We start from the raw sequence: 171,381 nt of genomic DNA, 5'->3' as shown, positions 1-171,381 counted from the left end.
GGCCGCGAGTTCAGGCCGCGAGTTCAGGCCGCGAGTTCAGGCCGCGAGTTCAGGCCGCGAGTTCAGGCCGCGAGTTCAGGCCGCGAGTTCAGGCCGCGAGTTCAGGCCGTCAATCGTATAGCATATATCCTATAGGATATCTGATCCGGTGTGATCGGCCAGAGCCAGCAGCGTCTCGTCGCCTCCCGGGGCGGCGACCAGTTGCAGGCCCACCGGCAGGTCCGCGGCCGTGCCGGCGGGTACGGCCATGCCAGGGGCTCCGGACAGACCCGCGATGCACGTCAAGCGCACGATGGCCTCGCGGTCGGGGATCTCCCCGACCCGGGGGGCGGGGCCGGGCGCGGCGGGCATCGCGAGCACCGTGCCCTCGGGGACGCGTTCGCGGACCAGCACGGCCACCTTGGCGCGCACCTGGGCGGGCGCTTCGGTGTCGGCCGCGGTGAGCTTCGAGGCGTTCTGGAACCGGGCCGCCACGCCGAGCCCGAACTCGGGCTGCGCCTGGGCGATCCACGCGCCGTGCGTCTGCCACGACTCCCAGGCCTGCAACGTCGCGTACGCGACCCGCGCGGCCTCCAGCGACGAGACCTCGGCCGACAGCCGCTCGCCGAAGAACGGCGCGGTGTCGATCTCCAAGCCCAGCGCCTCGACCGCGGGCATCACCGCGCGTTTCGTGTCCTGCGAGATCTCGCCCCAGATGTCCTGCGGCACCAGCACTCTCGTCACCGGAGCCGCTTCGCGCGGTTCGCCGAGGAGCACGTCCATCGCCAACCGCAGCGTGGCCGCGTCCCGGGCGAGGATCCCGGCCGTGTCGAAGGACGGCGCGAGCGGGACCGCGCCCGCCAGGCTCACCCGGCCGTGGGTCGGGCGCAGCCCGAACAGGCCGCAGTACGAGGCCGGGACCCGGATCGAGCCGCCGGTGTCGGTGCCGAGCCCGATGTCCGCCAGGCCGAGCGCCACCGCCGAGGCCGAACCCGAGGACGAGCCGCCGGGGACGTGCCCGGGCGCGGCCGGGTTCTCCGGGGTCCCGTAGTGCGCGTTCGAACCGTTGAGGCTCCACGCGAGCTCGTCGGTGACGGTCTTCCCGGCCACGCGCGCTCCGGCGGCACGCAGCAGCGCCACGGCCTCGGCGTCGGCTTCGGGCACCTCGTGCGTCTCGGGCCAGCGCGGATTGCCCGCGCCCGTGGGCGTCCCGGCGAGGTCGAAGAGGTCCTTCACGGCCAGGCGCAGGCCCGCGAGGGGCCCTTCGCCGCCGGCGTCGTCGACGGTGAGCATGAACGGGTCGGTCAAGGTCCGGCTCCTTCGGGAGGGGTGGGCTGGCGGGAAGGGCCCGGCCCCGAGCGGGGCCGGGGCGGTGCGGGGTGCTCGCGCGTTCGCGGCGACTCAGGTCGCGGCCGCCGCGCGCTCGCGAACACCGCCTCAGTCGTCCTGTCCGTGCTGCTTGAGCCAGCAGTCGGAGAATCCCCGGGCGTAGTCCCAGGTCACGTAGTGGGCGGGGTCGGGGTCGAACGCGGGCTCGTGGACTTGGGCGCAGTTGGCCTCGAGCAGGCCGCGGAGGTTCGCCATCAAAAGGCCCCAGGTGAAGTAGTGCGGCTCGTTGCAGTCGGCGCAGTCGACCACGACCCCTCGGAAACCCTGCGGTTGCAGGACCTTCTCGAACATCTCCAGTTCGTGGAGGTCTTCGAGGAGGTCGGCGCGGTCGTCCTCGTCCAGCTCGGGTTCGAACGGGGCGAGCGCGTCCGCGTGGTCGGGATCGTCGGCGAACGGGTCGCGAGGCTCCTCATACACAAGGTCAAGCCTAACGCCCGGTGGCGACACCGCCAGGTCTCTCGCGCGCGGGACCGGCCGGTCCGGTCGCGTCTCCCGGATGCGTGCCAGTCTGCGGGCGGGTCTGGCGTTCGGTGGCCCCGTCTCATTAACATGGGCCGCAAGCCGACCGGCCGCTTGTGAGCCGATGGAACGAGTTGAGGAGACGGCAATGGACGACTTCATCGAAGGCGCCGAAGAGATCTTCGACGACGTGGTCGACAGCGTCGGTGACGCGATCGGCGACATCGACGCCGGTGAGGTGTGGGAGGACGTCAGCGACGGGGCCGTCGAGGCCTGGGACACCGTCTCCGAAGCGGCCGGCGACCTGCTCGAATAGGGCACCGCGTACGAGCCTTCGTGCCCGGCCGCGCGGCGCGGGGCCGGGCACGTCCCATGACCCGACCTCGGGTTCTGCCGTGAATCACACCGCAGAGGGACGTGTGCACCTCGGAGCTGCGCGGGTTGCGGCACTACCATTGGGACATGGCGTTCTCAGGGGATTTCGGAAATCAGGGGCACGAGGGTGCTACCGGTGAGCGGGTCGGCGGCACCACGGTGCCCATGGGTTCGGCCGGTGCGATTCCACTCGGTCTGACCTTCGACGACGTGCTGCTCCTGCCCGGCGAATCCGACGTGATCCCGTCCGAGGTCGACACCTCCTCCCAGCTCACCCGCAACATCCGCATCTCGGTGCCGCTGCTGACGGCCGCGATGGACACCGTCACCGAGGCCCGCATGGCCATCGCCATGGCCCGCCTCGGCGGTCTGGGGATCCTCCACCGCAACATGTCCGCCGAGGAGCAGGCCCAGCAGGTCGACCTCGTCAAGCGCTCCGAGTCGGGCATGGTCGCCGACCCGGTCACGTGCTCGCCCGAGGACACCCTCGAACAGGTCGACAAGCTTTGCGGCAAGTACCGCATCTCCGGGCTGCCGGTCACCGACGAGGCCGGGAAGCTCATCGGCATCGTCACCAACCGCGACATGCGCTTCGAGAGCGACATGTCGGTGACCGTGGCCTCGGTCATGACCTCCAGGAACCTCGTGACCGCCCCCGAGGGCGTCTCCAGCGAGGAGGCCCTGGAGCTGCTCAAGCGCAACAAGATCGAGAAGCTCCCGATCGTCGACGACGAAGGCCACCTGAGGGGCCTGATCACCGTCAAGGACTTCTCCAAGCGCGAGGAGTTCCCCAACGCTTCGAAGGACGACGTCGGGCGCCTGCGCGTCGGCGGCGCGATCGGCGTCGGCGAGGAGCAGTACACGCGGGCCGGGCAGCTCGTGGAGGCCGGGATTGACGTCCTGTCGGTCGACTCGGCCCACGGCCACTCGCGCGGCGTGCTCGACATGATCGCCCGCGTCGCCAAGGACTTCGGCGACAAGGTCGACATCATCGGCGGCAACATCGTCACCGCCGAGGCCGCGAACGCGATGATCGACGCGGGCGTGGACGCCGTCAAGGTCGGGGTCGGCCCCGGCGCCATCTGCACCACCCGTGTGGTCGCGGGCGTGGGCGCTCCGCAGGTCTCGGCGATCATGGACACCGTGCGCGCCGCCCGCGAGCGGGGCGTCCCGGTCATCGCCGACGGCGGCATCCAGTACTCCGGCGACATCGCCAAGGCCATCGTGGCCGGCGCGTCCTCGGTGATGATGGGCCAGCTGTTCGCCGGCTGCGCCGAGAGCCCCGGCGAGCTGATCTACATGAACGGCAAGCAGTTCAAGCAGTACCGGGGTATGGGTTCGCTCGGCGCGATGCAGTCGCGGGGCGAGGCCCGCTCGTACTCCAAGGACCGGTACTTCCAAGGCGGCGTGGAGTCCAACGACAAGCTCGTGCCCGAGGGCGTCGAGGGTCAGGTGCCCTACCGCGGGACCCTCGCACAGGTGGTCTACCAGCTCGTCGGCGGCTTGCGCAGTGCCATGGGCTACACCGGGGCCGGTACCATCGAGGGGATGCACGAACGCGGGCGTCTGGTGCGGATCACCGCCGCGGGACTCAAGGAGAGCCACCCGCACGACATCCAGATGACCGTGGAAGCGCCCAACTACCACACGCGGTAGTCGGGACCGGGAGACCCACGGCGACGCTTGCCGTGACTTTGCGAGGAGAGACTGTGCGGGAATTGGTCGAGATCGGCCCCGGCAAGATCGTGGCGCGCGGCTGGCGTCTGTCCGAAGTGGCGCTCGTGCCGACCAGACGGACTCGGGACATCGACGACGTCTCCACCGAATGGCAGCTCGACGCCTACCGGTTCGAGATCCCGGCCGTGGCGCACCCGTCGGACGCGACGATGAGCCCGGCCTCGGTGATCGAGATGGGCCGCCTCGGGGGCCTGGGGGTCCTCAACGGCGAAGGGCTGTGGTGTCGCTACGTCGACCCGACCTCCCTGCTCAAGGAACTCGGCGAGACCCCGGCGGAGACCGCGATCGAGCGGCTCCAGGAGATCTACGCCGAGCCGGTCAAGCCCGAGCTCATCGCCGAGCGGATCGCCGAACTGCGCGCCGGCGGGATCACCACCGCGATCCGGTTCAGCCCGCAGCACACCGCCGAGCTCGCGCCGCTCGCGGTCGAGGCCGGGGTGGACCTGCTGGTCATCCAGGGCACGATCGTCTCCGCTGAGCACGTGTCGTCGGGCGGCGACGTGCTCAACCTGAAGCAGTTCATCGCCGACCTGGACGTGCCGGTCGTCGTCGGCGGGGCCACGAACTACAAGACCGCGATGCACCTGATGCGCACCGGCGCGGCGGGCGTCATCGTCGGGGTCGGCTCGGACGACTGGTCGACTACGGACACGGTCCTGGGCATCGACGTGCCGATGGCCTCGGCGGTCGTGGAGGCCGCGGCCGCGCGCCGCGACTACCTCGACGAGACCGGCGGGCGCTACGTCCACCTCATCGCCGACGGCGAGATGACCAACTCCGGCGCGATCGCCAAGGCCATCGCCTGCGGCGCCGACGCGGTCATGCTCGGCTCGATCCTCGCCGACGCCGACGAGTCCCCGGCCGCGGGCGCGTGGTGGCACTCCGCGGCCTCCCACCCGAAGCTCCCTCGCGGGCGTTTCCGCCCCGGCGACGCCGGCGACGTCGAGGTCCCCGACCTCGAAGCCCTCCTCTACGGCCCCAGCAACTCCTCGGACGGCTCCCAAAACCTCTTCGGAGGCCTGCGCCGAGCCATGGCCAAGACCGGCTACACCACGGTCAAGGAATTCCAGAAGGCCAGCCTGGTCACCGCATAAGAAGCCGAAAACGAGGCCCGGCCCGCAGAAGCGGGACCGGGCCTCGGCTCGTCTACGGCGCGATATCGCGCACCGGAGGAGCGGCATCGCGCCGGAGAAGCCCGGTGAGGGCGCTCCAGTCGTCGTGGTGGGCCGCCCAGTGCGGGATCGGAATGAGCCGTCGGCGGTCAGGGCCGACCTCGTAAAGGCGTCGGCTGTCGGGGTCGAACTCGATCCGGCCGAACCCACGGCGGGGATACACGCCGTTCGCGCGGGTGAGGCTCGGGCCGCGGAGTGTGCCGGTGGCCGGTTCGAAGGTCAGGAGGGACCTGCGGAGAACGTAGGTGAAGCTCCAGAAGCCGGGCCCGAACGTGACGCCGACGATGACGGACCGCAGCCAATTCTCGGCATGGGTCGGCGGGTAGTCGGGAAGCACGGCCGCCGCAATGCCGACCGCCATTGGAACGATGGAGATCGCCAGGATCAGAAAACGACGCGGCCGCACCTCGATCATGGCCGGTCCTCGGCGGCGGGGCCGCGCGTGGGCGTCGGCTCGGGGAGAGAAGCCATATGGGTTGCTTTCGGGGTTGGAGCCGCGAGGGGTGCTGCTCGGTTGTTCTGATTTTAGTGGGGTGGGCGGGGTGCGTGGGTCCCGCTTATGTGTCCGGTTCGGGGTCCTCTCTTTGGGGGAGGGTTGGTCCGCTTGTTGGGGGTTTGTGCTGCCGCACACAGGTATCTGTCAGGTAGGGCACGTATCCTTGCCAGCGTGAAGCGCAAGAAGCACCCCGTTCTCACAAGGAGTGGGGAACAACACACCCGGCTGACGGCGTTGGTACTGCTGTGACCTGCCCGTTCTGTTCCGTGCCCACTGTGCCCGGCGCGCGTTACTGCCATAACTGCGGTGCGCCGCTGTCTCCGGAGGCGACCGCTCCGCAGACCGAGCGCCGCTACGTCACGGTGCTCTTCGGCGACCTCTCGGACTTCACGACCTGGTCGGAGAGCCTGGACCCCGAGCGGGTCTCGTCGGTGACCGACCGGCTCCTGGCCGAATGCGTCTCGGCCGTGAACGAGTTCGGCGGGCACGTCGACAAGCTCACCGGGGACGGCCTCATGGCCGTGTTCGGCGCGCCGCTCTCGCACGAGGACGACGCCGAGCGGGCCGTGCGCGCCGCTCAAGCCATGCAGAAGCGCGTAAGGCGCCTGCTCAAAGCCGAGTCCGGCGGCGGTCTGCCGATCGGGCTGCGGATCGGGCTGCGCTCAGGCCTGGTGGTGGCCGGGATGCAGGCCAACCTCGAGTACACCGTCATCGGCGACACCGTGAACACCGCCGCGCGCCTGTGCGACGCCGCCGCCGTGGGCACCATCTGGGCCGGTGAGGAGACCATGCGCGCCACCAAGCACGCCGCGGCGTGGCGCCGCCTGACCCCCGTGCGCCTCAAAGGCAAGCGCGAACCGGTCGAGGTCTTCCAGCTCCTCGGCCTCGAAGACGAGCCCGGCACCCGCGCCAGCCTCGGCGACACCGCGTCGTTCATCGGCCGCGACGCCGAGATCGGCCGCGTCACCGGCCGCCTCGAAGCCGTCATCGACCGCGGTGAGCCGCTCGTGCTCATCCACACCGCAGAAGCGGGCATGGGCAAGACCCGCTTCGCGCGCGAAGTGCGCACCGTCGCCACCGAACGCGGCGCCCGCGTGCTCACCGTGCGCGTGGCCCCCTACGGCGAAGGCCGCCGCTTCGGGCCCCTCGCCGACCTCGTGCGCAAAGCCGCGGGCCTGCGCTTCGACGACGACCGCGCGACCGCCGAGGCCAAGCTCCGCCGCATCGCCGACGGGCACCCCGACCACGGCGAATGCCGCCTCAACATCGCGCTCCTGCTCGGGCTCCTGGGGCACGGGCGCCCCGGCCAGGCCGACCGCCCCGGCGGGTTCACCGGCCAGCAGTCCGACGCGTACACGATCCCCGAGGCCGTCGCCGAGCTCATCACCCACCTGGCCACGCTGGGCCCGCTCGTGCTCAACATCGACGACCTGCACACCGCCTCGGCCGACGGCATCGACGCGCTCGGCGTGGCGCTGGCCAAGATCCACGGCCCCGTCCTGGTGATCCTCTACGGCCGCCCCGAACTGACGCGCTCCTCGGGAGTACTCACCCGCATCTCCGAAGCCGAGGTCCACCCGCTCCCGCCGCTGGCGGGCGCCGACGCGGCCCGGCTGCTGCGCGAGTTCCTCGGCGGCGGGCGCATGCCCAAACCCGACGAGGACCGCCTCCTCGGCTTCGCTCAAGGCAACCCCTACTACCTCGCCGAACTCGTCACGCTCCTGGTCGAGCAGGACCTGCTCTCCTCCGACGGGGACCAGTGGCGCCTCGCCGCCGGGTCGCTCACCGGACGCGTGCTCTCCCGCGACCTCGCGCAGGTCCTCGGCGCGCGCATCGACGCGCTCAGCCCCGCCGCCCGGGCGCTGCTGCGGGCCGCCTCGATCTTCGGCGACGCCGTCCCGCCCGAGGCCACGCAGCTGCTCGAAAAAGAGGTCCCCGGCGAATTCGAACCGGCCCTCCAGGAACTCCTCGACCGCCGCATGCTGCGCCGCCGCTCCTACGGCGGCTACCGCTTCGTGACCCCGCTGCTGCGCCAGGCCGCCTACGCGCCCATCGGGAAGGCCGACGCCGCCCACGCGCACGCCGAGATCGCCCGCTGGGCCGCCGAGACCGAACTCGAAGGCCAGAACGCCGACGACCTCGTGGTCTTCCACGCCGAGCAGGCCGTCACCCTCGCGAAGGAAGTCGAACTCGAAGCGATCGACGAGGTCTGGAACGTCCTCCCGCTCGCCGTCGACGCCGTGCGCAAGCAGGCCGACCGCGCGATGGACGCCTCCGAACCCGAGCGGGCCGTGGCCCTGCTCAACGGGGTCGAGCGCCTCGCGCCGCTCTCCTACGACGACCGCCTCCTGCGCGGGCGCGCTCTCACCCGCCTCGGCCGCACCGTCGAGGCCGAAGCCGAGATCGAGGGCCTCGCGGTCGACGTGGGCCTCATCGTGGCCAGCGACGACCACGACGACCACCCCTCCGGTCGGCTCTTCGGCGACGACTTCGCCGAAGAAGAGGCCGAACTCGTGGCCCAACTCCTGCTCCTGCGCGGCCGCCTCCACCGCTACAAAGGCGAGCTTCAGGCCGCCCGCGGCGCCTGGACCGCGGCCCTGGCGCTCTCGCGCCGCGAAGGCCTCGCCGGGCCCCGCTGTGACGCCCAGTGCCGCATCGGCCTCCTCGACTTCCTGGCCGGGCACCTCTCCGAGGCCGAGGCCCGCTTCCTCGACGCCTACGACACCGCGTTCGGGGTCGGCGACGACAAGCGCCTCGCTTGGGCCCTCCAGCACCGCGCGTGGGTCCTGGTCGCCCGCGGCGACTTCGACGGCGCCGACGACGTGCTCCGCGAGGCCGCCAAGGCCTTCGCCCGCCAGATGGACCTGGTCGGGCGCGCCTGGGTGCGCGGCGTCTCGGCGTTCGCGCTGCTCATGGCCGGGCGCTTCACCGAGGCCAAGCGGCTGTCCGACGTGTTCATGCCCATCGGCGAGCGCTCCGGCGACGTGTTCGCCGTGGGCCTCCTGCGCGCCATCGGCGCGGCCGCCCAGATCGGACTCGGCCTACCCGCCGGGGCCGACGCGGCCGCCCGAAAGTCCTTCAGGGACTTCGAGCGCATCGACGACGACTGGGGCCGCGGCTTCGCCAAGTACGTGCGGGCCCTCGCGGCCCGCTCCATCGGGGCGCTCGACCACGCCATCGACCTCGCCGAGACCGCCGAGCAGTACGGCGAGGAGACCGGCCACCCGCTCCTGATCAGCTTGGCGCACAACCTCAGAGGCCGCTGTGCCCTCGAGGCGGGCGACACCGCCACCGCGCGGGCCGCCGCCGAAGAAGCGCTCGCGCTGGTCACCGACGACGTGCTGGAGCCGGGCCGCGCGGCCAACACCGCGCTCCTGGCCGACGTGCGCGCCGCCGAAGGCGACCGCGAAGGGGCCCTGGCCATGCTCGAACCCCTTGCGGCCCACTACGACGAACCGTCTTTGGGGCGGCCCCGCCGCGCCATTGTGGCGCGCTACGCGAGGCTCCTCAACGAGGCCGGACGCGAGGACGAGGCCGCCAAGTGGGCCCGCGCCACGCTCAAGTCCTTCGGCGAGGACCCCGAGTCCACCGCATGGGCCGAGGGCTACCTCGACAGCGTGAGCGTCGCGTGAACCGTGCGCGGCTTCCGTACCCCGCGCTCGGGCGTGTCGGCGCGCAAGAGCCCCCGACTGCAATGATCGCCGACGGGTACGACACCGATGGCGCGGTTGCGCACCCCGCTGTCGGGAGTGTCGTCGGGAGTGATTTCGCGTGAACCGTTGGGCCGCAACCACAGTCGCTGTCGCTGCCGAGGCCGGAGCGATCCCGGCGGCCGCTCTGAGTGAGCGGGGGGAGGGGCGGTCCTTTCGCGACCCGGCGTGCCGGGGCCCGTTCCAGTCGGACCGTCCCTCCACCCGCGCTCGGGGGACTCGTTCACTATGCGCCACCGAGGCTTCGCCCTGGGGAAGCGACATATCATCCGTTCGGCCAGTTATCGCTGCCTCTTCGTCTAGGGGTATACAGAAAGGTGGGCTCGTTGCCGTAACGTTATGCGTCAAAGGTCCCATGGCTCCGGAACCCCCAGGCCCGGGCACATGACCTGAGGATCGGAACGACCCCCGCGCTGACCCGCGCACCGACCTGCACTCGACGCTGGGCTCTCAGGCCCGAACGCGTCACCGAGAACGGAGGCTGTATCCCAGTGGACACCATCTCGTCCTACGGTGCTCCAACCGGTCCACACCTCTCCCCGAACGCACAGCTCTCACCGCCGAGACCGCGATCCGAATCAGGCCCCGACGCTCTCCTCCACGGGATCGAGCGCCTCACCGGATTCCAGGAGATCGACCGCGGCGCCTATTCGACGGTCTACAGCGCGACCCGCTTCGACGACGGCGCCGAAGTCGCCGTCAAGATCGAGGCCAGGCCGCTCACCGACGACGCCTCGCGCGAGCGTTTCCGCCGCGAGGTCCAGACCGCGGGGCGCCTCTCCGACCACCCGTGCGTGGTCAAGATGCTCTCGGCCGGGCTCACCCACCAGGCCAACCCGTACGTGGTCATGGAGCTGTGCCGAGGGTCCGTAGCGGATCTGCTCGACCACCGCACCACGATCGGCCCCGGCCAGACCATCGACATCGGCATCCGCATCGCCGACGCCCTGGCCGCGGCCCATGAGGTGGGGATCGTCCACCGCGACATCAAGCCCGCGAACATCCTCATCAACCACGCGAACCAGGCCGTGCTCGCCGACTTCGGGCTCTCCAGCCTGATCCCGACGCCGCGCCCCGGGGAGCCGGTGTCCACGATGGCCACCCCGGCGTACGCGCCGCTGGAGATCTTCCAGATGCGCGAGGTCGGCCCCAGCGCCGACGTCTACTCGCTCGCGGCCACGCTCTACACGATGCTCAGCGGCAACCCGCCGCGCTTCCCCGCCGGGGCCGCGCTCGACATCAACGAGGTCGCGGGGCTGTTCGACCAGCCGATCCCGGCCGTGCCGGGCATCTCGCCGCTGCTGCTGGAGATGCTGCGCACCGCACTCATCAACAACCCCGAGGGTCGGCCCACCGCGGTCGAGTTCCGCGAGTTCCTCGCGAGCATCCCCGAGGCCTCCACCGGGGTCATCCCGCGCGTCACCGACGAGACGCCGCCCCCGCCGAAGGGGCCCGTCTCGCCTCCCGGGCAAGGGCTCTACGGCGCGTACTCCTCGCCGCCGCGCGAGGAGCGCCTCGCGCCGCGGGCTTCGGCCCCCGACTACGACGACCTGCCCGAGCCGACCTCGACGCTGCGTCTGGCCCCCGGCAAGCGCCGCGAGCCCGCGCCCGAGCCGCCGCGCTCGCGCGCGATCATCCCGGACTACCCGCCCGCGACGCAGCTGCCCCCGCCGCCGCTGAGCCCGCCGGTCGCGCCGCGGGCCCCCGAGCCCGACCCGCTCGACGAGCAAAAATGGCAGGCGTTCGGCTCCAGCGGCACCTACGGCGAACGCGACCACGACTCGCGCCTGCCGGTCCCGGTGCCGCGCAACGAGACCGGCCTGACCAGGCGTGAGCGCAGGCTCAAGGAGGGCGACTCCGGCTCCAGCGTGGGCCGCCTCATCGGCATGGGCCTGGTGGGCCTGGTCGTCCTCGGCCTGCTCATCACCGGCGGAGTGTGGCTCTTCGGCGGCGACGACGGCAAGCAGGACCTCGCCGAGCAGTCCATGGCCGACACGTACGTGAACACTTGCGCGCTCGACGCCGCGGGCGCCGGCTGCGTCACCGAGCCGACCTGCTTCGACGCCGCGTTCGCCGCCTCCGGCTGCGACAGCGCGCACATGTGGGAGGCCTACGCGACAGGCCAGCTCCCCGAAGGGGTCGCCGACGTCGACGCCGCGCGCGCCGACGAGGGCATCGCCAACGCCTGCGTCAACGGCCAGAGAGAGAACGGGCCGCTCTCGCAACTGGTGGGCGCCAACGCGATCGACTGGGTCACCGACGTCTACGTGCCCGGCGACGGCACGTTCTTCTGCGTGGCGCAGCTCAAGGACGGCGTGGAGGCCTCAGGCGCGACGTTCGCCCGCGCGGGCTGACACGAAGGACGAGAAAGGGGCCCGGCACCTGATGGTGCCGGGCCCCTTCGTTCAGCCGCGCTGGGAGAATGCGCGGCCTCGGATCAGAACTCCTCGTCGAGGTCGACCTTGCCCTCCACGGCCACTTGGTAGGCGGTCGGCCTGCGTTCGAAGAAGTTCGTCAGCTCCTGCACGTCCTGGAGCGCCATGAACGGGAACGGGTTCTCCGAGCCCCACTTCTTGGGCATGCCGAGGCGCACGAGGCGCTGGTCGGCGGCGTACTCCAGGTACGACTTCATGTCCTTGACGGTCATGCCGGGCATGCCCTCGCCGATGAGGTCCTCGGCGAACTGGAGCTCGGCCTCCACGGCCTCCTCCAGCATGTCGGTGACCTGCTGGCGCATCCGGTCGTCGAACAGCTCGGGCTCTTCCTGGCGCACGATGTCGACCACGCTGAACGCGAAGTTCATGTGGCAGGACTCGTCGCGGAAGACCCAGTTGGTGCCGGTGGCGAGCCCGTCGAGCAGGCCCCGGCTGCGCAGCCAGTACACGTACGCGAAGGCGCCGTAGAAGAACAGGCCCTCGATGCACGCGGCGAAGCAGATGAGGTTGAGCAGGAAGGTCCGGCGGTCCTCGGCGGTCTTGAGCTCCTGCATGTCGAAGACCGAGTCGATCCACTTGAAGCAGAAGTCGGCCTTGCGCTTGATCGAGGGGATGTTGTTGACCGCGTCGAAGGCCTTGGCGCGCTCCTCGGGGTCGGGCAGGTAGGTGTCGAGCAGCGTCAGATAGAACTGGACGTGCACGGCCTCCTCGAACAGCTGCCTGGAGAGGTACAGGCGGCCCTCGGGGGAGTTGACGTGCTGGTACAGGTTGAGCACCAGGTTGTTCGCCACGATCGTGTCGCCGGTGGCGAAGAAGGCCACGAGGCGGTGGATCAGGTGCTGCTCCTGCGGGGTGAAGCCCGCCAGGTCGGTCAGGTCGGAGGCGAGGTCGACCTCCTCGACCGTCCAGGTGTTCTTGATCGCCGCCCGGTACTGGTCGTAGAAGTCCGGGTATTTCATCGGTCGCAGGGTCAGGTCCATACCTGGGTCGAGCAGCATGGGCGCATCCTTTCTCGTGGTGTGCGGGGTGGCGGGCGGCAGTACGCGGAGGCGGGGCCTCGGCCCCGCCTCCTGAGGCTTGTTACTGGCAGGCCTCGCAGCTCTCCGGGTTCTCCAGCGAGCACGCGATGTCGGCCGGGATGACCTCCAGCTCGGTCGGCGCGGGCGCTGCGGCCTGGGCGCTGACCGTGGTCTGGTTGATGCGCGTGGCCGGGCGGCTGCGCAGGTAGTACGTGGTCTTGAGGCCCTGCTGCCACGCGTACCGGTACATCGACGAGAGCTTGCCGATCGTCGGGCTCGCCTGGAACAGGTTGAGCGACTGGGCCTGGTCGATGAACGGCGTGCGGGCCGCGGCCAGGTCGATGAGCGCGCGCTGCGGCAGCTCCCAGGCGGTGCGGTAGCGCTCCTGGAGGTCGGCCGGGATCGCCGCGATGCCCTGGACCGAGCCCTCGGCGAGCACGATGGCCTGGCGGACCTGCTCGCTCCAGATCCCGCGCGCCTTCAGCTCGTTGATGAGGTGGCGGTTGACCTGGAGGAACTCGCCCGAGAGCGTCTCGCGCTTGAAGACGTTGGAGACGACCGGCTCGATGCACTCGGCGCACCCGGCGATCGAGGCGATCGTGGCGGTGGGCGCGATGGCGATCATGAGCGAGTTGCGCAGACCGTGCTCGCCGACCTTGGCGCGCACCGACTCCCAGCGCTCGGGGAGCGTGACGCGGGCGTTCGGGTAGTGGTCGAGGTGGAGCACGCCCTCGGCCGCGCGGGTCTCGTCGAAGTTCGGGTGGGCCCCGAGCTCGGCGGCGAGTCCGGCGGAGGTCTCGAACGAGACCAGCGCGATGCGCTCGGCGATCGCCGTGGAGAGCGCGAGCGCCTCCTCGGAGTCGAAGTTGAGCCCCAGCTTGAAGAACACGTCGGCCAGACCCATGCAGCCCAAGCCGATCGGGCGCCACTTGCGGTTGGCCTTCTCGGCCTCGGCGGTGGGGTAGAAGCCGAGGTCGATGGTGCGGTCGAGGAATTTGACCGCGGTGCGGACCGTGGACTCCAGGCGCTCGAAGTCGAACCCGTCGGGTGTGGTGTGCTCGGCGAGGTTCACCGACCCGAGGTTGCACACGGCGGTCTCGGAGTCGTTGGTGACCTCCAGGATCTCGGTGCACAGGTTCGAGAGGTGGATGACGTTCTCTTTGCGCGCGGTCTGGTTCGAGGTGCGGTTCGCGGTGTCGGAGAAGGTGATCCAGCCGTTCCCGGTCTGGGCCAGGGTGCGCATCATGCGGCCGTAGAGCTCGCGGGCGGGGACGGTCTTGCGGGCCTTCCCGGCCGCTTCGGCGGCCCGGTAGGCCTGGTCGAAGTCGCCGCCCCACAGGTCGACCAGCTCGGGGGTCTCCTTGGGGTCGAACAGGGACCACTGCTGGTCGGCCTCGACCCGGCGCATGAACTCGTCGGGGATCCAGTTGGCGAGGTTGAGGTTGTGGGTGCGGCGCTCCACGTCGCCGGTGTTGTCGCGCAGCTCCAGGAACTCCTCGACGTCGGCGTGCCAGGTGGCCAGGTAGACGCAGGCCGCGCCCTTGCGGCGGCCGCCCTGGTTGACCGCGGCGACCGAGGAGTCGAGGGTGCGCAGCCACGGCACGATCCCGTTGGAGTGGCCGTTGGTGCCGCGGATGAGCGAGCCGCGCGAGCGCACGCGCGACCAGGCGATGCCGATGCCGCCGGCGTACTTGGAGAGGCGCGCGACCTGGCTGTAGCGCTCGTAGATCGAGTCGAGCTCGTCCTTGGGGCTGTCGAGCAGGAAGCACGAGGACAGCTGGGCGCGGCGGGTGCCGGAGTTGAACAGCGTGGGCGAGGACGGCAGGTAGGAGAGGGTCGAGAGCAGCCGGTAGAGTTCGGCGGCCTCCTCGACCGTCTGGCTCAGGCCGCACGCGACGCGGAGCATGAAGTACTGGGGCCGTTCGAGAACGGTGCGGTGCTCGGGGTGGCGCAGCAGGTAGCGGTCGTAGACGGTGCGCAGCCCGAAGTACTCGAAGCGGTCGTCGGCGCCGTCGTCGATGACCGCGTCCAGCGCGGGGCCGTTGGCCTCGACGAACGCGACGAGTTCGGGTGCGAGCAGCCCGTTGTCGCGGCTGGCGGCGATGGAGGTCGTGAACGACACGACGCCTTCGCTCGCGGTCTCCTCGGCGATGTGCTCGGCCAGGAGGCGCGCGGCGAGCTTGGAGTAGGTCGGTTCGGAGGCGACGCTCGACGAGGTGAGCTCGACGGCGCGTTCGCGCAGGGCCTTCTCGTCGGCACCGGGCCACAGGCCGGCCTCGATGGTGGCGATGACCTTCTCGGCGTCCACGTCGGGAAGTCCCGCCGCATGGACGCGGATGCGTTCGGCGATGCGGGCCGCGGGGCCCTGTTCGGCGCTCCGCTGCTGCGGTGCGGTGGTGGCGGATGTCGTGGTGGCGAGCCCGGTCATCTCTGCATCCCCTCGTGATGTGCGACCTGCGTGGATCGCGCTGGCGGCGCGGCGGCGCGGCCCGCCTCCCGTGACGGGAGCGGAGGCTGACAGCACCGACCTGACAGAGCAGAATCATACATGTAGTGGTCGCCCGTTGGGGGACACCCAACATATTGAGGTTTCACGTAGCTTCTCGCGGTGAATCCGCAGGCTGGCACCGCCGCCGGGAGCCTCCCGACTGGCAGCCTATGCCCCGCCACCGACACTCCCCGCCAGAAACCGCCGGACCCACCCGAGTGTGATCCTCACCGACCAAACCGCCTGCGACCCCCACCGCCCCGACTGGTAGCATCGTCCCCGACCGACAGGTCATGCCTCCGTAGCTCAGTGGATAGAGCACTGGTTTCCGGGACCAGGTGTCGCAGGTTCGAATCCTGCCGGGGGCACTCACTTCCAGCCCAGCTAGAGGGCCACATTCCCGCAAATCTCGAGTGAATGCCGCCTGCCTGCGGGCGGCCATGGAGCCAAAAGGGGGGCCTACGCGCTAGCGCGTAGGCCCCCCTTTTGGCGTCTCCGATGTCGTCAGTCGTCGCCGCCGAATGCCTGCTCGATCATCTCGGCACCCTTGGTGATGACCGGTCGGAGCTGGTGTCTGTAGACCTGGCGCGTGGTGCGGGTGTCCTTGTGGCCGACCAGGTCGGCGATCATGTTGTCGGACGCGCCGAGGTCGGACATGATAGATACGAAGGTGTGCCGCGTTTCGCGCGGTACCCAGTCGTCGGGGTTGAGCCCCGCGCCCGTGAGAACACCTCGATAGAACCGCCGGACATTGCGCGCCAGCTTGACCGTGTCGTTGCGCGTGCCGAACACGTACGGCACGGCCGAGTGGCTGTAGTCGTGCTCCGCACGCCAGGTGAGGTCCCTCTCGCGATGCTCTGCCAGGGCCTTGACGACCATCGTGGGCAGAGCGATCGTGCGGCGGCTCTTCTGGGTCTTGGTGTCGCCCGTCTTGCGAACCGACCGCCACACCTCGATGTGCGGCGGCAGCGTCTCACGGTGCCGCTGCCCGCAGGTGCAGACCTCGCCCTCGATCGGGTTGAGGTGCGTCCGCTTCCATTCCAGCGGCCGGACCTCCTCGGTTCGGATGCCGGTCAGGTTGGACACGACCAGGTAGGCGTGGAACCAGGTGCCCTCGCTTGCCTTGAACACGGCCTTGACCTGGTCGGCTGTCATCGACTTCGACGGCCGCCCGGCGATGCCCTCGGGGATCTCCTCGATGAGGGTGGCGACGTTGCGGCCGACCTTGTCGCGGCGCTGCGCGTGCTTGATCGCCCGGTTCAAGACGCTGTGGATCTTCTTGAGCGTGCTGGTCGCGTGGGTCTTGGAGTAGTGCAAGAGCATGTCGTCCACGTCATCGGCGGTCAGCTCCTTGAGCTTGATACCGCCGATCGCGGGGATGATTTGGCCGTCGATGATGTAGCGGTCCCGTTTGCGGGTCTCCTCTCCGGCTTTCTGGCCGCGCTTGTGCCAGTCGTTGACGGCGTTGGCGACCGTGTACGTGGTCGAGGTATCGAGTCCGGCCTCGTACTCCTTCAACTTGCGCGCCAACGCCTTACGGGCGAGCGACTCGGTCTTGCCATATGCCTTGAGCCGCTTCCGGCGACCGGTGCGGGTGCGACCGGCCGACAGCTCGGCAACCCACGTGTTCTTGGTGGCGTCGAAGTATGCCGTGCCCTCGCCCTTCTCGGCGCGCTTGCGACCCTCTGCGGGCTCCTGGGGCTCATTCACAGCGCGACCCCCTGTCCCTCGGTGATGAGGAGCTGGCGGTATTCCTGGAGCCATTCAGCGGGGATGCGCGTGGAGCGCCCGACCTTGATGAAACGCAGCCGTCCCGAGGCCAACTCTTCATAGAGCTTGGACCGGCCGAGGCGGAGGATGCCTCCTGCCTCGGGGACCGTGTAGAACGGCTCGACTTCGTTCATGTCGCCTCGCACGGCGTGTGCGTTGACGGTGGCGGACATGGGTGTCATGCTGGTGTTTCCTTCCTTCTTGGCGGACGGGAGGACGAACGACCGGCGGCTAGGTCTCAAACTGAGTCGCCGGTCGTTGTCATGTCTGGGTGGAGGTCGTAGCGGGGCGAGGGCGGGCGGCCTCCTCGCCGGGGCGCGCGGGGCTGTTCGCGGAGGTAGCCGTGTTCGGCGAGGCGGGCGGCGGCGTCGCGGACGGCGTCGGCGGTGGTGAGCCCTTTGCGGGTGCGCACAGCGCGGTGCATGTCGCGGACGCTGATGCCGCTCTGGCCGTGGCGCTTCAGCCAGTCGAGCAGAGCGAGAGCCGGACCGGTCTCGGCCCCGGTGCCCATGTAGGACCAGACCCCGAGTGCATGGTCGGCGAAGTAGTAGCCGAGCATCGTGGCCGCGTCGATGGTGTCGGCCTCGATAGGCGTCGCGAGTCCGGCGGTCGGGTACTGCGCGAGGTGGAGCAGGCCCGCGAGTCGCACCACGGTGCCGGTCCACTTGTTGGCCCAACTGAGGATCGGCTCCCACTCCCCACCCGGGCCGAGGCGCGGCTCGCGCTCGGCTTCGAGGGCGACGACGCGGGCGCGAGCCTCGGCGGTCAGCTCCAAGACCACGGCCTCGGCGCGGTGGTGCATCGAGTGGACCAGCCCGGAGAGCTTGCGGGCGTACGTTGCTTTGACCGTGCTCGGCAAGGGCGCCGGGGACGGGTTGCGAGAGCCGACCGTGGAGCGCGGCAGAGTAAACAGGAACCGCGCCAACAGGCCACGGTCTTCGAAGCCGGGCATGCGCGCGGCGTCGCGGAGCACCTCGGGTTGAACGGCGAGCCCCACGGTCAGCGCCGGAGCGGCCACGTACTCGGCCGGGGCGCTCTTGCGGATGACGCGGAGCATGTCGCCCGCATGGCCCTTGAGGAACACGTCCAGGTCGGGGACCCCGGAGTAGCGGCCCGCGATGGTCGCGAAGATCCCGCCCTCGGCGCTGAGGATCCCGAGGCGGCCGCCTTGCTCGGCCAGCAGCGACTTGGCGGCCTCAGGCGTGATGTCGTCGGCGATGAGCTTCGGTGCCACGGGGATCACCACTTCCTCGGCCTCGCGGGCGGCCGACTTCGCCCCGTTGGCCGCATCGGGGTCGCCCGGGTTCTTCGACGCCACGGCGAGTGCCTGCTCGGCGGCGCGGCGGGCGATCTCGGCCTCGGTGATCGCTTCGATGATGCGCGGCCGGGCGGCCTCGGCGAGTTCGGCCTCGGCATCGAGGATGGGCCGGGTCATGAGCCCGAACACCGACGACTTCCGGTTGCCCGGCGGCAGACCGCAGCAGGTGAAGGTGTTGCACGGCTCGACCCAGTCGGGCCCGGCCTGGACGTGGAGACGGCCTTGCATCGCGGTCGACAACGCGGCGAGGGCGACCGATCCGGCGAGGTCGGTCGGGGTCTGCGTGGCCTCGGCGACGGCGTCTACCATGTCGCCGACCCAGTCGGGCAGGCACGCGGACGGGAACGGCGACAGGGTCCGGCCCTCGGTGAGCGGCACCGGGGCCGCCCACGCCTCGCCGTGGCTGTCGGTGGCGACGGCGTCGAGCGCGGCGCGGGAGAGCGCGACGACTTCGCCGAGGTCGCGGTGCTGGCCTTCCTTGGCGTACTGCCCGATGCGGGTCGAGACGGCGGCGAGGTCGCGACGCTTGGCGGCGTCGGCGACGATCCGGGCGTAGTAGGTCGCATTCGCCGCTGTCGGCACGGCTTGGAGCAGGTCATGGAGGTAAGGGCCGCCGCCGATCTTGGCGAGCGTGCCCTCGGCGGCCAGACGCGCCGCGACGGTGATCGCGTCGACGGGCGCGCCCTCGGCGGTCAATGCCGAGACGGCCTCCCAGACGAGCCCGTGACGAGGCTCGTCGAACGAACCGGCGGAGACCACGGCGGCGACGCCGGCAAAGACGCTCGGGTTGATCAGGACCGCGCCGAGCACGGACTTCTCCGCCTCGATGTGCGGTGCGATGCGCTTGCGAGTCATGACATTGACATCCCTTCGGAGGGCCGGGGCTGCACGGTGCAGCCCCGGCGTAGTGGTCGGCTAGAAGTTGCCGGAGGCGACTTGGAGACAGGTGAGGCCGAGCGCGCGCCAGGCGGCCACGGTCTGGTCGCGGTCGTCGAAGACCCAGCGGACGTGGAAGCGGTCTTCGATGTGCTCGCGGTAGATCTCGGTCTTGACCTCGGCGTCGCGGCGCTTGTCGCCGACGGCCCGCATGTGGAGGGCGGACCAGTGGAAAGGGAAGTGGCGGCGCAGCCACGACTCGGTGTCCTCGCGACATGCCTCGGTGCGGCCGGAGACGAACACGATCCGGTGCCCGGCGGTCATCGCCAGGACGGTGACGAGCCGGATGATCGGCTGGTTCGGGGCGTCGTGGAGAACGGCGGCCTCGTCGTAGGGGTCGCGGCTGCCTCGCAGGGCGACCGTGCCATCGATGTCAACGATCACGGCGTCGGGGCGGTAGCTGGCGGGTTCGGTCATGGTGTGTTCCCTTCGTTGATGCGGCGGACGCGTCGGTGGTTACTTGGTGCCGCGTCGGTATTCGGCGCGGATGGTGTTGGCGATGCGGCGGCCGAGGCGGACGCGTCGGCCGGAGCCCGAGCAGCGGCGGCAGTAGGTGCCGCCTCGGATGCCGTCGCCTCGGCACCAGATGCAGCGGGCGAACGGGTCGGCCCACAAGCGGGCGGCATAGATCCCGGCGGTGAGGACGACGGCGGAGATAGCGGCGGCGGTGAGGGTCACGGAGGCTCCTTTCGAGCGGTTTTAGGGTGAGGTCGACCGGGGGTGCTAGCTACTAGCACCCAGGTCAGGTGTCATGTGATGCGCTAGCGGGCCTGCTACCGGTAGCGCAGGGGCCGCTAGCGCTAGCGGCCTCCTGGGCGGCCTTCGCGGGCCGTATCGAGGTCGCTGCGGTTGAGGCCGCGCCGGTTGCTCTGCTTCGATCCGGAGCGGCGCGAGACGCCCTTGGAGGCGAGCCCGTAAGGCTTGACGGCGGCGGTCAAGGTCTCGGTCTGCTCTTCATCGGCGAGGTCGACCCAGTGGCCGTAGATGGCCGGGCGCAGCTGCGCGAGACGTTCGACCAGGGGCGTGTTCCACACGTTCGCCTCCCCGGAGGGCCAGATCGCGGCGAGGTCGTCAAGCAGGTTGTGCTGGGGCCCTTCGGCTTCGGTCACGTCTCCGGTGGCGTGCCCGGCCAGGGTGCCGCGGGCGATGCGCAGCGCGCGAGCGCGGGCGGCGATGAGGTCGGCGGTGGGACCGTCGACATACCCGCCCTTGACGATCTGCGGCTCGGGCGAGGCCCCGGCCAGGTAAAACACGCCCAGGTCACGGTTGGTGAACATCGTTGCGCGCGTGCCGTTCTTGTACGCCGAGGTGCCCAGGATCATGTCGTTCTCGACCTGCCCCATGACCTTGAGGCACGCCCTGGTGCCGACGTTGGCTGTGACGCCGGTCGGCAGTGAGTCCTTGTCGGGCCGCTGCGTCGCCAGCACCAAGGAGATGCCGAACGCGCGGCCGAGCTTGATCACCTTGGGGGCCAACTCTTTCGCCTCCTTGCCGTACTCGGCGTGCGTGAACAGCTCTTGGACCTCGTCGAATGCCACGACCAGCGGGTGCAGGCCGAGGTCCTTGCGAGCGGCGAGTTCGGGCGTGACCTTGTTCTCGGGCACCAGGTCACGCGGGAGGTTCTTGATGACCTCGGCGCGGCGCAGGCACTCCTCTCGCAGGTCGCGCAGGGCCTTGAGTGCGGCGGCGGCTGAGGCGTCGTCGGCGCCGGAGGCATAGCGGGTCGCGTAGGCCTCCGTGAACGCCAGGTCACCAGTGCCCTTGAGTTCGAACGCCCACACCTCTGCGCGCTCATCGAGCCCGGCGGCCAGGAGCGGCAGCTTCATCAGGAATGTCTTTCCCATGCCCGGGATCGAGCCGATAAGCCAGTTGGTGAACATCAGCTCGGCGGTGATCGCCCTGCCGCGAGGGTCGACGCCGACCGGGAAGGTGTCGAACAGGTCCACGGTGCCCTTGCGCGCCAGCGGCCACGCGACCGGCTTGGCGGCGGCGAGGTCTTCGTGCCCAACCCATAGGACCAGGCGACCGGGGTGGACTTCAGGCTTGCCCTCGGGCCACACGCAGCCCAGCGGGCGGCCCAGAGCCCCAGCGAGGCGGTCGCGCCGCTCGCACACCTCGGCGGCGGTCACACCGCCGGGCAGGTCGACCTCGGCGAGCCACCCGGGCCCATCCTCACGGATCGGTGCGGGCCAGTTCAGGCGGTCCTCGCTCTTGCCCGACGACAGAGCCGCGATGCCGATGCGCGACAAGGCGCGCTCGACCATCGGGGACGTGAGCGGTTGCAGCTTCACCTTGACCACGGCGCGGGTGGCGAGCGGCTTGTCAGCGGGCTTCCCGGCGAGGCCGAGCCCGGTGAGCGCGGCAGCTCCCGCGCCCCACAATGCGAGCGGCGGGGCGGCGAGGGCTCCGACCGTGGCGAGGCCGACCAGTCCCAGGCCGGTGCAGGCGCACACGAAGCCACGGAACCGCACCCGCCTGTCACGCAGTCTTGCGAGGGACTGGTATGCCTGCCAGTCGTGACCGGCGACCGCGTCGGAGCGGGCGGGGCGGCCCTCGGCGTCTGAGGCCCAGCGCCAGACCGATCCGACCGCGCGGGCCGTACCGACCGGTGCCCAACCGAGCAGCCGCGCGCCGTAGACCGGAAGGCGGACGGCATGGAACGCGCATCTGTACGCCGCAAGCTGGCCGTACCGGGTCGCCGCGTTTAGCAGACCGGTGCGGGAGGTCGCCCACGCCGGGAGGATCGGCGCGCGCTTGACAGCGGACGGGGCCCGCCACGACCGGATCGCCTCGGCGTCATCGACCAGGACCGGGCCCGGCTCGGCTCGGCCGTCCTCGGTCGGTTCAATGGTTTCGATCTCGGCCTTGCGCCCGCCCAGCTCGGCCTCGGCGGCCCGCCAGTCAAAGTTCTCGATGGTCATAGTCATTGGCTCCCTTGCGATTCAGAGCGGTGGTGAGCGGCGGTAGGGGTGCGACGCGGTCGAGCAGCAGTGCCGCGCCGCACCCGAGAGGAAAGTCAGTCGGCGGCCGGGACGTCGGCCGGAGCGGTTGCGAGGGCGATGAGGCGCTTGGCTCGACCGGTGCCGACGCCGAGGACGGTCCGGGCCCGGTTGATGGAGACGGCCGTACCGGTCTCGGCTGTGAGAGCCCGGAGTCGGGCCACCATGGCGGCGTCGTCGGCAGCATTGGTGCGCTTGGCCTTGGCCGTACCGGTACGGGCCTGGCGCGGCTTGGACGCGCGGACTGGGGTGGGCGTCTCGGCGACCGGAGCGGCCGTGGTGGTGCGTCCGTTGTGGAGGTCGGTGGCGATGTCGGTGACGGCGGCGGTGTGGTCGGCGGCTGCGCACAGTTCGGCGGCGATGCGGTCGAGGTCGTATTGGGCGACGTAGAGGGAGGCACGGAGCTTGTCCCCGCCGAAGTCGGCAAGGGCCTTGCGGCGCAGGAGCCCGGCGATCTCGACCCGGCGGGCCTCGGCGGCGATGGCGTCGGCGGCGGCGGCCAGGGAGCCGTACAGGCCCAAGGCGGGGTCGGCGGCGGCGAGGGCCTTGGCGCGCTTGGTGACCGCGTGGTGGCGTACCCAGCGTCCGAGACCGTAGGCGGGGGTGGGGTGGGCGGCCTTGCCGTTGGCGCGGTCGGCCTGGCGGCGGCGGAACTCGGCACGGATGGTGAAGGCGATGAACGCCAGAGCGGAGAACAGGCCGAACACGGCCGCGCCGAAGACGTCACCCATGACCAGGTGACCGAAGATATTGACGCCCACGGCGATCGCGGCGAGGACGTACGAGAGTGCCTGCGGGAGGACCGCGTGTTCCCCGGCGGCGCGGGCGACGGCGGCGTCGAACGCGAACTTCACGCCCGCCAGTTCCAGGGCGGCGGCGAGGGTGATGGCGAACCAGGGCGCGAGGCCCAACACGGCGATGCCGACCAGGGACTGACCGAAGATGGCCGCGACCAGGCACACGGCGTAGAACACGGCCGTGATCGCGGCGTGGGAAGCGGTCTCCCCCAGCACGAGCCACCAGGCATCAGCGACGGTCGGCTGGGCCGTCATCCGGTCCGTGACCGGGGTGGCGGCCTCGGCGGCCGGGTAAACCGGGGCCTCGGTGTGCGTCTCGATGAAGGTCGTCACGTCGCACCCCTAAGACAGTGAGAAGGTCGGGAAGCCGGGAGCGACGGTGTCGCCGAGGGCACGGTCAATGTCGAAGGCCACGAACCGTTCCGGGGCCGGACCGGTGAGGGCCTGCTCCAGTTCGGCGAGTTCGCGCTCGATCCGGGGCCACTCGATCTCGATCGCATCAAGGTCAGCGAACGTCGGCTCCGCGTCGAACCAGTCGGGTCGGTCGGGGGTCGCGAGTGCGGTGGTCATCATGTCTCCCTTGATGTCTTGGCGGACGGGAATGGCTTGGCATCGTCAGCGGGGAGGGAGCCACCCTCAACCGGACCAGGCCTGCCCCGGGGGAACAGGCCTGGTTTCGCCACTAGGAGAGCTTCTTCCAGAACGAGACCTTCTCCTCGGCCTTGATCACCGCGTTGTTTCGGCGCAGGTACTCGGCGTCTTCTTTGCCGCCCTTGGGCTTGTAGGAGTTCAGGCGGTCGCGCGCCTTGTCGTAGTCGCGGTTCGCGGCCTGGCGCTCTTCGCGGGTCTGCTTGGCCATGTGGAGCTCCTTGAATCGGTGTCTTGGCGGACGGGAGGGCATCATTTGATGCCGCGAACCAACCTGACTAGCCAGGTTGGTTGAGAATGACCCTACGGAGCTTGGCTAGTCATGTCAAGCGTTTGGATGAGAAATTTCTATCCTGGCTAGCCAGGTGCTAATCTGGTCGCATGGCTGAGTACACAGACGAGTACGACTTCCTGGGGAAACTCGACCCGGACAGCTCCGACAGCTTCTCGACCCAGATCGCCAATCGGCTCAAGGCGGCGATCCTCACGGGCAAGTTCGCTCCCGGAGAGACCCTGCCCTCCAACCAGAAACTTCAGAACCGTTTCGGCGTCGCGCGCGAGACGGTCAAGAGTGCAATCGCGATCCTCACCGACAAAGAAAAACTGGTCGTCAGCCAGCAGGGCCGACTGCCTCGTGTCCGCGTCAAGACCCACCGCACCGTGGAACTGCGCCCGCACGTCGAAGCGCTCTTCCAGGACGACCATGTGTCGATCGACTTCGCCGGGTTCTCCGGGGAGACGCTCAAGGGCGTCATGCTCGAACCGCTCGACCGCATCCGCCTGGGGGAGTTGACACCTCAGGACGTGAAGCTGCGCATCATGGTGTCCGACATGCGGATGCCGATGTCACTGCCGGTCCCCGTCGATCCGGCTGAGGACCCCGTGCGCGTAACCGAGCGAATGGCGCGCATCACGGATCGAGCCTTGGAGTCGATCGTGAACGACGTACACGAGCTGGAAGAACTCGGCCTCATCAAGTCCGGCTCGGTCGAGGTCCGAATGCACGGCATTGCCCCAGTCTTCAAGCTGTTCATCCTCAACGACTCCGAGGTGTTCTTCGGGTTCTACCCGATCGTTCAACACTCGGTGCCGGTCAACGGCGACCGTGTCGAAGTCTTCGACCCGATGGGCAAGGACGCCAGCCTGTTCCACTTCTCCAGCACCGGCGAGGACGCCGAGCAGGGCGAGATGTTCGTGGAGTCCGCGCGCACCTGGTTCGACTCGGTGTGGAACACCGTGGCGTCGCCTCGGGAGGTCGGATGAGACTCGACCCGCAAGCCGCCTTGGCGGGGAAGTCTGCCCTGCTGCTCGACTTCGACGGCCCCGTGTGCAGCGTGTTCGCCGGATATCCCGCGTCTCAGATCGCGCGTGAGCTCGTGTCGACCCTTCGGGCCGTCGCTCCGAGTCTCGCCGAGATGCTCGCACCCGAGACCGACCCGATGGAAGTGCTTCGGGTCGCGGCCGGGAGCCTGCCCGGCGATCAGGTCGAAGCCGTCGACGCACAGCTCGGCGTCGCCGAGGCCGAGGCCGTGGAGACGGCCGAGCCGACTCCCGGGGCCGCTGCCCTGATCGACGCCGCACGGGCGGCAGGGCTCATGGTCGCGATCGTCAGCAACAACAGTGCGGGACCGATCGCCAAGTATCTCAAGCTCCACGGGCTCGATGGCGCGATCAGCGCCACGGTCGGCCGCCCGTTCGGTCGGCCGGAACGGATGAAGCCGGACCCGCACCTGCTTCACGCGGCCCTCCAGTCGCTGGGTATCGAGCCCTCGCAAGCCTGCTTCGTCGGCGACTCGGTCACCGACATCGAGGCTGGCAGGGCCGCCGAGGTCATGACGATCGGCTACGCCAACAAGCCAGGCAAGGCCGAACGGCTCCAGGACGCGGGTGCCGACCTTGTGGTGGATATCTTCTGATCACCGGCAGTCACTGACCTGGACACAACTGCCACAAGTGACAGAACGCGGCGGAAGCTTCACTGAACTGCGAAAACGCGCACGGTGAGGATCAGGACAGAACTCCGACAATTGCATGACAGAACTCGGCCGACCTTCAGGTCGGCCGAGTTCTGTCACTTGCCAGTGCATTTCTGGTGCGGTTCTGTCGCTGAGCTCGATGAGCAAGTTTTCGCTGGTGAAACGGGTCTCTACGCGGTTCTGTCACTTCTGTCAGTTGTGTCTCTGGCCGTGATCTTTGAAGGTCCTCCGCGCAAAAGGGCGGCAATGCGCAAGGGGCGAGCTAGAGTCCGATCGCATCGCCAATTGCTGGTCCTAGCTCCTGAACGCCCGATACCACTGCGGTGTCGAGCGCTTTCCCTGTCACGCGAGCAATTCCGCCACGAAGAATACGACCGATGACGCTTCCGGCTTTCGTCTTCTCTCTGTCGGGTACGCAGCCATAAACGATTGTCATCGCGCCGCCCAGCTCGATCACCAGACGCCTGTTTTCAGCTTGCCCAAACAACTCGACATCAGCTAGGACTTCACGGACCTGGCGAATCAAACGAAGTACATACTGTCGTTCTTGATCTGGGATATCAGCAAGTCGTACTAGGTCCTCGGCCTCGTCTACGGCGCTGAGTAGGTCGGGAAGGACCCCGGAGGGAATAGTCTCGGCGACTCTCCATGTCTGGATATGCGAACCGAGCGAGCGAAGCAACGCGGCCGCATCAGTGGCGAGCTCTCGACCACCGTCGGGGCCGGGGAGGCGTTTGTTGGAGTTTTGGGCGGGGTCGACGTTATACCAGTTGTACTTTGGCCCGAAAACCGCGCGGTACCACATCGGTACGTATTGCCGATATGCGTCTACATCGTCCTTTGCTGCCTCCATCTCGTCGAGCTGACGCTCGATGGCAAGGAGGTAACTGACCGCCTTGCGGTGTTCCGCCCAGAACGTGATGTCTTCCGCCGAGGACCCTCCGCCTCGTGCTGCTGCGATTGACTTGGTCGAGTCCTTCGGTTGCCACTTCTCCAGAAGCTGAAGAAGCTCGTATGCAGGGTTTTCCATGTACGGATTTTACTCGGTCCCTCGTGAACATGAGGTACTGGAGGGAGCTTTCGGAAGTCAGTGCCGAACTCCCGCTTAAATTGCTCCAGGTTCCGTGAACGCAGGGTCCTGATTCAACTGGCCTCTTATTGAACCTCGTACACCTTGGCGATGGTGTGCGCGGCTTGCTCGTATTGGCCTGCCCGCCAAGGCGCGTCGCGGTGGTCGGCCGAGCCGCGCCACACGATCCCGTGCAGCCGTCCGGCAATGGTGAAGACGGTCGCGATGTGTTCCTCGGGGCGGCGGCCATCGAGGAGGACCAAGTACCCGTCACCACGGGAGCGGTCGAGGAACAACTCCGTAGTGGTCAGGCCGGTGCGCCAGTCGGCGACGTAGTTCATGCGGTCGGGCACGATGCCGCCGATCATCGGCTCGGCTTCGCGGGCTTCCCACGGCTCGGCGGTGCCCGATAGGCTGGGCATGTCTCACTCCTGTCAGCTCAGGTGAGGCCACACCCTGGGGCCGTGCAAGGGCCGCCAGGGTTCAGCTTTCCCTCATCCTAACCATCATGTCTATGCCTGTCTATGGACGTCTAGAGACGTTGATACTGGTAGATGGGCACCGATTCCCGTCTACGGTCAGGGCATGGACGCGGATGCAGAGATCGACCACGACGCGGCGACGCCGGTCTATCAACAGCTCGCCGAGATCCTGCGCGCCCGCATCGAACGCGGCGACTGGGCACCAGGCCGCCGCATCCTCTCCGAAGCGCAACTCGTCCAGACTTACGGCCTCGCCCGCGAAACCACCCGCAAGGCGCTCCGCATCCTCATCGACGCCGAAATCCTGGTCACCGTGCCCGGACGCGGTACGTTCGTCGCCGAATAGCCCGAAAACCGACCGCCTGAGGGTTCCTGAGCCGTACCGGCCCCTACCCGAGACAGGGGCATGGGCTCAACGGCCCGCAGAATCGCTCTCAGGGGGTCGAGTTTTCGCAGGTCAGGGCAGGTGTCGCGGGAATTCGTTCGCTGCGGCACTCTGTGATTCTGGGGGCCAATCGGGGGGCCACCCGCGCGCGGATTACCTGGGTGGGAGGCGGCCGGGGGAGCCAAATGGGGGGCCAATCTCTGCGGTGGGTGACGGACGACCACGGACGGCAGAACTGGCTGTGTCGCAGCTCAGTGCGCCTGTTGCTCTCGCGACCAGCGCACGCGCGATGCGCGGAGTGACTTCCGGGACCAGGTGTCGCAGGTTCGAATCCTGCCGGGGGCACCACACAGACCTGCGCCGCCACTTTCGCCGTGTGGGTCTTTCTTGTCAGCGGGTATCTCGGCGATGACGTCGGCAATGGCCATCTGGACGGCGCGGATGGTCTCGCCAATCAAAGTGATCTGGCACACGGCGTTCCTGGTTGCATGATCGTAGGTGACGGTGAGTCGGAGCGCTTCGAACAGGCGGCGGGCGAGTTCTACCGGCATTCGATGAAGATCGATCTTGGAGATGGGTAGTTCATCGATGAGGTCCGGGTTCGCCACTTCACATGCGGACTCTGCGAGATCTGCCAATTGGTTCTTGATCTGTTGCTGCTGGGCACGCAGGTCTGCGCTTCGTTGGTTCATCACCTGTAGGAGACCTTCATCGAGTTCGTCTGCTGATTCGAGGTGGCTGCCGAGCCGCCAGAGTTTCGCTTCGGTTTCGGCCAGCGCTTTTTCCAGCGCGCTGGCGCGACCGGCATGTTCGTCGATCTTTGCTTCATGGAGTTTGGAGAGGTTGCCCTGAAGGATCTCTTTCCGATAGGGGCCGAGAACATAGGCGGCGAGGAAGGTGTTGATGCCGTCCAGGAGGACGTCTTCGCGGACGCGGACGGTATGTGGGTGACCGTCTGGCCGCTGGTCGGGTTTCGGTGAGCAGGAATGGTAGCGGCTTTCGCGGCGCTGGTTGCCGAACATGCGACGCCCGCATTGCTCGTGGAACACGAAGCTGCGCAGCGGATACTCGTTCTTCGCTGCTTGGTGGGAACTCTTTCGCGAGCGTGATCGGTTGGTGCGCTTGGCGACTTCCTGGGCTTGGACGAAGTCTTCGAGACTCACCAGCGGTTCGTGCACTGGCTCGGGTGACCACACCCATTCCTCGACCGGATTGGCACGGTTGCGGCCCTTGCCTTTCCGTGCTCGGCGGTTCCAGACCATGTGGCCGGTGTGTTTGGGGTTGGTGATCATGTCGCGGACGTTCGAGGAGGTCCAGCAGCCGACGGCACGTGAAGGGATGACCGGGGTTGGTGGTGGATTAAGCACGGGGTCTTCGTTCAGTCGGTCGGCGATGGCTTGATAGCCGAGCCGTTCGGTGATGCGCCAGTTGAAGGACCGTTGCACGACGGGCCCTTCGACCGGGTGGACTTCGAGCATGCTCTTCTTGATGCCCTTGTCGCGTTTCGCGGGGACGGGGTGGGGCAGGTGCTTGGCGCGGTAGCCGTAGCAGGGCTTGCCGACGTTGTAGCCTTGCTCGGTGTGCATTTCGAAGCCGCCCCACGCCTTCTCGAGCATCTCGATGACGTACCACTCCGCGACACCTTGCTTCATACGCCGGGTGAGCACTTGAGTGGAGCTCTTGGGCCGCCGACCGGACCCGCCGAGGTGGAAGGGTTCGTCGGAGGCGATCAGTTGCACCCCGGCCTCTTCGAGCTGGTGCTCGATCTCGGTGGAGATGTGAGCGCGCCTGCCCGCACGACCGATGTCCTCGCAGATGACCACGTCGAAGCGCCGGTCGGGCCTGCGGGCTTCTTCGAGGAGGTCGTCCACGCCCCCGTCGCGCGGCACGGGGATCTGCATCCGTGTGTGCCCGCCGCCTTTGCCTCGGTCGACCAAGTCCTTGCGACCGGATTCGACATCGTAGAAGTGGGCGACGATCAGCGCCTCCTGTGGCAGGACGAGCTGACAGGCCCGCAACTGTCGCGGGATCGACAATGTCGGGTCCTGCTGGTCATAGGTCGAAGTGCGGCCCAGGAAGGCCAATTGGACGATCCCTCCGGGTCGCTCGGGCCGGAACAGGCCCGGATTACCGCGTTTTACCCGTTGGGGTCCTCCCCACGAACTGATGGCTGCTGGGATAGCCACTGACAAACCTCCCGGATCACTTGCGCCTGATGCTGTTCGAGCTGCCGGGCCTCGGCGGGAGTCGCGGTGACGATCGCGAAGTCGATGATGACCCCGTCATCGTGCTCGAACCGCCACTTCCCGCCCGCGATCTCGTCCTCAGTTGTCATGGACAAGCCGCCCCGGCGATCGGACGGTACGCAGACTCCGCGGCCCCGCCAAGCACGCCGCAGTCGCCACCAACGCGACCAGTTGGCGAAGCCGGACATCAACGCTTGGCACCAAAAGGAAACCGGTCATCGCGGCTTCCGAAAGACGAGCACGTCCTCGTGGGCCCTGGCGAACACACTCCTCCCGGCCGCTCGGGCTCTACGGACGTTGTGCAAATGGAAGAACGTCACGCTCGGAGAGAGCCTCACCCCATCCCAGCGTGACAGGAGCGCGACTCGGCGCTCGGCGAGATCGAAGCCCGCTGCGACCCCGGCCCGGACGACGAAAGATGGGAAGTCCACGAGCTTCCCGGCGTCGGTGAACGGCCGAGCGGTCACGACCGCGACACCGCCCGGCCGCAAGGCGAGCAGGCAGCCGGAGAACACCGCCTCCAAACCCTCCCGGAGACGAGAAGCCGACGAAGTCGCCAGCGACTCAGGCCGCGGCTTCCCTTCGCTGTAGCGGTGGGCGCGGTTGCGGATCTTCCCCCCGGTGATCCGCGACGTATCCGGCTGCCCGTGCGTGACCGCCCCGTAGGGCGGGCTGGTGAGCACCAAGTCGACCGTGCCCCGCAGCCGCGCCCGCTCCAGCAGCGGCACGAGATCCGCCGCGTCCCCCTGCACGACCTCGCCACGCGGCCCGGAGTGCGCGGCGAGTGCAGCAGCGACGTTCGCCCGAGCCATCGCCACCCACTCCGGCTCCAGATCGACGCCGTAGGCGTTGCGGCCCAGTTGGATCGCCTCGATCAGCGAGGTTCCCACCCCGCACATCGGATCCAGCACCGTCTCCCCGGGTTTGGAATACCGTGCGATCGCCGTGGCGGCGATGTGCGGCCACATCTTCGCCGGATGCGCATTCCCCGCGACATAAGAGTCCGATCGCTGGCGGTGCGGTTTGACCTGGCCGGTCGCCCAGATGCTCGGTACGGGGCGGTTGGTGCGCTTAGCCACGGGCACCACCACCCTTCTCGGTCTGACGCCAGACGCCGACGCCCCAATGTGAGGCCGGTGTCGTGGCAGCGTCGACTTCGGTCCCAGCCGGGATGGCGACTGCGGCGTCGAACGTGTTCCGCGTGGTGGCGACGAGGTAGGCGGTGAAATCCAGCGGCAGTATGTGTGTGTCGGTCAGCGTGGCGATGTCGATCGCGTCCCGCTCGGTGTGGCCGACGATGACGAGGACGCCACCGGGTTTGAGCGCGGCGACGGTAGCCTCCAGCGCCCCGGGGCAGCGCAAGAGCCATGCGGAAGCGGCGATCATGCCGGTCCGGTGCTCGCCGAGCTTGACTGCGAGCGTGGACTCGCAGGCAGTCTCGATGGTGATGCACCGCTGTTCGACGCCGGTCAAACCCGCAAACGTGCGGGTGGCGGTGCCCCTGCGGCGGGTGTAGACGTGGGCCCGGCGTCCGGCGGCGGGGATGGCCTGCCATCCGGGTAGATCCACAGCGATGATGCGTCCGGTCGGGGCCAGTTCGGCCAAGAGCCCGTCGACCAGGTCGGCGGCATCGGCAACGGTCCACACGGTCAGTGGCACGTCTAGGCTGCCGTATCGGGCGATCGCCAACGGCGGTTGTTGCAGACGGTTGGGCAAGGGAGCGTCTCACCAGCCACCGAATGATCCAGGCGTAAGAAGAAAGACCCGGGATGGGTTCGGATGCGCGGTAACGGCTGCGGGGTGGGCCCCACCCCGCTGCGACTGAACGGGACGAACTGCCCCGTGGCGGACTTGAGGTCCCTGAATGTCGGCCGGAGCCAGTACCCTAACTCGAATGGAGAAACTGGACACGATTCCTGAAGTGCCGCAACAGCTGTGTCCGATCTTGCTGGCAGGTCGAAACCTCGGCGTCACTGCCGTCGAAGACCTCACCATCGACGGCCCGGCCTGCGGAGGATGTGAATCTTGATTTCGAAGTTGCGTAAGGAACTGTGCGGTCCCGAGGGGCCTCAGTTTGAACGTTCAGCCGCGGTGTCTCGAGTACGAGCTCTGTTGTTCGGTATCGCGGCGCTTGGGACGGGAACGGCCGCTGCGATGGCGGTGGTCCGCGTCGTGTCTGGTCCCTGGCATTCGGATACTCTCGCTGTTTCAGCCTGCAGCATGCTGGGATTCGTCGCGGCGATGTGGGCGCTGATAGTCAAGCCCGCGCGTCTTCGCTATCCACTGCGCTTGCATCGGGATCTCCAAGGGGAGCGAGATCGATGACGGTCTGGATTGCCGCGGTACTGGGACTAACGGCAGTGACGGTTTTCTTCGTCATTGCCATGGTGATGAACGAGCAGCGGCATCGTGTTCTTCGGCACGAGGCCATCATTGATCCGGCCACCGTTGAGCTACCTGACCCGGCTGCCGCAACTCCGTGGAATCCAAAGCTTCGTGCGCAGCAATGGCCGAACCCCCTGGCTGAGCCTCCCGTGCTGACGGCAGAAGCCGCTGGCCTGTACTCCGAAGCGGCAGCACGGCGGGCCGTCAACTTCCGCCACATCGGTGAGGGCATGATCGCCGCATTCGGCTGGTTGTTTGCGTTGACGGCGACCGGGTTCATCCAATCCTGGCCTGCCCCGCCATTTGGTGGCACCTTGTTCCTTTTCATAGGCGCCATCGCTGGTATCGGGATAGGCATCGGGATCAAGGGCGCGATGGCGGACCGTTGGGACCGAATCACTCACGCCTACGAAGTCGCGACAAGAAAAATCGGTGCCGAGTCTCCTGCTGTTCCCGTAACCAGAGTAGAAGGTACGCGGAGCGTGTCGGCTCGCTTTGCCGCCGCCTGGCGAGCGTTTCGTTCATGAGGTGCGTTGCCGCCTCATGCCCTCACCGATGACCGGTTATCCGGCTTGCTCGCGCACGGCAGTCTTCAGCTCGGGCAGTGTCGCCAACGTTTGAATAGTGCTCGACGAGGCGCTCCAGAATGCGCAAGGCCTTGTCTCGGTAGAGCTGCCGTTGGCGTTCCACGGTGTCGGTATCGACTTCGGGGGCGAGGTCGCCGCTGTAGAGCGCAATCGCTGCCTCCAGGTGCCCGGCGGTCTTGGTCGGGTCGGTGGTGAGTGCGGCGGCTTGTTCGGCGTCGTTGAACTCGTCGAGGTCGATGGCGAAGCGGTGGCGTTCGAGTTCGTAGGTTTCGGTGAGTCTGTCGTAGGTGTAGAACTCGGCGCTGGGGTCGCCGGTGGCATCGCGCAGGGCACGGCGGGTGTCGATGGCGACGGCGGAGAAGTTGTTCTTGGCGCGGTCGATTTCGACCATGTCGCCGACGACGCCTTCGAGGAGTTCGTCGCGGGTGACGGGGCCTTCGGCGCAGGCGAGGACGGTCAGGAACGCGCGGGATCTGCGCCCCTTCTTGAGTGGGATGGGGTGGTCGTTGAGGTAGGCGTCGGGTTGACCGAACAAGCACAGCCGCAATGTCGGTTCTGGTTTTTCCTGGTTAGGTGGCGTGTTCGGCTCCTCGTCGGTGCGCACCGTGCCGCTAGTTTCGATGGTGGGTGCGGTGGCGGCCTTCACCTCGGTGTCGGTCTTTGCGGTGGTGAGGCCGGCGAGGACGGTAGCGGTGGTGTCAAGGTCGGCGATGTGAAGGCTGCGGAACTCGGCATCGGCGGCGCGGCCGTGGGCGGTGCGGACGGTGCCGTCGGCGGTGAGAACGAGACTGGAAGGAATCCAGTCACCCAGGATGAATGCGCTCGCGCCGTCAGCAGTGAGGAATTGCTCAAGCAGCGGCTGAGTGGTTTCGTCCAGATCCGTGTCGGCACACACCATTACGAGGTCGGTGTCTGCGGTACGGGTGTGTAGCGCGTCGGCGATGCCGAGTATGAAGTGGAGTTGGGCCGAGGCTGCGCCCGTCCCGAGTTCAAGGCGAAGATCGGCGGCCTCGGTGACCAGAACGTGGGCGCCTGCGATGGTGGCGGTGAGGATCGCGGCCCGTGCTGCTCCGCGCTGCCCAGGCCCGCGCAAGCCCACTCCTTCAGCGGCGAGATCGCTCAGAGTAATTGGCATTCGGTCGGTGCTGACGCCGATCACCGGTGGCGCGAGGATCGGTTCATCGTCCGGTTCGGCGAGCGGTTGCGCGAGTTTGCGGGCTTCGGATTCGATGATCGCTTCGAGATCGGAGAGACGGCCGGTCATCACCTCGTCCGTCTCCGAGTCGGATATGCGCTCGCGCGGGGAGCGAAGGCGGTGCGCGATGGCGACCACGACCCCTGCAGCGAGGCAGGTCCCTGCTGCCAGCCACACCCCGAACGGCACCGCTGTGGTGAGCGATTGTCCCGGCTCGGCCGACGATTCCGACTCAGCTCGTTGTGGATCGGTCGATGGCGGTGGCGAGGTCGTCCCGTCCTCGCTCTCTTCGATGTCGTCTTCGTCAGGCTCGACGGGGTCGATCGTCGGCGGTGCAACGATCTCGCCTTCGCCATCCGGGGCGGCGGGCGGCGTGGCATCCTCTGCGGAGTCTTCCTTGGCGTTGACGTTGGGGATGAGGAGCTGCCAGCCGTCTTGAACCTCGTCGGGATCGTCGAAGGGGCCGCCGGGGAAGTCGCGGTCCTTGTTCAGCTCGAAGATCTCCATGTATCGCATCGGGTCGCCGAGGTATTTCTCTGCTATATCCCACAACGTCGGGTTCTGCGGTCCTACGGTCACCACGCGCAGGCCGGTCGCTTGGTCGATTGGCAGCGCGGCTTCGGTGTCGGGGATGAGCAGTTCCCACCCGTCAAGGACGACCCACGGCTGGGTAAGCCGATCGCCGCCGCCGAGGTCGCGGCCCTGGTTGAGGTCGAAGATCTCCATGTAGCGGCTACCGTCGCCGAGGTACTTCGCGGCAATATCCCACAGCGTTGGGTTCTCAGGCCCGACCGTCACCACGCGCAGGCCCGTCGCCGGGTCAATCCTGGGTTCGGATGCGACGGCTTGGGCGGTGTCGGCGTTCAGTGTGGCTGTGGTGGCGTCGGTGCGCCAGACGACGGGCCGGGTGCGGTTGTCCGCGACCAGGTCGGAGTCATCGAGTTCGAGACTGACCGGTGACTCCGCTGGCGCGGTCGCCGCATGGGATGTTGCGGGCCAGAGGGCGGCGACGGCCCCGATGAGGGCTCCGGCGAGCCACCGCACTGGGCTGGCTGCGTCGCGCAGATGATCAGGGTTGATGCCCCAGCGCAGGGCGTGCACGGCTTCGCGCAGCATGATGACGGCCAGCCACGCCCAGGTGCTCCATGCGGCTAGGGCGAGGGCGCTGATGAGGAACTCGGTGGCGAACAGGTGCGGGTACGTCCAAGCCGACTCGCTGGGGAGAGGCGGCGGCCATCCGAATGCAGCTAGGAACAGGAACGGGACGCCGACAAGCAGTGCACATAGCCCGAGGCCGGCGATGATCCCTGCCACCATGCGGGCGGCCAGCGACGGCAACCGCACTGGCGTGTTCAGGTCGCTGCGATGCCTATCGGTGATGATTCTGGTCATGGCCCGTGCCCTCCCTGCACGGCCGGGTCGTCAAGCGCGGCAGGTGTATCGCCTTGGTCCGGCTCGGCAGTGGATGTCGCTGTGACGGTGAAGGCGCCGAACCCGACGGCCGAGAGGATCTGGGTGTCATAGGTCGTCTCGGCGGTGACCGTGACCTCAGCCTGGGTAGCGGATACGGTGCCGTCCATGCCGGTGGCGGCGAGCCAGGCGCTGGCGGCGGCTTCGGCCTCGGGCGGGTCGAGGCGGACGATTCCGGACTGGCGGAAGTAGACGATGTCGATCGCATCCGCTCCGGCCCGAGCGGACTCGGCCGCCGCGGTGGCGACGCGAGCTTTCGCCGCTGCCGCGCCGCCGCCGTCGATTGACAGCCCCACGGCGGCGATGAGCGCTATGAGCAAGGCCATCGCGAACGGCGTCGCGAACCCCTGATCACGGCGCTGCTTGCCGTGCCACAGGTAGGGGACTCGTTCATAGTGCAGATACACGCTCGTCACGGCGCTTCACCTCGCCATTGGTCTACAGGCGAGGACGCTTCGGCCGTGAGGGTGCGCCCGTCCAGGGCCCCGATTCCGGTTCCGGTGACGGTGCAGGTGAGCGTGGCGGTGATGACTCCGCCGGGGGTGAGGTCGCCGCTGATACCGATCGAGACCCCTGAACAGTGGGCGGCGGTGCCCACGGCCGCTGCCGCCTGGGCGGCAGCCGCAGCCTCGCCCATGCTCCGCTCGATGGTCGCGGCGCGAGCGGCGGCATGCGCGGCACCGTCGATGTCGATCTGGGCCAGAGCGAGTTTGCCGCCGCCGAACGCGAGCATCATCACCAACACCAGGACCGGGGTCATGATGACGGCTTGGAGCATGGCCGACCCCGCTTGGCGCGGCAGTCCGCGCTGGCCCAGGCCAGCGGCGATGCCCGGTCGTAGCAAGTGCGGATCATAGGCGATCATGTCACTCACCTCCTGCGGGGACGAAACGTTCGCGCGGTCCGGTCGCGGTGGCTTCGACGGGCCATTCGAGGCCGGGAATCAAGGAAGGGGCCTCGCCGGTGACGGTGACGGTGACCGTCTCCGCACCTTGGTCGACGCTGACGGCGGCGATGGTGAGTGAGCCTCCGGCGTTGCGGCCCAGCGATGCGGCGCCTTCGCCGGAAGCGGCTGCTGCGGAGCCGTCCTCGGCGCGGCCGGTCGCCAGAGCGGTCTGAGCGGCTGCGGCGGCAACGTGATGGGCGTGCGCCCAGATGCTCATCTGTATGACGGCCAAGACCAGCAGCATCATCACCGAGGCGGCGATGACGCCCTGGATGGTGGCCGAGCCGCGATCACGGCGATGACGGTGTCGTTCCCACAGCGGTGTGGTCTCCATTGCGGCACCGCCAGCTCAAAACGAGATAGCCCCGGCGGCGGCGAGGACGGCACCGGTGATGATGGCCGCGGCGGCAAGCGCGCCGACAACCATGGCCGCGGTGTAGCCGACCTCGTCGGGCATGCCCCCGCGTGCCGGTGCCGATCGGATCTCCGCGATCCAGGCGCGCACTTGCAGCAGCGCGAATGTCCAATGTGTATTCATGTCGAAACCCCCGTTTCAGAACTGTTGCGTCGCTATAGGCCACCGAGAACGTTGGCGATGGCGGCGTAGACGATGAGGATGATGAAGCCGAGCGCGGTCAAAACCGAAGGTAGACTCATCTGCTCGGTTCGGGTGTTTTGCAGGGCTTCGTCGTCGGCCTTGCGGGCGGTGCGCAGGGCTCTGGAGCGGTCGGTCAGGCTTTTGCGGATGCGCGCCCCTTCGGTCCCGGCGAGACCGGTGGTCGCAGCTAGCTGCTGGTAGGCGGGGACGCCGATGCGCCTGCCAAGTGCGCCGAGCGCTTCCCAGGGGGTCTGGTGCAAGATAACGGCGCGGTCGAGGGCGGTGCGGATGGCCGCGAACTCCCGGCCTCGTCCGGCGGCGGCGGCAGAGTGAAGCGCGGATTCGACGCCGGCCCCGCCAGTGAGGTTCAACGCGCACAAGTGCAGGTAGGTTGCGAGGGCCCGCAGGTAGCGGCGGCGTTGGTCGTTCGCCGCTGACCGGATCGCCGCGCCCACGAGGCTCCCTGCGAGGAACGCGGAGCCGCCTGCGCCGATCAGGGTCAGCACCGGCGAGACCCCGAGCGCGATGAGCACCGCGGCCAACCCGAACGGGGCGATCACCACGATCGCGAGGCGGCGCAGGTAGGTGGACTCAGTGACGCTGATGACGACCAGGTCGGTGCGGACACGCGCCGAGGGCACCCCAAATCGCGCTGCCGTGACCGATAGGCCAGCAGGCGCGAGTGCTTCGGCGCTCTCGAGATGTTCGAGAGCGACGGCGAGCGCGGGGCGAGTCGGGCGCAGTGCGGCCCAGATGCCGGTGAGGCTGAGACCGAAGACGGCACCGAGTGCGATGGCGAGCGGCAGCGTCATGATGAGGCCTCCGTCTCGACGTCTTGACGGAGGAAGGACTGTGCTTGCTCCTCCGCAGCGAGTTGGTGGAGCCAGACGAGACCGAGTCCGGTGCAGCCGAACGCGACTGCCATCACCACTTGGCCCGTGGGGGTGTCGTACGGGGCGAGGAAGTCGCCGCCGAAGGCGACGAGCCCGACCGCCATGGCGACCGTGATACCGGTGATGACGCGAACGGAGGTGCGGATGCGGGCTCGGGAGGTGTGGATGCGCATCCGCATCGCGGCCTCTTCGCGTGCGGCGGTGGCGAGGTCGTCGAGGACTTCGGCGAGGTTCCCAGCGCGCTGTGCGGCTTCGCACAGCGCCATCACGGTCAGGTCGCAGGTCTCGTCATCGACCCGGGCGGCGAACGCTCGGAGCGCAGACTCCAGGCCCGTCCCGGCGTGAAGATCGGCGACCAGGAGAGTGATGTCGTCGTCGAGCGCGGGCGGAGCGAAGCGGGCCGAAGACGTGATCGTCTGCTCCAGACCGGCTGCGGCAGCGAGGTTGTCGCGCAGGCCTTCCACCCAGGAGGCGATCGCGTCGATCTTGACCAGTTCGGCCCGGTAGGCGGCCTCGCCGCCGAACAAGACGGGGCCGAACCAGATCAGGGCCCCGGCCCCGGCGGCGGCGACCGGCCATCCGGTCGCGACCCACGCGGCGGCGACGGCGGCCCCGGACGCGGCCATACGGGCGACCGGAAGGCGGTGGCGGGGCTTCGCTCCGGCCCCAGCTCCGGGTACGCCTGTCGCGCCCGCATCGACTGGGCGCACGCGCCCAGTGACCGCCCACACGAGGCCGACGAGCGCCAGTCCGAAGACCGCACCCAGTGCGACGGCGATAGGCGTGCTCATAGCGTCCGCCTTCCCGGACGCGGGCGGATCCACCCGGCTTCGACGAGGCGCTCGGCGCGCTCGTCGCTGATCGGCGCTCCAAGCTGCGCGCCCCCAGGCACGGGCGTCCACAGTTCGTTTGTGGCGACCATGGTTCCGTCTGCGGCGCGGATCTCGCGGATCGAGGCGACGTAACGGCCGTGCTTGGGGGTGTGGCGGAGCTGGATGATGAAGTCCAGGGCGATCGCGATCCGCTCGGCAGTGGTCTCAGGATCGTCGCCCGCAGCACGGGCATAGGACTTGAGCTTGGCGACCACGCCAGCACTGGAAGAGGTGTGAATGGTGCTCAAGGAGCCGTCTTTGCCGTTGGACATCGCCTCCAACATCACCGACGCCTCCGCGCCGCGCACTTCCCCGACGATCACCCGGTCTGGTGTCATCCGCAAGCTGGCGCGAAACAGGTCGGCAGCCGTGACCGCGCCCTGCCCTTCGATGTTCGCGTCCCTCGTCTGCAGGGAGACGACATTGCCGTGCCGATCATCCTTGTGCAGTCCGAGTTCACGGGCGTCCTCGATGGTCACAATCCGCTCCCAGACGGGGACGAGCCCGGCCAGAGCCGACAACAAAGTGGTCTTGCCTGAGGCGAAGGGTCCGGCCACGATCGCATTGCACCGGGCCAGGACGATCGCGTTGAGGAAGTCGGCGATCTCAGCGCTGACCATGCCGTTGGCGGCGAGATCGGTGAGGTCGGCGCTGGCGATGCGGTGTCGGCGGATCGAGACCGCCGGCCGGTCCGCTACATCCATGATCGCGTGCAACCGGGAACCGTCGGGCAGCTCCAGGCTCAGCTCGGGCGAGGCGTGGTCGAAGCGGCGTCCGGCCGCCGAGGCGAGCGAGCGCACCAGGGCGATGAGCGCTTCGTCGGAAGCCGCGATCGGCGCAGCCCGGTCAGGCCGAGTCCCGGCCCTGGTAATCCAGACGTTGTCAGAGCCGTTGGCGACGAGGTCTTCGATCGTGTCGTCGGCCAGGTGCGTCGCCAGCGCACCGAGGCGTCCGAGCCGTGCCTCCACCTCCTTGCGCAGCCTCGCTTGCGCCGTGCCGGTGATCGGATGTTTGTCCCGAGTGCGCATGCGGGCCTCGTTCATCTCTCGCATCGCCGCCGCAACCGCTGCACCGATCGCCTCTGCCCGACGCACCTCATCCAGGTCTTTGGTCTGGGCCAGATGGATGTTCGCCAGTGCGAACAGTTCGGCGACCAGCGTGGTGCTCTCGCCGCTGTCGAGTATCTCGCCTTCGATCGTGCCGGTCATGACCTTCACCGCTCCGCTTCCATCGTGGTGCCGGTGAGCGCGAGCCGCTCCGGCGTCTCGGCGACCTCGTACAGCGCTTCGGCCAGGGCACGCCACGGCTTGAGCGCGTGGCGACGCCGCCACGTCAAAGGATCGGGGCCGATCGGCTTCGCCGACCCCAAGATTCCGAGGACCCGTACGGTGACATCGGCGGCAAGCAGGAGATCAGCGACTTCATCGGCCGCATATTCGCCCGGGGCGACCGCGACCGTAAAGCGCGCACCCAGGGCCTCGGCCTGGCGCAGATCACCAGCGCGCGAACGCAGGTGCGCGACCCCGGCCAGGGAGCCTTCAACGACCAGCAGCATGGCATCGGCCGCAGCGGCAATCGGCCAGGCTGCCGAACCCCAGTCCAGGCGTCCCAAATCGGCGATCGTCCACATCCCCGGACGATCCAAGACCTTCGCGCCCGGCGCGGCGATCAGCGGCAGTGCCGATCGAACCCCGGCACCACCGGGCACCGCGCACACCACCCGCAGCTCGGTGCCGCAGGCTGTAACTGTTTGAACGCCTTCCTCGACCGTTGCTGGGTCTCCAGAACCGAACTCGGCGGCGGCAGCGGCAACATCGGTCAGCCCAGGGCGAGAACGCAACCGCCAGCGAGCAGCGATATCTCCTCCAGAGGGGTCGCACTCGACCACGATCGGCAACGGCTCGGTCGGCCAGCTCACCGCCAGCGCCAGCGCAGCCGTGGTGACACCGGGCCTGCCCTTGAGCGATCCGACTGCGATGAGGCCCATCAGTCCTCACCGCCTTCGGCCGGTGATGTGGTCTCCTCGCCAGAGACCGCCGGCGGCGTGATCACCACGAGCAGCGACGTTGACTCCACACCGACCAGGCCAGTGGCATCAGCTTCAGCCATCGTCACGGTGATGAGCGCCCCGCCCGTCTCCGGCACCGTAAGACGCTGGACGACTGCTCCGGCTTTCCAGATCACGCCGTCCGCTCCGGTCGCCATTACCGCGATCGACTGGCCCGGTTGCAGCGTCTCCGGCCACCGCCCATCGACGGCCAGCAACGTCGTCTCCACCATTCCCAATGACGGCATCCGCGTCTGCCCCACCACATCGGCGGTAATCAAGGCCCCGGCCGCCAACGGGATCGCGACCGTCTGCCCGACCACCACTCCTGCCTGATCAGCGCGCATCCCCCCAAGCGCCTCGGCCGCACCGGCGTCAATCTCGGCCTCGGCCAGATCCCCGCCTTCGACGACCTGCCCCGCCATCAGCGGGGCCGCCGCCACCAGCACTTGCACCTGCTCTTCCTCGGTCGAAAACGCCAGAAGGGCGAAGAGCGTGGCGCTGGCGAGCGCAGTCAGCATGCTCACGCTGAGCACGAGCGCGCGCCGTGAAAGCCTTCGTCGCTGCCGCGCGGGTTGCTGTTGATCTGCCGACTCATCGTCCATGACGTTCTCTGCCCCCGTTCGTTTCTGCTATCGCTGGACCAGCGATTGCGATTCGATGACCGGCCACGTTGTCTGCGCTGTGGTCGTCATATCCGGTACCGAACCGGACTCCCCGCCCCCCGACCAGCGGATTTCCCAAGTCACGGTTACCGTGACCTCTGCATCCGCCTCGGTGACTTGCTCGTAGAGGTACCCGCAGTCCGGGGAGGAGTCCGTTTCGCCTGCTGCCGGCGTCCACACCGTGCCCGGCCCGGTGCATTTCCTGCTGTCGCCGTTGCCCATCGACCACGACGCCAACACGGGCGTCGCAGTCGCTGTCACCGTCAACCCCGGCACCGACGCGGTGGCGGACTGGACTTCCCATGAGGCTTCGGTGACAGCGAGCCAGATCGGCAGGTGCACAAGCTGCTTCGACTCCGGCGAGGTGTCCATGACCGGCTGCGGCAAGTGGAGACGGTCGATCGCCCGTTGTGCGAGCACTTCGGCCCGGATCTGCAGTTGCCCGTCAGCACCCAGCTCCAACCATTCGGCCGACTGAACCGACGCGCCCGAAGGCAAAGCGCAGGTTTCGACAACGAGCACATAGTCATCACCCGCGGGTCGAGCACCGGCCGAAGGGTGAGTATCGGCATCGGTATCCACGACCGCCGACGTGCAATCGCTCAACCCGCCAGCATCCCCACCGGATCCGCCGCCTTCGCTCGCGCTATCGCCGCCGCTGCCTTCGGACCCGCTCGACCCATCCGGACTGCCGGGGTGCTCCGCGACCACCTCGCACGAATCGGTCGCATCGGAGCACTCCGGGCCCAGCGGGTCAGCGAGCACACCTCGCGGCAGGACCGCTACGCCAGCACATGACGCGACGGCGATGGCACCGAGCCAGGTCAAGAATCGTCGTCGGGCGTGCATGATCCGATCTCCTGTACTGCCATGACCGTGACGATCCAGAACCCGTCAAGCAACTCGACGCGGCTCTGGATCTCGCGGTATCCGTAGACTTCGCCTTCGACAGGCTCACCGTCGGCACCGAAAACCTGTGTCCCGGTGGTGTCGGCGCAGTCGACGAGGACGACCTGCTGCACCTCGTCGGTGAGCAGCGATTCCTTGACTTCGACGTGATGGACGATCGCCCCGCCGCCATGGACGCCCTCGGCGATCCAGCCCTCCTCAGTGGCCTGCGCGTGCTCCAGCGCCTGACCCTCAGCGATCGCCTCATACTCCGACAGATCGCCATCGGGGTCGGCGAACGCGGACATAAGGGTGTCCCAGTAGCGGGTGTAGGCGGCGATCGCCGCCGCTTCGGGGTCGTTGATCGTTTCGGGCGGAAGAGGTGCTGTCGCCGTCGAGGGGGTCTCGTCGGCCGAGGAGGCGGCGTCGTCAGGAGACGATTCCGAACAGGCTGCCGCAGCAAGCAGGACGAGCGTCGCGAACATCGGCGCTATCACAGTGCGGTGCGTAACATGAGTAATCACGCAAATGATCGTGTCAGATAGCGGACAGTGATCACCAGGTCGAGAGCCGGTTTCGTCAAGGCGACGTTTCCAGCAGAACTAGAAAAATCGAGACTTTCGGCCTCCGCGCGATCCGATTCCGCAGCCACACGCCGAATCACCGACATCACCTGGATCAGGGGGTACAGGGCATGGATACACGCGAAAGTCCGAATCGAAGCCGACAGGTCCACGTCTCCGAGCGGACCCTGCACATCATGCAAACCGTGCTGGCGAATCCGGGCCGCACGACCAAACAACTACGCCGCCTGCTCACCGAGGGCGGCGACGTGATGTCCGATCAGACGCTCCGCACCCACCTCGACGTCCTCACCGAAGGAGGCTGGCTCATCCGCGACGTCTTCCGGCAATACAACCCCGGACCCACCGTCGCCGGAGGAGAACCGCTGGTCCGGGGATTCCAAACCGTACTCGACCACCTCCGCAAGGCACCGCACGGCCTGACACCGACCGAGCTCGCCGACGAACTCAACATCAACCTCTACTCAGCGAAGTCCGCGATCGGCATCGGCATCGAGTTCAACGTCATCACCGAGACCGCTGCTGGCAGCGGTAGGTTCCGGCTTGACTCTGACGGGATGCTGCTGCCCGTATGCACCGCAAGCGACAGCGAGATCGACGCCGTGCTCGCCGCCTTCGTCGCCAGCTCGGGCCGCGACGCGGGCCTTTTCACCCTCTCTCAGGAAGAGGGACTCGTCATCTCGCATGTCCACCAGGACCCGGACGGCTCCTCACGCCTGGCCGACACCAGTCCCAAAGCAGCTCACGCCACCGCCGGAGGCCAAGCCGCGCTGGCCTGGCTCGACGAGGTTCAGCGCACGCGGTACCTGCGCACCCATGGAATGGAGCAGTACACGCCGAAGACGATCACCTCGATGACGGAGCTGGAATCGGTGCTCGTTCGTGAACCGGCCCACATCTACGCCTCCGCCGGTCAATACCGCGAGTGCTGTACCTGCCTCGCAATCCTCGTCCACAACGGCGCTCGCACCGACGAACGCATCGCACTGACGACCTCAACCCACATCGACACGCCAGTACCCGACATGCGCATCCTCGAAGCACATCTCTACCGTGCAGCCACAGCGCTGTCCAACCTCATCGACGGGCCACTCCGTCGCACGGACCCATCACCGCAATGACTGCGGCAATCCGGATGATGAGGATCGACTTGTGGAATCTTCGGCTGATGCCTCCCAGGTGCAACGCGATGTGATCGACGAGCGTTCGGTCCTCATGGTCGTTGGTGGTGACGACGTACTACTGGGCTGACCGACACAAAATGAGCTGGTTTCAAGTTCCGCAGTAGCCACTCGTCGCACTTCCGGTCGTCTTCGATGGGTGCGGCATGAGGATGTTCCTTGGGCGGTGGGGGCGATGTCTGTCAATTCTGGGCCAGGCGAGCCGGGTCTTCAGACGGCTGCCGTTCAGCCTGGGGGTTCTGCACGCCTGGCGCGGACCGTACGCTCAATCGATGACCTCGCCCTCACCCCCGGCGGCCGACTCCTCACCTCCTGAGGAGTCTCGCCCTGACTGGATCTGGATCGCAGCACTCGCCCTCGCCGGGATCATCTGGCTCGTCCTCGTTCTGTACTTCGCCTTCATCGATTTCCTTCCCGATCCCCTCACCGAGAACGCAGGCTTTACCAAGCGGGAGGTTGCCGCACAGGAGCTCGCAATCGCGCGGATGAAGGCGCAAGCGCTGCGCAACGCTTTCGCTATCACCGGCGGCCTCGCCGTACTCGTGGCCTTGGCCGTGACCATCCGCCGCCAGATCCATCACGAACGCGCCACCGCCAAAGCCCAGGCCGATGAACAGCGCCGGCAAGAACATCTCGAGGATGAGGCGCGCCAACGCCGAGAAGAAGAGCGACGCCGCCAAGCCCACATCGAGGAGGACGCCCTGCAGCGGCGGATCACCGACTCCCGGGTCCGCGCAGTCGAGCAGCTCGGCTCAGGCCACCCCGCCGTGCGCATCGGCGGCCTTCACAACCTTGAAAGCATTGGACAGCTCCACCCTGAACTCCGCCAGGTCGTGGTCGATGAGGTCTGCGCCTACCTGCGCCGCGCCTACAACCCACCGACAACGACACCGCCCACACCACTTTCGGCACGGCAGTTCGAGCCCATCGGCCCCCCACCCGCCGAGCTCGGGGAGAGCGACGACGAGGCAGAAGTCCGTCAGACCGCCCAGGAGATCTTGCAACGCCACCTCACCCCTGACAGCCCAGGCATGTACTGGGAAGAGCACACACGACTGAACTTGCGAGGCGCCAACCTCGACACCGTCGACTTCCGCAAATGCCACCTCAACCAGGCCGATTTCACCGGCGCCACCTTCACCGGCGACGCGGCCTTCGAGAACGCCGCCTTCACCAACATCGCGCGATTCAGGCACGCGACCGTCAGCGGCGTCGCGGTCTTCGACAATGCAACCTTCAGCAGGACCGCGCGATTCGACAACGCGACCTTCACCACGAGCGCGCAATTCAGGCACGCAACCTTCATGCACGACGCGCTCTTCGCGGACGCGGCCTTCACCGGCAACGCGGCCTTCGACAACGCCACCTTCACCAGAAACGCGCACTTCTCAAGCGTGACCTTCACCGGTGAGGCGGTCTTCAGCCATACGACCTTCAGAGGTGTCGCGGTCTTCGAGCACGCGGTCTTCAGTGGCATCGCGTACTTCGGGGACGCCGCCTTCACCGGCGATGCGGTCTTTCTGGGTGCGAGTTTCACCGGCCACGCGGCCTTCGCGGACGCGATCTTCAGCGACAACGCGCTTTTCTCGGTCGTGACCTTCACCAGCGACGCGATCTTTGCGGACGCGGCCTTCGGTGGCGACGCGGGCTTCAGGGGTGTGACCTTCACCGGCGACGCGGGCTTCAGGGGTGTGACCTTCACTGGCGACGCGGGCTTCAGTCACGCGACCTTCGGCGGCGATGCGCACTTCATGGGCGTGAACTTCCGCAAGGGCGGGTACTTCATAGGCGCAACCTTCACCAGCAATGCGGATTTTGGAGAGGCTGCCTTCAGCAATGACACGCGCTTCGAGGACACGCAGTTTCAGGGTGCGTTCCATGGGAGCCAGTCGACCCTAGCTGAGGCGTTGCGAAGGTGCGGGGTTCGGCTGCAGCTCGGCCTTGGGCACGACCTTCCCCACGGGTGGGGTCTTGTTCCCGACCCGGTCAGCCCCGGATGGGGACGCCTCGAGGCAATGCCTGCCGCAGGGTGACGGGGAACGTGAAGCAGGCCCATAGGTCGCCTAGGACAGCCCGCCCGACGGCGGCGAGCGCAGGTTCTCCAGTTTCGTGCGGACATGCTTGGAGCTGATTCTCGATGCGGTGTCCACCGCTCGGTATCCTTGGAGGCAGGCTTCTTCGAGTTCGCCTCGCAACATCCGGACTTGTGCGAGCCCAAGCAGGTCGAGTGAAAGCGCTCGGAGCTTGCGAAGGTCCCGAGCGGCGATGGCAGTTTCGATCGACTGAGCCGCTTCGCTGGCGAGGTGTCGGTCGTCTTACTCCAGTTCGAGCAGTCGGGTATCGGTGGTTCCTACGAACTCTGCGTCGTCAAAGGAGCTGCCGTCATCGCCGCTGGCATCCGCGTTCCGGGGGCGCGGTCGGTGGCGCTGCGAAATTGAGTGAGCTCTCCGAGGCAAGATTTCGCCCAGGCGTGTCGGGTTTGCACTTTCGCGGCGAGCTGGTCAATCTGAGCGAGGACAGTGCGCAGGTGAGGTCCGCCTCCTGTGTGTTCGTTCCAATTGCGGTAGTGCGTTGCCAATACTTCCAGCTGGTCGAGTTCCGTTTCGCGGAGCGCGGACCGGCTTCCTTCGATCAGGAGCGGCGCTGCGATAAGGAGCGGCATCGCCGCGACCTCGAGCTAGAACAGGGCTCTACGCCGCATGTCGTTCTCCTCTGCGAGCCGTCGGCGTTCGCTGTTGACAACCTCCGCAAACGCCGTTGGCGGATCGAGTCCGAAGCGATCCTGATCCACGCAGCCGAGCAGGGCCGCGTCTGAACTTGTTTCCTTCAGCGGGGCCACTGAGGTGGGCGGCGGCCCCGCCCCTTAAGCGCAGAGCAAGTTCCCGGCGGGCGTTCTTGAGACGGACAATCTGAGTAGTGCGGTGTATTCGCTAACGACGCAGAGCGTCCGCGGGCTGAATTCGAGACGCGCGCCAGGCGGGCCACAGGCCGGCAAGGACACCGACTGCAAGTCCGACTCCCGGCGCGGCGAGCATCAGCCACGCGTCCATGATTGCCGTCCACTGCTTGGCAAACGCGACTCCTACAACACCGAACACACCGAGAGATACTCCGACCACTCCGCCAACGCAACCTAGCATTCCGGATTCCACCATAACCTGTATAAAGATATGTCTCCCCTTGGCGCCCAATGCACGTCGCAAGCCGTACTCGCCGATGCGCTCAGTTACCGCCACTAGGGTCGTATTCGCGATTCCAACGAGGCCGATAAGCAGGCAGATGCCCGCGAGCGCGAGGAACAGCACCCCCAGGTCGGTGTTGACATCTTCTGAGAGGTGCGTGGCGTCGTAGACCGCAGGCACCTCGTAGCGGTCGGGACGAGCGGGATCGAGCGCGACCGCCAACTGCTCAGCGACGCGAGGCGCAGCCCCGTTGCGGGTCTCGATCAGCAGGCTGCGGGGCAACGTCTGGTCGCCATGAAGGTCCTCGTCTGCGGCGAGCGGTATGACCGCGGTCAGAAGCATCTCATCGACACGGCGTTCGACATCATCATAGATCCCGATGATCGTGAAAGGCGAGCCGTCGATGTACACGGAGGGTTGCGCGCCGAGATCATTAACACCCATCCGGTTCGCAACTGAACTGGAGAGTAGCGTGACGCGTTCCCGCCGATTCTCGTGACCGTGATCGAACAGTCGCCCAGTCACCAAGCGCGGATTGACGATGTCTAGGGCCTCGGGGCTCGCAGCAACGAGGCCGACCACGCCTTCGGCCTCCGCGGCGGCATTCACGGTCACCGCTGCCTCGTTGCCCGGGACATAGACACCTGCGGCCTCGACACCTTCCACACCCATGATGCGGGACACGGCCTCAGTTCCGAAGGGATCGCCCTCGGCACCAACTTCAGCGGACATGTCACCCGCCACCACCTCGGTGGCCTTCATTGCGTCAAAGCGTTCAGAAATCTGACCAGTGGCGGTAGAGGTCAGGCCCAGGACAACCACGAAGGTACCAACACCGAGGACGGTTCCAAGCGCAGTGAGCGCGGCGCGCATCGGCTTTGCGAGCATCGCAGCCCCAGCTTCGCCAGTCAGGTCGCCGAACCTGACCCTCCTCCTCATCGCTGCCCGACCACGACATAGTCCCCGATTTGAACTTCGGCTGAGATGACCTCGATGTATCCGTTCCCGGTAGCTCCGAGCTCAACCACGATCTTTTCGGAGCCGTCGCCATTCTGCCGGAGCACTGAGGTGGTCCCGTCAGAGGACGTGTAAACAGCGGTCTGAGGCACGGCCATGACTTCCGCCTCGGTCGTGGAAAGTACTACGGAGAGCCAGACCTCCGTCCCCGCCCAAGCTTCCGGCACTTCAGCTTCGACGTGAAGAACCGGCAGCAGCGTCTCCTCTTGTCCTTCTACGGCTTTGGGCTGTTCAATTGCGGAAACCGTCCCCTCAATCTCCTCCCCATTCCCCGAGAGCAGCACCTGCATCCCTGGTTCGATCTTCTCCGCGTCAACCGGGTTGACCTCCGCATGCACCCCTAGGTTGCCCTGTGCTAGGGACATCAGAAGATCTCCAACGACGACAACGTCATTCTTCGTGGCTGAGACCGAATTGACCTTCACCGGCAATTCTTTGGCGAACACCACTTCGCTAAGAGGAAGCACAGCCCCTGACGTCGCTTTAAGATCTGCCAGAGTCTCTTCCGCAGAATCTAGTCCTGCCTCGGCATCAATCAGAGCCGCTTCAGCGCCCGCGATCGCTTCATTGTCACGGGGTTCTGCGACTTCTGCACCTCGCAGCGACGCCTCAGCACTGTCGTGAACGCGCTCGGCATCTTCCACGGCCTTAGTGGCGGCGTCGAGCGCCTCGTGGTCTCCGGCCCGCAAGGCTTCGTATCCTCGGTCCTCATAAAAGACCTCGACGGCCGCAGCGGTCGAAGAACCGTAATGGCCGGTGATGTCGACTTGATATCCGAGGCTCTTGAGAGCGGCCTGAAGCTGTGAAATGTCGTCGCCATCCAAGCCTGGCCGCATGTCCCTGTATGCAAAGGACTCCCCTTCAAGGAGAAACACGGGCCGCTCGGAGACCGCGACGAGCATTTGGCCGTTCTGGGCTTCCTCACCGGCCTCGACGCCGACTGAGGACACGACGAGTCGCCCGGCGCCGGCGACTTCGGCCGCGAGAACCTGAGAGCCGGACTCAAACCCTGCGCTACCGCTCAGTTGTAGCGTCTCCTGCAACACTCGGGACTCGACTTGCGCAAGGACCGTCGAATACTCTGGAGCAGCAGCATCGGCTGCCACCTGGTCGGGAGACTTGATGCTGCGGCCCAAGATGAAGGCCACAGCCGTCAATGCAACACATCCGGCAACAACATAGCTCAACGTTGCGGAACGACCTCGCCAAGCTTGGGTTTTCACTATCGACCCCGCATTCTCCGCATTAGTAGTCGAGGTCGAGTCTCGTTGCCGCTCATCGGGCGGTGATCCCTTCATACCGCTCGATAGCTGCCTCCATCCAAGTAAGCTCCGCGTTGAGCTGCTGGGCGTTGATGTCGGAGAGTCGCTCCTGGAATGCATTGTCGATCTGACCGATCACGCCAAAGATATTGGTTTCGGCTTTGCACTCGACATCATCAAGGGCCGTCTGCAATTCCTCGTCAGATGGCGATTCAGATGTGGTTCGCGCGAATCGCTGATCCAGGGGAGGCTCAAAATAATTGCCGTACTCGTATCCTCTGTTCTTCATACATTCAGTCCAATCCGAAAGAACCTCCTGCACGTCCTCCTCAAAAACAGACAACCCCCAAGCCTGTTCCAGAAGCAACTCAACAAGGAGTTTGCCGTCATCGGCGAGAGGATTTGAACCGACAGTGGAGTCCGCGTCGACGGCAGCCTCCGCTTCATCAAGACATCCTCCGGTCCAGTCCCCTTCAACGTCCGCGGTGCCAAGAACGACCGAAACTACCTCCTCGCTCCAGCCCTGCGCCGTCACTTCTGCCAGAGGGTCGACCAAACGATACGGTTCGTATCCCGATTCACCGGCTTCCTCAGCAGTTACCACCCCGTACAAGAAATCAGCACGGAAGTAGCCTTCGACCATATCGCCCGGCAGTTCTGATGGCAATCCGACTCCATGCTCACTCGCGCACTCCTCCACTAGCGCGTTCACTGCAGCGACCCGCGACTCAACAAATCCTTCCAAGTAGAATCCATCGATCAATGGTTGACCTAGCGGGTGGAACGACTCACGCTCTTGATATTCGGATCCTCCTCCAGCCGAATCACTCGAACAAGCGGCGAGCATTCCACCCGTAGCCAGCACTAGAACACCTACTACTCGTGCCCACTGTCTATTCATTCGTGTCACTTGCTTTCAGATAGTTTCGAATCTACGATCGACTAACTGGTCAGGTATCGCTATCCGGCAGCGACATCTTCGTACCTTCGGACCGCCGAATCCATCCAGTTTCTGACCTCTTCTATTTCTATTGACCTTTCCTCAATCAATTTGATCTGATATCCGGCTTCTATTGCATAGAGCCTTCCGACAAGATTGATCTCGTGTTTACATTCGACATCGGCTGTCGCGGTTTCTATTTCCTTCCGTGTAGGTGCGCCGTTCTCGCGAGTGAAGGTGCCCAAAGGGTCATCCCAGGATTCGTATTCGTATCCTTTGCCGCTCATACAGTCCGCCCAATCCGCGTTGACTTCGTCAACGCGGTCGTCTTCCTCGAATCTTGCAGAGGCCGAGAGAGTTATCCCCTGGATGATATCGGGGTCCCCACTGAACATCGACATGGAAGCCGGGGTATCATCGCCTTCAAGTTCGACATAGGCCTGGGCAATACAGCCACCTTCGGGGATCGCCACACCATTGAAGGATTCCGGATCGTCTCCGAGAGCGTTTGGATCTACATCAGATGTCGATTTTCCTTCACTTCCCCACATTACGAGATCGTGGGATGGAGTGAACTGGACACTCTCGTCAAACTGCTTCTTTTGTTCTTCGAAATAGACGGTGCTCGGATTTATGTACCCGAAGTTCGATGCCTCGTCCATACTGTCGACACCAAATCGTCGATAGGCATGATGGTCCCAGCGGTTGTCGCGGCTATCGTCAGCACGGTAGGCGGGTGCCGGATAATCCAGACCAAATCGACTCATACATTGCACGAGCAATGCATCGAGTGCGCGACTCCGCGCTCGCTCGAACCCAACCATATCGAGCCCCTGGTAAACCGGCCAGGTCAACTCGATGGTGCTTTGCGCCTCCGGAGTCTCTACCGTCGGGATTTCCTCGGCACTGTCGAGAGAGCATGCACCGACAATACACAGCAACAAGAGTGCAGTGCAAAGGCCAGCTATTCGACTTGATCGTGGCATCACATCTCCTAAAACGCGACGCCGGGCGTGGATACCACCCGGCGTCGCGGAACTCATTGCGCTAGCTGAAGTCGTACCAGCTCATGCCGGAGATTCGGTTGTCGAACTCTCCGTCCTTATACTCGGTCAAGTTCCAGCTCGCCCCGCGGTAGACTTTGAAGTACCAGCCTCCTTGATCTTTGTGCTGCCAGAACTTGTTGTCGTAGGAGTTACCGCGGCACCTGAGTGCGCTCGCTCGGTTGTCGGCGTTGTAGCCGTTCGTTGTACCGTTAGTGCTGCGGTAGGTGTAGTTCGCGTAGTTGGAGATCGTTCCGGCCTGGTCGACGACCCCGCCGCTCTGGCTGGACAGGCGCCACTGGCAGCCCTCACCCGATTCGCAGACACCGTTGAGGCTTTCCGCGGACGCGGCGGTCGCGCCTCCGAGCACCAGCCCCGTGCTGGCGACCAAAACAATCGCCGCTCTTGCAGCGCGGTGTAGTGTGTGTTTGATGCCGTTCGAGGTCATTGGAATCCTTTCATCGATCGGCGTCGCTTCGCGGTCGGTTGGAGGTCCAGTCCGGCCGACCGCTCAGTCTGTTTTGTGCTGACCCCAAGCACTCTGCATGGCAAGCGTTCAGCCGTCAAGAGGCATGTCACCAACCGGACCTCCGCCGCAAGCCAGCGTCGATATCTGTGCGTGAAGATCCGTGTACCCCATCAAAGGAGCGGAGTGGCTACACTACGGTCAGCAAACTTAATGGAGGACCTCTTGAACCCCCTTGAAAACTTCAGTGCCACGCTTCCCCTTGCGCCCAGGGAGGTCGAACTCATCGAGCGACTTCTCACCGGTATGACTCGAAAGGCCATCGCCAGGAGAGAAGGTGTGACGGAGCGGCAGATGCACCGTCGGATCGGTGAACTCCGAGACCGGCTTGGCGTTCGCAACGACATGCAGCTCGCAGTTCTGGCTGACCGCCTCGGGCTTGTCGGCGATCAGTCCATCCCCGCCAACCGTTGTAGGCAATGCATAGCCACTGAATCCTTTGATTCTGGGCCCCATGGGATTTCCCACGGTGGGACAAGGGCCGACCGTGAGTTATTCGGCTGGGTGGCGTTCTACGCCCGGCGACACCGCCGTGTTCGCGCGGGTCGCGGACGCTGCGCCGTGCGAGAGCGGCCGCGCCCTGATCGAGCTGGACGGGGTCGGCATGACCTACGCCGGGCCGCCGCCGGTCGAAGCGCTCAAACCGGTCGAGCTGCGCGTCGCCGATGGCGAGTACGTCGCGATCGTGGGCCCCTCCGGTTCGGGCAAGTCGACGCTGCTCAACCTCCTGGGCCTCCTCGACGCCCCCACTGCGGGCACCTACTGGCTCGACGGCCACGACACCTCGAAGATGAAGGAGGCGCACCGCACGCAGTTGCGCGCGGGCAAGATCGGGTTCATCTTCCAGTCGTTCCACCTCATGGCCCACCGCACCGCCACCGAGAACGTGGCCATGTCCCTGGTGTACCAGGGCATCCCGCGCCGCAAACGGCGCCAGATCGCCCGCGAGAAACTCGAACTCGTGGGCCTGTCCCACCGGCTCGACGCGCTCCCGACGACCCTCTCCGGTGGTGAACGCCAAAGGGTGGCGATCGCCCGTGCCCTCGCCGCCGGGCCGAGCCTGCTGTTGTGCGACGAGCCCACGGGCAACCTCGACTCGAAGACCGCCGACGCCATCATGTCCACACTGGACGAACTGCACGCCGAGGGCCTGACGATCCTGATCATCACCCACGACCACGAGGTCGCCGAACGCGCCCAGCGCGCGGTCACCATCCGCGACGGCAGCCTCCGCGAAGGCAACCACATCTCGGCATGGGCCGAAAGAGGATGTCAGCCCCTCGACCCAATGTGGGCGCCTACGAGATAGTGACGCCCTGTTCGCTGATCGCGTGAACGGCAAATGTTTCACGATCACTTCTTTCTGTTGCGAGTTCAACCGAATGCATATGACCTGGGTCAGGCCTGGTCAGACTCCCAGCGGAGCACGTCCCCTGGCTGGCATTCGAGGACGCGACAGATCGATTCAAGGGTGCTGAATCGGACCGCCTTGGCGCGACCATTCTTGAGGACTGCGACGTTCGCCGGGGTGATGCCGACTGCCTCCGCAAAGTCGCCGACGGACATACCTCGCTTGACAAGGAGGACATCCAGGTCCACGACGATTGCCATCAGATCACCTCGGCGATCTCAGACTTGAGCTCGATCGCCTTGCGCAATAGTCCGCGCAAGATGATGACGAGGAGACCGAAGGCAATACCCACTCCGACACACAGGATCATTGCGTCGAACTCGTCGAACACCCCGATTGGACCTCGGACTCGGCCGGTGATGGCCGAGTGGAGGGCTACCCCGCCTGCCAGTGCGACGGCTGCGCCGGTCGCCCATATGACAGCGTCGACCCAGCGAAATGCCTTGGCAGTAAGGATGGTGTCACGTTGGATGAGATTGAGGAGCATCCAGGATGAGAAGAGTATGACCTGAACACAGACGAGGCCGAGTACGGCTGCGGCCATATAGGCGTAGAGCCGGTACGAAATGCCCTCGGAACCGGGGTACCCCGAGGGGTCCACACTGGGGATGAGAATGAGCTGGCCGTAGAGACTGAGCAGAAACACGCCGCCGAGCCCGAGCCGCACGATGATGAGAGAGATCGCCTTCATGCATCGATTATCGTTCAAGTGTCATCGAAAGTCAATGGATATCGATCGAAAATCAATAGATTTCTACTCTCGGTCTTAGTGAGTCATCGTCACTGAGAGTGTGCGCGAGTTGGAGCGCGATGGCGCCGACGCGCCCCGGCCGGGCCGGCCCTTCGCCGACCGGGTGCTCCTAGCCGTCGCCTACTGGCGCACCAACCTGACCATGCGCCTGCTCGCACCGCTACTCGGGATCTCGAAATCGGCCGCCGACCGCATAATCGACGACCTCGGTCTCAAACTCGCCCTCCGGCCGCGCAGGCGCTTCGCACCCGGCACGGTCCTCATCGTCGACGGCACGCTCGTCCTCACCCGCAACCGGGAACTACCGGTACTCGACCAACCACCAAGTCGTCATCGACCCCGACACCCAACTGGTCGTCGCCCTGGTGGACACCCCGCTGCCAGGTAACCGCGACGGCGGCTACATCGCCACTAGTGCGATCAGCCCTCACTGCCGCCGCCCCAACGAGGCCTTTCCTGCCTGGAAGAAGCAGCACAACGCCTCACGTCAGCGCCCGCATCGAGTACACGTGCGCGCGGATGACGAGATGCCGTCAGTTAACGCTGAAATCTGACATTCATGCTGAAACTACTGCGGTATGGCGTGGTCTTTACCCCGCCGGCCCTCAGGAGGGTGCGATGGCATTGGATTCGGTTGCGACCGAGGGCGTTCCAGAGTAGACGGTGCGGCTGGTGTCGGCGGCGTTCTCGAAAGGGACGCTGGCGATCCGAGTGCGAGAGGTGCTCGGTCCGGTGTTCGTTGATGAATGGTTCCGGTCGGCGTTCTCGGGAACCGGGCGGCCGGCGATCGCACCGGGGCGGATGGCGTTGGTCTCTGTGCTGCAATGCATCGAAGGGCTGTCGGATCGCGCCACAGCCGAGGCGTTCGAGCGAGACCGGATCGATTCGATCGCCCGGGGTCTGAACCGGACGGAATTCGTCGCCGAAACGCTGCGGCTGGAATTGGAGGCGCTGCCGGCGGCCGCGCGGAAGTAGCTCGCCGAGCGGATCGATGCCGACCAGCAGCAGCGATATGCGCGGCCGATTGATCAGTGGCGGCTCCCGACCAACGTCGCCGAGGTCGACCGTCCTCGCCGACACTGGCTACATGAGCATCCCCAAGGTCTTCGACGCCTCCGCGCTCAGCGTTGAGTTCCTCGGTTCCATACGATCGGCTAGCTAGACAGGTGACCAGTTCGGGCACGATGCCTTCAACATCGATTGGGATACCCGGACGGCCAAGCGCCCCGGCGGGCACCGGCCCCACAGCTGAAACGCCGGTGTCGACCGCGCCTGACAGCCAGTCCACTGGATCAGACAGTTGGCGGCGACATGCGCCCCGTGCCCGCTCCGCTCGGCCTGCACCAAGGCCACCGGCAACAGCAAATGGGGCCGACTGCTCTCCGTTCTGCCCCAACGCGAATACCAGGCTCTCGCCGAGCATCGGCCAGGAAGCCACTGCCGAGTGGCAGGAGCGGTATCACCGACGTGCGGGGATCGAGGGAACCATCAGCCAAGTCCTGCGACGGATCCGCATCTGCCGCAGCCACTAAAAGGGTCGGATGAAGACACATATTCGGCATTGCTTCGCCGCCGCGATCGACCTCATCCGCCTCGACGTCTGGGCCTAGGGACACCAGGCCGCGATGACCAGAACAACACACTTTGCCCGTCTTCAACCGAAAGGACTGGAACCTGCGTTAACCGACAGCATCATGAAGACCTGGAAGATCCTGCGCGATTGCCGCCTCCGCGGCAACGGCATCGCGGTCGCGATGAGCAGCACCGCCCAAATGCACAACCTCGCCCGCACCGCCTGAACCACACCGAGCTGTCACACCCATCCACACGATCAGCATCTCCCGCAACTAATAACGGGACAACATCTAGCTTTCGTTCGTCATAGGTTCGCGTCCGGCTCGAACCTGGTTGCCCCATCGGGCTCGACGGTGATGGTGAGGTGGTGTAGTTCGGGGTGGCCCCATGCCCGCCAGCGCATGTACTCGCCTTGAATGGTGTTCCAGAGATCGGCACTGCCGCGTGTCGCGTCGGTGCTCACGACCACCTGTCGGCCTTGTGTGTCGCCGAAGGCTGACCGACTGGTGTCGAGTTGCAGTTGTATGAGGTCGGGTCGCACCGTGTGGAGGAACATGTGGAACGGCCTCCCGTGGACCTGCTCGGGGACTTCCGCTGTGGCGCCGGGGGTGTCGGTCAAAGCGTCGAGGTTGAGCCCGGTGGTCGGGGCTGGTCCTTGGGCGGTGTCGCGGGCGGGCATGAATGCGGCGACGCCTTCGAGGTAGCGCCCCTGAGCGCCACCGTCCGCGTTCTTGGTGAGAACGGCGCTGCCGTAGCCGATGTTGACGACCATGCGGGCCCTGGTGCGGCACTGCGCCAGCCACGCGGGTGGGATCGTGCTGGTCTCGCACGTGGCGATGAGTCGGTCGTAGGGCCCGCCTGCGGCCCAGCCTTCGCGGCCGTCACCGACCGTCAGAGCAGGGTGGTGGCCCTGTTCGGCCAGGACTTTCCGGGCTCGTTCGACTAGGGCGGGGTCGATGTCGATGGAGAAAACCTGGCCTCCTCCGGCGATCTTGGACAGGAGCGCGGTGTTGTACCCGGTCCCGGTGCCGATCTCCAACACCCGTTGCCCGGGTTTGAGGTCGAGTGCTTCGAGCATCCGTGCCATGATCGTCGGTTGTGAGGACGAGCTGAGCGCGATGCCGCGCTCATCGACTTTCGTGACCAGGGCAGCGTCTGAGTAGACCACTTCCAGCCAGGCCCGGCGCGTATCGAGATCGGTCGAGTCGCTCAGGAAGGTGTTGACTCCGGTCGCGTCGCGGACCCAGCATTCGGGGACGAACGCGTGTCGGTCGACCCGGCTGAAGGCGTCGTAGACGCTCGGACTGGTGATGGCTCCGGTGCCGCCGAGAAGTTCGGCGAGGGCGTCGGGTGTCATCAGGTGGTGCCTCCTTTAGTGAGTGCTTCGGCGATGGCCGCGGCGATCGGCAGTTTCGTGTCTTGCTCCACGAATCCCCATTGGCCGTTCGTGTTGGCCTCCAGGAAGATCCAGCGTCCTTGGTCGTCCACGATGAAGTCGAACGTGGAGAAGACAAGTTCGAGGTGGTCCATGAAGCGGCGCACCGATTGCTCAACGGCGGCCGGGACTTGGATGACGCTGAGCCGCACGGAGTCGTAATCGCGCCGCCAATCGAGCCGGGCCGGGTCGCTTCCGGCGTCGATGCGGGCGGCGAACATGCGGCCGTCGACCACGGTCAGACGAACCTCGTACCGCTTGGGGATCTCCTGTTGGAACTGGTGAAGAGCGTACGAGACGGCCTCGGCCTCGGTGCGGATCTCGTCGGCGGTGGTGCGTGTCGTGTAGATCGCGCCGCCTTCGACGCGCGGGGTTCCAGCGAGGGTCTTGTAGACCACGGGGGAGTGTTTGGTCGCGAACTGGGCGGCCCGACTGCCGTTGTTGGTGACGGTCGTGGCTGGGACTTCGAATCCGGACCTTGCGGCGGCTTCGAGCTGTATGGGTTTGTTCGAGGCCCACATGGCGAGCCGGGGGTGGTTGATCCAGCGGCACTGGCGCAGGCTCATCAGGACGCCGCCGAATCCGGCGCGGACTTCTTCGGCCGCCCAGGCGGCTTCGGCTTCACTCATGCCTTCGGGGCCGGTCCATGTGGTTGGCCTGCGGTAGTAGATCGAGCAGATGTCGGACAGGGCCAGCTCGCGTCCTTTGAACGCGAGTCGGCCGTACCAACGGCCGTTGTCGAATCGAGCGTCCAACTCGACCGACCGGCCGGTGTCACCGGGGTTGAGCCGTAGGACGGGCACTTCCATTTGTTCGAGTGCGAGGACGACGAGGTCGGCGGTGAGGTCGGCGCGGTGGGTGAGAACGAGAACGGTCATGGTTGCCTCCAGGGACGGCGGGGAACGGCCGAAGCCGCCCCCCGCACTGGGGTTGATCTAGGCTTCGCGGTCGGTGAACTCCTGGGAGTCGTAGACGGTGTTGTACGGGGTCCGCTCGGCCACCTGGTGCGCCAGCGGGGCACCCTCGACCACCGTCACCTGCCGGTCGAAGTCGTAGGTCCCGCCATTGACCGGCTTCATGACCGTCGCGGTCGCGGTGGTGCGCTGCGCCCCGAAGGTGCTCGGGGTAGCGATCGCGGCACTGATGCCGACGCCGGGAACCTGCGCGGCGGCGAACGAGTTCGTCTCGAACATGTCGTATTTCTCCTTGTCGTGTTTGATCTTGCGATTGGGGTGAGTCCAATGCCCGGGGAAGCGGTCGGCGGCCTCGGTTACTTTGAGGAGACAGCGTTGTGGTCGGCGCTGTCTCCTCCGGCATCGGGCAGGCGTGCGATAGTCGAGGGATTCACGAGGCCACTCCGGACAGATGGTCGAGCAGGCGAAGCCACGCATAGACCAGGACCCAAAACGACACCGCGAGCGCGGTGACTCTCCAGGTGACGCGCATCGCGCGTCGCACTCCCAGGAGCAGCCAGAACACCCCGAGGTAGGACCCGGCGCAGATCACGGCGCTGAGGGCGGCCAGGGCCAGCGGCGGCGTCTGGGCGGGGACGACAACGAAGTACACGCCCAGCGCGATCATGGCGACCCCGTTGGCGATCCCCAACGCGGCGAACGGGCGGTCCTGCCACCGGTCGCCTCCGGCGGCGTTCGTCGCGCCGGCCTGGGTGCGCCAGACGTGTTGGGCGTGCGCGAGGATGACCTGCCGCCACGTCTCCAGTCGGGCACGCTCGCTCGCGTTCACCCACGGGTAGACGACCAGTTCCGGTGTGTCGGTGTGGAGGCGTTGGAGGCTGGCGAGCGGGTCGGAGCCGCCAGGGTGGCGCAGCAGCATCGTAGCCGAGAGCGGTCCACCGTATCCGGGGTCGGTTTCGGCCTGGTCGAGGGCGTAGCGGAAGTGGCCGAGTGCCAGGGTGGTTGTCATGCTGCCGCCAGGGGAATGAGACAGTCCGGGGTTGTGCACGGGCCGCTGGTCGGGTGGTGTCGGGAGGGCCCGGTCCCGAGGGCGCGGACGAGGGCGTGACCGCTGTTGGTCAGGTCCACGTGGCCGCCGCCCACGACTTCGGCGGCGGTCAACAGTGAGGCCAGTTCCTCGATCGCGTCGCGGACCTGCCGGGCGGGCGCGGTGTGCTCGCGTAGACCGATCCAGTTGCCCTCGTTGGTCCATGCGGCTGTCACCTCCCCGGTGGGGGTGACGGTCACGGTTCCGGCCAAAGCGTCGGCGTGGTGGACGCTGTCAGTCCAGATTCCGAAATGGTGTGTGCCGTGCTCGTCGGCGCGGTGGTCGATGGCGAACCGGTACCCGCCGTCAACGGTGAGGCGCGCGATGCGGTCGGCGACGCGCCGAACATGCTGGACAGAAGGTCGGGTTTGACGCTCCGGGAGGTTGGCGATGGCGGCGGTGACGCTCGGATTGGTGTCGGGGTCAGCGGACGGCTGCTGCATGCGAGGGCTCCTGTCAGATGTCGAAGAATTTGGAGGGGGTGGCGAGACCTCGGCATCGCTCTGAGGTAGAGCAAGTACTGTGCGTCCGCGCTCGGTCAAAGGGCAGCGAACTTCAGTCGCCTGGCGGCGGGGTGTCGCGTACCTCTAGGGCGGCGGCGATCAACGCCTCACGGGCGCTGCGCCCGGCAGGGTCGGACCGGTCCACCCCGAAAACCTCGCGATAAGTCCAGGAGTGGTACAGCACGGTCGTGCCCGAACGCGGCAAGACGGTGATGTTCGCGACGAACCGGTGCTGTACTTCGGGGTCGGTGACCGTGACCAGCGCGGGGCTGTACACCGTGAACGTGAAGTCCCGGTCCGCGATGCGACGTGTACCCACCAAAGGGCGTGCCGTCTGGGGCGGATCGAGATCCGCGACCGGTGGTGGGTTATTGGGCATCGGCAGGCCCCTCCCACACGCGGGACTCGTTCAGCAGGCCCGCAACCGCTACGTCGACTTGCCAGTCGAAGTAGGCCGCGTCGATCTGCGCCTGGGCGTCCTCAGTGAGGAGCGTGTCCCAGTTCGACGGCAGCGCGAACCTTGGACGGTCCCCGTCGAGTCCGGACGCCGAGGCCAGGTCCCGTCCCCGGTCGGGGTCCGGATGCACGCGGGAGACGACGACCGCGCCCGCCTCGGCCACGGCGTACACCCGATAGCGATGCACCCCGCCGCCGACCTCCAACTCGAACTCACCGATCCGGTGCCGACTCATGCCGCTCACTGGGTTCGGCCCTGCTGGAGCATCGCTCGTCGTCGCAGGCCCGCAGCTCGGTCGATCGCAATCGCTCGGAGGTCCTTGGGCCAGGAGCTGGGGACGATCGTCCATTCAGCGTTCACTGGGTCGAGGCCGATCACGACCGCGATCCGCGGGTACAACTCAGGGTGGGTCAGTGTGAACGTCACCCGCTCCGACGCCAGATCAGCGCGGTAGGGTGCGCCGGAATCCTCGGGAAGGGCCGCTTTCAGCAGGCCGAGCCTCGGCACCCAGAACTCGCCGATGCTGACCACCGCTTCGGGTTCGGGTGCTTCGCCCTCCTCCGGCTCTGCTACCTCGGGTGCGTTGCTCATGACGCCCCCCGTTCGCGGTCGTGCGCGACAGCGGCAGCGGCAGCGGCAGCGGCAGCGAGCATCGTCTTGGAGGCGTCGAACAGGCCGGGGATAACCTCGGTGTCGAGAATCGCTAGACGCGGAGGTTGGATGGTGCCGTTGTCGATCCGGTCGACCTCACCGACCAACGGCCAGTCCACGCTCCAGGGCGAGATGCGCACCAGTGAGTCACCATCGCATGCGGTGAGCCGCATCGTCAGCCCGGTGACCGCCGTGTCGATCGAGCGGACCGTGCGCTCGATCGGTTGGGACGGCGCGCGCGGAGCAATACGATTCGCTTTTCCAGCGGCGTGAACAGTCTCGGCCACGACCGCGTCGGCGGCTTCGACCATTTTGGTTCCGGTCTCGTTCATCCGCTCCTCCAGCCCTCTAGGCGGTGTGGTCTGGGAATGTCTGTCACAGTCCCTTCAGGAGAGCGTCAGTGCGACAGCCTCCGTCATCATCAAACCCTTGGCGTCGAGAAGGATCGAGCGCATCAACCGTGAAAAAACCGGGAAGAAACCGGGAAAGACCAGCTTGACCTGCGCAGATAGCCTTGGGATGATAGATCGCAGATGGAGGCGAAACATGACACAGCGACGTATTGGGCTGATCAGAGCGCGCAAACTCTGTGGTCATACCCAGGAAAGCCTCGCCAGGGCACTTGGAGTTGAGCCGACGACCATACGCAACTGGGAATCAGGGAGGAGAGAACCACAACCCGCCTTCCGGCCAGGTCTCGCAGTAGCACTCGGCCTGAGCCTGGCCGACCTCGACCAGGCGCTTACTCCGCCCGAGACCGATGGTGTCGTCAGTGAGCGTGCCGGAGAAGAGAACTTGCAGCTGCAGGCCGCGCTCAGCGCGACCGGCAGCGGACACCGGGTTGACACGTCGATGGCCGCATCCCTACACGATCGCGTGCGCGCCCTCTGCGACCAATACGACCATGCGCCTTCAGCACTGCTGATTTCCGAAGCCGCGAACCTGCACGGTCGCTTGGTCAACCTCCCAACGCAAACCACGGACGATCGAGCGCGAAGGCGCCTGCATCACGCCGCCGCTGAAGTCTCGATCCTGATGGGACAAGTCCTGTGGGACGCATCCGCACGGCGCGACCAGAGCGGGCCACTGGGCTATTTCACCAGTGCCGTTCACCATGCAGAAGCCGCCGCAGAACCGGACACGCTGGCACTGGGACGTATCCGTGCTGGCATGGTCACCCTCTATGGTCAGCACCGTCCCGACCGAGCGGCGACCCAGTTCGACCAAGCGTCACGAGACTGCCAGGCGCCCATCGCGGCTTTCGCTTTGCTTCACGCAGCAGAATCCTTTGCGTTCGCGAACCAACGCGCTGCTTGTGAAGCGGCACTGGAGAGTGCCGAAACCCTAGCCGGCCATGTGGATCCAGCCGACCCGCATGCTGAACTCTGCTCCCCTCGGACCTTCGCCAGAATGGCCGGATCCTGTATGCTCCAGCTCGACGCGCTTCCTGACGCCATTCGACTCCTCAACGGAGCATGGGTGCAGCGTAAGAAATCCAACGCGATCGTCCTCAGCAATCTCGCCGCGGCCCACACCCGCCAGGGCGACCTCGATTCCGCGGCCGCACACCTCCACCTGGCAATAGATGAGCTGGAGCGCACGCGTTCAGGAGGCGGTATGAAGGCCGCGGCTACTGCCGCTCGCCAGTTGCGCCTGCGTGGCTTCCCTCGCGACGGCGAGGTCCACGACAGGCTGATCAGCCTCATGGCATCCTAGGGAGCACCAATAGGGAGGCAGCGATGAGTGGCTCCGAGAGCAAACAGCAAGTGCGCGAACGCATCTGGCACATCCTCGATTCAAAGCAGGCGGTCGCTACCGAGGCCTTCGGTCGAATTCCAAACTTTCACGGAGCAGGAGCGGCCTCGAACAATCTTGCGACGCTGCCCCAGTGGCGAGCAGCCACGGTAGTGAAAGCCAACCCGGACAAACCCCAGGCACCCGTGCGAGAACTCGCCCTCGCAACCGGGAAGACCCTGTTCATGGCCGTCCCCAAGCTCGCCGAGGCAAAGCCGTTCTACTACCTCAATCCGCTGTTGGAGGAACATCCACCACGGGAAGCCGCCACGCCTGTCACCGCTAGTGAGTACGCGCCAACGGTTGAAGTCGACCAGATGAAGCCGATGGGGCACATCGACTTCATCATCACCGGATCCGTCGCGGTCAACCCCAACGGCGTACGTATCGGAAAAGGCGCAGGATACGCCGACTTGGAAGTCGCGATCCTGACCGACGCCGGCCTCGTAGACGACCGCACCGTGCTCGCCACCACCGTGCACGACCTCCAAGTCCTCAATGAGGACCTGCCCGAAGAACAGCACGACTTCCGCTTGGACCTGATCATCACACCTAGCAAGATCATCGAATGCCCGAAGTCGTCTCGCCCATACGGTCTTGACTGGAGCCGCATCCCGCTAGAAAAAATCGAAGCGATCCCAGCCCTTGCAGCACGACGCCCAAGCTGAACTGCGAGGTTCGCCAAATACTCCGACCGTGTTCGCTACGTTCGCCGGATCAAGTACTCCTGAATGAGCTGGTGCCGGAATTGATAGGATGCGCCAACTTGCCGCAGAACACCTCTTCTATGCGCGTCCTCGAGAAATTCAATGAAGTTCCGTGGCAAGTTTTTGCTCCACTGCCCCGAGGCGACGAGCAGTGAGATCTTGTATCTCGGCCATGGGTTGTCATGATAGAAAATTCCAAGCAATGCGGCGCTGAGACCGAAGGCAGTTGCGAGTACGATCGCTCCTTGCCAACCTATTAGCGGCAAGGCGATGCTCGCTACGATAGTAAACCCAACTGCAAAAAATGAAGAGCATGAGAGAATCGTTGCTGAACGTCCATCGCGAACTGAAGCTCTCGCGCTTGAAAAGTTCCTTGCCTCGTGCGCTGGAGTTGCAAATATTCTACCAAATTGGCCGATAATTCCGAATACGTAAACCCATATAGTAACTATGACTCCGAGAATAAGTCCGCACGCCGTTACAACGATCGAGTCTCCGAGAGTGATGTCGGTTGGTTTGTCACCGAAAAGGTGTTCGCCCAATCCGCCGAAGAATGCAGCTAGGAACAGTCCTCCAATACTCGATCCGATGATCCAGAATCCCGCGCTCGAATTAACATAGAGCATGGCCTGTCGGAAACTCTTTGAACTGAATCCGATCTGAACTGGAATTTTCTCGCGCGATTTATTAATGAGAATAGTCGGTAGACCGAAGAGTAGTGCAAACGGGCCTGACATAGATATCACGACCAGGAGTCCCGCTACCAATGAAGACAGCGCGATCTCAAGCCCTCGGGCATGCGCGTGCTGGTACATGTCCTGGAAACGAGCACGTCCACGTTCCATTATTGTCGCAAACTCACCAGTTGTTTCGACATCCGGGACAATTTGTGTGTATGCGAGAATCCCTCCGAGAATCAACCCAGTAAGCATGCAACTTGCGACCGCAAGGACTGCGGATTCAATTCCTCCTACCCAAACTCGATGTCGCCGGATCGTAGGCAGCCTCCACCAATCGATGCTGCGGTCATCTCGTTGGAGATGCTCAGCAAGGAAAGTCAGCCACTGAAGCGCCTGTGGCCAACTGTAGGGGTGAGATTTCTTTGAATCTCTCCCCACATGCTTCGCTGCCTTGCCGTACTTGGCGGGCAAAAACCCAGTGATCAGGTGCATCTCTACCTCGTGTGCAAAGTTGAATTGCAGAAGATCCTCGGGATTTGTACTACGGTCTTGATACGACTGCTTGCAAAGAAATGCCATCAGCGGGTTCGTCAGGCACTGGGCGACTGGGTTAAAAGGGTTGGCGATCTCGGACGCAACGCCGTCCCAATGACCGTCATCGAGTTGCCCCATAGTCAAAAATTCTATGACCTCCGAAGGGTCAATAGGCTGCATTGCCATTGCAACCATGTTTGGAGTGGTCAAGCCGATTTGATTGCTGGAGTCGTTTGCAACACATGACTGTGATGTCAGAATGAATGGTATTCCAGATGAGGTTGCTACGTTGTACAGGGCACGCAGCGCGGTTGCACGTAGCTCTTGGGAAGCAAGTTCATCCAATCCGTCCAAGACTGGTACGATTAGATTTTCATCATAGAGTGCCTCAGCAACGGTGCGATCGGAAAGTTTTGTCGCAAGAACGGGAAATCGTTTCGTCGCGCTGGTGATGATCCACTCACGAAATCCCGATACTCCATCCCAGCTTGCCATGTTGAGATACACAGGAAATGGATCAGTTGATTCACTGGAATGACTCAGGTAGTCCGTCAAAAAAATGGCCGCGGAGGTTTTCCCACTTCCTGGTTCACCGACGATATAAAGTCGGCGCGGATGTATGAGATTGTTCCAAAACAACGGCAGGTCTGAGACGGTGATTTCATTCGATTGAAGATGCTTGCGGGCTAGTTTTGATGCACGTGTGTCTCCCAGTTTTTCCAAAAGCGATAGTTTAATTCTGACCGGATTTGGGCGCAATCCAAGAGTGATGGCTTCGGCAGACCATTGTTGCTGGAGAATCCGGCGAAACGAGTCTTGGCAAGTTTCGCGTAGCGCCGCTTCATGGTCCTTCGCTGTCTTCGCATCTCGGCGCGGCATCGTTGCGATTCCAGCGATCGACGAAAGCGCCCCAACGATACCCACGGACGCGGCGAAAACTGTGAGGGCCTTGCTGCTACCGGTTGAACCAGAGATCATCCAAAACACCCATGAAAGCACAGAAATTGCCACGAAGAAGGCGAGAGCGAACGCCAGAGAATTAATGGATGGGCGCTTTACTGTCATTTCTCAAGACTATTTGACTCCGTCAAACTGGTCTAGTACTAAACCCATGAAGGTTGGTTTTGACAGAAGGTGAGGGCTGATCTGGTTCCCTCACGACCTCCGGGACCTTCCGGCCCCGGCCCCGCCGGCCCCTCGGAGGTATTGGGGACCGGCGACGAGGTCTACGGCAACTCTCCGCGCCTGGGCCGCGTCTCTACAAGGTTGGCTCCCGTTTGTGCTGGCCCGCGCCTCCTCCACGAAGCTGCGCATCGAGGCGGCACGGGCGGATGAGCTGACCTTGCCGATCCCGACCAGAAACTGGTCCGTCCACGCGATCAGCAATGGCGCCAAAGGCCTGCGTGAAAATTGGTGGAGCTGTTGTTGTTGAAAGGCGCCAGGGCGGGGCGGCCGCCCATCTAGCCTCGGCGGCAGTTGATCGGCGGCATACGGTTCGGGGTTCGGCGGCGGGACGTGCCCATTGAGTACGGACCATGGGGCCGGGTCTACGACCTCTTCCGCCGCGGGCAGCGGATCCTCACCTGGCTCCAGTCTTTTGCCGACGCGAGCGACGCGATCACGTGGGACCTGAGCGTCGGCTCCACAGTGTGCCGCGCTCGTCAGCATGCGGCCGGGCCTGCAAGCAGGGCGAACCTGTAGAAGGAACCGCCGGACAGTGTCTTCGTTGAGCCCGGAGACCACGGCCTGGGGCGGTCGTGCGGCGGGTGCACCATCAAGCTGCACCTGACCGCCGAACAGGACCACAAGCCGATGTCAATCGTGATCACGGCCGGGCAGTGCCGGGGGCTCGCTGCAATTCGAACCCGTTCAGGGGAAAGCCCGCGTTCCCCGCATCGCATAGGGGCAGCCACGCGTCCGTCCTCACCGGGTCCGCGCCGACAAACGAAGGGCTTCTGGGGCATCAAGCTTTCGGAGGTGCTTGCGCAGCTCTCTACGACGCCAGACGCCTTGCGGTGATCGGATCTAGATTCGGACATTCGCGTTTCTCGGGTCGACAGGCATCTTAGTTTGGACTATTCCAGTAATAATGCGCCTGAATACTTGAAAAGCTCGATCATGGCCCAAACATCTCGAATTTTCTAGTAGTACTGGAAACGTCGACGAAGAATCTGTCTGTTGATTTGTTGATAACTGTTATGCATCTGACAAGATTGGTTACGTCAGTTTCTCATATATATGACGGCTGGCAACTCAGTTGAACCGTCGAGTTGAAGGGACACACAAATGGGCCCCCAGGCTAGTAATCCAAATGATTTCAACGATGCGCTCACAACAGAAAGTGTAGTATTCGGCCTCGATCATAATCTTTACCAGATCGAGATGCCCGGAGACGAGGCATCCATCTTGCGGCAGACACTGAGTGAGTACATCAAGGCAGCCACACGCATTGGCAGTGTGCATTCTCGCCGGAACTCGAAACGTCCTGGAGAGCTTAAGTCGTGGGCCGAACGAAGTGGTAGGCCCGTGCCAGCAGGAGGGTGTTTTCGGGACGTGGTTGGCAGCGACGATCTCTGCTGATATTTCGCCTCTGGCATCAAGCTTTCGGATGTGTCCATGTATCTCTACGGTCCGAATCGCAGCAGTGTCTTAGATAAGCAGCATCCCGAATGATGCGCGTGCATTTGTGCAATCAACGGGGCTAGATGCGTGAAGTAGGGAATAGCGGATCATATCTATCTGCCCTTATGTGAAGTATCATTATGATCACACTCAATCTTCCACTCTCGCTGCATGATGTAAGCAGAATACTGTTCGGCAGTTTCGCGATCGCGATCGTGATGTGGAAGATCGCTGAGATGCTTGAACCTGCCAACGCGGATTTCGCTCCGAAGGGTGGGCGTGGGGGTCGGCGGGCCCTAGCGGGGGTTTCGGTGGCATCGGCAGTTAGCGCGATAGTGATGGCTCAGTTGGTATCGGCCCGGCCTGGATCATCGGTGTTTGTGTTGTTCGCAGCGATCGCCCCAGGTCTAGCATGGATTGACTTGCGTTCGATGTTCTTGCCGTTTCCAATCTTGACAATCATGGCTCTTGCCGCTCTCGTGACCTTTAGCGTCGACGCTTTGTGGTCGGGCAGCGCAAGCCATTTGGTGCGAGCGGTCTCCTCTGGACTTATCGTCGTTGTGGTTGGATGGGCGTGGTGGAAAGGCGCCAGCGACCAGATCGGTCTTGGCGACGTTGCCCTTCTGGGAGTTGTCGGTCTCTACCTGGGATGGTGGTCAGTCCCCGTGTTGTGGACGGGGCTGGTACTGGCGTGCTTGTTGTGGTGGACCACCATCGCGATGGTCCGTCTCGGGCGAAGCAGCACTGGGCCGTACCTTCCACTCGGCCCCGCACTCTTGGGCGGTTGCTGGTGGGCAACGGCACTGGCCGCTACCGGCGGGCTTTGACTAAACTTCCTTCGCCCTGCCTGTATTCGTGAAGACGTTAGTTCGCTATCGTTTCCCATTATCCATAATGGATGATAGTAACGAAGAAAAAGAGCGACTGTGCGTGAGCGTTTGGGCTCCCTCACACACAGTCTCTCTTGATGGCGGTTATACGGTTCGCCAGGCGTTCGAGGCAGCAAGTGCGGCGACAAGGCCCGACTCGGCCTCGCTCCAGCGATCGAACTCGTCGTGGCCTGCTCGGATGTCATCGTTATCGCGGTCGTAGGAGAGGCGATGGACCCGCCCGGCGATGACGGCGGTGATGCCGCCGATCTGCCAGGTCAGGTCGGAGGTCATGCACCAGGCGAGGCCGAGACGCTCGGTGCCGGGACCGACCGGTGGGCTCTGGGCGCTACGGATGACGGTGAAGAGTTCGACCCCTTCGGCCTCGGTCTGGGCGATGCCCTCGGCCGTGACAACGGGCGCGGCAGTTACGGCTCGGCCAGTACGGTCGAGCGCCCATAGGCTCCTCGTCGTGCCGCCAGTACCGGCCAGGAACTGTTCGGTCAGCAGCGCGGTGAGAAGGACGCTGACGCGTTGGTGACGGCCGAAAGGGTCACCGGAGGCTGAGGGAAGGTGACCGGAAGCGTCCCAGGAGAGGTGGGCGCGGATCGTGCTTTGGTCGGGCTCGGGAGTGAAATCGAGCCGGACCTGTTGGCCGACGACCTGGTGCAGCGCGTCGATATCGAGCCAGCCGAGGTGGTGTGCCTCGGTCCAGGGTGGGCGGACTCCGAGAGCGATGGCGGCAGCACCTTCGACATCGGCGTCGCAGAACAGCTCTCCACACCCGAGCTCCACCACCTCACCGATGGAGGTGGTGTGCCCCGTGGCGGGGCGGTCGCGAGTACCGGTGTAGGCGGCGGAACGATGTGCCAGGACCGTGGCGGTTAGGGTGCCCCGTTGGCCGTGCGGTGCGGCGGGGAATTGGACGCGCCCTCCGGTGGCGTCGGTGAGGAGGACCGTGCCCCATCTGCCGGTGTCGGCTTCGACTTGGGTCCAGCCCAGGACACCTTCGCCGAGGCGGTGAACACCCTCGTCATCCGGTGGGTCGCAGGCGGCTTCGGTGTGCTCCTCGTCGGCGTCGCAGGATGGGCAGGAGTCGAGTAGGCGGTAGCCGTGTCCGCAGTCGAGGAACGTGCGGCACCTGTCGACCGCGTCAGGATCTGCGGCCCGGTTGATGTAGGCATCGAGCAGGCGGGCGGGCAGGAACGTACTGATGTGGGCGGCTTCGGCGATCGATCGCAGGCTCCAGCCGTTGTCACAAAGCGCGAGCAGGGCCGGGGCGAGGGATTCGGCGAGGTCGCTGAAGCGGACGCGTTCGGCCTCCCAGTCGCTTCGGGCCTGGTCTTGGGCTGCCCGGAGTGCTTCACGGTCGACGCTGTCTCGTCCGGTTTCGGGCGGTGGACTCGGCCGCGTCCAGTAGCTGAGGGCGCATTCCTCGTTGCAGAAGTGAGGGCTGGGGGCGGCTTCGGACAGTAGCCGGTGACAATTCCAGCAGGTTGCAGTTGGCATGATGGTGTGCTCCTTCGTGGAGTCGAATGGTTGGTGGGTTCTGGATTTCTCGCGTTCTCACGCGTCGATGCAGGTCTGGTGAGGGCGTGGCGCGGGGCGACCTCGCGGTGTCCGGAGTGCTTGCCCCGAATGCCAGGCCGTCAGAGGCCGGTAGCGCGTGGCGGGCCGGGTTTGGCCGCCGGGCAGGCTTTCGCCTGCCCGGCGGTGAGGCGGCGTTAGCGCTTATCGCCGCGGATTGCGTCGGTCAGGCGGGTGTACGCCGAGACCATGGCCCAGTAGTCGGGATCGGCGGCCGGGACCGGGAGGATCTGCCAGTCAGGCCGGTCGTGCCCGAGGACCCACGAGGCGGCATGCAGGGCCTGGTCGCAGAGTGCGACCAGGCTGGCGTGGGCGCCGCCGTCTTCGGTGTCGTAGTGGACGATGGTGCCCACCCCTCGGAGGGTCGGGATTACGGCGGGCGGGTCGGTCTCGATGTCGGCCGCGAGCGCACCGACCGCGTCGGCCACGCTCATTCCCGACTCCACCTTCGCCCCCACTTGTACGGTCAGATCACCGGCAATGTGGGTCTCCCATGCTCCGCCTCGGTGCACGATGAGGAACACCGCCGGAACGACCGTCTCGTTGCATTCGGCGACGAGGTCGCGCAGGCAGGTGCTCAGCTCCCGCTGCGCTTCGGTCACCTGGCGATGACCCAGCTCAAGCGCTCCGAGAATGGCACCGAGCAGGCCCGTCAGCACCGTGTCGGTGGCGAGCGGCGACTGGGCCACGTCCGGCGGGCTGAACAGCTCCCAGTCCGGTGCGGCCTCGTCGGCCTTCCAGGACACCAGGTGCCGCCACGCATCGTCGAAGACGGCACGGGCGTTTGCGTGCCGCCCCTGGTCATTGCTGCCGTATCGGACCTCCGCGATCCCTCGCAGGTACGGGAGGTCCTCGAAGGTCGCGCCCGCGAAGCCGACCGTCAGCTCGGTGTCCATCGCGAGCGCGACGCCCGCGTCGGCCGACAACCGCGCCAGAGCGTCACCGACAGCCTGGGCGATCTCGGTGAGCGGCTTCCACACCAGCGTCTCGCCGGTATCGAAGCACCCCAGGAGCGTCCAGCCGTCGCGGTCGAAGCCGAACAGGTCGGCCATGGCCGTGCGTAGGGCGGTGTTGCACGCCTCGTGGAAACCCCGACTCACTGCTCCTCACCGCCTTCGGTCGCACTGGCGAGGGCGTCGAGGAGGTCCTGGACGGCAGCGGCATACGCCGCGCAGCCCGCGTCGTCGACCTCAGCTCTGGGTTTGATCTCCCAGATCGGCATGGCCTGCTCGTGCGGCCAGGTGATCTGGTGGACGTGGCCGTCGACAACGGCCAGCAGCGTGGCCACCATGCCGATCGTCCCGATCGGCGCGTGGCCGATCAGGCCGATCCCGACCAAATGTGCATCCGAAGCGTTTGCGTTGGAGCGGATCTCGGCGGTGAGTGCTGCGAGCGCGTCGGTGACGCCGAGTGCGGTCATGCGGAGTTCGCCGTAGGCGGCCGTGAGGTCGTCCATTGGGGCGACCTCGTACTGTTCGGGCAGGTCCCGGACGGCGATGATGCCGCCGGAGCCGGTGGGCATGCAGTCGGCGAGTGACTGGCGAAGCCCCGCGTTGATCTGCTCGTGAACGGTTGCGTTGAGCATGTCAGGCCACCGCTCCCGGTTCGCCGCCTTCGCTCGACGGCTCGGTGTCGTCAGGCGGAGTGTTTTCCTCGCCGTCTCTCCCCGGCGCGGTGGGCAGAAGCGCGTCAGCGCTGATGCCGGTCGACATCAGTTCGGCAAGGACCCGAGCGGCCGGTTGCTGCTGGCGGTCGGGGTAGGCGACCGTGACGGCAGCGCACGCCGTGGCGACGTCGCCGGTCCGCCAAGCGGCGAATCCGGCAAGGATCGCCCCAAGGCTTTGCGCCTGGCCGCTGGTGTGCTCGACGATCTTGCGCCACAGACCAACTCCGGCCCGGTCGGGCGAGGAGGCGATCCGGTGCAAGGCCGAACTCATGAGGGAGGGCGAGTCGACAAGGGCCTGGCCGAGGTTGATCGCCGCCGCCGCGGAGATCGAGTCTTCGATCTCCATCGCTTCCAGCAGGCTGAGCTCGTCCGCCCAGCGCCGCTGTGCTCTGGCCTCATCGGACATGCTTTCGCGGAGATCGGCGATGATGACCTCCATCGCACGGCTCTCCTTGTTCTCGGGCGCGTCGAAACCGAGCGCGCGGGCGCACATCGCCTTCACCGTGAGTGCGGCCAGGTGCGCCCAGAGCGGATCGAGGACCGGTACGGACTGGAGCTGTTCGGGATCGGTCTGATCGATGTGGTCGTCGACGTAGCCCCATTGGCGGCCGTTGTTGGTGACGGCGATGGCCGTCCAGTGTTTGCCCCATTTCGGCGTCTCGAGGAAGTCGAGGAGCCCGGCGACGGCGGCGGCGATGTTCGTCAGGTCGGCGCTGAAGCCGATCAACCAGATTCCACTGGCCTGGACCGGGGCGAGGACGGTCTCGAACCGATCAGGCCCGTCTTCGGCGTCGAGGTCGGTCAGCAGCCAGGCCGAGAGATGGACCGGGCCTTTCGGCCCGATCGCGATCGCGACGAGCTGTTCGCAGGGCCGCTGGTCGAACAGCAGCGGGACGAGGCCGGCGACGGTCCCCGGTTCGAGGGAGGCGAAGTCGCCCACCGACTTGTAAACTGGCAGATTCACTGCACTGTTCCTTTCGTGTGGTGGGTGCGGCCAAGCCAGATTCCAGTCAGAACTTGGCCGCACCACGGTTTGAAAATGGCGGGCGCCGCTTATGCGGCGTCCGCCGTTCGCGTCACGTCCGTGGTGAACCCGCGGTACGGGTGGAGCGTGAGGCGGACGAGATGGTTGTGTCCGCGGATCAAGCCGGTCGGCGAGAGCCACTCATTGGCCTTCCAGAACTCCGCCAGGGGTGCGAGACCGACGGCGACGTTCCCCCGCCCGGCCAGGTCGGGCTGGAACACCTGCCCGATCCCCAGCTCGATCTCCTCGCCCAGCGCGGGCGTGGTCGGTACGAGCTGCCGAACCGGATCGGGGCGCAGCAGCGTCGTGCGGACCTTGAGGACCGTGGCGGTCATCTTGGCGAGTGCGCCGATCGGCACGTCCTTGAACACGGCGAACTGGCCGTCCCCAAGGTCGAGGCCGACCGAGCCCCAGCGGCCGAGCAGTCGCTCCTCGGGCGGCCAGGTGAGGACGCCTTCGCCGAGGACGAGCGGAGCGGTGAGATCAGGCATTGGCAGCCCCCATCCAAGTGTGCGGCCCGGCAGCTACTGCATGGCAGATGCATTCGGGGCCGTGGAGTTCGAGCCGCACCATGCGGCCGAGCACGTGCTCGGTGGCCGGATGCAGCCTGCTCGGACCGATCCCCTCGCCAGGGGCGCAGCCGACGAGGTCGGCCGGTCCCTGCTTCCCGGGGATCGGCGTGTTCGCATCGATGCGGCCCGCGGCAAGCAGCAGGGACGTGCGGGCCTTGGCGCAAGCGGTCACCGGGAAGTCGTCAGCCTTGAGACTGATCCCTTCGGAGAGGACGGCGATGAGTTGTCCGGTGTCGCAGACCGGGACGGCGGCGAGGGTCCGGCGCTGGCCGGTGATCGGGGAGACGACCCCGACCATGCCGCCGAGGCGGTCGTCGGTGCCCGGCAGGTGCGGGCGGTATTCGATCAGGCGCCCTTCGGCGAGTACGCGGTTGGTGACGGTCATGGCACTCCTTTTCAGACTTGATTGGTGCGTTCAACGACCTGTTCGCCTGGTGGGAACAGGTATCGGATGTCGTGTCGGTCTCCCTTCCAACGCGTCGAGCGCTTCCTGGTACAGCCAGGTCACGCTGCTGTCGGACCAGCCGGTGACGGCGTCGATCGGCGCGTCGCCACCTGGTTGGGAACGTCGGGTGCGGCTAGGTCGCCGCAGGTGCATCTCGGCCAGGCAATGTGGACTTCCACAAGCACGCGTCGGCCCAGCAGGCGACCGACCGATGCGGGGAAGAGCCAATCGGTCAGGCGGCCGTTGGCCGGTCGCACCCCGACGCCGGTCGCGTTGTTGCCCTTGATGTTGACCACCGTGGTGAAGGCCGCGCCAACGCCGAGCAACTCCCGCTTGAGCGGCAAGGTGATGCTGTCGGTGTCCGGCAACGGCATCGCGGTCAGAGCAGCCGCCCGGCCGTTGGTGATGCCGTGCAACCGGATCGGGATCTGGTCGCTGTCGATCAGGCACACCGTGCCCCAGCGGCCTGAGTCGCGTTCGGCCTCAGGCACGGCCAGAAAGCCCTCCCCGACAGCGTGCATCGCCTCTTCTATATCCATTCAGGACTCATTTCATGGGTAGGGCGGCGCCGCCGCGCTGCCGAAGGGCGCGGCGGCACCGCTTGTGATTGCCGGATCGCTGCTCGCTCAGGCGAGGTCGCGGATCCGGAAGGAGATCGGCGAGACCCCTTCTTCGAGGACCACCAGCGGCCGCTCGGTCGCATCGGTCGGGTCCGGCTTGCTGAACTGCTCCTCCAGCAACTGCCTGAGCGCGCCGTACGAGGTCTCACTGATCTGGTTGCCGTGCTCCTGGCGCAGTTCCCGCTTGAGCTGCCCGACCGAGACCACCTCGCCCGCATTTTCGGGGCGCCGCAGCCACTCCTCGGCGAACTTCTTAAGCGCACCGGGAGGGAGCCTGCGGGACCCGTCCGCTCGAAGGTCGCTGTTGCGCTTGCGCGGGCGGGAGACTCCGGCGATGGGCCGAACGTGGCGGCAGGTGGGGCAGACGACCCGGTCCGGAGCAGCGGACATCGAGACGCCGCGGGCCTGACTCATGAACTCCTCGGAGACCAGCTCGCCGCGGCGCTGCCAGGTGCAGTCCTCCTCGTCCGGCGCGAACGGCTTCGAGCAGTCCACGAGTTCGCACGCGTTCAGCGCTCGGAGTGCAGTGAGCACCTCGCGGGTGCCCATCGGCATGTACGCGGCCTCGGCGACCTGCCTGGTGGTCAACGGTTCTGTCGCTTCGGCGAGGACGCGTGCCATGAGCATGATCATCGGGTCGTACTCGAGCAGGACCGTCTGGATCGTCACCCCGGCCCCATCGGCCGGCTCCCGTTCGGAGTCTTCTGCCTTACCACCGCCGTCTGTTTCGGCAGCCCCCTGATCGTCGCCGGCGCGCCCACCGGCCTCGCCTGGGTCGGACTCGAGCCTGTCCACGACGGCATCGGAGTTGAACTCAGGCTCCTGATCGGGCACCCCCTCGGCCGACTCCGCCTCGTCGGCCGCCGACTCGGCCCAGTGGTCTTCGCCGTCCCTGACGGCTGCCGTTGCGTCCGAACTGGCAGGCACGGTCGTGTCGGCCTCCTCTTCGGGGGCGACGTTCTCGCCATTGCCCTCCGCTTCGGTCGCGGTGTCCTTGTCGTTCGCTTGGCCGGTCTCGGATTCGAGGTGCTGGGTCCAGCACCACCGGTCGACGCCCTCGCTGTCGTCGACAGCGACGGCCCCGGAGTCGACCAGAGTCGCCAGGACCCTTCCGGCCATCTGCGGTGAGAGCCCGGTCGCGGTCGTGATCGCTTCAAGGTCATGGAAACCGGGCTGCTCGTGCAAAAGCGTGCCGACCTGCTCCATTGCCTGCTGAGTTTTCGTAGCCATGGATCTGTCCTTTCAGGAATCTTTTGGCATGCAATATGATGGCTCGACTCCCGGCGGAAGTCGAGCCTCGATGAGTGGCGCTACCTACGCACTCGCGCCGATAGCCGTATACAGTTCGCTGGTTTCGGTTCATTACCTCCGTTCACGCTGATGCCCAGGAAGTGGAGGGGCACCCCCATCAGTGCCCCTCCCGGCGTGGCTCGGACTCGGCACGCTTGCGGCGGTCCACCCTGCCAGTGGCATCGCGGTTCACGGCCGAAGTAGACGCGTTCGGTACCGGTGATCGGGGCGATCTCGGGTCCGCGCAGGTGCCGGCCGATCCAGACCAGACGCCGCTCGAAGCGGCCGGGTCCATATGGCTGGTGATGCCAGCTTTCGGATCGGTGGGGCGTGCGGGGGCGGGGACGCCCGAGTGGGCGTCCCCGCGTTGGTGCTGGAGCGCTCTAGGCGGGCGCGACCGCCTGCGGCGCGGGCAAGGCGATCTGCTCGACCTGAGGGATGTGCGCGGTCTGGCCGCTGACGGCGGCCATCGCGTAACCGCACTGGCGGGCCTGGCTCGCGGCCGCTGCGGCGGCCCTGCCGATTTCGGCGGGCCACATGTCCCCGATGAACAGGGTCACGCCGCGGTAGAACTCCGCGAGGCGGAGCTGCCCGTCGACGCAGACGGCGAGCAACTCCTCCCACTGGTAGCTGCACTCGGCACCCTCGGTGGCTTCCAGGGCCTCCATGGCCTCGCGGAAGCGGGTGATGGCGTCGTGAACGCGCCGGGTCTCCTCGGCTTCGATCGCCTCGTAGTCGATCGCGGTCGCTGTGGTGGTGTCGGTCATGGACCGGCTCCTTTCGTTGTCGTGGTTGGGAAAACGCCCTGGCACTTGCCGGGGCGGGTGCCGTCCTCCCTGCTGGGTGGGCGGCGATATCCGGGCGCGGTCGGCCCGGACGAATGACAGCCGGAGTCCGGCGATCTGCCAAGCCGCGGGCAGCAGCCGGTTGCCCCGACTGGTGCAGCGGTTCCGGCTAGGAGGCGCGGGGGTTGGTGCAGATGCCGGGACGCAGGGGCCGCAATGCGCGGCCCCTGCTGGTGTCGGATGGGTGTTCAGGCGTCTTCGAGGACGCTGCGTGCCTGGAACAGGAGGTCGCCCAGGGCACCGCGGGCTTCATGCCGCTGCTCCATCGCTCGTCGGATGGGCTCGGCCAGGAGGTCGACTCGGGAGGGGTGGAGGTAGCCGCAGGTCGAAACTGCTTCCTCGGCTTCGGCGAACTGGTGGCGCTGCGCTTTCGGGAGCTGCTCGACAAGCGTCCCGGTCGTCCGGAAGGACTTGAGCGCTGCTTCGGTGAGGGCGATCTGCAGGCGAGCGTCGGCGAGGTGGAGTCGGGCGGAGGCAGCCATGAGGTCCCAGCGCAGATACCCGTCGAACCGTGACAGGGTCTCAAGGAGGGTGTCCCATTCGGTCTCGCAGATGGTCGCGGTCATCCGGCTGGCGTGCGGCCACTCCATCTGGTTGAGGAGGTCAGTCATGGTCTCGTTCCTTTCGATCAGAGGGAAACAGCAAGCGGCGCACCTGATCTGGTGCGCCGCTGGCAGACATAGCGAGGTAGAAGGATTCAGGACAGTCCGGCCCACGCCCCCGGTTCGGCGAAGCGTGCGGGGAGGATCGGCGGCCAACCGGTGGCGGCGGCGCGGAACCGCTCAAGCGGCTCGAACAGCTTCCGCCGGTCCCACCACAGCGGGTCGCCGACTTGGCAACGGCCGATCGCCGTGTTGCGGCGGTGGAGTTCGGCGCTGATCGCGGCGCTGGCAGCGGCGATCCAGACATGCACGATCGCGTTCTCGCGCGGGCCAGGAGTCGCGGCAGCCAAGCCCACACCAGCGAGGAGGTGCGGGCCTGACGGGCGTGTGACTGTGAGGTCGAAGATGCGGCCGTCGAAGTCGAGCGCGGACTTCAGCCACCGGGCCGGGATTGGTGCGTCCGGCACGACGGCAGCGGTCTCTTCGTCCCCAGCGCCGCTGAGGTGGTTCGAGGCGGTGAGCAGACTGGAGGCCGTGAGGTGACCCTTGGGATCCTGCCAGCAGGCGATGATCCAGCGGGAGCCGTCGAACAAACTGACGGGTGCCGAATCGGCCCAGGCGCGGAGCGCGGTGGCGAGGCGGTCGTGGTTCACGATGTCGTTCCTTTCATCGGTTCGGTATCGAAGCGGGGCAAGGAAAAAGGGGCACAGCAGTGCTGTGCCCCTGTGTTGGATGCGTTTGGCCTGTGGGCCGTTAATCGTTCGCTGGGATCTCCTCGACCTTGATCGGGTCGGTGTCGCCGATGGTCACCTGGTACTCCTCACCGAGCTCGCCCCATCCGTTGAAGCCACCGGAGAACCGGCAGTACCGCCCGTCATCGAGACTGAAGAGCATCACGAAGTGGACGAAGTGTTCCAGGGCGCTGTGCATCGCGCGCGGGCTGCAGCCGCCGGGGCCAGGTTCGATCGCGACGATGGTGTCGCGGTCTTTGGACAAGATGGGCATGATGATCGGGTCGAGGATCTTGCGCACGCCTGACGTGATCGCCCCATAGGTAGGGTGCGGATCGAGCAGGCGCTGCCACTTTCCCGACTCCATCGGTGGCTCGAGTTCGATGCGGCCTTCGAAGCTGGCGTCGTATCCCATGGAGTACGTTTCCTTTCGTTGACGCCCCTATATGGGCGGTGAACGGCGACACCGGCAGGTGCCGCCGTGCGTACTGCTGATTAATTGCCGGGCGCCGCCGCGGCCCGGGAACGTGACAAGAGTCGCCAGCACCAGGCAAGGGAGCACCCGATCCCCCGAGTGGTGGCGAAGCACGCGCGCTTGGTGCGGGTGGGCCAGCCCTCGGCCCGCCAGTCCGACGGCGTCTTCCGGCACCGCCGGCACCGGCACGTCGCAGCGTGCAGCTCGAACAGCGACGCCGCCTGGAGGCGGTCGGCACCGGCCAGCGGCAGGCACTCATGCCGGTCGAGTTCGACGAACACCGTCGTGTGGCCCAGCGAGTGTTGGACGTATTGCACGGTGGCCGTGCAGTAGTAGGGGGAGCGGAGCTTCCAGTGCGAGCGGGTTGAAGCCGGGAGGGTGTAGATGGGGCGGATCTTGCACTTAACGCCGGGTTCCCATTGGTGTGCCATGGCAAAGGTTCCTTTCATCGAAGGTGGACGTCCTCGGGGGACGGCAAAGCCCGCACACCTCCGGGTGCGCGGGCATGAGATGCATGCCGTACCCGAGTCGGGGTAGGGCGGTGCCGCGGTGCCCTGTGCGGGCGTCGCGGATGTGGGTTCGAGCCGTGAGGTTCGCGTCGCTGCAGTGCTGCTGGTTCCGACCAGGTGCCTGGTGGAAGATCCGGGAGCGGTCCGAAGCGGGCAGGCGGGCCTGCGGCTCGAGAGATTATGTGGTTGGTGGTGTGTAGTACAGGAGGAATACCGCTCGCGGGCGCTGATGCGCGAAGCATGGGCCTGGGTGGGTGCCCACCCACACCCACCCAGGCGGCTTTACCCGCGATATGCGACGACGTGCCGCGTGATCGGTTCGCGGGAGAGATGTGGACCTTCGGCCATGCCACCGCACACTGTTCGGCGGATTCGCCACAGCGATGAAATCGCTACGGTGTCAGGATGTGGTTTGGACGGAAGAGGAAAGCCCGCCCGGCAACGCGTGCACCACGTCGGCCGACAGTGCAGGTCGCCTACCGGCAATTCGACGATCCGGCACCCGACCACACCGGCGGGGCCTACGCCTACTGCTGGCCCCTAGAGTTGGGAACCCCGCTCATTGGGGCGCGGATCTGGGTTCCCGTCGAGGATCTCGGTCTAGTGCCGGGCGTCGTGGTGGGCTTCGGCCGCGACGGCTATAAGGGGCCGCTCAAGGTGGTGAACCGACTGGCAACACCCGAGGAGATCGCCGCTCCCCGGGACTGAGCAGAGAGTTGCCGAAGACCGCCGTGCATCCGTCGCTGTTCGCGGAGCAACACGACTCGCGACACGACGTCGATCACCGTGGTCTGGAATCGCCCGACTCGATCCTTTCGGCGTCGATATCGGTGATCCACGGATACAGCGGTCGCCACTCCCCTCCGACGCGTTCGACGGCGGCGACGACTTGCAGCGCCCGCGCATCAGCGTAGGCCGAGGAACGGTCGTTGTAGATCCGCGCCTCGGCCAATGCATCGACCGCCCGGAGAATGCTTCCTGCGACGTAGCGCTTGCAGCCCTCGCCGAGCAGCACCCCTACCCACTTCCCCATCACGACACCTCCCAATGCGCTGACTTCCATTCTCGCCTTGTCGCCGCACAGGCGGTGGCGATGCGTTCAAACATGCTCAGGGAGATAAGGAGAGCTGAGAGAGAAGGAGACAGAAGAGGATTGAAGTTGAAAAGCTAGAGGGGAGTTCGGAGCGAGCGGATGAGGGGGTTGTGGATTTTGACCGCCGGTTGGAGACATGACTATGTCGTCGGGTTCAGGGTGGGAGCAGGAATCAGGCCACATGCTGCACCAACGCCGCCTTTAGCGCAGGTTGGCGGTGATGGGTCTGGTGATGGGACCATGGATGGGGTGATGGTGATGGGTTGATGCTGATGGGTAATAAACATCCGCTTATAAGCCTGTTTGTGGCGAAATTGAGGCGGTGAGATCGAGGAGGCCGCGGCGGCCGGAGCGGGTGCCGAGTAGGTGCCAGTGGGGCTCAGTCAGAAGGTGCGCCGCCGGTGTCGGGTCGGTGCGCCAGGCGGGGAGGACGGGGTGGGGGCCGACAGCGACGGTGAGGTCGCCGGTATCGACCACCAGGCCCGTGAGGGCGCGGATGCGGGCGGTGTTGGGGACGGCGATGAGAACTTTCCGGTTGTAGGGCAGTAGGGGTGAGCGGCGGCGCTGATAGGCGGTGATCTTCGCGGCGAGGCGGGCGAGGGTTTCGGTGCCGGTGTCGTGTTCCCACCAGGCGGTCAGGCTGCGGCCGGTGTCGGTGTCGAGGGTGAAAGCGGCATCGGGACGTAGCCCGGAGAACTCGGCGGCGGCTTCGGTTTCCGAGAGCCATTCGGTGATGCGGGCACTACCGTGTTGGCGGCAGGCAAGGTGGAGGGCCGCGATCGCTTCGACCGCGCCGCTGTCATGTGCTCGGGTGGGGGAGAAGAATCGCTGGTGGACAGCCCAGGCGGCGTCGGTGCGGTTCGGGGGCCGCGAGCCGGTGCGCAGGGCGTGGACGGCCTGCCCGGCCCAGTCGAGGGCGTACTGCCAGACTCCGGAGCGGGGCAGGCGGGCACGGGTGACGACCTCGAGACCGATGAGGGCGCGCAGCCGCAGGCTCGCGAGGCGCACGGAGGGGAAAAAGACGGCCCCGATCTGGCCGGTGGTCATCACCCCGAATCGGCCGAGGGTGTCGATGAGGGCGAAGTCCCGTTCGGTCAGCCGTGGCACGAGGCGGGCGAGCTCGCCGGGGCCGGTGCGGGGGCGCGCGGGACTCATGCTGGACTCCGGTACCGGAAGGCTGGGAAGCGGTCGGCTCCTGCAGCGACGGTTTCGGCCTGCCCGAACGGATCGGGGGCCGGGAGCGTGGTGAGGGTGCAGGCGGGTTGTTCGACACCAGCGGCGACCAGCCGGGCCGCAGCGGTATACGCACCGAGATGGGTCAAGTCGTGCTCGGACAGGTTCGGGGCGGTGTGGTTGGCGAGCCGGTGAGCGTCCTCGGGAGAGACTGTGAAGAACACTTTGTTGCGGCAGTTCGCCGAGATCGCCATCTCCAGGTTCCGGTCGAGCTGGCCGAGGTGCTGGTGAGCCAGGACGGTGCCCAGGTGCAGGCCACGGGCCTCGGCGAGGACATCGCCCACGGTCTCGGCGAAGGCCATGAAGTTCTGCGCCTCGTCGGCGTACAACACACAGTCCTTCCGGCGCTCCTCGCGGACGCCTTGGCGGGCGAGGACGGTCTGCCAGACCCGGGCGATGAGCAGGCTCCCCATGAGCCGGGCGGTATCCTCCCCGAGTGTGCCCTTGGGGAGCCGGGCGAGGATGATGCCGCCATTGTCGAGCGCGGTGGTCAAGTCGATGCTGGCCCCTAGGGCGGGCGCGCCGATGGTCTCGCGCACGAACGCCCGCCCGAGGACTGAGCGGAGCCGCGCCAGAACCGGGCCGACTGCGGGGGCTGAGGTCGACTGGGGCAGCGCGTCGAACCAAGTCCAGAACTCGCGCAAGTTCGGATCCTCGATGTCGACGGTATAGCGCGAGCGCAGCATCCGGTTGGTCAAGAGCACCGGTAGCGCGGTGAGCCCAGCGAGGTCGGCCATCTCCTTACGCTCATCGCCGGTGCGGGCCTCAATAGCGCGGTCGCGCAGGTAAATCTGGGTGCGCAGGCTCTGCTGCAGAATGTCGTTCGCCCGGGGACCCCAGTGGCGCTCCCAGAGGCGACGGCAGATCCCCACCAGGTGATCGATGGCGACTTCCGGGTCGGCGTCGGGCGCGATCGGCGGCAGACCCGGGCGCAGCGCCATCGGTCGGTCGGGGTCGATCAGGACCAAGCGTCCGGACGTCTCGGCCGGGTCGAGCCGGTCGAGCAGGTCGTTCACCAAGTCGCCCTTAGGATCGATCAACACCACGCTCCGCCTGTCGCGAATGTCGGCGAGCATCATGTTCAGCAGCAACGTGCTCTTGCCCGAGCCGGTCGAGCCGATGAGATGCGTGTGCTGGCGGCCGTCGACGACACCAAGCCCGATGCGCTGCCCGCCGGAAGCGACCCCGAGGGTCTTGACGCCACGACCGCCTCCCAGTAGCGCGGCCACGGGGGCGACGGGGCGGGCACCGGCGCGGGCGAGCGCGGGTATGACCTCGTCGGCTGGGACATGTGCGGCCACGGCGAGCTCGGTGGCGCTGACCAAGGCCCCGGCACCGGCCTGCCACGTGTTCACCGAGGCGGCGATGCGCGCTGCGCGTTTACGTCTCCAAGCCCCGCCGAGGACAGCGGCGGTCCCGGCCGCAATGTCCCGTGCCCGCGCGACGGCGACGGCTTTTCCAGCCGTCGTGGCGACGGCGTAGCGGACCTGCATCTGCCACAACGCACCCGTCGCAAGGCGCTCGGCGACGTTTCTACGGTGCGCGGTGACCCATACCGGCTCGGCTAGGCGATGCCCGGTGGGGCGGTGGCGGCCCACGCCGGGAGTGACCACATCTAGGAGTTGCCCGGCGAATGACCCGCCGGACTTGGGCCCGGCGGCCGTCTTCGCGGCTTGACGGAGTGCCCGGCTTGAGGTCGGGCGGGCGACGATCTGCACGAGTGCCGTATCCGTCGATCGAGTACTCACCCCGGCGGCGACAAGTCCGCGAAGAACCTCACCGGCTCCCTCGTCGGCCACCAGCGGCAACCCGGTCGTATTGCGGGCGGGACGGAACACGCCGCCCTCAACGGTGATCGATTCGCTCTCGGGGAGTGGGGGTTCGGCGTCGGTGACGGTGTAGGTGGCCCCGGGCCAGGCGGCGTCGAGCGCATGTGTGACCAGGCTCGTCGCCACGCCCCCAGGCACCCAGATGCGGACCTCAAGACGCGAGCCGGTGAACTGGTACTCCCAAATGACCGCAGGCTGCCCCGACCACCAGCGACGCCACCGGCCGTGCTTGATCGCCAGCAAGTGGTTCCAGGCCCGCACCGCGCTCTTGGGGTCGACCTCGGGTGGAGCCTCGATCACGACATACCGGCTGCCATCGCGCCACTGGGCCGCCGAGGCACGATGCGCGGCAGCGCGACTGATGGCGAGCGCGAGGACGATCGCGACCGCGAGCACTGCGGCCGAGGCAAGGAGGCCGACCGGGATCTCCAGGTCCGCAAGCAGATCCGCTGGATTCACAGCTCGACCTCCTTGGAAGCAAAGAAGTCCACTGGGGACAATGCGGTGTCGAAGTTCGGGTTGTGTGAGCGATGAACCTCCAGGTGAAGGTGGGGGCCGGAGGAGCGGCCGGAGGAGCCGACGTAGCCGAGGAGGTCGCCGGCGGCGACGGTGTCGCCGACGGTGACTTCGGGTCGAGAGCCCAGATGGCAGTAGCGGGTCAGGAGGTTCTCGGCGTGGGCGATCTCGACGTACCATCCGCAGCCGAAGATCTCGGGTGAGCCGTCGATGTCGCAGGTGTAGGGGCGGCCTGCTGGTGTGCGGGCGTTGCACACCACGGTGACAACGTCGCCGCCAGAGGCGGCGAGGATCGCGGTGCCGCGCGGCGCGGCGAGGTCGACGCCGTTGTGCTGGGGCCGCTCGGCGGTACGCCAGCCGGAGTTGATCGGATGACCGGCGACGGGGTGGGTCCACTCGCAGGCGAGGACTTCGCGGATCGTCGCGACGGCGGCGCGCGCCCCTGGTTCGTCGTCGGCGTAGGCGTCGGGGAACGCCGAGACCTGGACTCGCTGGGCGGCGACGGTGACCGGCAGGCTTTCCCAGCCCCCGACTTCGACGAGGGCGTCGTAGAACAGCCCGGCTGATCTGGCGGGGTCCATGAGGGTCGCGACCGGCCCCCAGTGCGGGCGCTGCTGGAAGATCCCGATCGAGTCGTGGTCGACGCCTTCGCCGTCGTGGTCATAGTCGTAGGACTCGGGGACGGCGGGGTTGGCGAGCACCCTGATCGTGCTTTCCTGCATCGCGGTCGCGAGCGCGACGACAGCAGCCTGCTCGGGCAGGTCGCGGTCGGCGGCGGTCTGGTAGATGGTGATCGCGTGCGCGGCCTGGGTTGTCCCGAAGCCCGACCCGAGCGATGCGGCGACGGCCTCGAGGTCGGCGTCGGTGAGGGCGCAGTCGCTGCCGGTGCCGATCGCGAAGTGCCGCCTATGCTGGTCGGCCGCGCCGACCATGAGCAGCGCGCTCCCGCCCATGACCACCGTTAGGACCGCGCCGATGGCGATGAGCCGCTTCATGACCGGCTCCCCGCTGACAGGCCGGTGAGGGCGAGTCGGTGCTCGGCGGGGCTGGCGATGGCGCGGAAGGCGACGTGCGCGCCGCCGCCGAGGAGGAGTCCTTCGCCGAGGCGGGCCGCGCCGATGAACGCCGCTTCGGCCGCGGTGAGTTTGAATGCTTCGGCGATGCCGTCGATCGCTTGCGCGGCTTGGCGCATGAGGATCTGCGTGGCGGCGTTGTGGATGACGGTGCGCCCCAGCTCGGACCCGGTGACGTCCTCGGCGTCCTGGGTGACGACCGCCAGCCCGCAGTTCCGTTTTCTTGCGGACTTCGCGAGCCGTGAGAGCCATTGGGCGCCTTGGCCGGTGCGCAGCATCAGCCATGCCTCATCGACGACGACCAGCGTGCGCGGCCCGCCGGGGGTGAGGCTGCGCCAGATCTGGTCGAGGACCAGAAGCGTGACCACCGGGGCCAGCTCGGGCGGGACCGCTGCGAGATCCCAGACTTCTAGTGGGGAAAGAGAGGAGAGCGCTCCGTCAGTCGCAAATCGGGCATCGGAGGTATCGAAGAGCGAACCGGGTCCGGTCCAGGGGGCGATGCGGGCGGCGAGGTCGGCCCCGGCCGGGTCGGTGGCGAGGGTGGCGGCGACGTCGGCGAGGGCGGGTGCCGGGCGGTGCCAGGTGGCGGGGTCGTCGCTGATCCCGGTGGCTTCGTAGCAGGCGGCGACCGCGCGTTGCAGCACGGCGGCTTCGGTACCGGAGAGTCGCTCGCCGAGCAGGGTCTCGATGACGGTGCCGATGAACAGGCGGCGGCGAGCGAACTCGTCGGCCTCGCCGGTGTCGGGCATGGCGAGGGGGTCCAGGCGGGCCCCGGGGGCTCCGGGCCGGTGGACGGTGCCGCCGACGTGGTCGGCGAGGGCGAGGTATTCGGATTCGGGGTCGATGACGACCACGCGCACGCCCTGGTAGAGCTCGCGCAGGATCGTGGTCTTCGTGAGGTAGCTTTTGCCGGCCCCGGAGCGGGCGATCACCACGCTGTTGTGGTTGTCGAGCGAGGCCCACCGGTCCCACAGGACCGGTGCTCCGGAGTACAGATTCGAGCCGTACAGGACGGCGGTGTCGGGGACGGGCCCGGCGAGGTCGGGTGAGGCGAACGGGAACGACGCGGCAGCAGCAGCGGTGTCGACGGTGCGGCGGGCGGCGAGCGGGTCGATCCCGAACGGTGCGGTCGCGATCGCGCCGGGCAGTTGCCTCGCGGTGGCGGGCCGGACGTCGATCATCGCCGCGGCCGCACGCGAGCGCACCTTCGCGCACACCAGCTCCAGGGCGTCCGGTGAGGGGGCGTGGACGGTCAGGTAGACGGCTTGGCGGTGCAGCTGGGCGTGCCCGCGGGCGACTTGCGCGGCCAGGTCGGCGGCGTCGGCCGCCGCCGCTTCCACGGCGGGATCGTCGAGCCGCCCGCGCACCGATTGATAGCGGCGCTGGGACTCCAGGCGGGCCCGGCGGCGTTGCAACTGCAGTGCGGCCACAGCGGCCGGGACGCCGTCGAGGTGCACGGTGACATCGACGCGGGCACCGGGAACGGCGAGGCTGCCCGCCCATCCCCACGGCAGGGTCGCGGGGTATCCGGTCACGAGCAGCACGGCGGTCCAGGAGTCGCCGGTGCGCAGCCGCCGCAGCTCCACGGTGGTGGTATCGGGCCACAGGTCGGCCTCCAGCGGTGCTGCCCGGCGGGTGAGGCGTGCGCCGATCGCCTTCGACAAGCGGTTCATCGCGACCAGCTCCCGAACGCCGCCGTCGCGGTGCCGAACGGGTCGAGGGCGAACCGGATCCGTTCGGAGAGCTGCGAGCGATCCAGGCGGGTCGCGTCGATGCCGATCTGCGCGCAGCACGCTTCCACCTGGGCCGACGCGTGCGTCGCCGCTTCGGCGTCAGCTCCGGTGACCACGACGGTGACCTCGCGGGCGAGCAGCCCCGGTCCGGCAGTGAAGTGGGCGAGCCAGGCGCGGTGCGCCTGCGCCGCGGCTCGCAGCGCACCGTCGCCGAGGGATGCGGCGCGAGCATCGAGGCCAGCGAGATAGGCAGTCAGGTCGACCGGGCGGTGGGTCAGGCACACCTGCAGGTGACCTTCGACGCCGTGGAGGAGCCGCCCGAACGCCGCGCAGAGCGCGGCCTGCTCGGCCGCCGAGCACAGATCGAAGTTGACCGTCCCGCACGCGAGCGCGATCGCTTTCCCGGCCGGGCCGAGATCGAGCACGCCGCCATCGCTGACGCCGCCGACCGGGGCAGGGACCGGGCGCACGCGCGAGCGGCGCTCATGCCCGGTCACCTTCGCCACCGAGCGGACGGCGTCGCGGTCGGCGCCACCGGCAGCGAGCGGGGTCCGTGGCGACCGTAGGACCGCCCACACGAGCCGGTCGAGACTCGTACCATCCTTGCGCGCCACGGTGAGCGCGAAAGTGGCGACGGCGATCGGCGCGGACACCAGCACCAGCCACATCGGGTGGACCTGACCGGCCAGGGACTGCCACAGCCACCACAACCCCAGTGCCGCAGGCGCGATCACGGCGACCTGGCGGGCCGTGAGGCTGAACAGCAGCTTGTCGGGCAGGTCGAGGTCAGCCGGGACGTAGACGCCGCGATCCATCACCGCTCACCGCCTTCGGGCCGCGGGTTCGGTCGCGGCGGCGGGAACGCGTGCTCTTCGCGGGCGGCAGGGACGTCGTGAACATCCGCCTCGCCACCTGCGTCAGCCATGCGTCGCATCGCCGCTTGTGCCCGCTGGCGCAGTTCGGCCTGCTCCTGCAGTGCTTGGGCCTGGGCACGGTCGGCGGCAGCCATCGCGTCGGCCTCGCGTTCGCGATTGGCACCGGTCGCCTCGGTGCGCCGCTCGGCCAAGGGCACGACCTCGTCGGTGCGCACGCGCACGGCCGGGACGGCTTCGGGGTCGCGCACGCGCAGCAGCATCCCGTTCGGGATCCCGGCGATCGGCACTGCCTCGCGTGTCGGATCGGGGCCGGCGTCACTGAGCGGCGAGTCCGGTGACGCGCCCGTCTGCGGGCCTTCAGGTGCGGCCCGGTGGCCCCCATCGGAGTAGCGGACGGGGTGGACGCGCACTGGCCCGCCCCCCGCAGCCCGAGTCGGGGCCGCATCGCCCAGCGGCGAATCCGGTCTGCTCGACGCGGGTGACTGTTCGCGCCGGGCATCGGTTTCGGTGCGAAAGTCGGCCCAAGGACCGAACCCTTCAGGGTCGGGCGGCAGATCGGGGAACCGGTCGGGCGGGTCCTGCTCCGCGTCCGCGCCACCTCGGCGCCTGCGCCACGGCGGCTCCATCCGGCGACCCCACGGACTGTCGCCGACCGCGATCGTGCGCGGCCTGGACTGGCCGCTGCCGTACAAGACTCTCGACATCACGAGCGCGCCGAGGAATCGCGACCCGGGAACCGAGAGCGGGCGGCCGCGGGCGATCAGGAACGCCTGCTGGTGGACTTTCCACATCATCCACACGATCACCAGCAGGTACAAATCGGTGACGTGCAAGTGGAAGAGACGCCCCCAAAAGCGGGTGTCGGTCATCTTGACCCATATCCACACCAGCGCGGCCTGGCCGATCGCCGAGGCCATGCACGCGCCCAACATCCGCCACCACAGGCGCGCGGCCCATTCGGTCACCGGGAGTCCGTGACAGGCCAAAGCGATCGGTGCGCACACGACCACGAAAAAGAACGCGATGTTCCGGACGATCGCGCAGAACAGCAGCACCAACAGGCAAATGATCGTGGCGATAATCCACAGGATTTCCACCAGCAGATTCGGCTCCTCGCAAACCTCACCGTCGTCGAGTTCGCCCGCCGCTGCACGCGCGGTGCAATCCTCGTATTCGAACATCTGGTCTGTCCACCAGTCGGTGGTCAATTCCTCCGGGAACTGCTCAAGCTCAGCGACCCCAGTCGAATTGGCCTCGATCGAGACGCTGCTGAAGCCGTCGACCACCCCATTCGTGGCGTCCATGGCTTCCTGTACGAGCACCGCCGACAGACCGGCCAGCAGCATGCCGACAACGAGACGCGGAGCGATCTCCCGGATGGTGTACCGGGTCTGGAGCGTCTCATGCGACATGACCAGGAAACCGCCGACGACGATCACCAGCGCATATCCGATGTAGGCGAGTACCAGAAACTCATCCGCCAACGGCACCCCGGCATCCCAGGACAGATCCGCCAAGTGGATCCACTCGATCCTGGTCAACGTCTCCCGCACACCGATCCGCACCGTAGCGAGAAGCTCCCGGAACCATTCCAAAAGCCCATCAAGCGCTTCATCCAACCAGTCAGGCATAGCCGATCACCACCCAGGCGACACCATTCACCGGAACACTGCGGCATCGCCGAACAAGACGTTCATACGGCGATAGAGTTCCGAGTGAAATAGCGATGTGGCCGCTGCTTGCAGCGGCATCAACCAGGCCGTTGCACGCCCCGTAGCGAACGACATTGCGCTTACTCATAGGTCAAGATCCCCTTCAGAATCTCGACCAACGGAATCGCGAGCAGCACGATCGCGAACCCGATCGCCGCGCCCCGCAACGCCGACTTCGCCTTCTCCGTCTCGCCCGGCTCGCTCGACAGCAGATACCGCAAACCCGCGATGGTGAGCATGACCGCGACCACCGTCGCGGCGATGCCCACCACCCACAGCCGCAAGTTGTCGAGGACCCGGATGATGTCCTCGGTGTCCGCCCAGGCCGCGTCAGGCACCGCGAACACCAAGACGACGACGCCCGCGGCCACCGCCGCGATCGGCGGCAGCCACCGGGCCAGCCGAGCCCGCTGCGATAGGTGAGCCGTTCCCACGTCCGCACCCCCATGGCGGATCGATGCGTGGGGTCGACCCGGGGGTCAAACCGGGCCGACCGGGCTCCGCAACGACGGGGGTCGGTGCTCAGTGAGACACCACCTCCCTCACGATCGGATGCGAACAGGACTGCCTGGAACACATCCCACGTCGACGGGAACCCGAGCCAGCACTCCGTACGACTGGCTCGGAGTGGGAAGACCTGGAATGGGGGCCGGTGAGCATGGGTGGGCGCCCACCCCAGACCCATCCCCGAGCTGCGAACCGGTCGGGCCCATGCAGGACTAGTGAGTGGGCCGGAACGAGCTGTTGCGCACCCTCCACGTGGAGGTCCTGGGGTGTCTCCCACCCTCTCGGCCGTGGGTGGGGAATCGGGGTAGGCGAGGCCCTCGCCTGGGGTGGGCGCAGCGTTGGACACACCCTCGGGTGGGCGTTCTAGCTGGAGGAACAGCGGACAACACCGTCCGCTCCAGCACCGAGGAGCACCGCCATGCAACCCACCGCCACACCGCTGCAGCGCATCGCCGCCGCCTTCGACCACCACGCGGGCGACCCGCACCTGACCGTCCCCGGCACCGACCTCGAAGGTCTCCCCGACCGCCCCGTCGGCCTGGACGAACTCAGAAGCCTTCTGACCGGCGACACCCGGCCTAGCGAAACGAGCAACCGCGCCAGCGATCCCGTCTGGATCTATCTCGTCGAACAGGCCCGCACCGAGCCGCTGTGGGTCACCATCTGCGCCGGGCTCGCTCTCCCCGGACTGCGCAACGCCACCCGGCGCGTCTCATGGATCGCACCACCCTGGACCGAACACGCTGATATCGAAGCCAGTTGCCTCGAAGGATTCACCAAAGGCCTCGCCGCAGCAGACACCGGCAAGCCCCACCTCGCCAGGCGACTGTGTCAGCAGGGCTACATTGCCGCGCGCCACTACGCCCGCGAGCTCAACCGGTACGCCAAGAGTCTGGTCTCGATCGCCTTCGAATCCCACCCACCCACGGCCCCTGCCGGCCACATGGACTTCGTCCTCGCCGACGCCGTTCGCCACGAGATCATCACCACCGAAGAAGCCGACCTCATTGGTGCCACCCGCATCGACGGCCAACGCCTCACCGCCTACGCCGCCGACCACGGCCTCACCCGACCGACCGCCGACCACCGCCGCCGCGCCGCCGAAAGTCGCCTCGCCCGCTGGTTGACCGGGACAACGGAAGGCGTGGATCCGACCGAATCCGCAACCACCTGAACCTAGAATAGGAATATCCGATGATAGGACCATACGATCTGAACTGATTCACGATGTCATTCAATGAAGGATTCTCAGGCGGAGGTCGTCCATTCACAATCGCTCACCGGCGTAGAGCGAGATGTCGGCAGTACGCAGTACTCTTAGCTGATCTTGATTGAACGGCCGGAGCGTTGACGCGCGGGCCTTGGGATCCCCGGGACAGAGCTTGAGTAGAAGCATCGAGATCGTCTGGAATGCGATCGGACAGGAAAAATTCGACCAAATCGTCAACGCGCTTCTCCGCCGACGGTATGTCGAGGACCCCGATAGGAAAGCGCAGCCCATTGACGGCCGCGGAGGGGACCAAGGTAAAGATTGTGTCGTTCTCTACCGCGGCACCATCGAAACCATCTATCAGTACAAATACTTCCCCGAGGGGTTTTCAGGCGACTGGCGGTCCCGCAGGACTCAGATCAAGCGGTCATTCAAGTCCGCGATGAAGCACAAACCGAAGCGATGGATCCTCGTCATCCCGCGAAACCCGACCACCTCCGAGATCGCGTTCGTGGACAAGCTCGCGGAAGGGCATGACGTCGAAGTCGACATCGAAGGAGAAGCCGCGCTCGACACGGCGCTCGCCGAGAACCTCGACCTTGCCCGCTATTTCACCGAAGACCCCGTCCGCGAACTCTTGAGCGACGTCGGCCGCCCCGAACTCATGCTCGACAATCCCGAACGCATCCACGACGCGATCGCAGGTGTCCAACGCCAGGTCAACGCCCGGAATCCGTACTGGGGAATCAACTTCTCCGTTGACGAACGGGGCATCACCCAGACGCCGTACGCGAAAGACCCGGACGCTCCGAGCATCGAGCCCATACTTCTCAACGTGCGGGTCGGTGTGGCGAGCGCAAACTACGCGGCCTTCGAGAAGCTCTGGCAATACGGCGATGTCGACGGCGTCCTCGTACTCGACGACAGCGAGCACGAGCACTTCGAGATCCAAGGCCCCGACCTGGTCGCGCAGAATGGCGACGGCCGCCGATTGGAGATCAGTAAGCCGCCGATACCGCTCGAGCACCAGAAACCCGTCGAGTTTCGCGTTGTCGACGAGGACGGGCACACCGTGGCCTCGGTGATAGGCAAAGGAATCTACGCCGCACGAGGCTCACACGGAGGCACACTTAAGGTGGAGTTCCCCGGCGGAATGCACATGAAGTTCACCATCCCGGACGACATGGCTGTACCCGGTGGTGCCACGATGAACTGGCACCCCGTTGGCCAGGACGCGATCGCGGTGCATCGCGAGCGCCGCGCTGTCGAGACGGCGATGCATCGCTCGAACTACACTGAGCTGTGGATCGGGTCGAAGCGGCGCACGCGCTGGCAGACCAACGACGCTATATTCTCCGGCTTCAACGATGGAGATCAGAAGATCGCTGAGGACCTCGCGATCATCTCCAAACTTCTCGAAGTCGCCCTCACCATCCCCGAGCAGCTCACCGTTGCGGAGCGTCGGGAAATCCGTGAACTCAGGCTCCTCCTGGACGGGTACTGCATCCTCATGCCAGAAATCAACGGCGCCACCGTCACGGTGGAGAATGCTGCGCGCGAGATGTTGGCAGACCTGGTTCATCGAAAGGGCGGCGTGCGATTTGCAGGGCCCCTGGAGTTTACGATCCAGTCGCACGCCCTCGTGGTTGAGGAAGTCTACCTATTCCACCCTGCCGCACAGCTTGTCAACAAGGAAGAGGTTCTCGCCGCCCTCGAAGATCCCGACACCGAACTCTTCACCCTCAAGCTGGAGTCGGCGGACGACACTCCTTTCCGGGCATTCAACCCGAGACTGGTTCCCAACCCCGACTCCTACATGCTCCCGACCCCGCTTGAAATAGAAGGGATTCAGGAGCACCCCGCGATTGCCTTGATCGCAGAGCGATGGGAAGCCGACCTCGAATCCCCAGAGAACGAGGAGGAAGGACCCTGACCCACCTTCCCGACGATCGCAGGTCGGCGGGAGCGGCAGACTGAGACCGGCGCCAACTCGTCCTCAGTCCATTCGGCGACGCGTCCGCGAAACGGGTTGAGGTCGTGAATCTCGGCCCGGCCGCCTTCTGCCGAAAGCCAATGGCAGGAGCGCAGCCTCGCGGCCCCGGGGACCGAGCCAGTGAACGCGTTCGAGGTTCACTCGCGACCGCATCGTGCTCCAGTGTGACCATATAACGCCGGGAGGTAATCGACTCGACACGCGGCCCGCACGTTTGGTAGAACTTCGAGGAATAGTGTCTGATATTGAATATTTAAATCGTAAATGAGAAGATTTCATGGCGAAGAGCAAGAAAGCGAAGAAGCTCGACCACTTCGAAGTGGACGTGCGGGCATATCTCGAAGCGTTCCTCGGCGCGCCGGTCGAACAGCACGATGACAACTCCGCTCCCGAGGGCCACATGCCCGACCTGCGCGTCATGTGGCCCGATCGGCCCGCGGCTGCTGTGGAGGTCGTCCGAGACGCGGATAAGGACGGCGTCAACCAGACCGTGCGGCTCCGCCGCCAGGGCATGTTCATCCCCGCGCCCGGCCTGAGCAACGACTGGGCGATCGAGCTCACCCCGGTGACCGACATCAGGGAAGCTCACGCGCAGCTTCCCGCGATCCTCCTCGACGCCGAGGCAACGGGCCAGACGACCGTCCAGGGGTTCATTGACAACCCCCACAACCCGGTCTCCGCCAAGATCGCCAGTCTTGGCATCGTCTACGCCCGGCAGGGAGGACCCGTTACCCCGGGCACGGACGCGACCATCACCCTGCTCCACACCTTCGGCAGCTCCTGGACCGGCGACATGAACATCCTCGCCTCCTGGTGCGAAAAGGCGCTCGCCCGCCACGCCGACGTGCCCGCAAAGCTGCTGGCCTCGACTTTCACCGAGCGACATGCTGTTATTGCGCCCACCTGGTACGGCGACTTCCAGGCGTACTACGCCCTCATGCGACACCACCAGGGCACACGCACACTTCCGACCGCAGCACCGATCCTCCCCGAAGGCGTGGACCAGATCTGGCTCTGGGGCGGCCGCATCCTTCATTGGAGTCCAGACACCGGCTGGACCGAGCACGAACGCTCCCAGCCCAAGACACACCACATGCACCTACACCCCGAACCGTTCGACCTCCTGGCCTCCGGAGACAAGAAGGTCGAGGTTCGCGTCGCCGACGAGAAGCGCCTGACAGTCATGCCCGGCGACAACATCACCTTCACCGCCGACGGCAAAGAGCTGACCATGACGGTGGAGCGTATCGACCGCTACACCGACTTCGACGAGATGTACCGCTACGAGAACGAGGCGGACATCAACCCGAACCTCGACGCGGCCACCCAGATCACCGGGCTTCGGGCGCTGTACCCGACCGAACGCGAAGCGCTTGGCGTACTCGCGATCCGAGTAAGCTAGGGCAACGCATGCGCGATCTAGAGCGCAGAGGAGACGCCGAGTTCAGTCATGCTCGCGGGAGGATGCCGCGAACTGGCTGGTGATCTCCAGTCTGCCGACGATCCTCGGGCGCGCTGGTTTGTTGGTATCCCGCCCGGGGGCACAGCAGAAGCGATGCGGGGCCAGGTGTAAACCTGGCCCCGTTTCTCTGTGGGGTGAAGTGGCGCAGTCGAATCGGGTGGGGGTCGGGAATCCGACATAAACCGCCAGGCGTGGTGCACACGGGTTGATCTTGTACCTCTGTGCTGAAGATGGCTACAATCCGTGAGCATGACGGACGTCGAAGAAGACCTTCCTCCGGGGCCGCCGCCGCTCATGGAACTGGCGCGGCAGCTTGTCGCCGAGCGGACCCGACCCCGCCAGTACGTGCCGAAGGGCTACCAGAAGACCGACATCCCCAGGGACATCTGTTCCGCGAAGACCTTGGGGCGCTTGGAGTCGGGTCGGTATCGAGGGGTGAACCTCGGGACGGTGCTCAAGCTCCTGCGGTTCTACCAGACGCCCTTCGACCGAGCCGATCACATTGCGCGTCTAGCGGAAGCGTCGAAGGCGCACGACTGGTGCAGCCACTACGCCGCTGTTCTCGAAGATCGAAACTGGTTCTACCAGCAGTGCGAGGACAGCGCCAGCTACATGATGTTCCACTCCTACTCAGTCCTGCCTTCCCTCATCCAAGGCCCTGCCTACTACCGAATGCTCCGCGACACCACAACCATCGCGATGGAAGGGGAGTTCGACTGGGATGAAGGCCTGGAGTTCCGAATGGATCGGCGGGAGCGATGGATCGGGTCAGAGCGACCCGCTCAGCTCCTCATCGGTGAGGTCGCGCTGACCATCGACCTTGGGCTCCGGAGAGAAGAGATCCTCACGGACCTGCGCGATATAGCTGCGCTGCCGTTCGCAGATGTCCGTGTCATCCCGTTCAGCGCAGGACGCTACGAACTCCAGACCTGGACGCTCAACCTGCTCGAATACGATGACGGCGAAGAAACCGTCGTCAACGTCGAGTCCCCCCGGGGATCAGGCTTCGTTCCGGTCGACTCGGCGCGAGGTAAGTTCTTCACCGGTGCCGCCAAACTGGCATCAGGCAAGTCGATCGCATTGGAGGACTTCCTACAGTGAGTAATACAGGACCCTGGCGCAAGTCGAGCCGCAGCGGCGGGGGCCAGGACAACAACTGCGTCGAGGTGCGCCTCAACGACGGCACCCCCCAAGTCTCGGACTCCAAGCTCGCCGACGACCGCCCCATCCTCACCGTCACGACCGAGAGCTACAACGGCTTCCTGTCGTGGGTGAAGCACCACGGGTAACGCCCGCGACCGGCAGCGGCCCGGCGTGGAGGCTTGAGGGCCGCCGACCGACTCAATTCGAATATCGAGCGCAGCGGCAGGCCCCGGCCCGCCGCTCGTTCACTTTCCGCGCCTTCCTGCCCGCCACCGGGACGGGACAAAAACGCGCCGAATTCTGTCCATTCAGAGTGTCCGATTCCCGTTGCGGCCGAACGATTCGGCAGACTCCCCGGCCAGAACTCGTGATTGCCTCAACGTTTCCCCTGCTCTTAGGCTCATCCCAACGCTCCGCCACCGAAGTGCGGAGTCCTGAAGCGACTGTCGACCGGTCGCAGGGGAGGGCACGGGATGGCACGACCGCAGCGACCACCGCTCAAACCGGGAGTGGTCTACGGCGAGTTCGCCAACGCGAGCGGCACGGTCTTCGTCCTGCGCGCCAGCCGCAGCGGCCTGCGCATGGCCGTGTGCCTGCACCACGACGAAGGCCCGCAGATCGCCGTCGTCTGCAATCCGACCGATGCGTCCCGGCGCTTCATCCGCTGGCAGAGCCAACTCTGGTCCTCCAACCCCAAGGACTGGAAGGACGAGCTCAAGGCCCTCGCGTTCGCCGCCATCGACACCGGCCTGTGCTCCGCGCCGAACTCGGTGGGCATGCCGTGAATGACTTCGCCGATCTGCTGTCGCGCAGCGTCTTCGCGACGCGTTTGCCCGGCCCCCTTCGCCCGGCCCCCGAGAACGGCCACTACCTCGCCGTCGTCTTCCACGAACCTGATTCCGACACCGCGAACGGCCAGGGCAGGGTGGAGCCCTCGCGCCCGGTCACGGTGTCCTGCTGCCTCTGCCCGGCCGCCATCGACCTCCGAGCCTCGGGATACGGAGAGATGGCGCGCCGGGCGGAGGCCGCCGGGTGGCACTACACGCCAGGGCTTCACCTCCACGAACGCGCCTGGTGTCCCAAGTGCCGCCCGAGCGCCGGGAGGGCCGTCAACTGACTGCTCCACGCGACCCGCTCCCGGCGGAGCCGACCGCCGCACGCCTGCACTCGTACGGCGGTCGGCTCTTCCCCGCCCCACCCGAACCGCGCGCGGTCCCGCTCGGCTCGATCACCTTCGACCGGCAGCGGATCGACCTGGTGTGGCTCACGCGAACCGACTCGATCCTGGTCGACTTCGCCGACATCGAACCCAAACGCATCGGCACGGTCGTCATGCGCGAGGACGGCCCCGGCTTCGTGGCCCAGCCCGGCCACCTCGACTGGCTCGGCTACGACGACCGCGAACGGCGGCTCCTGAACGCCGCCGTCCGTGTCCTGTCGCGGGGCACAGCAGAAGCGATGCGGGGTCGGGTGTGAACCCGGCCCCGCATCGCTTTCCGGCAGGCGAATGCCGCTTCGGTCAGAGCACGACCTTGTTCCTTCGGAGCCAATCCCGGAAGGATTCGCCGGACTGGCGTTCCCGCGGGTCCCTGCCTTGGTTCTCGATGGTGATATCCGCGTGCCCCGAGCTGTTGGGCTCCGGTTTGAAATCGGGATCGAGAGTCGATCGAATCGCGGAGTACGTGTCGCCGGCGACCGGGTTGACGCCGTAGCCTTGTTCGCTTCCAGGTTCGTTGGCGGGGCTGCCGAAGACCAGCATTGTCGCTAGGGCCACTTCGGCGAGTTTGCGGCCTGGGTGTTTGAGGTCGTCGAGGCGCTGGATGTCGGTCGAAGCGTATTTCTTCGCGTCCGGGCTGTCGGCGAACTCAAGGAAGCGTTGCACGGCCTCGGAGTCCTCGCGTTTCGATATCGCGATCGTGAGTTTCGCCGCGGCGAACATCTCGTTCACCGTCTTGGCTCCCGAATCCCTGGCGGCGGCGATCGCCTGTTTGTAGTCGACCGTTCCCCCGCTCAGTCGTTCCAGCGTTTCGATTCTCGCGAAGACGCGTTTCTCGATGGCGCTCTGGTTGGGTTTCTGCCCGAACAGTTTGCCGGCCTGCCTGCCGAGGTCGAAGCCTGTGTTGAAGCCGCTCATGTCAGGGCCTCCAATTCGCGATTTCTGTTGTTGCCGATGGTTGGGCCACTCCTGCTGCTGTTCCTACTGCCACTCCTGCTCCTGCGGTGGCTCGGAGGGCTCCTGATGCTGCTACGTCGGCTGCGTTGAGGATTACCAGTTGGGCCACTAGGAGGCCGTTGAAGGCGACTGCTCCGGCTTGGTAGGCCGCGTATACCGCGGGGGCTGCGTAGCCTGCCGAGGAGACCTGCTGCCATTGCGACTGGCCGAGCATGACCAGGGGCATGTCCATGACTTCGTAGCCGGCCGATTCGGCGGCTTGCTTGGTCTGCTTGAGGATCTCGACCGTGGCGTTCATGGCCGTGCCGGCCGCTTGGATCGTGGCCGAGCCTATGGACAGGCACGACTGGGTGGCCGTGTTGAGCGCCTTGACGCTCGGGAGCCAGCCGGTGGCCGCCTGGTAGTCCTGGCCTTCCCAGTCGGCGGCCAGGCCTTCCATGCAGTCGGCGTAGTCGGACACGAAACCGTCGATGTCGTCCTTGGCGCGGTCGGCCGCCGAGGCCACGTCGCCGAACTTGCTCGGGTCGGCCTCGATCGCCTGCTTGAACGTCGGCATCTCAGCGCCTCACCTCCTGCATCGCAGCGCTCCACACCATCAGCCCTTCACCTTTCCCAGTTCCCCTGACTGCTTGCCGATCTCGCTCGCGTTCTCCTCGTCCACGTCCTCCCACGCCTTCGCCGAGTCCGCGATCGGATCGGCCATCGCCCCGACGTGGCCGCCGAGGGTCGCCGAGGTGCCGTTCGTGCGCTCGGCGAAGTCCTCGCAGGCGTCGGCGGTGAGGAAGCCGTCGTTGGCGCTCTTGGCGTCAGAGGCCGCCCGCTCGATGTCCTTGGCGAAGTCGTCGGCCGACGGGGCCATTTGCTTCAGCCGCTGCGAGGCGGCGCGGATCTTCTCGACGTCGATCTGGATGGGCACGGGTCAACCGCCGTTCTTCAGCTGGGACAAGGGATCACGCCGCCGCGAGCAGTTCGGCGGTCATCGCCGCGACCGGGGCCGCCGCCGCGCGCTGCGCCGCCGCCACGGCCTCGCGGATCTGCTTGGCGAGCGCATCGCGGTCCGTCTCGCGGGCCACGTTGCCGGTCAGGAACATCAGGGCCGTGAGCTGCCCGCGCTGGTCGGCCTCGGCGCGGCACAGCCCCGACTCGGGGGTGTGGACGTAGCGAGCGTCGGCCCTCTCGGCCTGGAACGCCTCGATGCGCCGCAGGATCTCGGCGTCACCCGAACCCGGCTCGCCCAGTCCGCTCGCCTTCGAGAACAGGTCGACGCTCTCCTTGGCGCGCAACCGTTCTGCCGATCCGAACGCGGCCACGACCGCTTCGGCCAGCTCCCGGTTGCCGTACCTGACCGCGTCGGTGCCAAGCGCGAGGCCCCTGATGCGGCCGGTCGCGTCCAGCGCCACCGTCACCGCTCCGGCGCTGCCTTCGAAACGGGCGGACTCGACCCCGTCGAGCACGGTCTGGGCCTCGGCTGCTTTGCGCTGAAGTTCCTTGATCTCCTCTCGCGACGGGGCCTGCGACAGGATCGCCTCTGCCGCTTTGAGGTTGGGCCCGGCCGGGATGTGCTTGAGGAAGTCCTTCGCCTCGGCGATCTGGGCCTCATAGGAGTCGGGGAGCTTGAAGTCGGCGGGCGAGGGCGGCTTCGGCTCGGCCGGAGCCGGGGGCGCTTCGGGCACCGGAGGACGCTCGGGTGCCTTCGCGGCCGGGGTCTCCTGCTTCGCCTGGGCCGCGGGCGCTTCCGGGGCCTTGGCCGCCATCGACGCGGCCGCGGCGACGGCCTGGTCGGCCTCGACCTGCAATTCCGGGTGGCGCTTGGCGATCTCGCGGATGACCAGGTGCTGGGCGGTGAGCAGCTGCCGCGACGAGAGCTTCGCCAGAGCCTCCTCGCCGCCGTTCAGGGCCCGCAGCACGACCGCGATCGACCCGCCGTACTCAGGGTGGCGCTTGGCCGCGCCCGCGATGAGGCGCTCGATCCGCTCGGCGGGCCGGTCGCCGCCGAAGTGGCGGACCACTGTGATGTCGAAGACCGCCGACACGAGCCGCCGGTAGGCCTCGCGGTCGGTCCCCGAGAGCGAGCGGTAGGCCGTGCGGTCCTCGCGGCGTCCACTGCGGATGAACGACGCCAGTGCCGCCGCGCCGGGGAATTGCTCGCTCATGCTGCGCTCCTTGGGAATAGGGGTGCCTTCGGGGCGGGCCGGGAGGACCGCGCTCCTCCGTCGCCGCGACCCTACCCGGCCGTTCTTGTCATTCACTTGCCATCGGCGGGCCGCCTGCTCGCTGCCGTGGTACAGCGGCGCCGACGGGTACCCTTGGGCCGGGTTTGACGCAGGACCGCGCGAGTCGGGGACTCGCGCTTTTCGCGTTTTCTGAGGGGTTCGGTGGGGATGGACGAGGAGTTGCCGCCTTTGGGGCGGGCTCGATACGCGGTGCTGGAGGTCCTGAACAGGGGGTCGCAGACCGATTGGGTCGACGCTGCCGCCGCGTTGGAGGGGCTGTCGGACGCCTCCGATTGGCCGCAGGTGCTGGCCCGTGTGTTCACCGAGCTCGGGGACGACGCGATAGGGCACGCGTGGAAGCTGGGGTGGATGCCCCGCGAGGTGCTGAGCGCGGTTCGCAAGGCGCTGACTGCCGAGGCGGTCAGGGCCTGTGCGGCGATGATGCGCGGGCAGTTGGAGCGGTATTCGGACACCGAGCTGAGCGACCGGTGGATCGTCCATCGCGAGGAGCTGGCCGGTCAAACGAGCGCGAAGAACCTCGCCGAGGCCGCGCGGGGCCTGGGGCGGTGGGATCGGATCGCGTTGTGGGCCTTGGTCTTGGAAGTGCTCGACCTGATCGACGAGATGCCGCAGATCCCGCGCGTCGAGCCGCTGCCGGGGAGCCCCATGATCGCCCACCGGCTCGGGGTGGCCGAGTCCTCGCGGACCTACGAGCGCATCCGGGCGCTGCTGGCGAAGGCCGAGTCGACCGATTCCGACGCCGAAGCCGAGGCGTTCACCGCCAAGGCCCAGCAGCTCATCGCCCGCCACAGCATCAACGAGGCGCTCCTGTCGAGCACCGAGCAGCGCAAACGCGAGCCCGAGACGCTGCGGATCATCATCGAACGGCCCTACGAGAAGCCCAAGTCCGAACTGCTCGCGCAGATCGCCGACGCGAACCACTGCCGTCCCGTCTACTGGGCCGCCGGGGGCTTCACCACGCTCGTGGGGGACCGGTCCGACCTGCAATCCGTTGAGCTGCTGTACAACTCGCTCCTGGTGCAGGCCACGGCCGCGATGACGCGGGCCGGTTCGCTGGCCGACCGGGCCGGGAAGTCGGCGACCAGGGCGTTCCGGCAGTCGTTCCTGGCCTCGTTCGCGTGGCGCATCGGGGAGCGTCTGCGAGAATCGGCCGCCGAGACCGCCCGAGAATTCTCGGAGGCGACCGGGACCGACCTGGTGCCGGTGATGCGGGTGCGGGACGAGCGCGTGGACGCCAAGACCCACGAGCTGTTTCCCAAGCTCGTACGCGGTCGCTCGACCCGGATCACCAACTACGAGGGCCACGTGGCGGGCCTGGCCGCGGCCGACGCCGCGCGCCTGACGACCGGAGATCCGATCACCAAAGACTGATAGTTCCGGAATTTCAAGCCAGAAAGTTCCGATAGTTTTCCGGAAGTCATTGACATGTTTTCGGTGGGCGTCCACGATGGTCTCAGCGACAGAGATAGATGTCTGTCGATGCGGTTCGCGCTGTGCGAACCGGTCCTCACCCCCCTCAGAAGGAGGAAGGATGTCCAAGGACAACGCGTCCATCGGTCCGTTCAGCCGCCGCAGCATGCTGCTCGGCGGCGGCGCCGCTCTCGTGTTCAGCGGCGCCGGTCTGCTGCTGCCCGGCTCGGCCAGCGCGCAACAGACGATCACGACGAACCAAGAGGGCACCCACAACGGCTACTACTACTCGTTCTGGACCGACACCCAGGGCGCGGCCTCGATGACCCTCGGCGCCGGGGGCAACTACACCTCGCAGTGGAACAACGTCAACAATTGGGTCGGCGGCAAGGGCTGGGCCAACGGCGGGCGCCGGACGATCAACTACTCCGGCTCGGTCAACCACGGCAGCAACGGCTACCTCGCGCTCTACGGGTGGACGTCGAATCCGCTGGTGGAGTACTACATCGTCGAATCCCACGGCCCCTACAACCCCAGCAGCGGCGCACAGAGCCGCGGCACGCTCAACACCAGCGGCGGCACCTACTGGCTGGGCGAGTCGACGCGCTACAACGCCCCGTCGGTGGAGGGCACCAGGACCTTCCAGCAGTACTGGAGCGTCCGCCAGGGCAACCGCAGCTCGGGCACCATCAACACCGGCGAGCACTTCGACGCGTGGGCCCGCGCGGGCATGAACCTCGGGAACTTCTCCTATTACATGGTCATGGCGACTGAGGGTTACCAGTCCAGCGGCAACTCCAACATCACCCTCGGCAGCGGCGGGGGCGGCGAGAACCCCGGCGGCGGGTCGTGCAACGCGGTCCTGTCGGCCGGGCAGTCCTGGAGCGACCGCTACAACCTCAACGTCACCGTCTCGGGCAAGAGCGACTGGCGCACCACGCTGAACATCCCCTCCCCGGCGAGGGTGATCGCGACCTGGAACTGCAACGCGACCTACCCGACCGCGCAGCAGCTCGTGGCCACCCCCAACGGCGCGGGCAACACGTTCGGCCTGACCATCCAGCACAACGGCAACACCAACTGGCCCACCGTCAGCTGTAGCTGACCGGGCCCGGGCGGGAGGCACCGCGGCGTCTCCCGCCCGACGAGGGCTCGGCATAGGATCGGGTCATGCGATCGGTACCCCTCGCGCTCAGCGCCCTTGCCCTGGCCCTCACCGCCGCCTGCTCCGGCGAGGAGGCGCCCCCCGCCGAAGACGTGGTGCCCGACGCGCAGAAGGCCATGACCGCGGTCGAGTCGGTGTACTTCGAGCTGTCCGTGGACGGCGACGTGGAGGGCCTCGCGGTCAAGGCCGCCGACGGCACCGTGACCGCCGAAGGCCAGGCCGAGGGCACCGGGACGATCACCGCCTTGGGCATGGACCTCGAAGTGGACTACGTGATCGTGGGCCAGGACGCCTACGTCAAGGGCCTCACCGGCGACTACCAGCAGATCCCGGTGGGCGACGACATGCTCCCCTACGACCCCACGATCCTGCTCGACCCCGACTTCGGGATCGCGCCGCTGCTGGGCGCGGTCGAATCGGCCGAGCCGCTCGAATCGGAGTCGGTCGCCGGCTTCGACGCCTACAAGTACGAGATCGTGTTCGAACCGGCCGCGTTCGCCCAGTTCCTGCCCGCCGCCGGGGACTGGAACACCGGCACGGTGTGGTTCGACGAGGAGACCCTCCGCGTGGTCAAGGCCGAATTCGCGCAAGGGGACGCGACCGTGACGCTGCTGCTGTCGGACTACAACGAGACGGTCACCATTGAAGCCCCCTGAGGCCCGCCCCGAGCGCCGCAAGCTCGCGATCGGCGCGGCCGGAGCCGCGGTCCTGCTCGGTTCGATCGACGCCTACGTGCTCGTGACCGTGCTCGTGGACATGATCCGCGACCTCGGCATCCCCGCCAACCACCTCGAACGCGCCACGCCCCTGGTCACCGGCTACCTGCTCGGCTACACCGCCGGGATGCCGCTGCTCGGCCGCCTGTCCGACCGGCTCGGGCGGCGCACCCTCATCCACGCGTGCCTGGCCGCGTTCGCGATCGGCTCGATCGTGAGCGCCACCGCGACCGACCTCGTGCCGCTCGTGGCCGGACGCACCCTCCAAGGGCTCGCCGGAGGCGCGCTGCTGCCGGTCACGATGGCCCTGGCCGCCGACCTGTTCGCCGCCCGCCACCGCCCCGTCGTGCTCGGCTGGATCGGCGCGGCCCAGGAACTCGGGGCCGTGTTCGGCCCGCTCTTCGGCGCGGGCGTGGCCGCCCTGGTGGGCTGGCAGGGGATCTTCTGGGTCAACGTGCCGCTCGCGATCCTCGCCGCGCTCGCCGTCCAGTTCGCGCTCCCGGCCGCGCCCGGGCGGCGCACCGACGCCAAGGTCGACTACCTCGGCGGCGCGCTGCTCGCGCTCGCCTTGGGGCTGCTCACGATCGGGCTCTACAACCCCGATCCCGAGGAAGGCGTGCTGCCCTCGTGGGGCCTGCCCACGATCACCGCCGGGGTCGTGGTCCTGCTGGCGTTCGTGTTGTGGCAGTGGCGGTCCCCGGTGCGGCTCCTGGACCCCGAGGGGGTCCGCTGGGGTCCGTTCGCCGCGTGCTTCGCCGCCAGCGCCGCGGCCGGAGCGGTCCTCATGGTCACCCTCGTGGACGTGCAGCTCCTGGCCCAGACGCTGTTGGGCCTGGACTCGAACGGCGGCGCGCTGCTCCTGTTGTGGTTCCTCGGCGGCCTTCCGGTGGGCGCGGTCGCGGGCGGGATGATCGCCTCGCGTTCGGGCGAGCGCCTGCCCGCGTTCGCCGGGTTCGTGCTCGCGGCCGTGGCGTACTGGTGGATCGCGGTGTCGGTGCCCCAGATCGAACCGGGCCTGGCCCTGGCCGGGGCCGCGCTGGGCCTGACGATCGCGCCGCTGTCGTCGGGCGCGCTGCGCGTGACCCCCGACGACAGCCACGGGACGGCCGCCGCGGCCGTGGTCGTGGCCCGCATGATGGGGATGCTCGTGGGGGTCGCGGCCCTCACCTCGTGGAGCCTGCACCGCTTCCGGGCCTCGACGGCCGACCTGGACATGCCGCTGCCGTTCGGGATCACCGAAGCGCGGTTCCTGGAGCTCCAGGAGGTCTACATCGACGCGGTGAACGCCGCGCTGGCCGCGCAGTACGCCGACGTGTTCACCGCCGCGGCGTGGATCTGCGTCGCGGGCGCGCTGGTCTCGGCGGCCCTGCCGGGCCGGGCGTCCACTCAGGCCTGAATTCCGGACATTCCGGGCCCGCCCGCGCCCGGGGATAGGGTTGCCGCATGGCGGATCTTTCTGTGGTCGAGAACGCGGCCGAGCACCGGTACGAGCTTCAGGGCGACGCGGGCGAGGTGCTCGGCTACCTGGAGTACCTGACCCGCGAGGACTTCACGGTGCTGCCGCACACCGAGGTCGACCGGTCGCTGCGCGGCCAGGGCTGGGGCGACCGCCTGGTGCGCCACGCCTTGGACGACCTGCGGTCCAAGGGCCTCAAGGCCTATCCGACCTGCCCGTTCGTGGAGCGGTGGATCGACCGGCACGAGGAGTACGAGGACCTGCGCTACCGTCCTGAGTAGACGAACACTGCGGCGGCCTCGTCTGCTCTGGTGCGGACTGTTCACCTCGGCTTCAGATTCGGGTTCATCTCCCGTTCACTCGGGAATGAAGCATCTTCAATATGCTGTCCGCTCTCATCCTCCTGCGCCACCTCGCACCCGGTGAGGGCGAGCCGCTCACCGACCCGCAAGCGCGCCGCGCCTGGGCCCTGGCCGACTTCCTCCAGCTCTACAGCCCCAGCGAACTGCTCTCAGGGCCCGGCCGCTGCTGCACCGACACCCTCGCGCCGCTGGCGAGCCGCCTGGACCTGCGCGTCTCGGTCACCGAGGACCTGAACGCGACCACGCCGGACCTGCCGGGCGCGGCCCACACCGCCGTCTGGCTCGCCGCCCGCGCGGCCCGGGCCCTGCCCGATCCGCGCCGCACCACCGTGGTCTGCGCCGAGACCGCCGTCCTGGCCGCGCTCCTGGTCGCCGTGGCCGCCCGCGACGGCCACGACCTCTCCCGCCACGACCTCGACCTCCCGCTCGACGCCGACGCTTCAGTGAGCCCGGGCGCGGGCTGGGTCCTCCACCGCGACGACGGACGCCTGGTCGACGTCAAGCCGCTGAAAGTGCGCTGAACGCCACATAATCGGATTGCCCCCGCAGGTCGGTCCCGGGTAGGGTCGACGGTTCGTCTGCGTTCCCGCATCGGCAACGCCTGCGCTGACAACGACATGCCCTCGGCGGCATGGCGGCGCGCCTTCGACGACAGCCTGTGAATCTGCACCAATCCACCTGGAGCACCACCATGTCGTTTGCTGAGAGCACCCCTGAAGCCGAGCTTCAGGCCGAGATCGACCACCACGAGCGCGCCCGCGGCTACATGGCCGCGATGCGCGCGGGCACCGCGAACATCCATTCGCTCCACTCCGAGGACTTCGGCAGGAACGCCGAAGGCGGCTCGGGCGACGGCGACGTCGGACCAGACAAGCACCTCGGCTGGGCGATGGCCAACTACACCGTCGCCCGCATGGCCGACCTCAACGACCGCGACATCGCCCTGTTCTTCGGCCGCATCTGGATGGACGACGGCGAGGACTTCCACATCGGCCGCCGCCACATCAGGGACGAGCGCAACGACCCGCTCGTCCTCGACTGGCGCGCCCCGCTCTCCGAGCAGTACTACCGCGCCTCGGTCCACGCCCGGCACGAAGTCGCGCGCCGTCGCCGCTTCGGCTTCCAAGGCGCGCGCATCACCGGCTTCGAAGACGAGAACCTGCTGCTCGGGGAAGACATCTCCTCGGACATCCTCACCGCCGAGATCGAACGCCCCCGCACCGGCCCGATGCGGGACATCGTGGCCACCATCCAGCCCGAGCAGGACGAATTGATCCGCCGCGACGCGGCCACCGACCTGTGCGTCCAGGGCGCGCCCGGCACCGGCAAGACCGCCGTGGGCCTCCACCGCGCCGCGTGGCTGCTCTACAACTACACCGAGAAGCTCGACAAGTCCGGCGTGCTCGTCGTGGGCCCCAACGACGGTTTCCTCGCCTACATCGCGAACGTCCTGCCCACCCTCGGCGAGACCACCGTCTGGCAGGTCACCGTCCAGCAGCTCACCGGAGCGCACACCGCCACCGCCGTCGACACCCACGAGGCCGCGCTGGTCAAGCACGACGGCCGCCTCGCGCTGGTGTGCGAGCGGGCCGTGTGGGGCCACGTCGGCACCGCCGCCGACGCGGTCACCGCCGAAGAAGGCCTGCTCATCGCCGACGGCGGGTGGCGCTGGCGCCTGGGCCTGAAGTACCTCGACGACGCGGTCGCGAACGCCCGCAAGCTCACCCGCACCTACTCGGCCGGTCGCAAGGCCCTCGAAGACGCGATCGTGCAAGGCGTACGCCGCCAGGCCGAGATCCGCTCGGGCCACTCCCCGGACGGCAAGTGGGGCACCAAACTCAAGCGCACCGAAGCTGTCCAGGCCTTCCTCGAAACCGTGTGGCCCAAGCTCAACGCCAAGACCGTGCAGAAGAAGCTCTACGGCGACGCGGACTTCCGCGCCGAAGCGACCCGGGGCATCCTCACCGAGGACGAGGCCGCGCTCCTGGCCGCGCGCGGGGCGAAGCGCACCGCCGCCGACCTGCTCATCGCCGACGAGATCGAATCCCACCTCAAACTCAGGGACCCCTCGGACTCGTACGGCCACATCGTGATCGACGAGGCCCAGGACCTCTCCCCGATGCAGTGCCGCGTCATCTCCCGCCGCTCGGGCAAAGGCTCGGTGACCGTGCTCGGCGACCTCGCCCAGGGCACCACGCCCTGGGCCGCGACCTCCTGGGCCGACCAGATGCACCACCTCGGCAAGCCCCACACCGAGCACACCGAGCTGACCACCGGCTTCCGCGTCCCGGCCGTGATCATCGCGCTCGCCAACCGGGTCCTGCCCCACCTCGGCGTCGAGGTCGCGCCCGCGCGCTCGATCCGCTCCGACGGGTCCCTGGACTACCTGCGCACCGCCGACCTCGAAGCCGGAGTGCGCGAAGCGGTGGGGAAGGCCCTCGCCGAGGAGGGCCTGGTGGGCGTGATCGCCGCCGACGACCGCGCCGCGGCCCTCGCCCCGCTGGTCGAAGGCACCGAACGCGTCGAGCTCGTGGCCGCGAGCCTCGCCAAGGGCCTCGAATACGACCACGTGATCGTGGTCGAGCCCGCCGAGATCGTGGCCGCCCCGGCCACCGGCGGCGGCACCATCGCCGGGGTCGGCCTGCGGCACCTCTACGTGGCGCTCACCCGCGCCGTCTCGCGCCTCACCGTGGTCCACGCGAGCGAGCTCCCGCCCGAAATGACCGACTGACGGCCGCTTGACAGCACACGGACCCTGTGCTCCGCTGGCCGCTTTCATACCGATACGGTCACGATTTTTGAACACCGAGTTGAACACGAGGAATCTTGAGGAAACCGCCCTTTTGACGGGTCCCTTACCAAAACTCCGGTTTCCGGCCTCCACCTGCTCCTTTGTCGACCCGGAGTGTCCCTACCGTCCAGTTCGGACGCACAGGGGGGACACTTCGGGCGCGGTGGCATCCCATGCTCATATTCGCCTAGAACCGTGCGAACCCGTTCGCACCAGGCAGCCGGACATGAGGAGAACGATGCTGCGACAGAGACGACCGGCGGCCATCGGCGCGGGCGCGGCCCTGGTCCTGGCCCTGAGCACCGCCACCGCGTGCGGCACCGGCGACGAAGGGCGAGGGGCCGGGTTTCAGGACTGCGTCACCGACCCCGTGACCTGCAACTCCGGTGAAAGGGCCGAAGGCGGCGACATCGTGTGGGGCATGGACGGCTCCTGGACCGGCTGGAACCCCAACACCAGCGCCGAGTACACGATCTTCACGCTCCAGGTCGTGGCCCCCTACTGGCCCTGGGTCGGCCAGTTCGACCAGGAAGGCGAGTTCGTCCTCAACGACGGCGTGTTCGCCGAAGCGCCCCGCCTGGTCAACGAGAGCCCCATGGAAGTCGAGTACACCCTCAACTCCGACGCCAGCTGGGGCGACGGCACCCCCATCGGCGTCGACGACTTCACCTACAACTGGTACGCCCGCTCCGGATCCGAGTCACTGTGCGGCGGTTGCGCTCCGGCAGCCGCCACCGCCGCCAGCGTCACCGCCGTCACCAAGGGCGCCACCGCCGACAAGATCGTCATCTCCTACGACGAGGACTACTCCTCCTCGGAGTGGAAGTTCGAACCCGTGCTCTCCAACCCCGCCCACATCGCCGACGAGCAAGGCTACGACTGGCGGACCGACCCGGGTGCCATGGGCGAGGCCGAGACCTACTTCTCCCAGACCGTCCCCACCTGGTCCACCGGCCCGTTCACCGTCAAAGACGCCGAGACCGGCGTCTACGCGATCTACGAGCCCAACCCCGAATGGGCCGGATCGGCGAAGGTCACCCTCGACAGCCTCACCGTCAAATCCTTCGACTCCACCGACTCGATCATCACCGAACTGCGCCAAGGCACCATCCACGGCGCCAGCCCCACCGGCATCAGCGCCGAGAACATCGCCCAACTCGTCGGCGAGGAGGACATCGCCTTCAACGTCGCCCCCGGCCCCGGCTGGAACCACATCGACCTCAACACCAAGAACGAATTCCTCGCCGACCCCGCCCTGCGCACCGCCGTCTTCCAAGCCATCGACGTCGAAGAACTCATCGCCCGCACCTACGCCAACGTCCAATCCGACGCCTCCCGCAAACTCAACCACCTCTTCCGCAACGACGGCGAGCACTTCCAAGACCACCTCACCGCCACCGGACAAGGCGCAGGCGACACCGAACAGGCCCGCGGCACCCTCGAGGACGCCGGATACACCTGGGACGACGGCGACCTCCACACCCCAGAAGGCAAGGCAGTCAGCATCAACTACCGCTACGCCGACGGCAGCGACGACCGCACCACCATGGCCGAACTCGTCCAGTACAACCTCGCCGACATCGGCATCGACGTCGAACTCAAGCCCTTCCCCGTAGGCGACCTCGGCACCACCCTCGCCGCCTCCGACTTCGACATCGTCAGCTACGGCTGGACCTCGGCCCCCACCATCGTCTCCAGCGCCGGCCAGTACTGGGCGTCGGACTCGGCCACCAACTTCGGCGGCAACGAAGACCCCGAACTCGACGCGCTCCTGGACGCCCTCGCCGCCGAACCCGACCCCGCCGCCGCGGCCGAGATCGCCAACGAGATCGTGCGCCGCGTCGTCGAAGACGCCTACGTCCTGCCCACCGTCGACACCCCCGTGTCCATCATGGCCAGCGAGGAACTCGTCAACGTCCGCGACAACTGGGCCTCCCAGCAGCGGGCCCTCTACAACGTGGCCGAATGGGGCGTCAGAGCGTGAGGCCGACCCGCCGTTTGGCCGGAACTGCCCGAAAAGGACCGAACCAAGTGTCACGATGATCCCGGTGCGGCCTGCACGCGGCCGCGAACACACACGGGGGAGTGGTCATATGCGACCTGCACAAGCGAGGGCCTGCGCCTTCGCCGGTTCGGCCGCGCTGGCCGCGGCGGCGCTCGCCGCCTGCGGCGGCGGCAGCGACTCGGGCAGCGGCGACGGGGACGTCACCTGGGCGATCAGCTCCGGCTGGGAGTCGTGGAACGAGAACACCGCCGACGGCAACAACGCCTACGTCCACCAGGTCCTCATGCCCGGCGCGACCGCCCTGGGCGACTTCGACCCCGACGGGCAGTGGGTCTACAACGACGCGCTCCTGGCCAAGGCCCCGGAGCTCACCAGCGAATCCCCGATGACCGTGGAGTACACGCTCAACGAGAACGCCCAGTGGTCCGACGGCGACCCCTTCGACGCCGACGACTTCACCTACATCTGGTACCAGATGTCAGGCGACGCCGAGAAGTGCGACCAGGACGCGTGCGCGCCCGCCTCCACCGACTGGGGCGCCAACGTCGCCTCCATCGAGTCGCCCTCCGAAGGCGTCGTCACCATGACCTATGTGGACGGCTATATCGACCCCGAATGGGAGTTCTTCGGCCTGTCGATGTACCCGGCCCACATCGCCGAGGCCAACGGCTTCGCCGACTGGAAGACCGACCCCGCCCAGATGGGCGGCAGCGCCACCTGGTTCGCCCAGAACGCGCCCACCTGGTCCACCGGCCCCTACACGCCCGTCGACGCCGCGGTCGGCGACTACGTCATCTACGAGCCCAACGAGAACTACCAGGGCTCCATTAAAGGCGGGCTCGACAAGCTCACCCTCAAGGTCGTCGAGGGCACCGAGGCCATCATCACCGAGATGCGCCAAGGCTCCATCGACGGCGCCTGGCCCTCGGAGTTCAACCAGGAGGAGCTCGACAAGGTCGAAGGCGACGACGCCATCACCACCGAGGTCTACGACGGCTCGATCTGGATGCACATCGACACCAACATGAAGAACGAGTTCCTCGCCGACGAGGTGCTGCGCCAAGCGGTCTTCACCGCGATCGACAACGAGGACTTCATCTCCAGGGCCTACCCCGACACCGAGGTCGAGGCCCGCAAGAACCACTTCTTCAGCGTCAACTCCGAGTTCTTCGTCGACATGCTCGGCCAGACCGAGCCCCTCCAGGGCTCGGGCGACGCCGACGCCGCCAACGCCGCACTCGAAGCGGCCGGCTACACCACCGGCGACACGCTCATGACGCCCGACGGCGAAGCGGTCACGCTCAACTTCCGCTACGGCGACGGCGACCCGACCCGCCAGCTCGCCGGGGAACTCACCCAGGCCAGCCTCGCCGAGATCGGCATCGACGTCACGCTCCAGGCGATCCCCGACGGCCAGCTCGGCCCGGTGCTCTCCGAAGGCGAGTTCGACCTGATCATCTACGGCTGGTCCGGCACGCCCGCGTTCACCGTCGCGCCGCAGCAGTACTTCGGCTCCGACTCCTCCTCGAACTTCGGCGGCTACACGCTCGACGGGCTCGACGAGGCGATCGCCAAGGTCCGCTCCACCACCGACATCGCCGAGGCGGCGCAGTTCGCCAACGACGTGGCCGCGCTGGCCACGCCCGCCGCGTTCACGCTGCCGCTGCTGGACGAGCCGCAGTCCATCGTCTACAACAACGGCACGCTCACCGGCGTCACCGGCAACGGCAACAGCCAGGCCGGCCCGCTGTGGAACCTGCGCGAGTGGGCTCCCGCGTAGCGGTTAGCGTTTTCTCCAGAGGGGCGATCCGGATCGGATCGCCCCTCTCGTTCCATATCGGTCGGGTAACAATGCCCCGCCGAAACGGCAGCGAGGGATGGTATGCACCACCCCTTCGTGGCACTGTGTGATGCAGCACTGCCGAGGCGGAAACCCGGCCCCTCTGCGAACCCCGGCTCGGCGACGACGCCTCCCCGGCTCGCGAACGGGCGTCCCCAACCCTCGGCCGGACCCTATGGAGGAGACACAGGAATGGCTCTGACTCGTAGAGCACTCGGCGGCCTGACCATCGGCGGGTCGTCCGCACTCATGCTGGCCGCGTGCGGCGGCAACGAAGACGGCGACGGAGGCGACGCGTCAGGCGAGCTCACCTGGGCGATCGCCTACCCGTGGGAAGCCTGGAACGAGAACACCACGACCGGCAACAACTCCGCCGGGCACCTGGCCATGACCCCGATGATCCCGCTCGGGCAGACCGGCTACGACTTCGACCCCGACGGCAACGTCTTCTACGACGACGCGATCTTCGAGGGCGAGCCCGAGCTGGTCAGCGAAGCCCCGATGCAGGTCAAGGTCACCCTCAAGGAGGGCGCGCAGTGGTCTGACGGCAAGCCCGTCCGCCTCGAGGACTTCATCTTCCACTGGTACAGCCTCTCGGGCAACCCCGAGCACGCCAACCAGGAGAAGGCCCTCCCGGCCGGCACCGGTTGGGGCTCCACGGTCGCCGGCATCGAGGCCGACGGCAACTCGATCATCTTCACCTACATCGAAGGCAACTCCAGCCCCGAGTGGGCCTTCATCGGCGGGGTGTACCTCCCCAGCCACGTGGCCGAGGAGAACGGCTTCGAGAACTGGGCCTCGGACCCCGAGGTCATGGGCGACGCGATCACCTGGTTCAACGAGAACCTGTGGACGGTCGTGACCGGCCCGTACAAGCCGGTCGACTCCAAGCTCGGCGAATACATCATCTACGAGCCGAACGAGACCTACCAGGGCTCGAAGAAGGCCAAGTTCTCCAAGCTCACCATGAAGCCGGTCACCGGGATCGAGGCCGAGGTCACCGAGCTGCGGCAGGGCACCATCGCCGGCTGCTGGCCCAACGACTTCAGCCTGGAGATCCTCCAGCAGCTCGACGAGAACGAGGCCTGGAAGTACGAGACCTACGCGGGCGCGACCTGGTCGCACCTGGACTTCAACGTCCGCAACGGGGTCCTCAAGGACGTCTCGCTGCGCCAGGCGGTCTTCACCACGATCAACATCGAGGAGATCAAGGAGCGGGCCTTCCCCGGGACCGAGGTCCCGTGGCTGGGCAACCACTACTTCACCGAGGACAGCTCCTACTACGTCGACCACGTCTCCGAGGCCGGCTACGGCCGCGGCGACCTCGACGCGGCGAAGGCGATCCTGTCCGGCGCCGGATACGAGTGGGACGGCGACGGCAAGCTGCTGACCCCCGCGGGCGACCAGGTCGTGTTCAACTTCCGGTACGCGACCTCGAACGAGATCCGCAAGATCACCGGCGAGATCATCCAGGCCCAGCTCGAGCCCCTCGGCATCGACCTGGAGCTCAAGGGCTTCGGCGACGAGGACTTCTCGGCCACGCTGGACACCCATGACTTCGACCTGATCGTGTTCTCGTGGGTCGGCAGCCCGGAGTTCACCACCAACCCCGAGCAGCAGTTCGGCGCCTCCTCGGGCTCGAACTACGGCGGCTTCTCCGACCCGCTGTTCGACACCGCGATCCCGGCGATCCAGACCACGTTCGACCTCGACGAGGCCGCCGAACTGGCCAACCAGGTCAGCGCCAAGGCCGTCGAGCAGGCGTTCACGCTGCCGCTGTACTCCAGCCCGCTCTCGGTGATCTGGAACTCCGACCTGGTGACCGGTCCGGGCGTCAACCCGGCCAGCCAGGCCGGTCCGGTCTGGAACGTGCGCGAGTGGGACAAGCCGTAGCCGGCACGTTCCAAGGCGGTCGGAAGGCGGCCTCTCAGGCGTAGCCGGTACGCCACCTTCCGTCCCGATAATTCACTGAATTCCCCCGTGGGGCCGATGCCACATCGGCCCCACGGTCCATTCTGATCACCCGCGTGAAGCCCGAAGTCACGAATGCATCACGAATAAACTCCAGTTGGGGGCGCGGCCGTGTCAATCCCCTCACGTCTGTGCCAGTGTTTGACACAACACCGCCGAGGGCAGTTACGCCTTCCCCCCGCTCGTCGGGTCGCGAGGCATCGGCGCCCATCGCGCCCGCGCGGAGGCACCTCGGCATCGACATCTGGAGGAGAACACTCATGGCTCTGACTCGTAGAGCTCTCGGCGGCTTGACCATCGGCGGGTCGTCCGCGTTCCTGCTCGCGGCCTGCGGCGGCAACGACAACGGCGGCGGTTCCGGCTCCAAGGAACTGAGCTGGGCGATCTCGTCCGCTTGGGTGTCCTGGAACGAGAACACCGAGGCCGGCAACAACTCCTACGGCCACCAGGCGATGTACCCGATGCGCCTCGGCGTCGACGGCAGCACCTCCGGCGACTGGGACGAGAACTCGGAGTTCACCCTCAACGACGCGGTCTTCGTGAGCGCTGAGGTCATCAACGAGGCCCCGCTCCAGGTGGAGTACACCCTCAACGAGAACGCCCAGTGGTCCGACGGCAACCCCGTCCGGGTCGAGGACTTCATCTTCCAGTGGTACAGCATGTCGGGCAACCCCGAGCACGCCAACCAGGAGAAGGCCCTCCCCTCGTCCACCACCTGGGGCTCGGCTGTCGCCAGCATCGAGCAGACCGACTCCGGCTCGGTCGTGATCACCTTCGTCGAGGGCTACCTCGACCCCGAGTGGATCTACAGCCCCACCCTGTACCTCCCCTCGCACGTGGCCGAGGCCGAGGGCTTCGCGAACTGGGCGTCCGACGCCGCCGTCATGGGCGACGCCATCGAGTGGTTCGAGCAGAACCTCAGCGACGTGTGCCTGGGCCCGTGGAAGCCGACCGACTGGAAGCTCGGCGAATACATCATCTACGAAATCAACGACAAGTACCAGGGCTCGATCAAGCCGACGATCGAGAAGCTCACCATGACCGTGGTCGAGGGCACCGAGTCCATCGTCACCGAGCTGCGCCAGGGCACCATCGCCGGCGCGTGGCCGAGCGCCTTCGTCCAGGAGGAGTTCGACAAGGCCGCCGACGACCCGAACCTCGCCCAGGAGGTCTACGAGGGCGGCGTCTGGATCCACCTCGACACCAACATGAACACCCCCGCGCTGAAGGACGTGGCCCTGCGCCAGGCGATCTTCACCGCGATCAACGTCGACGACGCGATCGCCCGCATCTTCCCGGGCACCGAGGTCTCCCGCCGCCTGAACCACTTCTTCGGCCAGAAGAGCCCGCACTTCGTGGACCTCATCTCCGAGACCGGTCAGGGCTCGGGCGACCTCGCCAAGGCCGCCGAGATCCTCACCGCCGCCGGCTACACCGGTGCGGCCGAGGGCGAGACCCTCACCGACTCCGAGGGCAACGCCGTCAAGCTCGTCATCCGCTACGGCGAAGGCGACGCGGCCCGCACCACCATCTCCGAGCTCGCCCAGGCCCAGCTGGCCCTGATCGGCATCGAGCTGGAGCTCAAGGCCATCCCCGACGGCAAGCTCGGCACCATCCTCTCCGAGAGCGACTTCGACCTGGTCGTCTTCGGCTGGTCGGGCAGCCCGAGCTTCGTCTCCGGCCCCGGCCAGTACTTCCAGACCGACGTCAACTACGGCTCGTACTCCTTCCCGGACATCGACGCCGCGATCGCGAAGGTCACCAGCACCACCGACGTCGACGAGGCCGCCGGCTTCGCCAACGAGGTCGAGGCCCTCGCGGTCCCGCAGGCGCTGACCCTCCCGTTCTACGACGAGCCCCAGGGCATCATCTGGAACACCAAGCTGGTGGAGGGCGTCGTCGCCAACGGCAACACCCAGGCCGGCCCGCTGTTCAACGTGGACGAGTGGAAGAGCCTGTAAGGGTTCTGTGAACTGAGCCGAGCGGCGGGGCCCCCGGCCCCGCCGCTCACTGCTTTCACCCGTGGCCCACAGCGCCGTCTCCCACGGGTTTCCCCTGGCAGGCACCGAGAGAAACCGCCAATCGGGAGCATTCAGGGAATGAATATCACGGGAGCATAACGAACGAAGCTCATCTCTGGTTCGGCTGTTCGCAACCGGAGATTCCCGTGGAAGGCTGTACCTCGCGTCACTAGACCCGACGTCACGACGGCACGCCGCTCCTCACCCGAGCGGCACCGGCGGACGCCCGGCCCGGAGAGCCCACGCCCCACCAGGAGCCCTCCCCGCCCCCGGTCCGGCGGCGCAAACCCACGAGAGGAACCATGAAGCGACACCACACGGCTGCCGTCGCCGCCCTCGCCTGCACCGGTCTGGTGCTGGCCGGCTGCGGCCAGTCCGGTACCTCGTCGTCCGGCCTGGACGGCTGCCTCACCGACCTCGCAGGATGCAACGCCGGCGAGCGCGCCGAAGGCGGCGAGATCACGTGGGCCCTCGACGGTTCTTGGGCCACCTGGAACAAGAACACGACCGACGGCAACAACGCCTACCTCAGCATGGCCCTCGTGGGCATGTGGCCCGAGACCGGCCAGTTCGACCCCGACGGGAACTTCATCCTCAACGAGGGCATCTTCGCCTCCGAGCCCTCGCTCGTGTCCGAGAGCCCGGTGACGGTCGAGTACACCCTCAAGCCCGACGCCAACTGGGGCGACGGCACCGACATCACCGTCGACGACTTCATCTACCACTGGTACGCCACCTCCGGGAACGAGGACCTGTGCGCGGGCTGCACGCCCGCCAGCACCTCCTACGGCTCCCAGGTCGACTCCATCACCGGGTCGGGCTCCAAGGTCACCGTCACCTACGTCGACGGCTACCACTCGGCCGAGTGGAAGTACGAAGAAGTCCTCTCCGAGCCCGCGCACATCGCGGCCAAGAGCGGGGACTGGCAGAACGACCCCGAGGCCATGAAGGCCGCCGAGGACTACTTCTCGGTCACCGTGCCCACCTGGTCGACCGGCCCGTTCAAGGTCAAGGACGGCATGCCCGGCGACTACGTCATCTACGAGCCGAACGAGGCCTGGGCCGGGGAGACCGAGGTGACCCTGGACAAGATCACGTTCAAGGTCGTCGACGGCCTGGACAACATCGTCACCGCCCTGCGCAACGGCGAGATTGACGGCGCCTCGCCCATGTCGATCACCTCCGAGGCGATCACGCAGCTCGAAAGCGCCGAGGACCTCTCCTACCTCGTCTCCGGCGGCCCCTCGTGGGAGCACGTGGACCTGAACACGAACAACGAGTTCCTCTCCGACCTGGCCCTGCGCCAGGCGGTGCTCAGCGCGATCGACGTCGAGAACATCATCGCCCGCACCTACGGCTACGTGCAGTCCGACATCGTGCGCAAGGGCAACCACCTGTTCCGCAACGGCTCGGACTACTTCACCGACTACATCACGGCCACCGGCCAGGGCTCGGGCGACATCGAACTGGCCCGCGACTTCCTGATCAACGCCGGCTACGAGTGGGACGAGGCCGGGCGCCTCCACACCCCCGAAGGCGAACAGGTCACCTTGAACTTTCGCTACTCCGAGACCAAGGAGTCGCGCAAGATCACCGGCGAGCTCGCCGCCGCGAACCTCGCCGACCTCGGGATCGACGTCTCGCTCAAGGCCATCCCCGACGACAAGCTCGGCCCGACCCTGGCCGACGGCGACTTCGACATCGTGGCCTTCGGCTGGAGCACCGACCCGCTGTTCGTCAACGCGGCCTCCCAGTACTGGCACTCCGAGTCCGGCTCGAACTTCGGCAAGCTCGACGACGAGGAGCTCGACGCGCTCATCGCCGAGATCAACGGCACCCTCGACTACGACGAGGCCGCCGAGAAGGCCAACAAGGCCGTCGAGCACGCTATTGCGGACGCGTATGTGCTGCCTATCGTGGACACACCGGTCGCGGTGATGGTCTCCGATAGGTTGGTGAACATCCGCGACAATTGGGCTTCACAGGAGCGGGCGGCGTACAACATCGCAGAATGGGGGGTCAGCGGTGAATGACGGCCGCGCCACCTCGCCGCGGCGCCCTAGCGGCGGTGCGGGACGGCAGGCGTCCCGCACCCGGCCCGTTCTCGGACGGGCAGCGGAACGGGGAGTGGAATGAACGCAGTACCGCCAGGCGCAGGCCGGCGGCCCCTCGAAGGGGGCCCCGGTGAGGCGTAGGAATCGCGCAGCCGCGCGGACGGACCGACGGGCAGGCACGTCGGTCCACAGGAGAGAAACCGTTAACGAGGCATTATGGTTGTATTCATAATCCGGCGCACCCTGATGATGATCCCGGTGCTGCTGGGGGCCACTATCTTGTGCTTTGGGCTGGTCGATTTCGCGAACGACCCGGTGCAGGACCGGATCTTCGAGATCCAGCAGTCCACCGGCGAGCCGGTCCCCCAGACGACCATCGACGCACTGGAATCGGCGTGGTACTACGACCGGTCCGTGCCCGAGCGCTACTGGCTCTGGCTCACCGGCGTGGGCGAGAACAACGGCGACATCGGCCTGCTCCAGGGCGAGTGGGGCCCGTCGATCGACGGCTCGGCCATGAAGATCGGAGACGAGGTCTCCGCTCGGTTCTGGATCACGCTCAGACTGGTCCTGTTCGCCACACTCGCATCGGTGGGCATCGCCATTCTCTCCGGTGTGGTCAGTGCGGTCAAGCAGTATTCGCGCACCGACTACACGCTGACCTTCCTGGGCTTCCTGTTCCTGGCCATGCCGATCTTCTGGCTCGGCTCGCTGTTCAAGGAAGGCGCGGTGCAGCTGAACAAGCTGCTGGGTACGAACCTGTTCCAGACGTACGGCTCGGGGACCACCGGTTTCCGAGGCAACGGCTGGGAGGTCTTCGCCGACTCCATCCCCTATCTCATCGTGCCCACCCTGGTGCTCATGCTCGGCGGCTACGCCGCGATCTCGCGCTACCAGCGGGCCTCGATGCTCGAAGTCATGAACTCCGACTACGTGCGCCTGGCCCGCGCCAAGGGCGTGCGCAACCGCACGGTCATGCGCCGCCACGCCCTGCGCACCGCGCTCATCCCGGTCGCCACGTTCGCTCCGCTGTCGCTGTCGGCGGCCATGGGCGGCGCGATGGTCACCGAGAGCATCTTCGGCTGGCGCGGTCTGGGCGTGTACTCGCTCGCGGCCATCAACGCCGGCGACACGTTCGCCGTGATGGCGTACGTGCTGATCTCAGGCCTCGTCGTGCTCGTCGGCGTCCTGATCTCCGACATCCTGTACGGCGTGCTCGACCCGAGGATCCGATTTGAGTAACCAAGCTGCCTCCGCCGGCCTCGAGTCCGAGGCCATCACCACCAAGGAACGCGGACAGTGGGAGATGGTGTTCCGCCGTTTCTTCCGCCACCGCGCCGCCGTGATCAGCCTCGTGGTGTTCATCCTCATCGTGCTGTTCGCCTACGTCGGCCCGTTCCTGTGGAAGTGGGACTACAAGATCCACTCGGAGATCCCCTCGTGGGCCTCCCCGAGCCTGGAGCACCCCTTCGGCACCGACAAGGCCGGGCGCGACATGCTCGGCGCGATGATGCAGGCCACCAAGCAGTCGCTGAACGTGGCGCTCGTGGTGGCCCTGGGCTCGACGATCCTGGGCGCGCTGTACGGCGCGGTCGCCGGGTTCTACCGCGGCTGGGTCGACGCGGTGCTCATGCGCTTCCTCGACATCATGTTCGTGATCCCGTTCCTGGTCATCACCGGCGCCCTCGCCGGCGCGATCGACACCAGCGTCCGCTGGTACCACATGGCGATCATCCTCGCGGTGTTCGGCTGGACCTCGATCGCCCGCGCCGTGCGCGCCGAGGTGCTCTCGCTGCGGGAGAAGGAGTTCGTGGAGGCCGCGCGAGCGGTCGGCGGCTCCGACTGGCACATCATCATCAAGCACCTCATCCCCAACACGATGAGCGTCATCATCGTCTCGGTGACCCTCCAGATCGCGTTCGCGATCCTCTCGGAGACGACGCTGTCCTTCCTCGGTCTGGGCATCCAGAGCCCCGACACGTCACTGGGCCTGCTCATCGACGCGGCGGGCGCTTCGGCGTTCAACGCGCACTGGTACCTGTTCTACATCCCGGGTGTCATGATCATTCTCATCGCGCTGACCATCAACTTCATCGGTGACGGCCTGCGCGACGCCATGGACCCGCGACAGACGATGGTGAGGCGTTAGGCGATGGCCAACATTTCAGTCTCCACCGGCGGCAGCCGGGCCGTGGGCACCAAGGGCGACTCGGTCCTGGCGGTCAAGGACCTCAACGTGTCCTTCCCGACCGAGGACGGTCTCGTGCACGCGGTGCGCGGCGTGTCCTACGACCTGCGCCGGGGCCAGAGCCTCGGGATCGTGGGCGAGTCGGGCTCGGGCAAGTCGGTGACCTCGATGGCGGTCATGGGCCTCTTGCCCAAGTCCGCCAAGATCACCGGCTCGGCCAAGCTGGAGGGCGAAGAGCTCCTCGGCCTGGGCGACGCCGAGCTCTCCCGCGTCCGCGGCAAGAAGATCTCGATGATCTTCCAGGACCCGCTGACCAGCCTCAACCCGGTCTACACGGTCGGCTTCCAACTGGCCGAGGCGATCCGGGTCCACTACACGGACATCTCCAAGGCCGAAGCCCGCACCCGCTGCATCGACCTGCTCGACTCGGTCGGCATCCCCAACCCGCAGCAGCGGGTGGACGCCTACCCGCACGAGCTGTCGGGCGGCATGCGGCAGCGCGTGGTCATCGCGATCGCGATGGCCAACAACCCGGACGTGATCATCGCCGACGAGCCGACCACGGCCCTCGACGTGACCGTCCAGGCGCAGGTCCTCGAAGCGCTGGAGAAGGCCCGCGAAGAGGTCAACGCCGCGCTCATCCTGATCACGCACGACCTGGGCGTCATCGCCGGTCACACCGACGAGGTCCTGGTCATGTACGCCGGGCGCCCGGTCGAGCAGGGCAGCGTGGACGAGATCTTCTACACCCCGCGCATGCCCTACACGCTGGGCCTGATCGGGTCGCTGCCGCGCATGGACGAGAGCCGGGGCCACCGCCTCACCCCCGTCCACGGCACGCCGCCCTCGATGCTCAACCTGCCGCCGGGCTGCCCGTTCCGCCCGCGGTGCCCGATGAGCCAGGACGTGTGCGCCGAGACCGAGCCCGCGCTGCTGCCGATCAACGGCTCGGGCCACGTGGCGGCCTGCCACTTCTCGGATCAGCTGGAGGGCAAGGCCCCGGACGACGTGTTCGCGCCGGTCGCCACCGACCTGTCGGTCGAGGCCGAGGTCGAAGCGGTCGAGGCCGAGGCCGCCGCGCACGCCGAGGAGGACGACAAGTGAACGCGATGCTCGACACGCCCCAGAACGCCGGAACCCCGGTGATCGAGGGCCGGAACCTCGTCAAGGAGTTCCCGGTCCGCTCGAAGGGCATCATGCGCCGCAAGGTGGGCGCGGTCCACGCCGTCTCGGGCGTGAGCCTGGAGATCGGCGAGACCGAGACCCTGGCGTTGGTCGGCGAGTCCGGCTGCGGCAAGTCCACCACGGCCCGCCTGATGATGAACCTGATCCCGGTGACGTCGGGCGAGGTGCTCTACGAGGGCCGGGACCTGACGAAGCTCTCGCGCAACCAAATGCGTCCGGTGCGCCGCGACCTTCAGCTGGTGTTCCAGGACCCGATGGCGTCGCTGGACCCGCGCATGACGGTCTTCGAGATCATCGCCGAGCCGCTGCGCGTGCACGGGATGTTCAAGAGCGGCGGGCGCGACCGGGTCAACAGCCTGATCGAGATCGTGGGCCTGAACCCCGAGCACCGCAACCGCTACCCGCACGAGTTCTCCGGCGGCCAGAGGCAGCGCATCGGCATCGCCCGCGCGCTCGCCTTGCAGCCCAAGGTGCTCATGCTGGACGAGCCGGTGTCGGCGCTCGACGTGTCGATCCAGGCGGGCGTGATCAACCTGCTGGAGGACCTCCAGGACGAGCTGGGCCTGTCCTACCTGTTCGTGTCGCACGACCTCTCGGTGGTGCGCCACATCGCGGACAAGGTCGCGGTCATGTACCTGGGCAAGATCGTGGAGGAGGGCACCACGGACCAGCTGTTCGCCGGTCCGGCCCACCCGTACACGCAGGCGCTCATGTCGGCGATCCCGCTGCCGGACCCGCGCAAGGAGCGGACCCGCGAGCGGATCGTGCTCCAAGGCGACGTGCCGAGCCCGTCGAACCCGCCTTCGGGTTGCCGGTTCCGCACCCGCTGCCCGCTGTTCAAGGAGCTCTCGGAGGCCGAGCAGTCGAAGTGCATCGACATCGAGCCGCTGCTGCGCTCCGACCACGCGGGCCTGACCCGCGCGGCCTGCCACTACGCGGAGCCGAAGCAGCTCGTGTGATCCTGTGACCGAAAACGGCCGGGCGGTTGTAGCCGCTCGTGTGATCCTGTGACCGACAGCGGCCGGGCGGTGTGACCGCCCGGCCGCTGTCGTATGTGGGACAAGGGCATCCAAGCTTGCCCTGTGTCTGAGGGCCGGCTCACGAGTGCCGGCCCGGTCGGCTAATGCAGGTAGTAGTCGTCCATGCAGCCGGTGTGCGCGAATCCCCAGGTCCCGTCCCACCGGACCGCGACCCACACCTCGGAGGAGAAGCCGCAGGTCTTGTGGTTCCCTCCTGGAGTGAAGGGCACGCACCACGCGCCGTCGGCCCATTCGCCCGCGGGCACTTCGGCGATCACCGGCGAGGTCGCGTACGGCAGTTCGCGGATGGCCGTGTCGACTCGGAACTTGGCGGGGCACAGCACGCTCTCGGTGCGCTGCGCGTCCGCGGCCTGGTCGGGGGCCGCCTGGGCCGGGACGGCCCACAGTGCCCCCATTGCCAGCGCCGCGGCCGCCGTGGACAGGATTCTTCGCATCAGACCACCTCACTGTTGAACGACGATGCCGCTTCATGCTGGCAGCGCCGGGGCCCCGGCGAGGTCGAATGCGGCGGTTGTCGGAAAGTCGATAGTGGTCAGGCGCAGTCGTTGTCGTCGCCTTCGGCGCTCGTATAGCCGAGGGTGATCGGCTCGTCCAGGGGGACGACGTTCCCGCCCGCGGGGTCTTGGAAGTTGATGTCGCATTCTTCGAGGCCCAGCCAGGTGCCGAACATCCGGGAGATCGAGACGTCGGTGAAGCCGAGGTCGTCGAGCTGATCCATCGCCGAGTGGGAGTTCTGGCTGATGAGGTCGGGCATCTCGGCGCTGGTGGAGGCCGGTTTGTCCGGTGTGGACTGTTCGGTGGCGGTGCCGGGTTCGCTCTCGCCCGCGTCCTCGGTGGGTTCGCCGTCGTCGAGGAGGATCTCGTCCTCGGTGGCCGTAGACGTTTCGTCCTCGCTGGGGCTGGGGGACTCGTCCGGTTCGTGCGAGGGCGACAGGGGCTCGCCGAGGAGATCGGTGGTCTGGTCGACGGTGAGGTCGGGTTCGCTGGGGCGCCGCTCCCAGGGCCGCAGTATGGCGGTGGTGCCCGCGGCGAGGAGGACGACGACGAGGGCCGCCACGAGCGCGAGGCGCTTGGTGTTGCCGTTCTGCTCCTTCTCGGGCGGGGGCGGGTCGTCCGGGGGAGGGGCGGGCTGGATCGCGTCGGCCCGCACCTGGTGCTCGGCGGCGAGGCACGCGGCGGCCAGCTCCTCGGCGCCTGCGAAGCGCTCCTCGGGTTCCTTACGGAGGCAGCGCATCACGATGTCGCTGATCGGGCCGGGCACGAAGTCGGGGAGCGGCGGCGGCTCCTCGTAGAGCTGCCCGTGGACTTGGGTGGCGGGGTCGGCGGCGGCGAACGGCGTGGTGCCGGTGAGGCACTCGTAGGCCACCACGCCGAGCGAGTAGAGGTCGGAGCGGCCGGTGACCTCGGCGTGGCGCAGCTGTTCTGGTGCGGCGTAGGCGAGGGTGCCGTAGGAGGTGTCGGCCGGGGTCAGGCGCGTGCGGTCGGTCAGCAGCGAGATCCCGAAGTCCACCACCCGGATGCGGCCTTCGGGGTCGACGAGGAGGTTACCGGGCTTGACGTCCCGGTGGACCACCCCGATGCGGTGCGCTTTGCCAAGGGCCGCTGCGGCTTCGGCCATGAACCGCATCGTGTCCTCGGGCCGGATCGCGCCCCGCTCGTCGATGAGATCGCCGAGCGAGCCGGTCTCGACCAGCTCCATCGCGATGTACCACAAGGGTTCGGCGCCGCTCTCGTCCTGCCCGAAGTCGTAGATCTCCACGAACCCCTCGCCCTTGAGGCTGGCGAGGGTCTGGGCTTCGCGGCTGAAGCGGTCGACCGGGCTGAACTCGCCGTCGAGGGTGTGGCGCAGGATCTTCACGGCCACGTCGCGGCCGAGCCGGAGGTCAAACGCTTTCCAGACCGATCCCATTCCGCCTGCGTCGATTCGCTCGTCAAGACGGAACCGGTCCGCGATGCGGGTGCCGGGCTCCACGTCGGTGGTCTCCCTCGGGGCTAGGGGATGCAAGGGCACGCATACCGCGCTCGGGGCGCAATGCGGTATTGCCGACTATAGGTGAAACGAACCACGTACGGCGCACCCCTCGCGGGCCCCCGGAGGGCCCGGGAGCGCCCCAGAAGGGCCTTTTGGAGCGTCCTTTGAGGAATTCCGGGTTGTGTCGGGATGCTGACACTTCAATGTCCGCGCAGCTAGAGTGCCCTGCACCGGAATTCGCGGGCGACCGCGAGGCCAGGTTTAACGCTAGCGTGGCAACATACGGGCCCGAGTGGTGGAATCTGGTAGACACAGTCGGCTTAAAACCGGCCGTCGGGAGACTTGCGGGTTCAAGTCCCGTCTCGGGCACGGACACGAGGGCGGCCTGAAGGTCAACGGGATCGGACGGAGTGGGGCCGTCCGGTCTCGGGTTCGCGGAGTTCCTCCCGTTCGGGTGATGAATTTTCCCGTTTGCGGTGCGTGTCCGTTCCCGGTTTCCCACACCACTTGACCTGCGAAAACCCGGCTCTCCAAGGGCCCGTTCGGACTCGGGGGCGCCCGTCGTCGCGGTTGACTGCCCGCGCGGGCCGTGCTATCCAGGAGTCGGACGCTGCCACCGAGTCGTCGAACCCACGATGCGAACCGGTGTTCCGTTCCACTGCAACGACTCTCAGGCTCCCGCATGCGCGGTGGTCCACTGGCCCGTGTCACGAGGATGGCGATGCCCGAACCACATCGGTCTCAAGTCCACAGCTATCAGCAGCCCGCCTCGGCGGGCGTGTTCGCCGGTGACGAGGCGCCGAGCCCCTCGCTGCGCACTCGGCTGCTGCAACTGGCCACCGTCCCGCTCGCCGGAGCCGTGCTCACGGGCGCGGCGGTGATGCTCATCCTCGGGTACGGCGCGTCCGGACTCCCCGACTGGGCTCTTCCCGCGGTACTCGGCACCGCGGCGATCCTGTTGGGGCTCATCGCCTTCCTCGCGGCCAAGACCGCCACCCGCACCGAAGCCGACCTGAGGCGCCGCGTCACCGCCGTCCGCAGGTCCACTGTGGAGACCCACTACAAGGTCTGGCAGGTCCTCGACGACCTCCAGCGGGCCACCCCGCCCGACCAGCGCTGGTCGGTGCCGCTGCCCAACCCCGCCGCCAGCGCCCGCACCGTGGACGAGACCATCGCGCTCCTCGCCGCCGAGGCCCGGCACCTCAGGGCCGCAGCCGAAGCCGTCGCGGCCAGGGGCGTCCAGGCGCCCCCGCCCGCCCTGGCCCCGCCGCCGGTCCTCGCTCCGGTCCCGTTGGCCCCCAAGCCCAAGCCCAAGGACGACGAGCCCGGCGTGGGCGTCTTCGTCAACCGCGCCCGCCGTCTCCAGGTCCTGGCGCACAAGGAGATCGTCGAACTCGACTTCCTCGAACGCCAAGTCGAGGAACCCGAACTCCTCAAAGGACTGTTCTCGGTCGACCACCTCGCGACCCGGGTGCGCCGCCACGCCGAGAACCTCGCCGTCCTCGGCGGCGGCCCCTCCCACCGCCAGTGGTCGCGCCCGGTCAACGTCTACGAAGCGGTCCGCTCGGCCGTGGCCGAGGTCGAGCACTACGCCCGCGTCAAACTCGTGCGCCCCATGGACGGCACCCTCAAGGGCCACGCCGTCGCCGACGTGATCCACCTCCTGGCCGAGCTCATCGAGAACGCCACCATTTTCTCCGCCCCCGACACCCAGGTCCTCATCCGCGTCACCACCGTGCGCACCGGCCTGGCCATCGAGGTCGAGGACCGGGGCCTGGGCATGGCCCAAGCCGACCGCGAGTTCTACAACGCCATCCTCGCCGATCCCGGCGAAGTCGACCTCGAAGCGCTCCTGGCCGACGGCCGCATCGGCCTCTACGTGGTCTCGCAGCTGGCCAAACGCCACCGCGTGGCAGTCCAGTTGCAGTCCAACATCTTCGGCGGGACCCAGGCCGTCATGGTCGTCCCCGAGGAGATCCTCGGCGGCGGCCGCAGCGCGAGCGAGACCAAGGAGCCCGAGCAGCCGCAGCTGCCCTCCGTGCGCCTCGGCGAGCACACCGGCCAGCACGCCCGCCCCCAGGCCGGGCCGCGCCAAGGCCCCGACACCGGCGCGATCCGCACCGACACCGGAGCGATCCGCAAAGCCGCCCACCGCGCCACCGAACCCGCGGCCACCGGTTCGATCCCGGTGGCGCCCACGCCTCCGGCGCAGCACGTCCCCACGCCGCCCGCGCTGCCCAGCGCGCCCGCGCCCGCCGACACCCGACCCCCGCTCCCCAAGCGCAGCAGGCAGAGCCACCTCGCCCCGCAGCTGCGCGCCCCGCAGCCCGATCCCCAGCAGACCGGCACGGCCTCCGACGCTGGTCACGATCCGGGCCTGATGGCGGCCTTCCAGCTCGGGCGTCGCCGCGCCGACGAACCCGACTCCGAAGCCGCCGATGCCACCACGCACCGAGACGAGGAGTCGTAAATGTCAGGCGAAGCAGCCACCGAATCGGGATCGGACCTCAGTTGGCTCCTCGAAGCCCTCGTGGGCAAGGTCCCCAACGCTCGCAGCGCGCTCCTGCTCTCGGCCGACGGCATCAAGAAGGCCCACACCGGCATGAACGCGGACCAGGCCGACCAGCTCGCCGCCATCGCCTCAGGGCTCTTCTCCCTCGCCCGCAGCGCCGGAGCCCAGTTCGGGTCCGATGCCGGTGTGCGCCAAGTCATCGCCGAACTCGACGACACGATGCTGTTCGTCTCCACCGCCGGGACCGGCGCGGTCCTGGCCGTCTCGACCACCCGCGACGCCGACCCCGGACTCGTCGGCTACGAGATGTCCGTCCTGGTCAAGAGCGTGCGCCCGGCCCTGGAGACGCCCGTGCGCGCCCCCGCACTGGCCTCGGGTGACAAGGCGGGCTGATGGCCGACGCCGAACGACCCCTGATCGACGAGGACGCCGGGCCGCTGGTGCGCCCCTACATGGCCAGCGGCGGCCGCACCGCCCCGACCGCCTCGTTCGACCTGCTCACCCTGGTGTGGTCCACCGGGCGGGTCGGCCGCCTCGCGATCGAACCCGAGCTGGGCGAAGTGCTGCTGCTGTGCCGCGAACCGGTGTCGGTGGCCGAGGTCGCGGCCCAGCTCAGGCTCCCGGCGATCGTGGTCAAGGTGCTCCTGTCCGACCTCCTCGAACTCGGCGCGGTGGCCGTCCTCTCGCCCGACCCCGACGTAGACACCACCGACCGATCCGTATTGGAGGCACTCCTCGATGGCCTACAGCGCAGACTCTGACCGGCTCGCCCCGCTGCCGATCAAACTGCTCGTGGCCGGCGGGTTCGGCGCGGGCAAGACCACGTTCGTGGGGGCGGTCTCGGAGATCGAGCCGCTGACGACCGAGGAGACCATCACGACCGCCTCGATCGGCACCGACGACCTGACCGGGGTGGGGGACAAGCAGACCACCACCGTGGCGCTCGACTTCGGCCGCATCACGCTCGACGAGCGCCACGTCCTCTACCTGTTCGGCACCCCCGGGCAGGACCGGTTCTGGTTCATGTGGAACGAGCTCGCGCAGGGCGCGTACGGCGCGGTGGTCCTGGCCGACACCCGCCGCCTGGGCGACTGCTTCCCCTCGCTGGACTTCTTCGAGCGGCGCGGGACCCCGTTCATCGTGGCGGTCAACGAGTTCGACGGCTCCTATGACTACGGGCCCGACGAGGTCCGCGAGGCCCTCGACCTGAAGGCCGAGGTCCCGATCGTGGTGTGCGACGCCCGCGACACCCGCTCGGCCACCGAAACGCTTCTCACCCTCACACAACACCTCATATCGGCCGCTCCCACCGCGGTCAAGTTAGGAGTCACCATGACCGACCTCGAAACCGAGTTCCGCCTCACCGTCACCCCCGACGACCCGGACGGTTCGCGGCGGGCCGCGCGGCTGGCCGCGCTGGGGGCGCTCCCCGAGGCCGACCCCGAGTACGACGACATCGCCGAGCAGATCCTCCAGGTCACCGGGGCGACCTGGGCGGGCGTCAACTTCGTGGGCGAGAACCAGGACCAGTTCTTCCCCGGGATCGCCGGTCCCGGCACCAGGTCGGTCGACGGGGCCGACCCCGAGATCGGGCGCGAGATGCCCGGCGACCACGGCTACTGCGTCTACGTGGTGGCGCGCGAGAAGGCCATGGCGCTCAACAACGTCATGGACTACGCCCGCTTCGCCGGGAACCCCGTGGTCGACGCGCTCGGCATCCGCGCCTACATCGGCGCGCCGCTGGTCGACACCGAGGGCGCGACCGTGGGCACGGTGTGGGCCATCGACAACAAGACCCACCACTGGGGTCAGCCCGATGTGGACGCGATGAAGGAGATCGCCGCGACGGTCATGCTCCGCATCCGCCAGAAGGCCGGCCAGGCTTAGCCTTTCGGGACGTCCCCTCATGTCCCGCAGTGCTTCAGGGACGGCGGCCGAGCCGCCGTCCCTGCCCCGTTATCAGGCATTTGTGAAGGCGTTATGCTGCGTTGACTCGCGGGCAATCGTCCCATGATTGGATCAGGCCGGGCCCCGCGCCGGGCCTGCCCATCGACCCCCACACGGGAGAACCATGTTCAGCATCAGAGGAAAGCGCCGCGTCACGGCCGCCCTCGGAGCGGCCGCGCTCGTCGTCACCACGATGGCCGTCGGCGCCTGGTCCGGCGGCCACCACCCCGGCAAGGGACACGACGGCGGACGCCAGGTCGACCTCCAGCTCCTGGCGATCAACGACTTCCACGGCAACATCGAGGCCGCCTCCAGCCTCACCTACCCCGGCTTCGAGGACCCCGTCGGCGGCGCGGAGTACCTCGCGACCCACCTCGCCCAGGCCCGCGAAGGCGAGCGCTACTCGACCACGGTCGCCGCGGGCGACCTCATCGGCGCCAGCCCGTTCCTGTCGGCCGTGTTCGACGACGAGCCGACCATCGAGTCGCTCAACGCGATGGGCGTCGAGGTGTCCTCCGTGGGCAACCACGAGTTCGACGCCGGGTTCGAAGAGCTCGAACGCATCATGCACGGCGACGACGACTTCGAAGGCGCCGACTTCCCCTACCTCGGCGCGAACGTGGTCGACGAGGAGACCGGCGAGCCCGTCCTGGACCCGTACTGGATCAAGGACTTCCGCGGCGGCGTCAAGGTCGGCTTCATCGGCATGACCCTCGAAGGCACCGGCGACATCGTCTCCAAGTCCGGCATCGAGGGCCTCGAATTCCGCGACGAGGTCGAGACCGCCGACAAGTACGCCAAGGAACTCAAGCGCAAGGGCGTCAACGCGGTCGTGGTACTCCTCCACGAAGGCGGCATCCCCGTCGCCGAGGACACCGGCCACGACTGCGAATCCGCCGACGGCACCAGCACCGGCATGTCCGGGCCGATCGTCGACATCGCCGAGAACATGACCCCGAGGGTCGACCTCATCGTCTCCGGGCACACCCACCAGGAGTACGTCTGCTCCGTGGACGACCCGGCCGGCAACCCCCGCCTGGTGACCTCGGCGTCCAACTACGGCCGCGTCTTCACCGAGATCGACGCGACCTACGACCGCCGCACCAAGGACATCGTGCGCTCCACCGTGGTCGGCTCCAACACCGTCGTCACCCGCGACGTGGACGCCGACGCCGACCAGACCGAGATCCTCGACCACTACGGCCCGCTCGCGGCCGAGGCCGGGAACCGCGTGGTCGGCTACATCGCCGAGGACATCAAGCGCGGCGCGACCCGCGCCGAGGAGTTCCCGCTCGGCAGCCTCATCGCCGACGCGCAGCTGTGGAACACCCAGGACGACGGTGCCGAGCTCGCCCTCATGAACCCCGGCGGGGTCAGGGCCGACCTGCTCTACGACGAGGGCACGCCCGGCGAGGCCACGTACGGCGAGGTCTTCACCGTGCAGCCCTTCGCGAACTACGTGGTCACCGTGGACCTGACCGGCGCGCAGATCCTCACCGCGCTCCAGCAGCAGCTGCCAAGCGAAGGCCGCGACACGACGTTGGTCCTCCAGGTCTCCGAGGGCTTCACGTACACGTGGGACACGACCCTCTCGGGCACCGACCAGATCGTGGCCGATTCGCTGCGCCTCAACGGCGAGCCGATCGTGGCCGACCAGACCTACCGGGTCACGATCAACTCGTTCCTGGCCGACGGCGGCGACTCGTTCCACGCGTTCGCCGAGGGCGAGAACCGGCTGTTCGGCGACCTCGACGTGGACGCGTTCGAGCAGTACATCGCCGAATTCGGCACCAGCGAGAACCCGCTGGCGGCCCCAGAACTGGGCCGGATCACCGTCCTCTCCTAGTTCCTTAGGAAATTCACAGCGGCGGGACCGCGCCTGGTCCCGCCGCTGTGTCGTTCATCCGGCATCGACCGGATAGTCTTGACGCACCCTGAACACTTCACGGAGGACCGCAGGTCATGGCAATGCAGAGCAGGAACTCATCCCTTCGAAATATGGTGAAGACCCAGTACAACGAGCAGCACATGGGTGCGGCGTACGGGCCTTACGGACAGATGACCCAGGCCCCGCAGGTCGAGACCATGCGGATCGACGACGTCATCATCCGCACCGTCGCGCTCGTGGCCGCCACGTTCGTCGCCGCGATCCTCACGTATTCGATGGTCAACAACGCGATCGGCACCGACGCCCTGGGCGACCCGGTCGTCATCGACTCCGAGGCGTTCTCGACCGCGATGCTCCTCGGCGGGGTCGGCATGTTCGTCGGCCTCGGCGTCATCATCTTCTCGATGTTCAAGCCGATCACGAACCCGTTCGTGGCCTTCGTGTACGCCATCGGCCAGGGCCTCCTCCTCGGCGGCGTCTCGGCGTTCTTCGAGGCGCGGTGGCCTGGCATCGTGGTCAACGCGCTGCTGGCGACCATCCTGGTGTTCGGCGGCATGCTCGCCCTCTACAAGTTCCGCATCCTCAAGAACTCGCCGATCTTCGCGAAGGTCATGGTCGGCGCGGGCTTCGGCATCTTCGGCCTCATGATGGTCAACCTCATCGGCAGCTTCGCCGGGTTCGACCTGGGCCTGTTCGCCGGTCCCGGCGAGTCGGTCTCGGCGCTCCAGTGGATCATCGCCATCGGCATCACGCTGTGGGCCGCGTTCTCGTTCATCCTCGACTTCGACATGATCGAGTACTCCGCCAACAACGGCGCCCCCAAGAAGTACGCCTGGGCCGGGGCCTTCGGCCTCACCGCCGGGCTGATCTTCCTGTACTGGAACCTGCTGCGGCTGCTGTCCTACTTCCAGGGCGACTAGCACTGGACATGGGCTCAGCCAGGGCGACCAGCACTGGAACGTGAGCTCAGCCGAGGCGACTAGCCTTGGCGCATGAGCACTGACCTGGAGCGGGCGATCGGGCGTGTCGTCGAAGGCACACGCCACTGGTCGCCCGCTCGTTGGCTTTCCAAGGCCGACGCGATGCACGCCCTCGTCCAAACCCTCGCCGACCTCACAGCCGACGCCGAATCCCGCCCCCACCGCGAGGTCCCGCGCCTGCCCGCCGACATGCACCTCCCCGACCAACTCCAGGTCATAGGCCTGGACCTCCTCGAAGTCGAAACCGATCTCACCGAGGAGCAGCGCGAGGCCGCCGACGAGGCGATCGCCTCGGCCCGGCAGGCGCTGTTCTAACTCGTCCCAGGTGGTCATGAGTAGGGCCGCGTCGTCGAGGGCTTCTACGAGGTTGTCGGATTCCCAGCGCAGGACGTTGCGCCTGGTGCGGGTCTGGCGGTCTTCGATGGCGGCCAGGCGCAGGTCGAGGCGGTTGGCGGCTTGGCTGAGGTCGACGCCGTGTTGCGGGGCGGTGCCTCGGGCGAGGGCCGCCAGGCGCAGGTACGCGCCGTCCACCGCGTCGGCGAATGTGTCCACTCCCGACAGTCCTGGGACCTTCTCGTCCCTGGTGAGCGTGGCGTTGACCGCCACCAGCGCCCTTCCGGCCCTTGACAGCGCGGCCTCGGCGCCGAGCGCGTCGGCCGAGAGTGGGCCGGGTCCGGCCACCGGTTCGGCCTTGGCCTGGTCGGCGGCGGCGTTCAGGGCCGCGCGGCGGGCCCGGATCTGGTCGATCGCGGCGTGCATGACCTTGCGGTCGTAGTCGCTCGGGTGGGCCTGGCGGTCCAAGGTGAGGCGCGCGTAGTCGCGGTAGGCGTCCACGAGGTCCCCGAGGAGGTCGCCGAGCCTGCGGGTCTGCCAGGTGGGGACCAGCACGTAGAAGCCGATCGCGAGGGCCGCGCCCGCGAAGGTGCAGGCCCCGCGGTCGAGGGCGGCCATGACCGGGTTGTCGCCGGAGAGGTCGATCTGGAACACCGTGAAGCCCGAGACGGCAGCGGTGAACACGAGCATCGAGACCGGCCGGGCCAGGTAGGCGATGAGCGCGTACGCGAGCACGGCGAGGCTGAGCGAGAGCTCGGTGTGCGGCAACAGCAGGCCCAGGAGCGAGGCGAGGATGACGCCGCCGGTGGTGCCCAGGGCGCGGGTGGTGCCGCGGGTGAGCGTCCCGGCGAAGTCGGCTTGGAGCACCAGCCACGCGGTGAGCGGGACCCAGTAGCCGTGCTCGGTGGGCCACAGGAGCCCGATCGTCATGGCCAGCGCGATGACCCCGGCGCGGCGCAGGGAGTGGTGGATGACCGGGTCGCGGCGGTGGAGGCGGCCTCTGAGCTGGCTCGCGGCCTGGCGGGCGGTGCTGGTGGCGTGGGCGAGCGCGGGGTCGGCCACGACCGGGTCGCCTCCGGCGGTGATCCGCTCGGCGAAGCCGCCGGTCTCGTGGAGGGTGCGCAGGAGGCCGCCGATCTCGGTGGGCATGGTCCCGGTGGCGGTGGCGAGGGGGTTCTGGGAGAGGCCGTCGAGGAGCGCGTCCCAGTCGAGTTCGGCGGGTTTGCGGGCGGTGATCTGCTCGGCGAAGTGGGTGAGGAGCCGGGAGGCGAGTTCGAGGGCCTCGGAGTAGAACGCGACGGTGTCGCGGTCCTGGGCGTCGGCGCGGGCCCGTGCGGAGGCGGTGCGGCCGATCGCGATCGACACGGCGTAGATCTGGCGGCGGGCCTCGTGGATGGCGGCGGGCAGGACGCGGCGGCGGTCGAGTTCGGCGGCGGCCTCGTGGAGGTCCTCGGTGCGGAAGGGGGCATTGGCGTCGGCGGCGAGGGCTTCGGCCTCCTCGGCGAGCGCGAGCCAGGTCGCGGCCAGGGTGCGCCGGTCGTCGGCCCACCGGTAGTAGGGCGGCAGCAGCGCCATGACGGCCTGGAGCGCGCCCCCGGCGAACACTGCGAGGGCCGCGAGCCACACGGTGGTGCCTTCGGTGATGTGGTCGGCGAGGAAGAACATGATGCCGGAGATGGTGTACGTCACCCCGGCCACGTGCGAGACCGAGCCGAGGAACGTCAACATGAACGCGTACACCGCCGCGGCCGCCACCAGCAGGATCGGGTTCCCGATCCCCCCGAGCACGACCCCGACGGCCCCCGCGGCTCCGACGAGCAGCGGCAGCGCGGGCCCGGTCCGCGTCCCCGGCGTGAGCAGCGAGACCCCGCCCAGCCACGCCCCCATGACCGCCGCCTGAGCCCACGACGGCTGCCCGAGCAACGCCGCGACGGCCATGGCGGCGGCGATCCCGAACGCGGCCCGCACCGCCAGCACCGGCGCGGCCTCCCCAGGGGTCCACGCGATCAAGTCCCGCGAAATCCGCGAACGAGACTCAGCCACCCCGGGGTTGTTGAACACGCCAAAAGGGTAGCCGCGCCAAGAAGCGTGAGGACCGCCACTAGGCCTGATGGGAATTCGGCCGCTTCCGTTGTGGTGTTCGATCGTTGTACAAGTGTGCAGCTTCGCTATCGATTCCGGGTTTACCCGACCGCCCCGCAGCGTCAGAGTCTGGCGCGGGCGTTCGGGTGTGCCCGAGTGATCTACAACGACTGCATAGCGGCAAGGCAGCATGCGAGAAAGGAGGGCTTGCCCTATCCGACGGCAGCGGTTTTGTCGAAGAGGCTGATCACCGACGCGAAGCGCACCTCCGCCAGGGACTGGTTGGCCGAGGTGTCGGCGGTGGTATTGCAGCAGGCATTGGCAGACGCCGACCGGGCCTACCGGAACTTCTTTGCGTCGGTCCAAGGCAGGAGGCGAGGGCCGCGCATCGGGCCGCCTCGTTTCAAGCGTCGAGCAGCGGCGCAGTCGATCCGGTTTACACGCAATGCCCACTTCAGGGTGCGCGACAATGGGCGGCTCCGCCTGCCGAAGATCGGCGATGTCAAGGTGGCGTGGTCGAGGGAACTGCCGTCAGAGCCTTCAAGCGTGACCCTCATCAAGTCCTCGACGGGCAAGTACTACGCGAGTTTCGTCGTCACGGTTGACGATGATGTGGATCGATTGGAGCCTCCCGCCGACCCGCAGGCCGAATCCGGGATCGACCTTGGTCTCAAGGACTTCGCGGTGCTACGCGGCGGAAGAGTGATCGAGAATCCGCGGTTCTTCGCTCGGCTTGAACGCAAGCTCAAGAAGGCGCATCGGGAGCTGTCGCGGAAAGCGGAGGGCTCGGCGAACCGAGCCAAGGCCAGGCTGCGAGTCGCCAAGGTGCATGAGAAGATCAGGGACTCCCGCTCCGACTGGATGGACAAGCAGATCAAAGCAATAGTGGGCGAGAACCAAGCCCTCTATGTCGAAGGTCTCAACGTCAAAGGATTGGCCCGAGGCCGGGCCGCGAAGACGGTGCATGATGTCGCGTTCGGGATGTTCTTGACTCGGCTCGAATCGAAGGCGCACCGAGCCGGACGGGTATTTGTGAGGATCGATCGGTTTTTTCCATCGACCCGATTGTGTTCGGCGTGTGGAGCCTTGACCGGTCCGACTGGCTTGCCGGGACTCAATGTGCGCACTTGGGTGTGCGAGTGCGGCGCACATCATGACCGGGATGCGAACGCTGAGGTCAACATCCGGCTTGAAGGAAGACGCCTCGCTGTAGAGCAGGGCTTGTTCGCCGCGGGGCTCGCGGAGAACTGAAACGCCTGTCGAGGGCCTGTAAGACCTGGGGAAACCCGGGCGCGACCCGCCGAAGCAGGAACCCGCCCGTAGCCGGTCCGCATTTGCGGACCGCAAGCCGGGGGTCGGCTCCCTACCTGGGAGTCGAGGAAGTCAACGGTTAGGCTGGGAGCATGCGAGAAACGGTGCTGGTGGTCGACTTCGGGGCCCAATACGCGCAGCTCATTGCGCGGCGGGTGCGGGAGGCTCATGTCTATTCGGAGATCGTGCCCTCCTCGATGTCGGCGAGCGAGATGCTCGCCAAGGAGCCGGCCGCGATCATCCTGTCCGGCGGGCCTTCGAGCGTGTACGCCGAGGGCGCGCCGCAGGTCGACGCCGCGCTGTTCGAGGCCGGGGTGCCGGTGTTGGGGATCTGCTACGGGTTCCAGGCGATGGCCCGCGCGCTCGGCGGGACCGTGGCCAAGACCGGCCTGTCCGAGTACGGCGGCACCGAGCTCGACGTGGTCTGCGCGTCCAAGCTGCTCCACGGCCTGCCCGACCACCAGTCGGTGTGGATGAGCCACGGCGACTCGGTCACCGAGGCCCCGCCCGGATTCGAGGTCGTGGCCACCACCTCCGGCACGCCCGTCGCGGCCTTCGAGAACCTCCAGTCGCGCCTGGCGGGCGTCCAGTACCACCCCGAGGTGGCCCACACCCCGCACGGCCAGGCCGTGATCCGCCACTTCCTGCACGACATCGCCGGGATCAAGCCCGAGTGGACCAACTCGGCGATCATCGACGAGCAGGTCGCGGCCATCCGCGAGCAGGTCGGCGACAAGCGGGTCCTGTGCGCCCTCTCCGGCGGCGTCGACTCCTCGGTCGCCGCGGCCCTGGTCCACCGCGCCGTCGGTGACCAGCTCACCTGCGTGTTCGTCGACCACGGCCTCCTGCGCGCGGGCGAGGCCGAGCAGGTCGAGAAGGACTACGCCCAGCTCACCGGTATCGACGTGCGCTGCGTGGACGTCTCGGAGCAGTTCATCACCGCCCTCAAGGGCGTGACGGACCCCGAGGAGAAGCGCAAGATCATCGGCCGCGAGTTCATCCGCACGTTCGAGGCCGCCGCGCGCGAGATCGCCGCCGAGAAGGACATCGAGTTCCTGGTCCAGGGCACGCTCTATCCCGACGTGGTCGAGTCCGGCGGCGGCACCGGCACCGCCAACATCAAGAGCCACCACAACGTGGGGGGCCTGCCCGACGACCTGCAGTTCGACCTCATCGAGCCGCTGCGCACCCTGTTCAAGGACGAGGTCCGCGCGATCGGCCTCGAACTGGGCCTGCCCGAGTCGATGGTCTGGCGCCACCCGTTCCCCGGCCCCGGCCTGGGCATCCGCATCGTCGGCGAGATCACCCGCGACCGCCTCGAACTCCTGCGTGCGGCCGACGCGATCGCCCGCGCCGAGCTCACCGCCGCCGGGCTCGACCGCTCGGTGTGGCAGTTCCCGGTGGTCCTGCTCGCCGACGTCCGCTCGGTGGGCGTCCAGGGCGACGGCCGCACCTACGGGCACCCGATCGTGCTGCGCCCGGTCTCTTCGGAGGACGCCATGACCGCCGACTGGTCGCGCCTGCCGTACGAGGTCCTCGCCAAGATCTCCACCCGCATCACCAACGAGGTCGCCGACGTCAACCGCGTGGTCCTCGACGTCACCAGCAAGCCCCCGGGCACCATCGAGTGGGAGTAGCCCCGCAAGGGGCCGTTCGCCGGCTTCGCCGCGGTGCGCCGATCACGCCGTACAGTTGAGGGATGCAATTCCGGATAGCTGCGTACGGGGAGGTACGTGACGAGAGCGGCCGGGTCCTGTTGACCCGCAGGAATCGCGCCGGGCGCGAAGTCGGCCCCTGGCACCTGCCCGGCGGGGTCATCGACCACGGCGAGCCCCCGAAGCGGGCCGCCGGACGCCTGGTCGAGGAGCACACCGGCTACGAGGTCGCCGTCGGATCGCCTCGCGAGGCGGTGGCCGTGGCCAGGCGGGGCGTCCACACCAACGCGATCATCTACGCCGCCCGCGTCGAGGGCGAGCCCGGCGAGGACTACGAGGGCGAGGCCGCCGAGTGGGTCGACCCGGCCCGCGCCGCGGCCGAGTCCCATTCGCCGTTCGTCTCCGCATGCCTGGGCCTGGCCGACGACCGCCTGGCCGGGCGCGTCGACAAGGCCCCGCAGGAGACCCGGCCGGTGCCGCCCGCGAAGGCCAAGAAGGGCCGACGCAGGCGGGGCCAGCGCTTCGGCGCGTACGGGGTCGTGGCCGACGGCGACGGCCGCGTCCTGCTCGCCCGCATCGCCGAGGGCTACCCCGGCGGCGGCACCTGGCACCTGCCCGGCGGCGGCGTCGACTTCGGCGAGTCCCCGCGCGCGGCCGTGTCCCGCGAGATCTACGAGGAGACCGGCCAGGAGGCCCTGGTCGGCGACCTGCTCAACGTGACCTCGTTCCGCCACCGCCGCGCGATCGGCCCCGAGGGCTACCCGCTCGATTGGCACGGCGTACGCGCGATCTATTCGGCCACGGTCCCCGACCCGTCGGCAGCGGTCGTGGTCGAGGCCGCGGGGGGCTCGACGAGCGAGTCGCGCTGGTGGCCCGCGGAGGCCCTGGACGGGTTGCCGCTCTCGGCAGCGGTCGAGGACGCGCTCCAGGTAGTCGACCTGAAGAACCTCGCCGCGCAGGCCTAGAACGGTGAAGGACGGCCTCGAAGCGGCCGCACTTGCTCGCGACCGCTTCCCGCCGTGTGGCCGGGGCATGCTCGGCGCGGCGCGTTTGCGCGCCCGCTATCGCCTTTCGCCTACGTCCACCGTGCGATCACGGTCTCGCCCGCTCGCACCGGGTCTCCCGGGGCGACTGCGGCCTCTGCCGCTCCCGCGGGCAGGTACACGTCCGTGCGCGAGCCGAAGCGGATGAGGCCGTAGCGTTCGCCCTTCGCCAGGGCCGCGCCCGGCTTCGTTCGGTTGACGATCCTTCGCAGGACCGCGCCCGTCCTCTGCGCCACCACGACTCTGCCTCGCGGCGTCGCGACCACGGTGTAGCAGGCGGCGTTGTGCTCGGCGTCGGCCGTGCCGACCTTCGCGTAGCCGCCCTTCTCGGTGAACACGTCGACCACTTCACCGGCGACCGGGGCGCGGTTGATGTGGACGTCGGTGATCGACAGGTACGCCGCGATGCGCAGCCATTCGGCCCCGGCCGTGCCGGTCGCGGCGCCGAAGCGCTCGTCGACCACGGTCTCGATGGCCATGATCCGGCCGTCCGACGCGGCCAGCACCGCCTCGGGCTCGTCGTCCTCGCCGCGCAGGTCCGATTCGCGCTGCGGGTCGCGGAAGAACGCCGCGACCGGGACGGCCGCCAGTGCCGGGACGACCCACGCCTTCGAGGAGGGCCTGATTCGCTTTGCGGCCCAAGCGGTCCCCAGGAGCAGCCCGGCGGCGATCACGCCGTTGGAGTCCAGGTGCAGGTTCGGGGTCACGGCCACCGAGGAGGCCCGCCACGCGGGCGCGAGCTCCTCGGGCGAGGCCACCGAGCGCGGCTCGCCTTCGTGCTTGGAGGCCGATCCGATGCGCAGCTTGTGGATGCGCACGGGCGGGAAGGAACGGACGATGAGGTCGGTGCCGATCCCGTACTCGGCGACCAGTTCGGCGATCTCCTCGCGCGCGGGCGCGGTCAGGGTCGCGGCGAACGAGAGTACCCCTCCGGAGACCACTTTCTCCTGGAGCAGCGCGATGTCGTCGATGAAGGCCTCGGCCTCGACGGTGACCGGGGCGGCGAGCATGACGTCCTCGGCCGGTTCGGCCTCGGCGAGGGCGGCGACGGCGGTGACGATCCCCGCCGTCCAGGAGCCCTCGGCCGACAGTGAGGCCTGGAGGTCCTCAATGGAGTGCTGGTCGGCCACCACGGTGAGCCGGTCGGCGGGCATGAGCGCCTCCAGCGCCGCCGTCAACACGGGGTTCCCCCAGGCCGCGCCCACCACCAGGCCGCTCTTGGGGCCCCTCCGGCGAGCGAATTCGTCGGTGATGCCGCGAGCCGCGGCTTTCGAGATCGGCATAACCCCGACTATAGAGCGCCGCCCGCCCGGGCCCGGCCGCCGCTGGCGTGTTGCGGCGGTCGCCGTGAGCCGGACTTGTCCTGTTTCGTCCTCGTACTTTCGGTGGATTCTCCACATCGTTCGGACGAGTGGCCGAGCCACTACGCACGGTCCCCTCGTTTCCCCTCTTGTCAGGCGCCTCACCGGCCGACCCGGCAGGCCCCACACGCCTCACGTCCACTCCCAGGAGGACCGAACCACGATGAGACTCAAGACGTTCCGAGCCCCGCTCGCCGCGGCCGCGGCGCTCGCCGCCGTACTCGCGGGCGCGCCCGCCCACGCTCAGGACGAGGACCGCCCGGTCTCCGGCGACATCGTCACCACGCCCGGCCCCGAGCTTCGCGGCCGCATGGACGGCGAGCGATACGACGTGTGGGCCAACGTCATCGGGCTCAAGCCCCACGGCGGCGACGAGACGCTCGTCGTCTACTGCATCGACATCAAGACCCCGCTCGACACCGAGAGCCCTTACGCCGAAGGCGATTGGGAGGAGTCGGGCGTCCCCAACCTCGAACAGGTCCGCTGGGTCCTCTACAACGGTTTCCCGAATGTGGGCGCCAAGGACCTCATCGAGGACTCCGGCGCCGAGGTCAATCCCGAGTGGAGCGACGCGAAGGTCGACGAGGTCGCCTACGCGGGCACGCAGGCCGCCGTCTGGTTCTTCACCGACGACTGGACCCTGCTGACCGACAACCCGGTCAAGGGCGGCAACAACGGCGAGGACGAAGCGGTGCTGGCCGTCTACGAGCACCTCACCGAGGACACCGGGCGCGTGCCCGACCCCTCGGAGTACGTCCTCGACCTCGACGGCGAGGAGTCGGCGGCCTACCACAACGGCCGCTTCGGCCCGTACATCCTGCGCTCCAACGCGGGAGCCGTGACGCTCACCGCCGAAGGCGGCAAGCTGGAGACCCCCGACGGCCAGAAGGTCGAGTCGCTCTTCGACGGCGAGCCGTTCTGGATCGTGCTCGACGAGGGCAGCGACGAGATCACCGTCAAGGGCTCGGCCGCCTACGACCTCCCGATCGGCCGGGTCTTCCTGGCCACCAACGACGAAGCGCTCTCGGGCGACGCGGTCAACCCGCTCACCGCGGGCGAGTCGCAGAAGCTCATCCTCGCCCAGCCCCGCGAAGGCGAGGTCCCGGCCGAATGGAAGTTCGCGCTGGAGGCCCCCACCGAGAAGCCCGAGGAGTCGGCCAAGCCGCAGCTCCCGGTCACCGGCTCGGGCCTCAGCCTCGCGTTCGCCGGAGGCCTGGCCCTCCTGGTGGGCGGCATGACCGTGATCGTGTTCGCCAAGCGCCGCAGGGCGACTCACTAGACCCGACGGATGCGGGCCCGCGCACCGACAGCGCGGCCCCGCTCCGCGGGAGCGTTCCGGACCACGTCCAACGGTCCGGACCCGGGCGCGCTCCCGCGGTTCACCGCAGAAGACCCGGTGCAAGATGCGGCCGGGACCGAGGTAGGCGATCCCTTGGTCCCGGCCACTCGCGTCCCACTGGTGTCCAACCGTCACCGTCCGGGATGCACAGCGCATCCGTTGCCGAATCGTTATAGTGGCGCGGCTCATCCGAGCCGCGTCTTTCGCATTGTGTCCCAGTCGGATCGCAGTTCACCGATTTGTGGCCCCCGAATGCAACCGGCGGCCGGACGCTAACGTGTCTGAGGAAGATTCAAGCGTCAATCCCTCAGATACTGCAAAGGGACTTCACACAACATGATGACCAAAGCCCTGAAAGGGACGCTGGCCGCTGCCGCGGGCATCGCGCTCGCCCTCGGCGGCGTCGCCACGGCCGCTCAAGCCCAGGAAGACGGCCCCGGCATTCTGGCCGCCGGCGACGTCTCCACCTCCACCGGCATCCGCCTCCACGGCGACGTCAACGGGTCTCCCAAGAGCCCGCAGGCCTCGCTGATCGACCTCGAGGTCGCCGAAGGCGAGCACCGGACCGTCTACTGCATCCAGATCAACGTGCCCCTCCTCCCGGGCAACACGCACGAAGAGCGCGCATGGGACGACGTCCCGGTCGAGCAGCTCCCGCTCGTGCTCGGCGTCCTGGTGAACGGCTACAACGGCTCCAACGCCGATGAGCTCCTCGCCGCGGCCGAGGTCGTCGACGGCGACTTCGGCAGCTTCAGCGCCGACCAGATCGCCTACGCGGGCACCCAGTCCGCCGTCTGGTCGCTGACCGACGGCTGGACCCTCAAGGCCGACGCGACCGAAGGCAGCGACGCGCTCGACGCCGCGGTCACCGCCGTCCAGAACTACCTGCTCGACAACTCCGAGCCGATCGACGAGCCCGACTTCGAGCCGGCCTTCGAGGTCGACGACTCCGCGGCCGTGGCCGACGGCACCAAGGTCGGCCCCTTCACCGTGGCCACCAACCTGGACGCGATCACCTTCGCGCAGCCCGACGGCGCCACCATCGTGGACGAGAACGGCGAGGCCGTGACCTCCTTCGTCGACGGCCAGACGTTCTACGTCGAGTTCGCCGACGAGCTGGGCACCAGCGTCTCCCTGGTCGCCGACACCATCACCTGGACCACTCCGGTCGGGCGCACCTTCGTGCCCGTCGACGGCTCCGGTGAAGGCGTCGAAGGCCAGCGCCTCATCCTGGCCGGCGCCCACACCACCGAGTACACCCCCGAGCTGACGATCGAGATCGCCGTCGAGGAAGTGCCCACCGAGTCGCCCGCGGCCCCCAAGGAGACCCTGGACAAGACCGGTACCGACCTGACCATGATCGCTTCGGTCGGCGGCGCCGTGCTGCTCGCCGGTGTCGTGGCGATGGTGCTCCTGCGCCGCCGCAGCGCCCGCGCCGACTGGGGCTCGGAAGCCTAAGAAGAAATGGACGCTTGACTCCAGGCGAACATTGCGATGTATGCCACACGCCCGCTGGTCAGACCGGCGGGCGTGTGGCATACTTGCCCCGTGACTCAGAGCGCGCGATTTTACTTTTACTACGGCCGGAACCGTCCGAGCCGTAGGTCGCGCTGAACACAGACCTACAGGCCCCGGGCGAACAGCCCGGGGCTTTTTTGCTGGTCCCAGGGCTGACCCGCCCGGAGTTCGATCCGCCATCGCTCTAAGGAGAAGCCCTGATGACCACCTCGACCGAAGTCGCTCCCGCAGAACTCCAAGACCTGCGCACCGAGATCGACCAGCTCGACGCCGAACTCATCCGCATCTGGCAGCGCCGAGCCGAAGTCTCCAAGCAGATCGGCGCGATCCGCATGGCCAACGGCGGCACCCGCCTGGTCCTCGACCGCGAACGCGCCATCCTCGAGAAGTACAGGGAAGCCCTCGGCGACGACGGCGTCCAGATCGCGATGCTCATCCTCCGCGCGGGCCGCGGCCCGCTCTAGGCCGCGTCGGACCGCTCCTGGGCGACTCGCCGCGCCGGATGAAAAAGTGTCGTACCCGGCGCGGCATAATTGACGACCTATGGACGCTTCATCCGACCTCCTCAAGGGCCTCAACGAACCGCAGCGCCAAGCCGTCGAGCACGCCGGATCGCCGCTGCTCATCGTCGCGGGGGCGGGCTCGGGCAAGACCCGCGTCCTGACCCACCGCATCGCCCACCTCCTGGCCGAGCGCGGCGCGCACCCCGGCGAGATCCTCGCCATCACCTTCACCAACAAGGCCGCCGCCGAGATGCGCGAACGCGTCGACTCGCTCATCGGCCCCCGCTCGCGGGCCATGTGGGTCCTCACCTTCCACTCCGCGTGCCTGCGCATCCTGCGCCGCGAGGCCCACCGCCTCGGCTGGAAACCCAGCTTCACCATCTACGACACCGACGACGCCCGCAGGCTCCTCACCCAGATCGTCAAGGACCTGGGCCTGGACTCCAAGAAGCACTCCCCGCGCTGGCTCGCCTCCGAGATCTCCCGGTTCAAGAACGAGTTGGTGGGCCCGGCCCAGGCCGCCGCGAACGCCGACGACGCCCGCACCCGGCTGGTGGCCGACGTCTACGGCCAGTACGACGAGCGCCTGCGCCTGGCCCAGGCCGTGGACTTCGACGACATCATCGGCGCCACCGTGCGGCTCTTCCGCGAGTTCCCCGAGGTCGCCCGGTCCTACCGGCTCAGGTTCCGCCACGTCATGGTCGACGAGTACCAGGACACCAACCACGCCCAGTACACGCTGGTGCGCGAACTCGTGGGCACCGGCGACGACCGCGCCGAACTGTGCGTCGTCGGTGACGCCGACCAGTCGATCTACGCCTTCCGCGGCGCCACGATCCGCAACATCATCGAGTTCGAGCGCGACTACCCCGACGCCAAGACGATCCTGCTGGAGCAGAACTACCGCTCCACCCAGACGATCCTCGACGCGGCCAACGGGGTCATCCGCAACAACACCGAACGCGGCCGCGAGAAGCGCCTGTGGAGCGACGAGGGCCCCGGCGGGCGCATCCTCGGGCACACCGGCGACAACGAGCACGACGAGGCCGCGTGGGTCGCCGGGCGCATCGACGAACTGGTCGACGCCGGGGACTCCAGCTTCGGCGACACCGCGATCTTCTACCGCACCAACGCCCAGTCGCGCGCCTTCGAAGAGGTCTTCGTGCGCCGCGGCATCCCCTACAAGGTCGTCGGCGGGGTGCGCTTCTACGAGCGCAAAGAGGTCCGCGACATGCTCGCCTACCTCAAGCTCACCGCCAACCCCGACGACACGGTCTCGGCGATGCGCGTCGTCAACGTCCCCAAGCGCGGCGTCGGTGACCGGGCCGTGGCCGAGGTCGAGGCACTCGCCGCGCGGCTGCGGATCTCCTTCCCGGCCGCGCTGCACCGCGTCGACGAGGCCCCCGGGGTCTCCGGGCGCGCCCGCACCGGCATCAAGCGGTTCTGCGAGATCGTCGACACCGCAACGGAACTCGCCCGCACCGCTCCGCCCGAGGAGGTCCTCGACAAGCTCATCGCCGACACCGGGTACCTCGAAGGCCTCGAGCAGTCCACCGATCCCCGCGACGAAGGCCGCGTGGAGAACCTCCAGGAGCTCGTGGCCGTCGCGCACGAGTTCACCGAGCAGGTCGTGCGCGGCACCACCGACGACGACGAGGCCGACCTGGAAGCCGACGTGCCCTCGTTCCTGGAGCACGTCGCGCTCGTCTCCGACGCCGACTCGATCCCCGACCCCGAGACCGAGGAGGGCGGGGTCGTGACCCTCATGACCCTCCACACCGCCAAGGGCCTCGAATTCGACACGGTGTTCCTCACCGGCCTCGACGACGGCCTGTTCCCGCACGAGCGGTCCATGAACAAGCCCGGCGACCTCGAAGAGGAGCGCCGCCTCGCGTACGTGGGCCTGACCCGCGCCCGCAAGCACCTGCACCTGACCCGGGCGGGCACGCGGAACATCTTCGGCCAGCCGGAGTACTACGCGGCCAGCCGGTTCCTGTCAGAGATCGCGCCCGAGCTCATCGAATGGTCCGAGTCGGCCCCGCTGCGCAAGCCCAAGGTCAAGACCAGCGCCTCGTTCGGGCAGCCGATCGTGATGCGCAGCGCCGCCGACATCCCCGCGCTCGACGTGGGCGACCGCGTCACCCACGACAAGTGGGGCCTGGGCCGCGTGGTCGAACTCAAAGGCGAGGGCCCGAGGGCCCAGGCGCGCATCGACTTCGGCGACGGCGAACCGAAATGGGTGATCCTGCGCCTGGCGCCGGTCTCCAAGCTTTAACGCAGTTCGAGCCCCACCCCGGCGAGGTAGTCCAGGGGCTCGACCGGCCTTCCGTCCACGTGGACCTCGAAGTGCACGTGGGAGCCGAACGAGAAACCGGTGTTCCCCGCGAGGGCGATCCGGTCGCCGGCGTCGACGCGGTCGCCTTCGCGCACTTTGATCTCGGAGTTGTGCGCGTAGTAGGTTTCGACGCCGTCGCCGTGGTCGATGATCACGAGGTTCCCGAACCCGGACTCCCACCCGGCGTGCTTGATCGTGCCCGGGTAGGCCGCGTAGACCGGGTCGCCGGTCGCGGCCCCGAGGTCGATCCCGTTGTGGCTGCGGCCCCACCGCTGCCCGAACAGGGACGTGACGGTCACCTCGTCGAGCATCGGGGTCCACTTGATCTGCGGCGCTTGGGGAGCCACGGGCGAGGACCGCTCGGCCTCGACCGGGGCGTCCGCCTCGTCGGCGTTCGCTGGCAGTGCCGCGTCCTGGGCCGCTCCTTCGGATTCGGCCTGCGAGGCACCGGCTTCGGCCGCCAAGGCGGCGATGTCGGCCACCGCCTGCGACTGCGGGGCGCGCTCCTCATCGGAGGGCAGGCCCGTGGACGCGGCGAGCGCGACGATCGAGGCTCCGGCGACGGCGGACCCCACGACCGCGTTGTAGCGGCGCTGGGTCCCCTCCAGGAGCGGGGAGAGTTCGGCGGCCCACGAGCGGCGGTGCTGGCCCCTCGTGCGGTGCGGCCGGGCGGCGTGTCGCCTGATCGTGTAGGCGGCCACCGGTCCGGTGTCGGACAATCGTTCCTCCGGGTCCGGGCGGAGCTCTACGGCCGGGGCTCTGGTCCCTCGCCGCGAGGCGGCGGGGCTCCGGGGGGCCGACCGTGAGCATGACCGGGACACCGTAACGCCGCTCGCGCCGGGCGGGCGAGATTCGTCACCGCCCGGCGTGTCGCGGCGTTTCGGACATTCGGTACCGGTAGGGCTCAGGCGTTCTCGAGGGCGGCCTTCGACTCGGTGAAGATCCGCACGATCTCCGGGCGCACCTCGGCGCGCTCGGACAGCGGTGCGGCCCAGGTGATCCGGACCGGGACCGCTTCGCCGCCGACGCTGGCGAGGAAGTCCGCGCCGGTCCCGTCGAAGCCGGTCATGCGGGCCGACTCGGCCTCGGCCTGCCCGCCCTCGCCCTGGCAGATCACGAGCGTGTCGGCGGCGTGGTCGGTGTTCATGTGGTGGCAGATCGCGGCCACGACCTTGGGGGAGAAGGGGTTCGTGCCGATCTGGGCCCCGAGCGCGGCGAGCATCGCGCCGTTGTGGTCGTAGGCCAAGAGCACCTCGTCGATGACGCGGAGGCGGTCGGCCTCGGTGAGCTCGACCGCGTCCAGGCGCGAGCGGTACTCGTCCTTGAACTTCTTCGGGCTGGCGATGCCCTCGAAGGTGTAGAACGAGGCGCCCTCGCCGTTGAAGCCGTAGTTCCGCTTGGCGGCCTTGCCGAACGCCTGCCCGCCGGAGAGGTCGCCGAGGTAGCGGGTGTACGCGTGGGCGATGTAGCCGCCGGGCCAGTCCGAGGTCACCTCGGTGATGCGGTCGACATAGGCCTGCGTCGCAGGGAGCGGGACGATCCCCGAGCGCCACTTGGGGCCCATGAGGAACTTGAGGTCCGCTTCGATCGCGGCCAGGCGAGCGAGCTCGTCGTAGACCAGCGGTCCGGCCACCGGGTCGTCCCCGAACCGGGCCGCTGCGGCCTCGATCGCCTCGTAGACGAAGTACTGCTGGGCGTGCCAGCGGGTGTAGTCGTCCACACTCAACGAACCGTCGAAGAGCCTGTCGAACACGCCGGGCGCGCGCTCGGCCTCGTCGCCCGCCGAGGGGTCGAGCCCCTGGTGGCGAGACCAGGAGGCCTCGCGGATGCGGGCCGAGAAGGGGGTGGGTTCGGCGGTGTCAGCAGGCATTGGCCTCGTCCTATCGGGGTCTGGTTCGTCGGGCTCTGGTCGCAAGGAAGGGTAAGGCAAGCCTAACCTATTCGAGGGTCCGGTGGCAGGGGCCGCGAACGGCCGACCCGTGTGCGACCGCACGTGAGGCATCGGCGAGAATGGTGCGATGTCGCACTCACTCGTGCGGCTGAACCAGAAAGAGCGCGAGAATCACGGTCGCAAGCCTTCCCTATGGCGAGCCGACTGTGGCACCATGGGCTCACTGGTCCCCTTGACAGCACATACCCACACCTCACGGGAGGCCTCGTGAATCCGGCCAGACTCTTCAAGCGAATCGGCGCCGCCGCCGCTACCGGACTGCTTGCGCTCGGCTTGATCGCCGGCACGGCTTCCGCCGCGAACGCGGGCGGCTCCGGTGAGATCGCGCGCGCCACCGGTTCGGGCGAGATCGCCCTCACCAACGGTTCCGGCGAGATCGCCAACGGCGGTTCGGGCGAGATCGCGCGCGCCACCGGTTCGGGCGAGATCGCCAATGGCGGTTCGGGCGAAATCGCCTGACCCTCCTCGCCAGGGCCCGAACGAGATGCCGGTGAACCGGGAGCGACACGCGAGACTCTTCCGTGTCATGCCCCCGGTCATCACCGGCCTCGTCGTGTCCATCGGCCTCGGGGGCCTCGTCCTCTTCGGCCCGCCCGACTCGTTCCCGGTCGTCCAACTGGCGATCTTCGTCGTGGCGTTCACGATCGCGCAGGGACTCCTGGTCCAGCACCACGCCCGCGGGATGCGGATCTCGTTCAACCTCACCGACATCCCGCTGATCATCGCGCTGTTCTACCTGCCGCCCTTCTGGGTCGTCGCCACCAAGTGCCTCGCCTCGGTCCTGTACTACGCGAGCCGGTACGTGCGCGAGGACATCGGGCTGCTCAAGCCCACCTTCAACGCCGGACTCACCACCGGCGGCACCGTCATGGCCGCGCTCTACGTGCAGTACATGACACTCGGGGCCGCGGCCGATCCGCGCACTTGGCTCGTCCTGGTCTCGGCCATCGTGATCACCAGCCTGTTCACCACCGTCTTCATCTCCCTGATGCTGTACTTCATGTCCGGCTGGGACTCGGTGGTCAAGGCCTGGATCGGCTTCACCCTCACCCTGATCGGCCCGATCCTGGCCGCGTGCGTCGGCGTCGTGTTCCTGGTGCTCCTCGACGCCACCGTGTGGTCGGCGGTGCTCATCGCCGCCATCGTCGTCGCGTTCGTCTACCTCACCCGCTCCTACATGGCCCTGCGCCGCCAGCGGCAGGTGCTGCGCGAGCTCAACGACTTCACGCAGCTCGTGGTCGACTCCGTCGCCTCCAAGCGGCTCATCGACGCCATGCTCGGGCGCCTCCGGGACATCCTCTCCGCCGAGTCGGCCACGGTGTGGGTGCCACGCGCCGGCCGGTACGGCGAGATCCGCCTCACCTCCTCGCTCGACGACGCCGGCCTCACCGACCTCGACCCGATCCCCGACGAACTCCAGCAGGGCGTCATGGCATCGGGCAGCGGACTGCTCCTCAGCCCCAAGAACGGCACCAGGGCCCAGCGCGAACTGCTCGAATCCTCAGGGCTGCGCGGCGCGATGCTCGTCCCGCTGCGCTCGGGCGACGAGGTCTACGGCTGCCTCTCGGTGGCCGACCGCATCGGCGGCGAACTCTCCCACTTCGTCGCCGTCGACCTCCAACTCCTGGAGACCATCGCCGCCAACGTGGGCATCGCCGTCCAGAACGAGCGGCTGCTCGACCAGCTGCGCTACGACGCCTACCACGACCCGCTCACCGGGCTCCCCAGCCGCCGCCGCTCGCTCGGCGCGCTCCAGGAGGCGCTCTCGATCACCGTCCCCGGTGAAGTCGTGGCCGTGCTCATGTTCGACATCGACGGACTCCACGAGATCAACGACGCGCTCGGCCACGAGGCCGGCGACACCGCGCTCAAGGAGTTCGCCGAACGGCTCAAGGCCAACGCCCCGGCCGCGTCCTTCATCGGCCGCATCGACTCCGACGAGTTCATCCTCCAGACCCGGCTGGCCTCCACCGAAGCCGCCGTCGAGACCGCCCGGCGCCTCCGCGCCGACCTCCAGGGCTCCTTCGAGTTCGGCGGCGTCGCCGTCTCCCTCTCCGCCGCCGTCGGCGTCGTCACCCACCCCGACTTCGCCGCCGACGCCGACGAACTGCTCAAACGCGCCGACGGCGCGACCCGCCAGGCCAAGAACACCGCCGACGGGGTGCAGCTCTACCACTCGGGCCTCGAATCGGAGAGCCTGCGCCGCATCGGCCTCGCCGCCGACCTGCGCCGCGCCCTCGACCGCGGCGAGCTCGAAGTGCACTTCCAGCCCAAGGTCCGCCTCGACGTGCCCGCCGACGCCCCCGGCTCCGTGGCCGGCGCCGAAGCGCTGGTGCGCTGGCCGCACCCGACCTACGGGCTGGTCTCGCCCGAGGAGTTCATCCCGGTGGCGAACTCCACCGGCCAGCTCGGGCAGCTCACCGAGCTCGTGCTCGCCGAGGCCCTGCGCCGCTCGGCCGAATGGGCCGGTCCCGACGGGCCGCTCCCGATGGCCGTGAACCTCTCGCCGCGGACCCTGGCCGACGCCGAGTTCCCCGGCAAGGTCGCCGAACTGTTGGACCTGCACGGCGTCGCGCCCGAGCGGCTCACGTTCGAGATCACCGAGGACGACGTGGTCGCCGGGGAGCCCCGGCTCACGCCCGCGCTCGACCGCCTCCACGAGATGGGCGTGCGCCTCTCGGTCGACGACTTCGGCACCGGCTACTCGTCGCTGGCCTACCTGCGGCGGCTTCCGGTGCAGGAGATCAAGATCGACCTGCGCTTCGTCCAGGGCATGGCCACCGACGCCGACGACCGCGCGATCGTGGAGGCCGTGCTGGGCCTGGCCAAGCACTTCGCGATCAGCGTGGTGGCCGAGGGCATCGAGGCCCACGAGACGGTCGCCGAGCTGCGCGAGCTCGACTGCGCCGTGGGCCAGGGCTACTACTTCTCCCGGCCGCTCCCGCCCGACCGCTTCGCGGCCTGGCTGGAGAACCGGGGCCGCGGTCAGACCCGCCTGCGCGCGGTCTGAAACCCCTCCGGCGGCAGGCCTGTGGCCCGCGCCGCAGACCGGGCCCCGCCTCGGCCGCGCCGCCGGGATCATGTACTCTTGTCAAGGCCGCGAGGGAAGCTTCGCGAACGCCCCCTTAGCTCAGTCGGCAGAGCGTCTCCATGGTAAGGAGAAGGTCTACGGTTCGATTCCGTAAGGGGGCTCGGAAACACTGTCAGGTGTTCACCGAAACAGTGTTGTACTGCTCACCCAGAGCCAATCTGGCGGCAGTGAGCGCACGGCGGTGTAGCTCAGTGGTAGAGCAAACGACTCATAATCGTTGTGTCGGCAGTTCGATCCTGCCCATCGCTACTTTTGTTCAGCGCGACTACCGAGCTAGGCTGGTCGCGCTTTGTTTTGTTCACAGAACCGGTCGCGAGACCAGTTCGGCTAGAGGAAGGCACTCATCGTGGCCAAGGCTACTGACGTCCGCCCCAAGATCACCATGGCGTGCGTGGAGTGCAAGGAGCGCAACTACATCACGAAGAAGAACCGGCGGAACCACCCCGACCGGCTCGAGCTCAAGAAGTACTGCCCGCGCTGCAAGGCCTCGCAGGTCCACAAAGAGACCCGCTAGACCCGCAGTCCGGCACATGCTCAACACTTCGTATGTGGGCCGGTCCTTGCCGACAACCGCACCTGCGGCGATCGCCGCCGACTCGGTGACCCGTTTCGCTCAGGCCCTGGGTCTGGCGGACAGCGTTGTCGTACCCCCGACCTACCTCATATCGCTCACGCTGCCCGCGGCGGAGCGGCTCATCGACGATCCCGACTTCGGGCTCGACTGGAGCCGCGTCCTGCACCGCGAGCAGCGTTTCGCGTACCACCGCACCCTTCGCGCCGGGGCCGAAGTCTCCTGCACCGTGACCATCGAGTCGATCAAGACCGTGGCCGGGAACGACCTCCTCTCGCTGCACACCGACGTGACCGACGCCGAAGGCGTGGCCGCCGAGGTGTGGACCACTCTGTTCGTCGCCGCCGAGGCGACTGGGGAATCCGCATGACCCTCGCCGACCTCTCCGCGGGCGAGCCCGTGTTCAGCGTCTCCTATCCCGTCTCGCGCGCCGACCTGGTCGCGTACGCCGAGGCCTCGGGGGACCACAACCCGATCCATCAGGACGAGGCCGCCGCGAAGGCCGCCGGGCTCCCCGACGTGATCGCCCACGGCATGTACACCATGGGCCTGGTCTCACGGGCCGTGCTCGAATGGGCCACCACGGCTGACCCCGACGCGAGCCTGACCGACTTCTCCGCCCGCTTCGCCAAGCCCGTGGTGGTGCCCCCCACCGGCACCGAGGTCGCTATCGAGGCGAAGGTCCGGGGGGTCGAGGCCGGTTCGGTCGAGCTGGCGATCACCGTCACCAGCGGCGGCGAGAGGGTCCTGGCCCCCGCGCGGGCCACGCTCACGTATTAGCACGTCAACGCAGAACGGCGCGGGCTCAGGCCCGCGCCGTTCCGCGTTATCCACAGCCTGTGGATAACTTCTCGTAGTCGAAGAATCCCTTGCCGCTCTTGCGGCCGATCTCGCCCGCGGCGACCAGGCGGCGCAGCAGGGCGGGCGGGAAGAACTTCGGGTCGGCCGTGTCCTCGTAGATGTTCTCGGTGGCGTGCGTGATCACGTCGATGCCGGTGAGGTCGGCGGTGGCGAGCGGGCCCATCGGGTGCCCGAAGCCCAGGCGGCAGGCCGTGTCGAGGTCCTCGGCGGAGATCACGCCGTCCTCCACGAGCCGGGCCGCCTCGTTCACGAACGCGCAGATCAGGCGGGTGGTGGCGAACCCGGCCACGTCCCGGTTGACGACCACGCAGGTCTTCCCGGCGGCCTCGGCGAACGCCCTGGCCTTGGCGAGGGCCTCGTCGCTGGTGTGGATGCCGCGCACGAGCTCGCACAGGGCCATCATCGGCACCGGGGAGAAGAAGTGGGTGCCCACCACGCGCTCGGGGTGGGTCGCGGCGGCGGCGATCTCGGTGATCGGGATCGCGGAGGTGTTGGTGGCGAGCACCGCGTCCGGGGCGCACACCTCGGAGAGCTGCCGGAACACCTCCTGCTTGACCGCGAGGCGCTCGAAGACCGCCTCGACGGCGATGTCGGCCCCGGCCGCCTGCTTCAGGTCGGTGGCGACCGAGATGCGGGCCTGCGCGGCCTCGGCGTCCTCGGCGCTGACCTTTCCCTTGGCGACGAAGCGCTCCAGTGAATTCTCGATCGCCGCCCGCGCGCGCTCCAGAGCGCCCGCGTCCGTGTCGACCAAAGTGACGTCCGAACCGCCCAAGCTTGTGACCTGGGCGATTCCGGAACCCATGAGTCCCGAACCGATTACCGCGACTGTTGTCATGGGGGGAGGTTATATGGTCGGGAGCATGACGGTCAATCTCACCAGGATCTACACGAAGACCGGCGACGACGGCACGACCGGGCTCGCCGACTTCACCCGCGTCCCCAAGACCCACGTGCGCTTGGCGGCGTACGGCGATGTGGACGAGGCCAACGCGGTCATCGGCTCGGCCCTGGCCCTCCACAAGGGGGAGATCGGCGAACGCGAGGCCGAGATCCTGCTCGCGGTCCAGAACGACATGTTCGACGTGGGCGCCGACCTCTCGACCCCGATCTCGGCGAACCCGAAGTACCCGCCGCTGCGCATCGACGAGTCCTATGTGACCCGCCTCGAAGGCTGGATCGACGAGTGCAACGCCGACCTGAAGAACCTCCGCTCGTTCATCCTGCGCGGCGGCACCCCCGGCGCGGCCCTGCTCCACCAGGCCTGCACGGTGGCCCGCCGCGCCGAGCGCTCGGTGTGGGCCCTGCTGGACGCAGAGCCCGAGACCACCAGCGCGATCCCGGTGACCTACCTGAACCGGCTCTCCGACCTCCTGTTCGTGCTGGCCCGCAAGGCCAACCCGGGCGGCGACGTGCTCTGGCGCCCCGGAGGCGAGGCCGCCTAAGGCATGCGGCCGGGGCCTTTCTGCGGGTTTCCTTCCTGCGCGTTGTGAAATCGTTACGCCTTGGCATTGGGATTACGACTTGACGTGAGCGGTAACACGAGCAAGGATATGAACGATAACATGCATGCGCGCAAATATAGACAACCCTCACATCCCCGCTATTGCGAAAGGCGCACCCCACGTGCTCAAGAAAGCCCTAGCCGGCATCGGAGCCGGCGTACTCCTCTTCGGACTTACTGCCTGCGGCGGGGGTGACGACGGCGGCTCGGACGACGGCCTCGTGGTCGGCTTCGCGCAGGTCGGTGCCGAATCCGCTTGGCGCACCGCCAACACCGACTCCGTCAAGGCCGCCGCCGAGGCCGACGACCGCATCGCCGAGCTGAAGTTCGTCGACGGCCAGCAGGAGCAGGAGAAGCAGATCGAGGCGATCCGCAACTTCATCACCCAGAAGGTCGACGTCATCGTCTTGGCCCCCGTGGTCGAGACCGGCTGGACCGAGGTCCTCGCCGAGGCCGAACAGGCCGGCATTCCCGTGGTCCTGGCCGACCGAGGCATCGAGTCGGCCGACGAGGACCTCTACTCGACCCGGCTCGGCTCCGACTTCGTCGCCGAAGGCCGCAGCGCGGGCGAGTGGACCGCGGCGACCTTCGCCGACGACGCCGACGGCACCCGCATCCTCGAACTCCAAGGCACCACCGGCTCCGCCCCGGCGAACGACCGCAAGGCCGGGTTCTTCGAGGTGCTCGACGCCGAGGGGCTCGATTACGAGCTGGTGGACTCCCAGTCGGGGAACTTCACCGCCGAAGAGGGCAAGGCCGTCATGGAGACCTTCATCGCCACCCACGGCCTCGACGGCGTGGACCTGCTCTACGCCCACAACGACGAGATGGGTCTGGGCGCGATCCAGGCGATCGAAGAAGCCGGTTTCGTCCCGGGCACCGACGTCCAGATCATCATCGTGGACGGCTCGGCGGCCGGGTTCCAGGCCGGCGTCGACGGCAAGCTCAACTACATCGTCGAATGCAACCCCGCCTTCGGCGAGCAGCTGATGGACGTCGTGGTGCAGGTCGCGAACGGCGAGTCGGTCGAGAAGTTCACCCCGGTCGAGGAGGGCGTCTTCGACGCCACCCAGTTCGAGGCCGAACTTCCCAACCGCCAGTTCTGACCCATTGGACCCCGAGAGGTCCGGCGGGCCGACAGGCAGCTCGGACCGCTCGGGGTCCACCCCTCGACCGAAGGACCAGCCATGTCCGACCAGCCGATCGTCGAGATGACCGGCATCGTCAAGGACTTCACCGGCGTCCGCGCCCTCGACGGCGTCGACTTCACCCTCAGACCCGGAGAGATCCACGCGGTCATGGGGGAGAACGGCGCCGGAAAGTCCACATTGATCAAAGTCCTGACCGGCGTGCACGGCCCCGACGCCGGGCGTATCCTCCTCGACGGCGCTCCCGTGCGCTTCGCGGGCCCCGGCGCCGCCCAGGCCGCCGGGATCAGCACCGTCTACCAGGAGGTCAACCTCGCCGAGAACCTCTCGGTGGCCGAGAACCTCCTGGCCGGGAGGGAACCGCGGCTCGGTCCGTTCATCAACTTCCGGGCCGTGCGCCGCCGCGCCAGGGCCCTTCTGGACGATCTGGGCATCGACCTCAACGTGGCCGCGCCGCTCTCGTCCTATTCGATCGCGATGCAGCAACTCGTCGCCATCGCCCGCGCGGTGAACATCGACGCGAAGGTGCTCATCCTCGACGAACCGACTTCCTCCCTCGATCGCGACGAGGTGGCCGTGCTCCTGGGCGTCATGCGTCGCCTCGCCGCCGAAGGCGTCGCGCTCGTGTTCATCTCGCACTTCCTGGAGCAGGTGTACGAGATCTGCGACCGCATGACCGTGCTGCGCAACGGGAAGCTCATCGGATCCTGGGACACCGCGGACCTGCCCGAGAACGCGCTCATCGGGCACATGCTCGGCCGCGAGGCCGCCACCTTGGAGCAGATCGAACGAGTCGCCGCGGCGCATCAGGTCGCCGACGAGGCACCGCTGCTGGAAGCGGAAGGCCTGGGCCGCAAGGGCGCAGTGGCACCCTACGACCTGACCGTCAGGCGTGGCGAGGTCGTGGGCCTGGCCGGACTGCTCGGCTCGGGCCGCACCGAGACCGTGCGGCTCATCGCCGGAGCCGACCGGCCCGACTCGGGGGAGCTGCGCTTCGACGGATCGAAGGTCGGCGGGCACAACCCGCGCACCGCGACCGCGCGCGGCATCGCGTTCTGCCCCGAGAACCGCAAGACCGAAGGACTCGTCGCCGACCTCACCGTCGCCGAGAACATGATCCTCGCGATGCAGGCCTCGCGCGGTTGGGCACGCCAGGTCTCTCCAGGGCAGCGCGCCGAACTCGTGTCCGCGTTCATCGACAAGCTCGGCATCCGCCCCGCCGACCCCGACCTGCCGGTGCGCAACCTCTCCGGAGGCAACCAGCAGAAAGTGCTCCTGGCCCGCTGGATGCTCATCGAGCCGAAGCTGCTCATCCTCGACGAGCCCACCCGCGGCATCGACGTGGGCGCGAAGGCCGACATCCAGCGCCTCGTCGCCGAACTCTCCGCCGACGGCATGGCCGTCCTGTTCGTCTCGGCCGAGCTCGACGAGGTCACTCGCCTGTCCGACCGGATCGCGGTCCTGCGCGACCGGGAGATGATCGCCATGCTCGAAACCGAGGCCGAGATGACCGCAGAGCACATCGTGGACGCCATCGTGGCCGGAGGCCGACGTGACTGAGGCACCGGCCAAGGCGCGCAGCGCGAACCCGTATCTCAAGCGGCTCATGTGGCCGCTGGCCGTGCTCGCGGTGCTCGTCGCCGCCAACGTCGCCGTCACCGGGATCGACTTCCTGGTCCCGGGCGTCCAGGACGGGCGGCTGAACGGCGCGTTCGTGAACATCCTGCGCCGCAGCGCCCCGCTGCTCATCATCGCGCTGGGGATGACCCTCGTCATCGCCATCAAGGGCATCGACCTCTCGGTGGGCGCGGTCTACGCCATCGGCGCGGCAGTGGCCTGCCAGTGGATCGAGGGCCGCGACGAGTCCGCGCTCGGCACGGTCCTCGCCGCGGTGGGGCTCGCGCTGGCCGTCGCCGCGCTCATCGGCGCGTGGAACGGGACCATGGTGGCGCGCTTCGGCATCCAGCCGATCGTGGCCACGCTCATCCTCATGATCGCCGGGCGCGGCATCGCGCAGCTCATCACCGGCGGGCAGATCCCCAACGTCGGGGACGCGAGCCCATTCGTCGAACTCGGGCGCGGCGCGATCCTGACCGTGCCGGTGCCGATCTGGATCGCCGCCGCGGTGCTCGTCGCGCTCGCGGTGCTCACCCGCCGCACCGCACTCGGTCTGCTCTTGGAATCGGTCGGGGGCAACCCCGAGGCGAGCCGCCTCGCGGGCATCCGAGCCCGGGGCATCACGGTCCTGGTCTACCTGGTGTGCGGCCTGTGCGCAGGGCTCGCCGGGGTCATCGGCGCGGCGAACCTCGGCAGTGCCGACGCCAACAACGGCGGCTTGTGGATCGAGCTGGACGCGATCCTCGCGGTCGTCATCGGCGGCACCGCGCTGCTCGGCGGCCGGTTCTTCCTGCTGGGCACCACCATCGGCGTCGCCATCATCGGGACGCTGGAGGTGACCATCATCAACGTGGGCCTGTCCAGCCAGTGGCAGTTCACGGCCAAGGCCATCGTGGTCCTGGTCGTGGCGCTGCTCCAGAGTCCGCAGTTCCGGGCCTGGATCGCCCGGCCGTTCAAGCGGCGCACCGCCGCACCTGAGGAGGCGGTGGCCGAATGAGCGCGCACCAGCTCACCGAGCGGCCCGCCCGCACGGCCCTGCTCGACGGCCTCGGCCGCTACATCCCGATCGGGGCGACCATCGCGCTCCTGGCCGCCATGTACCTCGGCGGCCTGGCCTCCTACGACAACTTCGACAACCCGCAGCTGGTCCCGGACCTCTTCATCGGCAACGCCGGGCTGCTCATCATCGCCGTGGGCATGACCTTCGTGATCCTCTCGGGAGGCATCGACCTGTCCGTGGGCTCGGTGGCGGCCTTCTCGACCATGGCCTGCGCGTGGCTCACCGTCGAGGCCGGGGTGTCCGGGCCGCTCGCGATGGTCCTCGTGCTCGTCCTCGGGACGCTCTCGGGGACGGCGACGGGCGCGGTGATCCACTACTTCGACGTGCAGCCGTTCATCGCCACCCTGGTGGGCCTGTTCCTCTACCGGGGCCTGACGCTCCAGATCTCCAGCTCCGACGTGTCGATGCGGGACGTGGAGTTCTTCGGCTGGGGCATGGAGCGCACCGAGTTCGGGAATGTGCGCGAGGGCGGGTTCAGTCTCCCGAACCTCTCGTTCCTGGCCTTCGCCATCGTGATCGCCGCGTTCATCGTGCTGCACTACACGCGCTTCGGGCGCGGGGTCTACGCCGTGGGCGGCAACGAGCAGTCCGCGCTGCTCATGGGCCTCCCGGTCGCGCGCACCAAGATCGGCGTGTACGCGATCAGCGGGTTCTGCGCGGCCCTGGCCGGGGTGGTCTCGGCGTTCTACACCAAGAGCGCCGATCCGCTGCGCGGTGTGGGCCTCGAACTGGACGCGATCGCCGCCGTGGTCATCGGGGGGACGCTCTTGACCGGCGGCGCGGGGTTCGTGCTCGGCACGGTCGCCGGGGTCATGGTCATGGGGATGCTCTCGACGATCATCGCGTTCCAGGGGAACCTGAACTCCTGGTGGGCGCGGATCGTGGTCGGCGTGCTCCTGCTCGCGTTCATCCTCCTCCAGCGGGTCCTCGCCCGCACCGGGGAGAAGCGAAGCACCTAGCGCTCGACACCGATGGGGCCGCTCACCGCCTGGTGAGCGGCCTTCGTCGTATACAGGTTGCCGGAGGTCTCCGACAAGATGTAGCATGAGTGCTATCAAATAGAGAATTGCTACGACGGAGATGATCATGGGACACCCCCCGGCTTACGACGGGCCCGCCATCGCCGTGTCCGACCTGCGGATGCGGTACGGCGACAAGACCGTGCTCGACGGCCTCGACCTCACCATCGAACCCGGAGGCGTCACCGCCCTCCTCGGGCCCAACGGCGCGGGCAAGACCACCACCATCGAGATCCTCGAAGGCTTCCGCGCCCGCAGCGGCGGCGACGTCAAGGTGCTCGGCACCGATCCCGAGCACGGCGACGAGCATTGGCGGGCCGGACTCGGCGTGGTCCTCCAGGAATGGCGCGACAACGGCAAGTGGAAGGTGCGCGAGCTCCTCGCCCACTTCGGCGAGTACTACAAGCCGTACGCCGATCCCTGGGACGCCGACGAACTCCTCGAACTGGTGGGCCTGTCAGCCCAGACCGGGCAGCGCGTGCGCACCCTCTCGGGAGGCCAGCGCCGCCGCCTCGACGTGGCCCTCGGGATCATCGGCCGCCCCGCGCTGCTGTTCCTCGACGAGCCGACCACCGGGTTCGACCCGCACGCCCGCCGCGAGTTCCACGAGCTCATCCACCGGCTCACCGACCTCGACGGCACCACCATCCTGCTGACCACGCACGACCTCGACGAGGCCGAGAAGCTCGCCGAGCGCATCCTCATCCTCGCCGGGGGCCGCATCATCGCCGACGGCTCGCCCGATGCCCTCGCCCGCGCCGCCGCCACGACCGCCGAGGTCAAGTGGATCCAGGACGGCGCGCTCCAGGTCCACGCCACCGAGGACGCCACCGACTTCGCGCGCAAGCTCCTGGCCACCGACGACGGCGCGGTGACCGACCTCGAAATCCGCCGGGCCAGCCTGGAGGACGCGTACCTGTCCCTCGTCGCCGAGTTCGAGGCGGGCCAGACCCAGGCCGCCGTCGACACGTTCAAGGAGGCCACGGCATGAGCAACGCGCTGACCACCAACATCAACACCACCGTCCACGCCTACAAGACCGGCTGGAAGCGCGGCCTCATCGAGACCCGCATCTCGCTGACCACCTTCGGCGACCTCATGGGCTTCATCATGCCCACGGCCATCGCGATCGGGGTCCTGTTCTTCATGAGGGGCGCCGAGTTCGAAGGCGCCCCGGTCTCGCTCGGCTCGATGAACATGCCCAGCCTCATCGGCATGAACATCGTGTTCGGCGGCATCATGGGCATCATGGGGACCCTCTCGATGGACCGCACCAACGGCACGCTCCTGCGGGCCAAGTCCATGCCCGGCGGCATGACCGGCTACCTCATGGGCCACGTGGTCTCGACGGCGCTGTTCGTCCTCGGCTCCGTCGTGGTCATGCTCGCGGCCGGTCTGATCCTGTTCGAGGGCCTCGAATTCTCCTCGCCCGACCGGTGGCTGCTGTTCCTGGCGGTGGTCCTCATGGGCATCGTGACGACCCTCCCGCTGGGGGCCGTGCTCGGCGCGGCCATCAACAACCCCAAGAACATGGGGCTGGTGATGTTCCCGCTCATGGGCTCGGTCGCGATCTCGGGGATTTTCTACCCGCTGACGGCGCTGCCCGCCTGGCTCCAGGGGATCGGGCAGGCGCTGCCGATGTACTGGATGGGCCTGGGCATGCGGCACGCGCTGCTCCCCGACTCGATGGTCGCCGTGGAGGTCGGCGAGTCCTGGCGCACGATGCTGATGTTCGGCGTCCTCGCCGCCTGGGCGATCCTCGCGCTCGCGCTGGCGCCGCGCCTGCTGCGGCGCATGGCCCGCCGCGAGTCCGGTTCGGCGGTGGCCGCGCGCCACGCCGAGATCCAGAAGCAGTGGGGGTAGGGCCGTGGCCGGAGACGAGGTGTTCAACCGCATCGCGATGCTTCGCGCCGAGCGGGGCGTCTCGCGCCGGCAGTTGGCGGACGCCCTCGGCGTCCACTACCAGACCGTCGGCTACCTCGAACGCGGCGAGTACAGCCCGAGCCTGCACCTGGCGCTGAAGCTCGCCGAGTACTTCGAAGTGCCCGTCGAGGTCGTGTTCTCGACTAAGCCATTCCCGCGCCTCGGCGCGGGAACATGAGCTCAGCCGCGCCTCGGCGCGGGAACATGAACCCAGCCGCGCCTCGGCGCGGAAACCCGAGCCCCGTCTCCTGACGGGACTCGCCCCGCGCTCCGGCGACACCCCGGCCTCGGCCGGTCGGAGCGCGGGGCCTCTCGACGAAACGACGCCCGCCCCGGGAACGGGGCGGGCGTCGTCTCGCTTGTCGCGCTCAGAGCAGAAGGCCGCTCCTCCCGGAGCGGCCTCAGACCACGAGTCGCGCTATTCGCTTTCGGCTTCGCGCTCAGAATAAAAGGCCGCTCCGGGGGGAGCGGCCTCGAGCCACGAGAGGAAGCCGGTGACGGCCGAAGTCGTCATGGCGAGTTCGACCTCGCCGGTGGCGCTCTTACAACGCAGAATCGCCACCTCCGGGGGGAAGATCTGCGCCTCCGGGCCTACGGGCGCGCGGCGCTCGGAGACTTGGAGGTCTTCGCGGGAGAGCGCGTATCGGGGGCCGAAGGCCAGCGAGAACATGCGGTACCAGCGCAGGGTGCCGCGTTCGTAGATCGCGAAGCCGGGGGCCCAGCCGCGCCCCTGCATGTGCCGCGAGAGCCGGGCGGCCATGGCCACCGAGCCCGCGCGGGACAAGAAGGAGCGGCGGACGTAGGTCAGCACCAAGAACACCGCGATGGCCGCCGCGACCGCGGCGACGACGAGCAGTGCCTTCAGCATGGGGTTACGCCGAGGTGGGGGCGACCGCCTCGGCGGTCTCGGCGAGGATGGTGACACCGTCGGTGGTCACCGAGAGGAAGCCGCCTTCGATCTTCCAGGCGAGTTCGGCGCCGTCGACCGGCTGGACCCGCACGTTGCTGTCGATCCGCAGCTCGCCGAGCAGCGGCTGGTGGCCGGGGAGCACGCCCAGTTCACCTTCGGTGGTGCGCGCGTAGACGGCCTTGGCCACACCGGACCAGACCTTCGAGTCGACGGCCACGACTTCGACGTTCAATTGCCCTGCCACAACGCTCCTTCAGCGGTCTGCCGGATGGTTACCGGAAGTCTAGACGGCTGCGGGCCTCGGCGTCGAATCGGCCAAGGTCACGATGCGAGCAGATCACCCGTTCGCGTCCCGGCCCGCCTCGGCGATCCCGATAGGATATATCCTATATCATATAGGATCTTGCGGAAGCGACGAAGCGAAGAGGCCCCCGGCGGTGCCGGAGGCCTCTCACATGCTGAGCGGTTCGTTACACGCGGGCGCGACGCGCGAGGCGTTCGGGATCCATGATGATGACGCTCTTGCCGTCCAGGCGCAGCCAGCCGCGCCCGGCGAAGTCGGCGAGGGCCTTGTTCACCGTCTCGCGGGAGGCGCCGACCAGCTGGGCCAGCTCCTCCTGCGTGAGGTCGTGGGTGACGCGCAGCACGCCGCCGTCACGGGTGCCGAAGCGGCTCGCCATGTGCAGCAGGGCCTTGGCCACGCGGCCGGGCACGTCGGTGAAGATCAGGTCCGCCATCGAGTCGTTGGTGCGACGCAGCCGGCGAGCTATCACCCGAAGCAGCTGCTCGGCGATCTCGGGCCGGTTGGCCAGCCACGGCCGCAGCGCGGTCTTGGACAGGCGGGCCATGCGGGTGTCGGTCAGAGCGGTGGCGGTGGCGGTGCGGGGACCGGGGTCGAACAGCGCGAGCTCGCCGACCATGTCCGAGGGGCCCATCACCGCGATCAGGTTCTGGCGGCCGTCGGCGGAGCGGCGGCCGAGCTTCACCTTCCCGGACATGACGATGTAGAGACTGTCGCCCGGCTCGTTCTCGGTGAAGACGGTCTGGCCCTTGTTGACGTCGACGTACTCCATCTCTTTGATGAGCGACTCGACAGCTTCGGGGTCGACACCCTTGAACAGGGCGGCCCTGGCCAATACATCTTCCATGTCCGTTCGCACCTTTCTTCAACGCACCGCTAGTGCAAGTCCTGAGTCTATGCCTCTTGTCCGCATTGCGGGAGCGAGACCCCCGTAAATGCACAAGCGCACCGCGGACGACGGAATCGGCGTTCACGTCCGAGTGAATGCGTTTCCGTCCGTTCCGTGAGTCACCGGGCGCGACTCGCCACGCCGTCTCAGCTGGGATGTCGTTCCGGTGAACGGAATGCGTCGGCGGCGACCGGTACAGCCTACCCGCAATGTGACGTCACGCCCACCGACCGGCAATGGAGAAACTCCCGAGGAAGGCGCTCCTCACGTGCACGAACCGGTGCTCACGGCCCCCGAGGCCCGCAGTCCCGCGTCCAGGACGGGCGCGGACTCGTTCAACGTGAGCGCGTAACCGGTCTCGGGGTCGTCCACCGCGGCCGCGAAGATGACTCCGATCACCTCGCCCTCGGGGTTGAGCAGCGGGCCGCCCGAATTGCCGCCGATGATGTGCGCGTACAGCTGGTAGACCTCGCGGGTGACGGTGCCGCTGTCGTAGATGTCCGGTCCGGTCACGATCCGGGCCTCGCGGATGCGGGCGGCGGTGGCCGTGTACGCGCCGCCGCCGGGGTAGCCGAGCACGATCGCGTCGTCGCCGGTGTTCGACAGGGCGCTCTCCAGCGGCAGTGCGGGCGCGTCCAGGCCCGGCACGTGGAGGATCGCGAGGTCCTTGTCCGGCTCGAACACGATGACCTCGGCGTCGAGGTAGTCGCCGCCGGACTCGACCTGGACGCGGCTGGTGCCGGCGACCACGTGGGCGTTGGTGGCGACCAGGTCGTCGGCGTAGACGAAGCTCGAACCCTCGATCTGGCGGTCGCACGCGGGCGCCGAGCCGTGGACCTTGAGCACCGACTCCTCGGCCTGGCGCACCAGGCCGGAGGCGGCGAGCTCGGCGTCGGGCGGCTCGACCGAGCGGGCGTCGGTGGGGTCGAGCCCGAAGAACACGTTCGGCATCCCCGAGGTGTTCAGGGACTCCTGCATGGACTCGTAGACGCCCTTGACGGCGTCGGGCATGTGCTCGTCGATGCCGCCCACGAGGCTGGAGTGGCGGATCGCGCTGGAGACGGCGGGCATCGAGGAGTTCGCCAGCGGCGCGGCGGCCACCCAGGTCACCAGCAGCACGGCCGCGATCGAGACCACGGGCCCGGCCAGCTGGTCGAGCCTGCGGGAGCCGTTGGTGCGCAGGCGTTTGCGCAGCCGGAACCCGAGCGCGGTGAACAGGGCCATGCCGCCGATGGCGATGCCGAACACGACCACGAGGGAGACCACGAGCTTGGAGAGCGGCTCGCTGTAGAAGTCGGCGGCGAACGGGGCGACCTGGATGCCGATGAGCGCGCCGCCGAGGAAGCCCAGGAACGTGGCGGCCGAGGCGATGAACCCTTCGCGGTAGCCGTTGACGGCGAACAGGAGCGCCAGCAGCACGATCACCACGTCGACCAGGAGTCCAGCCGCCTGAGGGCTCATGCCGCGCCTCGCCTTCGTCTCGGAGGCGTTACCGCCCTTCGAGTTCCATGGTCCTCTCGGCGTCCCAGGGACGGGACCAGCCGCCGAGGTCCAGTAGCCACGACAGTACCCCGGCGGTGAAGCCCCAGATCAGCGGAACGCCCGCGACCTGGAATCCGGGGCCGCTGCGGCCCGACGGGTACCGGACGGTGCCGCGCGAGGCCGGTTCGGCCAACAGCGGCAGCGGGACCTGGTGCGCGGCGGCCACTTCGGACGCGGCCTGCGGCGCGACCGGGTGCGGGCTGGTCCACAGTGCCAGGATCGGGGTGACCGCGAACCCCGACACCGGAATCCACAGTGGGGGCAGCGCGGCGCCCACGTCGACCGAGCCGGGTTCGACGGCGAGTTCCTCGGCCGCCTCGCGCAGGGCCGTGGCCGCCGCGTCGGCGTCCCCGTCCTCGGCCGCACCGCCGGGAAAGGCGACCTCGCCGGGGTGGTGTCGCAAGGTGGCGGCCCGCTGCTGGAGCAGGACGGTGGGCCCGAGGTCGCCGGAGTCCTTGAGCAGCACCAGGACCGAGGCGGTGCGGGCGCTCGCGCGGTTGCGGGGGAGCAGGTGGTCGGCGATGACGCGCTCAGGAGTGGGCCCTTCGGCCTCGTCGGCGGCCTTGACCAGCGGCGGCCACCATTCGGGGGCGCTCACACGAGCTCCAGATCGAAGGCCGTCGAGGCCGCGGCGGCGAGGCTGTCGGCGGTGACGCCGGGTTTGACGATGAGGTCCAGGACCGTCCCGTCGGCGGCCACGAGCGCGATCCCCGGCAAGGCCGGGACGCCGAGGCCGATGCGCACGGCCTCTTCGGGATCGAACACCGACGGGTAGGTCAGGCCGAAGTCCTCGGCGAACCAGCGGGCCGAGTCGCGCAGGTCGGCGGTGTCGACGCCGAGCACGTCGACCTGATCCGAGTTGGCTTCGTAGAACGCCTGGATCTCGGGGGCCTCCTCGCGGCACGGGCCGCACCAGGTGGCCCACAGGACCACCACGAGCGGTTTCCCGTTCGCGCCGACCGTGGTCGCGGCCTCGTCGCCGAGGCAGTCGAGTTCGACCTCGCCCACGCCTTCGATCGCATTGGTGCCCGAAGCGCATGCGACGGACCAGGTCGACTCCTCGCCGCTGGGGTGCGAGTCGGCGGGCTCGTCGGTGCAGGAGGCGAGCAGCGCCAGCGACAGTGCGGCCGCCGCGGCCGTCAGTGCCCGTCTCATGCGCCCACCGCGTGCTCGCTCTGCTTGCCTTTGCCGCCTCCGGCGGCCTCTGCAAGTTTGATGAGGTCGTTCACGTTGTCCCCCTTGAGGAGTTTCGCCGCCTCGGCCGGGTCGGTGGGGCCCTCGCCGTAGGAGGGGCACAGCGAGGCGAGCGTGCAGGCCCCGCACGCGGGTTTGCGGGCGATGCAGACGCGGCGGCCGTGGAAGATGATGCGGTGGGAGAACATGGTCCACTCGCGGGGCTCGATGAGCTTCTGGAGCTGGAATTCGAGCTTCACCGGGTCCTTGCCCTCGACCAGGCCGAGCCGGTTGGTGATGCGGATCATGTGGGTGTCGACGGTGATGCCCGGGATCCCGAAGGCGTTGCCGCGGATGACGTTCGCGGTCTTGCGGCCGATGCCCGGGAGCTTCACCAGAGCGGCCATGTCCTCGGGGAGCTCACCGTCGTGGTCGGCCACGAGGGCCTTGCCGAGTCCGATGATCGACTTGGCCTTGTTGCGGTAGAACCCGGTCGGGCGGATGATCGCCTCGACGTCCTCGGGGTCGGCCTCGGCGTAGTCGGCCGCGTCGCGGTACTTCGCGAACAGCGCGGGCGTGGTCAGGTTGACCCGCACGTCGGTGCACTGGGCCGAGAGGATCGTGGCGACGGCCAGTTCGAGCGGGCCCGAGTAGTCGAGCTCGCAGTGCGCGTCCGGGTGGGCCGCGGCCAGGAGCCGGTTGATCTTGCGGGCCCGGCGCTTCTTGGCCAGCTCGCTCTCGGGCGCCTCGTTGCGAGGCCGGCGAGTCATGAATCGGTCCAGCGGGCGGCGGTCACCCGGCAATGGTACGCGGGCCCGACCGGGCCCGAACCCGTCCCCGCGACCGCCTGCCACCCCGCAGGAGCAGCGCGGACATGCCGATCAGGCCGCCCCCGGCGGCCGTCGCGGCCAGGCTCCAGGCGCCCGTGACTTCGGTCGCGGCCTCGACCGGGGCCTCAGCCGGATCGGCGGCGATCGCGGCGGCCGCGTCGACCAGGCCCGCGCCGAGCCCCGAGCCCGCGTGAGCGGCCGTGGACGTGAGCGCGGCCCGCACCTGCGCGGCGGACCAGTCCGGGTGCGCCGAGCGCACCAGCGCCGCGGCTCCGGCCACGATCGCCGACGCGAAGGACGTGCCGGTCACAGTCTTGTGCCCGCCGCCGGGCGCGGGGGCCAGGAGCTCCGCGCCGGGGGCGGCCAAGTCGGTGCCTTCGCCGGTGACGGCGGTCGGCCAGCGGCGGCCCGCGTCGTCGGTGCCGGTCACCGCGAGCACGTCGGGCAGGCGGGCGGGGAACCACACCTCTTCTCCACCGCCGTCCTCGTGGTGGTTTCCGGTGCAGGCCACCACGATCACGTCGTGGCGCTCGGCGTAGGCGAGGGCCTCGGCGAACGGCGCGGAGTCGGTCTGGCCGCCGAGCGAGAGGTTGATGACGTCGGCGCCGTTGTCCACGGCCCACTCCACGGCCGCGCCGACCATCGCCGAGTCGTGGTACCGGTTCTCGTCGTCGAGCACGCGCACCGGCAGGATCTCGGCGTCGGGCGCGATCCCCGGATGCCCTGAAGCGGTGCGCCCGGCGATGAGTCCGGCGACGGCGGTCCCGTGCCCGACCGGATCGGACTGCCCGAACGCGCGCTCGTAGACCGGGCTCGGCTCGGCCTCGACGGCGAGCAGGCGGGGCGTGTCCCCCGGATCGACGTCGACATAGCTGCGCCCGGGCAGGACGGCGCCCGCGAGATCGGGATGGTCGGCGTCCACCCCGGAGTCGATGACGGCGACGACGACCCCGGCTCCGGTCGACCGGTTCCAGGCCGCAGGAGCGTCGACGGCCGCGAGATGCCACGGAACGGGCGACGCGGGCCGAGCGGGAAGTGCCCCAGGGGAGTCGGCCCCAGGATCGGTGAGCGGCGCGCTGGCCCACGAGGCGGGCGGATCGAGTGGGGTGAGGTTCGCGGCAGCGGGCGTCGCGAGGTCCGGGACGACCGTTTCGGCCCAGGAGGCGGGCGCGTTAAGCGCCGCGAGGCTCGCGGCCGTCGCCGTCTCGGGGTCGGCGGCGGCCCGGTCGCGGGCGGTCGCCGCGAATCGCGCGAGGTCCGGAGCGACCGTCTCGCCCCACGCCGCAAGCGCTTCGAGCGCCGCGACGTTCGCGGGCCCGGCCGTCGTCGCGCTCGCCGCCGACGTCTCGGCCGCTTCCGGCGCATCCGCCCACGCCGCGGCGTCGCCCGCTTCGGCCGTCGCCGTGCGGGTTTGGGCCGCGTCGAGGACTCCGGCGGCCTGCGGCGTCGCCGTTTCGGCGGTTGCCGGGGCCGCGGTGAGCAAGAGCGCCAGCAGGGTCGCCGAGATGCCGGCGAGGGCGCAGCGTGTGGAACGTTCCCCCATGAGAACGGGATCGTCACACAGGGGCAGGCCCACAGCGTGGGAATGACACGCGTTCGCCTTTATGATTTCGTTATTCTTCGCCTACTGACGGAAACTTGACAACGCGGTCGCGTTACGGTGACGATCGCGAGGGGACGCCGCGTTCGCTCGACACCGCCCCATCCAAGACCGGTAGGGGGAAAGGGCTGAGTGGGATTGATGTGGGAACCGAGTAACGAGATCGAGCACCGTCTCCGAGAGGCGCTCCGAGCCGAGGACCAGGACGGATACTTCCGGATCCTGGCGCAGATCGAACTCGTCCTCCCGCTCTCCTATGAGGACTCGAGCGGTACGGGCGCCGACACGTGGGCCACCTGGACCACCGACGACCGCACCCACATCCTGGCGTTCACCTCCGAGAGCGCGCTCCAGGTGTGCCTGAGGGACAACGCCGGCGCGTCCCGCCGCGTCAACTTCTCGGCGCTGGCCGAGGCCTGGCCCGACGAGGAGTGGTGGCTCGCGGTCAACCCGGGCCTGCCGATCGAGGGCTACCTCCCGGCCTGGTTCGTCTCGCAGGTCGCCCAGGGCATGACCACGGTCCCCGCCGACCCCGCCCCCGCGCCCCCCGAGCAGTACCAGGACCGCACGTTCTCCACTGCGGCCCAGTCGGACCCGTTCGCCAACCCGATGGCCCCGGCCCCCGCCCCGCGCGAGAGCTTCATGCCCCCGGCCCCGCCGGTGCCCGAGGTCCCGCCCGCGCCGCGCCGCTCGGCCGACCTGGGCGGCCCGACCGGCCAGCAGTCCACCGTAGGCGGCACCACCGGCGCCGGTCTCCCGCTGCGCCAGCCGCCCCGCGAAGAGGCCGAGCCCGAGGCCTTCAACGGCCACTCGTTCGCCTCCCAGCCCCCGCCGCCCCCGCCCAGCCACCCCGCGCAGCAGGGCCTCGGCTCGCAGCCGCGCGGGTTCGCGTCCCAGCCCCCGCCCGCTCCCTCGCAGCCCCAGCAGCAGGGCTTCCCGGCCGAGGCGAACTGGCCCTCCGAGCAGGACCAGTGGCCCGACGCGCCGGACTGGCTGCGCGACCAGCAGCCCGACCCCTCGACGCTCCCGACTCGCGCTCCGGCCCAGCCCGAGGCCTATCCCGAGCCGTTCCCCGCGAACGACTCCTTCGGCCCGGCGAACGGCTCGTTCACGCCTGTCGGCGGCGCGCCCGCGCCGCAGGACCAGGGGCGCTCGGCCGAGGCCTTCGCCTCGATGTCGAGCGCGTTCGGCCGCCGCGAGCCCGAAGTCGAGCCCGCCCCCGCGGCCACCGGCCCGGCCCCCGTGGAGCTCTCCGGTGAGGACGCCGAGCCGCTGCTGGCCCAGGCCGCCGCGTCCGGCGACACGGCCACGTTCCTCCAGACCCTGTTGTGCGCCAGCGTGATCCTGCCTGTCGGCGACCCGGCCGCCGCGCACATCCGCGTCGGCGACCCGGCGTTCCGGTGGGCCAGCGACATCGTCGACGGGATCATCGGCATCACCGTGTACACCTCCGAGGCCCGGCTCGCCGAGCGCGCGGGCGCGGACACGCCGCACACCACGGTGCCCTTCGGCTGGCTGATCCAGCACTGGCCCGGCCAGGACTACGCGCTGTACGTCAACCCCGGCACCGAGGTCGGGGCCAACATGTCCGGCCCCGAGGTCGAGCCGCTGCTGAAGTGGGCCGAGGCCAAGGACCTGCTCGCCTTCGCTTCCGCGATGGAGCGCCGCCAGGCGGCCGCGGCCCGGGCGGCCTCGCCCTCGCACCGCGTGCAGCCGGTGCAGTGGCAGAAGACCATCCCGCACCACCAGGTGGCGTTCTACCTCGAACGCGGCTACGACCGCGTGGGCGGCTTCGTGCACCCCGTCGAGGCCGTGGACCACCTGCGCACCCCCGCGCAGCTCTACCTCGCGCTCGGGCTGCTGCGGGTCTCCGAGGACTTCAGTCCCACCGACGACTCGGTCCACGTGCTGCGCTGGACCGGCTACCGCACCGACCTGTACCCGCAGGCCATCGGCGGCAACGACATCCTGACCGCGCAGGAGCGCGGCGGGTTCGTGGTCGAGACCGGCCCCTTCCGCGGCGACGGCTACGCGCCCTCCGAGTCGCCCGACGAGCGCATTCCCGAGCACAAGGTCGACTCGGTCCGCCTGCCGCACAACGCGAAGATCCTGCGGATCGACTCGCGCGGCGAGGTCGCCGAGATCGCGTTCTACGACTCCGACACCCGCGAGTGGGCTCCGATCGACGGCAGTTTCGGCGGCCCGGCGGCCATCGAGGCCCCGCCCGCGCAGGCGCTGCCTGCGGCCCCGGCGGCCGATGCCTACGGTTACGACAGCGCTCTGGGCGAGGCCTGGGGCGACGGTTCGGGCCACTACGACCTGGTGCGCCCCGCGCCCGAGGACCGGGCGGCCAACGTCCTGGACCACCGCGACCGATAGGAGGTTGTCATGAGGGACGGCTACATCGCCCGCTGGAAGGGCGCCGAGTACGACTCCAGCCCCGACGGGGCCCACGTGCGCCTCTACTCGCCCACCGGCGGCGACGGGTTCGTGGAGGTCGCCGACGGGCGCTTCCGCCGCGGCGTGCCGATCGGCGAGCTCGAAGACTTCTTCTACGTCCGCACGGTCGGGACCTGGAGGGGCGAGCCGTTCCTGGTGCTCGGCGCCTCGGGGGACTGGCTGCGCCTGGAGTACTGCGGCGGCCGCGCCGACGTGGCCCGCTCGCTGGGCCTGGAGCCCTACGACAACGGCGTGTACCAGATCTGGGCCCCGGCCGAAGAGGTCAAGGACATCGCCGAGCAGTACCTCTAGCACTTCCCGAACGCCCCGGTCCGCGTGGACCGGGGCGTTCGCGTTCCCCCAGGTCGGCAGTGGGCATCGATCTGTGTGAATCTGTGTAGAGACCGCTTTCCAAGCAACCCGGATCTGCGGTATGCTTCGAACGAAAATGTAAGCGTTTGCCTGAGCATCGTCTGGAGACACCCCTATGGCAGAGAGAATCACCGTCGGCATCGCCCTCAACGGGGTGACCGGCCGCATGGGCTACCGCCAGCACCTCGTGCGCTCGCTCCTGGCGATCCGCGAGCAGGGCGGCGTCGAGCGCGCCGACGGCTCGGTGATCTGGCCCGAGCTCACCCTCGTCGGCCGCAGCGCCGACAAGCTCGCCGAGATCGCGGGCCGCCACGGCCTGGACAAGTACACCACCAGCCTCGACGAGGCCCTGGGCGACGAGAAGATCGACGTCTACTTCGACGCGCTCACCACCCGGCACCGCCTCGCCTCGGTAGGCGCCGCCATCAAGGCCGGCAAGCACGTCTACACCGAGAAGCCCATCGCCACCAGCCTCGACGACGCCCTCGGCCTGGCCCGCGCCGCCCGCGACGCCGGGGTCAAGAACGGCGCGGTCGCCGACAAGCTCTACCTCCCGGGCCTGCGCAAGCTCAAGCGCCTGGTCGACGCCGGGTTCTTCGGCAAGGTCCTGTCGGTGCGCGGTGAGTTCGGGTACTGGGTCTTCGAAGGCGACTGGCAGGAGGCCCAGCGGCCCTCGTGGAACTACCGCGCCGAGGACGGCGGCGGCATGGTCCTCGACATGTTCCCCCACTGGTCCTACGTCTTCGAGGGCACGCTCTCGCCGGTCAAATCCGTGACCGCCCACGTCACGACCCACATCGCCGAGCGCTTCGACGAGTCCGGGCAGGCCTACCCCGCGACCGCCGACGACGCCGCGTACGCGATCTTCGAGCTCCACGACGGCACCGTGGTCCAGATGAACTCCTCCTGGGCCACCCGCGTCGACCGTGAGGAGCTCGTGGAGTTCCACGTCGACGGCACCGAGGCCTCGGCCATCGCAGGCTTGCGCAAGGTCCGCGCCCAGCACCGCGCCCACACCCCCAAGCCGGTGTGGAACCCCGACATCGACCAGCCGATCGCGTTCCGGCAGCAATGGCACGAAGTTCCCGACAACGAGGTCTTCGACAACGGATTCAAGCTCCAATGGGAGGAGTTCCTGCGGCACGTCGTGGACGACGCGCCCTGGCACCACGACTTCCTCGCCGCCGCCCGCGGCGTGCAGCTCGCCGAGGCCGGCTACCGCTCGGCGCGCGAAGGACGCCGCATCGACCTGGAGGAGCTGGTCCTGTGACCCGCGAGTTCACTTCCCGCGTGATCTACTCGGCGGCCCACGTCGTCGCCGATCCGCTCGCCGACAACGGCCCCGGCCGCCCCGCGGCGGTCGACTGGGACGCGACGATCGCGTTCCGCCGCCACCTGTGGGACCTCGGGCTCGGCGTGGCCGACGCGATGGACACCGCCCAGCGGGGCATGGGCCTGGACTGGGACGCCACCAAGGAGCTCATCCGCCGCTCGGCCGAAGCCGCCGGGCCCGACGACCTGCTCTCGTGCGGGGTCGGCACCGACCAGCTCGGCGCGGGCCCGGCCACGATCGAACAGATCCGCGCGGCCTACCTCGAACAGCTCGGCGTCGTTGAGGACGCGGGAGCGGGAACGATCCTCATGTGCTCGCGCGCCCTGGCCGCGAGCGCGAAGAACGCCGACGACTACAAGGCTCTCTACGCCGAGCTGCTCGGCGAGGTCAGCGGCAAGGCGATCCTGCACTGGCTCGGCCCCATGTTCGACCCCGCGCTCGAAGGCTATTGGGGCGCGACGGATCTTGACGAGGCCGCCGATACGTTCGTGGAGATCATCGCGGCCAACGCGGGCAAGGTCGACGGCATCAAGATGAGCCTGCTCGACGCCGAGGCCGAGATCGCCCTGCGCCGCCGCCTGCCCGCAGGGGTCCGCTGCTATACCGGCGACGACTTCAACTACCCGCGCTTGATCGCCGGGGATGAGTTCGGCTACTCCGACGCTCTGCTGGGGATCTTCGATCCGCTCGCGGCGCTGGCCTCGAAGGCGGTGCGGCACCTCGACGGCGGCGACGTGGCCGCGTTCCATGCGGTCCTGGACCCCACGGTGCCCTTGGCGCGCAAGGTCTTCGAGGCGCCCACGTTCAACTACAAGACCGGTGTGGTGTTCCTGGCCTGGCTCTCGGGCTTCCAGGACCACTTCAAGATGGTCGGCGGCCTCGAATCGGCCCGCTCCGTGACGCACTTGAGCGAGATCGTGGACCTCGCGCTGGAAGCGAAGCTCTTCCCCAATGAGGAC

Annotated in this window: 161 protein-coding genes, 4 tRNA genes and 6 pseudogenes (1 of these 171 running past the window's edge); 83 read left to right on the top strand and 88 right to left on the bottom strand. The window is 67.8% G+C overall.

Going from position 1 to position 171,381, the window contains the following annotated elements; translation table 11 throughout:
• Nucleotides 1–129: 129 nt before the first annotated feature.
• Entirely contained in the window at nt 130–1,287 is a 1,158-nt protein-coding gene (locus AB0B28_RS06840; protein ID WP_360117701.1) for an amidase, read from the bottom strand.
• Nucleotides 1,288–1,416: 129 nt separating this feature from the next.
• Nucleotides 1,417–1,785, bottom strand: a complete 369-nt coding sequence (locus AB0B28_RS06835) for a DUF5319 family protein (RefSeq protein ID WP_360117698.1) — start codon at nt 1,783–1,785, stop codon at nt 1,417–1,419.
• A gap of 190 nt (nt 1,786–1,975) precedes the next feature.
• Here AB0B28_RS06835 and AB0B28_RS06830 point away from each other — a divergent pair, with 190 nt between their 5' ends.
• The 3 genes from AB0B28_RS06830 to AB0B28_RS06820 all read left to right on the top strand — a co-directional run bounded on the left by AB0B28_RS06830 (nt 1,976) and on the right by AB0B28_RS06820 (nt 5,033).
• Entirely contained in the window at nt 1,976–2,143 is a 168-nt protein-coding gene (locus AB0B28_RS06830; protein ID WP_360117695.1) for a hypothetical protein, read from the top strand.
• A 224-nt stretch (nt 2,144–2,367) separates the two neighbouring features.
• Complete coding sequence (guaB, locus tag AB0B28_RS06825) at nt 2,368–3,858, top strand: IMP dehydrogenase (RefSeq protein WP_360117787.1); 1,491 nt, start codon at nt 2,368–2,370, stop codon at nt 3,856–3,858.
• Nucleotides 3,859–3,911: 53 nt separating this feature from the next.
• Nucleotides 3,912–5,033: a GuaB3 family IMP dehydrogenase-related protein gene (locus tag AB0B28_RS06820; RefSeq protein WP_360117692.1), complete on the top strand. Its 1,122-nt coding sequence runs from the start codon at nt 3,912–3,914 to the stop codon at nt 5,031–5,033.
• Nucleotides 5,034–5,085: 52 nt separating this feature from the next.
• Here AB0B28_RS06820 and AB0B28_RS06815 read toward each other — a convergent pair whose 3' ends face one another.
• Complete coding sequence (locus tag AB0B28_RS06815; RefSeq protein ID WP_360117689.1) at nt 5,086–5,526, bottom strand: hypothetical protein; 441 nt, start codon at nt 5,524–5,526, stop codon at nt 5,086–5,088.
• Nucleotides 5,527–5,873: 347 nt separating this feature from the next.
• On the opposite strand from AB0B28_RS06815, the gene AB0B28_RS06810 reads away from it, so the two are divergent.
• Together AB0B28_RS06810 and AB0B28_RS06805 are read left to right on the top strand one after the other, a co-directional pair.
• On the top strand, nt 5,874–9,239 hold the full coding sequence (locus tag AB0B28_RS06810; RefSeq protein ID WP_360117686.1) for an adenylate/guanylate cyclase domain-containing protein: 3,366 nt from the start codon (nt 5,874–5,876) through the stop codon (nt 9,237–9,239).
• Nucleotides 9,240–9,808: 569 nt separating this feature from the next.
• Complete coding sequence (locus tag AB0B28_RS06805) at nt 9,809–11,671, top strand: serine/threonine-protein kinase (RefSeq protein ID WP_360117683.1); 1,863 nt, start codon at nt 9,809–9,811, stop codon at nt 11,669–11,671.
• 83 nt (nt 11,672–11,754) lie between these two features.
• Here AB0B28_RS06805 and AB0B28_RS06800 read toward each other — a convergent pair whose 3' ends face one another.
• Together AB0B28_RS06800 and AB0B28_RS06795 are read right to left on the bottom strand one after the other, a co-directional pair.
• The gene (locus AB0B28_RS06800) at nt 11,755–12,750 is read right to left on the bottom strand and encodes a ribonucleotide-diphosphate reductase subunit beta (RefSeq protein ID WP_360117680.1); all 996 of its coding nucleotides are present in this window, start codon (nt 12,748–12,750) and stop codon (nt 11,755–11,757) included.
• 82 nt (nt 12,751–12,832) lie between these two features.
• Entirely contained in the window at nt 12,833–15,199 is a 2,367-nt protein-coding gene (locus tag AB0B28_RS06795) for a ribonucleoside-diphosphate reductase subunit alpha (RefSeq protein WP_360117677.1), read from the bottom strand.
• A 355-nt stretch (nt 15,200–15,554) separates the two neighbouring features.
• Between AB0B28_RS06795 and AB0B28_RS06790 the strand changes: the two genes are divergently transcribed.
• A tRNA-Arg gene (locus tag AB0B28_RS06790) sits at nt 15,555–15,627 on the top strand.
• A gap of 136 nt (nt 15,628–15,763) precedes the next feature.
• On the opposite strand, the gene AB0B28_RS06785 is transcribed toward AB0B28_RS06790, so the two are convergent.
• The 9 genes from AB0B28_RS06785 to AB0B28_RS06745 all read right to left on the bottom strand — a co-directional run bounded on the left by AB0B28_RS06785 (nt 15,764) and on the right by AB0B28_RS06745 (nt 23,938).
• Nucleotides 15,764–16,969, bottom strand: a complete 1,206-nt coding sequence (locus AB0B28_RS06785; RefSeq protein ID WP_360117674.1) for a tyrosine-type recombinase/integrase — start codon at nt 16,967–16,969, stop codon at nt 15,764–15,766.
• Nucleotides 16,966–17,211 carry an excisionase family DNA-binding protein gene (locus AB0B28_RS06780; RefSeq protein ID WP_360117671.1) on the bottom strand — a complete coding sequence of 82 codons (246 nt, stop codon included), beginning with the start codon at nt 17,209–17,211 and terminating at the stop codon, nt 16,966–16,968. The genes AB0B28_RS06785 and AB0B28_RS06780 overlap by 4 nt, the downstream gene beginning before the upstream one ends.
• Nucleotides 17,212–17,267: 56 nt before the next feature.
• The gene (locus AB0B28_RS06775) at nt 17,268–19,202 is read right to left on the bottom strand and encodes a DUF3987 domain-containing protein (RefSeq protein WP_360117668.1); all 1,935 of its coding nucleotides are present in this window, start codon (nt 19,200–19,202) and stop codon (nt 17,268–17,270) included.
• 60 nt (nt 19,203–19,262) lie between these two features.
• Nucleotides 19,263–19,700, bottom strand: a complete 438-nt coding sequence (locus AB0B28_RS06770) for a hypothetical protein (protein ID WP_360117665.1) — start codon at nt 19,698–19,700, stop codon at nt 19,263–19,265.
• Between the two features lie 39 nt (nt 19,701–19,739).
• The gene (locus tag AB0B28_RS06765) at nt 19,740–19,961 is read right to left on the bottom strand and encodes a hypothetical protein (RefSeq protein WP_360117662.1); all 222 of its coding nucleotides are present in this window, start codon (nt 19,959–19,961) and stop codon (nt 19,740–19,742) included.
• 122 nt (nt 19,962–20,083) lie between these two features.
• Nucleotides 20,084–22,204 carry a cell division protein FtsK gene (locus AB0B28_RS06760; RefSeq protein WP_360117659.1) on the bottom strand — a complete coding sequence of 707 codons (2,121 nt, stop codon included), beginning with the start codon at nt 22,202–22,204 and terminating at the stop codon, nt 20,084–20,086.
• Between the two features lie 95 nt (nt 22,205–22,299).
• Entirely contained in the window at nt 22,300–23,412 is a 1,113-nt protein-coding gene (locus AB0B28_RS06755) for a hypothetical protein (RefSeq protein WP_360117656.1), read from the bottom strand.
• A gap of 9 nt (nt 23,413–23,421) precedes the next feature.
• Complete coding sequence (locus AB0B28_RS06750) at nt 23,422–23,649, bottom strand: hypothetical protein (protein WP_360117653.1); 228 nt, start codon at nt 23,647–23,649, stop codon at nt 23,422–23,424.
• A gap of 112 nt (nt 23,650–23,761) precedes the next feature.
• A complete protein-coding gene (locus AB0B28_RS06745) occupies nt 23,762–23,938 on the bottom strand; it encodes a hypothetical protein (RefSeq protein WP_360117650.1) in 177 nt (58 codons plus the stop codon).
• A gap of 170 nt (nt 23,939–24,108) precedes the next feature.
• On the opposite strand from AB0B28_RS06745, the gene AB0B28_RS06740 reads away from it, so the two are divergent.
• Nucleotides 24,109–24,990, top strand: a complete 882-nt coding sequence (locus tag AB0B28_RS06740; RefSeq protein WP_360117647.1) for a winged helix-turn-helix domain-containing protein — start codon at nt 24,109–24,111, stop codon at nt 24,988–24,990.
• 152 nt (nt 24,991–25,142) lie between these two features.
• Nucleotides 25,143–25,643, top strand: a complete 501-nt coding sequence (locus AB0B28_RS06735; RefSeq protein WP_360117644.1) for an HAD-IA family hydrolase — start codon at nt 25,143–25,145, stop codon at nt 25,641–25,643.
• 322 nt (nt 25,644–25,965) lie between these two features.
• On the opposite strand, the gene AB0B28_RS06730 is transcribed toward AB0B28_RS06735, so the two are convergent.
• Together AB0B28_RS06730 and AB0B28_RS06725 are read right to left on the bottom strand one after the other, a co-directional pair.
• Nucleotides 25,966–26,733: a hypothetical protein gene (locus tag AB0B28_RS06730; protein WP_360117641.1), complete on the bottom strand. Its 768-nt coding sequence runs from the start codon at nt 26,731–26,733 to the stop codon at nt 25,966–25,968.
• 125 nt (nt 26,734–26,858) lie between these two features.
• A complete protein-coding gene (locus AB0B28_RS06725) occupies nt 26,859–27,194 on the bottom strand; it encodes a hypothetical protein (protein WP_360117638.1) in 336 nt (111 codons plus the stop codon).
• A 163-nt stretch (nt 27,195–27,357) separates the two neighbouring features.
• On the opposite strand from AB0B28_RS06725, the gene AB0B28_RS06720 reads away from it, so the two are divergent.
• Complete coding sequence (locus tag AB0B28_RS06720; protein ID WP_360117635.1) at nt 27,358–27,600, top strand: GntR family transcriptional regulator; 243 nt, start codon at nt 27,358–27,360, stop codon at nt 27,598–27,600.
• A gap of 290 nt (nt 27,601–27,890) precedes the next feature.
• Here the strand turns inward: AB0B28_RS06720 and AB0B28_RS06715 are convergent, their stop codons facing one another.
• The 4 genes from AB0B28_RS06715 to AB0B28_RS06700 all read right to left on the bottom strand — a co-directional run bounded on the left by AB0B28_RS06715 (nt 27,891) and on the right by AB0B28_RS06700 (nt 31,544).
• Entirely contained in the window at nt 27,891–29,723 is a 1,833-nt protein-coding gene (locus tag AB0B28_RS06715) for a recombinase family protein (RefSeq protein ID WP_360117632.1), read from the bottom strand.
• Between the two features lie 53 nt (nt 29,724–29,776).
• Complete coding sequence (locus AB0B28_RS06710; RefSeq protein ID WP_360117629.1) at nt 29,777–29,974, bottom strand: hypothetical protein; 198 nt, start codon at nt 29,972–29,974, stop codon at nt 29,777–29,779.
• 126 nt (nt 29,975–30,100) lie between these two features.
• A complete protein-coding gene (locus AB0B28_RS06705; protein ID WP_360117626.1) occupies nt 30,101–30,964 on the bottom strand; it encodes a DNA methyltransferase in 864 nt (287 codons plus the stop codon).
• Nucleotides 30,957–31,544 carry a hypothetical protein gene (locus AB0B28_RS06700; RefSeq protein WP_360117623.1) on the bottom strand — a complete coding sequence of 196 codons (588 nt, stop codon included), beginning with the start codon at nt 31,542–31,544 and terminating at the stop codon, nt 30,957–30,959. Before AB0B28_RS06700 ends, AB0B28_RS06705 begins: the two co-directional genes overlap by 8 nt.
• Nucleotides 31,545–31,779: 235 nt before the next feature.
• Here AB0B28_RS06700 and AB0B28_RS06695 point away from each other — a divergent pair, with 235 nt between their 5' ends.
• On the top strand, nt 31,780–31,914 hold the full coding sequence (locus AB0B28_RS06695; RefSeq protein ID WP_360117620.1) for a hypothetical protein: 135 nt from the start codon (nt 31,780–31,782) through the stop codon (nt 31,912–31,914).
• 292 nt (nt 31,915–32,206) lie between these two features.
• Complete coding sequence (locus tag AB0B28_RS06690; RefSeq protein WP_360117617.1) at nt 32,207–32,797, top strand: hypothetical protein; 591 nt, start codon at nt 32,207–32,209, stop codon at nt 32,795–32,797.
• 22 nt (nt 32,798–32,819) lie between these two features.
• Here AB0B28_RS06690 and AB0B28_RS06685 read toward each other — a convergent pair whose 3' ends face one another.
• From AB0B28_RS06685 to AB0B28_RS06635, 11 genes are all read right to left on the bottom strand, one after another.
• On the bottom strand, nt 32,820–35,444 hold the full coding sequence (locus tag AB0B28_RS06685) for a BTAD domain-containing putative transcriptional regulator (RefSeq protein WP_360117614.1): 2,625 nt from the start codon (nt 35,442–35,444) through the stop codon (nt 32,820–32,822).
• Complete coding sequence (locus AB0B28_RS06680) at nt 35,441–35,938, bottom strand: hypothetical protein (protein WP_360117611.1); 498 nt, start codon at nt 35,936–35,938, stop codon at nt 35,441–35,443. Before AB0B28_RS06680 ends, AB0B28_RS06685 begins: the two co-directional genes overlap by 4 nt.
• Nucleotides 35,935–36,387, bottom strand: coding sequence for a TadE/TadG family type IV pilus assembly protein (locus AB0B28_RS06675; RefSeq protein WP_360117608.1), 453 nt, complete (start codon nt 36,385–36,387; stop codon nt 35,935–35,937). Before AB0B28_RS06675 ends, AB0B28_RS06680 begins: the two co-directional genes overlap by 4 nt.
• A 1-nt stretch (nt 36,388) precedes the next feature.
• Entirely contained in the window at nt 36,389–36,802 is a 414-nt protein-coding gene (locus AB0B28_RS06670) for a TadE/TadG family type IV pilus assembly protein (RefSeq protein WP_360117605.1), read from the bottom strand.
• Between the two features lie 236 nt (nt 36,803–37,038).
• Nucleotides 37,039–37,878 (bottom strand): secretion system protein, encoded by an 840-nt coding sequence (locus AB0B28_RS06665; RefSeq protein WP_360117602.1) that lies wholly within the window; start codon nt 37,876–37,878, stop codon nt 37,039–37,041.
• Nucleotides 37,875–38,750 (bottom strand): type II secretion system F family protein, encoded by an 876-nt coding sequence (locus AB0B28_RS06660; RefSeq protein WP_360117599.1) that lies wholly within the window; start codon nt 38,748–38,750, stop codon nt 37,875–37,877. The genes AB0B28_RS06665 and AB0B28_RS06660 overlap by 4 nt, the downstream gene beginning before the upstream one ends.
• The gene (locus AB0B28_RS06655; protein ID WP_360117596.1) at nt 38,747–40,039 is read right to left on the bottom strand and encodes an ATPase, T2SS/T4P/T4SS family; all 1,293 of its coding nucleotides are present in this window, start codon (nt 40,037–40,039) and stop codon (nt 38,747–38,749) included. Before AB0B28_RS06655 ends, AB0B28_RS06660 begins: the two co-directional genes overlap by 4 nt.
• 5 nt (nt 40,040–40,044) lie before the next feature.
• Nucleotides 40,045–40,818, bottom strand: a complete 774-nt coding sequence (locus tag AB0B28_RS06650) for a hypothetical protein (protein WP_360117593.1) — start codon at nt 40,816–40,818, stop codon at nt 40,045–40,047.
• Nucleotides 40,818–41,483: an SAF domain-containing protein gene (locus AB0B28_RS06645; RefSeq protein WP_360117590.1), complete on the bottom strand. Its 666-nt coding sequence runs from the start codon at nt 41,481–41,483 to the stop codon at nt 40,818–40,820. Before AB0B28_RS06645 ends, AB0B28_RS06650 begins: the two co-directional genes overlap by 1 nt.
• A gap of 27 nt (nt 41,484–41,510) precedes the next feature.
• The gene (locus tag AB0B28_RS06640) at nt 41,511–42,392 is read right to left on the bottom strand and encodes a hypothetical protein (RefSeq protein ID WP_360117587.1); all 882 of its coding nucleotides are present in this window, start codon (nt 42,390–42,392) and stop codon (nt 41,511–41,513) included.
• On the bottom strand, nt 42,368–42,916 hold the full coding sequence (locus tag AB0B28_RS06635) for a hypothetical protein (RefSeq protein WP_360117584.1): 549 nt from the start codon (nt 42,914–42,916) through the stop codon (nt 42,368–42,370). Before AB0B28_RS06635 ends, AB0B28_RS06640 begins: the two co-directional genes overlap by 25 nt.
• Before the next feature lie 275 nt (nt 42,917–43,191).
• Between AB0B28_RS06635 and AB0B28_RS06630 the strand changes: the two genes are divergently transcribed.
• The 3 genes from AB0B28_RS06630 (at nt 43,192) to AB0B28_RS06620 (ending at nt 47,011) form a co-directional block, all read left to right on the top strand.
• The gene (locus tag AB0B28_RS06630) at nt 43,192–44,136 is read left to right on the top strand and encodes an IclR family transcriptional regulator C-terminal domain-containing protein (protein WP_360117581.1); all 945 of its coding nucleotides are present in this window, start codon (nt 43,192–43,194) and stop codon (nt 44,134–44,136) included.
• Between the two features lie 332 nt (nt 44,137–44,468).
• The gene (locus tag AB0B28_RS06625) at nt 44,469–46,229 is read left to right on the top strand and encodes a pentapeptide repeat-containing protein (protein ID WP_360117578.1); all 1,761 of its coding nucleotides are present in this window, start codon (nt 44,469–44,471) and stop codon (nt 46,227–46,229) included.
• 437 nt (nt 46,230–46,666) lie between these two features.
• Complete coding sequence (locus AB0B28_RS06620; RefSeq protein WP_360117575.1) at nt 46,667–47,011, top strand: hypothetical protein; 345 nt, start codon at nt 46,667–46,669, stop codon at nt 47,009–47,011.
• Nucleotides 47,012–47,126: 115 nt separating this feature from the next.
• Here AB0B28_RS06620 and AB0B28_RS06615 read toward each other — a convergent pair whose 3' ends face one another.
• The 5 genes from AB0B28_RS06615 to AB0B28_RS06595 form a co-directional block, all read right to left on the bottom strand.
• Nucleotides 47,127–48,266, bottom strand: coding sequence for an ABC transporter permease (locus tag AB0B28_RS06615; protein WP_360117572.1), 1,140 nt, complete (start codon nt 48,264–48,266; stop codon nt 47,127–47,129).
• Nucleotides 48,267–48,313: 47 nt separating this feature from the next.
• Nucleotides 48,314–49,543 (bottom strand): peptidoglycan-binding protein, encoded by a 1,230-nt coding sequence (locus tag AB0B28_RS06610; RefSeq protein ID WP_360117569.1) that lies wholly within the window; start codon nt 49,541–49,543, stop codon nt 48,314–48,316.
• A gap of 127 nt (nt 49,544–49,670) precedes the next feature.
• A complete protein-coding gene (locus AB0B28_RS06605) occupies nt 49,671–50,420 on the bottom strand; it encodes a hypothetical protein (protein ID WP_360117566.1) in 750 nt (249 codons plus the stop codon).
• Between the two features lie 197 nt (nt 50,421–50,617).
• Complete coding sequence (locus tag AB0B28_RS06600; protein ID WP_360117564.1) at nt 50,618–51,640, bottom strand: hypothetical protein; 1,023 nt, start codon at nt 51,638–51,640, stop codon at nt 50,618–50,620.
• 4 nt (nt 51,641–51,644) lie between these two features.
• Nucleotides 51,645–52,088, bottom strand: a complete 444-nt coding sequence (locus AB0B28_RS06595) for a hypothetical protein (protein ID WP_360117562.1) — start codon at nt 52,086–52,088, stop codon at nt 51,645–51,647.
• A 231-nt stretch (nt 52,089–52,319) separates the two neighbouring features.
• Between AB0B28_RS06595 and AB0B28_RS06590 the strand changes: the two are divergent.
• A pseudogene (locus AB0B28_RS06590) lies at nt 52,320–52,472 on the top strand (hypothetical protein); the annotation flags it as partial.
• Nucleotides 52,473–52,770: 298 nt separating this feature from the next.
• Nucleotides 52,771–53,475, top strand: coding sequence for an ABC transporter ATP-binding protein (locus AB0B28_RS06585; protein WP_360117784.1), 705 nt, complete (start codon nt 52,771–52,773; stop codon nt 53,473–53,475).
• Between the two features lie 89 nt (nt 53,476–53,564).
• Here AB0B28_RS06585 and AB0B28_RS06580 read toward each other — a convergent pair whose 3' ends face one another.
• Both AB0B28_RS06580 and AB0B28_RS06575 read right to left on the bottom strand, forming a co-directional pair.
• Complete coding sequence (locus AB0B28_RS06580; protein ID WP_360117559.1) at nt 53,565–53,777, bottom strand: helix-turn-helix transcriptional regulator; 213 nt, start codon at nt 53,775–53,777, stop codon at nt 53,565–53,567.
• The gene (locus AB0B28_RS06575; RefSeq protein WP_360117556.1) at nt 53,777–54,268 is read right to left on the bottom strand and encodes a DUF2975 domain-containing protein; all 492 of its coding nucleotides are present in this window, start codon (nt 54,266–54,268) and stop codon (nt 53,777–53,779) included. Before AB0B28_RS06575 ends, AB0B28_RS06580 begins: the two co-directional genes overlap by 1 nt.
• A 118-nt stretch (nt 54,269–54,386) precedes the next feature.
• Here AB0B28_RS06575 and AB0B28_RS06570 point away from each other — a divergent pair.
• The 3 genes and pseudogenes from AB0B28_RS06570 to AB0B28_RS06560 form a co-directional block, all read left to right on the top strand.
• Nucleotides 54,387–54,850 (top strand): annotated as a pseudogene (locus AB0B28_RS06570) (transposase family protein); the annotation flags it as partial.
• A gap of 141 nt (nt 54,851–54,991) precedes the next feature.
• Nucleotides 54,992–55,303: a transposase gene (locus AB0B28_RS06565; protein WP_360117553.1), complete on the top strand. Its 312-nt coding sequence runs from the start codon at nt 54,992–54,994 to the stop codon at nt 55,301–55,303.
• A 719-nt stretch (nt 55,304–56,022) separates the two neighbouring features.
• Nucleotides 56,023–56,127 (top strand): annotated as a pseudogene (locus AB0B28_RS06560) (IS5/IS1182 family transposase); the annotation flags it as partial.
• A gap of 80 nt (nt 56,128–56,207) precedes the next feature.
• On the opposite strand, the gene AB0B28_RS06555 reads toward AB0B28_RS06560, so the two are convergent.
• The 9 genes from AB0B28_RS06555 to AB0B28_RS06515 all read right to left on the bottom strand — a co-directional run bounded on the left by AB0B28_RS06555 (nt 56,208) and on the right by AB0B28_RS06515 (nt 61,282).
• On the bottom strand, nt 56,208–57,260 hold the full coding sequence (locus AB0B28_RS06555; protein ID WP_360117550.1) for a methyltransferase domain-containing protein: 1,053 nt from the start codon (nt 57,258–57,260) through the stop codon (nt 56,208–56,210).
• Nucleotides 57,260–58,216, bottom strand: a complete 957-nt coding sequence (tgmB, locus tag AB0B28_RS06550) for an ATP-grasp ribosomal peptide maturase (protein ID WP_360117547.1) — start codon at nt 58,214–58,216, stop codon at nt 57,260–57,262. Before tgmB ends, AB0B28_RS06555 begins: the two co-directional genes overlap by 1 nt.
• A gap of 57 nt (nt 58,217–58,273) precedes the next feature.
• Nucleotides 58,274–58,531, bottom strand: a complete 258-nt coding sequence (locus AB0B28_RS06545) for a hypothetical protein (protein WP_360117545.1) — start codon at nt 58,529–58,531, stop codon at nt 58,274–58,276.
• A gap of 151 nt (nt 58,532–58,682) precedes the next feature.
• A complete protein-coding gene (locus AB0B28_RS06540; RefSeq protein WP_360117542.1) occupies nt 58,683–59,261 on the bottom strand; it encodes a hypothetical protein in 579 nt (192 codons plus the stop codon).
• Nucleotides 59,258–59,782 carry a hypothetical protein gene (locus tag AB0B28_RS06535; protein WP_360117539.1) on the bottom strand — a complete coding sequence of 175 codons (525 nt, stop codon included), beginning with the start codon at nt 59,780–59,782 and terminating at the stop codon, nt 59,258–59,260. The genes AB0B28_RS06540 and AB0B28_RS06535 overlap by 4 nt, the downstream gene beginning before the upstream one ends.
• Before the next feature lie 112 nt (nt 59,783–59,894).
• Nucleotides 59,895–60,161, bottom strand: coding sequence for a hypothetical protein (locus AB0B28_RS06530; protein ID WP_360117536.1), 267 nt, complete (start codon nt 60,159–60,161; stop codon nt 59,895–59,897).
• 49 nt (nt 60,162–60,210) lie between these two features.
• Complete coding sequence (locus tag AB0B28_RS06525; RefSeq protein WP_360117533.1) at nt 60,211–60,534, bottom strand: hypothetical protein; 324 nt, start codon at nt 60,532–60,534, stop codon at nt 60,211–60,213.
• A 5-nt stretch (nt 60,535–60,539) separates the two neighbouring features.
• Nucleotides 60,540–60,890: a hypothetical protein gene (locus tag AB0B28_RS06520; protein WP_360117530.1), complete on the bottom strand. Its 351-nt coding sequence runs from the start codon at nt 60,888–60,890 to the stop codon at nt 60,540–60,542.
• A complete protein-coding gene (locus AB0B28_RS06515; protein ID WP_360117527.1) occupies nt 60,887–61,282 on the bottom strand; it encodes a hypothetical protein in 396 nt (131 codons plus the stop codon). Before AB0B28_RS06515 ends, AB0B28_RS06520 begins: the two co-directional genes overlap by 4 nt.
• 214 nt (nt 61,283–61,496) lie before the next feature.
• On the opposite strand from AB0B28_RS06515, the gene AB0B28_RS06510 reads away from it, so the two are divergent.
• Both AB0B28_RS06510 and AB0B28_RS06505 read left to right on the top strand, forming a co-directional pair.
• A complete protein-coding gene (locus AB0B28_RS06510) occupies nt 61,497–62,666 on the top strand; it encodes a helix-turn-helix transcriptional regulator (protein ID WP_360117524.1) in 1,170 nt (389 codons plus the stop codon).
• Between the two features lie 23 nt (nt 62,667–62,689).
• Nucleotides 62,690–63,412, top strand: coding sequence for a 5-formyltetrahydrofolate cyclo-ligase (locus tag AB0B28_RS06505; protein WP_360117521.1), 723 nt, complete (start codon nt 62,690–62,692; stop codon nt 63,410–63,412).
• A gap of 35 nt (nt 63,413–63,447) precedes the next feature.
• Here AB0B28_RS06505 and AB0B28_RS06500 read toward each other — a convergent pair whose 3' ends face one another.
• Nucleotides 63,448–65,730, bottom strand: coding sequence for a hypothetical protein (locus AB0B28_RS06500; protein ID WP_360117518.1), 2,283 nt, complete (start codon nt 65,728–65,730; stop codon nt 63,448–63,450).
• A 450-nt stretch (nt 65,731–66,180) separates the two neighbouring features.
• On the opposite strand from AB0B28_RS06500, the gene AB0B28_RS06495 reads away from it, so the two are divergent.
• From AB0B28_RS06495 to AB0B28_RS06485, 3 genes are all read left to right on the top strand, one after another.
• A complete protein-coding gene (locus tag AB0B28_RS06495; RefSeq protein ID WP_360117515.1) occupies nt 66,181–66,366 on the top strand; it encodes a hypothetical protein in 186 nt (61 codons plus the stop codon).
• 585 nt (nt 66,367–66,951) lie between these two features.
• Nucleotides 66,952–67,245 carry a histone-like nucleoid-structuring protein Lsr2 gene (locus tag AB0B28_RS06490; RefSeq protein WP_360117512.1) on the top strand — a complete coding sequence of 98 codons (294 nt, stop codon included), beginning with the start codon at nt 66,952–66,954 and terminating at the stop codon, nt 67,243–67,245.
• Nucleotides 67,246–67,427: 182 nt separating this feature from the next.
• The gene (locus AB0B28_RS06485; RefSeq protein ID WP_360117509.1) at nt 67,428–68,114 is read left to right on the top strand and encodes a prepilin peptidase; all 687 of its coding nucleotides are present in this window, start codon (nt 67,428–67,430) and stop codon (nt 68,112–68,114) included.
• Nucleotides 68,115–68,261: 147 nt separating this feature from the next.
• Here AB0B28_RS06485 and AB0B28_RS06480 read toward each other — a convergent pair whose 3' ends face one another.
• The 13 genes from AB0B28_RS06480 to AB0B28_RS06420 all read right to left on the bottom strand — a co-directional run bounded on the left by AB0B28_RS06480 (nt 68,262) and on the right by AB0B28_RS06420 (nt 78,444).
• Nucleotides 68,262–69,665: a hypothetical protein gene (locus AB0B28_RS06480; RefSeq protein WP_360117506.1), complete on the bottom strand. Its 1,404-nt coding sequence runs from the start codon at nt 69,663–69,665 to the stop codon at nt 68,262–68,264.
• Between the two features lie 215 nt (nt 69,666–69,880).
• Entirely contained in the window at nt 69,881–70,843 is a 963-nt protein-coding gene (locus AB0B28_RS06475) for a hypothetical protein (RefSeq protein WP_360117503.1), read from the bottom strand.
• Entirely contained in the window at nt 70,840–71,328 is a 489-nt protein-coding gene (locus tag AB0B28_RS06470; RefSeq protein ID WP_360117500.1) for a hypothetical protein, read from the bottom strand. Before AB0B28_RS06470 ends, AB0B28_RS06475 begins: the two co-directional genes overlap by 4 nt.
• A 1-nt stretch (nt 71,329) precedes the next feature.
• A complete protein-coding gene (locus AB0B28_RS06465) occupies nt 71,330–72,373 on the bottom strand; it encodes a DUF4192 family protein (protein ID WP_360117497.1) in 1,044 nt (347 codons plus the stop codon).
• Nucleotides 72,374–72,462: 89 nt separating this feature from the next.
• A complete protein-coding gene (locus AB0B28_RS06460) occupies nt 72,463–72,924 on the bottom strand; it encodes a hypothetical protein (RefSeq protein ID WP_360117495.1) in 462 nt (153 codons plus the stop codon).
• Nucleotides 72,917–73,390 (bottom strand): hypothetical protein, encoded by a 474-nt coding sequence (locus AB0B28_RS06455; protein WP_360117492.1) that lies wholly within the window; start codon nt 73,388–73,390, stop codon nt 72,917–72,919. The genes AB0B28_RS06460 and AB0B28_RS06455 overlap by 8 nt, the downstream gene beginning before the upstream one ends.
• A gap of 119 nt (nt 73,391–73,509) precedes the next feature.
• The gene (locus tag AB0B28_RS06450) at nt 73,510–73,989 is read right to left on the bottom strand and encodes a hypothetical protein (RefSeq protein WP_360117489.1); all 480 of its coding nucleotides are present in this window, start codon (nt 73,987–73,989) and stop codon (nt 73,510–73,512) included.
• Between the two features lie 87 nt (nt 73,990–74,076).
• Entirely contained in the window at nt 74,077–75,300 is a 1,224-nt protein-coding gene (locus tag AB0B28_RS06445) for a hypothetical protein (RefSeq protein ID WP_360117487.1), read from the bottom strand.
• A 443-nt stretch (nt 75,301–75,743) separates the two neighbouring features.
• A complete protein-coding gene (locus tag AB0B28_RS06440; RefSeq protein WP_360117484.1) occupies nt 75,744–76,127 on the bottom strand; it encodes a hypothetical protein in 384 nt (127 codons plus the stop codon).
• Nucleotides 76,128–76,393: 266 nt separating this feature from the next.
• A complete protein-coding gene (locus AB0B28_RS06435; protein ID WP_360117481.1) occupies nt 76,394–76,816 on the bottom strand; it encodes a hypothetical protein in 423 nt (140 codons plus the stop codon).
• Between the two features lie 86 nt (nt 76,817–76,902).
• A complete protein-coding gene (locus AB0B28_RS06430) occupies nt 76,903–77,460 on the bottom strand; it encodes a hypothetical protein (RefSeq protein ID WP_360117478.1) in 558 nt (185 codons plus the stop codon).
• Between the two features lie 100 nt (nt 77,461–77,560).
• Nucleotides 77,561–77,953, bottom strand: coding sequence for a hypothetical protein (locus AB0B28_RS06425; RefSeq protein ID WP_360117475.1), 393 nt, complete (start codon nt 77,951–77,953; stop codon nt 77,561–77,563).
• 80 nt (nt 77,954–78,033) lie between these two features.
• Nucleotides 78,034–78,444, bottom strand: a complete 411-nt coding sequence (locus AB0B28_RS06420; protein ID WP_360117472.1) for a hypothetical protein — start codon at nt 78,442–78,444, stop codon at nt 78,034–78,036.
• Nucleotides 78,445–78,987: 543 nt separating this feature from the next.
• Between AB0B28_RS06420 and AB0B28_RS06415 the strand changes: the two genes are divergently transcribed.
• Nucleotides 78,988–79,230 carry a hypothetical protein gene (locus tag AB0B28_RS06415; protein ID WP_360117469.1) on the top strand — a complete coding sequence of 81 codons (243 nt, stop codon included), beginning with the start codon at nt 78,988–78,990 and terminating at the stop codon, nt 79,228–79,230.
• 73 nt (nt 79,231–79,303) lie between these two features.
• Here the strand turns inward: AB0B28_RS06415 and AB0B28_RS06410 are convergent, their stop codons facing one another.
• The 8 genes from AB0B28_RS06410 to AB0B28_RS06375 form a co-directional block, all read right to left on the bottom strand.
• Nucleotides 79,304–79,585 carry a hypothetical protein gene (locus AB0B28_RS06410; protein WP_360117466.1) on the bottom strand — a complete coding sequence of 94 codons (282 nt, stop codon included), beginning with the start codon at nt 79,583–79,585 and terminating at the stop codon, nt 79,304–79,306.
• 321 nt (nt 79,586–79,906) lie between these two features.
• The gene (locus tag AB0B28_RS06405; RefSeq protein ID WP_360117463.1) at nt 79,907–80,770 is read right to left on the bottom strand and encodes a replication-relaxation family protein; all 864 of its coding nucleotides are present in this window, start codon (nt 80,768–80,770) and stop codon (nt 79,907–79,909) included.
• Nucleotides 80,767–83,073: a type IV secretion system DNA-binding domain-containing protein gene (locus AB0B28_RS06400; RefSeq protein WP_360117460.1), complete on the bottom strand. Its 2,307-nt coding sequence runs from the start codon at nt 83,071–83,073 to the stop codon at nt 80,767–80,769. Before AB0B28_RS06400 ends, AB0B28_RS06405 begins: the two co-directional genes overlap by 4 nt.
• Before the next feature lie 59 nt (nt 83,074–83,132).
• Nucleotides 83,133–84,188 carry a M23 family metallopeptidase gene (locus AB0B28_RS06395; protein WP_360117457.1) on the bottom strand — a complete coding sequence of 352 codons (1,056 nt, stop codon included), beginning with the start codon at nt 84,186–84,188 and terminating at the stop codon, nt 83,133–83,135.
• Nucleotides 84,185–85,939, bottom strand: a complete 1,755-nt coding sequence (locus tag AB0B28_RS06390; RefSeq protein WP_360117454.1) for a DUF87 domain-containing protein — start codon at nt 85,937–85,939, stop codon at nt 84,185–84,187. Before AB0B28_RS06390 ends, AB0B28_RS06395 begins: the two co-directional genes overlap by 4 nt.
• On the bottom strand, nt 85,936–86,814 hold the full coding sequence (locus AB0B28_RS06385; protein WP_360117451.1) for a PrgI family protein: 879 nt from the start codon (nt 86,812–86,814) through the stop codon (nt 85,936–85,938). Before AB0B28_RS06385 ends, AB0B28_RS06390 begins: the two co-directional genes overlap by 4 nt.
• On the bottom strand, nt 86,814–88,505 hold the full coding sequence (locus AB0B28_RS06380) for a hypothetical protein (protein ID WP_360117448.1): 1,692 nt from the start codon (nt 88,503–88,505) through the stop codon (nt 86,814–86,816). The genes AB0B28_RS06385 and AB0B28_RS06380 overlap by 1 nt, the downstream gene beginning before the upstream one ends.
• Nucleotides 88,506–88,666: 161 nt before the next feature.
• The gene (locus tag AB0B28_RS06375; protein ID WP_360117446.1) at nt 88,667–88,957 is read right to left on the bottom strand and encodes a pilin; all 291 of its coding nucleotides are present in this window, start codon (nt 88,955–88,957) and stop codon (nt 88,667–88,669) included.
• A 554-nt stretch (nt 88,958–89,511) separates the two neighbouring features.
• Here AB0B28_RS06375 and AB0B28_RS06370 point away from each other — a divergent pair.
• From AB0B28_RS06370 to AB0B28_RS06340, 7 genes are all read left to right on the top strand, one after another.
• Nucleotides 89,512–90,267: a hypothetical protein gene (locus AB0B28_RS06370; protein ID WP_360117443.1), complete on the top strand. Its 756-nt coding sequence runs from the start codon at nt 89,512–89,514 to the stop codon at nt 90,265–90,267.
• 208 nt (nt 90,268–90,475) lie between these two features.
• A complete protein-coding gene (locus AB0B28_RS06365; protein WP_360117440.1) occupies nt 90,476–92,236 on the top strand; it encodes a hypothetical protein in 1,761 nt (586 codons plus the stop codon).
• A gap of 337 nt (nt 92,237–92,573) precedes the next feature.
• A complete protein-coding gene (locus AB0B28_RS06360) occupies nt 92,574–93,698 on the top strand; it encodes an ASCH domain-containing protein (RefSeq protein ID WP_360117437.1) in 1,125 nt (374 codons plus the stop codon).
• Nucleotides 93,699–94,007: 309 nt separating this feature from the next.
• Entirely contained in the window at nt 94,008–94,859 is an 852-nt protein-coding gene (locus tag AB0B28_RS06355) for a Scr1 family TA system antitoxin-like transcriptional regulator (protein ID WP_360117434.1), read from the top strand.
• The gene (locus AB0B28_RS06350; RefSeq protein ID WP_360117431.1) at nt 94,856–95,047 is read left to right on the top strand and encodes a DUF397 domain-containing protein; all 192 of its coding nucleotides are present in this window, start codon (nt 94,856–94,858) and stop codon (nt 95,045–95,047) included. The genes AB0B28_RS06355 and AB0B28_RS06350 overlap by 4 nt, the downstream gene beginning before the upstream one ends.
• A gap of 327 nt (nt 95,048–95,374) precedes the next feature.
• A complete protein-coding gene (locus AB0B28_RS06345; protein ID WP_360117428.1) occupies nt 95,375–95,686 on the top strand; it encodes a hypothetical protein in 312 nt (103 codons plus the stop codon).
• Nucleotides 95,687–95,975: 289 nt separating this feature from the next.
• A complete protein-coding gene (locus AB0B28_RS06340; protein ID WP_360117425.1) occupies nt 95,976–96,377 on the top strand; it encodes a hypothetical protein in 402 nt (133 codons plus the stop codon).
• 43 nt (nt 96,378–96,420) lie between these two features.
• Here the strand turns inward: AB0B28_RS06340 and AB0B28_RS06335 are convergent, their stop codons facing one another.
• Genes AB0B28_RS06335 through AB0B28_RS06320 form a run of 4 tightly spaced genes read right to left on the bottom strand, consistent with a single transcriptional unit; the run spans nt 96,421 to nt 99,227 of the window.
• Nucleotides 96,421–97,035, bottom strand: a complete 615-nt coding sequence (locus AB0B28_RS06335; protein WP_360117422.1) for a hypothetical protein — start codon at nt 97,033–97,035, stop codon at nt 96,421–96,423.
• Between the two features lies 1 nt (nt 97,036).
• Nucleotides 97,037–97,630 (bottom strand): hypothetical protein, encoded by a 594-nt coding sequence (locus AB0B28_RS06330; protein ID WP_360117419.1) that lies wholly within the window; start codon nt 97,628–97,630, stop codon nt 97,037–97,039.
• A 39-nt stretch (nt 97,631–97,669) separates the two neighbouring features.
• On the bottom strand, nt 97,670–97,990 hold the full coding sequence (locus tag AB0B28_RS06325) for a type VII secretion target (protein ID WP_360117416.1): 321 nt from the start codon (nt 97,988–97,990) through the stop codon (nt 97,670–97,672).
• Between the two features lie 34 nt (nt 97,991–98,024).
• A complete protein-coding gene (locus tag AB0B28_RS06320; RefSeq protein WP_360117413.1) occupies nt 98,025–99,227 on the bottom strand; it encodes a YbaB/EbfC family nucleoid-associated protein in 1,203 nt (400 codons plus the stop codon).
• A 228-nt stretch (nt 99,228–99,455) separates the two neighbouring features.
• Here AB0B28_RS06320 and AB0B28_RS06315 point away from each other — a divergent pair, with 228 nt between their 5' ends.
• The 16 genes from AB0B28_RS06315 to AB0B28_RS06240 all read left to right on the top strand — a co-directional run bounded on the left by AB0B28_RS06315 (nt 99,456) and on the right by AB0B28_RS06240 (nt 121,431).
• Nucleotides 99,456–100,679, top strand: coding sequence for a DUF2786 domain-containing protein (locus AB0B28_RS06315; protein WP_360117410.1), 1,224 nt, complete (start codon nt 99,456–99,458; stop codon nt 100,677–100,679).
• A gap of 205 nt (nt 100,680–100,884) precedes the next feature.
• A complete protein-coding gene (locus tag AB0B28_RS06310; protein WP_360117781.1) occupies nt 100,885–101,823 on the top strand; it encodes a glycoside hydrolase family 11 protein in 939 nt (312 codons plus the stop codon).
• 65 nt (nt 101,824–101,888) lie between these two features.
• A complete protein-coding gene (locus tag AB0B28_RS06305) occupies nt 101,889–102,539 on the top strand; it encodes an LppX_LprAFG lipoprotein (protein WP_360117407.1) in 651 nt (216 codons plus the stop codon).
• Nucleotides 102,526–103,995 (top strand): MFS transporter, encoded by a 1,470-nt coding sequence (locus AB0B28_RS06300; protein WP_360117404.1) that lies wholly within the window; start codon nt 102,526–102,528, stop codon nt 103,993–103,995. Before AB0B28_RS06305 ends, AB0B28_RS06300 begins: the two co-directional genes overlap by 14 nt.
• A gap of 47 nt (nt 103,996–104,042) precedes the next feature.
• Nucleotides 104,043–104,336 carry a GNAT family N-acetyltransferase gene (locus AB0B28_RS06295; protein ID WP_360117401.1) on the top strand — a complete coding sequence of 98 codons (294 nt, stop codon included), beginning with the start codon at nt 104,043–104,045 and terminating at the stop codon, nt 104,334–104,336.
• Between the two features lie 101 nt (nt 104,337–104,437).
• Nucleotides 104,438–104,938, top strand: coding sequence for a hypothetical protein (locus AB0B28_RS06290; RefSeq protein WP_360117398.1), 501 nt, complete (start codon nt 104,438–104,440; stop codon nt 104,936–104,938).
• 170 nt (nt 104,939–105,108) lie between these two features.
• Complete coding sequence (locus tag AB0B28_RS06285; RefSeq protein WP_360117395.1) at nt 105,109–107,148, top strand: AAA family ATPase; 2,040 nt, start codon at nt 105,109–105,111, stop codon at nt 107,146–107,148.
• 298 nt (nt 107,149–107,446) lie between these two features.
• Complete coding sequence (locus AB0B28_RS06280) at nt 107,447–109,192, top strand: ABC transporter substrate-binding protein (RefSeq protein WP_360117392.1); 1,746 nt, start codon at nt 107,447–107,449, stop codon at nt 109,190–109,192.
• Nucleotides 109,193–109,301: 109 nt separating this feature from the next.
• Nucleotides 109,302–110,993: an ABC transporter substrate-binding protein gene (locus AB0B28_RS06275; protein WP_360117389.1), complete on the top strand. Its 1,692-nt coding sequence runs from the start codon at nt 109,302–109,304 to the stop codon at nt 110,991–110,993.
• A gap of 252 nt (nt 110,994–111,245) precedes the next feature.
• A complete protein-coding gene (locus tag AB0B28_RS06270; protein WP_360117386.1) occupies nt 111,246–112,946 on the top strand; it encodes an ABC transporter substrate-binding protein in 1,701 nt (566 codons plus the stop codon).
• Nucleotides 112,947–113,284: 338 nt separating this feature from the next.
• Complete coding sequence (locus AB0B28_RS06265; RefSeq protein WP_360117383.1) at nt 113,285–114,985, top strand: ABC transporter substrate-binding protein; 1,701 nt, start codon at nt 113,285–113,287, stop codon at nt 114,983–114,985.
• Between the two features lie 362 nt (nt 114,986–115,347).
• Nucleotides 115,348–117,078, top strand: coding sequence for an ABC transporter family substrate-binding protein (locus AB0B28_RS06260; protein ID WP_360117380.1), 1,731 nt, complete (start codon nt 115,348–115,350; stop codon nt 117,076–117,078).
• A 237-nt stretch (nt 117,079–117,315) separates the two neighbouring features.
• Nucleotides 117,316–118,341, top strand: coding sequence for an ABC transporter permease (locus AB0B28_RS06255; protein WP_360117377.1), 1,026 nt, complete (start codon nt 117,316–117,318; stop codon nt 118,339–118,341).
• A complete protein-coding gene (locus AB0B28_RS06250) occupies nt 118,334–119,248 on the top strand; it encodes an ABC transporter permease (protein ID WP_360117374.1) in 915 nt (304 codons plus the stop codon). The genes AB0B28_RS06255 and AB0B28_RS06250 overlap by 8 nt, the downstream gene beginning before the upstream one ends.
• 3 nt (nt 119,249–119,251) lie before the next feature.
• On the top strand, nt 119,252–120,391 hold the full coding sequence (locus AB0B28_RS06245; RefSeq protein ID WP_360117371.1) for an ABC transporter ATP-binding protein: 1,140 nt from the start codon (nt 119,252–119,254) through the stop codon (nt 120,389–120,391).
• A 5-nt stretch (nt 120,392–120,396) separates the two neighbouring features.
• Entirely contained in the window at nt 120,397–121,431 is a 1,035-nt protein-coding gene (locus AB0B28_RS06240; protein WP_360117778.1) for an oligopeptide/dipeptide ABC transporter ATP-binding protein, read from the top strand.
• Between the two features lie 161 nt (nt 121,432–121,592).
• Here the strand turns inward: AB0B28_RS06240 and AB0B28_RS06235 are convergent, their stop codons facing one another.
• A complete protein-coding gene (locus AB0B28_RS06235; protein WP_360117368.1) occupies nt 121,593–121,946 on the bottom strand; it encodes a hypothetical protein in 354 nt (117 codons plus the stop codon).
• 98 nt (nt 121,947–122,044) lie between these two features.
• On the bottom strand, nt 122,045–123,517 hold the full coding sequence (locus AB0B28_RS06230) for a serine/threonine protein kinase (protein WP_360117365.1): 1,473 nt from the start codon (nt 123,515–123,517) through the stop codon (nt 122,045–122,047).
• Nucleotides 123,518–123,770: 253 nt separating this feature from the next.
• Between AB0B28_RS06230 and AB0B28_RS06225 the strand changes: the two genes are divergently transcribed.
• The 9 genes and pseudogenes from AB0B28_RS06225 to AB0B28_RS06185 all read left to right on the top strand — a co-directional run.
• Nucleotides 123,771–123,853: transfer RNA gene (locus tag AB0B28_RS06225), tRNA-Leu, on the top strand.
• 352 nt (nt 123,854–124,205) lie between these two features.
• Complete coding sequence (locus AB0B28_RS06220; protein WP_360117362.1) at nt 124,206–125,954, top strand: ATP-binding protein; 1,749 nt, start codon at nt 124,206–124,208, stop codon at nt 125,952–125,954.
• Nucleotides 125,955–126,389: a roadblock/LC7 domain-containing protein gene (locus AB0B28_RS06215; RefSeq protein ID WP_360117359.1), complete on the top strand. Its 435-nt coding sequence runs from the start codon at nt 125,955–125,957 to the stop codon at nt 126,387–126,389.
• The gene (locus AB0B28_RS06210; protein ID WP_360117356.1) at nt 126,389–126,757 is read left to right on the top strand and encodes a DUF742 domain-containing protein; all 369 of its coding nucleotides are present in this window, start codon (nt 126,389–126,391) and stop codon (nt 126,755–126,757) included. The genes AB0B28_RS06215 and AB0B28_RS06210 overlap by 1 nt, the downstream gene beginning before the upstream one ends.
• Nucleotides 126,735–127,313 (top strand): annotated as a pseudogene (locus tag AB0B28_RS06205) (ATP/GTP-binding protein); the annotation flags it as partial. The gene AB0B28_RS06210 and the pseudogene AB0B28_RS06205, both read left to right, overlap by 23 nt.
• 15 nt (nt 127,314–127,328) lie before the next feature.
• Nucleotides 127,329–127,883 (top strand): GAF domain-containing protein, encoded by a 555-nt coding sequence (locus AB0B28_RS06200; RefSeq protein ID WP_360117775.1) that lies wholly within the window; start codon nt 127,329–127,331, stop codon nt 127,881–127,883.
• A gap of 184 nt (nt 127,884–128,067) precedes the next feature.
• Entirely contained in the window at nt 128,068–129,789 is a 1,722-nt protein-coding gene (locus AB0B28_RS06195; protein WP_360117353.1) for a 5'-nucleotidase C-terminal domain-containing protein, read from the top strand.
• Nucleotides 129,790–129,905: 116 nt separating this feature from the next.
• The gene (locus tag AB0B28_RS06190; RefSeq protein ID WP_360117772.1) at nt 129,906–130,751 is read left to right on the top strand and encodes a Bax inhibitor-1/YccA family protein; all 846 of its coding nucleotides are present in this window, start codon (nt 129,906–129,908) and stop codon (nt 130,749–130,751) included.
• 72 nt (nt 130,752–130,823) lie between these two features.
• A pseudogene (locus tag AB0B28_RS06185) lies at nt 130,824–131,045 on the top strand (hypothetical protein); the annotation flags it as partial.
• A gap of 675 nt (nt 131,046–131,720) precedes the next feature.
• On the opposite strand, the pseudogene AB0B28_RS06180 reads toward AB0B28_RS06185, so the two are convergent.
• Nucleotides 131,721–132,074, bottom strand: a pseudogene (locus tag AB0B28_RS06180) (FUSC family protein); the annotation flags it as partial.
• Between the two features lie 1,203 nt (nt 132,075–133,277).
• On the opposite strand from AB0B28_RS06180, the gene AB0B28_RS06175 reads away from it, so the two are divergent.
• The 3 genes from AB0B28_RS06175 (at nt 133,278) to AB0B28_RS06165 (ending at nt 137,157) form a co-directional block, all read left to right on the top strand.
• Nucleotides 133,278–134,477 (top strand): transposase, encoded by a 1,200-nt coding sequence (locus AB0B28_RS06175; protein WP_360117350.1) that lies wholly within the window; start codon nt 133,278–133,280, stop codon nt 134,475–134,477.
• 152 nt (nt 134,478–134,629) lie between these two features.
• Nucleotides 134,630–136,174 carry a glutamine-hydrolyzing GMP synthase gene (gene guaA, locus AB0B28_RS06170; protein ID WP_360117343.1) on the top strand — a complete coding sequence of 515 codons (1,545 nt, stop codon included), beginning with the start codon at nt 134,630–134,632 and terminating at the stop codon, nt 136,172–136,174.
• A 62-nt stretch (nt 136,175–136,236) separates the two neighbouring features.
• Complete coding sequence (locus AB0B28_RS06165; protein WP_360117340.1) at nt 136,237–137,157, top strand: NUDIX domain-containing protein; 921 nt, start codon at nt 136,237–136,239, stop codon at nt 137,155–137,157.
• A 110-nt stretch (nt 137,158–137,267) separates the two neighbouring features.
• Here AB0B28_RS06165 and AB0B28_RS06160 read toward each other — a convergent pair whose 3' ends face one another.
• Nucleotides 137,268–138,518 (bottom strand): phosphatidylserine decarboxylase, encoded by a 1,251-nt coding sequence (locus tag AB0B28_RS06160; RefSeq protein ID WP_360117337.1) that lies wholly within the window; start codon nt 138,516–138,518, stop codon nt 137,268–137,270.
• A gap of 241 nt (nt 138,519–138,759) precedes the next feature.
• Between AB0B28_RS06160 and AB0B28_RS06155 the strand changes: the two genes are divergently transcribed.
• From AB0B28_RS06155 to pcrA, 4 genes are all read left to right on the top strand, one after another.
• A complete protein-coding gene (locus AB0B28_RS06155; protein WP_360117334.1) occupies nt 138,760–139,875 on the top strand; it encodes a Cys-Gln thioester bond-forming surface protein in 1,116 nt (371 codons plus the stop codon).
• Between the two features lie 399 nt (nt 139,876–140,274).
• The gene (locus AB0B28_RS06150) at nt 140,275–141,393 is read left to right on the top strand and encodes a thioester domain-containing protein (protein WP_360117331.1); all 1,119 of its coding nucleotides are present in this window, start codon (nt 140,275–140,277) and stop codon (nt 141,391–141,393) included.
• A 260-nt stretch (nt 141,394–141,653) separates the two neighbouring features.
• Nucleotides 141,654–141,917, top strand: a complete 264-nt coding sequence (locus tag AB0B28_RS06145) for a chorismate mutase (RefSeq protein ID WP_360117328.1) — start codon at nt 141,654–141,656, stop codon at nt 141,915–141,917.
• A gap of 79 nt (nt 141,918–141,996) precedes the next feature.
• Entirely contained in the window at nt 141,997–144,231 is a 2,235-nt protein-coding gene (gene pcrA, locus AB0B28_RS06140) for a DNA helicase PcrA (RefSeq protein ID WP_360117325.1), read from the top strand.
• Here pcrA and AB0B28_RS06135 read toward each other — a convergent pair.
• Entirely contained in the window at nt 144,228–145,010 is a 783-nt protein-coding gene (locus tag AB0B28_RS06135; protein WP_360117322.1) for a M23 family metallopeptidase, read from the bottom strand. The genes pcrA and AB0B28_RS06135 overlap by 4 nt on opposite strands.
• Before the next feature lie 185 nt (nt 145,011–145,195).
• Complete coding sequence (locus AB0B28_RS06130) at nt 145,196–146,161, bottom strand: biliverdin-producing heme oxygenase (protein ID WP_360117319.1); 966 nt, start codon at nt 146,159–146,161, stop codon at nt 145,196–145,198.
• A 288-nt stretch (nt 146,162–146,449) separates the two neighbouring features.
• Between AB0B28_RS06130 and AB0B28_RS06125 the strand changes: the two genes are divergently transcribed.
• The 7 genes from AB0B28_RS06125 (at nt 146,450) to AB0B28_RS06095 (ending at nt 150,684) form a co-directional block, all read left to right on the top strand.
• Nucleotides 146,450–146,701 (top strand): hypothetical protein, encoded by a 252-nt coding sequence (locus AB0B28_RS06125; RefSeq protein ID WP_360117316.1) that lies wholly within the window; start codon nt 146,450–146,452, stop codon nt 146,699–146,701.
• Between the two features lie 67 nt (nt 146,702–146,768).
• Nucleotides 146,769–149,252: an EAL domain-containing protein gene (locus AB0B28_RS06120; protein ID WP_360117313.1), complete on the top strand. Its 2,484-nt coding sequence runs from the start codon at nt 146,769–146,771 to the stop codon at nt 149,250–149,252.
• Nucleotides 149,253–149,361: 109 nt separating this feature from the next.
• Nucleotides 149,362–149,434 (top strand) — tRNA-Thr (locus AB0B28_RS06115).
• 76 nt (nt 149,435–149,510) lie between these two features.
• Nucleotides 149,511–149,582: transfer RNA gene (locus AB0B28_RS06110), tRNA-Met, on the top strand.
• Between the two features lie 97 nt (nt 149,583–149,679).
• Nucleotides 149,680–149,847 carry a 50S ribosomal protein L33 gene (rpmG, locus tag AB0B28_RS06105; protein ID WP_360117310.1) on the top strand — a complete coding sequence of 56 codons (168 nt, stop codon included), beginning with the start codon at nt 149,680–149,682 and terminating at the stop codon, nt 149,845–149,847.
• Nucleotides 149,848–149,893: 46 nt separating this feature from the next.
• Nucleotides 149,894–150,274: a MaoC family dehydratase N-terminal domain-containing protein gene (locus AB0B28_RS06100; RefSeq protein ID WP_360117307.1), complete on the top strand. Its 381-nt coding sequence runs from the start codon at nt 149,894–149,896 to the stop codon at nt 150,272–150,274.
• A complete protein-coding gene (locus AB0B28_RS06095) occupies nt 150,271–150,684 on the top strand; it encodes a MaoC/PaaZ C-terminal domain-containing protein (protein ID WP_360117304.1) in 414 nt (137 codons plus the stop codon). Before AB0B28_RS06100 ends, AB0B28_RS06095 begins: the two co-directional genes overlap by 4 nt.
• Nucleotides 150,685–150,730: 46 nt before the next feature.
• Here AB0B28_RS06095 and AB0B28_RS06090 read toward each other — a convergent pair whose 3' ends face one another.
• Entirely contained in the window at nt 150,731–151,600 is an 870-nt protein-coding gene (locus AB0B28_RS06090) for a 3-hydroxyacyl-CoA dehydrogenase family protein (RefSeq protein ID WP_360117301.1), read from the bottom strand.
• Between the two features lie 25 nt (nt 151,601–151,625).
• Between AB0B28_RS06090 and AB0B28_RS06085 the strand changes: the two genes are divergently transcribed.
• From AB0B28_RS06085 to AB0B28_RS06050, 8 genes are all read left to right on the top strand, one after another.
• Nucleotides 151,626–152,207: a cob(I)yrinic acid a,c-diamide adenosyltransferase gene (locus AB0B28_RS06085; protein ID WP_360117298.1), complete on the top strand. Its 582-nt coding sequence runs from the start codon at nt 151,626–151,628 to the stop codon at nt 152,205–152,207.
• Nucleotides 152,208–152,388: 181 nt separating this feature from the next.
• The gene (locus AB0B28_RS06080; protein WP_360117295.1) at nt 152,389–153,372 is read left to right on the top strand and encodes an ABC transporter substrate-binding protein; all 984 of its coding nucleotides are present in this window, start codon (nt 152,389–152,391) and stop codon (nt 153,370–153,372) included.
• 81 nt (nt 153,373–153,453) lie between these two features.
• Nucleotides 153,454–154,974 carry a sugar ABC transporter ATP-binding protein gene (locus tag AB0B28_RS06075; protein WP_360117292.1) on the top strand — a complete coding sequence of 507 codons (1,521 nt, stop codon included), beginning with the start codon at nt 153,454–153,456 and terminating at the stop codon, nt 154,972–154,974.
• Entirely contained in the window at nt 154,967–156,028 is a 1,062-nt protein-coding gene (locus AB0B28_RS06070; RefSeq protein ID WP_360117289.1) for an ABC transporter permease, read from the top strand. The genes AB0B28_RS06075 and AB0B28_RS06070 overlap by 8 nt, the downstream gene beginning before the upstream one ends.
• Nucleotides 156,025–157,050, top strand: a complete 1,026-nt coding sequence (locus AB0B28_RS06065) for a sugar ABC transporter permease YjfF (RefSeq protein ID WP_360117286.1) — start codon at nt 156,025–156,027, stop codon at nt 157,048–157,050. Before AB0B28_RS06070 ends, AB0B28_RS06065 begins: the two co-directional genes overlap by 4 nt.
• Nucleotides 157,051–157,177: 127 nt before the next feature.
• On the top strand, nt 157,178–158,101 hold the full coding sequence (locus AB0B28_RS06060) for an ABC transporter ATP-binding protein (RefSeq protein ID WP_360117283.1): 924 nt from the start codon (nt 157,178–157,180) through the stop codon (nt 158,099–158,101).
• The gene (locus AB0B28_RS06055; protein ID WP_360117280.1) at nt 158,098–158,973 is read left to right on the top strand and encodes an ABC transporter permease; all 876 of its coding nucleotides are present in this window, start codon (nt 158,098–158,100) and stop codon (nt 158,971–158,973) included. The genes AB0B28_RS06060 and AB0B28_RS06055 overlap by 4 nt, the downstream gene beginning before the upstream one ends.
• A 37-nt stretch (nt 158,974–159,010) precedes the next feature.
• Nucleotides 159,011–159,211: a helix-turn-helix transcriptional regulator gene (locus AB0B28_RS06050; RefSeq protein WP_353895483.1), complete on the top strand. Its 201-nt coding sequence runs from the start codon at nt 159,011–159,013 to the stop codon at nt 159,209–159,211.
• A gap of 240 nt (nt 159,212–159,451) precedes the next feature.
• Here AB0B28_RS06050 and AB0B28_RS06045 read toward each other — a convergent pair whose 3' ends face one another.
• The 8 genes from AB0B28_RS06045 to AB0B28_RS06010 all read right to left on the bottom strand — a co-directional run bounded on the left by AB0B28_RS06045 (nt 159,452) and on the right by AB0B28_RS06010 (nt 166,221).
• Nucleotides 159,452–159,901, bottom strand: a complete 450-nt coding sequence (locus tag AB0B28_RS06045) for a DUF2550 domain-containing protein (protein ID WP_360117277.1) — start codon at nt 159,899–159,901, stop codon at nt 159,452–159,454.
• A 4-nt stretch (nt 159,902–159,905) separates the two neighbouring features.
• Complete coding sequence (locus AB0B28_RS06040; RefSeq protein ID WP_360117274.1) at nt 159,906–160,187, bottom strand: F0F1 ATP synthase subunit epsilon; 282 nt, start codon at nt 160,185–160,187, stop codon at nt 159,906–159,908.
• Nucleotides 160,188–160,413: 226 nt separating this feature from the next.
• Nucleotides 160,414–161,091 (bottom strand): Crp/Fnr family transcriptional regulator, encoded by a 678-nt coding sequence (locus tag AB0B28_RS06035; RefSeq protein WP_026924818.1) that lies wholly within the window; start codon nt 161,089–161,091, stop codon nt 160,414–160,416.
• A gap of 306 nt (nt 161,092–161,397) precedes the next feature.
• A complete protein-coding gene (locus AB0B28_RS06030) occupies nt 161,398–162,594 on the bottom strand; it encodes a MarP family serine protease (protein WP_360117270.1) in 1,197 nt (398 codons plus the stop codon).
• Between the two features lie 28 nt (nt 162,595–162,622).
• Nucleotides 162,623–163,273 (bottom strand): NUDIX domain-containing protein, encoded by a 651-nt coding sequence (locus tag AB0B28_RS06025; protein ID WP_360117267.1) that lies wholly within the window; start codon nt 163,271–163,273, stop codon nt 162,623–162,625.
• Complete coding sequence (locus tag AB0B28_RS06020; protein WP_360117264.1) at nt 163,270–163,830, bottom strand: TlpA disulfide reductase family protein; 561 nt, start codon at nt 163,828–163,830, stop codon at nt 163,270–163,272. The genes AB0B28_RS06025 and AB0B28_RS06020 overlap by 4 nt, the downstream gene beginning before the upstream one ends.
• Nucleotides 163,827–164,618 carry an endonuclease III gene (gene nth / locus AB0B28_RS06015; protein WP_360117261.1) on the bottom strand — a complete coding sequence of 264 codons (792 nt, stop codon included), beginning with the start codon at nt 164,616–164,618 and terminating at the stop codon, nt 163,827–163,829. Before nth ends, AB0B28_RS06020 begins: the two co-directional genes overlap by 4 nt.
• Nucleotides 164,619–164,640: 22 nt before the next feature.
• Nucleotides 164,641–166,221, bottom strand: a complete 1,581-nt coding sequence (locus AB0B28_RS06010; protein ID WP_360117258.1) for a S8 family serine peptidase — start codon at nt 166,219–166,221, stop codon at nt 164,641–164,643.
• Between the two features lie 198 nt (nt 166,222–166,419).
• Here AB0B28_RS06010 and AB0B28_RS06005 point away from each other — a divergent pair, with 198 nt between their 5' ends.
• From AB0B28_RS06005 to AB0B28_RS05990, 4 genes are all read left to right on the top strand, one after another.
• Nucleotides 166,420–168,657, top strand: coding sequence for an SseB family protein (locus AB0B28_RS06005; RefSeq protein WP_360117255.1), 2,238 nt, complete (start codon nt 166,420–166,422; stop codon nt 168,655–168,657).
• A 9-nt stretch (nt 168,658–168,666) separates the two neighbouring features.
• Complete coding sequence (locus tag AB0B28_RS06000; RefSeq protein ID WP_360117252.1) at nt 168,667–169,029, top strand: hypothetical protein; 363 nt, start codon at nt 168,667–168,669, stop codon at nt 169,027–169,029.
• A 175-nt stretch (nt 169,030–169,204) separates the two neighbouring features.
• Nucleotides 169,205–170,359: a Gfo/Idh/MocA family oxidoreductase gene (locus AB0B28_RS05995; RefSeq protein WP_360117249.1), complete on the top strand. Its 1,155-nt coding sequence runs from the start codon at nt 169,205–169,207 to the stop codon at nt 170,357–170,359.
• Nucleotides 170,356–171,381: the 5' portion of a dihydrodipicolinate synthase family protein gene (locus tag AB0B28_RS05990; protein WP_360117246.1), read on the top strand. It continues 66 nt past the right edge of the window; only the first 1,026 of its 1,092 coding nucleotides appear in the window; its start codon is at nt 170,356–170,358; its stop codon lies beyond the right edge, outside the window. The genes AB0B28_RS05995 and AB0B28_RS05990 overlap by 4 nt, the downstream gene beginning before the upstream one ends.

Origin of the sequence: Glycomyces sp. NPDC046736, assembly GCF_040645615.1 — a bacterium.
Classification (GTDB): domain Bacteria; phylum Actinomycetota; class Actinomycetes; order Mycobacteriales; family Micromonosporaceae; genus Glycomyces.
This window is presented reverse-complemented; position numbering and strand designations above follow the sequence as displayed.

Coding starts and splice junctions, on each gene's coding strand:
- AB0B28_RS06830 (WP_360117695.1), top strand. CDS start 1,976: ATGGACGACTTCATCGAAGGCGCCGAAGAGATCTTCGACGACGTGGTC.
- guaB (WP_360117787.1), top strand. CDS start 2,368: ATGGGTTCGGCCGGTGCGATTCCACTCGGTCTGACCTTCGACGACGTG.
- AB0B28_RS06815 (WP_360117689.1), bottom strand. CDS start 5,526: ATGATCGAGGTGCGGCCGCGTCGTTTTCTGATCCTGGCGATCTCCATC.
- AB0B28_RS06800 (WP_360117680.1), bottom strand. CDS start 12,750: ATGCTGCTCGACCCAGGTATGGACCTGACCCTGCGACCGATGAAATAC.
- AB0B28_RS06795 (WP_360117677.1), bottom strand. CDS start 15,199: ATGACCGGGCTCGCCACCACGACATCCGCCACCACCGCACCGCAGCAG.
- AB0B28_RS06780 (WP_360117671.1), bottom strand. CDS start 17,211: ATGACACCCATGTCCGCCACCGTCAACGCACACGCCGTGCGAGGCGAC.
- AB0B28_RS06775 (WP_360117668.1), bottom strand. CDS start 19,202: ATGACTCGCAAGCGCATCGCACCGCACATCGAGGCGGAGAAGTCCGTG.
- AB0B28_RS06770 (WP_360117665.1), bottom strand. CDS start 19,700: ATGACCGAACCCGCCAGCTACCGCCCCGACGCCGTGATCGTTGACATC.
- AB0B28_RS06760 (WP_360117659.1), bottom strand. CDS start 22,204: ATGACCATCGAGAACTTTGACTGGCGGGCCGCCGAGGCCGAGCTGGGC.
- AB0B28_RS06750 (WP_360117653.1), bottom strand. CDS start 23,649: ATGACCACCGCACTCGCGACCCCCGACCGACCCGACTGGTTCGACGCG.
- AB0B28_RS06745 (WP_360117650.1), bottom strand. CDS start 23,938: ATGGCCAAGCAGACCCGCGAAGAGCGCCAGGCCGCGAACCGCGACTAC.
- AB0B28_RS06740 (WP_360117647.1), top strand. CDS start 24,109: ATGGCTGAGTACACAGACGAGTACGACTTCCTGGGGAAACTCGACCCG.
- AB0B28_RS06735 (WP_360117644.1), top strand. CDS start 25,143: ATGCTCGCACCCGAGACCGACCCGATGGAAGTGCTTCGGGTCGCGGCC.
- AB0B28_RS06730 (WP_360117641.1), bottom strand. CDS start 26,733: ATGGAAAACCCTGCATACGAGCTTCTTCAGCTTCTGGAGAAGTGGCAA.
- AB0B28_RS06725 (WP_360117638.1), bottom strand. CDS start 27,194: ATGCCCAGCCTATCGGGCACCGCCGAGCCGTGGGAAGCCCGCGAAGCC.
- AB0B28_RS06720 (WP_360117635.1), top strand. CDS start 27,358: ATGGACGCGGATGCAGAGATCGACCACGACGCGGCGACGCCGGTCTAT.
- AB0B28_RS06710 (WP_360117629.1), bottom strand. CDS start 29,974: ATGACAACTGAGGACGAGATCGCGGGCGGGAAGTGGCGGTTCGAGCAC.
- AB0B28_RS06695 (WP_360117620.1), top strand. CDS start 31,780: ATGGAGAAACTGGACACGATTCCTGAAGTGCCGCAACAGCTGTGTCCG.
- AB0B28_RS06690 (WP_360117617.1), top strand. CDS start 32,207: ATGACGGTCTGGATTGCCGCGGTACTGGGACTAACGGCAGTGACGGTT.
- AB0B28_RS06685 (WP_360117614.1), bottom strand. CDS start 35,444: ATGACCAGAATCATCACCGATAGGCATCGCAGCGACCTGAACACGCCA.
- AB0B28_RS06675 (WP_360117608.1), bottom strand. CDS start 36,387: ATGATCGCCTATGATCCGCACTTGCTACGACCGGGCATCGCCGCTGGC.
- AB0B28_RS06670 (WP_360117605.1), bottom strand. CDS start 36,802: ATGGAGACCACACCGCTGTGGGAACGACACCGTCATCGCCGTGATCGC.
- AB0B28_RS06665 (WP_360117602.1), bottom strand. CDS start 37,878: ATGACGCTGCCGCTCGCCATCGCACTCGGTGCCGTCTTCGGTCTCAGC.
- AB0B28_RS06660 (WP_360117599.1), bottom strand. CDS start 38,750: ATGAGCACGCCTATCGCCGTCGCACTGGGTGCGGTCTTCGGACTGGCG.
- AB0B28_RS06655 (WP_360117596.1), bottom strand. CDS start 40,039: ATGACCGGCACGATCGAAGGCGAGATACTCGACAGCGGCGAGAGCACC.
- AB0B28_RS06650 (WP_360117593.1), bottom strand. CDS start 40,818: ATGGGCCTCATCGCAGTCGGATCGCTCAAGGGCAGGCCCGGTGTCACC.
- AB0B28_RS06645 (WP_360117590.1), bottom strand. CDS start 41,483: ATGGACGATGAGTCGGCAGATCAACAGCAACCCGCGCGGCAGCGACGA.
- AB0B28_RS06640 (WP_360117587.1), bottom strand. CDS start 42,392: ATGCACGCCCGACGACGATTCTTGACCTGGCTCGGTGCCATCGCCGTC.
- AB0B28_RS06635 (WP_360117584.1), bottom strand. CDS start 42,916: ATGTTCGCGACGCTCGTCCTGCTTGCTGCGGCAGCCTGTTCGGAATCG.
- AB0B28_RS06630 (WP_360117581.1), top strand. CDS start 43,192: ATGCAAACCGTGCTGGCGAATCCGGGCCGCACGACCAAACAACTACGC.
- AB0B28_RS06625 (WP_360117578.1), top strand. CDS start 44,469: ATGACCTCGCCCTCACCCCCGGCGGCCGACTCCTCACCTCCTGAGGAG.
- AB0B28_RS06615 (WP_360117572.1), bottom strand. CDS start 48,266: ATGCTCGCAAAGCCGATGCGCGCCGCGCTCACTGCGCTTGGAACCGTC.
- AB0B28_RS06600 (WP_360117564.1), bottom strand. CDS start 51,640: ATGAGTTCCGCGACGCCGGGTGGTATCCACGCCCGGCGTCGCGTTTTA.
- AB0B28_RS06595 (WP_360117562.1), bottom strand. CDS start 52,088: ATGACCTCGAACGGCATCAAACACACACTACACCGCGCTGCAAGAGCG.
- AB0B28_RS06585 (WP_360117784.1), top strand. CDS start 52,771: ATGACCTACGCCGGGCCGCCGCCGGTCGAAGCGCTCAAACCGGTCGAG.
- AB0B28_RS06580 (WP_360117559.1), bottom strand. CDS start 53,777: ATGGCAATCGTCGTGGACCTGGATGTCCTCCTTGTCAAGCGAGGTATG.
- AB0B28_RS06575 (WP_360117556.1), bottom strand. CDS start 54,268: ATGAAGGCGATCTCTCTCATCATCGTGCGGCTCGGGCTCGGCGGCGTG.
- AB0B28_RS06555 (WP_360117550.1), bottom strand. CDS start 57,260: ATGACACCCGACGCCCTCGCCGAACTTCTCGGCGGCACCGGAGCCATC.
- tgmB (WP_360117547.1), bottom strand. CDS start 58,216: ATGACCGTTCTCGTTCTCACCCACCGCGCCGACCTCACCGCCGACCTC.
- AB0B28_RS06545 (WP_360117545.1), bottom strand. CDS start 58,531: ATGTTCGAGACGAACTCGTTCGCCGCCGCGCAGGTTCCCGGCGTCGGC.
- AB0B28_RS06540 (WP_360117542.1), bottom strand. CDS start 59,261: ATGACAACCACCCTGGCACTCGGCCACTTCCGCTACGCCCTCGACCAG.
- AB0B28_RS06535 (WP_360117539.1), bottom strand. CDS start 59,782: ATGCAGCAGCCGTCCGCTGACCCCGACACCAATCCGAGCGTCACCGCC.
- AB0B28_RS06525 (WP_360117533.1), bottom strand. CDS start 60,534: ATGAGTCGGCACCGGATCGGTGAGTTCGAGTTGGAGGTCGGCGGCGGG.
- AB0B28_RS06520 (WP_360117530.1), bottom strand. CDS start 60,890: ATGAGCAACGCACCCGAGGTAGCAGAGCCGGAGGAGGGCGAAGCACCC.
- AB0B28_RS06515 (WP_360117527.1), bottom strand. CDS start 61,282: ATGAACGAGACCGGAACCAAAATGGTCGAAGCCGCCGACGCGGTCGTG.
- AB0B28_RS06510 (WP_360117524.1), top strand. CDS start 61,497: ATGACACAGCGACGTATTGGGCTGATCAGAGCGCGCAAACTCTGTGGT.
- AB0B28_RS06505 (WP_360117521.1), top strand. CDS start 62,690: ATGAGTGGCTCCGAGAGCAAACAGCAAGTGCGCGAACGCATCTGGCAC.
- AB0B28_RS06500 (WP_360117518.1), bottom strand. CDS start 65,730: ATGACAGTAAAGCGCCCATCCATTAATTCTCTGGCGTTCGCTCTCGCC.
- AB0B28_RS06490 (WP_360117512.1), top strand. CDS start 66,952: ATGGGCCCCCAGGCTAGTAATCCAAATGATTTCAACGATGCGCTCACA.
- AB0B28_RS06485 (WP_360117509.1), top strand. CDS start 67,428: ATGATCACACTCAATCTTCCACTCTCGCTGCATGATGTAAGCAGAATA.
- AB0B28_RS06480 (WP_360117506.1), bottom strand. CDS start 69,665: ATGCCAACTGCAACCTGCTGGAATTGTCACCGGCTACTGTCCGAAGCC.
- AB0B28_RS06470 (WP_360117500.1), bottom strand. CDS start 71,328: ATGCTCAACGCAACCGTTCACGAGCAGATCAACGCGGGGCTTCGCCAG.
- AB0B28_RS06460 (WP_360117495.1), bottom strand. CDS start 72,924: ATGCCTGATCTCACCGCTCCGCTCGTCCTCGGCGAAGGCGTCCTCACC.
- AB0B28_RS06455 (WP_360117492.1), bottom strand. CDS start 73,390: ATGACCGTCACCAACCGCGTACTCGCCGAAGGGCGCCTGATCGAATAC.
- AB0B28_RS06450 (WP_360117489.1), bottom strand. CDS start 73,989: ATGGATATAGAAGAGGCGATGCACGCTGTCGGGGAGGGCTTTCTGGCC.
- AB0B28_RS06445 (WP_360117487.1), bottom strand. CDS start 75,300: ATGGCTACGAAAACTCAGCAGGCAATGGAGCAGGTCGGCACGCTTTTG.
- AB0B28_RS06440 (WP_360117484.1), bottom strand. CDS start 76,127: ATGACCGACACCACCACAGCGACCGCGATCGACTACGAGGCGATCGAA.
- AB0B28_RS06435 (WP_360117481.1), bottom strand. CDS start 76,816: ATGACTGACCTCCTCAACCAGATGGAGTGGCCGCACGCCAGCCGGATG.
- AB0B28_RS06425 (WP_360117475.1), bottom strand. CDS start 77,953: ATGGGATACGACGCCAGCTTCGAAGGCCGCATCGAACTCGAGCCACCG.
- AB0B28_RS06420 (WP_360117472.1), bottom strand. CDS start 78,444: ATGGCACACCAATGGGAACCCGGCGTTAAGTGCAAGATCCGCCCCATC.
- AB0B28_RS06410 (WP_360117466.1), bottom strand. CDS start 79,585: ATGGAAGTCAGCGCATTGGGAGGTGTCGTGATGGGGAAGTGGGTAGGG.
- AB0B28_RS06405 (WP_360117463.1), bottom strand. CDS start 80,770: ATGAGTCCCGCGCGCCCCCGCACCGGCCCCGGCGAGCTCGCCCGCCTC.
- AB0B28_RS06395 (WP_360117457.1), bottom strand. CDS start 84,188: ATGAAGCGGCTCATCGCCATCGGCGCGGTCCTAACGGTGGTCATGGGC.
- AB0B28_RS06390 (WP_360117454.1), bottom strand. CDS start 85,939: ATGAACCGCTTGTCGAAGGCGATCGGCGCACGCCTCACCCGCCGGGCA.
- AB0B28_RS06385 (WP_360117451.1), bottom strand. CDS start 86,814: ATGGATCGCGGCGTCTACGTCCCGGCTGACCTCGACCTGCCCGACAAG.
- AB0B28_RS06380 (WP_360117448.1), bottom strand. CDS start 88,505: ATGCCTGACTGGTTGGATGAAGCGCTTGATGGGCTTTTGGAATGGTTC.
- AB0B28_RS06370 (WP_360117443.1), top strand. CDS start 89,512: ATGCAACCCACCGCCACACCGCTGCAGCGCATCGCCGCCGCCTTCGAC.
- AB0B28_RS06360 (WP_360117437.1), top strand. CDS start 92,574: ATGGCGAAGAGCAAGAAAGCGAAGAAGCTCGACCACTTCGAAGTGGAC.
- AB0B28_RS06355 (WP_360117434.1), top strand. CDS start 94,008: ATGACGGACGTCGAAGAAGACCTTCCTCCGGGGCCGCCGCCGCTCATG.
- AB0B28_RS06345 (WP_360117428.1), top strand. CDS start 95,375: ATGGCACGACCGCAGCGACCACCGCTCAAACCGGGAGTGGTCTACGGC.
- AB0B28_RS06335 (WP_360117422.1), bottom strand. CDS start 97,035: ATGAGCGGCTTCAACACAGGCTTCGACCTCGGCAGGCAGGCCGGCAAA.
- AB0B28_RS06330 (WP_360117419.1), bottom strand. CDS start 97,630: ATGCCGACGTTCAAGCAGGCGATCGAGGCCGACCCGAGCAAGTTCGGC.
- AB0B28_RS06320 (WP_360117413.1), bottom strand. CDS start 99,227: ATGAGCGAGCAATTCCCCGGCGCGGCGGCACTGGCGTCGTTCATCCGC.
- AB0B28_RS06315 (WP_360117410.1), top strand. CDS start 99,456: ATGGACGAGGAGTTGCCGCCTTTGGGGCGGGCTCGATACGCGGTGCTG.
- AB0B28_RS06310 (WP_360117781.1), top strand. CDS start 100,885: ATGCTGCTCGGCGGCGGCGCCGCTCTCGTGTTCAGCGGCGCCGGTCTG.
- AB0B28_RS06305 (WP_360117407.1), top strand. CDS start 101,889: ATGCGATCGGTACCCCTCGCGCTCAGCGCCCTTGCCCTGGCCCTCACC.
- AB0B28_RS06295 (WP_360117401.1), top strand. CDS start 104,043: ATGGCGGATCTTTCTGTGGTCGAGAACGCGGCCGAGCACCGGTACGAG.
- AB0B28_RS06290 (WP_360117398.1), top strand. CDS start 104,438: ATGCTGTCCGCTCTCATCCTCCTGCGCCACCTCGCACCCGGTGAGGGC.
- AB0B28_RS06285 (WP_360117395.1), top strand. CDS start 105,109: ATGTCGTTTGCTGAGAGCACCCCTGAAGCCGAGCTTCAGGCCGAGATC.
- AB0B28_RS06280 (WP_360117392.1), top strand. CDS start 107,447: ATGCTGCGACAGAGACGACCGGCGGCCATCGGCGCGGGCGCGGCCCTG.
- AB0B28_RS06275 (WP_360117389.1), top strand. CDS start 109,302: ATGCGACCTGCACAAGCGAGGGCCTGCGCCTTCGCCGGTTCGGCCGCG.
- AB0B28_RS06270 (WP_360117386.1), top strand. CDS start 111,246: ATGGCTCTGACTCGTAGAGCACTCGGCGGCCTGACCATCGGCGGGTCG.
- AB0B28_RS06265 (WP_360117383.1), top strand. CDS start 113,285: ATGGCTCTGACTCGTAGAGCTCTCGGCGGCTTGACCATCGGCGGGTCG.
- AB0B28_RS06260 (WP_360117380.1), top strand. CDS start 115,348: ATGAAGCGACACCACACGGCTGCCGTCGCCGCCCTCGCCTGCACCGGT.
- AB0B28_RS06255 (WP_360117377.1), top strand. CDS start 117,316: ATGGTTGTATTCATAATCCGGCGCACCCTGATGATGATCCCGGTGCTG.
- AB0B28_RS06245 (WP_360117371.1), top strand. CDS start 119,252: ATGGCCAACATTTCAGTCTCCACCGGCGGCAGCCGGGCCGTGGGCACC.
- AB0B28_RS06240 (WP_360117778.1), top strand. CDS start 120,397: ATGCTCGACACGCCCCAGAACGCCGGAACCCCGGTGATCGAGGGCCGG.
- AB0B28_RS06235 (WP_360117368.1), bottom strand. CDS start 121,946: ATGCGAAGAATCCTGTCCACGGCGGCCGCGGCGCTGGCAATGGGGGCA.
- AB0B28_RS06220 (WP_360117362.1), top strand. CDS start 124,206: ATGCCCGAACCACATCGGTCTCAAGTCCACAGCTATCAGCAGCCCGCC.
- AB0B28_RS06215 (WP_360117359.1), top strand. CDS start 125,955: ATGTCAGGCGAAGCAGCCACCGAATCGGGATCGGACCTCAGTTGGCTC.
- AB0B28_RS06210 (WP_360117356.1), top strand. CDS start 126,389: ATGGCCGACGCCGAACGACCCCTGATCGACGAGGACGCCGGGCCGCTG.
- AB0B28_RS06200 (WP_360117775.1), top strand. CDS start 127,329: ATGACCGACCTCGAAACCGAGTTCCGCCTCACCGTCACCCCCGACGAC.
- AB0B28_RS06195 (WP_360117353.1), top strand. CDS start 128,068: ATGTTCAGCATCAGAGGAAAGCGCCGCGTCACGGCCGCCCTCGGAGCG.
- AB0B28_RS06190 (WP_360117772.1), top strand. CDS start 129,906: ATGGCAATGCAGAGCAGGAACTCATCCCTTCGAAATATGGTGAAGACC.
- guaA (WP_360117343.1), top strand. CDS start 134,630: ATGCGAGAAACGGTGCTGGTGGTCGACTTCGGGGCCCAATACGCGCAG.
- AB0B28_RS06165 (WP_360117340.1), top strand. CDS start 136,237: ATGCAATTCCGGATAGCTGCGTACGGGGAGGTACGTGACGAGAGCGGC.
- AB0B28_RS06160 (WP_360117337.1), bottom strand. CDS start 138,518: ATGCCGATCTCGAAAGCCGCGGCTCGCGGCATCACCGACGAATTCGCT.
- AB0B28_RS06155 (WP_360117334.1), top strand. CDS start 138,760: ATGAGACTCAAGACGTTCCGAGCCCCGCTCGCCGCGGCCGCGGCGCTC.
- AB0B28_RS06150 (WP_360117331.1), top strand. CDS start 140,275: ATGACCAAAGCCCTGAAAGGGACGCTGGCCGCTGCCGCGGGCATCGCG.
- AB0B28_RS06145 (WP_360117328.1), top strand. CDS start 141,654: ATGACCACCTCGACCGAAGTCGCTCCCGCAGAACTCCAAGACCTGCGC.
- pcrA (WP_360117325.1), top strand. CDS start 141,997: ATGGACGCTTCATCCGACCTCCTCAAGGGCCTCAACGAACCGCAGCGC.
- AB0B28_RS06130 (WP_360117319.1), bottom strand. CDS start 146,161: ATGCCTGCTGACACCGCCGAACCCACCCCCTTCTCGGCCCGCATCCGC.
- AB0B28_RS06120 (WP_360117313.1), top strand. CDS start 146,769: ATGCCCCCGGTCATCACCGGCCTCGTCGTGTCCATCGGCCTCGGGGGC.
- AB0B28_RS06095 (WP_360117304.1), top strand. CDS start 150,271: ATGACCCTCGCCGACCTCTCCGCGGGCGAGCCCGTGTTCAGCGTCTCC.
- AB0B28_RS06090 (WP_360117301.1), bottom strand. CDS start 151,600: ATGACAACAGTCGCGGTAATCGGTTCGGGACTCATGGGTTCCGGAATC.
- AB0B28_RS06085 (WP_360117298.1), top strand. CDS start 151,626: ATGACGGTCAATCTCACCAGGATCTACACGAAGACCGGCGACGACGGC.
- AB0B28_RS06075 (WP_360117292.1), top strand. CDS start 153,454: ATGTCCGACCAGCCGATCGTCGAGATGACCGGCATCGTCAAGGACTTC.
- AB0B28_RS06065 (WP_360117286.1), top strand. CDS start 156,025: ATGAGCGCGCACCAGCTCACCGAGCGGCCCGCCCGCACGGCCCTGCTC.
- AB0B28_RS06060 (WP_360117283.1), top strand. CDS start 157,178: ATGGGACACCCCCCGGCTTACGACGGGCCCGCCATCGCCGTGTCCGAC.
- AB0B28_RS06055 (WP_360117280.1), top strand. CDS start 158,098: ATGAGCAACGCGCTGACCACCAACATCAACACCACCGTCCACGCCTAC.
- AB0B28_RS06050 (WP_353895483.1), top strand. CDS start 159,011: ATGCTTCGCGCCGAGCGGGGCGTCTCGCGCCGGCAGTTGGCGGACGCC.
- AB0B28_RS06045 (WP_360117277.1), bottom strand. CDS start 159,901: ATGCTGAAGGCACTGCTCGTCGTCGCCGCGGTCGCGGCGGCCATCGCG.
- AB0B28_RS06035 (WP_026924818.1), bottom strand. CDS start 161,091: ATGGAAGATGTATTGGCCAGGGCCGCCCTGTTCAAGGGTGTCGACCCC.
- AB0B28_RS06030 (WP_360117270.1), bottom strand. CDS start 162,594: ATGAGCCCTCAGGCGGCTGGACTCCTGGTCGACGTGGTGATCGTGCTG.
- AB0B28_RS06020 (WP_360117264.1), bottom strand. CDS start 163,830: ATGAGACGGGCACTGACGGCCGCGGCGGCCGCACTGTCGCTGGCGCTG.
- nth (WP_360117261.1), bottom strand. CDS start 164,618: ATGACTCGCCGGCCTCGCAACGAGGCGCCCGAGAGCGAGCTGGCCAAG.
- AB0B28_RS06010 (WP_360117258.1), bottom strand. CDS start 166,221: ATGGGGGAACGTTCCACACGCTGCGCCCTCGCCGGCATCTCGGCGACC.
- AB0B28_RS06005 (WP_360117255.1), top strand. CDS start 166,420: ATGTGGGAACCGAGTAACGAGATCGAGCACCGTCTCCGAGAGGCGCTC.
- AB0B28_RS06000 (WP_360117252.1), top strand. CDS start 168,667: ATGAGGGACGGCTACATCGCCCGCTGGAAGGGCGCCGAGTACGACTCC.
- AB0B28_RS05995 (WP_360117249.1), top strand. CDS start 169,205: ATGGCAGAGAGAATCACCGTCGGCATCGCCCTCAACGGGGTGACCGGC.